At 65.6% G+C, this 226,001-nt stretch carries 209 protein-coding genes, 5 tRNA genes and 1 other RNA gene (1 of these 215 cut by a window edge); 85 read left to right on the top strand and 130 right to left on the bottom strand.

All coding sequences use genetic code 11. The features are described 5' to 3' along the window. Positions 1-8: 8 nt before the first annotated feature. Complete coding sequence (locus tag ACWPMX_RS05265) at positions 9-821, top strand: hypothetical protein (RefSeq protein ID WP_455698989.1); 813 nt, start codon at positions 9-11, stop codon at positions 819-821. Between the two features lie 6 nt (positions 822-827). Here the strand turns inward: ACWPMX_RS05265 and ACWPMX_RS05260 are convergent, their stop codons facing one another. Both ACWPMX_RS05260 and ACWPMX_RS05255 read right to left on the bottom strand, forming a co-directional pair. Then, positions 828-2,432, bottom strand: a complete 1,605-nt coding sequence (locus tag ACWPMX_RS05260; protein ID WP_455698988.1) for a DUF6504 family protein — start codon at positions 2,430-2,432, stop codon at positions 828-830. Further along, positions 2,329-3,084, bottom strand: a complete 756-nt coding sequence (locus ACWPMX_RS05255; RefSeq protein WP_455698987.1) for a hypothetical protein — start codon at positions 3,082-3,084, stop codon at positions 2,329-2,331. The genes ACWPMX_RS05260 and ACWPMX_RS05255 overlap by 104 nt, the downstream gene beginning before the upstream one ends. 105 nt (positions 3,085-3,189) lie before the next feature. On the opposite strand from ACWPMX_RS05255, the gene ACWPMX_RS05250 reads away from it, so the two are divergent. Further along, the gene (locus tag ACWPMX_RS05250; RefSeq protein ID WP_455698986.1) at positions 3,190-3,672 is read left to right on the top strand and encodes a pyridoxamine 5'-phosphate oxidase family protein; all 483 of its coding nucleotides are present in this window, start codon (positions 3,190-3,192) and stop codon (positions 3,670-3,672) included. Between the two features lie 68 nt (positions 3,673-3,740). Here the strand turns inward: ACWPMX_RS05250 and ACWPMX_RS05245 are convergent, their stop codons facing one another. Further along, positions 3,741-5,330, bottom strand: coding sequence for an amino acid permease (locus ACWPMX_RS05245; protein ID WP_455698985.1), 1,590 nt, complete (start codon positions 5,328-5,330; stop codon positions 3,741-3,743). Between the two features lie 181 nt (positions 5,331-5,511). On the opposite strand from ACWPMX_RS05245, the gene panB reads away from it, so the two are divergent. Both panB and ACWPMX_RS05235 read left to right on the top strand, forming a co-directional pair. Further along, on the top strand, positions 5,512-6,381 hold the full coding sequence (gene panB, locus ACWPMX_RS05240) for a 3-methyl-2-oxobutanoate hydroxymethyltransferase (protein WP_455698984.1): 870 nt from the start codon (positions 5,512-5,514) through the stop codon (positions 6,379-6,381). 28 nt (positions 6,382-6,409) lie between these two features. Then, a complete protein-coding gene (locus ACWPMX_RS05235; protein ID WP_455698983.1) occupies positions 6,410-7,483 on the top strand; it encodes a DUF475 domain-containing protein in 1,074 nt (357 codons plus the stop codon). Here the strand turns inward: ACWPMX_RS05235 and ACWPMX_RS05230 are convergent. From ACWPMX_RS05230 to ACWPMX_RS05200, 7 genes are all read right to left on the bottom strand, one after another. Then, positions 7,434-8,414, bottom strand: a complete 981-nt coding sequence (locus tag ACWPMX_RS05230) for a bile acid:sodium symporter family protein (protein WP_455698982.1) — start codon at positions 8,412-8,414, stop codon at positions 7,434-7,436. The two genes, ACWPMX_RS05235 and ACWPMX_RS05230, sit on opposite strands and share 50 nt — an antisense overlap. A 43-nt stretch (positions 8,415-8,457) precedes the next feature. After that, entirely contained in the window at positions 8,458-10,005 is a 1,548-nt protein-coding gene (locus ACWPMX_RS05225) for a tetratricopeptide repeat protein (protein WP_455698981.1), read from the bottom strand. Beyond that, entirely contained in the window at positions 9,989-11,353 is a 1,365-nt protein-coding gene (gene prsR, locus ACWPMX_RS05220; RefSeq protein WP_455698980.1) for a PEP-CTERM-box response regulator transcription factor, read from the bottom strand. The genes ACWPMX_RS05225 and prsR overlap by 17 nt, the downstream gene beginning before the upstream one ends. Then, complete coding sequence (gene prsK, locus ACWPMX_RS05215; RefSeq protein ID WP_455698979.1) at positions 11,353-13,464, bottom strand: XrtA/PEP-CTERM system histidine kinase PrsK; 2,112 nt, start codon at positions 13,462-13,464, stop codon at positions 11,353-11,355. Before prsK ends, prsR begins: the two co-directional genes overlap by 1 nt. A 1-nt stretch (position 13,465) precedes the next feature. Further along, on the bottom strand, positions 13,466-14,851 hold the full coding sequence (locus tag ACWPMX_RS05210) for a TIGR03013 family XrtA/PEP-CTERM system glycosyltransferase (RefSeq protein ID WP_455698978.1): 1,386 nt from the start codon (positions 14,849-14,851) through the stop codon (positions 13,466-13,468). Between the two features lie 119 nt (positions 14,852-14,970). After that, complete coding sequence (locus tag ACWPMX_RS05205; RefSeq protein WP_455698977.1) at positions 14,971-15,264, bottom strand: hypothetical protein; 294 nt, start codon at positions 15,262-15,264, stop codon at positions 14,971-14,973. A gap of 68 nt (positions 15,265-15,332) precedes the next feature. Continuing rightward, the gene (locus tag ACWPMX_RS05200) at positions 15,333-16,709 is read right to left on the bottom strand and encodes a helix-turn-helix domain-containing protein (protein ID WP_455698976.1); all 1,377 of its coding nucleotides are present in this window, start codon (positions 16,707-16,709) and stop codon (positions 15,333-15,335) included. A gap of 140 nt (positions 16,710-16,849) precedes the next feature. On the opposite strand from ACWPMX_RS05200, the gene ACWPMX_RS05195 reads away from it, so the two are divergent. Together ACWPMX_RS05195 and ACWPMX_RS05190 are read left to right on the top strand one after the other, a co-directional pair. Next, a complete protein-coding gene (locus tag ACWPMX_RS05195; protein ID WP_455698975.1) occupies positions 16,850-18,448 on the top strand; it encodes an isocitrate lyase in 1,599 nt (532 codons plus the stop codon). A gap of 35 nt (positions 18,449-18,483) precedes the next feature. Further along, the gene (locus tag ACWPMX_RS05190) at positions 18,484-18,660 is read left to right on the top strand and encodes a hypothetical protein (RefSeq protein ID WP_455698974.1); all 177 of its coding nucleotides are present in this window, start codon (positions 18,484-18,486) and stop codon (positions 18,658-18,660) included. 243 nt (positions 18,661-18,903) lie between these two features. Here ACWPMX_RS05190 and ACWPMX_RS05185 read toward each other — a convergent pair whose 3' ends face one another. After that, on the bottom strand, positions 18,904-20,220 hold the full coding sequence (locus ACWPMX_RS05185) for an amidohydrolase (RefSeq protein WP_455698973.1): 1,317 nt from the start codon (positions 20,218-20,220) through the stop codon (positions 18,904-18,906). Positions 20,221-20,284: 64 nt separating this feature from the next. Next, positions 20,285-21,178, bottom strand: a complete 894-nt coding sequence (locus ACWPMX_RS05180) for a hypothetical protein (RefSeq protein ID WP_455698972.1) — start codon at positions 21,176-21,178, stop codon at positions 20,285-20,287. Between the two features lie 129 nt (positions 21,179-21,307). Here ACWPMX_RS05180 and ACWPMX_RS05175 point away from each other — a divergent pair, with 129 nt between their 5' ends. After that, positions 21,308-22,648 (top strand): SLC13 family permease, encoded by a 1,341-nt coding sequence (locus tag ACWPMX_RS05175; RefSeq protein WP_455698971.1) that lies wholly within the window; start codon positions 21,308-21,310, stop codon positions 22,646-22,648. 16 nt (positions 22,649-22,664) lie between these two features. Here ACWPMX_RS05175 and ACWPMX_RS05170 read toward each other — a convergent pair. The 3 genes from ACWPMX_RS05170 to efp all read right to left on the bottom strand — a co-directional run bounded on the left by ACWPMX_RS05170 (position 22,665) and on the right by efp (position 24,184). Beyond that, positions 22,665-22,748 (bottom strand) — tRNA-Leu (locus tag ACWPMX_RS05170). A 43-nt stretch (positions 22,749-22,791) separates the two neighbouring features. Next, on the bottom strand, positions 22,792-23,613 hold the full coding sequence (locus ACWPMX_RS05165; RefSeq protein WP_455698970.1) for an inositol monophosphatase family protein: 822 nt from the start codon (positions 23,611-23,613) through the stop codon (positions 22,792-22,794). A gap of 7 nt (positions 23,614-23,620) precedes the next feature. Next, positions 23,621-24,184, bottom strand: coding sequence for an elongation factor P (gene efp, locus ACWPMX_RS05160; RefSeq protein ID WP_455698969.1), 564 nt, complete (start codon positions 24,182-24,184; stop codon positions 23,621-23,623). A gap of 178 nt (positions 24,185-24,362) precedes the next feature. Here efp and ACWPMX_RS05155 point away from each other — a divergent pair, with 178 nt between their 5' ends. Then, positions 24,363-24,725 carry an elongation factor P gene (locus ACWPMX_RS05155; protein ID WP_455698968.1) on the top strand — a complete coding sequence of 121 codons (363 nt, stop codon included), beginning with the start codon at positions 24,363-24,365 and terminating at the stop codon, positions 24,723-24,725. 3 nt (positions 24,726-24,728) lie between these two features. Here ACWPMX_RS05155 and ACWPMX_RS05150 read toward each other — a convergent pair whose 3' ends face one another. The 3 genes from ACWPMX_RS05150 to thiE form a co-directional block, all read right to left on the bottom strand. Continuing rightward, on the bottom strand, positions 24,729-25,373 hold the full coding sequence (locus ACWPMX_RS05150; RefSeq protein WP_455698967.1) for a M23 family metallopeptidase: 645 nt from the start codon (positions 25,371-25,373) through the stop codon (positions 24,729-24,731). Position 25,374: 1 nt separating this feature from the next. Next, on the bottom strand, positions 25,375-26,571 hold the full coding sequence (locus tag ACWPMX_RS05145; protein ID WP_455698966.1) for a L,D-transpeptidase family protein: 1,197 nt from the start codon (positions 26,569-26,571) through the stop codon (positions 25,375-25,377). Between the two features lie 76 nt (positions 26,572-26,647). Further along, positions 26,648-27,280 carry a thiamine phosphate synthase gene (thiE, locus tag ACWPMX_RS05140; RefSeq protein ID WP_455698965.1) on the bottom strand — a complete coding sequence of 211 codons (633 nt, stop codon included), beginning with the start codon at positions 27,278-27,280 and terminating at the stop codon, positions 26,648-26,650. Between the two features lie 61 nt (positions 27,281-27,341). Here thiE and ACWPMX_RS05135 point away from each other — a divergent pair, with 61 nt between their 5' ends. Next, positions 27,342-27,740 (top strand): hypothetical protein, encoded by a 399-nt coding sequence (locus ACWPMX_RS05135; RefSeq protein WP_455698964.1) that lies wholly within the window; start codon positions 27,342-27,344, stop codon positions 27,738-27,740. Positions 27,741-27,749: 9 nt separating this feature from the next. On the opposite strand, the gene ACWPMX_RS05130 is transcribed toward ACWPMX_RS05135, so the two are convergent. The 5 genes from ACWPMX_RS05130 to tkt all read right to left on the bottom strand — a co-directional run bounded on the left by ACWPMX_RS05130 (position 27,750) and on the right by tkt (position 33,403). Further along, positions 27,750-28,637, bottom strand: a complete 888-nt coding sequence (locus ACWPMX_RS05130) for a fructose bisphosphate aldolase (protein WP_455698963.1) — start codon at positions 28,635-28,637, stop codon at positions 27,750-27,752. Positions 28,638-28,713: 76 nt separating this feature from the next. After that, positions 28,714-29,175, bottom strand: coding sequence for a PaaI family thioesterase (locus tag ACWPMX_RS05125; RefSeq protein ID WP_455698962.1), 462 nt, complete (start codon positions 29,173-29,175; stop codon positions 28,714-28,716). Continuing rightward, positions 29,172-30,374 (bottom strand): phosphoglycerate kinase, encoded by a 1,203-nt coding sequence (locus ACWPMX_RS05120; protein ID WP_455698961.1) that lies wholly within the window; start codon positions 30,372-30,374, stop codon positions 29,172-29,174. Before ACWPMX_RS05120 ends, ACWPMX_RS05125 begins: the two co-directional genes overlap by 4 nt. A gap of 45 nt (positions 30,375-30,419) precedes the next feature. Beyond that, the gene (gap, locus tag ACWPMX_RS05115) at positions 30,420-31,427 is read right to left on the bottom strand and encodes a type I glyceraldehyde-3-phosphate dehydrogenase (protein ID WP_455698960.1); all 1,008 of its coding nucleotides are present in this window, start codon (positions 31,425-31,427) and stop codon (positions 30,420-30,422) included. A 14-nt stretch (positions 31,428-31,441) separates the two neighbouring features. Further along, entirely contained in the window at positions 31,442-33,403 is a 1,962-nt protein-coding gene (gene tkt, locus ACWPMX_RS05110) for a transketolase (protein ID WP_455698959.1), read from the bottom strand. 176 nt (positions 33,404-33,579) lie between these two features. Here tkt and ACWPMX_RS05105 point away from each other — a divergent pair, with 176 nt between their 5' ends. The 6 genes from ACWPMX_RS05105 to ACWPMX_RS05080 all read left to right on the top strand — a co-directional run bounded on the left by ACWPMX_RS05105 (position 33,580) and on the right by ACWPMX_RS05080 (position 35,887). Further along, the gene (locus ACWPMX_RS05105; RefSeq protein WP_455698958.1) at positions 33,580-33,792 is read left to right on the top strand and encodes a hypothetical protein; all 213 of its coding nucleotides are present in this window, start codon (positions 33,580-33,582) and stop codon (positions 33,790-33,792) included. Next, the gene (gene zapA / locus ACWPMX_RS05100; RefSeq protein WP_455698957.1) at positions 33,789-34,349 is read left to right on the top strand and encodes a cell division protein ZapA; all 561 of its coding nucleotides are present in this window, start codon (positions 33,789-33,791) and stop codon (positions 34,347-34,349) included. Before ACWPMX_RS05105 ends, zapA begins: the two co-directional genes overlap by 4 nt. Positions 34,350-34,359: 10 nt before the next feature. Further along, a non-coding RNA gene (gene ssrS, locus ACWPMX_RS05095) (6S RNA) lies at positions 34,360-34,529 on the top strand. A 121-nt stretch (positions 34,530-34,650) separates the two neighbouring features. After that, positions 34,651-35,235, top strand: coding sequence for a 5-formyltetrahydrofolate cyclo-ligase (locus tag ACWPMX_RS05090; RefSeq protein WP_455698956.1), 585 nt, complete (start codon positions 34,651-34,653; stop codon positions 35,233-35,235). Further along, positions 35,232-35,468: a DUF2842 domain-containing protein gene (locus ACWPMX_RS05085; protein ID WP_455698955.1), complete on the top strand. Its 237-nt coding sequence runs from the start codon at positions 35,232-35,234 to the stop codon at positions 35,466-35,468. Before ACWPMX_RS05090 ends, ACWPMX_RS05085 begins: the two co-directional genes overlap by 4 nt. Beyond that, positions 35,468-35,887: a hypothetical protein gene (locus ACWPMX_RS05080; RefSeq protein ID WP_455698954.1), complete on the top strand. Its 420-nt coding sequence runs from the start codon at positions 35,468-35,470 to the stop codon at positions 35,885-35,887. The genes ACWPMX_RS05085 and ACWPMX_RS05080 overlap by 1 nt, the downstream gene beginning before the upstream one ends. Positions 35,888-35,904: 17 nt before the next feature. Here the strand turns inward: ACWPMX_RS05080 and ACWPMX_RS05075 are convergent. Continuing rightward, a tRNA-Asp gene (locus ACWPMX_RS05075) sits at positions 35,905-35,981 on the bottom strand. Between the two features lie 170 nt (positions 35,982-36,151). Between ACWPMX_RS05075 and ACWPMX_RS05070 the strand changes: the two genes are divergently transcribed. Further along, positions 36,152-36,571: a hypothetical protein gene (locus ACWPMX_RS05070; RefSeq protein ID WP_455698953.1), complete on the top strand. Its 420-nt coding sequence runs from the start codon at positions 36,152-36,154 to the stop codon at positions 36,569-36,571. 4 nt (positions 36,572-36,575) lie between these two features. Here the strand turns inward: ACWPMX_RS05070 and ACWPMX_RS05065 are convergent, their stop codons facing one another. The 5 genes from ACWPMX_RS05065 to ACWPMX_RS05045 all read right to left on the bottom strand — a co-directional run bounded on the left by ACWPMX_RS05065 (position 36,576) and on the right by ACWPMX_RS05045 (position 41,963). Next, positions 36,576-37,172, bottom strand: coding sequence for a YdeI/OmpD-associated family protein (locus ACWPMX_RS05065; RefSeq protein WP_455698952.1), 597 nt, complete (start codon positions 37,170-37,172; stop codon positions 36,576-36,578). 35 nt (positions 37,173-37,207) lie between these two features. Further along, positions 37,208-38,542, bottom strand: a complete 1,335-nt coding sequence (locus ACWPMX_RS05060) for a dihydrolipoamide acetyltransferase family protein (RefSeq protein ID WP_455698951.1) — start codon at positions 38,540-38,542, stop codon at positions 37,208-37,210. 3 nt (positions 38,543-38,545) lie between these two features. Then, entirely contained in the window at positions 38,546-39,550 is a 1,005-nt protein-coding gene (locus ACWPMX_RS05055; protein ID WP_455700733.1) for an alpha-ketoacid dehydrogenase subunit beta, read from the bottom strand. A 56-nt stretch (positions 39,551-39,606) separates the two neighbouring features. Beyond that, positions 39,607-40,902: a thiamine pyrophosphate-dependent enzyme gene (locus ACWPMX_RS05050; protein WP_455698950.1), complete on the bottom strand. Its 1,296-nt coding sequence runs from the start codon at positions 40,900-40,902 to the stop codon at positions 39,607-39,609. A gap of 104 nt (positions 40,903-41,006) precedes the next feature. Continuing rightward, on the bottom strand, positions 41,007-41,963 hold the full coding sequence (locus ACWPMX_RS05045) for a thymidylate synthase (protein WP_455698949.1): 957 nt from the start codon (positions 41,961-41,963) through the stop codon (positions 41,007-41,009). Between the two features lie 107 nt (positions 41,964-42,070). Here ACWPMX_RS05045 and ACWPMX_RS05040 point away from each other — a divergent pair. After that, positions 42,071-42,147 (top strand) — tRNA-Pro (locus ACWPMX_RS05040). 145 nt (positions 42,148-42,292) lie between these two features. Here ACWPMX_RS05040 and ACWPMX_RS05035 read toward each other — a convergent pair. The 6 genes from ACWPMX_RS05035 to recG form a co-directional block, all read right to left on the bottom strand. Further along, positions 42,293-42,748 carry a DUF411 domain-containing protein gene (locus ACWPMX_RS05035; protein WP_455698948.1) on the bottom strand — a complete coding sequence of 152 codons (456 nt, stop codon included), beginning with the start codon at positions 42,746-42,748 and terminating at the stop codon, positions 42,293-42,295. An 85-nt stretch (positions 42,749-42,833) separates the two neighbouring features. Further along, the gene (locus tag ACWPMX_RS05030) at positions 42,834-43,742 is read right to left on the bottom strand and encodes a cation transporter (RefSeq protein WP_455698947.1); all 909 of its coding nucleotides are present in this window, start codon (positions 43,740-43,742) and stop codon (positions 42,834-42,836) included. Continuing rightward, positions 43,739-44,182 carry a hypothetical protein gene (locus ACWPMX_RS05025; RefSeq protein WP_455698946.1) on the bottom strand — a complete coding sequence of 148 codons (444 nt, stop codon included), beginning with the start codon at positions 44,180-44,182 and terminating at the stop codon, positions 43,739-43,741. Before ACWPMX_RS05025 ends, ACWPMX_RS05030 begins: the two co-directional genes overlap by 4 nt. Before the next feature lie 51 nt (positions 44,183-44,233). Further along, the gene (locus tag ACWPMX_RS05020) at positions 44,234-44,977 is read right to left on the bottom strand and encodes an energy transducer TonB (protein ID WP_455698945.1); all 744 of its coding nucleotides are present in this window, start codon (positions 44,975-44,977) and stop codon (positions 44,234-44,236) included. A 44-nt stretch (positions 44,978-45,021) separates the two neighbouring features. Continuing rightward, a complete protein-coding gene (locus ACWPMX_RS05015; protein WP_455698944.1) occupies positions 45,022-45,414 on the bottom strand; it encodes a hypothetical protein in 393 nt (130 codons plus the stop codon). Continuing rightward, positions 45,415-47,475, bottom strand: a complete 2,061-nt coding sequence (recG, locus tag ACWPMX_RS05010) for an ATP-dependent DNA helicase RecG (protein ID WP_455698943.1) — start codon at positions 47,473-47,475, stop codon at positions 45,415-45,417. Between the two features lie 122 nt (positions 47,476-47,597). Between recG and ACWPMX_RS05005 the strand changes: the two genes are divergently transcribed. The 3 genes from ACWPMX_RS05005 (at position 47,598) to mfd (ending at position 51,977) form a co-directional block, all read left to right on the top strand. Further along, complete coding sequence (locus tag ACWPMX_RS05005) at positions 47,598-48,026, top strand: hypothetical protein (protein ID WP_455698942.1); 429 nt, start codon at positions 47,598-47,600, stop codon at positions 48,024-48,026. Between the two features lie 85 nt (positions 48,027-48,111). After that, entirely contained in the window at positions 48,112-48,375 is a 264-nt protein-coding gene (locus tag ACWPMX_RS05000) for an FAD assembly factor SdhE (protein ID WP_455698941.1), read from the top strand. Between the two features lie 104 nt (positions 48,376-48,479). Then, a complete protein-coding gene (gene mfd, locus ACWPMX_RS04995) occupies positions 48,480-51,977 on the top strand; it encodes a transcription-repair coupling factor (RefSeq protein WP_455698940.1) in 3,498 nt (1,165 codons plus the stop codon). 300 nt (positions 51,978-52,277) lie between these two features. Here mfd and ACWPMX_RS04990 read toward each other — a convergent pair whose 3' ends face one another. Together ACWPMX_RS04990 and ACWPMX_RS04985 are read right to left on the bottom strand one after the other, a co-directional pair. After that, positions 52,278-54,485, bottom strand: a complete 2,208-nt coding sequence (locus ACWPMX_RS04990; protein ID WP_455700732.1) for an EAL domain-containing protein — start codon at positions 54,483-54,485, stop codon at positions 52,278-52,280. A gap of 363 nt (positions 54,486-54,848) precedes the next feature. Further along, the gene (locus ACWPMX_RS04985) at positions 54,849-55,631 is read right to left on the bottom strand and encodes an outer membrane protein assembly factor BamD (RefSeq protein WP_455698939.1); all 783 of its coding nucleotides are present in this window, start codon (positions 55,629-55,631) and stop codon (positions 54,849-54,851) included. 157 nt (positions 55,632-55,788) lie between these two features. On the opposite strand from ACWPMX_RS04985, the gene ACWPMX_RS04980 reads away from it, so the two are divergent. From ACWPMX_RS04980 to ACWPMX_RS04970, 3 genes are all read left to right on the top strand, one after another. Continuing rightward, positions 55,789-55,953 (top strand): Flp family type IVb pilin, encoded by a 165-nt coding sequence (locus ACWPMX_RS04980; RefSeq protein WP_455698938.1) that lies wholly within the window; start codon positions 55,789-55,791, stop codon positions 55,951-55,953. A 96-nt stretch (positions 55,954-56,049) separates the two neighbouring features. After that, the gene (locus tag ACWPMX_RS04975; RefSeq protein WP_455698937.1) at positions 56,050-56,913 is read left to right on the top strand and encodes a hypothetical protein; all 864 of its coding nucleotides are present in this window, start codon (positions 56,050-56,052) and stop codon (positions 56,911-56,913) included. Between the two features lie 122 nt (positions 56,914-57,035). Then, positions 57,036-60,281, top strand: a complete 3,246-nt coding sequence (locus ACWPMX_RS04970; protein WP_455698936.1) for a metallophosphoesterase — start codon at positions 57,036-57,038, stop codon at positions 60,279-60,281. Between the two features lie 211 nt (positions 60,282-60,492). Here the strand turns inward: ACWPMX_RS04970 and lepA are convergent, their stop codons facing one another. Together lepA and ACWPMX_RS04960 are read right to left on the bottom strand one after the other, a co-directional pair. Beyond that, positions 60,493-62,310 (bottom strand): translation elongation factor 4, encoded by a 1,818-nt coding sequence (lepA, locus tag ACWPMX_RS04965; protein WP_455698935.1) that lies wholly within the window; start codon positions 62,308-62,310, stop codon positions 60,493-60,495. A 45-nt stretch (positions 62,311-62,355) separates the two neighbouring features. Next, complete coding sequence (locus tag ACWPMX_RS04960) at positions 62,356-64,029, bottom strand: EAL domain-containing protein (protein WP_455700731.1); 1,674 nt, start codon at positions 64,027-64,029, stop codon at positions 62,356-62,358. Here ACWPMX_RS04960 and ACWPMX_RS04955 point away from each other — a divergent pair. After that, positions 63,916-64,473, top strand: a complete 558-nt coding sequence (locus tag ACWPMX_RS04955; protein WP_455700804.1) for a hypothetical protein — start codon at positions 63,916-63,918, stop codon at positions 64,471-64,473. The two genes, ACWPMX_RS04960 and ACWPMX_RS04955, sit on opposite strands and share 114 nt — an antisense overlap. 140 nt (positions 64,474-64,613) lie before the next feature. On the opposite strand, the gene ACWPMX_RS04950 is transcribed toward ACWPMX_RS04955, so the two are convergent. Continuing rightward, positions 64,614-67,145 (bottom strand): EAL domain-containing protein, encoded by a 2,532-nt coding sequence (locus ACWPMX_RS04950; protein ID WP_455698934.1) that lies wholly within the window; start codon positions 67,143-67,145, stop codon positions 64,614-64,616. Positions 67,146-67,509: 364 nt separating this feature from the next. Here ACWPMX_RS04950 and ACWPMX_RS04945 point away from each other — a divergent pair, with 364 nt between their 5' ends. Genes ACWPMX_RS04945 through ACWPMX_RS04935 form a run of 3 tightly spaced genes read left to right on the top strand, consistent with a single transcriptional unit; the run spans position 67,510 to position 71,379 of the window. Next, the gene (locus ACWPMX_RS04945) at positions 67,510-69,198 is read left to right on the top strand and encodes a PHA/PHB synthase family protein (RefSeq protein ID WP_455698933.1); all 1,689 of its coding nucleotides are present in this window, start codon (positions 67,510-67,512) and stop codon (positions 69,196-69,198) included. 10 nt (positions 69,199-69,208) lie between these two features. Next, positions 69,209-70,060 carry an alpha/beta fold hydrolase gene (locus ACWPMX_RS04940; protein WP_455698932.1) on the top strand — a complete coding sequence of 284 codons (852 nt, stop codon included), beginning with the start codon at positions 69,209-69,211 and terminating at the stop codon, positions 70,058-70,060. Then, positions 70,057-71,379: an FAD-dependent oxidoreductase gene (locus ACWPMX_RS04935; RefSeq protein WP_455698931.1), complete on the top strand. Its 1,323-nt coding sequence runs from the start codon at positions 70,057-70,059 to the stop codon at positions 71,377-71,379. Before ACWPMX_RS04940 ends, ACWPMX_RS04935 begins: the two co-directional genes overlap by 4 nt. Positions 71,380-71,423: 44 nt before the next feature. Here ACWPMX_RS04935 and dnaN read toward each other — a convergent pair whose 3' ends face one another. The 4 genes from dnaN to ACWPMX_RS04915 form a co-directional block, all read right to left on the bottom strand. Then, the gene (gene dnaN, locus ACWPMX_RS04930; protein WP_455698930.1) at positions 71,424-72,551 is read right to left on the bottom strand and encodes a DNA polymerase III subunit beta; all 1,128 of its coding nucleotides are present in this window, start codon (positions 72,549-72,551) and stop codon (positions 71,424-71,426) included. Positions 72,552-72,695: 144 nt separating this feature from the next. Continuing rightward, the gene (fabG, locus tag ACWPMX_RS04925; protein ID WP_455698929.1) at positions 72,696-73,448 is read right to left on the bottom strand and encodes a 3-oxoacyl-[acyl-carrier-protein] reductase; all 753 of its coding nucleotides are present in this window, start codon (positions 73,446-73,448) and stop codon (positions 72,696-72,698) included. Beyond that, positions 73,448-74,386, bottom strand: a complete 939-nt coding sequence (gene fabD, locus ACWPMX_RS04920) for an ACP S-malonyltransferase (protein WP_455698928.1) — start codon at positions 74,384-74,386, stop codon at positions 73,448-73,450. The genes fabG and fabD overlap by 1 nt, the downstream gene beginning before the upstream one ends. A 29-nt stretch (positions 74,387-74,415) precedes the next feature. Further along, the gene (locus ACWPMX_RS04915) at positions 74,416-75,243 is read right to left on the bottom strand and encodes an LD-carboxypeptidase (RefSeq protein WP_455698927.1); all 828 of its coding nucleotides are present in this window, start codon (positions 75,241-75,243) and stop codon (positions 74,416-74,418) included. 60 nt (positions 75,244-75,303) lie between these two features. Here ACWPMX_RS04915 and ACWPMX_RS04910 point away from each other — a divergent pair, with 60 nt between their 5' ends. Beyond that, positions 75,304-76,722: a glutamate ligase domain-containing protein gene (locus ACWPMX_RS04910; protein ID WP_455698926.1), complete on the top strand. Its 1,419-nt coding sequence runs from the start codon at positions 75,304-75,306 to the stop codon at positions 76,720-76,722. Here the strand turns inward: ACWPMX_RS04910 and ACWPMX_RS04905 are convergent. Further along, a complete protein-coding gene (locus tag ACWPMX_RS04905) occupies positions 76,719-77,687 on the bottom strand; it encodes a DUF808 domain-containing protein (RefSeq protein ID WP_455698925.1) in 969 nt (322 codons plus the stop codon). The genes ACWPMX_RS04910 and ACWPMX_RS04905 overlap by 4 nt on opposite strands. A 186-nt stretch (positions 77,688-77,873) precedes the next feature. Here ACWPMX_RS04905 and rpsF point away from each other — a divergent pair, with 186 nt between their 5' ends. Genes rpsF through rplI form a run of 3 tightly spaced genes read left to right on the top strand, consistent with a single transcriptional unit; the run spans position 77,874 to position 79,089 of the window. Next, the gene (gene rpsF / locus ACWPMX_RS04900) at positions 77,874-78,242 is read left to right on the top strand and encodes a 30S ribosomal protein S6 (RefSeq protein ID WP_455698924.1); all 369 of its coding nucleotides are present in this window, start codon (positions 77,874-77,876) and stop codon (positions 78,240-78,242) included. Continuing rightward, positions 78,242-78,466: a 30S ribosomal protein S18 gene (rpsR, locus tag ACWPMX_RS04895; protein WP_455698923.1), complete on the top strand. Its 225-nt coding sequence runs from the start codon at positions 78,242-78,244 to the stop codon at positions 78,464-78,466. Before rpsF ends, rpsR begins: the two co-directional genes overlap by 1 nt. Positions 78,467-78,477: 11 nt before the next feature. Next, complete coding sequence (rplI, locus tag ACWPMX_RS04890) at positions 78,478-79,089, top strand: 50S ribosomal protein L9 (RefSeq protein ID WP_455698922.1); 612 nt, start codon at positions 78,478-78,480, stop codon at positions 79,087-79,089. 60 nt (positions 79,090-79,149) lie between these two features. Here the strand turns inward: rplI and ACWPMX_RS04885 are convergent, their stop codons facing one another. The 4 genes from ACWPMX_RS04885 to rsmI are packed head-to-tail and all read right to left on the bottom strand — an operon-like array spanning position 79,150 to position 82,806. After that, on the bottom strand, positions 79,150-80,640 hold the full coding sequence (locus ACWPMX_RS04885; RefSeq protein WP_455698921.1) for a serine hydrolase domain-containing protein: 1,491 nt from the start codon (positions 80,638-80,640) through the stop codon (positions 79,150-79,152). 9 nt (positions 80,641-80,649) lie between these two features. Beyond that, positions 80,650-81,603 carry a glutathione synthase gene (gshB, locus tag ACWPMX_RS04880; protein WP_455698920.1) on the bottom strand — a complete coding sequence of 318 codons (954 nt, stop codon included), beginning with the start codon at positions 81,601-81,603 and terminating at the stop codon, positions 80,650-80,652. Between the two features lie 10 nt (positions 81,604-81,613). After that, positions 81,614-81,964, bottom strand: coding sequence for a YraN family protein (locus ACWPMX_RS04875; RefSeq protein WP_455698919.1), 351 nt, complete (start codon positions 81,962-81,964; stop codon positions 81,614-81,616). Then, positions 81,961-82,806: a 16S rRNA (cytidine(1402)-2'-O)-methyltransferase gene (rsmI, locus tag ACWPMX_RS04870; protein WP_455698918.1), complete on the bottom strand. Its 846-nt coding sequence runs from the start codon at positions 82,804-82,806 to the stop codon at positions 81,961-81,963. The genes ACWPMX_RS04875 and rsmI overlap by 4 nt, the downstream gene beginning before the upstream one ends. 39 nt (positions 82,807-82,845) lie before the next feature. On the opposite strand from rsmI, the gene ACWPMX_RS04865 reads away from it, so the two are divergent. The 8 genes from ACWPMX_RS04865 to ACWPMX_RS04830 all read left to right on the top strand — a co-directional run bounded on the left by ACWPMX_RS04865 (position 82,846) and on the right by ACWPMX_RS04830 (position 91,024). Beyond that, entirely contained in the window at positions 82,846-84,009 is a 1,164-nt protein-coding gene (locus ACWPMX_RS04865; RefSeq protein WP_455698917.1) for a penicillin-binding protein activator, read from the top strand. Positions 84,010-84,065: 56 nt separating this feature from the next. Continuing rightward, entirely contained in the window at positions 84,066-86,042 is a 1,977-nt protein-coding gene (gene parE, locus ACWPMX_RS04860) for a DNA topoisomerase IV subunit B (protein ID WP_455698916.1), read from the top strand. Continuing rightward, positions 86,035-87,546 carry a sensor histidine kinase gene (locus ACWPMX_RS04855; protein WP_455698915.1) on the top strand — a complete coding sequence of 504 codons (1,512 nt, stop codon included), beginning with the start codon at positions 86,035-86,037 and terminating at the stop codon, positions 87,544-87,546. Before parE ends, ACWPMX_RS04855 begins: the two co-directional genes overlap by 8 nt. After that, positions 87,543-87,980: a response regulator gene (locus tag ACWPMX_RS04850; RefSeq protein ID WP_455698914.1), complete on the top strand. Its 438-nt coding sequence runs from the start codon at positions 87,543-87,545 to the stop codon at positions 87,978-87,980. Before ACWPMX_RS04855 ends, ACWPMX_RS04850 begins: the two co-directional genes overlap by 4 nt. Before the next feature lie 26 nt (positions 87,981-88,006). Then, positions 88,007-89,011 carry a histidine kinase dimerization/phosphoacceptor domain -containing protein gene (locus ACWPMX_RS04845; RefSeq protein WP_455698913.1) on the top strand — a complete coding sequence of 335 codons (1,005 nt, stop codon included), beginning with the start codon at positions 88,007-88,009 and terminating at the stop codon, positions 89,009-89,011. A 78-nt stretch (positions 89,012-89,089) separates the two neighbouring features. Beyond that, a complete protein-coding gene (locus tag ACWPMX_RS04840) occupies positions 89,090-89,941 on the top strand; it encodes an AAA family ATPase (RefSeq protein ID WP_455698912.1) in 852 nt (283 codons plus the stop codon). A 5-nt stretch (positions 89,942-89,946) separates the two neighbouring features. Further along, positions 89,947-90,645: a hypothetical protein gene (locus ACWPMX_RS04835; protein ID WP_455698911.1), complete on the top strand. Its 699-nt coding sequence runs from the start codon at positions 89,947-89,949 to the stop codon at positions 90,643-90,645. Between the two features lie 76 nt (positions 90,646-90,721). After that, positions 90,722-91,024 carry a PilZ domain-containing protein gene (locus ACWPMX_RS04830; RefSeq protein ID WP_455698910.1) on the top strand — a complete coding sequence of 101 codons (303 nt, stop codon included), beginning with the start codon at positions 90,722-90,724 and terminating at the stop codon, positions 91,022-91,024. On the opposite strand, the gene ACWPMX_RS04825 is transcribed toward ACWPMX_RS04830, so the two are convergent. Beyond that, complete coding sequence (locus tag ACWPMX_RS04825) at positions 91,012-92,409, bottom strand: methyl-accepting chemotaxis protein (RefSeq protein WP_455698909.1); 1,398 nt, start codon at positions 92,407-92,409, stop codon at positions 91,012-91,014. The two genes, ACWPMX_RS04830 and ACWPMX_RS04825, sit on opposite strands and share 13 nt — an antisense overlap. Before the next feature lie 130 nt (positions 92,410-92,539). Between ACWPMX_RS04825 and ACWPMX_RS04820 the strand changes: the two genes are divergently transcribed. Next, positions 92,540-93,721 (top strand): vWA domain-containing protein, encoded by a 1,182-nt coding sequence (locus tag ACWPMX_RS04820; RefSeq protein WP_455698908.1) that lies wholly within the window; start codon positions 92,540-92,542, stop codon positions 93,719-93,721. 12 nt (positions 93,722-93,733) lie between these two features. Here ACWPMX_RS04820 and ACWPMX_RS04815 read toward each other — a convergent pair whose 3' ends face one another. The 3 genes from ACWPMX_RS04815 to ACWPMX_RS04805 all read right to left on the bottom strand — a co-directional run bounded on the left by ACWPMX_RS04815 (position 93,734) and on the right by ACWPMX_RS04805 (position 96,849). After that, positions 93,734-95,020: a spinster family MFS transporter gene (locus ACWPMX_RS04815; RefSeq protein ID WP_455698907.1), complete on the bottom strand. Its 1,287-nt coding sequence runs from the start codon at positions 95,018-95,020 to the stop codon at positions 93,734-93,736. Between the two features lie 90 nt (positions 95,021-95,110). Further along, positions 95,111-96,310 carry an exo-beta-N-acetylmuramidase NamZ family protein gene (locus ACWPMX_RS04810; RefSeq protein WP_455698906.1) on the bottom strand — a complete coding sequence of 400 codons (1,200 nt, stop codon included), beginning with the start codon at positions 96,308-96,310 and terminating at the stop codon, positions 95,111-95,113. Continuing rightward, complete coding sequence (locus ACWPMX_RS04805) at positions 96,307-96,849, bottom strand: DOMON-like domain-containing protein (protein WP_455698905.1); 543 nt, start codon at positions 96,847-96,849, stop codon at positions 96,307-96,309. The genes ACWPMX_RS04810 and ACWPMX_RS04805 overlap by 4 nt, the downstream gene beginning before the upstream one ends. 32 nt (positions 96,850-96,881) lie before the next feature. On the opposite strand from ACWPMX_RS04805, the gene tyrS reads away from it, so the two are divergent. From tyrS to ACWPMX_RS04780, 5 genes are all read left to right on the top strand, one after another. Next, positions 96,882-98,087 carry a tyrosine--tRNA ligase gene (gene tyrS, locus ACWPMX_RS04800; protein WP_455698904.1) on the top strand — a complete coding sequence of 402 codons (1,206 nt, stop codon included), beginning with the start codon at positions 96,882-96,884 and terminating at the stop codon, positions 98,085-98,087. A gap of 72 nt (positions 98,088-98,159) precedes the next feature. Continuing rightward, positions 98,160-98,498 carry a PilZ domain-containing protein gene (locus ACWPMX_RS04795; RefSeq protein WP_455698903.1) on the top strand — a complete coding sequence of 113 codons (339 nt, stop codon included), beginning with the start codon at positions 98,160-98,162 and terminating at the stop codon, positions 98,496-98,498. Between the two features lie 64 nt (positions 98,499-98,562). Continuing rightward, the gene (locus ACWPMX_RS04790) at positions 98,563-99,849 is read left to right on the top strand and encodes an MFS transporter (protein WP_455700730.1); all 1,287 of its coding nucleotides are present in this window, start codon (positions 98,563-98,565) and stop codon (positions 99,847-99,849) included. Between the two features lies 1 nt (position 99,850). Then, positions 99,851-100,771 carry a cysteine synthase A gene (gene cysK / locus ACWPMX_RS04785; protein WP_455698902.1) on the top strand — a complete coding sequence of 307 codons (921 nt, stop codon included), beginning with the start codon at positions 99,851-99,853 and terminating at the stop codon, positions 100,769-100,771. Continuing rightward, on the top strand, positions 100,768-101,463 hold the full coding sequence (locus ACWPMX_RS04780; protein WP_455698901.1) for a dienelactone hydrolase family protein: 696 nt from the start codon (positions 100,768-100,770) through the stop codon (positions 101,461-101,463). Before cysK ends, ACWPMX_RS04780 begins: the two co-directional genes overlap by 4 nt. Here the strand turns inward: ACWPMX_RS04780 and ACWPMX_RS04775 are convergent. From ACWPMX_RS04775 to ACWPMX_RS04750, 6 genes are all read right to left on the bottom strand, one after another. Beyond that, positions 101,460-101,693, bottom strand: a complete 234-nt coding sequence (locus tag ACWPMX_RS04775) for a hypothetical protein (protein ID WP_455698900.1) — start codon at positions 101,691-101,693, stop codon at positions 101,460-101,462. The genes ACWPMX_RS04780 and ACWPMX_RS04775 overlap by 4 nt on opposite strands. Continuing rightward, on the bottom strand, positions 101,690-103,303 hold the full coding sequence (locus ACWPMX_RS04770) for a long-chain fatty acid--CoA ligase (protein ID WP_455698899.1): 1,614 nt from the start codon (positions 103,301-103,303) through the stop codon (positions 101,690-101,692). The genes ACWPMX_RS04775 and ACWPMX_RS04770 overlap by 4 nt, the downstream gene beginning before the upstream one ends. A gap of 44 nt (positions 103,304-103,347) precedes the next feature. Continuing rightward, entirely contained in the window at positions 103,348-106,818 is a 3,471-nt protein-coding gene (gene dnaE, locus ACWPMX_RS04765; RefSeq protein WP_455698898.1) for a DNA polymerase III subunit alpha, read from the bottom strand. Positions 106,819-106,882: 64 nt separating this feature from the next. Beyond that, positions 106,883-107,362: a glutathione peroxidase gene (locus ACWPMX_RS04760; RefSeq protein ID WP_455698897.1), complete on the bottom strand. Its 480-nt coding sequence runs from the start codon at positions 107,360-107,362 to the stop codon at positions 106,883-106,885. Between the two features lie 57 nt (positions 107,363-107,419). Next, positions 107,420-108,097 (bottom strand): ABC transporter ATP-binding protein, encoded by a 678-nt coding sequence (locus ACWPMX_RS04755; RefSeq protein WP_455698896.1) that lies wholly within the window; start codon positions 108,095-108,097, stop codon positions 107,420-107,422. Then, a complete protein-coding gene (locus ACWPMX_RS04750) occupies positions 108,090-109,331 on the bottom strand; it encodes a lipoprotein-releasing ABC transporter permease subunit (protein WP_455698895.1) in 1,242 nt (413 codons plus the stop codon). Before ACWPMX_RS04750 ends, ACWPMX_RS04755 begins: the two co-directional genes overlap by 8 nt. A 167-nt stretch (positions 109,332-109,498) precedes the next feature. Here ACWPMX_RS04750 and purF point away from each other — a divergent pair, with 167 nt between their 5' ends. The 3 genes from purF (at position 109,499) to ACWPMX_RS04735 (ending at position 112,154) form a co-directional block, all read left to right on the top strand. Further along, a complete protein-coding gene (gene purF, locus ACWPMX_RS04745) occupies positions 109,499-110,971 on the top strand; it encodes an amidophosphoribosyltransferase (protein ID WP_455698894.1) in 1,473 nt (490 codons plus the stop codon). Beyond that, positions 110,972-111,682: an SDR family NAD(P)-dependent oxidoreductase gene (locus tag ACWPMX_RS04740; RefSeq protein WP_455698893.1), complete on the top strand. Its 711-nt coding sequence runs from the start codon at positions 110,972-110,974 to the stop codon at positions 111,680-111,682. It begins immediately after the preceding gene. 121 nt (positions 111,683-111,803) lie between these two features. Continuing rightward, on the top strand, positions 111,804-112,154 hold the full coding sequence (locus ACWPMX_RS04735) for a PilZ domain-containing protein (protein ID WP_455698892.1): 351 nt from the start codon (positions 111,804-111,806) through the stop codon (positions 112,152-112,154). Position 112,155: 1 nt separating this feature from the next. Here the strand turns inward: ACWPMX_RS04735 and ACWPMX_RS04730 are convergent, their stop codons facing one another. Genes ACWPMX_RS04730 through ACWPMX_RS04720 form a run of 3 tightly spaced genes read right to left on the bottom strand, consistent with a single transcriptional unit; the run spans position 112,156 to position 116,008 of the window. Further along, positions 112,156-113,316, bottom strand: a complete 1,161-nt coding sequence (locus tag ACWPMX_RS04730; RefSeq protein WP_455698891.1) for a serine hydrolase domain-containing protein — start codon at positions 113,314-113,316, stop codon at positions 112,156-112,158. Continuing rightward, positions 113,313-114,602 (bottom strand): class I SAM-dependent methyltransferase, encoded by a 1,290-nt coding sequence (locus ACWPMX_RS04725; protein WP_455698890.1) that lies wholly within the window; start codon positions 114,600-114,602, stop codon positions 113,313-113,315. Before ACWPMX_RS04725 ends, ACWPMX_RS04730 begins: the two co-directional genes overlap by 4 nt. 35 nt (positions 114,603-114,637) lie before the next feature. Further along, complete coding sequence (locus ACWPMX_RS04720; RefSeq protein WP_455698889.1) at positions 114,638-116,008, bottom strand: cryptochrome/photolyase family protein; 1,371 nt, start codon at positions 116,006-116,008, stop codon at positions 114,638-114,640. A 41-nt stretch (positions 116,009-116,049) separates the two neighbouring features. Between ACWPMX_RS04720 and ACWPMX_RS04715 the strand changes: the two genes are divergently transcribed. After that, positions 116,050-116,835 (top strand): phosphatase PAP2 family protein, encoded by a 786-nt coding sequence (locus ACWPMX_RS04715; protein ID WP_455698888.1) that lies wholly within the window; start codon positions 116,050-116,052, stop codon positions 116,833-116,835. Here ACWPMX_RS04715 and ACWPMX_RS04710 read toward each other — a convergent pair. Genes ACWPMX_RS04710 through ACWPMX_RS04700 form a run of 3 tightly spaced genes read right to left on the bottom strand, consistent with a single transcriptional unit; the run spans position 116,792 to position 120,791 of the window. After that, on the bottom strand, positions 116,792-117,724 hold the full coding sequence (locus ACWPMX_RS04710) for a metal-dependent hydrolase (protein WP_455698887.1): 933 nt from the start codon (positions 117,722-117,724) through the stop codon (positions 116,792-116,794). The genes ACWPMX_RS04715 and ACWPMX_RS04710 overlap by 44 nt on opposite strands. Before the next feature lie 38 nt (positions 117,725-117,762). Then, positions 117,763-118,848 (bottom strand): 2-oxoacid:ferredoxin oxidoreductase subunit beta, encoded by a 1,086-nt coding sequence (locus ACWPMX_RS04705; RefSeq protein ID WP_455698886.1) that lies wholly within the window; start codon positions 118,846-118,848, stop codon positions 117,763-117,765. Then, complete coding sequence (locus ACWPMX_RS04700; RefSeq protein ID WP_455698885.1) at positions 118,845-120,791, bottom strand: 2-oxoacid:acceptor oxidoreductase subunit alpha; 1,947 nt, start codon at positions 120,789-120,791, stop codon at positions 118,845-118,847. Before ACWPMX_RS04700 ends, ACWPMX_RS04705 begins: the two co-directional genes overlap by 4 nt. A 173-nt stretch (positions 120,792-120,964) precedes the next feature. Here ACWPMX_RS04700 and ACWPMX_RS04695 point away from each other — a divergent pair, with 173 nt between their 5' ends. Further along, complete coding sequence (locus tag ACWPMX_RS04695; protein WP_455698884.1) at positions 120,965-121,918, top strand: alpha/beta hydrolase; 954 nt, start codon at positions 120,965-120,967, stop codon at positions 121,916-121,918. Beyond that, positions 121,915-122,388 (top strand): RNA pyrophosphohydrolase, encoded by a 474-nt coding sequence (locus ACWPMX_RS04690; protein ID WP_455698883.1) that lies wholly within the window; start codon positions 121,915-121,917, stop codon positions 122,386-122,388. Before ACWPMX_RS04695 ends, ACWPMX_RS04690 begins: the two co-directional genes overlap by 4 nt. Before the next feature lie 15 nt (positions 122,389-122,403). Here ACWPMX_RS04690 and ACWPMX_RS04685 read toward each other — a convergent pair whose 3' ends face one another. The 5 genes from ACWPMX_RS04685 to ACWPMX_RS04665 form a co-directional block, all read right to left on the bottom strand. After that, positions 122,404-122,910: a tetratricopeptide repeat protein gene (locus ACWPMX_RS04685; RefSeq protein WP_455698882.1), complete on the bottom strand. Its 507-nt coding sequence runs from the start codon at positions 122,908-122,910 to the stop codon at positions 122,404-122,406. Between the two features lie 71 nt (positions 122,911-122,981). Next, positions 122,982-124,163, bottom strand: a complete 1,182-nt coding sequence (locus ACWPMX_RS04680; RefSeq protein WP_455698881.1) for an RsmB/NOP family class I SAM-dependent RNA methyltransferase — start codon at positions 124,161-124,163, stop codon at positions 122,982-122,984. 7 nt (positions 124,164-124,170) lie between these two features. After that, complete coding sequence (gene guaB, locus ACWPMX_RS04675; protein WP_455698880.1) at positions 124,171-125,634, bottom strand: IMP dehydrogenase; 1,464 nt, start codon at positions 125,632-125,634, stop codon at positions 124,171-124,173. Between the two features lie 61 nt (positions 125,635-125,695). Continuing rightward, on the bottom strand, positions 125,696-127,180 hold the full coding sequence (locus tag ACWPMX_RS04670; protein ID WP_455698879.1) for a M28 family peptidase: 1,485 nt from the start codon (positions 127,178-127,180) through the stop codon (positions 125,696-125,698). A gap of 32 nt (positions 127,181-127,212) precedes the next feature. Continuing rightward, positions 127,213-127,968, bottom strand: a complete 756-nt coding sequence (locus tag ACWPMX_RS04665) for a 3-hydroxybutyrate dehydrogenase (RefSeq protein WP_455698878.1) — start codon at positions 127,966-127,968, stop codon at positions 127,213-127,215. A gap of 118 nt (positions 127,969-128,086) precedes the next feature. On the opposite strand from ACWPMX_RS04665, the gene ypfJ reads away from it, so the two are divergent. Then, positions 128,087-128,941 carry a KPN_02809 family neutral zinc metallopeptidase gene (gene ypfJ / locus ACWPMX_RS04660; RefSeq protein ID WP_455698877.1) on the top strand — a complete coding sequence of 285 codons (855 nt, stop codon included), beginning with the start codon at positions 128,087-128,089 and terminating at the stop codon, positions 128,939-128,941. Continuing rightward, the gene (locus ACWPMX_RS04655; RefSeq protein ID WP_455698876.1) at positions 128,904-129,569 is read left to right on the top strand and encodes a hypothetical protein; all 666 of its coding nucleotides are present in this window, start codon (positions 128,904-128,906) and stop codon (positions 129,567-129,569) included. The genes ypfJ and ACWPMX_RS04655 overlap by 38 nt, the downstream gene beginning before the upstream one ends. Positions 129,570-129,664: 95 nt before the next feature. On the opposite strand, the gene ACWPMX_RS04650 is transcribed toward ACWPMX_RS04655, so the two are convergent. Together ACWPMX_RS04650 and ACWPMX_RS04645 are read right to left on the bottom strand one after the other, a co-directional pair. Then, a complete protein-coding gene (locus ACWPMX_RS04650; protein ID WP_455698875.1) occupies positions 129,665-131,272 on the bottom strand; it encodes a M56 family metallopeptidase in 1,608 nt (535 codons plus the stop codon). Further along, positions 131,269-131,658, bottom strand: coding sequence for a BlaI/MecI/CopY family transcriptional regulator (locus ACWPMX_RS04645; RefSeq protein WP_455698874.1), 390 nt, complete (start codon positions 131,656-131,658; stop codon positions 131,269-131,271). The genes ACWPMX_RS04650 and ACWPMX_RS04645 overlap by 4 nt, the downstream gene beginning before the upstream one ends. 177 nt (positions 131,659-131,835) lie before the next feature. Here ACWPMX_RS04645 and ACWPMX_RS04640 point away from each other — a divergent pair, with 177 nt between their 5' ends. The 3 genes from ACWPMX_RS04640 to ACWPMX_RS04630 all read left to right on the top strand — a co-directional run bounded on the left by ACWPMX_RS04640 (position 131,836) and on the right by ACWPMX_RS04630 (position 134,694). After that, entirely contained in the window at positions 131,836-132,957 is a 1,122-nt protein-coding gene (locus ACWPMX_RS04640; RefSeq protein ID WP_455698873.1) for an alpha-hydroxy acid oxidase, read from the top strand. Positions 132,958-133,005: 48 nt separating this feature from the next. Beyond that, on the top strand, positions 133,006-134,046 hold the full coding sequence (locus ACWPMX_RS04635) for a winged helix-turn-helix domain-containing protein (protein WP_455698872.1): 1,041 nt from the start codon (positions 133,006-133,008) through the stop codon (positions 134,044-134,046). 90 nt (positions 134,047-134,136) lie between these two features. Beyond that, positions 134,137-134,694, top strand: a complete 558-nt coding sequence (locus ACWPMX_RS04630; protein ID WP_455698871.1) for a hypothetical protein — start codon at positions 134,137-134,139, stop codon at positions 134,692-134,694. On the opposite strand, the gene ACWPMX_RS04625 is transcribed toward ACWPMX_RS04630, so the two are convergent. The 5 genes from ACWPMX_RS04625 to sdhC form a co-directional block, all read right to left on the bottom strand. Then, positions 134,691-135,536 (bottom strand): glycoside hydrolase, encoded by an 846-nt coding sequence (locus ACWPMX_RS04625; RefSeq protein ID WP_455698870.1) that lies wholly within the window; start codon positions 135,534-135,536, stop codon positions 134,691-134,693. The genes ACWPMX_RS04630 and ACWPMX_RS04625 overlap by 4 nt on opposite strands. Positions 135,537-135,703: 167 nt before the next feature. After that, complete coding sequence (locus tag ACWPMX_RS04620; protein ID WP_455698869.1) at positions 135,704-137,653, bottom strand: PAS domain-containing protein; 1,950 nt, start codon at positions 137,651-137,653, stop codon at positions 135,704-135,706. A 113-nt stretch (positions 137,654-137,766) separates the two neighbouring features. Next, positions 137,767-139,575: a succinate dehydrogenase flavoprotein subunit gene (gene sdhA / locus ACWPMX_RS04615; protein WP_455698868.1), complete on the bottom strand. Its 1,809-nt coding sequence runs from the start codon at positions 139,573-139,575 to the stop codon at positions 137,767-137,769. Further along, positions 139,575-139,961, bottom strand: a complete 387-nt coding sequence (gene sdhD, locus ACWPMX_RS04610; RefSeq protein ID WP_455698867.1) for a succinate dehydrogenase, hydrophobic membrane anchor protein — start codon at positions 139,959-139,961, stop codon at positions 139,575-139,577. Before sdhD ends, sdhA begins: the two co-directional genes overlap by 1 nt. An 11-nt stretch (positions 139,962-139,972) precedes the next feature. Beyond that, positions 139,973-140,353: a succinate dehydrogenase, cytochrome b556 subunit gene (gene sdhC / locus ACWPMX_RS04605; RefSeq protein ID WP_455698866.1), complete on the bottom strand. Its 381-nt coding sequence runs from the start codon at positions 140,351-140,353 to the stop codon at positions 139,973-139,975. A 97-nt stretch (positions 140,354-140,450) separates the two neighbouring features. Here sdhC and ACWPMX_RS04600 point away from each other — a divergent pair, with 97 nt between their 5' ends. From ACWPMX_RS04600 to ACWPMX_RS04585, 4 genes are read left to right on the top strand one after another with little or no spacing between them, the layout of a single operon-like run. Continuing rightward, entirely contained in the window at positions 140,451-141,158 is a 708-nt protein-coding gene (locus tag ACWPMX_RS04600) for an SDR family NAD(P)-dependent oxidoreductase (protein WP_455698865.1), read from the top strand. Next, entirely contained in the window at positions 141,148-142,059 is a 912-nt protein-coding gene (gene bla / locus ACWPMX_RS04595; RefSeq protein ID WP_455698864.1) for a subclass B3 metallo-beta-lactamase, read from the top strand. The genes ACWPMX_RS04600 and bla overlap by 11 nt, the downstream gene beginning before the upstream one ends. Beyond that, positions 142,052-142,957 (top strand): 50S ribosomal protein L11 methyltransferase, encoded by a 906-nt coding sequence (locus tag ACWPMX_RS04590; RefSeq protein ID WP_455698863.1) that lies wholly within the window; start codon positions 142,052-142,054, stop codon positions 142,955-142,957. The genes bla and ACWPMX_RS04590 overlap by 8 nt, the downstream gene beginning before the upstream one ends. Next, a complete protein-coding gene (locus ACWPMX_RS04585; protein ID WP_455698862.1) occupies positions 142,930-143,622 on the top strand; it encodes a DUF2459 domain-containing protein in 693 nt (230 codons plus the stop codon). The genes ACWPMX_RS04590 and ACWPMX_RS04585 overlap by 28 nt, the downstream gene beginning before the upstream one ends. Here ACWPMX_RS04585 and ACWPMX_RS04580 read toward each other — a convergent pair. The 6 genes from ACWPMX_RS04580 to ACWPMX_RS04555 form a co-directional block, all read right to left on the bottom strand. Beyond that, positions 143,598-143,849: a hypothetical protein gene (locus ACWPMX_RS04580; protein ID WP_455698861.1), complete on the bottom strand. Its 252-nt coding sequence runs from the start codon at positions 143,847-143,849 to the stop codon at positions 143,598-143,600. The genes ACWPMX_RS04585 and ACWPMX_RS04580 overlap by 25 nt on opposite strands. A gap of 73 nt (positions 143,850-143,922) precedes the next feature. Beyond that, positions 143,923-145,983, bottom strand: a complete 2,061-nt coding sequence (ligA, locus tag ACWPMX_RS04575) for an NAD-dependent DNA ligase LigA (RefSeq protein WP_455698860.1) — start codon at positions 145,981-145,983, stop codon at positions 143,923-143,925. Beyond that, entirely contained in the window at positions 145,980-146,831 is an 852-nt protein-coding gene (locus ACWPMX_RS04570; RefSeq protein WP_455698859.1) for an alpha/beta hydrolase, read from the bottom strand. The genes ligA and ACWPMX_RS04570 overlap by 4 nt, the downstream gene beginning before the upstream one ends. Position 146,832: 1 nt before the next feature. Beyond that, positions 146,833-147,501 (bottom strand): GNAT family N-acetyltransferase, encoded by a 669-nt coding sequence (locus tag ACWPMX_RS04565; RefSeq protein WP_455698858.1) that lies wholly within the window; start codon positions 147,499-147,501, stop codon positions 146,833-146,835. Then, a complete protein-coding gene (gene recN, locus ACWPMX_RS04560) occupies positions 147,498-149,162 on the bottom strand; it encodes a DNA repair protein RecN (protein WP_455698857.1) in 1,665 nt (554 codons plus the stop codon). The genes ACWPMX_RS04565 and recN overlap by 4 nt, the downstream gene beginning before the upstream one ends. 69 nt (positions 149,163-149,231) lie before the next feature. Further along, a complete protein-coding gene (locus tag ACWPMX_RS04555) occupies positions 149,232-150,542 on the bottom strand; it encodes an EAL domain-containing protein (protein WP_455698856.1) in 1,311 nt (436 codons plus the stop codon). Positions 150,543-150,658: 116 nt separating this feature from the next. Between ACWPMX_RS04555 and ACWPMX_RS04550 the strand changes: the two genes are divergently transcribed. Beyond that, positions 150,659-151,447: an NAD kinase gene (locus ACWPMX_RS04550; RefSeq protein WP_455698855.1), complete on the top strand. Its 789-nt coding sequence runs from the start codon at positions 150,659-150,661 to the stop codon at positions 151,445-151,447. A 54-nt stretch (positions 151,448-151,501) separates the two neighbouring features. Continuing rightward, positions 151,502-151,576: transfer RNA gene (locus tag ACWPMX_RS04545), tRNA-Asn, on the top strand. A gap of 22 nt (positions 151,577-151,598) precedes the next feature. Here ACWPMX_RS04545 and ACWPMX_RS04540 read toward each other — a convergent pair. From ACWPMX_RS04540 to ACWPMX_RS04530, 3 genes are all read right to left on the bottom strand, one after another. After that, positions 151,599-152,345, bottom strand: coding sequence for a sulfite exporter TauE/SafE family protein (locus ACWPMX_RS04540; protein WP_455698854.1), 747 nt, complete (start codon positions 152,343-152,345; stop codon positions 151,599-151,601). Positions 152,346-152,364: 19 nt separating this feature from the next. Further along, on the bottom strand, positions 152,365-155,136 hold the full coding sequence (gene secA, locus ACWPMX_RS04535) for a preprotein translocase subunit SecA (protein WP_455698853.1): 2,772 nt from the start codon (positions 155,134-155,136) through the stop codon (positions 152,365-152,367). Positions 155,137-155,229: 93 nt separating this feature from the next. Then, positions 155,230-155,541, bottom strand: a complete 312-nt coding sequence (locus ACWPMX_RS04530) for a hypothetical protein (protein WP_455698852.1) — start codon at positions 155,539-155,541, stop codon at positions 155,230-155,232. Between the two features lie 52 nt (positions 155,542-155,593). Here ACWPMX_RS04530 and argJ point away from each other — a divergent pair, with 52 nt between their 5' ends. Both argJ and ACWPMX_RS04520 read left to right on the top strand, forming a co-directional pair. Further along, positions 155,594-156,820 carry a bifunctional glutamate N-acetyltransferase/amino-acid acetyltransferase ArgJ gene (argJ, locus tag ACWPMX_RS04525; RefSeq protein WP_455698851.1) on the top strand — a complete coding sequence of 409 codons (1,227 nt, stop codon included), beginning with the start codon at positions 155,594-155,596 and terminating at the stop codon, positions 156,818-156,820. A gap of 22 nt (positions 156,821-156,842) precedes the next feature. Continuing rightward, on the top strand, positions 156,843-157,619 hold the full coding sequence (locus ACWPMX_RS04520; RefSeq protein WP_455700729.1) for an inositol monophosphatase family protein: 777 nt from the start codon (positions 156,843-156,845) through the stop codon (positions 157,617-157,619). On the opposite strand, the gene trxA is transcribed toward ACWPMX_RS04520, so the two are convergent. From trxA to ACWPMX_RS04475, 9 genes are all read right to left on the bottom strand, one after another. Beyond that, positions 157,616-157,936, bottom strand: a complete 321-nt coding sequence (trxA, locus tag ACWPMX_RS04515) for a thioredoxin (RefSeq protein ID WP_455698850.1) — start codon at positions 157,934-157,936, stop codon at positions 157,616-157,618. The two genes, ACWPMX_RS04520 and trxA, sit on opposite strands and share 4 nt — an antisense overlap. 45 nt (positions 157,937-157,981) lie before the next feature. Beyond that, positions 157,982-161,440: a double-strand break repair helicase AddA gene (gene addA / locus ACWPMX_RS04510; protein WP_455698849.1), complete on the bottom strand. Its 3,459-nt coding sequence runs from the start codon at positions 161,438-161,440 to the stop codon at positions 157,982-157,984. Beyond that, positions 161,437-164,400 carry a double-strand break repair protein AddB gene (gene addB / locus ACWPMX_RS04505; protein ID WP_455698848.1) on the bottom strand — a complete coding sequence of 988 codons (2,964 nt, stop codon included), beginning with the start codon at positions 164,398-164,400 and terminating at the stop codon, positions 161,437-161,439. Before addB ends, addA begins: the two co-directional genes overlap by 4 nt. Next, entirely contained in the window at positions 164,393-165,115 is a 723-nt protein-coding gene (locus tag ACWPMX_RS04500; RefSeq protein ID WP_455698847.1) for a nucleotidyltransferase family protein, read from the bottom strand. Before ACWPMX_RS04500 ends, addB begins: the two co-directional genes overlap by 8 nt. After that, positions 165,112-166,086, bottom strand: coding sequence for an aminoglycoside phosphotransferase family protein (locus tag ACWPMX_RS04495; protein WP_455698846.1), 975 nt, complete (start codon positions 166,084-166,086; stop codon positions 165,112-165,114). The genes ACWPMX_RS04500 and ACWPMX_RS04495 overlap by 4 nt, the downstream gene beginning before the upstream one ends. Further along, the gene (gene tsaE, locus ACWPMX_RS04490; RefSeq protein ID WP_455698845.1) at positions 166,083-166,520 is read right to left on the bottom strand and encodes a tRNA (adenosine(37)-N6)-threonylcarbamoyltransferase complex ATPase subunit type 1 TsaE; all 438 of its coding nucleotides are present in this window, start codon (positions 166,518-166,520) and stop codon (positions 166,083-166,085) included. Before tsaE ends, ACWPMX_RS04495 begins: the two co-directional genes overlap by 4 nt. Beyond that, on the bottom strand, positions 166,517-168,880 hold the full coding sequence (locus ACWPMX_RS04485) for an ATP-binding protein (protein ID WP_455698844.1): 2,364 nt from the start codon (positions 168,878-168,880) through the stop codon (positions 166,517-166,519). Before ACWPMX_RS04485 ends, tsaE begins: the two co-directional genes overlap by 4 nt. 50 nt (positions 168,881-168,930) lie before the next feature. Next, positions 168,931-170,355, bottom strand: a complete 1,425-nt coding sequence (gene ahcY, locus ACWPMX_RS04480) for an adenosylhomocysteinase (protein ID WP_455698843.1) — start codon at positions 170,353-170,355, stop codon at positions 168,931-168,933. A gap of 163 nt (positions 170,356-170,518) precedes the next feature. Further along, complete coding sequence (locus ACWPMX_RS04475) at positions 170,519-170,980, bottom strand: S-adenosyl-L-homocysteine hydrolase (RefSeq protein WP_455698842.1); 462 nt, start codon at positions 170,978-170,980, stop codon at positions 170,519-170,521. A 215-nt stretch (positions 170,981-171,195) separates the two neighbouring features. On the opposite strand from ACWPMX_RS04475, the gene ACWPMX_RS04470 reads away from it, so the two are divergent. Continuing rightward, positions 171,196-171,675, top strand: a complete 480-nt coding sequence (locus ACWPMX_RS04470; protein ID WP_455698841.1) for a redoxin family protein — start codon at positions 171,196-171,198, stop codon at positions 171,673-171,675. Between the two features lie 182 nt (positions 171,676-171,857). Then, positions 171,858-172,661, top strand: a complete 804-nt coding sequence (locus ACWPMX_RS04465; protein WP_455698840.1) for a phosphatase PAP2 family protein — start codon at positions 171,858-171,860, stop codon at positions 172,659-172,661. Here the strand turns inward: ACWPMX_RS04465 and folE are convergent. The 4 genes from folE to ACWPMX_RS04445 form a co-directional block, all read right to left on the bottom strand. Next, positions 172,642-173,250, bottom strand: coding sequence for a GTP cyclohydrolase I FolE (gene folE, locus ACWPMX_RS04460; protein ID WP_455698839.1), 609 nt, complete (start codon positions 173,248-173,250; stop codon positions 172,642-172,644). The genes ACWPMX_RS04465 and folE overlap by 20 nt on opposite strands. Then, complete coding sequence (locus ACWPMX_RS04455) at positions 173,247-174,791, bottom strand: phospholipase D-like domain-containing protein (protein WP_455698838.1); 1,545 nt, start codon at positions 174,789-174,791, stop codon at positions 173,247-173,249. The genes folE and ACWPMX_RS04455 overlap by 4 nt, the downstream gene beginning before the upstream one ends. Positions 174,792-175,014: 223 nt before the next feature. Next, positions 175,015-175,091, bottom strand: a tRNA-Arg gene (locus tag ACWPMX_RS04450). 46 nt (positions 175,092-175,137) lie between these two features. Beyond that, a complete protein-coding gene (locus ACWPMX_RS04445; RefSeq protein ID WP_455698837.1) occupies positions 175,138-175,557 on the bottom strand; it encodes a (deoxy)nucleoside triphosphate pyrophosphohydrolase in 420 nt (139 codons plus the stop codon). Between the two features lie 88 nt (positions 175,558-175,645). Here ACWPMX_RS04445 and ACWPMX_RS04440 point away from each other — a divergent pair, with 88 nt between their 5' ends. Further along, on the top strand, positions 175,646-175,822 hold the full coding sequence (locus ACWPMX_RS04440; protein ID WP_455698836.1) for a Flp family type IVb pilin: 177 nt from the start codon (positions 175,646-175,648) through the stop codon (positions 175,820-175,822). A 115-nt stretch (positions 175,823-175,937) separates the two neighbouring features. Further along, positions 175,938-176,102, top strand: a complete 165-nt coding sequence (locus tag ACWPMX_RS04435) for a Flp family type IVb pilin (RefSeq protein ID WP_455698835.1) — start codon at positions 175,938-175,940, stop codon at positions 176,100-176,102. Positions 176,103-176,190: 88 nt separating this feature from the next. Here the strand turns inward: ACWPMX_RS04435 and ACWPMX_RS04430 are convergent, their stop codons facing one another. The 4 genes from ACWPMX_RS04430 to ACWPMX_RS04415 all read right to left on the bottom strand — a co-directional run bounded on the left by ACWPMX_RS04430 (position 176,191) and on the right by ACWPMX_RS04415 (position 181,499). After that, complete coding sequence (locus ACWPMX_RS04430) at positions 176,191-177,657, bottom strand: M48 family metalloprotease (protein ID WP_455698834.1); 1,467 nt, start codon at positions 177,655-177,657, stop codon at positions 176,191-176,193. Positions 177,658-177,763: 106 nt separating this feature from the next. Further along, on the bottom strand, positions 177,764-178,711 hold the full coding sequence (locus ACWPMX_RS04425; RefSeq protein ID WP_455700728.1) for an acetyl-CoA carboxylase carboxyltransferase subunit alpha: 948 nt from the start codon (positions 178,709-178,711) through the stop codon (positions 177,764-177,766). 10 nt (positions 178,712-178,721) lie between these two features. Continuing rightward, positions 178,722-179,597, bottom strand: a complete 876-nt coding sequence (locus ACWPMX_RS04420; protein ID WP_455698833.1) for a tyrosine recombinase — start codon at positions 179,595-179,597, stop codon at positions 178,722-178,724. 30 nt (positions 179,598-179,627) lie between these two features. Continuing rightward, positions 179,628-181,499: a hypothetical protein gene (locus tag ACWPMX_RS04415; RefSeq protein WP_455698832.1), complete on the bottom strand. Its 1,872-nt coding sequence runs from the start codon at positions 181,497-181,499 to the stop codon at positions 179,628-179,630. Positions 181,500-181,719: 220 nt separating this feature from the next. On the opposite strand from ACWPMX_RS04415, the gene ACWPMX_RS04410 reads away from it, so the two are divergent. Both ACWPMX_RS04410 and aroB read left to right on the top strand, forming a co-directional pair. Next, positions 181,720-182,289 carry a shikimate kinase gene (locus ACWPMX_RS04410; RefSeq protein ID WP_455698831.1) on the top strand — a complete coding sequence of 190 codons (570 nt, stop codon included), beginning with the start codon at positions 181,720-181,722 and terminating at the stop codon, positions 182,287-182,289. Beyond that, the gene (gene aroB, locus ACWPMX_RS04405) at positions 182,280-183,386 is read left to right on the top strand and encodes a 3-dehydroquinate synthase (protein WP_455698830.1); all 1,107 of its coding nucleotides are present in this window, start codon (positions 182,280-182,282) and stop codon (positions 183,384-183,386) included. Before ACWPMX_RS04410 ends, aroB begins: the two co-directional genes overlap by 10 nt. Here aroB and ACWPMX_RS04400 read toward each other — a convergent pair. From ACWPMX_RS04400 to ACWPMX_RS04350, 11 genes are all read right to left on the bottom strand, one after another. Next, on the bottom strand, positions 183,383-183,637 hold the full coding sequence (locus ACWPMX_RS04400; RefSeq protein ID WP_455698829.1) for a hypothetical protein: 255 nt from the start codon (positions 183,635-183,637) through the stop codon (positions 183,383-183,385). The two genes, aroB and ACWPMX_RS04400, sit on opposite strands and share 4 nt — an antisense overlap. 179 nt (positions 183,638-183,816) lie before the next feature. Then, positions 183,817-184,188 carry a tRNA-binding protein gene (locus ACWPMX_RS04395; protein WP_455698828.1) on the bottom strand — a complete coding sequence of 124 codons (372 nt, stop codon included), beginning with the start codon at positions 184,186-184,188 and terminating at the stop codon, positions 183,817-183,819. After that, the gene (locus ACWPMX_RS04390; RefSeq protein WP_455698827.1) at positions 184,188-186,242 is read right to left on the bottom strand and encodes an ATP-binding protein; all 2,055 of its coding nucleotides are present in this window, start codon (positions 186,240-186,242) and stop codon (positions 184,188-184,190) included. Before ACWPMX_RS04390 ends, ACWPMX_RS04395 begins: the two co-directional genes overlap by 1 nt. Continuing rightward, the gene (locus ACWPMX_RS04385) at positions 186,242-186,526 is read right to left on the bottom strand and encodes a hypothetical protein (protein ID WP_455698826.1); all 285 of its coding nucleotides are present in this window, start codon (positions 186,524-186,526) and stop codon (positions 186,242-186,244) included. Before ACWPMX_RS04385 ends, ACWPMX_RS04390 begins: the two co-directional genes overlap by 1 nt. Continuing rightward, positions 186,523-187,533 (bottom strand): biotin synthase BioB, encoded by a 1,011-nt coding sequence (bioB, locus tag ACWPMX_RS04380; protein WP_455698825.1) that lies wholly within the window; start codon positions 187,531-187,533, stop codon positions 186,523-186,525. The genes ACWPMX_RS04385 and bioB overlap by 4 nt, the downstream gene beginning before the upstream one ends. Continuing rightward, positions 187,530-187,988, bottom strand: a complete 459-nt coding sequence (locus ACWPMX_RS04375; protein WP_455698824.1) for a DMT family transporter — start codon at positions 187,986-187,988, stop codon at positions 187,530-187,532. Before ACWPMX_RS04375 ends, bioB begins: the two co-directional genes overlap by 4 nt. Continuing rightward, positions 187,985-190,141, bottom strand: a complete 2,157-nt coding sequence (scpA, locus tag ACWPMX_RS04370; protein WP_455698823.1) for a methylmalonyl-CoA mutase — start codon at positions 190,139-190,141, stop codon at positions 187,985-187,987. Before scpA ends, ACWPMX_RS04375 begins: the two co-directional genes overlap by 4 nt. Position 190,142: 1 nt before the next feature. Continuing rightward, positions 190,143-190,931 (bottom strand): enoyl-CoA hydratase-related protein, encoded by a 789-nt coding sequence (locus ACWPMX_RS04365; RefSeq protein WP_455698822.1) that lies wholly within the window; start codon positions 190,929-190,931, stop codon positions 190,143-190,145. Beyond that, positions 190,931-191,371, bottom strand: coding sequence for a VOC family protein (locus ACWPMX_RS04360; RefSeq protein ID WP_455698821.1), 441 nt, complete (start codon positions 191,369-191,371; stop codon positions 190,931-190,933). The genes ACWPMX_RS04365 and ACWPMX_RS04360 overlap by 1 nt, the downstream gene beginning before the upstream one ends. After that, positions 191,368-191,628 carry a hypothetical protein gene (locus ACWPMX_RS04355; protein WP_455698820.1) on the bottom strand — a complete coding sequence of 87 codons (261 nt, stop codon included), beginning with the start codon at positions 191,626-191,628 and terminating at the stop codon, positions 191,368-191,370. The genes ACWPMX_RS04360 and ACWPMX_RS04355 overlap by 4 nt, the downstream gene beginning before the upstream one ends. A 7-nt stretch (positions 191,629-191,635) precedes the next feature. Further along, positions 191,636-193,168: an acyl-CoA carboxylase subunit beta gene (locus tag ACWPMX_RS04350; RefSeq protein ID WP_455698819.1), complete on the bottom strand. Its 1,533-nt coding sequence runs from the start codon at positions 193,166-193,168 to the stop codon at positions 191,636-191,638. 107 nt (positions 193,169-193,275) lie between these two features. Here ACWPMX_RS04350 and ACWPMX_RS04345 point away from each other — a divergent pair, with 107 nt between their 5' ends. Then, a complete protein-coding gene (locus ACWPMX_RS04345) occupies positions 193,276-194,667 on the top strand; it encodes a helix-turn-helix domain-containing protein (protein WP_455698818.1) in 1,392 nt (463 codons plus the stop codon). On the opposite strand, the gene gor is transcribed toward ACWPMX_RS04345, so the two are convergent. The 3 genes from gor to pgi form a co-directional block, all read right to left on the bottom strand. After that, positions 194,664-196,028, bottom strand: a complete 1,365-nt coding sequence (gene gor, locus ACWPMX_RS04340) for a glutathione-disulfide reductase (RefSeq protein ID WP_455698817.1) — start codon at positions 196,026-196,028, stop codon at positions 194,664-194,666. The genes ACWPMX_RS04345 and gor overlap by 4 nt on opposite strands. A gap of 76 nt (positions 196,029-196,104) precedes the next feature. Further along, a complete protein-coding gene (locus ACWPMX_RS04335) occupies positions 196,105-197,697 on the bottom strand; it encodes a DEAD/DEAH box helicase (RefSeq protein ID WP_455698816.1) in 1,593 nt (530 codons plus the stop codon). Between the two features lie 250 nt (positions 197,698-197,947). Continuing rightward, entirely contained in the window at positions 197,948-199,495 is a 1,548-nt protein-coding gene (gene pgi, locus ACWPMX_RS04330) for a glucose-6-phosphate isomerase (protein ID WP_455698815.1), read from the bottom strand. Positions 199,496-199,669: 174 nt separating this feature from the next. On the opposite strand from pgi, the gene lepB reads away from it, so the two are divergent. From lepB to ACWPMX_RS04310, 4 genes are read left to right on the top strand one after another with little or no spacing between them, the layout of a single operon-like run. Next, complete coding sequence (lepB, locus tag ACWPMX_RS04325) at positions 199,670-200,479, top strand: signal peptidase I (RefSeq protein ID WP_455698814.1); 810 nt, start codon at positions 199,670-199,672, stop codon at positions 200,477-200,479. A gap of 2 nt (positions 200,480-200,481) precedes the next feature. Beyond that, positions 200,482-201,147, top strand: a complete 666-nt coding sequence (gene rnc, locus ACWPMX_RS04320; RefSeq protein ID WP_455700727.1) for a ribonuclease III — start codon at positions 200,482-200,484, stop codon at positions 201,145-201,147. Then, complete coding sequence (gene era, locus ACWPMX_RS04315; protein ID WP_455698813.1) at positions 201,144-202,049, top strand: GTPase Era; 906 nt, start codon at positions 201,144-201,146, stop codon at positions 202,047-202,049. The genes rnc and era overlap by 4 nt, the downstream gene beginning before the upstream one ends. A gap of 42 nt (positions 202,050-202,091) precedes the next feature. Continuing rightward, complete coding sequence (locus ACWPMX_RS04310) at positions 202,092-203,396, top strand: hypothetical protein (RefSeq protein WP_455698812.1); 1,305 nt, start codon at positions 202,092-202,094, stop codon at positions 203,394-203,396. Here the strand turns inward: ACWPMX_RS04310 and ACWPMX_RS04305 are convergent. From ACWPMX_RS04305 to plsY, 4 genes are all read right to left on the bottom strand, one after another. Beyond that, on the bottom strand, positions 203,383-203,565 hold the full coding sequence (locus tag ACWPMX_RS04305) for a hypothetical protein (protein WP_455698811.1): 183 nt from the start codon (positions 203,563-203,565) through the stop codon (positions 203,383-203,385). The two genes, ACWPMX_RS04310 and ACWPMX_RS04305, sit on opposite strands and share 14 nt — an antisense overlap. Before the next feature lie 174 nt (positions 203,566-203,739). After that, the gene (topA, locus tag ACWPMX_RS04300; RefSeq protein ID WP_455698810.1) at positions 203,740-206,283 is read right to left on the bottom strand and encodes a type I DNA topoisomerase; all 2,544 of its coding nucleotides are present in this window, start codon (positions 206,281-206,283) and stop codon (positions 203,740-203,742) included. A 65-nt stretch (positions 206,284-206,348) separates the two neighbouring features. Then, positions 206,349-207,437, bottom strand: a complete 1,089-nt coding sequence (gene dprA, locus ACWPMX_RS04295) for a DNA-processing protein DprA (RefSeq protein ID WP_455698809.1) — start codon at positions 207,435-207,437, stop codon at positions 206,349-206,351. Further along, positions 207,434-208,033, bottom strand: a complete 600-nt coding sequence (plsY, locus tag ACWPMX_RS04290; protein ID WP_455698808.1) for a glycerol-3-phosphate 1-O-acyltransferase PlsY — start codon at positions 208,031-208,033, stop codon at positions 207,434-207,436. The genes dprA and plsY overlap by 4 nt, the downstream gene beginning before the upstream one ends. 115 nt (positions 208,034-208,148) lie before the next feature. Between plsY and murI the strand changes: the two genes are divergently transcribed. The 6 genes from murI to ACWPMX_RS04260 all read left to right on the top strand — a co-directional run bounded on the left by murI (position 208,149) and on the right by ACWPMX_RS04260 (position 214,284). After that, complete coding sequence (gene murI / locus ACWPMX_RS04285) at positions 208,149-208,937, top strand: glutamate racemase (RefSeq protein ID WP_455698807.1); 789 nt, start codon at positions 208,149-208,151, stop codon at positions 208,935-208,937. An 85-nt stretch (positions 208,938-209,022) separates the two neighbouring features. After that, positions 209,023-210,243 (top strand): 5-aminolevulinate synthase, encoded by a 1,221-nt coding sequence (hemA, locus tag ACWPMX_RS04280; RefSeq protein ID WP_455698806.1) that lies wholly within the window; start codon positions 209,023-209,025, stop codon positions 210,241-210,243. A 110-nt stretch (positions 210,244-210,353) separates the two neighbouring features. Further along, positions 210,354-212,528, top strand: a complete 2,175-nt coding sequence (locus ACWPMX_RS04275) for a putative bifunctional diguanylate cyclase/phosphodiesterase (RefSeq protein ID WP_455698805.1) — start codon at positions 210,354-210,356, stop codon at positions 212,526-212,528. Between the two features lie 56 nt (positions 212,529-212,584). Further along, positions 212,585-213,034: a hypothetical protein gene (locus ACWPMX_RS04270; protein ID WP_455698804.1), complete on the top strand. Its 450-nt coding sequence runs from the start codon at positions 212,585-212,587 to the stop codon at positions 213,032-213,034. Continuing rightward, a complete protein-coding gene (locus ACWPMX_RS04265) occupies positions 213,031-213,711 on the top strand; it encodes a nitroreductase (protein WP_455698803.1) in 681 nt (226 codons plus the stop codon). Before ACWPMX_RS04270 ends, ACWPMX_RS04265 begins: the two co-directional genes overlap by 4 nt. Positions 213,712-213,885: 174 nt before the next feature. After that, positions 213,886-214,284 carry a hypothetical protein gene (locus tag ACWPMX_RS04260; protein WP_455698802.1) on the top strand — a complete coding sequence of 133 codons (399 nt, stop codon included), beginning with the start codon at positions 213,886-213,888 and terminating at the stop codon, positions 214,282-214,284. A 148-nt stretch (positions 214,285-214,432) separates the two neighbouring features. Here the strand turns inward: ACWPMX_RS04260 and ACWPMX_RS04255 are convergent, their stop codons facing one another. From ACWPMX_RS04255 to ACWPMX_RS04240, 4 genes are all read right to left on the bottom strand, one after another. Further along, entirely contained in the window at positions 214,433-215,638 is a 1,206-nt protein-coding gene (locus ACWPMX_RS04255) for a type III PLP-dependent enzyme (protein WP_455698801.1), read from the bottom strand. 165 nt (positions 215,639-215,803) lie between these two features. After that, positions 215,804-216,976, bottom strand: a complete 1,173-nt coding sequence (locus ACWPMX_RS04250; protein WP_455698800.1) for a carboxynorspermidine decarboxylase — start codon at positions 216,974-216,976, stop codon at positions 215,804-215,806. Continuing rightward, on the bottom strand, positions 216,976-217,320 hold the full coding sequence (locus ACWPMX_RS04245; RefSeq protein ID WP_455698799.1) for a DMT family protein: 345 nt from the start codon (positions 217,318-217,320) through the stop codon (positions 216,976-216,978). Before ACWPMX_RS04245 ends, ACWPMX_RS04250 begins: the two co-directional genes overlap by 1 nt. Before the next feature lie 11 nt (positions 217,321-217,331). Next, entirely contained in the window at positions 217,332-218,543 is a 1,212-nt protein-coding gene (locus ACWPMX_RS04240; RefSeq protein WP_455698798.1) for a saccharopine dehydrogenase family protein, read from the bottom strand. Positions 218,544-218,607: 64 nt separating this feature from the next. On the opposite strand from ACWPMX_RS04240, the gene ACWPMX_RS04235 reads away from it, so the two are divergent. From ACWPMX_RS04235 to ACWPMX_RS04225, 3 genes are all read left to right on the top strand, one after another. Further along, a complete protein-coding gene (locus ACWPMX_RS04235) occupies positions 218,608-219,573 on the top strand; it encodes a threonine ammonia-lyase (protein WP_455698797.1) in 966 nt (321 codons plus the stop codon). Positions 219,574-219,641: 68 nt separating this feature from the next. Then, a complete protein-coding gene (locus ACWPMX_RS04230; RefSeq protein ID WP_455698796.1) occupies positions 219,642-220,088 on the top strand; it encodes an MAPEG family protein in 447 nt (148 codons plus the stop codon). Further along, complete coding sequence (locus ACWPMX_RS04225) at positions 220,085-220,522, top strand: MAPEG family protein (RefSeq protein ID WP_455698795.1); 438 nt, start codon at positions 220,085-220,087, stop codon at positions 220,520-220,522. Before ACWPMX_RS04230 ends, ACWPMX_RS04225 begins: the two co-directional genes overlap by 4 nt. Before the next feature lie 12 nt (positions 220,523-220,534). Here the strand turns inward: ACWPMX_RS04225 and trxB are convergent, their stop codons facing one another. The 5 genes from trxB to egtB all read right to left on the bottom strand — a co-directional run bounded on the left by trxB (position 220,535) and on the right by egtB (position 225,339). Further along, complete coding sequence (gene trxB, locus ACWPMX_RS04220; RefSeq protein WP_455698794.1) at positions 220,535-221,518, bottom strand: thioredoxin-disulfide reductase; 984 nt, start codon at positions 221,516-221,518, stop codon at positions 220,535-220,537. A gap of 74 nt (positions 221,519-221,592) precedes the next feature. Then, positions 221,593-222,369 carry a tyrosine-protein phosphatase gene (locus ACWPMX_RS04215; RefSeq protein ID WP_455698793.1) on the bottom strand — a complete coding sequence of 259 codons (777 nt, stop codon included), beginning with the start codon at positions 222,367-222,369 and terminating at the stop codon, positions 221,593-221,595. Positions 222,370-222,394: 25 nt separating this feature from the next. Next, complete coding sequence (locus ACWPMX_RS04210; RefSeq protein WP_455698792.1) at positions 222,395-223,060, bottom strand: retropepsin-like aspartic protease family protein; 666 nt, start codon at positions 223,058-223,060, stop codon at positions 222,395-222,397. 54 nt (positions 223,061-223,114) lie between these two features. Continuing rightward, the gene (gene egtD, locus ACWPMX_RS04205; protein WP_455698791.1) at positions 223,115-224,101 is read right to left on the bottom strand and encodes an L-histidine N(alpha)-methyltransferase; all 987 of its coding nucleotides are present in this window, start codon (positions 224,099-224,101) and stop codon (positions 223,115-223,117) included. Further along, entirely contained in the window at positions 224,101-225,339 is a 1,239-nt protein-coding gene (gene egtB, locus ACWPMX_RS04200; protein WP_455698790.1) for an ergothioneine biosynthesis protein EgtB, read from the bottom strand. Before egtB ends, egtD begins: the two co-directional genes overlap by 1 nt. 122 nt (positions 225,340-225,461) lie before the next feature. Between egtB and ACWPMX_RS04195 the strand changes: the two genes are divergently transcribed. Continuing rightward, positions 225,462-226,001, top strand: partial view of a quinone oxidoreductase family protein gene (locus ACWPMX_RS04195; protein ID WP_455698789.1) — the 5' portion only. 438 nt of this gene lie beyond the right edge of the window; the window shows 540 of its 978 coding nt (coding positions 1-540); it begins with the start codon at positions 225,462-225,464; its stop codon lies off the right edge, out of view.

Raw genomic sequence — 226,001 nt, 5'->3', positions numbered from 1 at the left:
CTGTCATGGTGAGTGAGCCCCTGCGCAGCGAAGACCCGGAAACCCTGCCCGACCGCCGCGCTTCGCGGCGCGTCCAGGTGACTTGCCAGGCGTCGCTCCAGACGATGACGGCGCAGTCCAGCGGCAAGCTCGTCGACATTTCAGAGGCCGGTGCACGGTTCGAGGGCGACTCGCTGCCCGGTGCGGGTGCGACGGCGGTGCTGCGCTGGGGCTCGCACGAGGCGGTCTGTGCGATCGTCTGGTCGGAAGGCGAGGCGTGCGGTCTCGCGTTCAGCAAGCCACTGGCTTTGGAGATCGTGGCCGAGACCGCAGCGCTCAACCGAGTGCTCGAGATGCCGATCGCGAGCGTCGGCAACATCAGCCAGGGGCAAAAGCGGTCCATGAGCTTCCTCAAGCGGGCTCCCGCCGAAGCGGAATCGGTAGCGGTGCCCGATTGGCCGGTGCCGCCCGCCCCTATTCCGCCAGCTCCCGTCCCGGTCGCGGTCGCGCCGCCGCCGCTGCCGGTGGAGCAGTATTTCGCAGCCGAGATCGTCAGGCTGCCGGTGAATTGCGAGCCCGCTCCCGTCGAGGACATCGCGGCGGCCGAGGAACCAGTCCTGCAGCCGGATGAGCCGGAAGTGGCCGAAGTCCCTGAGCCAGCAAGCCAGCTTCGCCTCGTGCCGCCGGTGAGCGAGTTCGCTGAGGACGTCGCGGAGGAATCCGCTCCCGCCGAAATCGCGTTCGGTCGCGGCGGCGGGTTGCCTCCGCCATCGATCGGCCACAGCGCCACGCTCGCCGAAGTGCTCCGGCGCTACCGCGAAACCGGGTCGTGGGAACGCTAGACGGGGTTAGCTACACAGCCCCTGCAGGTACCAGTCGGGCAGTCCGCCCCGCCCGTCGCCGATCAGGCCGAGGCGATAGATCCAGTATCGACGGCCCGCGTGATCCTCGATCCGGTAGTAATCCCGCAGCCGCGCAGAGCCTTTCTCGCGCCACCATTCGGGCGCGATCCGCTCGGGCCCCTCGACCCGCGTCACCTCGTGCACCTCGCCCCGCCAGCGGAAGCGCTGGGGATAGCCATCGGGGGTGGCGTAGAGCACCGCGATCTTTTCCGCCCTATCGAGCAGCTTCAATGGCCGCGCATGGAACGCCAGCTCGCCTTGGCTGGCCGGTTCGGGGTCGAGCGGCGGCTGCCAGCGCTGGGCACGCTCGGGGATGTGGCTGGCGTGGAGCACCGGCCGCGTCACCGCGTCGCGGCCCAGGCGCACCGTCAGCCGGTCGATGCACGCGGCGAGCGAGGTGCCGTGCTCTTCCGCCGCCGCCTCGATATCGGCCTGCGCCAGCGCGAGCGGCTCGGACCAGCTTGCGCGCAGGCGGACGCACTCGATCCCGAAGCCCGCATCGACGTCGTCGAGCCGGGCGGCGAACAGCCGCGCGATATGCGCCGTCTCGCGCGTGGCGGCGGCCAGCTCCACCCGGCGCACCACGACCTCGCCATCGACGCGCCACAGCCCCAGCTCGAGCCGGCGGGCACCTTGCCCCTTGCCCTCCAGCTCGCGCGCCATGTCGGCGGCGAGGTCTGCGAGCACGGTGTCGAGCAGTTCCCGGTGGCGGATCGGCTCCATCAGGCGGCGCTGCACCAGCGGCATCTGCTGCGGTACGACCGGCAGCAGCGGCTCGGGCACCTTGCCCAGCAACTGGTCGAGCCGGACGAGCGGGTTCGCGCCAGGCGACCGGCGGTTGCGGAACCGGCGGTGGAGCGCATCGCGCCCGCGACTGTCCTCGAACCGGTCGGTCAGGTCGCCGATCCGCTTGAGGCCCAGGCGGCGCAGCACCGCAAGCACGTCATCGTCGAGGCGCAGCGCGGCGACTGGCAGATCGGCGAGGCGGGCGGCGACATCGTCACCCGGCGAAAGGATCGCCGCCGCCGGTCCGTAGTGCGCGAGCGCCCACGCCGCCCCGGCGGTCGGCGCGATCGCGAGCCGGACGGCAAGGCCGCGCGCGGCGAACCGCTTGCCCGCATCCGCCAGCAGGCGCGCTTCCCCGCCAAACAGGTGCGCGACCGCGGTGACGTCGACGAGCAACCCGTCGGGCGCATCCATCGCGCTCCACGGCCCCCAGCGCAGCGACCAGACCGCGAGCTTCTCGAGGAAGTCGTGGTCGCCTGCCGGATCGCTCGGCGCCACGGCGATCTGCGGGCACAGCGCGCGCGCATCTGCCAGCATCATGCCGGATCGCGCCCCAGCCGCCAGACCGGCCGCGTTGGCGGCATCGATCCGCGGGCCGTGCGCGGTTTCGGTGATCAGCGCTGTGGGTTCGGCATCGGCGCCCTCGCCCGGCGCCAGCCCGCTAGAGAGCCGCCAGCGATCGACCGCCAGCTGCGAAAGCCAGACCGAGAGGATGCGGCGATTCGTCGGCGGCGAGGCGATCCGCGGCAAGACGGTGTCCGTCATCGCGCAAGGTCCAAATACCGGGGGGATGCATACGGGCGCGGAACAGCTCGGCACGCCACGAGGGTACGCCCGGTGCAAAGGCATTCCAGCGCGGATGCGGCGAAGGGGCGGCGGCAACGCTCCACCGCATACGGGCGGAACTGAGGTCCGGCCGCGCATCGAGCCGAACCAGCCACAGCGGAACCCCGTGCTTCTCCGCCGTCAGCGTCAACCGGCGGGAGGCGGTGAAATCGAGCGCGCGCGGATTGCCCACCACTTCACCGACAACCGCCGCGACATCGCGGCAGCGCAAGCCCTCCTCCAGAGCGAACAGCGCGTCTTCGGGCTTCTCGCACACGACATGGACAAGACGGTGGCGGAACGCCTTGGGCAATCCCGGGCGGTAGGGCCGACCACTCAGTCGCAAAGCCGCCTTTTCCTGCACCCACAGCAGCACCCGGCGATCGTCAGCCTCTGCCGCCGCGCCGCGATCCGCCACAGCCAGTGCGTCCGAAGCGAGCGCCAGTGCGGCGGCAGCTCCGCTCGCCTCGCGCGCGGAACCGAACACCTCGCTGTGGTGCACTCCTGCCAACCCCGGCCGCCAGCGCGGAGTGTGGGTGGACAGGCAGGCAAGCCCGGAGGCCGACAGGAGTGCGTTCGGGGATGCGGTCATGGCAGGAAAACGACTCATATGTTCCCTTTATGTTCCACCTCTCTGCGATTCGCAATGCGGAACCGTGCCCTTTCCCCGCCGTTCGAACCACGAAGGAGATCACCCATGAAATACAAAAACGGCAACGCCGACGAACTGAAAGAGAAGTTCTGGAAGAGCTTCGCCGATTCGCCCTTTGTGTTCGTGTCGCTACAGGAAGTCGCCAACGATGCGGTGCCGATGACCGCCCAACTCGACAAGGATGCCAACAGCGCAATCTGGTTCTTCACCTCGAAGGACAGCCACCTGGCCGCGATGGGCCCTGCGACCTGCACGTTCTCGGCCAAGGATCACGACTTCTTCGCCCGCTTCGAAGGCGTGCTGAGCGAGGAAACGAGCCGCGAACGGCTAGACAAGCAGTGGTCGAACTTCGTCGAGGCATGGTTTCCGGGCGGCAAGGACGACCCCAACCTGCTGATGCTGCGCATGGACCTCGGCAATGCCGAGCTGTGGAGCGGCGACCAAGGCCTGCTGACCACCGCCAAGATGGCGCTGGGCATGGACGTGCGGAAGGACGTCATCGGCAGCCACGCCGAAGCCGCCCTCTAGGTATCCACACAAGAAAAGGGCCGCTCCTCTAGTCGAGGGGCGGCCCTTTCGTTTGCCGGCTAACGCAATCAGCCCGGTCGGTCGTCCTCGACCACGGGGCCGGGGAATTCACCCATGTCCGGCGCGTCGTCCTGTGCCTCGCCGCGCTGAAGATTCGAGAAGTGGATCCCGTAGAAGAAGTAGATCACCATCCCGATCGCGAGGTAGATGAAGAACAGGACCAGCACGCTCCACGGGACGGTCGTGATCAGGTAGGCGCACGACAGGATGCCGAGGACCGGCACCACCGGATAGAGCGGCACCTTGAACCCGCGCGGCAGTTCTGGGGCAGCGCGGCGCAGATAGATAACCGACAGACACACGATCGCGAATGCGGCCAGCGTGCCCACCGAAGTCGCGTCACCTAGCAGGTTGATGTCCAGGAAACCGGCCGCGAAAGCGGTGATGAAACCGACCAGCAGCGTGTTGATCCAAGGGGTCTTGTACTTCGGGTGGACGGTCGCGAACACGCGCGGCAGCAGGCCGTCGCGCGCCATCGTGTAGAAAATGCGCGTCTGACCGTACATGAGCACCAGCACGACGCTCGTCAGGCCGATGATCGCACCGATCTTGATGATCTTCGCCAGCCACGCCCACTGAGGGCCGAAGGCATCGACCACCACCGCGACCGGATCGGGCACGTTCAAGGTGTTGTAGGGCACCAGCAGCGTCATGATCGCCGCCACGAGCATGTAGATGACGGTGCAGACCAGCAGCGAACCGATGATGCCGAACGGCATGTCCTTTTTCGGATCCTTGGCTTCCTGCCCGGCGGTGGAGACTGCCTCGAACCCGATATAGGCGAAGAACACGATCGACGCGGCGCGCATGATGCCGTCCACCCCGAAAGCTCCTTCGCCGTTGTTGGCGCTCGGATCGACGGGCGGAATGAACGGCGTCCAGTTCGTGGCCACAAGTTCGGGAAGGTTGCCGAGAACGATCAGCCCGCCGACCACGATGAACGCGACCAGCACGCTGACCTTTACCGCCACAATGACGTTGTTGACCTTGGCCGATTCCGACACGCCGACCACCAGCAGGATGGACAGCGCGACGCAGATCAGGAACGCCGGGAGGTTGAAGATGGTGGTCACGGTCTGCCCGTCGACCAGCACCGGCACGCCGTCCCGCATCAGCGTATGTCCCGCGGGCCCGGTCAATTGCGCGGGTATGCTCATCCCGAAATCGCCCAGCAGGCTTACGACGTAACCGCTCCACCCGACGGCCACCACCGATGCGGCGATGCCGTATTCGAGAAGAAGCAGCACGCCCATCGTCCAGGCGACGAACTCACCCAGCGTGGTGTAGCCATACGTATAGGCCGACCCGGAGACCGGCAGCGTCGAACTCAATTCCGCATAGCAGAGACCGGCAAAGGCGCAGACCACGCCCGCGACGACGAACGACAGCAGGACGGCCGGCCCGGCGTGAAGCGCCGCGGCGCTACCCGTGCGAACGAAGATGCCCGCACCGATGATGCAGCCGACGCCGAGGAGCAGCAGGTTCCACTTGCCCAGGCTGCGCTTCAGTTCGCTGGTTTCGGTTTCGCGCTGGACTTGCGCGATCGATTTACGGGCGAACATGCGCTCGAAGATGCTGCGGTTGGGAGCACTCGCCATCAGGCGTCTCCTCGCGAAATTTCGGTGCGGTCAAATAACATGGACCCGTTATCCCTCTTGTCGGGGCGGCCGGATGCGGCGCGCCTCCCTGAATGGGCGCGAAGCTAGCGCGCTCGCCCATCATGGCAAGCCGTAATAGCGCCCTTTCCCCGCCTTGCGCGCGCGGCTAGAGCATCTCGCCATGTCCACGACCTTCCAGCTCGACACCTCCACGAGCCGCGCGCACCCCACGCCGCAACCGATGCGGCGCCTGACAATCCCGGCGATCCGCCGCCGCAAGGTCGATGGCGTTACGGCAGAACCGATCGTGATGCTGACCGCCTACACCGCGCGGCAGGCCCAGTTGCTCGACGCGCATTGCGACCTGCTGCTGGTGGGGGATTCGCTCGGCCAGGTGATCTACGGCCTCGATTCCAGTGTGCCCGTGACTGTCGACATGATGATCGCCCACGGCGCGGCCGTGGTACGCGGCAGCTATCACGCCGCCGTACTCGTCGACCTGCCGTTCGGCTCCTACGAGGCATCGCCCGAAGCAGCCTTCGCGACCGCGAGCCGCGTGCTCAAGGAAACCGGCGCGGCGGGCGTCAAGCTCGAGGGCGGCGAGGCGATGGCCGATACCGTGGCATTCCTCAACCAGCGCGGCATACCCGTGATGGGCCACGTCGGTCTGACCCCGCAGGCGGTCAATGTCCTCGGCGGCTACAACGCGCGCGGTCGTAGCGACGTGGAAGCCGCCAAGATCGTCGCCGATGCGAAAGCTCTCGACGATTCCGGCGCCTTCGCGATCGTCGTCGAGGGCGTCGTCGAGCCGATCGCGATCGACGTGACCAAGGCGGTCACGTGCCCGACCATCGGCATCGGCGGATCGAACCATTGCGACGGGCAGGTGCTCGTGACCGAAGACATGCTCGGTATGTTCGAGCGCGTGCCACGGTTCGTGAAGCGGTACGAGGATCTCGCCGGCGTCATTTCGAAGGCGGCGGAAACCTATGCCGCCGAAGTGCGTTCGCGGGAATTCCCCACGGTCGAACAGACCTACCAGCCCAAATAGTCTCCACTCTCAGACATCCGGACCATCGATGGACACGCTCAAGCGCTTTTACGGGTTCTCGCTCGCATTCACGATTCTCTGCCTCGGCCTTGGCGGTTGGTACGGCATGGCCAGTACGGGCAGCGTGTCGGGCACGGCCCAGATGCTGTGGATCATCTTCGTGCTGTCGATCCTCGAGATTTCGCTCAGCTTCGACAACGCGGTGGTCAACGCGGCAGTGCTCAAGGACATGGATCATGTTTGGCAGAAGCGATTCCTGACTTGGGGCATCCTCTTCGCCGTGTTCGGTATGCGGATCGTCTTCCCCCTCGCGATTGTCGCCATTGCGGCTGGGCTCGGCCCGGTCGATGCGGTGAATCTCTCGCTCAACGATCCCAAGCGTTACGAGGAAATCGTCAATTCGGCACACGTCGGCATTGCAGGGTTCGGCGGCGCGTTCCTCGCCATGGTCGGCCTCAAGTTCTTTTTCGACGGCGAGAAGGACGTCCACTGGATCGGTTCGATAGAGCGTTTCCTCGGACGGTTCTCCGCGCTGCCCGCGGCCGAAATCGCCCTCTTGCTGCTGGGTGTGTGGGGCATTTCGCTCCTGCTACCGGATGCCGAAGCGCTGACGTTCGTGGTCGCGTCCATCCTCGGCCTCGTTACTTTCATCGCGGTCGAGGGCGTTTCGACGATGCTCGAACTGCACGAGGAAAAGCAGCGGCTGGCAGGAGCGGTGGTGCGGAGCGGCCTGGGTGGGTTCCTCTACCTCAACGTGCTCGACGCCAGCTTCAGCTTCGACGGCGTGATCGGCGCCTTCGCACTGTCCAACAACATGATCGTGATCGCGCTAGGCCTCTCGATCGGAGCAATGTTCGTGCGTTCGATGACGATCCACCTCGTCGAGAAAGGCACGCTGGCGCAGTACCGCTACCTCGAGCATGGCGCGTTCTGGGCGATCATCGCGCTCGGCGCGATCATGTTGCTCTCGGCCAAGTGGCACATTCCCGAGACGGTGACCGGACTGATCGGGGCGATCCTGATCGGCCTGTCGTTGTGGTGGTCGGTGCGCTTCAACCGCCGCCATCCGGAAGCGGTCGAGGAGTCCGTGCGAGGCGATTAGCCAGCGGCGCGCTGGCGACGAGCTGGAGCAGGTGGAAAGCCAGCAGCGGCAGCAGGACCATTCCGGCGACGTCCGGCGGAAACAGCACCGCCGCGAGCGGCGCGCCCATCGCCACGCTCTTGTGCGCCCCCGCGAACAGGAAAGAAATGCGGTCGGCGCGGGGCAGGCCGACCATGCTCGCCACTGCCCACGCCCCACCGAAAGCGACCGCAAGAAATGCGCTTACCGCGGCCAGCAGGATCGCCCAGCCAACGGGGCTGACGCGTGTCCACAGCCCTTGCTCGACAGCGCCCGAGAACGCGACATAGACCGCAATCGCGATCGACAGCCGGTCCATCCAGGTCACCAGGTCGCGGTGCTCGCCCACCCAACCCGACAATTTCGACTGGAGAAACTGGCCGATCGCAAACGGCACGATGAGGATCGCGAAGACCTTGCCGATGCCCGCTGCTCCCAGCGCGGCCGCGCCGCCCCCGCCGAGCGCGGCGAACAGGGGTGCGGACACGAACACCCCGAGGATATTGATGAGCGCCGCCGCGACCACGGAATTGGCGACGTTCCCGCCCGCCAGAGACGAGTAGGCGGTGGCCGACTGAACGGTCGATGGCAGGACGCCAAGGTAGAGGAAGCCCAGCACCACCATCGCCGGAAGCATGCCCTCCAGCGCAGCGGTGAGCCCCATCCCGAGCAGCGCCATCGCCCCGAAGCACCAGACCGTGAGCGGGAGCAGGAACCTCCAGTGTCCGATCCCCCGCACGACCTCACTGCGCGGCAATCGCAAGCCGTTGAGAAAGAACAGCAGGAAGATCGCCCCGTTCGACACCCATTGCGCAATCTCGCGTGCGGGCCCGGTCGCCGGCAGCACGCTGGCGAGCACGATCGCAAGCACCAGCAGGCGGACCATCAGGTCGATGTGGCGGAGGAATCGCATCGACTCGCGCCTTTGGCGTCGGTGGCCCGCGTTGTCGAGCCGACTACCCTTCGAGCAGGCGTTCGAGCACCGGGTCGTTGCGACCACGGCTCCAGGCATGGTCGACGAGCGCCCTCCCGCGCAAATCGTCCCCGTCGTCCATCAGTCGCCGTCCCAGTGTGGCAGATGCGTCGGCATTGTTCGGCTCGCCCCGCAGGTGATCGGCGAGGAGCGCAGTGGCGGCCGTGCTATCGCCGATACGGTCGCGCGCAGCGACTATACGCTGGGTCAGCGACCATGATCGCCTGACGCTTGCCGCCTTCCGATAGTAGCCGAGCGCAGCCCGGTTATCGCCTGCGGCCAGGGCCGCATCGCCCGCGAGCGCCAGCGCATCGACCGACCCCGGGTGCCTCGCAAGGAATGCCCCCGCCTTCGCCCGTGCCTCTTCGGTCCCGCCCTGTCCGATCAGGTTCCGCACTTGCGACGTGATACCGCCCCCTTCGCCCACAAGCGATATGATCCGCATTGCACGCGTGTCTTTGGCGCGATCGAGAAAGATTGCAGCCCTGGTGCGATCACCCAGTGCCTCATACGAACGCCCGACCAGCTCGGCGATATAGGCGGGCGGCTTATCGCCGCCGAAACGCGCGACGAGCTCACGAAAATTACCGCCCAGATAGAGCGCCCGTGCCAGGAGCGCCTGTACCCGCGCGTTGTCCGGCTGCCGACGCGCGAGCACGTCGAGACCTTGCGCGGCGATGGCATGGTTGCCGTTCTCGAGATCGATGATCGCCAACAGCAGCATCGCCGCCGGGGTCTTCTGCTCAGACTTGGCCGAGCCGCGCTGGAGAAGAATGCGCGCGAGGTCGTACCGCCCTGCCCGCGCTGCCAGCACGGCCTGGAGCCACAGCACCCGCGGATCGCGCGGGACGACCTGCGCCAGCCGCCGGGTCGCCGCGAGCATGTCCCTCGCCCGCCCGAGTTCACCCAGCGTCGCAGCGTGTTCGGCCAGCAGATCCACATCGTTCGGCGCGAGCGCCAGGCCGCGTTCGAGCAAAGGCAGCGCGGCGTCGTTGCCCTGCGCGTCGCGCAAGAGCTGCGCGCGTAAGAGCAGCGACGCAGGGCTATCCGGCCCAAGTTCGAATGCCCGCTCTGCGGCAGCGACCGCTTCAACCTGCTCGCCGCCCTGCCAGCGCATCCGGCCGATATCGACCCACAGTTCGGGATCGGACGACCCGGCCCCGAGTGCCCGGTCGAACGCCAGCCCGGCGGCGGATAGATCGCCTTGCCGGGTGCGGAGGCGACCGAGCATGTGAAAGCCGTGCGCTGCTGCTTTGGGAGAGAATTCCCCGCCTGTCAGCCAGTACTCCGCTTCCTGGAGGTTGCCCTGACGCAGCTCTGCCTCTCCGAGCCACGGCGCAAGGTCGGCGGGGGACTCACCTCGATCCAGCGCACGACGCAGGGCTCCCTCGGCCCCGGCCGCATCGCCGGCAGCGAGGAGGCCGCGCCAGTCGTCCGCCGCCGGCCCCTTTTCCGCTGTGCCGCTGCACCCCGCCAGCGCGATGGCGCCCAGCAATCCCAGCAGCCCCCCGCGGCTAGGTTGCCAGGTCATACTGCTTGATGAGGTCGTAAAGCGTGGGCCGGCTGATCCCGAGCAGCTTGGCAGTGCTCGAAATGTTGCCCTCGCTGCGAGCCAGCGCATGCCGGATCATCATCCGGTCCGACCGTTCGCGGGCGCTTTTGAGGTTGAGCGCCTCGCCCACTTCGTCGGGCCGATCGGCAAGGTCGAGATCGTCGGCGCCTACGAGCTTGCCGTCGGTCATGATGACGGCGCGCTTCACGCGGTTTTCCAGTTCGCGCACGTTGCCCGGCCAGGTCCAGCCGTCGATCGCGGCCAGTGCATCGGGCGCAAAGCCTTTGACCGACGGGTTCATCTCCGCAGCGAAGCGCTGGAGGAACGCCTTCGCCAGCAGCACCGCATCGCCCGGCCGCTCGGCGAGCGTGGGAATTTTCACGACGATTTCGGCAAGGCGATAAAACAGGTCCTCGCGGAACGTGCCTGCGGCGATCATCGCCTCGAGGTCCTGGTGCGTCGCGCAGACGATCCGCGTATCGACCGGGATCGCGGTGCGTCCACCGATCCGCTCGATCGTGCGCTCCTGCAGGAACCGCAGCAGCTTCACCTGCAGCGGCAACGGGATGTCGCCGACCTCATCAAGGAACAGCGTGCCGCCGTGGGCCTGCTCGATCTTGCCCTCGGTGCTCTTCACCGCGCCGGTGAACGCACCCTTCTCGTGCCCGAAGAGCTCGGCTTCGAGCAGGGTCTCGGGGATCGCCGCGCAGTTGAGCGCAACGAATGCGCCGCCCTTGCGGTCGCTGCATTCGTGGAGCCCCTTGGCGAGCAATTCCTTGCCCGTGCCGCTCGCGCCCAGCAGCATGACCGACACCTTGGTATTGGCGACCCGCTCGATCGTGCGGGCGACCTTGGCCATCTCTGGCGCGGCGGTGATCATCCGGCCGAGAACGGTCTTGTCCTCGCCCACCTTTGCTGCAAGGCGGCGGTTTTCCGCCTCGATCTCGTGCAGGCCGAACGCGCGCCGCACGATGAGGCCCAGCGCGTCGATGTCGACCGGCTTCTGGTAGAAATCGTAGGCACCGCGGTCGATCGCATTGAGCGCGCTCTCGCGCGCGCCATGGCCGCTCGCGACGATGACCTTGGTGTCGGGCTTCAGCGCCATGATCGCGTCGAGCACTGCGAAGCCTTCGGTCGTGCCGTCGGGATCGGGCGGCAGGCCGAGGTCGAGCGTGACCACCGCCGGTTCCTCGCTGCGCAGCGCGGCGAGCGCGCTGTCGCGATCGCCCGCGACGATGACCTCGAAATCGTCGTAAGCCCACTTCAACTGGGCCTGGAGTCCTTGGTCGTCCTCGACCACGAGCAGCTTGTGCTTGTGCTGCGACATCACGCAGTCCCTTCCTGGATGAATGAGTTGCCGACGAAGCCGGCCGCGGCGGAGAGCGGCAGTATCGCCGCGAACCGCGTGCCGAGCCCTTCACGCGATTCCACCTCTAACCGCCCGCCCATCGTGCGGATCAGTTCGCGGGCCTCGAACGCTCCGATCCCGAAACCGCCGTCCTTCGACGTGACGAAGGGCTTGAACAGCTTGTCGCGCACGAACTGCGGGCTCATGCCGGTGCCGGAATCGATCACCTCGATGCGACCCTGCAACCCGTCGCACGAGACGTCGAGATAAACCGGCGTGCCCGGCACACTGGCCTCGATCGCGTTCTGGACGAGGTGATCGAGCGCCTGCTCGAGTGTTTCCTGTTCTGCGAGCACCATGCACGGCTCGGCGCGGGTCAACTGGACCTGAGTCACCGCGGAATGGCGCGCGGCGATCCGCTGCGCGATCTGGGTCAGATCGACCGGACCGCGCGCCGCGCCCGAGCCGGCCCCGTAGCGACCGAGGCGCGCAAGCAGGGCGTTGAGCTTCGCCGAACTGTTCGTGAGCGTCACCAGCATATCCGCGCGGAACGCCGGATTGTCCGCATGCCGCTCGGCATTCCGGGCAAGCAGCGACAACTGACTGGCAAGGTTCTTGATATCGTGCATCACGAACGCGATGCGCCGGTTGAATTCGTCGAAGCGCCCGGCCTCAATCAAGGCCTCGTGCCCGGCCTGCTCCGCGATGTAGCTCGCGAGTTGGCGACCGACGACCTTCAGCAGGTCGAAGTCTTCCCAATCGAGTTCGCGCGCGACGGGCGGACGGGCGAGGATGGCCACCCCGACAAGCCGGTCGAAATGCAGCAGCGGCACCATTGCCCAGGCACGTGGATTGTCGGCCAGCCAGGACGGCGCCTGTTCGCCTTCGCCAGCTTCGACAGGTGCCGCCTTCATCCGGTCAATCTCGATGATCGTACCGGTTCGCTCGAGGAAGGCGGAAAGCTCTGCGCTGCAAGGATTCGCCGGCACCGCGATCTCGGGCCACTGCCAGCGCCCCGCCAGCACCATGCCGCCATCGTCCGCCGGGAGCAGCATCAGCGCCCCTTGGCTGTCGGTGATGTCGGCCATCGCCTGCGCAGCGCGGATCGGGAGTTCGGGCGCGTCGGGTCCCGCGCGGCCGATCGTGCCGGTGAAGCGCAGCCATTCCGAGCGGTAGTCATAGCGGTGCTGGAAGAAGTGCTTGAAGGCCTTGACCCTGAGCCAGCCGCGCAGCCGCCTGGATGGAAGCCAGAGCAGTGCCAGCGTGGCCGCCGCGAACACGAAACCCACCTGCGTCAGGCGGGAAAGGCCCTCGCCGAAGAAGTTCATCGACTGGGCGAACAGCGTGATCGCTGCGAAGTATCCGCCGATCAGCAGCAGGGACAAGGACTGGAACGCAACCGTCCGGCTCGGCACGATCCGAAGGTCCGCCGCGCGCGCATTGGCGCCGATAGCGAACAGTGCGCCGACCATGGTGGCGACCAGCCCCTGCAGCGCGACCAGTTCGATCGGCTTCGCACCCCCGATCCACGCGATCGTGTAGAGGTTGAGCTGGAACGCCCACATCCCGGCGAGCGCCGACGCGGGCCACCGCAGGACCTGACGCGAAGCCGCCGAAGCGCCCGCGTAGAGGTTGTGCACCAGAACCAGCGCGCCGATCGCGACGAGAGCGCGCAGCACCACCGCCAGCGTAAACACGGCCTCGTGCGCGGCGGGTGCGTGGCCGACCCGCAGATCGAGAACACCGATCGCAGGCTGGATACACTCGACGCAGCCGAGCACGATCACCAGAGGCCTGATCGGAGCGAGGCTGTGGTCGCGCCCGTCGTTACCGAACAGGCGGTAAAGGACGAGGATCCACGAAAGATTGCGGACGCTCTCGATCAGGCTGGCGAGTAACGAGCCGGGTCCGTACGCGGCATTGGTCACACACCATGCGGCGGTCACGGCCAACGCGAAGACGACCATGCCGCGTTCGCGGCGGGTCCCGTCGTGGCGCTTCAGGAGCCACGCAGCGACCACCGCGCAGACGATCGCGCCCCCGAGGTTCAGGAGAAACGCCACGAGCTGCCAGGCCGATGCCGCCGCCATCTCAGCGCGCGCCCTCCGGCCACAGCACGACCCGCACCGTCTGCAACAGGATCAGGAGATCGAGAAAGGGCGTGTAATTCTTGGCGTAATAGAGGTCGTATTCGAGCTTCGCGCGGGCATCCTCGACGCTCGCGCCATAGGGGTAGTTGATCTGGGCCCATCCGGTGATCCCCGGCTTCACCATGTGGCGTTCCGCATAATACGGCAACTTGTCCTCGAGATCGGTCACGAACGCGGGCACTTCCGGACGCGGGCCGACGAAGCTCATCCGGCCGGCGAGCACCGTCCAGACCTGCGGCAGTTCGTCGATCCGCACCTTGCGGATGAACCGGCCGAGGCGGGTAACGCGCGGATCGTCCCTTTCCGCCCACTTAGCGCCGCCAGCCTCGGCGTCGGTGCGCATCGAGCGCAGCTTGTGGACCGTGAACGGCTGGCCATAGAGCCCGACGCGGGTCTGGCGGAAGAATGCCGGACCCTTGCTGTCGAGCTTCACGAGGATCGCGAACAGCGCGATCAGCGGGAATGTCAGCGCGAGCAGCAGTCCGCTCGCCGTCACGTCGAACACGCGTTTTGCCGCGCTCGACAGCATCCGGCCCGAAGAGAATCCGTCCGAGAAGATCAGCCAGCTGGGATTGAGCGTGTCGAGATCGACCCGTCCGGTCTCGCGCTCGAGGAAGCTCGAGAAGTCGTTGACGTGGACGCCGTGGGTCTTGATCCGCAGCAGGTCCTTGAGCGGGAGCGAATTGCGCCGCTCCTCCAGCGCCAGGACCACTTCGCTCGCGCCGATGTTCTCGACGAAGCGACCGAGGTCGTGAATCGCGCTGCGCGGGATTGCTTCCTCGATCAGCGGCGAACCCTCGTTCATGGCGAGGAAGCTGACCACCGCGAACCCGCTTTCGGGCCGCTCGGCGAGCGCCTTGATCCGCGCGGCCCTTTCACCCGCGCCGAGCACGAGAACGCGGCGGCGGAAGGCGGCGGTGCCGATCACGCTGCCTACCAGCATCCGGTTCGCGATCAGCAGGGCGATCGCCAGCACCATCGCGTAGATGAGAGTCGATCGCCAGAACGTGTTGCCGGGCAGTGCGAACTCGATAACCGAAAGGGCGATGATGCCGAGGCTCACCGCGACGAGAAGCCGCGCGCAGGCATACCGCATCGATCGCAGCGCGTCCGCACCGTAGGTCCCGACCGCGATCATCGCGAGCCAGACGACTGCGGCAAGAAGCACCAGCATTCCGGCGCGGTCCACAACGGGACCGACCGTGCTGCCGATCTGGCTCGCGCGCACCTGCCAGGCGATCTCTCCCGCCCCGAGCAGCAGCACGAGGTCGAAGAGGCCCAGCAGCATCACGGCATGCGGGATATAGTGCTTGAAGAGGCGGATCATCGTCTCGGCCCGGGGTGCGCTCCTGTTATGAAGCGCGACCCTAGGTACGAGAGATGAAATGTCGGTAAACTTTACACCCGCCTAAATCCCGGAAAACCGGCCCGGGCGGTGGTTACCGATCAGTTGTTGTTGACGCTGTCGGCCGCGTCCTTCGCAGCCTCGCCGACGTTCTGCGCCGCTTCGCCGACGTTGTTCGCGGCGTTCTCGATCGCGTTGTCCTTGGCGACTTCCGATCCGCTCATGTTCGAGAAGATGAAGAAACCGGCGACGACGGCGATGATCAGCACGATCGCGATCAGCCAGCCCGATCCGCCTCCGCCGCTACGGCTGTCGCCGTCGGTGATGACGGTATGCGTCGTGTGGGTCGAACCGGTATCCGGGTCGCGGACTTCGGTGATGCGTTCTTCGGTCATGGAAAAGAGCTCCCTGTTTGATAGGCCGCAAAACGAACGGGCTGCGGACCGGGTTCCGAGAACGATGGTTAACCCGAGAAACGGAAGGGCGTGACGCCCTGCTCCAGAGCGGAGAACTGCAGGCTCGTGCCGCGCGGAGGCAGCGAACGCTGGAAGCATCCGGGCACATGACACAAGGCGCAGCCCGGCCCAATCCGGGTCGCATCATCCGGTCGCAGCGACAGCCCGCGCGCGGCGGCAAGCTCACCGGCGAGCCTTGCCTCGAGCCCGAGGATCACCGCGAACTGCGCGGAGCTGCCGATGCTCCGCCCTTGCACGGTGCGCGCGATCGTGAACCACTGCGCCGGAGCCGCGCCGCTACCATCGAGCACCACCGATTGCGCGAGGAAATCGCCCGGCCGCTCGAACGCACGATGGGCATTCCACAGCGGGCAACTGGTGTCGCTGTCGAGCAGGCTGGCCCCGCTCGCGCCCGAGTAACGCTTGGAATACTGCCCCGCCCGGTCGACGCGTGCCATGAAGAACGGCAGCCCGCGCTGGCCTACGCGTTGCAGTGTCGTGAACCGGTGCGCGAGGCTTTCGAATCCGACCCCGAACCGGCGCATCAGCACCGGAACGTCGTACCCTGTCGATTCCGCCGCGCGCAGGAACCGGCCATAGGGCATGACCAGCGCCGCCGCGACGTAGGCGGTCAGGTGCCGCTCAAAAAGCTTGCGCGGCGTTTCGTCCGCGAACTGCGCGCCCGCCGCGAGTGCTGCGATCTGCTCGCGGAATTCCAATTGCGCGATCTGGGTCGCGACCTGGAATGTGCGCGAGGCCGGGTCGAGCATCTCGTTGAGCTGGAGCTGGCGGGCGTGAAGGTCTAGCCGCCGGACGTGATCGGGCGTCACCTCGCGCGGCAGGATGCGGATGGTCAGCTGGTGCCGCTCGCGCAGGCGCTCGGCCAGCGCACCGTAGGTATCGCCGCGCGACAGGCGAAGCTCGTCGGCCAGCGCTTCGGCTGCGACGTCGAGATCGGCGAAGTGGTTGCGCCACCGCTCGATCTCGCGCCGTGCCGCCTGGGTGGGATCGTCGCGGCGCTCGGCGGGAGCCGTGTTGTCGTAGAGCCGAACGAAGGCCGCAGCTGCCTGCGGGGCGGCGCTGAGGAATTCGGCCAACTCGTCACGGTCGATGCCGAGGTCGGCGAAACGGTCATCGGCCATGCGCCGCGCCAGTCCGTCGATCCCGCCGATCGCTTCGTCCTCGCGCAGGCCGCGGGGATCGTAGTCGAACTGGTCGACGACCTGCAGCACGACGCGCGCGGAGAGCGGGCGCTGGTTGCGCTCGATCAGATTGAGATAGCTTGGCGAGATGCCGAGCCGCGCGGCCATCGCGCCCTGGGTCAGTGCTTCGCGTTTGCGGAGGCGACGCAGCGCCGGTCCGGCGAACAGAGATCCCTCAACCATGCTTTGTAACTTTCTTTACACTGTGACAGCGAGATATGACGCAATCCCGCCTCGGAGACAACAAACTTTGTAAATTGTGCGTGTAGGGCGAGCCGGTGAAAGGTATTCGAATCTGCAAGCACTCACCTGAGGATTTCGCCATGACCTACGCCAGCAACATCTCCGACTTCCGCCGCACGATCGACGGTGCGGGCGCGGGATGGAATGCGATCGACGCCGAAAGCGCGGCCCGCATGAAGCTGCAGAATCGCTTCCCCACCGGCCTCGACATCGCGCGCTACACCGCCGCGATCATGCGTGCCGACATGGCCGCCTACGACGCCGATCCCGCCGCCTACACCCAGTCGCTTGGCTGCTGGCACGGGTTCATCGGCCAGCAGAAACTGATCGCGATCAAGAAGCATTTCGGCACCACCAAGAGCCGGTACCTGTACCTGTCCGGCTGGATGATCGCCGCGCTGCGCAGCGAGTTCGGTCCGCTGCCCGACCAGTCGATGCACGAGAAGACCAGCGTCCCTGCGCTAATCGAGGAACTCTACACGTTCCTGCGCCAGGCGGATGCCCGTGAACTCGGCGGCCTGTTCCGCGAACTCGACAAGGCCCGCGAGACTGGCAACGAGGTCGAGGCGGCGCGCATCAGCCAAGCCATCGACAACCACGAAACCCACGTCGTGCCGATCATTGCCGACATCGACGCCGGCTTCGGCAACCCGGAGGCGACCTATCTCCTCGCCAAGAAGATGATCGAGGCGGGCGCCTGCGCCATCCAGATCGAGAACCAGGTGTCGGACGAAAAGCAGTGCGGCCACCAGGACGGCAAGGTCACCGTGCCGCACGAGGACTTCCTCCAGAAGATCCGGGCGATCCGCTATGCGTTCCTCGAGCTTGGCGTCGACGACGGGGTGATCGTCGCCCGTACCGACAGCCTCGGCGCCGGCCTGACCAAACAGATCGCCTTCTCGAAGGAGCCGGGCGACCTTGGCGACCAGTACAACGCTTTCCTCGATTGCGAGGAGGTCGATGCGTCCACGCTGGGCAACGGCGACGTCCTGATCAGCCGCGACGGCAAGCTGCTTCGTCCGAAGCGCCTGCCCAGCAACCTCTACCAGTTCCGTTCGGGCACCGGCGAGGATCGCTGCGTGCTCGACTGCATCACGTCGCTCCAGAACGGCGCCGACCTGCTGTGGATCGAAACCGAGAAGCCGCACATCGGCCAGATCGGCGGAATGGTCAGCCGCATTCGCGAGGTGATCCCGAATGCCAAGCTCGTCTATAACAACAGCCCCAGCTTCAACTGGACGCTGAACTTCCGCCAGCAGGTCTACGATGCCTGGGTGGCGGCGGGAGAGGATGTCTCGGCCTATGATCGGGCGCGCTTGATGAGCGTGGACTACGACGGAACGGCGCTGGCCGCCGAAGCCGACGAGCGCATCCGCACTTTCCAGCGGGACGCGGCGCGCGAGGCGGGGATCTTCCACCACCTCATCACGCTGCCGACGTACCACACCGCGGCGCTCAGCACCGACAACCTCGCCCGCGAATACTTCGGCGAGGCCGGGATGCTGGGTTACGTCAAGAACGTGCAGCGCGAGGAGATCCGCCAGGGGATCGCGTGCGTGAAGCACCAGAACATGTCCGGCTCCGACATCGGCGACGACCACAAGGAATACTTCGCCGGCGAAGCCGCCCTCAAGGCGGGCGGCGAGCACAATACCATGAACCAGTTTGCGGCTGCCTGACGGCTGCCAATTCGCCCGACGTAAGGAGAGAGAGGATGACGACCATGACCGAGGACCGCCCCGCCGAACCTGGCCGCGCCCGCGCGCTGCTGTCGACTGCCGACTTCCGCCTGCTGCGCACCGCGCTGACCGCCTATGCCCGCACGGTCGACGACCGCGAGGAACTGGCCAAGATCAACGCCCTGCACCACCGCCTCGGCACTTACGCCTAGGCACCGCGACAAGCTCCTGGGGAGGAGAGATGGCCGTCGGGGGACCCCCTCCCCCGGCGGCCGTCAACTTCACGGCAACCATCGATGGTTGCCGACCGTTTGACCTTGCCGCGCTAGTGCCACCCATGGCGCGCAGGATAGCGAAGAGACGGATCACGGGGGCTGGGCCTCCATCACCGGCGGGCAGAAGAAAAAGCTGCTCGCCGCTTCGCGCGAACGCTCGAACAGCGGCGACGCGCCCGACTAACCGCCGGCTGGCATCAACCGCATCGCCGCACTGGTAAGCGCTTCGGCGGCGGTGCCGATCACCTTTTCCGCATCCGGTGCCCAGAACGGGCTGTGGAGCGACGGCAGCACAGTGCCGTCCGCCTCGGCCTTGGCGATCGTTTCGGGCCGCTCGCCGCCGACCCAGAACAGAAACGAGCGGATGTTGGCGGGGTCTGCCCGGCCGTAGCGCGAGAAGTCCTCGCCCGGCATGATAGGCGGCGCGACGGCGACGCGATCGGCCCCGAACCGCTCGACGAACGGCGCGGTCACTTCCGCCGCGAAGGCGGGATCGTTGTAGAGTGTCGGTGTGAACCCCTCGCCGAACGTTATGACCGGGGCGAGGCTTTCGGGGATCCCCGATGCCATGGCCTCGCCCGCAACGGTGCGCTTGATCCCGTCGAGCAGGCGCTGGCGCTGCGCGTCGCTGAAGCTGCGGACGGTCAATTGCAGGTGCGCGCCGTCGGAGATGATGTTGTAGCGCGATCCGGCGTGGAAGCTGCCGACTGTCACCACCGCGGGATCGAGAGGGTTGTTCTCGCGGCTGACCAGCGTCTGCAACCGCATCACGATCGCGCTGGCGAGGACGATCGGATCCTTGGTGGTGTGCGGCGCGGCGCCGTGGCCGCCCACGCCCTTCACCGCGATGTCCACGCTGTCGACGTTCGCCATTGCCGGGCCCGAGGCATAGGTGATCTTGCCCGCGGGCACGCCCGCCATGTCGTGGAACGCGAGCGCGTAATCGGGCTTGGGAAACCGCGTGTAGAGCCCGTCGTCGAGCATCGCCTTGGCGCCCTGCCCGGTCTCCTCGGCAGGCTGGCCGATCATCACCAGCGTGCCCTTCCACTGGTCCTTGCGCGCGGCGAGCAGGCGCGCGGTCGCGATCCACGCGGTCATGTGCGTATCGTGACCGCAGGCGTGCATCACGCCGGTCTCGCCGCCCGCCGCCTGCGCGCGCGCCTTCGAGGCGAACGGCAGCCCGGTCTGCTCGACCACCGGCAGCGCGTCCATGTCGGCGCGCAGGAGAACTGTGGGTCCCTCGCCGTTCGCCATCACCGCCACGACGCCGGTCTTCCCGACGCCCTCGGTGACGGTGAAACCCGCCTTGCGCGCGGCATCGGCCATGATCTTCGCGCTGCGCACTTCGCTGAACGCGAGTTCGGGGTGCTGGTGCAGGTCGCGGTAGATCGTCAGCAGACCCGGCATGTCCGCCGCGATCGCTTCGCGCAGATCGTCGGCCTGGGCGGGCGTCGCGGCAAGCAGCAGGCCGACAGCGGCCAGGATCAGTCTATTCACGGAGTGCTCCACTTAAGTTCTCGCGTACGGGTATTGGTGGATTGCGGCTTTGATCGCGGCGCCTTTACTCACGGTCGATTGCAGATCCAGAATTGGCGACGTCCGAACGACCATCTCCGACGGCAATCGTCCACCGCGCGAGCGTCTCTCCTGTCGCAGGATTCTCGATCGCGATTTCGTCCATGGCCGCGGAAATCATGCAGACAGGCGGAGCGCCCACCACCGAAGAAGAAATGCAGGAGACAAGATCGCCGCCCGGACCCGGGGCCAGACGACCGGATATGAGCAGCCGGAACCCGCGCTCGAGGTCCACTTGGTCGGGCGCAATGCGGACGACCGCCCGATACGGTTGGCCATCGCGACGACCGCGCCGCGATCCTGCCGAGCCATGGATCTGTGCAATCGCCAACGTTTGCGGATAGGCGCGCCGATCTTCCCCCTCACCGCTGGCAGTCTGCGCGCCCGTGTCGGTCGAAGGTGGGCAGTCCTCGCTCGACGACCAGGGGCGTTCGATCCAGAAGCCCTCGACGCCGTGGACAGCGTCCTGCGCGACCCCGGGCCACCACTCGGCAACCTGCCAAACCTGCGGTGCAACGGACAGCCGAAGCGTCTCCGCGGCTTCGTCATACTGCGCCGTCATCGCCGACGGAGAGGTCGGACCCGCCTGGGAAGCGCATCCGAACGGCAGGCGAATTTCGAACCGGCGGCCGTCGGCGGCTCGGTTATCGCTGTATGGAGGCCGCCCCGACGCTGCGGCGTCGGCGGCTTGTGCGGCGAGTGCGATGAGATCGACCCTTCCCAGTACCCCGGTGATAATTGCGCCAGTCGCAGTCGGCGAGGGATCGGGAATCGCTCGCGCGGGTATCGGTCGGGGGGTCGTTGCGCGGCCCGCCAGAAAGCCCCCAGCCCCCACGGCGATCGTGGCGGCAAAGGCCGCGGCCAGTGCGAGCCTGCTCACGCGCGGGGTTGGCTCATCCATTTCCAATGGTTAGGCAATTCCGGAACCGGGCGCCAGACCTCGCGGTCCCTGCGCTGCCAAAGCGAGACACTCGATGCAGATCAGTCCCGGTTCGCCGGTAGCCGCCCGGTGAACGTCGACCAGGTCCTGACGCTCCTCGTTCTCGCCGCGGTCGTGGGGATGATGATCTGGGACCGTATCCGGCCCGATGTCATCGCGCTGTCTGGTGCGGCGGTCCTGCTGATGACCGGGGTCGTGCGACCGATCGAGGTCCAGGGCGCATTCGCGAGCCCCGCGATCCTGGCACTCGCCGCCCTGTTCGTCATCGCCTACGCGCTCGAACTCTCGGGCCTGCTAGACCGCGCCATCCAGCTCGGGGTGAAGCTGTGCAAGCGTGCGGGCGCGGCGGGCATCTGGATGCTTCTGAGCGCCATCGGCTTCGTGTCCTGCTTCCTCAACAGCACGCCGATCGTGGTTCTCGGCGCGCCGGTAGTGCGCGATGTCGCGCGGGCACTCGACCTGTCCCCCAAGCGCTACCTGATGCCGCTGTCCTACATCGCGGTCCTCACCGGATGCTGCACCCTGATCGGCACATCGACGAACCTCCTCGTCGACGACATGGCAAGCATTGCGGGCCAGCCGCGGTTCGGGATGTTCGAGATCACGCCCGTCGGCCTCTCCATGGCGTTGGCGGGAGGCCTTTACCTCTTCCTCTTCAGCGGAAGGTTGATGGGTCGCCATCTCGATGACCCGTTACCCGACGAGGCGGCGGAGAACGGTCGCACCGTCAGCGGGATGGTCGCCTCAGCGGACGAAGTACACATCGGCGGGGTGCAAGTCGGACACGCCGAGCTGTTCGCAGAGCCGCGCCCTCTACAGCCCATGAAGGCGCTGATCGCCTCGACGATCTTCATCGCGGCGATCGCCGCTGCCGCACTCGATATCGCGCCGATCGCGGCAAGCGCGTTCGCCGGGGCGGTCCTCCTGATCCTGCTGCGCGTCATCACCGCCGACGAAGCCTATGGCGGCCTAAAGCCCGACATCCTGATCCTTATCGCGGGGATGGTCGTCATCGGGATTGCGATGGAGGAGAGCGGTCTGGCCGATGCGGCTACCCGTTTCCTGATTGACCAGATGCACGACATAAGCCCGCTCGCTGCCCTGATCGTGCTGTATTTCGCTACGATGGTGCTGACCGAATTGCTCTCCAACGCGACGGTCGCAGTCCTGGTGACACCGATCGCGGTGGCGCTCGCGGAAAGCCTCGGGGTCAGCCCGCGTCCCTTCCTCGTCGCGGTGATGATGGCCGGCAGCGCGGCGTTCGCCACGCCGTTCGGTTATCAGACGAATGTGATCGTCTACCAGATGGGCGGATACAGCTATATGGATTTCGTGCGCGTCGGACTGCCGCTGAATATGATCACCGCGGTCGTGGCCATCACCACGATCACGATCTTCTTCCCGTTCTAGGGTCGGCCGAGCCGTCTGGTGCCCCTGGCCCGACTCGAACGGGCACGCCTTTCGACAAACGATTTTGAGTCGTTCGCGTCTACCATTCCGCCACAGGGGCAACCCGAGGCGCCGACGCCCTTAGCGGCGACCGGCGACCGTTGCTAGGCCTTCAGCGCCGTGACCACCGCTTTGTGCAGCTTTGAGTGCAGACCGTCGTTCCCGGCGAGCACCTGGCGGTCGCAGATCGGCTGCGAGCGACCACGGTAGTCGGTCACGAAACCGCCCGCCTCGCGCACGAGCAGGCAGCCCGCCGCGGTGTCCCACGGCGCGAGGTCGCTTTCCCAGAACCCGTCGTAGCGGCCCGCCGCGACCCACGCGAGGTCGAGCGAGGCGGCGCCGAAGCGGCGGATGCCGGCGACCTGTGGACCCAGCGCGGCGTAGAGCTTGATCCATTCCGCGAAGTCGCCGTGCCCCTGATAGGGCATTCCGGTCGAAATCAGCGCGTCGGACATCCGTGCGCGGCTGGACACGCGAAGGCGTGCATCGTGCAGCCACGCGCCCCGGCTCTTTTCTGCCCAGAACGTTTCGTCGGTAACCGGCTGGTAGACCACCGCGGCGGTCACCTCGCCCCAGCCCGAACCGTCGAGCTTGGGCTCCTGCGCCGCGATCGAGATCGCGAAGTGCGGAATGCCGTGTAGAAAGTTGCTGGTGCCATCGAGCGGATCGACGATGAAGCGCGGCTTGCCCTCTTCGCCCTCGATCTCGCCGCCTTCTTCCATCAGGAAGCCCCAGCCGGGCCGCGCCGCCTTGAGCTCGTCCCAGATGGTGCGCTCGGCGATGCGATCGGCCTTCGAGACGAAATCCGACGGTCCCTTGCGGCTGACTTGGAGGTGCTCGACCTCGCCGAAGTCGCGGCGCAGCTTGCCGCCCGCCTTGCGGGCAGCCTTTTCCATGACGCGGATAAGACCGGACAGAGCGCTCACGGTTCGATCAGCCCGCCTTGCCCACGTAGGTCCGCTCGTAGACGTCGACCACGATGCGAGTACCGCTTTCGATGTGCGGGGGCACCATCACGCGCACACCGTTGTCGAGCACGGCCGGCTTGTAGCTGGACGAGGCGGTCTGCCCCTTCACCACGGCATCGGCCTCGACGATGGTCGCCTCGACCTGTTCGGGCAGCGCGACCGAGATCGGCTTTTCATCCCACAGCTCCAGCGTCACGTCCATGCCGTCCTGCAGGAACGCCGCGGCATCGCCGAGCAGGTCCGACGGCAGGTTGATCTGCTCGTACGTGTCCTTGTCCATGAACACGAGGCTGTCGCCGTCGTTGTAGAGGAACTGGAAGTCCTTCTGTTCCAGCCGCACGCGCTCGATCGTGTCGGCGCTGCGGAAGCGGACGTTGGTCTTCCGGCCGTCCTGCAGGTTCTTCATCTCGACCTGCATGTAGGCGCCGCCCTTGCCCGGCTGGGTGTGCTGGATCTTGGCGACCTTCCAGATGCCTTTTTCGTATTCGAGGATGTTGCCGGGACGGATATCCACGCCGGAGATCTTCATGGTGCAAAGAGCCTTGGGTTGGGGAACGCGGGCGTTCGAAAAATTCGATGGGTCGCACGCCGCGCCGGTCGGGCGGGAGTGCTGCGGGCCGCGCCTTAGCCGCTCGGCCGCCGCCCGGCAAGGTCACCCGGACGCAGGCGTCTGGCGCGCGTGCGCGCGGTTTGCTAACGGGGCCGCGATGATCAAAGCCCTCTTCCTCGGCGCTGGCCTCGCCGTGCTGCTCGCCTCTGCCGCATCCGCGCAGGACGGACCGATGACGCTGCCCACCGGCCGCTATCTATGCGAACTGCCGGGCGACGCGACCGGGCCGGCCTCGCTCAAGGTCGAGGGCGCCTGGTTCGATATAGTCAACGCCTCGGCCTATATCACCGAGGGCGGCGGCGGGACCTACCTGCTGAACGGCAAAACACTGGTGTTCACGCGCGGCCCGCTCAAGGGTGCAAAGTTCGAACGGACGGGCGCGCGGGCCTTGAAGCGGCTCGAGGCCGAAGGGCAATTCGCCAAACTGCGATGCGTGCGCACGGGCCGCGCCGAAGGCTGACCGTCAGCGCCGCAGCAGCGGGTACGGATTGATCGCAATCGAAGGCTGGTACCACTTCGACTGCGGCGACGTCTGCAGGATTGCAAAGTGCAGGTGCGGCGCATCCGGGCTGGCGTTGCCGGTGTAACCGACGCTGCCGAGCCGCTGACCGGCGGTGACCGACTGGTTCTCCGCGAGGCCCGGAGCGTAGTCCCTGAGGTGCGCATAGTAGTAGATCGTTCGGCCATCGGTCGAACGGACGTAGGTTGTCTTCCCGCCGTCTTTCGAAAGAAACAGCTTTTCCAGCTTGCCCGGCGCGGCCGAAACGACCGGGGTCCCTTCGGGCGCCATGATGTCGATCGCATCGTGCACCCGCGTGCCGCCTGCCCGCGCCTGCGTGAACGTGTCGACGAGCTGGCCGGCGGTCACGCCCGTCACCGGAATGACGAGCTTGCCCGGCACCTGCGAGACGACGCTCGCCTGCACCATCGACGCTTCCTGGAGCACCGCTGCGGAGGGCGTCGCGGATGGCATCGAGAGCGGTCCACCCGGCTGGCTGAGAACCGTCGCGCGCTGCATCAGGGTGCCGCCCGCGACGATCCACACCGCGCTCGTCAGCGTCGCGGTGACCACAATGGTCAGCAGCCGATCGAGCGCTTTCAGTGCCATGTCAGGCGATGAACTCCACTCTGGTGCCGCTCTTGACCATCTGGGCCAGGCGCGCGGCATCCCAGTTAGTCAGGCGGACGCAGCCGCTGCTCTGCGCGCGCCCGATGGTCTGCGGTTCGGGCGTACCGTGAATGCCGTAGTGTTCCTTGCTGAGGTCGATCCAGACAACGCCGACGGGACTGTTCGGCCCCGGAGGAAGCTGCTGCTTGCCGCCCGGGTCGCTGTTGCCGAGCACCTTGGGGTCGTAGGCAAACGGCGGATTGGGCGCCTTGCCGTTGATCTTCCAGTTCCCCAGCGGCAGCGGGAACCGGCTGCTGCCCGACGAGACGGTGAACAGCGCCACCAGCTTGCCCGCCGCGTCGTAGGCCTTGAGCGTGCTGCCGCCCTTGCTGACGACGACCTTGTCGACCTGCGGCTGCTCGGTGCCGACGCCGAGGCTGACGAGCGTCTGCTGCCAGTCGGGATCGTCCACTGCGCCGGGCGCGATGCGGTCGCCACCGATGTTGGGCACCCGGATGAGCTGGCCGGCGGCGAAAGTCGAAGGGAGCGGTGCGCCCGGCACTGCTGCGGTCTCGCTCGCTGTGGGCGTCGCAGTCGGGGAAGCCGTCGCCGGGGCGGTGCCGCTGGTCGCCGGCGTGCCGCCGGGGTTGAGCATCTTGAGCACGTCGATCGTGGTGTGGAACCGCTCGGCCAGCTTCTCGTCGAGGCTCTGGTACGCGAGCCTCTCCAGCTTCGCCTGGTCGGCCGCATCTTCCGGCGTGGCTTCGTATTCGAGTTCGCCCCAGTCGGCCGGGATGCGGACGACGCGCGTGGCGGGAATGCTCTTCCACTGGGCGAGCTTCGCCAGGGTCGCTTCGTCCATTTCCCCGCTCACGGACAGTCCGTTGGCTTCCTGGAAGCCCTTGAGCGCGTTGGTCGTCGACATGCCTTCCTTGCCGTCGATCACGCCCGGGCCGAAGCCCTGTCGATCGAGCACGACCTGCGCCTGCATGATCGGGCGCGCTTCCGAATCCGGGATGTTGGGCACGTCGCTCGCCATGTCGGCGCCGTCCTGCGAGGCCATCGTGTCGGCGAGGTTCTCGGTCGTGGCATTGGCCGAGCGGTCGGCCTCCGCGGCATCGGCATTGTCACGGTCGGTGCCGTTGAAGCCGCACGCGGCGAGCGCGAAGAGAGATGTAGCGATAAGGAAGTGGCGCAATCGGGATCCCCTGGTCACGGGACGCGACCCGTCCCTCGCCAAGGCAACGACCAAGTGCCGAATTATTTCCCGGCCATCACTCGGGGCGCGGATCGGCTGCTTCGATAGCGCGATGGAAGGCGGCGACGTTGGCGGCCGGGTCACCATCCCAGACAGCAGCGGACACCGCGAGGAAGTCCGCGCCGGCGGTAACCAGCGGGCCGCAATTGTCGGGGGTTATGCCGCCGATCGCCACGCACGGGATCTCGAAAATGGTCTGCCAGAAGGTGAGCAACTCGAGGTCGGGCCGGTGCTCGCTCGCCTTGGTCGTGCTGGGGAAGAAGGCGCCGAACGCGACATAGTCTGCCCCGGCCTCCCCCGCTTCCATCGCCAGGTGGCGACTGTCGTGGCAGGTCACACCGATCTGCGCCTCGCGCCCGAGTGCCTCGCGCGCCTCGCGGACGTCGCCGTCGCTTTGGCCGAGGTGGACGCCGTCGGCGCCCAGTCGCCTGGCGAGCGCGATGCTGTCGTTGACGATGAAGGCGCAGTCGTGCGCAGAGCAGATCGCCTGCAGGGGCTCGGCAAGCCGAGCCGCTTCGTGCTGGTCGACGTCCTTCACGCGGAACTGGAACGCCGCCACCGACCCGCTGGATAGCGCGGCTTCGAGCCGGGCGGGAAAGTCGCCGCCGACGTCGAGCGGCGAGATGAGGTAGAGTTCGCTGACAGCCATCGCCGCGCTAGGTAGCGGGCATTCAGGCAACCGCAAGCCGACTTCGTGCGTTCTGCTCACCATGAGAACCGCAATCGCCTTCGTCGCCCCAGTTCTGACCGCTGCTGCCCTCGTCGCCGGATGCACGATGGTGCCGCCGCCCGACAGCACCCCGCCGCAGCCGCAAGGCTATGCCGTGCCGCTGGGCGTGCCGGTCCGCGTCGGCGACCTCGTCGTGACGCCCAAGAAGCTCGTCGAGGACAGCCGGTGCCCGATGAATGCGCGCTGCGTGTGGGCGGGCCGCGTGGTCGTCACGACGCGAATCGTCGGCCCCGGCTTCTCGGACACCGCCGACCTGACGCTGGGCGAACCGTTCGGCACCCACGGCAAGATGCTCGCCCTGTCGAGCGTCCGGCCCGAGCGGATGACCAATACGACGCTCGAACCCGGCGACTACCGCTTCACTTACGAAATGCGCTGACCCCGGCGCTCAGCTTACCGAGGCGGCGTGGATCTGGTCGATCGCGCCGCCCAGGGTCGAATCGAACTCGTCGTCCGACTGCTGGTGGCGCAGGTCCTGCAGCAGGCCGCGGCTAAAGCTCGCGATCATGCCCTCGTTCGCCTTCAGCTTCTCGCACGCCTCGTCGGTCGAATAGCCACCCGATAGCGCCACGACGCGCAGGACGCGCGGGTGATCGACCAGCGGCTTGTAGAGGTTTGCCTCGACCGGGATCGACAGCTTCAGCATGACCTGCTGGTCCGCCGGAAGCGCGCCCAGTCCTTCGAGTATCGCCTCAAGCAGCACCTTCTCGCCCTCGGCGCGGTCGGCTGCATGGATGTCGTATTCCGGCTCGAGCATCGGCACGAGGCCGGTCGAAAGGATGCGCGCCCCTTCGGCGAACTGCTGGTGGACCGCCTGCTTGATGCCGACCGGGTCGTTGGCCTTGATCACCGAGCGCATCTTGGTGCCGAACACGCCCTTCGCCTTGGCGCGGGTGCACAGCGCTTCGAGGTCGGGCATCGGCTTCATGAGCTGGACGCCGTTCGCCTCGTCCTCAAGGCCCTTGTCGACCTTCAGGAACGGCACCACGCCGCGCTCGGCGAGGCGTTCGGGAACCGGCTTGCCGCCGCTTTCGCCGTCCATCGTCTTTTCGAACAGGATCGCGCCGATGACCTTGCCGTTGCCGAAGCATGGGGTCTCGATGATCCGCTGGCGCATCTGGTGGATGAGGCCGAACATCTCGTCGTCGCCGGTCCACGCACCCTCTTCGATACCGTAGCCCTTGAGCGCCTTTGGGGTCGATCCGCCCGACTGGTCGAGCGCGGCGATGAAGCCTTGGCCCGTGACGATGCGGTCGGTCATTTCGGCGTGATTCATTGGGGTCCCTCAAGTCGATGCATAGGTATGCGCGGGGCTGCCCTTAGCCAGCACCGCACCGGCCCGCAACCCGCGCTCAGGCGCGTTTGCCGACCTTGCGAATGATGCCGGTGAACGAGAATACCGGCTTGCCGTCGGCGGTAATCGTGCCGCGCACGAATACGGTCTTGCCGCCCGCCCGGGTCACTTCGCCGCGCGCCTCCATCAACTGCCCGACCCTTGCCGGATCGAGGAAGTCGCACCCCATCTGAAGGGTGACGGCGTAGTTGTCGGTCAGTTCGTGGTGGGCGATCGAGAACAGCGCGAAATCGGCGAAGGTCATCAGGCACCCGCCGTGCATGAAGCCGCCACCGTTCATGTGCCGCTGTTCGGCGCGGAAGGCGCAGACCGCCTCACCGTTCTCGTCCACGCGGTAGAAGAACGGACCTGCGCGCGTTTCGAAAGCGTCGTGGGCCCAGTGGAGCCAGCCATCGAATTCGCCGCCCTCGACCCGCTGGGGTCCCGCGAGGACGCCTGCTGTGGCGGGCTCTTCACTCACTTTTCGAGCGCCTTGACGCCAGGTAGTTCGCGCCCTTCCATCCATTCGAGGAATGCGCCGCCGGCGGTCGACACGTAGGTGAAATCACCCGCCACGCCCGCGTGGTTGAGTGCCGCCACGGTGTCCCCTCCCCCGGCGACGGAAACCAGCGATCCGTCTTGAGTGAGCGCGGCGGCGGTGCGCGCCAGGGCCACGGTGGCCTCGTCGAACGGCGGCGTCTCGAACGCACCCAGCGGACCATTCCACACCAGCGTGCGGCAGGTCTTGAGCACGTCTGCCAGAGCCTCGACCGCGGTGGGTCCGACGTCGAGGATCATCTCGTCGGCAGCGACCTCGTGGACGTTGCAGGTCCGCAAGCTCGCCGGATTGGCGGCGAATTCCTTCGAAACCACGACGTCATAGGGCAGGTGCACCGTGCACCCGGCGTGGTCGGCCTTGTCCATGATCGCGTTGGCGGTGGCGGCGAGGTCGTGCTCGCACAGCGACTTGCCGACATCGACCCCGCGCGCGGCGAGGAAGGTGTTGGCCATCCCGCCGCCGATGATCAGGTGCTGGACCCGGCCGACGAGGTTTTCGAGCACGGCGAGCTTGGTCGAGACTTTCGCCCCGCCGACGACCGCCGCGACGGGCGTTTCGGGCGAGCCGAGCGCGGCGTCGAGCGCCTTCAGCTCCTTTTCCATCGCCCGGCCGGCATAGGCGGGCAGCAGGCGCGCAAGGCCCTCGGTCGTCGCGTGCGCGCGGTGCGCGGCGGAAAACGCGTCGTTGACGTAGAAATCGCCGATCGCGGCGATGCCTTTCGCAAACTCGGGATCGTTCGCCTCCTCGCCCGGCCAGAAGCGCACGTTGTCGAGCAGGCCGATGTCGCCATCGCGCAGGATACCGACCGATTGTTCGACGACCGGGCCCATGACCTCGGGGATGAACATGATCTCGCGCCCGAGCACGCGCTCGACGTCGCCCATAACCATGCTGGTACTCATGACCGAGCTGCGTTGGCCCTTCGGCCGCCCGAAGTGCGCCAGCAGCAGCACCTTTGCGCCTGCGTCCGCGAGTTCGAGGATCGTCGGCGCGCTCGCCTCGACGCGGGTCACGTCGCTCGCGCGGCCCTCGTTCATCGGCAGGTTGAGGTCGACCCGGACGAGCGCGACCTTGCCGCGCACGTCGCCGAGATCGTCGAGCGTTCGGAACCGTCCGGTCATACTATCAACCTGCCTTTATCGAGCGCTTGATCGACGATGATATCGTCAGAGGAACTTCGCCATCACCCCGGCGGTGTCGATCATCCGGTTCGAGAAGCCCCACTCGTTGTCGTACCAGCTGACGACACGGGCGAGCTTGCCCTCGAGCACCGCGGTCTCCAGCGAATCGACGGTAGAAGACGCCGGGTAGTGATTGAAATCGCTCGAAACGAGCGGTTGATCCGTATAGTCGAGCACACCCTTCATGGCACCGTTCGCGGCCGCCTTGAGCGCAGCGTTCAACTCCTCGGCGGTCGTGTCGCGGCCGGGAGTGAACACGAGGTCGATCATCGACACGTTAGGCGTCGGCACGCGGACCGAGCTGCCGTCCAGCTTGCCCTTGAGCTCGGGCAGGACGAGACCTACCGCGCGGGCTGCGCCGGTGGTGGTCGGGATCATGTTCTGCGCGCCGCCCCGCGCACGGCGCAGGTCCGAATGGATCTGGTCGAGCATGCGCTGGTCGTTGGTGTAGCTGTGGATCGTGGTCATGAAGCCGCGCTCGATCCCGACCGTCTCGTGCAGGACCTTGGCGACTGGAGCGAGGCAGTTCGTGGTGCAGCTCGCGTTGGAGACGATCACATCGTCGGCGGTCAGGCTATCCTGGTTGACGCCGAAGACGATGGTCTTGGACACGCCCGTGGCCGGGGCCGAGATCAGCACGCGCTTGGCACCGGCGGCGAGGTGGGGACGGCTCGCTTCATCCGACTGGAAGAACCCGGTGCATTCGAGCACGAGGTCGATACCGTTGGCGTTGTGGGGCAGCTTGCCGGGGTCACGCTCGGCGGTAACGTGGATGTGCTTGCCGTTGACCACCAGGTCGTTGCCGTCGGTTTCGACGGTGCCCGGGAAGCGGCCGTGGGTGCTGTCGAACCCGAACAGCAGCGCGTTCGACTTGGTGTCCGCCAGATCGTTGATCGAAACGAGTTCCAGATCGTGGTCCGTCCGCTCGAGGATGGCGCGCGCGACGAGCCGCCCGATACGTCCGAAACCGTTGATCGCAACCTTGGTCGCCATGTGAAAAGCTCCTGCTAAATGCCCAGTCTGGCTTTGATTTTGGGAACGATGGCTTCTGCGGTGAAACCGAATTTCGCGAACAGGTCTTCGGCCGGAGCCGAGGCGCCGAAACGGTCGAGCCCGATCTTGAGGCCGTTCGCCATGGTGTAGCGATCCCAGCCCATCGTGCTGCCGGCCTCGATCGAGACGCGAAGAACCTGTTCGGGCGGAACGTTCGGCAGCAGATCGTCCTTGTAGGACTGGTCCTGCGCATCGAACAGTTCCATGCAAGGCATTGAAATCACGTCCGCCCCGATGCCTTCGGCTTCGAGTGCGTCGGCGGTGGCGACGGCGATCTCGACCTCGGACCCGGTGGCGATCAGGATCACCTTCCGGTCGCCCCTGGCGGCACGCAGGCGATAGGCGCCCTTGGCCGAGAGGTTGCCGCCCTCGGTGCGCAATTGCGGGAGGTTCTGGCGGCTCAGCGCGAGAACCGAGGGCGTCTCCGGGGTCGAGAGTGCGAGCGCCCAGCATTCGGCGGTCTCGATCGTGTCGCACGGGCGGAACACGTTGAGATTCGGGATGAGGCGCAGGCTCATCAGGTGCTCGACCGGCTGGTGGGTCGGCCCGTCCTCGCCCAGCCCGATGCTGTCGTGCGTGAAGACGTAGATCGCGCGGGTCTGCTGCAGCGCGCTGAGGCGCACCGCGTTGCGACAATAGTCGCTGAAGATCAGGAAGGTGCCGCCGTAGGGGATCACCCCGCCGTGCAGCGCCATGCCGTTCATCGCGCAGGCCATGCCGAATTCGCGGATTCCGTAATAGAGGTAACGCCCGGCGTAATCGTCCGCGGTGAGCGGGCCGGTCGCCTTGGTCTTGGTGTTGTTCGATCCGGTCAGGTCGGCTGAGCCGCCGATCATGCCGGGGATCGCGGCAGTCAGCACCTCGAGCGCCATCTCGCTCGCCTTGCGGGTGGCGACCTTTTTGGGTTCGGCGAGCAATTCGGCGATGTAATCGTCGAGGACGTCGGCGGGGATCGTGACCGAAAGGTCCTTGCCGCCCGCGCGCGCGGTCCACTCGGCGTGCGCGGCCGCACCGCGCTCGCCGGTCTTGCGCCAGTCGGCGAGAATCTCGGCGGGGACTTCGAACGGTGCCGCGGTCCAGCCCAGTTCGGCGCGCGCCGCCGTCACCTCGTCCGCGCCCAGAGCCGCGCCGTGCACGCCGCTGGTGCCCTGCTTGTTGGGGGCCCCCTTGCCGATCACCGTACGGCATTCGACCAGCACCGGCTTGTCGTCCAGCGCGGCTGCTTCGCCCAGCGCGCGGTCGATGTCGGCGAAGTCGTGCCCGTCGCATTCAAGCACGTGCCATCCGGCGGCGCGGTAGCGCACAGGAATGTCCTCGCAGGTCGAGAGCGAGGTCGCCCCATCGATAGTGATATTGTTGCTGTCCCACAGGACCTTCAGGCGTCCGAGGCGCAGGTGCCCGGCAAGGCCGATCGCCTCGTGGTTGACGCCTTCCATCAGGCAGCCGTCGCCCGCGACCACCCAGGTGGTGTGATCGACCAGAGCGTCGCCGTGGACCGCGTTGAGATGCCGCTCGGCGATCGCCATGCCGACCGCCATCGCGAGGCCCTGGCCCAGCGGACCGGTGGTGCATTCGACACCGTCGATCAGGAAGTTTTCAGGGTGACCCGCGCAGGGGCTGCCGAGCTGGCGGAAGTGGGCGATCTCGTCGATCGTCGGGTGGGCGTAGCCGCTCAGGTGCAGCAGGCTGTAGATCAGCATCGAACCGTGCCCGGCCGACAGCACGAAACGGTCGCGATCGGCCCAATCGGGCACCTTGGGATCGAACTTGAGGTACTTAGACCAGAGAACCGTCGCCACGTCGGCCATGCCCATCGGCATGCCGGGGTGGCCCGAATTGGCCGCCTGCACCGCGTCCATGGAAAGCGCACGGATGGCATTGGCCATCGGTGCGAGGCGGACGGGGTCGAGCGACATTGGTTTCAGGCTCCTCGATAGGCCGATTCGGGTGCGCGCGGCCCCCTTCGCGTGACCGCCCCGCGAGGTCAAGGCGAGCGCCCGCGTAGTTCCCGAACGGCTGACTAAAGGCCAGTTATCAACAGGCCGCGACAACCCTTTGCGCAAACGCGGCAATGACGATAAATTGCGCTGCGATGACGGGGGATCGAAGCGAAGCGGCTGTACAGCGGATCGAGGCGGCGCTCGCTCGGATTGCGCGCGCAGCAGACACGCCCGCGAGCGCGGCACCTGCCGCCGGCGGTTCCGCCAACATCCTTGCCCTGATCGAACAGCACGAGACCCTGCGTGAGACCGTGGCGCTCGCCCTGGCCGATCTCGACCGCGTGATCGCGGACCTCGATCAATGAGCGAGGTCGCGCTCTCGATCGGCGGGCGGACCTACCGCGTCGCCTGCGCCCCAGGCGAGGAAGCCCGCGTCACCCGGCTCGGCGAGACGGTCGCCGAGAAGCTGGCCGCGCTCGGCAACCCTGCCGGACCCGATGCGCAGAACTTGCTGTTCGCCGCGCTTCTCCTCGCCGACGAAGTGCAGGAAGGACGCGAGACCGTTGCCGGGGCGCAGGACAAGATCGCGAGCAGCCTCGGACCGCTCCAGAGCAGGATCGCCGAATTGGAAGGCGAGCTGGCAGAACTTCAGGGCGCTCGCGACGGCGAAGGCGCGGAACTGGCGCACGCGCTCGACCGCCTCGCCGAGATGGAATCGGCGCTTGCGGCGCAGGAAGCCAAGTCGAGGGAACTCCACGACGAACTTGCCGCTGCGCGCGAGCAGCTGTCGTCCCGGCCGGTCGCGATTGCGGCGCCCGATACCCCCGCGGACCTCTCAGCCCTCGCCCCTGCACTCGAACATTTTGCCGAAATGCTCGAGGAATGTGCTGACAAGCTTGAGGGTCGGGCTGCCAGCGCCTAGATAGGCTGCGGCGGGACTGCCCGGCACGAGCCTTATCAAAATCCCCGGGGCTATAAGCAATCCAAGGGAGCTGTCCCTGCCCTGAGGCCCTGGTTCGTCCAGGAAATCGGGGTACATGGTTCCCACCTGACGTTGAGGCGTCGGAGGATTTCGAGGCAAACGACCCATGGTGGTTCCGCCACAGACTTTGCGCGCTTTCTGTTGGCCGTTGGCCGGCTTCGCATTCGCTGCTTGAGCGCGAATTTTTCGCGCTACCGCTTGTGCTACTTGAGCGCGTGGATTTTCGCGCTAGCTCCCGTTCATGACTGTAACCTCCCAAACGAAGGCCGACCTGCGCCGCCGCCTGCGGGCCGAGCGGATCGCCCATGCCGCGGCGCTTCCGACCCAGGTCCGCGCGTTGATCTTCCATCGCCCGCCCCGCCCCGTGCTCGATCTCGTGCCTGCGGGAGCGACCGTCGGGCTCTACCATGCAACCCCCGGCGAGGCACCGACAGGCGGGTATGCTCGGTTCTTCCTCGACCAAGGCCATCCCATCGCGCTGCCGTGGTTCGCCGCGCGGGAGGCCGCGATGACCTTTCGCCTGCATAGCGACCCGTTCGAGGGAAGCGATCTCTTCCCGGGGCCATTCGGTGTGCAGCCAGACAACGAGGCGGAAGAAGTCCAGCCAGACGTGCTGTTCGTCCCCGTGGTCGGCTTCACCGGCGACGGCCAGCGGCTCGGCCAGGGCGGTGGGCACTACGACCGCTGGCTCGCGGCGCACCCCGGCGCAATTCCCGTCGGCATGGCGTGGGACATGCAGGAAATCCCGCAATTCGCTGCCGAACGGCACGATGTACCACTTCGCGCGGTCGTGACGCCCACGCGGGTGCTGGGGCCGTTCGCATGAGGACCGAGCCGACGCTGCGCATCCCGCTGGGGATCCTCGCGCTCCTGATCGCTCTCGGCCTCTACGCCGGGCTCATCGCACACTACGCTCCGGACCTCATCGGCCACTGGCCCACGCTGGCGCAGGCGGCGGTCTACTTCGTGCTCGGGATCGTCTGGCTCCTGCCGCTGAAGCGCTACATCATATGGATGGAGACGGGCCGCTGGGACCCGCCCAAGGGACCCGAGGTTTGATGCTCTCGATCCTTGCCCTTCTCGCCGCCACGCCCACAGCGCAGACTGATCCGCCGCCGTCGCTCGTCGGCACCTGGGCACAGGACGAAAAGACCTGTCTCCGCAGCACCATCCGCGAGGTCGTCTTCCGCAAGGACGGCAGCTTCGATGTCACTTGGTATCCGTTCGAGCGCTACGTCGATTATTGGGGCAGTTACGCGCTCGATTCGGCGACCGGTGACCTGACGATCACGCCGACCGGTGGCAACGCGATCCCGTCGGACGCGGCGACGACGCGTAAGGTCATCGCGTTCGACGGTGCCGACAGTTTCCAGTTCGTCGATGGCAGTCTTGGTATCAGTCCGACATTCGGCAGCTGCACGGGCGCGTTCAGGCGCCTCGGCCCCGTCAAGGAGCCGGCGCCAGCGCCAACCGAGTAGATTGAAAAAGTCCCAAGTGGCGCGAGTGACGGGGCTCGAACCCGCGACCTCCGGCGTGACAGGCCGGCACTCTAACCAACTGAGCTACACCCGCGCATTTAAGGGGCTTGCACCGCTTGGGAGCAGCGCCACTAGGGCGTGATCGGAGGGCTGTCAACAGCAGCAAGGGCGCCTTTTTGCGGGAGCCCGATCCACCAAAAATTAACCATGTCGCGGCACTGTCCGCCCAGCCCCGGTCGCGGGGCGAAGGGGGACTTTCGAGATATGCGTTATGGCCTTGGCCTTGCCGGTTTGTTGCTGTGCGTCGCCGGTGCGGCGCACGCGCAGGGGTCGGTAGATATCGATCGCTCGGTATATGTCGAGCGCATGCGCGAAGGCGTCCGCGCGCTCGAACCTGCGAGCACGCTGAGACCGGGGGACAAGGTCGTGCTCGTGCTCCAGTGGCGCGCAGAAACGGCGGCGAAAGGCTTCACCGTCGAAAGCGCGGTACCGCGCACCCTCGCCTTCCAGCGCGCGGGGAGCGACGCGGTCGAGGTGTCGACCGACGGGGGCCGCAACTGGGGCGAACTCGGCGAGTTGAAGATGGGCCAGCGATTCGCCTCGGCGGAAGACGTCACCCACCTGCGCCTGCGGGTCGCGGGTGCCGCGCGTGGGCAGATGACCTACAGCGCGATCGTGCGCTGACGCGTCAGCACTTTTCGTACCGCCAGTTCATTTTCTTGCCTTCTGCCGACTGCTGGCAGGCCGTGGCGATGCGCTTCGCTCGCGTGTCCTCGCGCTTGGCCGAAACGATCCACTCGAGGTACTCGCGCCGCGCGCCCGGCGGGAACGCGTCGAATTTCTCGCGCGCGCCCGGAGTAGCGGCCAGCGCGGCGGCGAAATCCTCCGGCATGGCGATTTCGGCCTTGGGCGGCTTCTTGTCGCGCGACGCGGTCGCACGGCCATCTTCCGCGACGCGTGTCGCAGCCGCACGCACCGATTCGATCAATACTTCGCGCGGCGGCAGGTCGTTGAGCGAGGTGACCTTGCCATATCCGCCCATCCCTTCGCGTTCGCTGCTGCCCTGCCGGCCCTCGCCGTGGATCACGAACGCGCAGTGCGCCTTGAACGAGGCCAGCCCGGCGACGTTCTTCCCGCCGACCATGAAGTGCGGCATGCCCCACTTGATGCCTTCCTCGACCTGCGGAAGCGCGTCGTGGACGACCTGGCGCAGGTACGTGAGGATCGGCTCCGCGAACGGCGTGGCCTTGGCGATGTAGGTATCGACACGTGGATCGGTGGTCATCCTGCCCTCCCTTTTCGGACGGCAGGATAACCCGATCAGTTGACGAGCAAAAGCGCCGGCGTTTCGATCAGCTTGCGGATCGCCTGGATGAAGCTCGCCGCGTCCCACCCGTCGACCACGCGATGATCGCACGAGACCGACATGTTCATCAGCTTGCGCTTCTCGATCCGCTCGCCGCCCATGCCGTCAGAGACGAACATCGGGCGCTCGACGATCCGGTTGGGACCGATGATCGCCACCTCGGGCCGGTTGATGACCGGCGTGGTCGCGACACCGCCCAGCGGTCCGAGCGAGGTGATCGTCAGCGTCGAGCCCGACAGTTCATTAGACTTGGCCGACCCGTCGCGCGCAGCCTCGGCGAGGCGGCGGATCTCGATTGCGAGCTGCCACAGGTTCTTGGCCTGCGCGTCGCGAATGACCGGCACCATCAGGCCGCCGTCGGTCTGCGTCGCCATGCCGAGGTGCACCGCGCCCGACCGCGTCACCACGCCCGCTTCGTCGTCGTAGCGGGCGTTGATCATCGGGAATTGCGGCACCGTCTTGGAGATCGCGGCGATCAGCAGCGGCAGCATGGTGAGCTTAGGCTTGTCACCGCGCGCTGCGTTGAGCTGCTCGCGCAGCCGCTCGAGTTCCGTGACGTCGCATTCCTCGACGTAGGTGAAGTGCGGGATGTTGCGCTTCGCGGCGGCCATGTTCTCGGCAATGCGGCGGCGCAGGCCGATGACCTTCACCGTCTCGTCGGCGCGGGTGATCCCGGCAGGCGCATGGCCGGTAGGCGCGCCGTAGGAGATGAACGCGTCGAGGTCGGCGTGCCGGATGCGGCCTTCCTCGCCCGGACGGACGTCGCCCAGATCGATGCCGAGCGCCTTCGCCCGATCGCGAACGGCGGGCGTCGCGAGGACCTTCGCGTGCGATGCGCTCGCGACGGGAGCGGGCTTGGGTGCGGGAGCCGGAGCAGGCTTCGGTGCCGGCGCCGGTTCGGGCAGTGGCGGCGCGGCCTTGGGCGCTTCGGCGATCACCTTCGCCACATCCTCGGCCTCGGGCGTCTCGGCTTCGAGCCGCTGCTCAACAACTTCGGACGTCGGCGCAGGCGCCGCTTCCGCGACAGGCGCGGTATCGATGGCTCCGCCCTCGGTCTCGATCACGACGAGCATCGATCCGATGGCAATCACGTCGCCCGCTTCGCCGGCAACCTCGACGACGGTACCCGAGACCGGGCTTTCCATCTCGACCGTGGCCTTGTCGGTCATCATGTCGGCGATCTGCTGGTCTTCGGAGACCGTGTCGCCGGGCTTGACGTGCATCGCGACGATCTCGGCCTCGGCAATGCCTTCGCCGATGTCGGGCAGATTGAAGATGAAACGTGCCATGCGTCAGGCTTCCAGAATCTTGTCGATCGCCTCGCCGATGCGGACCGGGCCGGGGAAATAGGCCCATTCGAGGCTGTGGGGATAGGGGGTGTCGAAGCCGGTCACCCGTTCGATCGGGGCTTCGAGATGGTGGAAGCAGCGTTCCTGCACCAGCGCGGACAACTCCGCGCCGAACCCGCTCGTCCGGGTCGCCTCGTGCACGATCAGGCAGCGGCCGGTCTTGCGAACCGAGGTTTCGATCGCCTCGATATCGAGCGGAACGAGCGTGCGCAGGTCGATGATCTCGGCATCGACGCCTTTGTCCTTGGCCACCGCGGACACGACGTGGACCATCGTGCCATAGCACAGGATCGTCATCGCCTCGCCGCTGCGCACAGTCCGCGCCTTGCCGAGGGGAATCGAATAGTAGCCTTCGGGCACCTTGCTGTCGGGGTGGTTTTTCCACGGTTCGACCGGCTTGTCGTAGTAGCCGCTGAAAGGGCCGTTGTAGATCCGCTTCGGCTCGAAGAACACCACCGGATCGTTGTCCTCGATCGCGGCGATCAGCAGACCCTTGGCATCGTAGGGGGTCGACGGAATCACCGTCTTGATGCCCGCCACGTGGGTGAACAGCGCCTCGGGGCTCTGGCTGTGGGTCTGCCCGCCGAAGATGCCGCCGCCGAACGGGCTGCGGACGGTCAGCGGCGCGATGAACTCGCCCGCCGAGCGATAGCGCAGCCGCGCCGCTTCGGAGATGAGCTGGTCGAGCCCCGGATAGATGTAATCCGCGAACTGGATCTCGGGCACCGGGCGCAGACCATAGGCACCCATGCCCACCGCCGCGCCAATGATCCCGCATTCGCTGATCGGCGTGTCGAACACGCGGTTCTTGCCGTACTTTTCCTGCAGGTGCGCGGTCGCACGGAACACGCCGCCGAAATAGCCGACGTCCTCGCCCATGATGATCACGCTGGGATCGTGGCTGAGCATGATGTCGAGCGCGTCGTTGATCGCCTCGATCATGTTCATCGCGCGCGACGGAGCATCGGCAAGGCCGAGCGGAGTGTCGTCGCGGTAGTCGCTGGTCACGCTTGCGGCCACTTGATCTTCCTTTCGCGGATCGCCTGCGCGGCCTGTTCCTCGAGGTGCCAGGGCAGTTCCTCGAACACGTCCTCGAACATGGTGTGGAACGGATGGTGCATGCCGTGGCCGAGCACGCCGTTCTTCTCGGCATCCTTGGTCGCGGCCTTGACCTGCTCGGCGCAGTCGAGGTCTAGTTTTTCCTGCCGCTCCTCGTCCCACTCGCCCAAGGTGACGAGGTGGTCCTTCAGGCGCATGATCGGGTCGCCCAGCGGCCATTCGCTGCGCTCCTGCGCGCTGCGGTACTGGCCGGGATCGTCGGAAGTGGAGTGGCCTTCGGCGCGGTAGCTGAAGTGCTCGATCAGCGTCGGCCCGGCGTTGGAGCGGGCGCGGTTCGCGGCCCACTGCGTCGCGGCATAAACCGCCAGCGCGTCGTTGCCGTCGATCCGCAGACTGGCGATGCCGTAGCCGACCCCGCGCGCGGCGAAGGTCGCCCGCTCGCCGCCGGCAAAGCCGCTGAAGCTGGAGATCGCCCACTGGTTGTTGACGACGTTGAGGATCACCGGCGCGTTGTAGACGGTGGCGAACAGGCACGCGGCGTGAAAATCGCCTTCCGCGGTGCTGCCTTCGCCCACCCAGGTCGCTGCGATCCGGCTGTCGCCGCGCATCGCGCTCGCCATCGCCCATCCCACCGCCTGCGGGGTCTGCGTGGCGAGGTTGCCGCTGATCGTGAAGAAGCTGTGCGGTCGGCTCGAATACATGATCGGCAGCTGGCGGCCCTTCAGCTTGTCGCCGCGGTTCGAATAGATCTGGTTGATCATCTCGACCAGCGGATAGCCGCGCGCGATCAGGATGCCCTGCTGGCGGTAGCTGGGGAACACCATGTCGTCGCTGGCGAGCGCCATCGCGGCGGCGACGCTGGTCGCCTCCTCGCCGGTGCACTTCATGTAGAAGCTGGTCTTGCCCTGGCGCTGGCCGCGATACATCCGCTCGTCGAATGCGCGGGTGAGCGCCATCGTGCGCAGCATCTGGCGCAGCGTGTCGGCGTCGAGCCGAGGGTCCCACGGGCCGTGCGCGCGGTTGTCGTCGCCGAGCACCCGGACGAGGTCGTTCGCCAGCGGTGCGGTGTCGATCGCCGGGCAGGTCTCGTCCGGACGCGGTTGCGCGCCGGGTTCGCTGACCTTGATGTGCGAGAAATCGACCGCGTCGCCGGGGCGGTAAGCCGGTTCCGGGACGTGAAACTTGAGTGCCGGGCGGTTGCTGCCCGTCCTCGCCGTTCCCGTGGTACTGTCAGCGGCCATTCGCATTGCTCTCCCGTGCCAGAGCTTCCCCGGAAGCAATGACGCAATCTTTTACGACTGCGACATAATATTTCAAACCGGCCGACCGAGTCAAGGAGGTCCCGTCAGACCGCCACCGGTGCCTTAAGTGCACTGAGCGGCGTGTAATTCGAAACCTCGAAATCCTCGATCCGGTAGTCGAAGATCGTTTCGGGCCGCCGTACGATTTCAAGCCGTGGACGCCCTTGGGGTTCCCGGCCGAGCTGTTCTTCGATCAGGTCGGAGTGGTTGAGGTAGAGATGCACGTCGCCGCCCATCCACACGAACTCGCCGGGCTCCAGACCGGCCTGCTGCGCGAGCATCCGCTGGAGCAATGCCGCCGACCACAGGTTGAACGGCAGCCCCAGCGCGACATCGCAGCTACGCTGGTAGAGCAGTCCGTTGAGCTTCCCGCCCGCGACGTGGAACTGATAGGTCTTGTGGCACGGCGGCAGCGCCATCCGGTCGAGCTCGGCGACGTTCCAGCCTTCGATGATGTGACGGCGGCTTCCGGGATTGGTACGCAACGATTCGACCACGGCGGCGATCTGGTTGATCCCCTCGCCCGGCTCGTAGAGTCCGTCGGAGCGAGACCGATAGGTCGGCCAGTCGACCCACTGCTTGCCGTAGACCGGGCCAAGGTCGCCCCAGCGCGCCGCGAACGCCTCGTCCGCAGCGATTCGCTCGACGAAAGCCTCGAGGCTGATGGCATGCCCCGTTTCGCGGACATATGTCGCGTGGGGCCACTCGTTCCAGATGCCGACGCCCTGCAGCACCAGCGGACGGATGTTCGTCTCGCCGGTGAGGAACCACAGCAACTCGCGCGTGGCGGTCTTCCAGTAGACGCGCTTGGTGGTGATCAGCGGCATCGCCCCGCCCGCCAGATCGAATCGCAGCATCGCGCCGAAGACCGATCGCGTGCCGATACCCGTGCGATCGATCCGCTCGGACCCTTCGCTCCAGATGCGGCGCATCAGGTCGAGATACTGCTGTTCGGGGTGGTCCGGCTCAAGAGAATCGGGGAACGGAAGCGCGCTGGCCATGCCTTGCCCTACTCTGCGAAAAGCCCGCTTGCCACCCCGCGATCCCCTCCCTATAGGGCCGCCTCTGCCTCGCCCGCCCGGGTTTCCGGACGGGGGAAAGCATCGGTCGGGGAATAGCTCAGCCTGGTAGAGCACTGTCTTCGGGAGGCAGGGGCCGGAGGTTCGAATCCTCTTTCCCCGACCAGTTTTCCGCGCAGAAGGATGTCCGGCGGACATCTTTCGTCGAAAAACTCGCGAGCGATAGCGAAGCGCTGTCGCATGGTCGAAATGACCCGTGGGATCATTTCGCGCGAAAAATCACGAGCGAAGCGAAGTGTGATCGGCCGCAATCACGGGTAGCGGGCGTACACCGTCCGCCCCGCGTCGCCGAACGCGATGACCTCGTACTCGGTGTAGTGGCCCTGCGCCTCCATGCCCGGAGAGCCCATCGGCATCCCCGCGACCGCAAGGCCTTTCACGCCCTCGGGACGCTCGGCAAGCAGGCGCTCGACCTCCTTCGCCGGCACGTGACCTTCGATGACATAACCGTCGACGACCGTCGTGTGGCACGATGCGAGGTCGGCCGGAACGCCAAGCCGCGTCTTCACACTGTCCATCGATTCGTCTTCGCGGACCTGCACTTCGTGATGCAGGCTCGAGCGCGCATGTTCGGCCCAATCGGTGCAGCACCCGCAATTGGGATCCTTGAACATGACATAGGGCGCGGCTTGCACGGTGCTGGTGCACGCGCCGAGAAATGCGATCATCATCGTCGCCGCGCGGCGAGACCAGGGTTCTGCGTTCATGTCTGTCCCGTTCGGAGCCGTTGGCGACCCGGCGCGGGCATGGTGCCCCCGACTCGCGGCAGGCGCAAGGGTCAGCGCAAAACCGTCAGGGCCGAAAGGCGATGGAATCGATGCGCCAGTCGTCGCACCCGTCGATGTCGATCTCTTCGGCGTCCCATTCGGCGTCGGGACGTGCGCCGATCACTTCGGCCCTGATGAAGCGTCCCGTTTCGCGCAGCGCGATCCGGTCGGCTTGCGGAAAGCGCTGCTCGAGAACGTCGCGCAGCGCGGCGGCGTCCTTCGCCAGTTCCTCGCTTCCAAGCTCGTGCGGGACACCGTCGACAAGCTCGGCCGCGGCGATCTTCATGGCTTTCCAACCATCCCGGATCACGCTGACCGAGATGACCAGCGCCGCCGCCGCATCCGCCCACCAGTACCCGAGGCCAAGGCCGCCGATTCCGACGATCCCCGCGACACCCGTCTGCCAGTCGGCTTTCTTCATCTGTGCGTCGGTGTGGATCAGCTTGTCGCTGAGCCGCTCGGCGAGCGGCAATTCCTTGCGTGCGATCGCGACCGGAACCGCAATGGCATAGGCCTGCGCCGCGAACATCAACCAGCCCAGCCAGACATCGCGACCAAGAACGCGCACGGTGCCGATCGTCACATGATGCTGGGTCCAGAGCGCGGTCACGGCTTCCTTCGCAAGAAACAGGCCGACTGCGCCGAGCGCGACTGCCGCGACCAGGAAACCGAGGCTGTTGCCGCGGTCGTAGCCGTAATGGAATCGCTCGTCCGCGCCCTTCTTTTCCCAATGCGTGGCGAAGAGGAACACGATCGGCGGCACCAGCGCGAGCAGGTCCTCGACCCAAGCGGTCTTCATCGCCTGGCTCGAACCCATGACCAAGCCCATCGCCACGACGACGCTCCCCGACCAGACGATATTCCACTTGGCGAGGTTTTGCGCCGCTGCGAGGTCGCCGCGTATTTCGGGCGGGTGCCCTTCGCGCTCGCTCATCGCACTGCCTCAAGATCGCGGACCGTCTTTTCCAACGTGGCGATCCAGCGGTTCTCGCCATTCGCCGCCACCGGGGCGAGGCCGATCTTGCGGTCACCGACCGTACGGGTCGAGATGGGTTCGATAAGCGAGACGTCGGCCACCCACGGCGAATCGTGCGCGAATTCCCCGATCACCACGTCGAGTTTCCCTGCCTCCAGCGCGGCAAGCGCGCGCTCGGCCGGCCCATCGGCGACGTCGAGCCGTGCGACCTTTGCCGCGGCAAGGTTGCTGAGAAAACGCGCTGCGCGATCCCTGTCCTCCGCATGGAGGCGCGTCATCGCAACACGGATCACACCAGTCCGCTCGATCCGCTCGCTGGTACCCTCAAGATCGTCGGGAAAGGGCCCGCAGGCCGCCAGGGCCAACGTCACCGCCATCAGGGTCGCAATGGTGCGCATGTCTCTCCCCTGTTCGGAGCAGACAATACGCGGCCCGAAACGACGTTCCCGTCAGCGGTCGTTGGCGACCCATTCGTGGGTTTCGCGCACATGCGAGCGGACGGGCCGACCGCGCCGGTCGAGCGCCGGGCGATAGCGAAAGCGTTGCTCGATAAGGCGGCAGGTCAGGCTGTCGATCGCCGGGCGGCCGCTTGCCCGGTCGACGCGGCATCCGGTCACGCGCCCGTCGGCCTCGACCGCGAAGACCACCGTCACCGCTGCTTCTTCGCCAAGGGCGAGCGCGGTTTCGGGAAGATCGGAATAGGACATCCGGCCCGATGTCCGCCGCGGACCCTGCACCGCCACGCCATCCCCGGTGCCGTCGCCGTCACCGCCCAGGCCACCGCCTCCCAGGCCGTTGCCATAGCGGCCCGCGCCCCGGCCCGGTCCGAGCTGGTCGGACGCGCCGGTTTGCGGCGCACTCCCCACGTCGGCCGCCGGCGCAGTCACGACCGGGGGCGGGACGATGAGCGGAACGACCGGAGGGGCGACGATCGCAGTCGCCTTGTTGCGCAGGTTCTTCATCCCCGCCTCGTCCTTGGGCGCAGCCTTGTCGCGGCGGCGTTGCTCGGGTCGCTGCTTCGGGCGCGGCGGGGGCGGGGGCGGCGCTTCGCTGAGGTCGACCGAGAGCAGCGCGGGCACGATCTCAGCCTGCCGCGCTGTCCCCAGCCCGAACACCAGCAAGGCAACGACACCCGCGGTCAACGCGAGCGATACACCGGCGGATACGGCGCGCGGAGGCTGCGAGACGTACATCTCAGTCCCGCTGCACGGCTATCGATTGATCGGCACTGAATGGATCAGCCGACGATTTGGCGCGCTTCGGAACGTAGCCAACTCGCCAGAACTTCGACATCCTTGGGCGAACGCAGTCGAACTTTCGTTTCGTTCAATTTGTTCTCGGCGGGACGACCCCAACGATCGACGTTTACTTGACCGGGATGGTTCGATCTCGCGAGGGTATGGATCGCCGGACGCTGGTTTGTGGCGGGATTGCGACAGTAAAACAGGATATCGCTTTGATTTGGAATGAAAGAGAACGCGTACGTGTTACCCTTATAGAATGCAGCCGATTTGACATGACCCCTGCGTGGGCCGCGCATCTCGAAACCGAGATCCTGCATCAGACGAACGACTTGCTCCGCCGCAGATCTGGCACCGGGGTCTTTGATTCGGTCGAGTAGCTCTCTCATTCAACCTCCTCTCAATAGTTGCACGCCCCAGTCGCGTTCGAACAGGTAGAGCAGCACCCGCGCCGCCTCGCCCCGCTCGCCGGTCAGGCCGCCATCGCGCTCCATCAGCAGCCGCGCGTCCTCGTGCGCGATCGGAAGCAGGCGCTGGATCTGTTCGAGATCGGCGACGCGGAACGGCGTATCGCCCGATTGGCGCGTGCCCAGAAGCTCGCCTCCACCGCGCAGGCGCAGATCCTCCTCGGCCAGGCGGAAGCCGTCCTGCGTCTCGCGCATCAGCGCGAGCCGTTCCTTGCCGGTCTCGCTCAGCGCCTCCCCGCGCAGCAGCAGGCAGACAGACTTCTTCGCGCCCCGCCCGACGCGGCCGCGAAGCTGGTGAAGCTGGGCAAGGCCGAAGCGCTCCGCCTGCTCGATCACCATCAAAGTAGCGTTGGGCACATCGACGCCAACCTCGATCACTGTCGTCGCGACGAGCAGCTTCGCATTACCGGCCGCGAACCGCTCCATCGCGGCGTCCTTTTCCTCGGGGCGAAACTGGCCGTGGACGAGAACGACATCGTCCCCGAACCGCGCCTTGAGCGCGGCGTAGCGCGCCTCGGCGGCGGCAATGTCCTCCGTCTCGAGCTCTCGGACCATCGGGCAGACCCAATAGGCCTGCGCGCCCGCATCGAGCTGACCTGCGAGCCGCTCGATCACCTCTGGCGTGCGCTCCGCGCCGATCACCACAGTATCGATCGCCTGCCGCCCAGGCGGCATCTCGTCGAGGCGGCTCACGTCCATCTCGCCGTATTGCGCCAGCGTCAAGGTGCGCGGGATCGGGGTCGCGGTCATGGCGAGGGTGTGCGGGGTCACCCGGCCCTTGGCGCTCAGCATCAGCCGCTGCGACACACCGAAGCGGTGCTGCTCGTCGATCACTACGAGGCCGAGGTTCTTATAGGCGACGGTGTCCTGGAAGATCGCGTGGGTGCCGACGACGATGCGGATGCCGCCGTCGTGGAGCCCCATCAGGATGCTCTCGCGCGCCCTTCCCTTGTCGCGCCCCGTCAGTAGCGCGATCTCGACTCCAATGGGCGCAAGCATCCGCCGCAGCGTTTCGTAGTGCTGACGGGCGAGGATCTCGGTCGGCGCGAGCAGCGCGGCCTGCGCACCGCCCTCTACCGCGATCAGCATCGCCTCGAGCGCAACGACCGTCTTGCCGCTGCCGACGTCGCCCTGGAGGAGGCGCAGCATCGGCACCTGCTGCGCAAGGTCGCCCTCGATCTCCGCAATGCTGCGCCTTTGCGCACCGGTCAGGGGAAACGGCAGTTCGAGCTTGCCGCGCAAGGCGCCGTCGCCCTTGAGGGCCTGCCCGCGTCGCTTGCGGTTGTCCGCGCGCACCAGCATCAGCGCGAGGCTGTTGGCGAGCAGTTCGTCATAGGCGAGCCGGTCGCGGGCTGCCGGATGATCGCCACGGTGCGCCAGCGTCAGCGCGTCGCCCCAGCCCGGCCACTTCACCCGGGCGAATTGCCCGGGTTCGATCCACTCGGGCAGCGCGGGCAAGCGGTCGAGCACTTGCGCGACGAGCCCCGCGACCTTGGGCTGGGTCAGTCCTTCGGACAGCGAATAGACCGGTTCGTTGAGCGTACCGAGCAGGCCCGAACTGTCCTCGCTGACGTGGTCGGGATGCACGATCTGGAGCATCTGGCCGTACTGGTCTAGCCGGCCTGCCACCCAGCGCCGCTCGCCGACCGGCAACTGCTTCTTCGCGGTGTAGCTTGCGCGCCCGAAGTAGGTCAGCGAGACGACGTTGCCGAGCGCGTCGGTCGCGAGCACGTTGTACGGCCCCCGGCCCGATCGCGGGGGGCGGTGCTCTGTCACGGTCAGCGGCACCACGACCTGCTCGCCGACGCTCCCCTGGTCGAGGTTCTCGATCGGTCGCCGGGTCACGAAACGGTCGGGAAGGTGGTAGGCAAGGTCGCGCACGCGGGTCAGGCCCAGCTTGTCGAGCGGCTTGAGCGCCTTGGGCCCGACACCGTCGAGCGCCGCGACCTCGGCGAACAGGGGATTGAGCACGTCGGGCCGCATCGCGTCTCCTCTAAAGTCATTCCCGCGCGATGCGAAGCGCGTCGAGGAATGGCTTTGGGCAAAAGCGCGGATTTGTGTTAACCACGCCGCCGCGGGTCGCCTTCCTTGGAGAGGGGGCCACCATGACCCGGAAAATCACGTCGATTGCACTTGCTGCGGCCTGCATGATCGCGGCAGTTCCTGTCGCTGCGCAAAACGAGCCGGAAGAGGCGCGCACGACCTACACGATCACGATGCTGAAGTTCGCGACCGGCGCCGACGAGCGCTGGAGCGAGATGCAGGACAAGTACTACGCCCCGGCCGCTGCCGCCGCGGGCCTGCCGAAGACTGAAGTGCATTGGATGATGGACGGGCCGTGGGACCTGATGCTCGTGCGCAAGGTACCGCGCGGCATGACCACGTTCGATGCCCACGCATCGCCCGAGCGGAAGGCCTACGAAGCGGCGTTCGAGAAGATCGCCGGAAGCGCCGATGCAGCGAAGAAGCTCAACGAGGAGAACGACAAGCTCGTCTCGAACGCGGTGCGCTACTTCTCGCACACGCACCCCTGATCGGCGGGGCAGGAGAAGCGGGGCGGCGGGCGCGTGCCTGCCGCCCCGATTGCGTTCGGCCGGACCTTCGCCTAGCCGCTTCCGCATGGACACCGCAGCGCGCATCCGACGGCTCAAGTTCCGCGCCTGGCACCGCGGCACGCGCGAGGCGGACTACACGATCGGCGGATTTTTCCACCGCTACCACGCCCAATGGGGCGAGGCCGAGCTCGCCTGGTTCGAGGCGCTGCTCGAGGAAGACGACGTCGACGTCCTCGCCTGGGCCATGCGGGCAGCGGACGTGCCTCCGCGCTTCGCGGGCGCGCAGATGGACGCGATGCAGCGGCTCGATTTCGTCGACATAGCTTGAAACGGCTTGCCCGTCCGGGCGTTCGCCCTATCTGAGCACCGAAGCGCACCCGCTCGAAATGGCTCGAGCGGGTTTCCGCGCGTGTGCGCCACACAGGATTGACGATGCCCGACCTCCAGAAGATCCTGTCCGCGAAGTCTCCGCTGACGCTGTCGTCGGTGCCGCGCGGTGCGCAGCCGCTGGTGCTGGCCGATCTCGCGCGCGCGGCGAAAGGCCGCGGTGTGTTCGTCGCGCCCGACGAGGCGGCGATGAGCGCGGTGGCGGAGGCGGCGAAATTCTTCGCGCCCGAACTCGAGGTGGTCGAGTTCCCCGCGTGGGACTGCCTGCCCTACGACCGCGCCAGCCCCGCCCTCGCCGTCAGCGCGCGGCGGCTCGCGGCGCTCCACCGGCTGCAAGCGAAGAGTGCCGGCCCGCAGCTTCTCGTCACCACGATCAACGCGTTGCTGCAGCGCGTGCTCACCCCGTTCCGCGTGCGCGAGGCGGTGCGCGAGCTGAAACCGGGCATGACGATCGCGCACGAGGCGCTGATCGCACTGCTCCAGCGGCAGGGCTATTCGCGCACCGACACGGTGATCGACCACGGCGAATTCGCGGTGCGCGGGTCGATCTTCGACCTGTTCCCCAGTGGGCTCGACGCGGGCCTGCGGCTCGATTTCTTCGGCGACGACCTCGAATCGCTGCGCCTGTTCGACCCGAACACGCAGATGACCACCGGGTTGATCGAGCGGCACCTGCTGCTGCCCGCTAGCGAAGCGCTGGTCGACGAGGACACGATCAAACGCTTCCGCACCCGGTACCGCGAGCGGTTCGGCGCCAACGCCACGCAGGACCCGCTCTACCAGGCAGTCAGCGACGGTCGCCGCCTCGCCGGGATGGAACACTGGCTACCGCTGTTCGAGGAGCGCCTGTCGACGCTGTTCGATCACTTGGACGACGACGACCTGCTGGTGATCGACAATGCCGCGCTCGGCGCCGCGGACGAGCGCCTGTCTGACGTGGCCGACTATCATCGCCAGCGCGAGGAAGGGACCTATCGCCCCCTGCCCGAAGACGCGCTCTACCTCACGCGCGGCGAACTCGATGCCGCGCTCAAGGACCGCCCGATCCACCGTGCCTCGATTTTCGCCGAACCCGAGAGCGCCACGGTGATCGACTTCGGCTTCCGCTCGGGCCGCGACTTCACGCCCGAGCGCACGCGCGGCGACAACGTCTACGCCGCCGCCGCCGATCACCTGAAGGCCGCGGGCAAGGCCGGTCGCAAACCGTTGCTCGCGACCTATTCGAAGGGCAGCCGCGCGCGCATTGCCTCGATCATCGGCGAGGCCGGCGCGCCGATGGAACTCGCGGAGACATGGCAAGAGGCGCTGGGCCTCAGTGCAAAGGGCAAGCCGGTCGCGCTGGTCCTGCCACTCGAGAACGGCTTCGCGAACGAGCAGATCGACCTCGTCACCGAGGCGGACGTGCTCGGCGACCGGCTCGTCCGGCGCAAGAAGAAGCGCAAGAGCGCCGACGCCTTCCTCGCCGAACTGCAGGCGCTCAACGCGGGCGATCTCGTGGTTCACATCGACCACGGCATCGGCAAATACCTCGGCCTGGAAGCGATCCCCGTCGGCAAGTCGAAGCACGACTGCGTGATGTTGCAGTACGCCGGCGGCGACAAGCTGTACGTCCCGGTCGAAAACCTCGAGGTCCTCTCGCGTTACGGCTCGAGCGAGGAGATGGTCGCGCTCGATCGCCTGGGCGGCGAGGCATGGCAGAAGCGCCGCGCGCGCCTGAAGGAGCGCATCCGCGAGATCGCGCACGAACTCCTCCGCACCGCCGCCGCCCGCGCACTGCGCAAGGCCGCCGTGGTCGAGACCGAGGAAGCGAGCTTCAACCAGTTCGTCGACCGCTTCCCGTGGCAGGAAACAGACGACCAGGACCGCGCGATCGACGAGGTGCTGGAGGATCTCGGCAGCGGCAAGCCGATGGACCGGCTCGTCTGCGGCGACGTCGGCTTCGGCAAGACCGAGGTCGCCCTGCGCGCCGCTTTCGCCACCGCGATGAGCGGGCGGCAGGTCGCGGTCGTCGCGCCGACCACCCTGCTCGCCCGCCAGCACTACGAGAACTTCGCCGCGCGGTTCTCGGGCTTCCCGCTCAAGGTGGGACGCCTCAGCCGCCTCGTCGGCGCCAAGGAAGCATCGGACACCCGCGACGGCCTCAAGTCCGGTGACGTCGACGTAGTGATCGGCACCCACGCGATCCTGTCGAAATCGACCGAGTTCAAGAACCTCGGCCTCGTCATCGTCGACGAGGAGCAGCGGTTCGGCGTGACCCACAAGGAAAAGCTCAAGCAGCTTCGGGCCGACGTCCACGTCCTCACCCTCACCGCCACGCCTATCCCGCGCACGCTGCAGATGGCGATGTCGGGCCTGCGCGAGCTGTCGACGATCCAGACCCCGCCGGTCGACCGCCTCGCGGTACGAACCTACGTGATGGAATGGGACGACATGGTCATGCGCGAGGCGCTGCTGCGCGAGCACCATCGCGGCGGGCAGAGCTTCATCGTCGTCCCGCGCATCAAGGACATGCCCGAGGTCGAGGAGTGGCTGCACAAGCACGTGCCCGAAGTGAAGGCGATCAGCGCGCATGGGCAGATGAGCCCGACCGAGGTCGAGGAACGCATGAGCGCGTTCTACGAAGGCAAATACGAAGTGCTGCTGTCGACCACCATCGTGGAAAGCGGGCTCGACATCCCGAGCGCGAACACCATCGTGATCCACCGCGCCGACCGCTTCGGCCTTGCTCAGCTATACCAGCTACGCGGGCGTGTGGGCCGGTCTAAGCTGCGCGCCTATGCCTACCTCACGACGCCGGGCGATACCGTGTTGAACGAAGTGGCCGAGAAGCGCCTGAAGGTTTTGGGTGATCTAGACAGCCTGGGCGCGGGATTCCAGCTCGCCAGCCACGACCTCGACATTCGCGGCGCCGGCAACCTGCTCGGCGACGAGCAGTCGGGCCATATCCGCGAAGTCGGCTTCGAACTCTACCAGGCGATGTTGGAGGACGCGATCCTCGCAGCCAAGGCAGGCGACGTAGGCCTGGAGCGCGAGGCCGGGCCCAGCCCGCAGATCACGGTCGATGCGCCGATCATGATCCCGGAGGAATATGTGCCCGATCTCGCGGTGCGGATGGGCCTATACCGCCGCCTCAACGACGCGAAGGATCAGGGCGAGATCGAAAGCCTCGCCGCCGAGATGATCGACCGCTTCGGACCGCTCCCTGCGCCGACCGCCAACCTCGTCAAGCTGATCGAGATCAAGCACCAGGCGATCGTCGCCAACATCGCCAAGATCGACGTCGGCGCGCGCGGCACGCTGGTGACATTCCACAAGGACGATTTCGCCGATCCGGCGGGGCTGATGGCGTGGGTCGGCCGTGTGGGTCCCGATGCGAAGCTGCGGCCCGACATGAAGCTGGTGCTGAGCCGCGCCTGGGGCGATCCGCAAAGCCGGCTCAACGGACTGTTCCAGCTGACCAGGGGGTTGAGCGGCATCGTGCAGCGGGCCGGAAAATCCGCTGCCGGCAAAACCGATCCGGCCAAACGAGAAAAGGCCGCCTGAGCGGCGGCCTTTTCAAAGAAACTCTAGCACGACCTGCGAACGACGCCCCCTGTCAGGCTCGGTCGGTTCGCAATTCGTTTACCCCGATTCGCACGTCAGCGAGGCGATCGTCCCGCTTTCGTACAACTCGCATTTCGAACCTTACTACCTCGACATTTGTCGAAGCTTTTCAGTCCGTTAGCCTAATTAGCGGCCGCCGAACAGATCGACGAAATAGGTCCAAATCGACATACGACCTCCTGTTTCGCACGGGATGTGCTAACAGGCATGGTTAACAGGTCGTAAAGATTAATCAAGAATTTATGCGGCTTTGGCTCCCTCCTGCATTCTGGGAACCAGTGTCTCCATCGTGATCGGGCGGTAGAAATAGTAACCCTGTGCTGTGTCGCAGCCCATCTGCCGCAGCAATTCCACCGCCGCGAGATCCTCTACCCCTTCGGCCACCGCCGTCCGTCCGAGCGAGTGGATCATGTCGATCGCGGTTCGGACCAGTGCCCGGTCTTCCAGCGACGTCTGCATTCCTACGACGAAACTGCGGTCGATCTTAACCTCCTCGGCCGGAATCTGACGCAGGTAGTGAAGCGAGGCGTGACCTATACCGAAGTCGTCCACCGACATGCCGACGCCCATGCGCTTCAGCGCGGCGAATGTCCTTGCCACGGTCTTGTCGTTCTCGATCGGGGCTGTCTCGGTAATCTCAAGTACTAGGTTGCGGACCGGGAAGCGATAGGCGGCGATGATCGCCTCGAGATCGGTAAGGAACATCGGATCGCTGAGATCGATCGCGGAGACATTGACAGCAACCTTGAACGACGGATCGATCGCCAACGCGCGTCGGGCCTGTTCCATTGCGCGCTTCAACACGAACCGGGTGATCATATCGACACGGTTGTGTTCTTCCGCCGCGGCGATGACCAACGAGGGATCGATCGGACCGCGCTCCGGATGATTCCATCGCATCAGCGCTTCCGCCCCGACGATCGCGCCCGTGGACAGCGATACCTTCGGCTGGAACACGACATCGACCTCGCCGGTCTTGATGGCGTTCTCGAGTTCGGAAAGAATCTGGAGGCGCCAGGTTCGATCGGCAGCCAGTTCCGCGGCGCCGATCATGAAGATGCGGTTCGTATGTGCCGCGTCCTCGGCGCACTGCATGGCGTTCTCTACGCGGGTGCGTACCGACGCATCCCGGTTGATATCGATCCCGATTGACGAAGCGACGTCGGGCGCGTGCGCGCCGATAGTGATGCTGGTGCGGAACAGCGCGTGCAGTCCGCGTACGTGACTTTCCAGTTCGACAGTCGGCGCCGCACTGCGCAGCCAAACGAAGGTATCCTTCTCGAACGCGAACTGCGCCTCCGAATCGGTTGCCTTCAACATGGTCTGCGCTTTGACGAGGAGCTTTTCGACCTCTTCGGCAGTCAGACTGGCACTGATCGTCGCGAAATTGCGGATCTTGAGCGCGACAACGTCCATTTCGGTTGCCTTGCCGATCGCATGCAACATTTCGATCCGCTGCAATCCGGTTGAGCCGCGATAGGACTGGGCCGCGTACCTGTGGAGGCGGATCCAGGCGATGCTCAGCGCGATGAGCGCGGGGACCACGTCAAAGTTGATGTTCACTGCATCGAACGCGATCGGGACCAGAACGAGAAATGCAGCCGAGCCGCCGAGCAAGCGACGGGAGGGAAGCTGCCGACCCCGTTGAAGCAGCAACACCACCGCAGCGATCAGAAATGCAGGATACCAGGAGAAGTCTCGGGGCGTCCCTTTCTTGAGCGTCTCGGCTCCGATCGCGTGGTGGATCGCCCCGAGGATCTTATCGCGGTAGGGCACCGGGTGATAATCGACCGTGGCGCGACTGGATGGCGCGACGATTACATCCCGGCCGGAAAACATCGCGGGGTCCACCCGCCCGCGCAGCACGTCGATATAGCTGACGAGCGGGATCGTCTTGTAATCTATCGCAAAATCGACGCGATAGGAATTCGTGATCGGCTCCGCATTTGCGAGCGCTCCCGACAGCGACGGATAAACTCGGCCGTTCACCAGCGAATGGGTAGGGAACGTGGTGGACAGGCCAAAAGGACCCTCCGCGCCGACGATCGATACAATATTGGCATGCGGCCGGAATATAGGGTTGGGCAGGATCGAGATCGTCGATCCGTCACTCTGCGGAAAATAGGGCATGAGGCCTAGCGACACATTGGGACGATGCCGTTGCAAAGCGTCGATGAATGCCTGGTCCTGCTCCGGCACGGTGGAATCGGCATAAGCGCGGTCGAAGAAGACCCGTTTTGCCCCCATCTGAAAAAGATCATCCAGGAACTCGGCATCCTGGTCTCGCCGGGTATCCGAGGCATTGAGATCGTTGAGTGTACGGTCATCGATCGACACCACGACGATCGACCGATCGGACGAATGAAGCCGAACCGCCGAGCGGGCCGCGCGAAACGAATCCTCGATCGGTAGCGGGACGTCGAACAAACCCATGAGCAACCCGATCATCAGCGCCCAGGCGACGATCCTCCTGCGTGTGCGGTTTGCGCCGTCGAGCGCGGTTTCCGACGCAGAGGTCGGCGCGCGCCGATGGACCAGGCGCGCGAACAGGCCCACCGACCGGTGGTCCTCCGCACGCTCGTCCAGCGCCTTATCCATCGACCGAGGGCGGCATGCCCCCTCCTTGCTCACGACCCATTCGAAAGGTCGCTATCGGAGCAAATCGAAAAGAAATCGTAACCCTGATTGCCGTTTGCCGCGAAAAATCGCGGGAGGCGCGCGGAAAAGCGCCGGTTCCGATGGTTAATTTCGCCTTTCAGCGAGCAGATTTTCCTGTGGACGCTGCCGACCGCACGGGCCCGGGCGCCGGAATCAGCTCGCTGAGACGCCCGCCGCGCGCTTCTGCACCAGCTCGTAGGCCTTCTCGTACCACTCGTTGCCCGGGTAGTTCGCGCCGAGCACGGCGGCGTTCTTCACCGCCTCCTCGGGTACGCCGAGCGCGAGGCTGGTTTCGACCAGGCGGTAGAGCGCTTCGGGCGCGTGGCTGGTGGTCTGGAAGTTATCGACGACGTTCTGGAAGCGGATCTGCGCCGCCAGCCAGCTGCCACTGCGCTCGTAGTAGCGGCCGATCTCCATCTCCTTGCCCGCCAGGTGGTCTTCCACGAGGTCGAGCTTGAGCTTGGCATCGTTGGCGTATTCGGTCGCCGGATAGCGGCGGACGAGCTCCTGCAGCGCGGTGCGCGTCTGCTCGGTCACCTTCTGGTCGCGCTGCACGTCGCTGATCTGCTCGTAGTAGCTGATCGCGATCAGGTAATAGGCATAGGGCGCATCGCGGTTGCCGGGGTGGATCGAGAGGAAGCGCTGCGCGCTCTCGATCGACTTGTTGTAGTCGGCGGCGACGTAATAGCTGAACGCGCTCATCAGCTGCGCGCGGCGGGCCCAGGGCGAATAGGGGTGCTGGCGCTCCACCTCGTCGAACAGCGCGGCGGCGACCTTGGGCTGGCCGCGGTCGAGCCGGTCCTTCGCCGCGGCGTAGAGCGATTCGACATCGCGCGCGACATAGGCGGTATCGCCCAGCTTGCCCTTGCCGGCGCAGGCAGTGACGGTGAGCGAGGCGCCGACGAGCAGGGCGGCGGCGAAAAGGCGCGTTCTCATGAGGGGCGCCTATAACCGTCACTACCGTGAACGCAAAGTGAAGTTGCCCGCCTCTCCCCGCCGCAATCGGTGTCCGGCGCATTAACCGCGCCCGCTCATCGCTTTCCAACCATTCGCCGGCACTTTCGCCGCCGGGACGTACACAAGGAGAGCCACGATGCTGCGACGCCTCTGGAACGACAGCACCGGCGCAACCGCGATCGAGTATGCGCTCGTCGCCTCGCTGATCTCGATCGCCGCGATCACCGCGTTCGTGGGCCTCGGCAACGAGATCAACGCCAAGTACGAGGACGTCGGCGCTGCGCTGGAAGACGCGATCTAGCTCCTCACCGCCCCGCCCTCCACGCAGGGCATTTTCCTACACGCGCCGTTTCTGCTTCACCCTGTCCGGTTTGCCCACCGAGACAGGAGTATCCCCATGACCCGCCGCAAGGACCCGCGCGCCACTCGCACCCCGCTGGCCGAGATGGAGGCCAGCGGCCACCGCCTCCCCACGTTCGATCCAGTCCCCCGCAAGCCGCGCCACGACGGCTGGACGCCCGAGCGCCAGCGCGCCTTCATCGCGGCGCTGGCCGACACCGGCAGCGTCAAGCGCGCCGCGATGCACGTCAACATGAGCCCCGAGGGCGCCTACTACCTCCGCCGCCAGCGCGGCAGCGAAGGGTTCCGCCGCGCGTGGGAGGCCGCGCTCGACTTCGGCGTGCAGCGGCTAAAGGACGAGGCGTTCGACCGCGCCCTCAACGGCCAGCTCTCCCCCGTGTTCGTCGGCGGCAAGCTGAAAGGCTTCCGCCGCGTGAAGAACGACCGGCTGCTGATGTTCTGCCTCCGGATGAACATGCGCGGTCAAGACGGCCGCCGCCTCTCCGCCAGCTACTTCGACCCGGGCGCGGACCGGCTGAGTGGTAATCCCTTCTCGCCCTCAAGTAGCGAAGCGGTAGGGCGACAAGCATACAGCATAACCATGCCCATCCACTCGCAGGCCGAGAAGGACGACATCAACGCCGCGATGATCGAACACTTCGATCCGGTGACGATGACCCTTCCCGAGATCGAGGCGATGCAGGCCAAGCTCTCCGAACTCGCCGCCTGGCACCGGCGCGAGGAGGAGGGAAAGCCCGAGGACGACCCGCTCACCGACTTCGTGACGATGCCCCCGGACAAGGACTGGTCCCCCGTCGGCGACTGCATGGACATCGACGGCTTCGGCGACCCGGTGGAGGAACTGGAGCCGTTCGACCCGGAGGAGGATGATTGGAGAGGGTTGGACTCGGAGGAATGCTAGGCTCAGTCGGCTACCGCGACATTAATCTACGTCATTGGGCATTTCTCCAAAGATTTTATGTCTTCGCCCCTTTTCGTATTTCCCTGAGCATGCATAGATAGGTCAGGGAAGGCTGCATCAGAATGAACATACTTCACATCAGTGATCTCCATGCAGGCATGGCAAACTCCGACTGGATTTGGCCTAATTTGCAAAAAGCTTTCAAGGACGACCTACGGCGACTTCTCGACGATGAAGGAGGTCTCGATTTAACTATCTTCACAGGGGATCTGACCCAAAGAGGAACTGAAGCTGAGTTCGACAAAGCTGCAGAGATAATCAGCGAGATAAATTCAATAGCCAATGAATTTGGAGAGAAACCCAAGCTCGTCACGCTACCCGGTAACCATGATTTATTACGGCCGAAGGCAAACACTCAAATATCGTATGCACTGAAAGCATTTACATCCTCACCGAATACGCTAGATAATTTTCTAGATTCAACTGGAGAAATGGTAGAGCCGATTTCTCTATTGTTCTCCGCGTATACATCCTTCCTCGAGAAGGCGAAAGGCGAACTTTGCCACCTTGACCCCTACCAAGTTGGTATACTACCCGGCGACTGCAGCTATATTTTCTCTGCGGGCGGTCAAGAAATAGGACTGATAACCCTTAATTCGACGTGGCAGCAGGTCGACGAGAGTAAATATGAGAAGAGGTTATTTGTCGATCCGCGGCAGCTTCTGGCAGTAACTGATAGCCAACCCGACAATTGGTTAAGCGGCCGAGAAGTCAATCTGGTTGCGACGCACCACCCTTCTGAATGGCTATCAACAACTGGCCTAGAAGCGTGGCAGGATGACATAGCTTCTCCCGGTCGCTTTTCGGCCCACCTGTTCGGTCATATGCATGAACATCGGATGGTCAGAACATCGACAGGAGGATCGGCCCCAAGGACATCAATCCAAGCTGCGTCTCTGCTTGGATTAGAAAGGATTGGTAACGGGCTGCAACGCACCCACGGTTACTCGTTAATACAAATTTTGCCGGAGAATTCCCGAATCCTCCCACGTGCGGTGGTCTCTCTGAGTGGAGGAGGTCGACAATTCGGCCCAGACCTCACCCAGGGCTTAGTTCAAGATCGGTTCTTGCCGCTGCATTTCGCTGGACAGCCAGTCGACGCATCCATTGAGGCGACGAGGTTCGACCCGTTGAGGGAGATCGGCGGAACATTTAATCTGCAAGTATACGAGTACCATCTAGCTGGTTCCGCTGCTCACCGCGCAGTTCGCAAGCACGAATTAGACGAAGCGATATCCGCCTTAAAGCTAGATGGCGTCGTCTGGGTCGAGAGTGAGTGGGGTAAGGGAGACGAAGGATTTTTGGCGGCCGTTAAGCACCAAAAATTCGGCCGGAGTGGTATCACCTATCGCATAAGTCTAGAGGGCATTGGGTCACCTGAGGACTTCTACGAGCGGTTCCGCTTGGAGAACCGCGTTGAGTTCGCAGTCGTTTGCGAGTCTCTATCTCGCACCGAGGATCACATCTTGATCCTTGATAACATTTTCCCCGATCCCACAGAGGGGAGTAAGCCGGACACCAGCGACGTGGGCGCCGAGACGCTGGCGAGGTTCATCCGCCAATACTCACCGAGCTCAAACATAGTACTCAGAGGCAGGCCAACTACCGATCATTTGCATTTCGCGCGAATACGCCTTGAGAGCCTCGACGAGGCCGATACAGCAGATTACCTGCTCAATCATGAGTATGGGCAGAGCAAGTTCGCGAGAGATCCTATTCTAGCGAAAATCTGGCAAGCCACAGGCGGATTACCGGAGAAAATTGACTCCTTTCTCAGTGAGCTAAAGGTCACGTCACTTGACGACTTATTGCGACAAGAACGTCATTCCGGCCTAGCCACACCCTTTGCCGCTGCTGCGCCCGACACTTTCCTACGGCAGTCGATTGTTGACCTTAAGACGTCAAAGACGCCCGTGCTACAACGTGCGAATAGCCTGCTTGAGGCGCTGAGCGTGCTACCGCAAGGCGAACAACTTCCGCGCCTGAAGCGGTTTTACGGGGCTTCCGGCCTATATTCGAACCATGCACTTGAACTCGCTGGACGCCGGTTGATCGATACTACTCCATTGCTTGGCGGCAAGGTTGCCCAGCAAGATGATGAGAAAAAAGCGCTCATTGTACCTAAAGTAGTGCGAGAGGAAGTTCTGTCATCCTTGAATCAGCGCCGGCGCCAAACCTTGGATGACGCGGCTTTGAGGCTATATTTCGGAGATGATTGGAGAACCGGGGACATCTCTAAAAGCATTGCTTCGCGTAACTGCAAGGACCCCCTATGTGAACCTTACGAGATCATGAACTGTTCGGCTATTATCGTCCGAGCACTCACCAAAGCCGCTGCGGAAGGAGGCGGCGCAAGGACAACACAGCTCGTTTACCTTGCGAGTTCCTTTATTGCGGCCCTTGGCCGGGGCAACCATTACCGAGCATCCGTGGATTTCGCTGACGAGGTTCTCGCTCTGGTCCCTGAGGATAGCTTCCTGCAGCAAATCGACGTCATCAAATTCCAAAAAGCACGTTCTCTACGAATGCTGGGTGAAACCGAGGATGCACAGCGAATTTTCGCTGAAATTGACCCAGCGCACCTCAGCGCTGACCAGAAGCGCTCAGTCGATCTGAACATGGCGCTCATGTGTGAAAAGGCAGGGGATCAAGAGGGCGCGCGCGAGTTCGCAAACAAGGTTCTTCGCAAGGGCAAGACAGACGGTTACGGCTTTCAGGCCCAGCAGATTCTCGTCGAGCAGGAGGAAAGTCCGCAAGCGGTTCTCGAAGGTCTTAGAGCGATACAAACTAAGGCCCGGCAGAAGAAATGCTATGTGGCTGCGAACAACGCAGCGATGACGATATCGGAATTGACCAAGGACAAGGCCGAGAGAGCTGAGCTTCTTCAAACCGTTTTAAAGAGCGGATCGACTCAGAATGATTTCCACAATGCCACCCGCGCTACATTGAGAATTCTTCGTAGCGCAGGAGGGGCAAATCCGAGCGAACAGATCGTTTCATTTTTGATCAAGATTTATGAACATCTCTTCAATGAGAGGTCTTCAAATCTGTTCGACGAGTGCCATGAGCAACTTTGGAAGGTGTTTGGAAAGTCACGCGACCTCGAAAACCTCCTCAGGCTTTTTCGTTATAGCTCTTTCACCTGGAGAATTCGCGGAGACAGCTCCCAAGAGTTGCGATACCTCACCGATCTTAGGTCCATTTTGAGCGCGGTAAGCTCGTCGAATTTATCCGACGTTGCGAGGGAAATGAAATATTTCGAAACGCGATCGAACGACGAGGGTACGGCCAAAGAATTGTCCGGATGAAACAATCTCGGGTCGCTGTACTGAAGTTCTAGTCGTTCACGTTCCGAGCTCAAAGGTATTCAGCACTGGTCGAGCGAGCCACGATGAGCTCTATCACTCCTCCCCCATCCGCAGCGCCGCGATAAACGCCTCCTGCGGAATGCTTACGTTCCTCCACGCCTTCGCGGGGACAGGCTGCCCTTCGGGCGCTCCCGCATCCTCAGAATGAGGGCTACTCTTCGCCCATCCGTAGCGCGGCAATGAAAGCTTCCTGTGGGATCGAGACGTTGCCGTATTCCCGCATCCGCGCCTTCCCCTTCTTCTGCTTCTCCAGCAGCTTCTTCTTGCGCGTGATGTCGCCGCCGTAGCACTTGGCGGTCACGTCCTTGCGCAGGGCGGCTATCGTCTCGCGGGCGATCACCTTGCCGCCGATCGCGGCCTGGATGGGGATCTTGAACAGGTGGCGGGGGATGAGGTCTTTCAGCCGCTCGCACATGCCGCGCCCCCTCGCCTCGGCGTTGCCGCGGTGGACGATCAGGGAGAGCGCGTCGACCGGCTCGTTGTTGACGAGGATGTTCATCTTCACGAGGTCGCCTTCGCGCAGGCCGATCTGCTCGTAATCGAAGCTGGCATAGCCGCGGCTGATGCTCTTCAGGCGGTCGTAGAAGTCGAACACCACCTCGTTCAGCGGCAGCTCGTATGTCACCTGCGCGCGGCCGCCCACATACGTCAGCCCGGTCTGGATGCCGCGCCGGTCCTGGCACAGCTTGAGGATCGAGCCCAAGTATTCGTCGGGCGTGTAGATCGTCGCCTTGATCCACGGTTCCTCGACCGTGTCGATCCTGTTCTGGTCGGGCCAGTCGGCCGGGTTGTGGAGCATGATCTCCTTCGCGTCCTCGGTGCGGCTCTTGGAGAGCTGGAGGCGGTAGACGACCGAGGGCGCGGTGGTGATGAGGTCGAGGTCGTATTCGCGGCTGAGGCGTTCCTGGATGATTTCCAGGTGCAGCAGGCCGAGGAAGCCGGCGCGGAAGCCGAAGCCCAGCGCCGCGCTGCTCTCCATCTCGTAGGAGAAGCTCGCGTCGTTGAGGCGCAGCTTGGCGATGCTTTCGCGCAGCTTTTCGAAGTCCGCCGCGTCGACCGGGAACAGGCCGCAGAAGACCACCGGCTGCACTTCCTTGTAGCCGGGCAGCGCCTGCGCCGCCCCGCCCTTCACCGTGGTGATCGTGTCGCCAACGCGGGCCTGCTCCACCTCCTTGATCTGCGCGGTGATGAAGCCGATCTCGCCGGGGCCGATCTCGGGCAGGTCGATGCGCTTGGGCGTGTGCGCGCCCACGCGGTCGATCAGGTGCTCGGTCCCGCCCTGCATGAATTTGACGTGCAGGCCCTTCTTGAGGACCCCGTCGATCACGCGGACGAGGATGACGACGCCGAGGTAGGGGTCGTACCAGCTGTCGACGAGCATGGCCTTCAGCGGCGCGGTGCGGTCGCCCTTGGGGGGCGGAATTTTCGCGACGACGGCTTCCAGCACCTCCTCGATGCCGATGCCCGATTTGGCGGAGGCGAGCACGGCCTCGGACGCGTCGATGCCGATGATGTCCTCGATCTCGGCGCGGACTTTCTCCGGCTCGGCGGCGGGGAGGTCGATCTTGTTGATGACGGGGACGATCTCGTGGTCGTGCTCGATCGACTGGTACACGTTGGCGAGCGTCTGCGCCTCGACCCCCTGCGCGGCGTCCACGACCAGCAGCGCGCCCTCGCACGCGGCGAGGGAGCGCGACACTTCGTACGCGAAGTCGACGTGGCCGGGCGTGTCCATGAGGTTGAGCTCATAGGTCTCGCCATTGCGCGCAGTGTAGCTGAGGCGCACCGTCTGCGCCTTGATGGTGATCCCGCGCTCTTTCTCGATGTCCATGTTATCAAGCACTTGCTCGGACATCTCGCGCGCGGTCAACCCCCCGGTATGCTGGATCAGCCGGTCGGCAAGCGTGCTCTTCCCATGGTCGATGTGCGCAATGATGGAGAAGTTGCGGATATGCGAAAGATCAGTCATCGCGCGCGCCCTTAGCGGGCTGCGCATCGCCTGTCAGCAACCGAGCTACGCTGCCTTGTTGGTCTTCGTAAGATCGACCTGCAGGAATTGCGGGCGACTTCGAGGCGTGTCTCCACCTGGCGGCGCGTAATTGCCAGGCGGAAGTGCAGCGAGCGGCATCCCCGCAGCGGCGAGAGCGTAGGGGCTGATCCTGTGCCTGGTGCAAAGACCTTCGGCGCCGTCACGGATCAGCTTTTCCTCGAATTCGAGGCCTTGTGCATATTCTTGCGAGCGGATCACTCGGCCGACGACGAGTTGGCCACCGCCAAGGTCGAGTACCAATTCGGTACCGAGCGGAACGTTAAGCAAGCCTTCGATGCCCGCCCCGGTGGTCGAGAGATTGCGCATCACGACTTCGTACCGATGGTCCTCGTGGATCACCCCGACCCGCCGATACATCGTCTGCCGATCGGCACGGTTCTTTTCCGGTCCGCTCGGCTCGAACTTGAGCCCACCGGTTTCAAGCCGAGCGAGGAGTTCGGATTGTGAGAGCGCCTTGGAAAATATCCAGCCCTGGATGTGGCTCGCGCCAAGGCCGGTGATGAGATCCAGCTGATCCATCGCTTCCACCCCCTCGGCGACAGTCTCCATCTTCAGCGCTCGCGCCAGACTGACGATAGCGGTGATAATCGCCGCGTTGTTCGATTCGTCGTCCGTCGCACCGATAACGAAGCTGCGGTCGATCTTGATTTTGTCGAGCGGCGCGCTGCTGAGATAGCCCAGCGAGGAATAGCCCGTGCCGAAATCGTCGAGCGCGAGCCGTACCCCGATTTTCTTAAGCGCAGCCAGCATTGTGCGAGTGCCCTGCGGGTCGCCGAGGAACACGCTTTCGGTGATCTCCAGTTCAAGCCGCTCGGGCGCGAGACCGGTGCGATCAAGCACAGCGCGCACAATGCGCGGCACATCCGTGCTGGAAAACTGAATTGCCGACACATTGACCGCAACGCGCAAGTCGCCCGGCCACTGGACAGCCTGTTCGCAAGCGCGACGCAACACCCATTCCCCCAGAGCGTTGATGAGGTTCGTCTCCTCCGCGACAGGGACAAACTCGCCGGGGCTGATAAACCCGCGCTCTGGATGGTTCCATCGCACGAGCGCTTCGAATCCGGATACCTTGTGGTCGCAGGTCTTCACGATCGGTTGGTAATGCATTTCCAGTTGGTCGGTCTGGATTGCATCACGCAGATCTTCCTCGATCTGGCGGCGCAAACGCGCGCCATCCTTGAGCTCGCTGGAAAAGAACCTGTACTGACCGCGCCCGCCACCTTTCGCCGCATACAGCGCAAGGTCAGCGCTGCTGACCAACTCATCGGTCTCGATTCCGTCATACGGCGCGATCGCAATGCCGATCGATGTTCCGATGATCGCCCTACTTCCATCCAGGGAATACGGTTGCGAGATCATCTGGATCACACTGTTCGCAATCTCGCCCAACCGGCCGCGATCGTCGATGTCGGGCAGCATGACCTGAAATTCATCCCCGCCAAGACGACCGATCTCGCCACGACTGCCGATGATTCTTTGGAGCCTCTGCGCAACCTGTTTCAGCAACTCGTCGCCGGCCGGGTGGCCAAGCGTATCGTTGACCTGCTTGAACCGGTCGAGATCGAGCATCATCAACGCGCAGCTGCGCTTGGCGGCCTTGTAGGCTGTAAGCGTTGCCGTGAGACGCTTTGTCATGCGGTGACGGTTGGCAAGACCGGTCAGCGAATCGTATTGCGCCATGCGCGATGCATCGAGCTGGCTCTCGCGGACTACGGTGATGTCCTTTGCGCTGCCACGATAGCCGAGGAATTCGCCGTTCGCATCATTCTGCGGCTTGGCATTGATCGACCACCAGATTTCCCGGTCGCCAATGGCAAGGCGGACCGGCATCTCGACGATCGTACTGCGCGATCGAAGCATGAATGCAAACGGGCGTCCGGTCCGCCCCTCTTCCTCGTCGTCCCGCTCGGGAAGGAACAGAGTGGTAAGCGGGGTGCCCAGAATGTCCGCAGCATCCTTGTCGAGTTGGCGTGCCGCGCTCGAGGAAAGGTAGCTCAATGCGCCAGCGGCGTCGGTAGCCCAGAACCAACCAAGGCCCGCTTCCTCGAATTCGTCGAGAAGGGCCAATCGGCGAGTTGAATCAGCGCCCCCAGCTGCACGCTGACGGTCGGTCCGCTCGCCCCCCTTTCGCGCAAAAATTCCGTTAAGACCCATTCACCTTGCCCATCGACTTATTCGTAGAGATATCGCGAAAGGCTGAAGCATTCACTAACCCTGACTCACGCTGTCCTGCGCAAGTCCGCTTGATCGGGAAGCCAATTGTCAAACGTTGCTCCGGTACTCGACGTCACCAGTTCGCGAGCAAGCGGACATGCGAATTCGACCCCCAGGCGGTTTTCGGTACACCACCGTGTGGTCGCTGTGATCTTCAACATTTCCGACAGGGAAATCCGGAAAATCGTCCCGACCGGAACGTTCCACAGTCCCTCGACCAATGCGCCGGTGGCGGACATGTTGCGGATAGTGCCGTTGTAATGTTGACCGCTATGCTCGAGCAGGACCTTGCGCAGCACGGTCTGACGAGGCCCGCGGGCGGAGTGCGGACCCCGGGCGATCGCCGCAAGCCCGCTGGCAAGACGAGCGGTGGCTGTCGCCCCATCCAGTGGCTTTTCGTAGATGTATCCCTGGATATGGCTGCAGCCATAGGCACGGACGAGGTCGAGCTCGTCGAGCGTCTCGACACCTTCCGCGGTTGTGTCCATGCCCAATGCTTGCGCCAGGCTCGTTATCGATGAGATGATCGCGCCGTTACGGCTGCCCGCCTCGGTTGCGCCGCGCACGAAGCTCTGATCGATCTTGATCTTGTCGAACGGCGCTTTCTTCAAATAGCCTAGCGACGAATAGCCCGTCCCGAAATCGTCGAGCGCAAGTCGCACGCCGACTTCCTTGAGCGCGGAGAACATCGCGTCGGTACCTTCGTCGTCGCTCAGGAAGACACTTTCGGTGATCTCAAGCTCGAGACGCGAAGGCTCCACCCCCGCTTCTTCCAGCGCTTCCCGCACGATCGTCGGGAGGTTCGGATTGGCGAATTGCAGCGGCGACACGTTGACCGCGCAACGAACGTCCGTCGGCCATCGTGCAAGGTCGCGACAGGCCGCCTTGATCGCCCATTCGCCTATGGCACCGATTAACCCTGCCTCTTCGGCAACAGGGATGAACTTCGCTGGCGACATCCAGCCCGTGACGGGGTGCTGCCAGCGCAACAGCGCTTCGAACCCGGCAATGCGCTCTGTCGCCGTGTGGATGACCGGCTGGTAATGAAGTGCGAGACCGCCAAAGGCGATTGCGTCGCGCAAGTCCTGTTCCAGGCGGTTCTTTTCCTCCGCTTTTGCATGCAAGTCGGCAGCGAAGAAATGGAGGCGACCTCGCCCGGCATCCTTCGCGGCGTACAGCGCAAGGTCGGCGTTTCGGATGAGTTCATCGCTTGCCTGGCCGTCGTCGGGAGCGACCGCGATCCCCACTGAAGCGCCAATCACCACTCGGTTGCCCTCGATGGTGTAGGACTGCGAGAGCGCGGCGATGATGTCGTTACCCAAGGCGGCCAGCGCCTGGCGATCGACCCGTCCGGGCACTATCACCTCGAATTCGTCGCCGCCTCTCCGGCCCACCTGGCCGCACTTGCCGACCGCCTTGGCAAGTCGTTGCGCGACCTGCTTGAGCAGTGCGTCTCCCGCAGGATGGCCCAAGGTATCGTTGACGTTCTTGAACCGGTCGAGATCCAGCAACATTACGCCGCACTCGCGGTGCATCTCAAGCGGCGCGTTCAGAACCTTCTCGAGGCTCTGCGACATCTGGAAACGGTTGGCGAGGCCCGTCAGCGAATCGAAGCGCGCGAGGCGGGTTGCCTGCTCATCGCTCTTGCGCTTCTCGGTCAGGTCGGTTCCGGACCCGCGAAAACCGCAAAAGTTCTGGAACTCGTCGAAGATCGGCCGACCGTTGATCGACCACCAACGCTCCTCGCTTGCGCAATTGGCGCGAACGGCAAGCTCGGTGAAGGCTGAGCGGGCCGATAGGTGAAAGTTGAGCGTGCGTTCGCCCTCGCGGTTGTCGTTAGTAAGGTCGAATAGTTCGACGAACGGCCGCCCGCTCGATTGGTCTTGATCGCGGCCGAGGAGGCGACCGACGCTGGGCGAAAGATAGGTGATCTGGCCGCGTCGATCGGTTTCCCAGAACCACCCCTGCCCGGTATCTTCGTAATCGCGCATGATGTCTTCTGCGCGGTGCTGGACACGTTCAAGCGTTAGCTTTCGTGCCGTTTCTTCCTTTCTGCGCGTAAACTGGTGCCTGGCCAGCAGAACGCAGACGAGCAAGCCGGCTGTCGCCGACCCGATGGCGAGCATCGAACCGTCGAGAATCGCGAACACGACCCAGCAGGTGGCTTTGGCGGAAAGATTGGCTGAAACGCGATTGCCCAGCAGGACGGCGGCAATGGTCGTCAATGAGATGAGCGCAGCGAGGCCCCAATGGTATTCGAGACCCCCGCGCATCATCCAGTACGACAAACCCAACGAACTCAGTCCGATCGGTGCAGACGTGATCGCGATGAGTTTCAGCGTCTCGCGGCGACCGGCCCGTCCATCAGTCCGGCCAAGCGCCAACAGGCTCGGCGAAAACTGGACGATGGCCATGGCCAAGGCCACTGCGATGACCGACATGAGGGGCGGGATGGAGACAGACGCGAGGGCCGCCAACAGCACCGCGAAGGCCAGAAAGGTGTTGATCTGCTTCCAGTGGGAAGGAACCCGGTGCATGTCTTCCAGGTCGGTCGCGAAATGGTCCCGAGTGGGGGTCCGACCGCCCGATCGACGCGCGTTCCCGGAGCGTCGCGTGACGACCGAAGGCACTCCCTCGGGAACCGCATCGGCCTTCCCGGTGGCGTCGGTTTGGTATCCCTCGGCTGGGAGTAAGGTGCCCGGCATGCTCTCCCTTTGCCGCCCTTGGTTTGAGAATGCGTTAACTCCCGGGCAGAAAATCCAGCACAATTCGAAGCAAAACCAGCGGGGAAATGGTTAATAGCTGGATAGCGATCTGCTCCTGACCGCCGCTTGCCAAGGGTTTTTCGCAGGTGCATGAATGGGTTGGACGACTAACGGTCGTCGATGGAGAGGATGCCAAATGGGCACCAGGCTGGAAAACGAAGCGGCGCAGTCGACGACGACACTAGGCCCCATGGTCGGCCTGGTGCGCGAGGATATCGCCGGCGCGGTCGCCCTCTTACTCCGCGAGACAGCGAGCGACCCGGGGCGAACCATTCGTCATGCCCAGGCGATCGGCGAGGACATGATCAGGATCATGACCGGAAAGAGCGACCTCGCGCCGGACCCGAAGGACAAGCGCTTCAAGGACCCCGCATTTCAGTACAATCCCTTCCTGCGAGCAGGCGCGCAGTATTACCTCGCCGTCCAGAAGGGCATGAAGAACTGGCTCGGAGAACTCGAACTCGATGCGATCGAGCGCGACCGGGCCAACTTCATCAGCCAGATCATCATCGACGCGCTGGCGCCGACCAATACCCTCGCGGGCAACCCGACCGCGCAGAAGCGTCTCGTCGACAGCGGTGGCCTGTCGCTCGTGAAGGGCCTGAAGAACGCCTACGAGGACATGGTTCACAACAAGGGCATGGTCAGTCAGGTCAACAAGAAGCCGTTCAAGATCGGCGAAAACGTGGCGACCAGCAAGGGCGCAGTCGTTTTGCGAACGGAGATGATGGAGCTGATCCAGTACGCGCCGACGACTGACGAGGTCTATGCGATCCCGCAGCTCACCATCCCGCCGCAGATCAACAAGATGTACATCAACGATCTTTCGCCCGAGAAGTCGGTCGTGAAGTACCAGCTCGACAACGGCATCCAGACATTCGTCATCAGTTGGAAGAACCCTGCGAAGGACCAGGGATCGTGGGGCATGGCGGATTACGTCGCCAGCTGCCGCCAGGCGATGGAAGCGGTGGCAAGGATCACCGGCAGCGACAAGGTGAACGTTTCGGCCGGGTGCTCGGGCGGACAGACAGCCTCGGTGCTTGCGAGCCAGCTTGCGGCCGACGGCAACGATCTTCTCGGCAGCCTCACGCTGATGGTATGCGTACTCCACCCGCAACAGGGCGATATCGAAGCCGGTGCGCTCATGACCGACAACGGCCTCGCGCTGGCGAAGTCACGTGCAGCCAAGGCGGGGATCATCAAGGGCGAAGATCTCAGCCGAGGATTCGCCTGGCTGCGCCCCAATGACCTGATCTGGAATTACGTCATCAACAACTACTTGCTCGGCGACGATCCCCCGGCGTTCGACGTGTTGTTCTGGAACGCGGACGCCACCAACCTGTCGGCGACGCTGATGGGCGATTTCCTGACCCTGTTCGAAACCCTCGCATTCACCCGGAAGGGCAAAGTCGAGATGGCCGACCACCGGATCGATTTGTCGAAGGTGGATGCCGATCTATTCGTGCTCGGCGGGGTGACCGATCACATCACACCGTGGCGGGCAACCTATCGCTCGACGCAGCTGTTCGGATCGAGTGACGTCACCTACGTCCTCAGCCAGTCTGGCCACATGCAGGCGATCCTGAACCCGCCAGGCAATCCCAAGGCGAAATATTTCGTGCAGAAGGGCGGTGGTGCCCTTCCCTCGACTGCAGAAAAGTGGCTCGAAGGAACCGAGGAGGTCGCGGGTAGCTGGTGGCCATTCTGGATGGACTGGGTACAGAAGCGCTCGGGCGCGAAGGCCAAAGCGCCTGCCAAGCTCGGCGCAAAGGGCTTCGCGCCCGGCGATCCGGCGCCGGGACAATACGTACTCGAACAAGCTTGAGGACACCGAATTGACCGATCCCATGACGTCCGCCGAAGTTCGCATGATGAGCGTCGGTGGCCGCCAATTGCGCGTGGCAACCTGGCGGCTCGACATGCCGTCCGATCACCTCCCGGTTCTGTTCTTCAACGGGATCGGCACCAATATCGAAGCGATCGCTCCGCTGGCCGAGGCACTGCCCGAGCGTGGCTTCGTGATCTTCGACATGCCCGGCATCGGTGGCTCGCCCGAACCGCTCGTGCCATACAACCCGTTCACGATGGCGTGGACAACCGCCCAGCTGCTCGACCAGCTCGGCCTCGACGAGGTCGACGTGATGGGTGTGAGCTGGGGCGGCGCGATGGCGCAGCACTTCGCGCTCCAGCACGCTGGCCGCGTGCGCCGGCTGATCCTTGCCGCGACGAGCGCCGGCATGGTGATGGTGCCCGGCACGCCCGCTGCACTCAGCAAGATGGCAAACCCGCGCCGGTTCGTCGATGCGGCCTTCATGCAGAAGCATTTCACGACCCTCTACGGCGGCGGGCTCGGCAACTCGCGTGACAAGGCCAAGCACATGGCCCGCCTCAAACCGCCGAGCACGCGTGGTTACATGTACCAGTTGCTCGCGATGATCGGCTGGACCAGTGCGCCGGTCCTGCCCTTCCTCAAGGCGCCCACGATGATCATGATGGGTGACGAGGATTCGATTGTCCCGCTGACCAACGGGCGCATCCTCAACCGCCTGATTCCCGGCAGCGAGCTCGAGGTCTTCGAGGGCGGTGGCCACCTGTTCCTCCTCAGCCACCGCGAGCAGTCGATCAGCGCAATCCGCGCCTTCCTTGACCGCGAGGCGACACCAGAGAGAAACCGAAAGGCCGCATGACCCGTCACCTCGCGATCGTCGGGTCAGGACCCGCAGGGTACTACACCGCCGAGGCGGCGCAAAAGCAGTGGGGTGACGAGGTGCGGGTCGACGTGTTCGACACGCTGCCTGTCCCCTACGGCCTGATCCGCACCGGCGTCGCGCCCGATCACCAGTCGATCAAAGGGGTCAGCCGTCGCTACGAGGCAACCGCGCTCAGCGAAAATGTCCGGTTCGTCGGCAACGTGACGATCGGCAAGGATCTGACCGTCGACGAGCTCGCGGGTCTATATGACGCGGTGGTTTTCGCCACCGGAGCGCCGCACGACAAGTCGATGGGCCTGCCGGGCGAGGATCTCGCGAACGTATTCGGCAGCGCGGCTTTCGTCGGTTGGTACAACGGTCACCCGCAGTTTGCTGGGCTGAATCCCGACCTGTCGGGGCGCAATGCGGTCGTGATCGGCATGGGCAATGTCGCGCTCGATGTGGCGCGCATCCTTTCCAAGACAGAAGCGGAATTCGCTGGAAGCGACATCGTCGGGCATGCGCTCCAGGCGCTTCGGGGGTCGACCATCTCCACCGTGACGATCGTCGGTCGGCGCGGGCCGCATCAGATCATGATGACACCCAAGGAATTGGGCGAACTCATGCACCTCGAGCGAGCGAGCCCCCGCGTCGATCCCGCTGACCTGCCCGATGTGGCGGAGGACGCCTTCCTCGAACCTGGTCTGCGCAAATCGGTTACGCATCTGCGCGCATTTGCCGCGATTCCCGAGAGTGCGCGCGCCGACAAGGCGATCGAGATCGACTTCGATATGTTCGCCTCCCCTATCCGCCTTCTCGGTGAGGGCGGCAAGGTGACCGGCGTCGAAGTCGAGCGGACAGCGGTCGAGGCCGGACGCGCGGTCGGAACCGGCGAGACATATGTGATACCCGCCGATCTCGTGGTCGCGTGCATCGGCTATCGAAGCTCGCCAATCCCCGGCGTCCCGTTCGACGATCGACTGGGCCGGTTCGCCAACGACGAGGGACGGATCGTGCCCGGCCTTTACGCGGTCGGCTGGGCGCGGCGCGGTCCGACCGGGACCATCGGCACGAACCGACCGGACGGCTTTGGCGTTGTCGAGCGGATCGTGGAAGACATCGCCAGCGGATCGATCGGCGGCTCTCCCCGCGAAGGCCGTGCAGGATTCGACCGGCTGGCGGCTGAGCGCGGCCTCGACGTCATCACGTTCCGCGATTGGAAGAAGATCGAGGAAGCCGAGGCGAAAGCCGCCCGCGACGGCGCCCCCCGGGAAAAGTTCGTCGACATCGAAAGCATGATCCGCGCGCGCGGGTAGCCGCGTGCACCGGCAACACCCCGCAGGGCCGACTTAATCGACTACTACACCCGCATCGGCATCAGGACGTAGAGCGCGGGGCTCTTTTCATCCTGCCGGATCAGCGTCGGTGCACCGGGATCGGCCAGGTGCAGTTCAACCGTATCACCGTCGATCTGATGAAGGATATCCTTCAGGTAATTGGCGTTGAAGCCAATCTCCATCCCGTCGGACCGATAATCGGCGGGCACTTCTTCTGCCGCGGTGCCATTGTCGGGCGAAGTGACCGACAGGGTGACCTTGTCGTTCTCGATGCCCATCTTGACTGCGCGGGTCTTCTCCGTGGCGATCGTGGCGACGCGGTCCACGCCTTCGTAGAACGACTTCGGATCGAGCCTGAGCAGTTTGTCGTTGCCGGTCGGAATGACGCGCGAATAGTCCGGAAAGGTGCCGTCGATCAGCTTGCTCGTCAGGATCACCCCGCCCTCGCCGCCAAGCGTAAAGCGCACTTTGCTGGCCGACAGGTCGATCTGCACATTGGCGTCGAGCGATTCCTCGAGCAGCTTGCGCAATTCGGACACGGCCTTTCTTGGCACGATCACGTCGGGCATGCCCTCGGCGCCCTCGGGGCGTGCGATGGTGAAGCGGGCGAGACGGTGTCCGTCGGTCGCGGCGGCCTTGAGCACCGGCTGGTCCTCGTCCGAGACATGGAGGAAGATGCCATTTAGGTAGTACCGCGTCTCTTCGGTCGAGATCGCGAAGCGCGTCCGGTCGATCAGTTCTGCAAGCGTCTTAGCCGGCACTTCGAAGCTGGTCGGCAAGTCGCCTTCCACGATCACCGGGAAATCGTCGCGCGGCAGCGTCGGCAGCGAGAAGCGGCTGCGGCCAGCCTTCACCGTCATGCGGTTGTCCGCGGTTTCAAGGCTGACCTGGCTCCCTTCGGGCAACTTGCGCGCGATATCGAACAAGAGGTGCGCCGAAACGGTGATCGCACCCGGGCTTTCGACCGAAGCGGCGGCCATCTGCTCCACGACCTGCAGGTCGAGGTCGGTCGCCATTACTTTCAAACTGCCGCCGTCCGAGGCATCGATCAAGACGTTCGACAGGATAGGGATCGTGTTGCGGCGCTCGACGACCGACTGCACGTGGGACAGGCAGCGCAGCAGCGTCGCGCGTTCGATGGTGGCCTTCATCGGTCTAACGGGTCCCTCAAGGGGCACCAAGGGGGCCGGAATCGCCCCCCAGCGCCGGAAATACGTCGAATTATCCTTAGCCGCGAGGCGTCCGGGGGCAAGAACCAAGGCAGCAGGGCGCAGATTCCTTGGGGATAACGACGTTTACGACATCATCGCCATGCCGCCGTTGACGTGCAGGGTCTGTCCCGTGACGTATCCCGCCTCCTTCGAGGCGAGGTAGGCGACTGCCGCGCCGATATCGTCGCCTTCGCCCATCCGGCCCATCGGGATGCGCGCATTCAGCGCGTCCTTCTGCGCGTCCGGCAGGGTGTCGGTCATAGCGGTGCGGATGAAGCCCGGCGCAACGCAGTTGACGGTGATCCCCCGGGTGGCGAGCTCCTGTGCCAATGCCTTGGACATGGCAGTCAGCCCACCCTTCGCAGCGGCATAGTTCGCCTGTCCCGGATTGCCCGTCGCGCCGACGACGCTGGTGATGGTCACGATCCGGCCGAACCGCGCCTTCATCATCGGCTTGGACGCCGCGCGCATCAGGCGGAACGCGGCTTCGAGGTTGATACGGATAACCGCGTCCCACTCCTCGTCCTTCATCCGCATCGCGAGATTGTCGCGCGTGATGCCGGCGTTGTTCACGAGGATATCGAGCTTCCCGAACGTGTCGATCGCGGCCGGGACGAGTTCCTCGACCTGCGCGGTGTTGCCGAGGTCGCAGGTTATCTCGACGTGATCGCCGCCGATCTCGCGGTTGAGTTGCTCGCGGAAAATCCGCAGCTTATCGCCGTTCGAGCCGGACAGCGCGAGCCGCGCGCCCTGCCGGGCGAGCGAATAGGCAATCGCCGAGCCGATCCCGCCGCTCGCGCCGGTGACCAGCGCAGTCATCCCTTCGAGGTTGAACATCAGCCGATCTCCTTCGCCAGGGCCTCGATATCGGCCATCGTTACAACACTCGTCACCTGCGCATCACCGTCAATCCGACCGATCATCGGAGCGAGCACTTTGCCGCCGAGTTCGACGAACCGCTCGACACCGGCCGCACGCATGGCCAGCACGCTTTCGCGCCAGCGCACTCGACCGCAGACCTGCTCGACTAGCAGACGTTGCTCTTCCGCCGGGTCGGACACCGCAGCGGCGGTGACATTGGCATAGATCGGCACGCGGAAGGCCTGCGGTGGTGTCCTGCCCAGCGCCTCGGCCATTGCGTCGGCAGCGGGTTTCATGAGGTCGCAATGGAAGGGGGCTGAGACCGGCAGCAGCACTCCGCGCTTGATGCCGTGATCCTTGACCAGCGCAACCGCGCGCTCGATCGCCTCACGGTGGCCCGAGAGCACGACTTGCGTGGGATCGTTGTCGTTGGCGACCTGGCAGACTTGTCCCTCGGCCGCCGCATCGGCAAGCGCCTGCGCCTTTTCGAGATCGGCGCCAAGCAGCGCGCACATCGCTCCGACCCCGACTGGTACGGCTGCCTGCATCGCCTGTCCGCGCAGCTTGAGAAGCCGCGCGGTGTCCGCAAGCGAAAACGCACCCGCAGCGCAGAGCGCCGTGTACTCACCAAGGCTGTGTCCCGCTACGCAATCGGCGACGCCGGACAAATTCAGTCCGCCCTCTTTTTCCAGAACGCGCAGGACCGCGATGGCGTGCGTCATGATCGCCGGCTGGGCATTCTCGGTCAGCGTCAGCTGGTCGTCCGGTCCTTCGCCCATGATCGCGAACAGCTTCTGGCCCAGCGCGTCGTCGACCTCTTCGAACACCTCTCGCGCGGCGGTACTTGCCGCGGCGAGTTCGACGCCCATGCCGACCTTCTGGCTGCCCTGACCCGGGAAAACGAACGCTCTCATGCAATGCCTCTCACTGTGAGCGGCAGCGCCTATTCTTCCGGCGCGGCGCGGGCAACCCCGAAGGGCACGATATGGTTGTCGCTGTCGTGACCGATCCTTGCGCGGCCCAGATACGGGATGCCGTTCGCCGCGCACCAGTGGCGCGCGATCTGCTCGGCGTCGAAGCCGAAGGGACGGTCGTTCTCGGGCACAGCAGTCACAGCACCGAGCTTGAGCCCGACGATGCCGTGCAGTTGCGCGGTCAGGCCGAAGAACAGACGATCGATCGCGTAAAGATGCTCCGCCACTTCCTCGACGATGACGACGTGCCCGGTCAGGTCGGGCATGAGCGATGTGCCTGACAGGGTCGCCAGCGTCATCAGGTTGAATGCGACGTGTGGCCGATCTTCCAACCCTGGCTCAAGGCCAGATGACTTCCCGCAAAACCACGCCAGCGAACGCCGAACGGCCGCCTCTCCGCCCTCTCGCAGGATGTCGAGCGGCATGGGTCCGTGGACGGGCTGTCCGATGCGTTCGCGGTAAAGCACCGCGAGCAGGTAACCGCCATCGGAATAACCGAGATACGTCTTGTCCCGCGCCGCACTCCCCAACCGGCCCAACGCCGCGGACGCTATGCGATTGGAGCCGTAGCCGCCCTTGGCGAACCAGACTGCATGGGTGCCAGGGTCGTTGGCGCAATCGAGGAATGCGTCCAGGCGCAGCGAATCCGGTCCGGCAAAATGGCCTTCGTGCGCGAAGCACTGGTCGTGGAAGACTAGATTGAGCGCGGAAAACTCCGCCGCCGCCAAAGCGGTGACGCGCTCCGCAACGTCGCGGGTGATCGGGGTGGCCGGTGCGCAGATTGCGATGCGGGGCATGGGAGCCCTCCTAGCAGCGACTTCACATCCTGTGCATCCCCGCCTAGTCATCGCCGACTTATGGACAACACGCTCGATCCCGCCGCCCAGCCCTGGTTCTTCTGCGGTATCGGCGGATCAGGCATGTTGCCGCTCGCGCAGATCGTCCACGGCCTCGGCGGGACGGTCGCGGGATCGGATCGCAGTCACGACCAGGGCCGAACGGTAGAGAAATTCGACTGGCTGAAGGATCACGGCTTCACGCTGTTCCCGCAGGACGGCAGCGGCATCCGCACCGCAGAACAAATTGTTGTCGCAAGCGCCGCGGTCGAAGATACCGTGCCGGAAATCGTGCGGGCGAAGGACCTCGGCTGCCCCCGGATGACCCGCGCCGACCTCAATTCCGCGCTGTTCAACGCGGCTACAAGCGGCATCGCGATCGCGGGCACCAGCGGCAAGTCGACTGTGACTGCGATGCTCGGTTGGATTCTGGACTCGGCTGGTCGCGCTCCGACCATCATGAACGGGGCGGTGATGAAGAATTTCGTCTCATCCGAAAATCCGTTCGCAAGCGCGCAGGTGGGCGGAAGCGATCTTTACGTGAGCGAAGTGGACGAGAGCGACGGATCGATCGCGCTCTACCGCCCCGAGGTGGGTGTGCTCCTCAATGTCAGTCTCGACCACAAGAGCATGGACGAACTGCGGATATTGTTCGGCGACTATCTGGCTGCGTCTGCGCGGTGTGCGATCAATGCCGACGACCCAGAGGCGCTCGCGCTGGCTGACCGCGCATCGGACGCAGTCACCTTCGGCGTGGGGAGCGAGGACGCTGCGATTTCCGTTGTCCCGGGAAGCGTAACCGACGCGCCGACCTCGATCGCCGCTACCGTTCTCGACAGGCGCGACGGATCGCGTCACCCGCTCAGCGTCGCCATGCCGGGTCGGCACAATCTGTCGAATGCGCTGGCCGCCATCGCCGGGGCGAATGCCGCGGGGGTCTCGGTCGCCGATGCCTCCCGTGCCTTGGCAGGTTTCGCCGGTCTCGCACGTCGGTTCGACGTCATCGGCACCTCATCTTCGGGCATCACCGTCATCGACGACTTTGGGCACAACCCGGAAAAATGCGCCGCTACCCTGCGGACGCTCAAGCAACATCCGGGGCGAGTAATCGCCTTTTTCCAGCCCCACGGCTACGGACCCTTGCGCCAAATGGGCCACGAATTGGCAGAGACATTCGCCCGCGAACTGGGGCCGGACGACCTAACCCTGATGTGCGATCCGGTTTATTTCGGCGGCACCGCCGACCGCAGCGAAGGAGCTGAGCGGATCATCGCGCTGATCACCGACGCCGGAGGTCGGGCCGAGTACGTCCCGACGCGCGGAGAGATTGCCGACCGGATCGTCGCCTTGGCCCGCCCAGGCGACCGCATCGCAGTCATGGGCGCCCGCGATGATACGTTGACCGAGTTCGCGAAGGAACTGCTCGCCCGCCTGCCCTAGTGCGCTTCGGCGTGCTCCTCCGCGACGTGGCCTACTTTCAATACCTTGTGTAGGACGAATACCACGATCATCCCGATCGCCAGGCCCACGACTGCAGAAATCGACGCATAGGTCAGCCAACCGGCAACTCCCGCCAACGCGCCCGTGCTCGCCTCGACATCGTGCTGGACGCCATGCGCCCAGTCAGAAGGGCCGTGAATTCCAAGTTCATGCAGGCTGTGGATCACGATTCCGCCGCCAACCCACAGCATTGCGACGGTACCGATCAGCGACAGCGCGACAAGGAGCACGGGCATGGCATGGACCAGCGAACGCCCGACGCCCCGGGCTACGGCTGAACTGCGCTGTGCGAGGTGCAGGCCTACGTCGTCCATCTTCACGATCAGTGCCACGGCTCCGTAGACGATCACCGTGATTGCGATCCCGACCGCGGCCAGCGCGATCGCGCGCATCCAGAAGCTTTCGGTCTGTGCCGCGACCTCGTTGAGCGCGATCGCCATGATCTCCGCCGACAGGATCAGGTCGGTTCGCACGGCTCCGGCAATCCGCTCCTGCTCGAATTTCGCCGGATCCTCGATCACGTCGTCCAGGGTCTTGCCGTGTTTCTCTCCCCCGAGCTTTTCGAGAACCTTCTCGGCACCTTCGTAGGCAAGGTACGTCCCGCCCAGGATCAGGATGTAGGTGATCGCCTGCGGCAGCAGCCAGCTCAGCAGAAGCGCGCCGGGCAGCAGGAAGATCAGCTTGTTCTTCAGGCTGCCCTTAGCGATCTTGCCGATGATCGGGAGCTCGCGAGACGGATCGAGGCCGGTGACGTAGGACGGCGTGACCGCCGCATCATCGATGACGACTCCCGCCGCCTTGCTGCCCGCCTTGCCGACCGCCGCGCCGACATCGTCGATCGAGGCGGCCGCAACCTTGGCGATCACGGAAATATCGTCGAGCAGTGCTACGAGGCCGCCGGGCATTCGCTTGTGTCCCCTGTTTCAAGGGCGCAGTGCCCGTCCGTTCGCAGACGCACAAGACTTGCTTTTGTGCCCGATGGCGCTATGTGGCCCGCTTCCTCAGGGAGACTTGCGGAAAGAAGAAAGCCGGAGGGGCCCCGTCATCCGGACGGATAAGCCAGCGATCGGCATCAACGAAGGACGTGAGATATGGCTCTCTACGAGCACATTTTCCTCGCGCGTCAGGATCTGAGCCAGGCTCAGGTCGATGCACTGGCCGCGACGGCCACCGAAATCGTCGAATCGCTCGACGGCAAGGTGACCAAGACCGAGACCTGGGGTCTCAAGAACCTCGCCTACAAGATCGACCGCAACCGCAAGGCGCACTACGTGCTGCTCAACATCGAAGGCCCCGGTGCCGTCGTTGCCGAGCTCGAGCGCCAGACCCGGATCAACGAAGACGTGATCCGTTACCTGACCGTGCGCGTTGACGAACACGAAAGCGGCCCGAGCGTGATGATGCGCAAGGGCGACCGCGACCGCAAGCCGCGTCGCGACCGTGAAGGGGAGCGTGACTGATGGCCCGCCCGTTTTTCCGCCGCCGCAAGTCCTGCCCGTTCTCGGGCAAGAACGCGCCGAAGATCGACTACAAGGACGTGCGCCTGCTGCAGGGCTTCATGTCCGAGCGTGGCAAGATCGTGCCGAGCCGCATCACCGCCGTTTCGGCCAAGAAGCAGCGTGAACTGGCGACCGCTATCAAGCGCTCGCGCCAGATCGGCCTTCTGCCGTACATCGTGAAGTAGGAGGAAACCTCATGGATATCATCCTGCTCGAACGCGTCGCCAATCTCGGCGCCATGGGCGATGTCGTGACCGTCAAGGACGGCTACGCGCGCAACTTCCTGCTCCCGCAGAAGAAGGCCCTTCGCGCCAATGACGCCAACCGCAAGGTCTACGAATCCAACCGCGAACGCCTGGAAAAGGAAAACGCGGAGCGCCGGACCGACGCCGAGAAGTCTGGCGGCGAGCTCGACGGGACCGAGATCGTGCTGATCCGGTCCTCGTCGAACGCGGGCCAGCTCTACGGTTCGGTCAACGTGCGCGACGTCGTCAGCGGCCTCGAGGCTGCCGGCCACAAGGTCGACAAGCGCCAGGTCGTCATGGGTCACCCGATCAAGACGCTCGGCATCCACGATGTCACAATCGCGCTGCACCCCGAAGTGCACGTCACGGTCAAGGCCAACGTCGCCCGCTCGGACGACGAAGCCGAGCTGCAGCGCCAGGGCGTCGATGTCATCGGCGCGATGGCCGAGGACGAGCGTTCGGTGAGCGAAGGCTTCACCGAAGCGGTCGACACCTCGCTCGAGCCCGGTGAAATCCCGGCCGACCTGATGGAAGAGCGCGCTGAAGCCGCAAACGAAGGCTGAACCGCTTACCAGCGACAATTAAAGGGGCGTCGGGCGACCGGCGCCCCTTTTGTTTGCGCGTCAATTCGTCGGGACCTGCCGGTAGTCGATCACCTGCAACTGCATCTCGGCGGTTGGAGCACGCTGGACTCGGCCGGCGACCTTGCCGGTGGCGCAGTTCCATTCGAACCGTCCCTCCATCGCCGATATCGGCGTGATGAGGGACGCGGTGTCGCAGGTGCCGACCGCCGCCTTGATCGTGGAGATCGTGCGGGCGCGCCGGGCAAGGTCGCTGTCCAATAAGACGTTGTTGGCGAGCGGAAGGCCGTCCACGGTCCCGGCGCCCCAGGCCTTGCGTGCTAGGTCATAGGCAGCCGCCAGACCATCCGACACCGGTGTCGCGCGATCGGGGATTGCGCCTGCGCGGCGCAGGGCAAGCAGCGCCTTGTAGTTCGTCTGCGCGAGCGAGGTGTAGGTGGCGTTGTTGAACACGAAGGTTCCCACCCCCGCCTCGGGTAGCAGCACCATGTGCGATCCGTAACCGGGATAACCGCCCGAATGCGTCAGCACGCGGCCAAGCTCGCAGTCGCCTATCACGCGCATTCCCGCGCCGTAGCCGACCGACTGGCGGCAAGGCGGTCCGAGCGCCGCCGATCGCTCTACGGCAGGCAACATACTCACCGCAGAAACGAGATCGCGCACCGTCGATCGGCGCACCGGACCAGTCTCCGGCGCATCGCTCGCCGGCCAGGCGGATAGCAGGAATGCCATCCATCTTGCGTAATCGTTGGCAGTCGTTTCGACCCCTCCCATGGCCCCGAATGCCCCGTCGCGCATGTCGGGCTCGCGGACCCATTGGTCGTCCTGCCAGCGATAGCCGAGTGCGCGCTCCGCGACCGGGCTGGTCATCACCTCAAAGCCCGTCGACGTCATGCCGAGAGGCAGCATGATCGTGTCGCGGATGTAGTCCTGATACCGCTTGCCGCTGACGTTCGATACGATCCGGCCAAGCAACGCATAACCGTAATTCGAGTATTCCATCGCCGTGCCCGGCGCGGTGGCGAAGTTCATGCCGGATTGCATGAGCGCCGAAAACTCGGGCTCGGTCAGCACCTGCTGGCGATCGCCCCATGGGTTATCCTCGACGAATCCGGCGGTGTGGTGGAGCAGGTCGGACACCAGAATAAGCCGCGAATCGCGCGTCGGCAGGCGCCAGTTCGCGACTTCGGGAACGTAGCGCGACACCGGAGCATCGAGCGACAACTTCCCCTCGTCGCGCAAGTGCAGGATCGCGAGCGCGGTGAAGGCCTTGGACATTGAGGCGATGCGGAAGCGGGTGTTGGCATCGACCGGAACTCCGGTCTTGGGGTCGCGCGTGCCCAGCCCTTCGACGAAGACGAGCTTGCCATCCTTGACCACGCCATAGACCGTTCCCGGCACGTGGCCCGCCACGCGATCGGCCTCGAACAAGGCGTGCAGTTCACCAAGCTGGCTATCGATCGTGGTCTGACCAGCGGCCGGAGCGACGATGGCGAGCGACGCCGCGATCGCAAAGGTCGAAGCAAGCCGCATCGTGATCTCCTATTTCGCCAGGCGCGCTTCGATCGCATCCCAGATGCGCCCCGGCGTATCGGTGCCGTTGAAGCGGTCGATGGCCACGATGCCGGTCGGGCTCGTGACATTGATCTCGGTCAGCCACTGGCCGCCGATCACGTCGATGCCGACGAAGATGAGGCCCAGTTCCTTCAATCGAGGCCCCATCGCGTCGCAGATTTCCTGTTCGCGCGGGCTCAATGTCGTTGCCTCCGCGCTGCCGCCAACGGCGAGGTTGGAGCGAAACTCACCCTCGCCCGGCTTGCGGTTGATGGCACCCGTCACTTCGCCATCGATCAGCACGATGCGCTTGTCGCCTTCGGCCACCTCGGGGAGGAACGGCTGCACCATGTGCGGTTCGGGCCAGGTCTGGTTGAACACTTCGAACAGCGCGGACAGGTTGTCGCCTTCCGCAGGCACCCGGAATATCGCCTTGCCGCCGTTACCGTGGATAGGCTTCACCACCACCGCGCCATGCTGGCGCTGGAAGGCGCGGACTTCCTCGACCGAACGCGTGACCAGCGTCGGCGGCATGAACTCGCGGTAGTCGAGCACCATCACCTTTTCGGGCGCATTGCGGACCGAGCGGGGATTGTTCACGACCAGCGTCTCCCCCTCGATCCGCTCGAGCAGGTGGGTCGCGGTTATGTAACCCATGTGGAACGGCGGATCCTGCCGCATGAGCACCACGTCGACGTCGCGCGCGAGATCAAGCCGCCGCACGTCGCCTACCGAAAAGTGGTCGCCCTCGACGCGCTGGACTTTCACCGGCCGCGCGTGCGCGATCAACCGATCGTCGGCATCGAGCGACAGGTCGCCTACGTCATAATGGAACATCTCGTGCCCGCGCGCCTGCGCACTCAGCATCAGGGCAAAACTCGAATCCCCGCCGATCTTGATCGTTTCAAGCGGATCCATCTGGACCGCGACACGCAGGGTCATTCGTTGTTCCTCAGGGTTGCCAGGCGTTGACGATGTGCTGCGGCAGGCGCCCCGGCGCAAGCAGGATCACGTCCACGCGCAGGTCTTCGCCATTCGTTGCGTACTCGTGGGCAACCGCTTCGGCGGCGGCTGCGACGCGGCGCAAGCGATACTCGTCGATCGCCAGCGCAAGGTCGTCCGATTTGCGGCGCCATTTGACCTCGACGAACGCTATCGTACCGGATCGCCGCGCGACGATGTCGATCTCTCCCACCGGAGTCTTGCGCCGCTTGGCCAGTATCGCCCATCCCTTGGCGCGCAGGTAGAGTTCGGCCGCGAGTTCGCCCTTGCGACCCGAGGCTTCGGCGACCTGTCGCTTCATTCCGCGCGCATCGCCAACGCGCGCTCGTACAATGTCTTGCGGTCGATTCCGGTCGCTCTGGCTACATGCGCGGCGGCCTGCGAAGTCTTCATCGACGCGAGCGCATCGCGCAGCATTTCGTCCGCGTCATTCGCCCCGACTTCAGCGACGCACGGAGGCCCCAATAGCAGGACGATCTCACCTTTGGGGGGGTGCGCCTCGTAATGCGCGATCAGTTCCTGAGCGAACCCTGTGCGACACTCCTCGTGCAATTTCGTGATTTCCCGCGCGACCGCAATTTCGCGACCGGGCAGCACCTGCGCAATGGCCTCGAGCGACTTCACCAGTCGCGGCGCGGTTTCATAGAACACGAGCGTTGCGGGAACCGCTGCAAGCTCGGTCAGCACATCCGATCGGGCCTTCTCCTTCGATGGCAGGAACCCGGCGAACAGGAAGCGGTCGTTCGGAAGGCCGGAAAGGGTCACTCCCGCGATAGCTGCGCACGGCCCCGGCAGAGCTGTGATCGCGATCCCCGCCTCGCGCGCTTCGCGAACCAATCGAAAGCCCGGATCGGACACCAGCGGCGTCCCCGCATCGCTCACGAGAGCGACCGCCCGGCTACGCATCGAATCGATCAACCGCTCGCGGTCGCGTTCACCCGCGTGATCGTCGTAACGCCACAGCGGTTTCGATATGCCGAGATGTTTCATGAGCTTGCCGGTGACGCGCGTATCCTCGCAGGCCACCCCGTCGCACGCCCGCAGCGTGTCAGCGGCGCGCATAGTGATGTCGCCGAGGTTGCCTATCGGCGTCGCAACGATGTAGAGGCCGGGGGAAAGGGTCGCAGTCGCTTGGTGGGACACGGTGCGCCTCATGGACCAGCGACGCGGGGAGCGGCAAGCATGAACATTGTGAAACTCGACCGGCGCAAGCTGATGGTCGCGAGCGCAGCGGTGCTGCTGGCGGGCTGTAAGGTGATCCCCGGTGGCGGAACAGCTCCACTGCCCGCTCCCAGCCCGACCCCGACGCCAAGTGCGACCGGCCTGCCCAGCGACGAGACTCGTCACCGCATTGCACTGCTGGTGCCGATGTCCGGCGCGAATGGAGCGGTTGGCCAATCCATCGCCAACGCGACCACGATGGCGCTTCTCGACACGAACGCGGACAACCTTCGCATCACGACATACGACACCGCTGGTGGCGCTCGCGGCGCCGCGCAGCGCGCGGTGGCGGACGGCAACAAGCTGATACTGGGCCCGCTGCTGTCGGACGACGTGGCGCAGGTCCTGGCCGCTGCGCGGCCCGCCAATGTGCCGCTCATTACGTTTTCGAATGACACCAAGGTTGCCGGCCCAGACGTGTTCGTCATGGGTCTCGCGCCCGAGCAGTCGGTCGAGCGGACCGTCTCCTATGCCCGCGGGCACGGGTCATCGCGGTTTGCCGCGATCATCCCGGAAGGCGAGTACGGCCAGCGCGCCGCCGCCGCTTTCCGCACCGCCGTCGCCAATTCTGGCGGCACGCTTGCGGGCATCGAGACGTATGCGCGCGGAAATACCTCGATCGTCAGTTCGGCCACCAGGCTCGTCCAGAAAGGCGGCTACGACACCGTACTGATCGCCGACGGCTCGCGCCTCGCCGGGCAGGCGGCAGCGGTGCTGCGGCCACGCGGCGCGGGTGCCACCAAGATCCTCGGCACCGAGTTGTGGAGCGGCGAAAGCGACGTGACCCGCACGGCTTCATTGCGCGGAGCGTGGTTCTCAGCCGTCTCCGATGCGCGGTTCCGCCGCTATTCCGAAAGCTACAAAGCACGTTTCGGCGGTCAGCCTCACCGCGTCTCGACACTGGGTTATGACGGTGTCCTGCTGGCCTTGCGCGTTGCCCGCGACTGGCGGCCGGGACGGACGTTCCCTAACTCGCGCCTCCGCGACGCGGGCGGCTTCCTCGGCCTCGACGGCGCATTCCGGTTCGAACGCTCAGGCGTCGCCGAACGGGCGATGGAAGTGCGCGAGGTCCGCGACGGGTCCGTTTCGATCATCGATGCCGCGCCCGCCAAGTTCGGCGGCTGACGATAACTCGCTGGTCAGCTTGAAGGGCGGCGAATCGCCGTCCTATAGCCTTCGCCATGTCCGAAGACCTGTTTGCAGCAACGACCGCGACCAGCGGTGATTACGACGCTTCGTCGATCGAGGTGCTCGAGGGTCTGGAGCCCGTGCGCCGGCGGCCGGGCATGTACATCGGCGGGACCGACGACCGCGCGCTCCATCACCTCGCCGCCGAAGTCCTCGATAACTCGATGGACGAAGCGGTCGCCGGACATGCGAACCGGATTGAGGTCGAGCTTGGCGAAGACAATGTCCTGTCAATCAGCGACAACGGACGCGGCATACCGGTGGACGAGCATCCCAAATTTCCCGGCAAGTCGACCCTCGAGGTGATCCTCACCACTTTGCACTCCGGCGGCAAGTTTTCGGGCAAGGCCTACGCCACCAGCGGCGGCTTGCACGGCGTCGGCGTCTCGGTCGTCAACGCGCTCAGCGACATGACCCGGGTCGAGGTGGCCCGAAACCGCGAATTGTTCGCGCAGGAGTTCAGCAAGGGCAACCCGACCGGACCGATCCGCAAGCTTGGGCCCACGCCCAACCGGCGCGGCACGACGGTCACCTTTCACCCGGACCCGGAAATCTTCGGCGACCGCCAGTTCAGCGCGAAGCGGTTGTTCAAGCTCGCTCGTTCGAAGGCCTATCTCTACGCCGGGGTCGAAATCCGCTGGAAGTGCGCGGTATCGCTGTCGAGCGACGACGTGCCCGCGGAAGCGATATTCCAGTTTCCCGGCGGCTTGGCCGACCATCTCGCTGAGCAAGTCGGCGGGCGCGAATGTGTGACCGCCCGGCCCTTCGCCGGACGACAGGATTTTGCCGACGAGCACGGCCGTGTCGAATGGGCTATCGCCTGGCCGCTTTGGTCAGACGGCGCATTCAGCTGGTACTGCAACACTGTACCTACCCCCGACGGCGGCACCCACGAGCAGGGATTGCGGGCGGCCCTGACCAAGAGCGTGCGCTCTTTCGGTGAACTGGTCGGCCAGAAGAAGGCCAGGGACATCTCGGCCGACGACGTCATGACCGGCTCGGAGGTCATGCTCAGCGTGTTTATCCGCGACCCGCAGTTCCAGAGCCAGACCAAGGACCGTCTCACCTCTCCCGAAGCGGCGCGACTGGTCGAGAATGCTGTTCGCGACCACTTCGACCACTTCCTGACCGACAACATGGAGCGCGGCCGTGCGTTGCTTGGCTCGATCCTCGAACGGATGGACGAGCGGCTGAAGCGCAAGGCCGAACGCGAAATCAAGCGCAAGACTGCCACGAATGCCAAGAAGGTGCGCCTGCCCGGCAAGCTGACCGACTGCACCGGCGAAGGCGACGGCGAAACCGAACTGTTCATCGTCGAAGGCGACAGTGCAGGAGGAAGCGCGAAGCAGGCACGCGACCGCAAGACGCAGGCAATATTGCCGATCCGCGGCAAGATCCTCAACGTCGCGAGCGCCAGCGCCGACAAGATTCGCGCCAACAGCGAAATCGCAGACCTCTCGCTTGCGCTCGGCTGTGGCACCCGCAAGGACTGTAACGCGGACCAGCTTCGCTACGACCGGGTCGTGATCATGACCGACGCGGACGTCGACGGTGCGCACATCGCCACGTTGCTGATGACCTTCTTCTTCCAGGAAATGCCCGACATCGTCCGCCGCGGACACCTGTTCCTTGCCCAGCCCCCACTCTACCGCCTGACGGCGGGCAAGGAGAGCGCCTATGCCCGCGACGACGCCCATCGCGCCGAGCTTGAGGCGACGCTGTTCAAGGGGCGCAAGGTGGAAGTGTCGCGGTTCAAGGGCCTCGGCGAGATGAACCCGCAGCAGCTCCGGGAAACGACGATGAGCCCATTGAGCCGCAGCATGGTGCGCATCACGCTGCCGCCGGAGCACGAACAGCGTCATGCGATCAAGGAACTGGTCGACCAGCTCATGGGTCGGAATCCGGAACACCGCTTCAACTTCATCCAGAACCACGCCAGCGACCTCGATCGCGACCTGATCGATGCCTGATCGCCGCCGGCCGATCGCCGGACTTTTCATCGGCGCCGGATCGAACCGGCTTGTCACCCTGCTTCTTACGCTGAGCTGCATCCTGCTTCTGGTCGCGATCACCGCCGCCTACTTCGCGATCGCTGAAGTCGGGAAAAGCACCGAGCGGGTCGAACATACGTTACGCGTCGAATCGGCGATCAACCGGCTCGCGGCGCTCAACGAGCAGATCGAAACGGCACGGCGCGGTCAGTTGCTTTCGCCGAGCAATACTTTTGCAAACATCCTTCAGAATACACAGGCCGACTTTACGGCGGAACTGAACTCAATCGGATACCTTACGTCCGACAACGAATTGCAGGCTCAGCGCGTCTCGGAGGTTCAATCGTTGAGCAAGGAGCGAGCTCCGTTGCTGTCCGACTTGATCCTTTTCCCCGCGGGCGCTGCCGCAGCCGTCCAGGAGAAGGGCCTCGACCAGGACCGCGGGGTCCAGATCGCCCGGCGTATAAGGGCGATAGCGCGGACGATGATCGAAGACGAGGCCGAGCTGTTGGTCGTTCGATCGACAGAACAATCGCGCTCGACACGGCAATTCTACCTGATCGGCGGCGCAGCGACGGTCATGCTGGTCACGTTTCTGCTGGCCTCGATCGTGCTGGTCTTGCGTTACAACGGCGAACTGAACCGGGCGCAGGCGCAGCTCCGGCGAAGTAACGAGGGGTTGGAAATCGCAGTTGCCGACCGAACGGCCGAACTGTCCCGCGCGAATCAGGAAATCCAACGCTTTGCCTATATCGTCAGCCATGATCTGCGCTCACCGCTGGTCAATGTGCTTGGCTTCACCTCGGAACTCGACGAAGCGCGCAAGATCATCAGGACATTCCTGGAGCGATTGTTCGAGCGGCATCCCGCGCTTCGAGACGAGACCGTCTGGCTCGCGGTGGAGGACGAACTGCCGGAAGCCCTTCGTTTTATCCGTTCTTCGACCGAGAAGATGGACCGCCTGATCAATTCCATCCTCGAATTATCACGACAGGGTCGCCGAACCCTGAGCCCTGAACAGCTCGATATGAATGAATTGGCTGACGGTGTCGCAAGTTCGCTCCATCAGTTGGCTGAGAGTTCAGGTGCGACCGTCGTCGTCGAGCCGATCCCTGCCTTGACCAGCGACCGACTGGCAGTCGAACAAATCCTCTCCAACCTCGTCGAGAACGCACTCAAGTATCTCGATCCCCAGCGGCCGGGCCGCGTGGTGGTCAGCGGAACCACGCGAAACGGAATGGTCGAGATTGCCGTCGCGGACAATGGCCGCGGCATCGCCGAGGCAGATCTGGAGCGCGTTTTCGAATTGTTCAGGCGCGCCGGCACACAGGACCGCCCCGGTGAGGGGATCGGACTCGCCAATGTCCGGGCCTTGGCCTATCGCCTTGGCGGACGGATCGAACTTGAATCCATCCTCGGTGAAGGCTCGACTTTCACCTTGGCCTTGCCACTCACTTTCTCTCCAACGGAAGTCACCACATGAACGCGCACCACCCCGTCAACATCGTCATGATCGAGGACGACGAGGGCCATGCCCGGCTGATCGAGAAGAACATCCGACGCGCCGGTATTTCGAACGACATTCGCCATTTCACCGACGGTACGACTGCGCTCGACTACTTGTTCAACGCGCCCGACGGGCCTGCGCTGAACGGCCCGTGCATGGTGCTGCTCGATCTCAACCTGCCCGACATGAGCGGGACGCAGATTCTCGAGAAGATCAAGCAGGACCAGCGCCTGCATCGCACCCCGGTGGTCGTGCTGACCACGACCGACGACAAGATCGAAATCCAGCGTTGCTACGATCTCGGCTGCAACGTCTACATCACCAAGCCGGTGAACTACGAAAGCTTCGCTGACGCGATCCGCCAGCTTGGGCTGTTCCTGGCCGTGATCCAGGTGCCCGAGGCGGACTGACCATCGCGGACCCGCGTATTCTCTATGTGGACGATGACGACGGCCTGCGCCGTTTGACCTCGCGCGCCCTCGATCGACGAGGATTCGTCGTTGAAACGGCTGCGAGTGCGGATGAAGGTCTTGCGCGGCTGCAATCAGAGCAGTTCGACCTCGTCGCCATCGATCACCATATGCCCGGCAAGAATGGTCGCCAGATGCTGGACGAGATCGTTGCGCTGGACAGCCACCCGCCGGTTGTGTTCGTCACCGGCAACGACGACACTTCGATCGCGGTCGACGCCCTTCATGCAGGTGCCCTCGATTTCGTTGTGAAAACCGTTGGCGACAGCTTCTTCGATCTCCTCGACGGGCGGTTTCGCCAAGCCCTGACCCGGGCCGATCTCGAAAGTTCCAAGCGGCGGGCAGAGGCCGAACTACGCGCGGCCAACGAACTTCTCGAATTGCAGGTGCGCGAAGTCCACCACCGCGTCTCGAACAGCCTGCAAATGGTGACGAGCTTCGTCGGCATGCAGGCAAATCGGTCAGACAATCCTGCGGTGCGCAGTGCCCTAGAGGACGCGCAGAATCGGATTGCGGCGATCAGCAAGGTCCATCAGCGGCTTTACACGCGCGAGGACCTGACCACGATCGATCTCGATGCTTATCTTGAAAATCTCGTTATCGGACTGCAGCAGGGATTGCCCAGCCCTGACCAGGTGCGCGTGACCCTCACAAGTGAGCCGATCGTGGTTGCCACCGACGTCGCGGTGAGTGTCGGCATCATCGTCAACGAACTGGTGTCAAACGCCGCAAAATATGCCTTCGGGCCAGAAGTCGGCGGGTCCATTGAAGTGAGCTTGCGCGCCGTAGGAGCGAATGGTTTTGCCGTCCGGGTCGCAGATGACGGTGTAGGCATTGTATCGGACTCGAAGCCCGTCGGCACTGGTCTTGGATCTCGGATCATGGCTGCTGTCGCCGCCGGGCTAGGGAGCAAGATCGAGACGGTTCCGCAAACTCGCGGCAGCGCGTTCGAGATTTCGGTTTCCGCCTGACCTGATCGCCAACGGAAGCTTCTTGCGGAGCGGACGATTGCCGCTTACCGCTTACGTAAAGCTTCTAGAGGAACGGGTATGGTCGAGCGCTTCGAAGGCACCAGCAGCTACATTGCGACCGAGGACCTCAAAGTAGCGGTCAATGCGGCGGCCACCCTGCGCCGTCCGTTGCTCGTGAAGGGCGAACCGGGCACGGGCAAGACCGTGCTGGCCTGCGAAGTTGCCAAGGCCATTGGGGCTCCCCTGATCGAATGGAATATCAAGTCCACGACCAAGGCGCATCAGGGCCTATACGAATACGACGCGGTAGCGCGCCTGCGCGACGGTCAGCTCGGTGAAGAGCGGGTCCATGACATCCGCAATTACATCAAGCGCGGCAAGCTTTGGGAGGCTTTCACCAGCGAGGAACTGCCGGTGCTGCTGATCGACGAGATCGACAAGGCCGATATCGAGTTCCCCAACGACCTGCTGCAGGAACTCGATCGCATGAGCTTCGACGTTTACGAGACGCAGGAGACGATCGCGGCGAAGGAAAGGCCGATCGTCGTCATCACTTCGAACAACGAGAAAGAACTGCCCGACGCGTTCCTGCGCCGCTGCTTCTTCCACTACATCAAGTTCCCCGATCGCGACACGATGCGCGAGATTATCGAGGTCCATTATCCGGGCATCCAGAAGATCCTTGTGACCAAGGCGATGGATGTATTCTACGACATCCGCGAAGTGCCCGGCCTCAAAAAGAAACCATCGACCAGCGAACTGCTCGACTGGCTGAAGCTGCTGCTCCACGAGGACATGCCGCTCGATGTGCTTCAGTCTAAAGACCCGTCGAAGGCGATCCCGCCGCTCCACGGCGCGCTGCTCAAGAACGAGCAGGACGTGATGCTATTTGAGCGGCTCGCCTTCATGTCGCGCCGCCAAGGCGCCTGATCGCCATGGTGCGCGCCGGCTTTACCAGCTGGCGCGCCTGCCTCTGCTGGGGGCTGGCAACGCTTGCCGTCTCGCAATCCTTCGCGCTGGTCATGCCCGCCGCCCTCGCCCATCCGATACCGGGGGCGAACATCGACAATCCGGTTCTCGCGTTCGAATTTGCCCGCTCCCCGTCCGATCTCGATGCGATTTTCGGTACCGTCGGCGACCCGCAGCGTGCGGTCCGCATCGCCGGGATGAACCGGGGCAACCTTCTCGATTACCTGTTTATGCTGGTTTACGGCTCATTCCTGTTTGCGTTCTTCGCCGCGACCGCAACCGAGACGGGGGACCGCCGATGGTTGCGCATCGGTTGGCTGGGACCGATCGCAGGCTGCGCCGACGGCATCGAGAACGGTCTGCTTCTGTCGATCGGGACCGCCATGACCAACCCTTGGCCCGAACTCGGGTTCTTGCCGTTTCCGGTATGGACGAAGTTCGTACTGCTGGCGGCAGCAAGTGCAGCAACTGCATTTGCCTTTATCCGAATGCGCGCCTGGCCGCTTGCGGTCGCCTGCGTGCCTGCGCCGTTAGCAATCTGGTGGGGTGCGGCCGAGCCGATGCGATACGGTCAATCGGCGGCCAGCACGATTGCCCTTTGCTGGGCTGCCATGCTCGGCTGGGCAATCTGGCGCGCGGTGCGTCCATTGAGGGCGACTACCTAATTCCAAATCCTTGCGTATCCGGCGTAGGCCGATACGCTTGGGACGGGTCTGTCTTTGTGAGGATAATGCAAAAGCGATGACCGACGAGCGCCAGAACGATCGCCATCCGCTAGAGGTGTGGGGGTTTTACAGGACGCCTGCCGGCGGGCGGCGGGATGTTCCGATCAAGGATTTGTCGGAGCACGGTTGCAAGTTCTTCGACAAGTTTTCGAGTTTGTTGCCAGGCGCTGAGATCCGATTACGGATCGAAACTCTTGGCCCCTTCCCCGCGACCGTCCGCTGGCAGGAAGACGGCTATGTCGGTGTAGAATTCTCGCACCGCCTATATGGCCCGACGTTCGACCACATTCGAATTCGGCTCGCCAATCAGAGGACGTAAGCGAGCTCGAAATCCCCCCAGCGCCTACCGTTGATGACGATTGGCACATAGACGTTGCGGACGATCTCGTAGGTCGTGCCGTCGCCTTCCTGGCGATAGACGGCCATCATGTAGGGCGCATTGCTCGCCTTGGCCTTCCGGTCGATCGGGTCGAACAGAATCCGCCCGTTGCGGCAGTACTTGGTGTCATGTGCCAGATCCCCCGTCGGACGACGGGACCGTTCGGAAACGTGAGTAGGCAAGAAGCCCTGCATGTTGGCCTGGCTGCACATCTTTATCGGCCCGCCTTCGGCAACGACCCGGTCATTGACCGGGCGCCAGTACGCATCGGCCCAGTCGCTCATCGCGGTGCGATAGAGCGTTGGGTTGCTGCCCGGAACTTCGCGATAATCGTAATCGAACAACGCACCGGCGGTTAGCGCGCCCGATGCGATGCCACACTCGGCCTGTGCGACGATTTCGGCGGCGTAGCTGCGCGCCTTTTCGACCATCAGGCTATCCTGCGGCGAGAGCCCCGCCTTGACCAGTTCGTCGAACATCGAGCTGGCCGTGAGCTCGAGCTCCTCGATCCGCGAATGCGCACCCGCCAGCTTGTGCTCGTTGTCGATCGCGGCGTGGTCGAACGATTCCAGCACTTCCTGCACTGCGTGAACATGATTGCTGATGGTGGCCGTCGCGCGCGTGATCTGGTCGTTCTGGCCATCGACCTCGACGATCAGTTCGTTGACCGAGCGCATCGTGTGCTGGATCTGTCCGACCGAAATCTTGGCCTCGCCGCTCGCCTTGCCGCCGCGCTCGATCTTTGCGATCACCTCGTCGGCTTCCTTGCCCAGGGTGTCGATCGTCCGACCGATTTCCTCGGTGGCCCTGCGTGTTTCGCTGGCCAGGCTCTTCACCTCGTTGGCGACAACGGCAAAAGTGCGTCCGGCATCGCCAGCGCGCATCGCCTCGATCGTGGCATTCAGCGCGAGTATGTTTGTCGTCTCGGCAATCTGGTCGATCTCGTGCGCGCTCGAGCGCACCTGGGCCATCGCGGCGGCAAAGCCTGTGACGTGCTGGGTCAGCGTCTCGACGAGTTCGAGCAGCTCGGTGATCTGGTCGAGCGAGGACTGGATCAGCGAGGATCCCTCGCCCAGTCGCTCGATGGCGCGTTCGGACAGCAGCCGCGCTTCATCGCTCGCCTGCGCGACCAGCACCTGATCGGTTTCGAGCGCTGCAACGGTTTCCTGAAGTGCTGAATGTTCGGAACGTAGCCGCTCGGAAGAGACCATCACCGCCTCGATGATGCCCGCAACGTCGGTACAGCCGACCGTGACCTCGCCGCAGCTCGCCGAGATTCGGTCGATGCTATGGCCGGCGGCCATGTCGATAGCGGTGTTTTCCATAAGCCCCTTCGCGCCCCGTAATCTGCACGCCGGCATAGGGCGCACGTGGTTAGCGAAGGTTTAAAGGTCCGGGGAATTTGTCGGCCGATCGCGCTGGCGCGACTCCCCTGTGGCCATTAAGGTCCGCACCATGTTCTTCAACTTCGTCGACGAGCTCCGCGCCGCCGGAATCCCCGCCAGCTTCAAGGAGCATCTCACCCTTCTCGAAGCGCTCGACAAGGACGTGATCGAGCAGACTCCCGAGGCTTTCTATTACCTGAGCCGGGCAACGTTCGTGAAGGACGAAGGGCTGATCGATCGCTTCGACCAGGTTTTTCAAAAAGTATTCAAGGGCATCCTCACCGATTACGGGCAGCAGGCGGTCGATATTCCCGAGGAGTGGCTGAAGGCGGTCGCCGAGAAGTTTCTGACACCCGAGGAAATGGAGGCAATCAAGTCGCTCGGATCGTGGGACGAGATCATGGAGACGCTCAAGAAGCGGCTCGAGGAGCAGGAAAAGCGGCACCAGAGCGGCAACAAGTGGATCGGTACAGGCGGCACCTCGCCCTTCGGCAACGGTGGGTACAATCCCGAGGGCGTCCGCATCGGCGGCGAGAGCAAGCACAAGCGCGCGCTCAAGGTTTGGGAAAAGCGCGAGTTCAAGAACCTCGACAACACCCGCGAACTCGGCACCCGCAACATCAAGATGGCGCTGCGACGCCTGCGCCGATTTGCACGTGAAGGAGCGGCGGAGCAACTCGACCTCGACGCCACGATCGAAGGGACGGCCAAGCAAGGCTGGCTCGACATTCATATGCGACCCGAGCGTCGAAATGCAGTGAAACTGCTCCTGTTCCTCGACGTGGGCGGATCGATGGACCCGTTCATCAAGCTGGTCGAGGAACTGTTCAGCGCCGCCACGGCCGAGTTCAAGAACCTCGAATTCTTCTACTTCCATAATTGCCTCTATGAGGGCGTGTGGAAGGACAATCGCCGACGCTGGGCAGAGCGCACCAAGACGTGGGACGTGCTCCACAAGTACGGCCACGACTACAAGATCGTGTTCGTCGGCGACGCGGCGATGAGTCCATACGAAATCACCCATCCAGGTGGCAGCGTCGAGCACATGAACGAGGAAGCCGGCGCCACCTGGATGCAACGCGTGGTAAACACCTATCCCGCGACCGTCTGGCTCAACCCCGTGCCCGAGCAGCAATGGGGTTATTCCCAGTCGACGAAGGTGATCAAACACCTGGTTAATGACAGGATGTATCCGCTGACCCTCGACGGGCTCGACGATGCGATGCGCGAGCTAAGCCGCAAACAAGGCTAATTCCGCGGGATTTCAGGTCTGGCGATCGAGCTCGTCGTTGAGCCGCAAGCTGCAGCGCCAGAAGAAGAACGCGGGGATCAGACCCATGAACGTGGCTGTGTACAGCACGACCTGCACACTATTTTCGCCGAAACTCGGCTTGATCCAGTCGGACAACATGCCGAACAGCAGCGGCCCGAACCCCAGGCCAATCAGGTTCTGGAAGAACAGCAGGACTGCGGCGGCCATGGCGCGCGATCGGATCGGGACCAGTCCCTGCACGCTCGAATAAACCGGCCCATAATAGAGTGAATTGAGCAAGGTCGGGATAAACAGGAGGACCAGCGCCATGCGCCATTCGCCTGCGGCATAACCAGCATAGGCAAGCGGGATCGCAAGCGCCATGCCGACCGCGGGCGCGGTCAGCACATGGCGCCGGTTTGTCGCCCCCCATCGGTCGGCGATCTTGCCGCCGAGCCACGTTCCCAAGATGCCGGCGACACCGTTGATCACGCCGAAATAGAGTCCAACCTCGCCGGGGCTGAGACCGTGGGTTCGCTGGAAGAAAATCGTCGCCCAAGTCGTCTTGCCATAGCTGAGAAAGGCAGCGCTCGATGCGGCGATCAATAGGAAAATCATCGCCTTTGAACGGAAGATCGACCTTAGCACATCGGCGTTGGAACTGGCTGGCGAAGTGTCCAGCGACGCCTCGGCGTGGTGTCGAGGCTCTTTGAGCAACATCACGACGACGACGGCAAGCAAGACACCGGGCAAGCCGACCACGACGAAGGCGTTACGCCACCCAACTGCATCGGCCAAAAGGCCGCCAATGATCATCCCGAGCAATGTGCCGATCGGAATCCCGAGAGCATAGAATGCCAAGGCCGAAGCACGCCGTTCCTTCGGCACCATGTCGCTGATCAGCGAGTGAGCCGCAGGCGTACAACCGGCCTCCCCGACTCCCACGCCGATCCGGGCGACCAAAAGCTGGACGAAATTCTGCGCCAGACCGCACAGTGCGGTCATTGCCGACCAGGTCGCCAGCGCTATGGCGATCAGCTTCGGCCGGTGCGTCGATGGGCGATCGGCGTAGCGAGCGATCGGCAGGCCAAGCAGCGTGTAGAACAATGCGAACGCAAGTCCCGTCATCAGACCGATCTGCGTGTCGCTGAGTTCCAGATCGCGCGCGATCGGCTCAGCCAGGATATTGACGATCTGGCGGTCGATGAAATTGAAGATGTAAACGACCAAGAGGATCCAAAGCGTGACCTTCAGGCCCCGCTGCGCCGGGGCGTCGGTATGCGTCGGCGCACTGGCCATCTGTATGTCCTCTCCGCAGCGTATCGCTGTCTGGCGACACGCTCGGGCAGGCTTACGTTTAGGTCAAGGCAAAAGCGGCGGAATTGCCGCTCAGTAGAGCAGATGCGGGTCCACGTCTGCGCGCCAGCTCGCTTCATCGCCTGCGGCCAGTTGTTCAAGATCGCCCGATTCGGTTGCCGCGTCGTCGACCCATTGGCGCAAGGCGCCGCCCCCATTGATCACATCGATCGCGAGCCGGTCGAGTTCGTACTCGTAGGGAAAGTCGCGCCAGAGCGCATAATCCGGATTCAGTTTGCGGATCGCCTTGAACGCCAGGGCCTGCAGCCGCCACGGTCGGAAGGCTTCGTGTTCGTAGAAGCGGTGCTCGGCGTGGATCATCAGCCCGCTGCACAGCTCCCCGGCATGCTTATGGAATGTCGGCTCGAACCAGCACGGACGGATATGGCATCCCGAAAGCCAGTCGGGGGCGATACGCTGCATCTCTGCCAGGACCGCCGCCGCATCTACATCGGGTGCGCCGAACAGCACCTCGAGCGGCCGGGTCGTCCCGCGACCCTCGCTGAGGTTGGTGCCCTCCAGCATAACGGTCCCGGCATAGGCGCGCGCCATGTTGAGGCTTGCCGCGTTCGGGCTCGGATTGATCCATATCCGGTCCGTGGGCCAGCCAAACCCGGGTCCGGCCTCAGGCAACCAGTGGTGCATCTCGATAACCCGGTATGCGACATTGAGGTTGAACCGCTTGATGAACCAGTGACCCATCTCACCCATCGTCAGCCCGTGCCGCATCGGCATCTCGGCCGCACCGACGAAACTTTCCTGTCCGGTGACGAGCAGTGTGCCTTCGACCGGGCGGCCCGCCGGATTGGGTCGGTCGAGCACCCAGACTTCCTTGCCGTGCGCCGCCGCGGCCTCAAGCAGATAGAGCAGCGTGGTCACGAACGTGTAGATACGGCAGCCGAGGTCCTGCAGGTCGAACAGGAACACGTCGGCGGTGCTCATCATCTGGCCAGAGGGCCGTCGTACTTCGCCGTAAAGGCTGAAGATCGGTATGCCGTAGGCGGGATCGGTTTCGTCCGCCGTTTCGACCATGTTGTCCTGCTTGTCGCCCTTCAGACCGTGCTGTGGCCCGAATGCGCTGGTCACATTGACCCCTGCCGCGATCAGGGCATCCAGACTGTGCGTGAGGTCAACGGTGACCGAGGCCGGGTGCGCCACCAATGCGACCCGCCGGCCGGACAAGTCGCGAAGGAGTTCCGGCTCGCTGAGCAGCCGGTCGATACCGAATTTCATGCCCGACGCGGTGGCTCAAGCGTGGCCGCGAAGCAAGCCGGGTCGTGGAAATCGGGCTTCGCTGCGGGATGCGCGAGCGACCAGAAGCTCTTCACCCCGCCGATCTCCTCGATCACGGCCGCGAAGTTGGCGTCGGCGGGAAGTGTGGGCAGGACGTCGCGCGGGATCGCGGCATCGAAAATCGCAAAGGAACTGCCGATGCGGATCGTGCAGTCGGGTTCGCGCGACGCAGGACGTTCGCTCATTCCGGCACGATACCCGCCAAAGTCGTATACGGCCCAGCGCTCCGAAGGCGACAGGTTGAACTCGACGTAGCCGTCGTCGCCGATGGGTTTGAGGAAAAGCTCGAAGCAGGTCGTCAGCCACAAATCGTCGGCACGGCCGCGACCGGCAAACGCGGGTACGACAAGATCCTGAGCGCCATCAACGCGCCAGCGAACCCGCAGCCAGGCGTCGTCGAAGCCGATCACTTTCGATTCGACCGCCGTCACCCCGCGCGGAGGGTGCGCCGGGTGCGCCACCAATCGATGCGTTTGCATGTTCTCGCCCCCGTGCTAACCGCGCGCCCGCCATGAGCGACTACAAATCCGATCTCCTGCGCCTGCTCGACCAGCGCGGCTATGTCCACCAGATGACCGACGCGGCGGGTCTGGACGCCCTCGCCGCGCGGCAAATCGTGCCCGGGTACATCGGGTTCGACGCGACTGCGCCCTCGCTGCACATTGGCAGCCTCGTGCAGATCATGATGCTGCGTCGCCTTCAGCAGACCGGGCACAAACCGATCGTCGTCATGGGCGGTGGCACGACCCGGATCGGCGACCCCACGGGGCGCGACGAAAGCCGCAAGATGCTGACGGACGCGGCGATAGAAGACAACATCGCCGGGATCCGCACGGTGTTCGAGAAATTGCTCACGTTCGGCGACGGGCCGACCGATGCGGTGATGGTCAACAACCACGACTGGCTGGGGCAACTCGGCTACATCGAGCTTTTGCAGGAAGTCGGCACACATTTCACTATTAATCGTATGCTTACGTTCGATTCGGTGCGGTTGCGGCTCGACCGCGAACAGCCGATGACGTTCCTCGAATTCAACTACATGATCCTGCAGGGCTATGACTTCCGCCACTTGTCGCGCGACATGGGCGTGCGGCTGCAGATGGGCGGAAGCGACCAGTGGGGCAATATCGTCAACGGCGTGGAACTCGGCCGCCGCATGGACGGAGCCGAGCTGTTCGGCGTGACGACCCCGCTGCTGACCACCGCCGACGGCGCGAAGATGGGAAAGACCGCTGCTGGTGCGGTTTGGCTCAATGAGGCGCAGCTTCCGGCGTACGATTTCTGGCAGTACTGGCGCAATGTCGACGACCGGGACGTGGGCCGCTTCCTGCGCCTTTTCACCGACCTGCCGCTCGATGAAATCGCCCGACTCGAAGCGCTGTCCGGAGCCGAAATCAACAGCGCCAAGGTCGTGCTCGCCAACGAAGTGACAGCCCTCGTGCGCGGGACCGATGCGGCGCACTCATCGGAAGCGACCGCCAACACTACGTTTGCCGGCGGCGCGGGCGAAGACCTGCCCTCGCTCGCTCTCGAGGACGGTATGACGATCGTTTCAGCGCTCACTGCGATCGGCTTCACCGTTTCCAACGGAGAGGCGAAGCGCAAGGTCGCTGAAGGTGCCGTGAAGCTCGATGGCGAGCTGATCTCCGACCCTGCCGCCCCCGCCCGAGCCGGTCGCATAAGTCTTGGCAAGAAACGTCACGGCCTGCTCGTTTAGGAGCCGACCTTAACCCAATATCAGCGATTTTCGGGCACCACGGTCTCGCCACACGAACGGGAGGCCAGTGGAGTGTCTGTTGGAGCACAGCTTTCGGTAACCGACCTGCGTCGCGCTGCGCGACACCCGGTCGACTATCCGGTTATCGCGGAGCACCAGCTGCGCGGTGACCTCAAGTTGCACGTGTCGAATATCTCGGCACACGGCTTCATGGTCGACGACGCCAAGGGCCTCGAGCGCGGGGACCGGGTCATCATTCGCCTGCCTGAAATTGGCCGGATCGAAGCCTATGTCATTTGGACGCGCGACGAACGGGCGGGCTTCCAGTTCGAGCGGATTATCCGCTTAGACGATTTCATTCACGTGATCGAAGCGTTGCAACCGAACCCGCGCCTGCGCCGCGCGCGCTAGACCGCCAAGAATTCATTAGCCGACATTTCGCAGCGCTTGCTTGGCAAGGACTGCGACCGGTGCCATGCGGCCAAGCGTGAGCGCCGCGCCGCATCCCCTGTCGATCGCGAATTTTCGCGCCTATTTCCTTGCCAGGCTTGCGTCGACCATCGCCATCAGCGCTCAGGCGATGATCATCGGCTGGCAGGTCTACTCGCTCGCTCGCGAGAGCATGGGAATCAGGGATTCGGCCTTCCTGCTTGGCATGATCGGGCTGGTCCAGTTCGTCCCCCTGTTCCTTCTCACACCAGTCGTCGGCCTGGTAGCGGACACATTCGATCGCCGCTGGATTGCCCGCTTCACGATGGCGGCAATGGTCGCCAATGCGGCGATGCTTGGTCTGCTGACGTGGTCGGGGTCGCTTACCCTCCCCTACCTTTTTCTTGCTGCCGTAGTCGTTGGACTGTGTCGCGCGTTTTCCGGGCCGGCCTTCTCGGCCCTCGCGCCGAACCTGGTACCACGTGAGGTCCTGCCTGCAGCGATCGCGGTAAGTTCGATCGCGTGGCAGGTTGGCACGATTGCCGGGCCCAGCGTCGGGGGTGTTCTCTACGCTATCCATCCGGACGTAGCCTACGGCACGATCGCCACGCTTCTCACGGTAGGGCTCGGCCTGCTGTTCCTGATCAGGAAAGTACCACAGCCTGCGGTCCAGACCGATCGCCACCCGCTGCACAGAGTCGCCGACGGGTTCGCCTATGTGCGTAACAACCGGCTCGTACTGGCGACGATCACGCTCGACCTGTTCGTGGTGCTGCTGGCGGGTGCGACCGCGCTGCTGCCGGTTTTCGCTCGCGACATTCTCCATGTAGGAGCCGATGGCTTCGGCGTCCTCGCAGCGGCCATGGGTATCGGCGCTACGGCCGCATCCATCTGGTTTTCGGTCAGGCCGATGAAGACAAACGTCGGCATGAAGATGCTGGGAGCAGTGGTCCTGTTCGCAGGCGCGTTGCTCGTCTTCGGTCTCTCTAAATGGTTCTGGGTGAGCTTCGGTGCGCTGACAGTCGCGGGTGCCGCCGACATGGTGTCGGTCTATGTCCGGCAATCTCTGATCCAGCTGCACACTCCCGACGAAATGCGGGGGCGTGTCGGCGCGGTGTCCGCGTTGACGATCTCCGCTTCGAACGAACTAGGCGAGGCCGAATCGGGTCTTGTCGCCGCGCTGATCGGTCCGGTCGGCGCAGTCGTGTTCGGAGCGGTCGCGGCAATCGGTATCACGATCGCGTGGGCGCGCCTGTTCCCGGAACTTAGGCTTGCCAAGACCTTTGATCCGCCGCCACAACCGGAAACCGGACCAGCCCCCAAGGAGGCATGACATGAAAGCCGCAAGTGTTCTCGAAACCATCGGCAACACGCCGCACATCCGCCTCAGTCGCCTGTTCCCCGATCATGACGTCTGGGTGAAGAGCGAGCGGACCAACCCCGGCGGATCGATCAAGGACCGCATCGCGCTCGCCATGGTCGAGGACGCCGAGAAATCCGGCGCGTTGAGCCCCGGCGGAACGATCATCGAGCCGACCAGCGGCAATACCGGAATCGGCCTTGCGATGGTGGCGGCGGTCAAAGGGTACAAGCTCGTCCTCGTCATGCCCGAAAGCATGAGCCTGGAGCGGCGCCGCCTGATGCTAGCGTATGGCGCAAGCTTCGACCTGACTCCGCGGGAAAAGGGAATGAAGGGTGCACTTGAGCGGGCGACCGAGTTGGTCGCCGCAACGCCGGGTGCGTGGATGCCGCAGCAGTTCGAAAATCCGGCTAACGTCGCGGTCCACGCCCGCACAACCGCGCGGGAGATCATCGCCGATTTCGCAGACAAACCGGTCGATGTACTCGTTACTGGGGTCGGCACCGGCGGTCACCTGACCGGTTGTGCGGAAGTACTGAAGGGCGAGTGGCCATCCATGAAGGCCTATGCCGTAGAGCCCGCGCTTTCTCCCGTCATCTCTGGCGGACAGCCGGGGCCGCACCCGATCCAGGGTATCGGCGCCGGGTTCATCCCGGGAAATCTCCATACGCGTGCGATCGATGGTGCGATTCAGGTCGATGCCGATGCGGCGAAGGAAATGGCCCGACGCTGTGCGGTCGAAGAAGGCCTGCTTGTCGGCATTTCGAGCGGCGCCACCCTTGCGGCCATCGCGCAGAAACTGGGCGAACTCGCTCCGGGCAGCCGCATACTCGGGTTCAACTACGACACCGGCGAACGGTATCTGTCGGTGCCCGACTTCCTGCCCGAGGCATGACGGGAGAACCGGTCGCCTACCGGGACGGCGAGACCGAGCTTAAAGGCGCGGTCTTCCGGCCCGCGACCGCACCCCGGGCCGCGATCGCGGTATTCCCGACGATCATGAACCCGACGCCCGCGGTCGAGGCCAAGGCGCGTGCGCTGGCGGATGCGGGTTATCTCGCATTTCTTTGCGACTTCTACGGCGAGACGCCCGACAATTTTGCTGCGTCGGTTGAGCTCGCAACGGCCTTGCGCGCGGACCCGGCCGCTTATCGACGGCGATTGCTGGCTGGCATCGGACGAATGTCCGCCATCGCCCCGGGTATGCCGCATGGTGCGATCGGGTTCTGCATGGGCGGACAAGCGGTTCTTGAACTGGCGCGCGCGGGGACCACGCTAGGGGCGGTCGCAAGTTTTCATGGCCTGCTCGATACCAGGCTGCCGGCGGATCCGGGAGCGGTCTCGGCCCGCATCCTTGTGTGCCACGGCGATGCCGACGCGCTCGTTCCACGCTCGCAAGTGCTGGTTTTCTGGGAGGAAATGGACCGTGCCGGTGCGAACTGGCATTTCCACTCTTACAGCGGAGTAGTCCACGGGTTCACCAATCCCAACCCGCCGCCAGCGGGAGGACCGCCGTCATTCGATCCCAGCGCCGACCGCCAGAGCTGGGCGGCAATGTTGTCGCTGTTCGACGAGGTGTTCGCCTAGGCCCGAACGGCGATACGCCTGCGCCGGACGGACGGCAGCGCGATCGACAGTCCCACTCCGAGGGCAGCAGCGCCGGCCACGGCGAACTTCATCGCACTCAGCAGCGGTGCGTCAAACGTCGTGGTGTCGGCGGTCCACCACCAGGCCACGGTTTCGATCGCCAATTGCCCGCCGAGCAGCGTCATGAGGCCGATGGTAATGGCGATCGCGACCCGAAACGTTTCTTTCATGCGGCATCCTCCAGCCGGTAATCGCGGAATTGCTCCCGCAGATCCTTTTTGCTGATCTTGCCGGTGCCCGTGTGGGGTATGTCGTCGACGAATTCGATCGCATCGGGCAGCCACCATTTGGCGATCTTGTCCCGCAAGTGATCGAGCACATCGTCCGGCGTCACCGCCATTCCGGGCTTGGCCACACAGACCAGGATGGGCCGTTCGTCCCACCGCGGATGAGGTATGCCGATCGCCGCTGCCTCGGCAATCGCCGGGTGACCGACCGCCGCATTTTCAAGCTCGACCGAACTGATCCACTCTCCGCCCGACTTGATGACGTCCTTGGTCCGATCGGTGAGCTGCAGCGTGCCATCGGGCCAGATAACCGCGACATCACCCGTATCGAACCACTGGTCGGCATCGACCGCGTCGGCCTCGGCCTTGAAGTAGCGCTTAATGACCCACGGTCCGCGCACCTGGAGCGCGCCCGACGCCGCACCGTCGCGCGGAAGCACTTTGGCCGGATCGTCGAGGTCGACACAGCGCAGCTCCACTCCGAAGGCTGGCCGTCCTTGCTTCTGGACAAGATCGAGCTGCTGTTCGAAATCGAGCGAATCCCAATTGGCCGGCGGGGCCCCCACCGTTCCGATCGGGCTTGTTTCGGTCATGCCCCACGCATGCGCGACGCTGATACCGTTGCGCATCAATCGCTCGATCATGAACCGCGGAGCGGCCGATCCACCGATGATCGCACGCTGCAACCTTCCGACATCGCGCACGTCCTGACCGGTCGAGTCGAGATAACCGAACATCGCCAGCCACACCGTCGGGACGCCGGCCGAGTGAGTGACCTGCTCGCGCTCCATCAGATTGCACAGAACTTGCGGATCGTTGACCGCGGAATAGACGAATTTGATGCCCGGAATCGTCCCGGCCCACGGCAACCCCCAACTCGCCGCATGGAACATCGGCACGATCGGCAGCATGACCGAGCGGGAATCGAAGTCGAACAGGTTTGGCTGCACGCCTGCCATCGCGTGGAGCACGGTCGAGCGGTGTTCGTAGAGCACGCCCTTGGGATTGCCCGTCGTGCCACTGGTGTAGCAGAGCATGCAGGGATCGCGCTCGGCCACCGGCTCCCATGACGTTTGGCCGTCGTGCGCGGCAATCCAATCCTCGAACGCGATGCTATTCTCGCCGGAATCGAAACAGACGTATGTTTCCACGCACGGCCACTTGTCGCGCATCCGGTCGATGATCGGTTGGAACGCCGCATCGTAGAGCATGACTTTGTCTTCGGCGTGGGTAACGATGTATTCGAGCTGGTCGTCGAACAACCGGGGGTTGATGGTGTGGAGCACACCGCCGACACCGACCGCACCGTACCAAGTGACCAAATGACGGCTGTGGTTCATCGCGAGCGTCGCGATGCGGTCGCCCTTGCGCACTCCCGCTGCCCGCAAAGCCTGCGTCATCCGCAATGCATCGTGGCGAACCCCGGCCCACGTCGTGCGTGTTTCGCTGCCGTCGGCCCAGTGGGTGACGTGCTCCCGAAGTCCGTATTCGCGCGCCGCATGGTCGATCAGGTGAGTCACCACCAGATCCCAGTCTTGCATCGCTCCCAGCATTCCTCGCTCCTCGTTCCCGGCCGCTTACCGGCAGAGGAGCCGGATCAGGCCACCAGTCGCAGGTTCGGTCCGCGCTGGGTTGTGAGTTGCACATTGGCAAGCCCTTCGATGCTTGCCAAGCGTTCGGCGAGTTCGCCGTCGATCTGGAAATCTCCGCCGAGCCGAACCAGCGGTTCCTCGGTGCCGCCGGTGCGCAGCCGCACGCGAACCTCACCACGCCCTTCGGCGCCCTGTATCAGTTCATCCTTCAGCGATCCGATCGCCTCGGGCAGTTCGACATCGAGCGTCAGCACCATGCGAGCGGCCGCCTTGACGTCACGCAGAGGTCGCGCGCCGCGCACGGTCACCCGCGGCGGCTCGTCGGGGCTCGGGCTGTCGAGTTCCACGTTGAGGAGTACGCAAGTGCCCTCGTCCGCCCATTTCACGAAGTTGGCGACGAGCGATTCCTCGAAGCAGGCGGCCGAGAACTGGCCCGAACTGTCGGAGAAATCGGCCCGTACGAAATCCTTACCCTTGCGGGTGCGGCCCTTGTTTACTTTCTCAACCATCGCCGCAATTACCGCGGGCGCGCGTCCGCCCGCTGGCGCACCACTACCCATCAACGAGGCGAAGCTGCGCGCGCCATTGGCCGAAGCGATCGCCCGGTACTGCCCGACCGGATGGGCGGAGAAATAGAACCCGAAGTTGTCGCGTTCGCGCGCCATGCGGTCGGAGCGGGACCACGGCTCTGCGTCCTTGAGCCGCAGCGCGGTGTCCGCCTGCGCCTCGCCGCCGAACAACGCCGCCTGCCCGCTTTCCCGCTCGCGATTGGCCGCGTCGCTCACCGCGAGCAGCAGGTCGACGTTGGCGAATAGCTTGGCCCGGTCGGGTTCCAGCGCATCCAGCGCACCGGCGGCAACGAGACCTTCGAGCTGGCGCGAGTTCATCGAGCCCTTGGGCAGCCGCTCGAAAAGTTCCTGCACCGTCTCGAACCAGCCATGCGCCTCGCGCTCCTCGACGAGAGCTTCCATCGCCTTCTCGCCGACGTTCTTGATGCCCGCCAGGGCATAGCGAACCGCGTAGCCCTCGTCGGTCCGCTCGACGGTGAATTCGGCTTCCGACCGGTTCACGTCCGGCGGCGCGATCTCGATCCCCGCTCGGCGCGCATCGTCGACGAACACCGCCAGCTTTTCCGACTGGTGCATGTCGAAGCACATCGAGGCGGCGTAGAACTCCTCGGGGTAATGCGCCTTCAGCCATCCGGTCTGATAGGCAAGCAGCGCGTAAGCGGCGGCGTGCGACTTGTTGAAGCCATAGCCGGCAAACTTGTCGATCAAATCGAACAACTCGTTCGCACGTTTGGCGGGGATCTGGGATACTTCGGCACAACCGTCGACGAAGCGCTGGCGTTGCGCGTCCATCTCGGCCTGGACCTTCTTGCCCATCGCACGGCGCAGCAGGTCGGCATCGCCCAGCGAATATCCGGCGAGGATCTGCGCCGCCTGCATGACCTGTTCCTGGTAGACGAAAATCCCGTAGGTTTCGGCCAGGATGCCTTCGAGCTTGGGGTGCGGGTATTCGATCGGCACCTCGCCCGCCTTGCGCTTGCCGAACAGGGGGATGTTGTCCATCGGACCCGGGCGGTACAGCGAGACCAGCGCGATGATGTCGCCGAAATTGGTCGGCTTCACCGCCGTCAGCGTGCGGCGCATGCCTTCGGATTCCAGCTGGAACACCCCGACCGTGTTGCCACTCTTCATCAATTCATAGACTTGCGCGTCGTCGAGCGGCAGCGCGCTGAGATCGATCGTTACGCCGCGCTTCGCCAGCAGCTCGATCGCCTTCTGCAGGACCGACAGGGTCTTGAGGCCTAGAAAGTCGAATTTTACCAGTCCCGCGCTTTCGACGTGCTTCATGTCGAACTGGGTGACCGGCATGTCCGAACGCGGGTCGCGATAAAGCGGGACGAGTTGCGCCAAGGGCCGGTCGCCGATCACCACACCGGCCGCGTGGGTCGAGCTGTTGCGCGGATACCCTTCGAGCTGCATCGACAGGTCGATCAAACGCCGAACATCGTCGTCGTTGTCGTATTCGCGCTTGAACTCGCTCACCCCGTTGAGGGTGCGTGGCAGGGTCCACGGATCGGTCGGATGGTTCGGGACCATCTTGCACAGCCGATCGACGTGGCCGTAGCTCATCTGCAGGATGCGCCCGGCGTCGCGCAGCACTGCGCGCGCCTTCAGTTTACCGAAAGTGATGATCTGCGCGACGTGGTCGCCGCCATACTTCGCCTGGACATAGCGGATCACCTCGCCGCGGCGCGTTTCGCAGAAGTCGATGTCGAAGTCCGGCATCGACACGCGTTCCGGATTGAGGAAGCGTTCGAAGAGCAGGCCCAGCTTGATCGGGTCGAGGTCGGTGATCGTCAGCGCCCAAGCGACGAGCGACCCGGCGCCCGAACCACGTCCCGGGCCCACCGGGATGCCGTTGTCCTTCGCCCACTTGATGAAGTCCGCGACGATCAGGAAGTAGCCCGGAAACCCCATCTGGTTGATGATGTCGATCTCGAACTCCAGCCGATCGACGTAAACCTGCAGTTCGTCGTCAGGGAGTTCGCCATACTTCTCGAGCCGGGCCGCGAGACCGCGCCGCGAATCCTCTGCCAGCATCCTCGCCTCGCCCTCGAGGTCGCCGGCCAGGCTCGGCAGGATCGGCGCGCGGTTGGGGGGCGCGTAGGCACACCGCTGTGCCACGACGAGGGTGTTGGAAGTCGCCTCGGGCAGGTCGGCGAACAGTTCCTCCATCATCGGCGCCGACTTTACGAACGCCTCGGGATTGGAGCGCGGACGCTCGGCAGCATCGATGTGGGTCGAGTGCGCGATACACAACATGGCGTCGTGCGCCGGGTGGAAGTGCGGGTCGGCGAAGTTCGCCGGGTTGGTTGCCACCAACGGCACGTTTCGCGCGTAGGCGAGGTCGATGAGTGTGTCCTCGGCCGTATCGCACACGGCCGAACTGCTGCGAGCCAGTTCGATATAGAGGCGGCCCGGAAACAAGCCTTCCAGCTTTTCGCACAACGCTTCGGCCTCGTCCTTACGGCCGTCGGCAAGGAGGCGTGTCAGTGCGCCCTCGCCCGCACCGGTCAGAGCGATAAGACCTTCAGTCCTGCCCTCCAGATCGGCGAGCTTGACGTGCGCCGGAAGCTCCATCGGCCGATCGAGGTGCGCCTGGCTGACGAGGTGACACAGGTTGTGATACCCGGTCTCGTCCTGCGCGAAGAGCGGCAGGTAATCGATCGTCTCCCCCGAGTCCCCGCGCGCGATGCCGAGCAGCGTGCCGACAATGGGCTGGATGCCGAGATCGAAACACGCCTTGGCGAAGGCAACCACACCGTACAGGCCGTTCCGGTCGCAGATCGCGATGGCCGGAAAGCCCCGATCCTTGGCAAGCCGCGCGATCGCCTTGGGGTCGATCGCCCCTTCGAGCATCGAGTAGCTCGACATGACGCGCAAGGGGACGAACGGAGCGAAAGCCATGGGGCGAAGATGATGCTCCGCGCCGCGATTCGGAAGGGGTCGCGGGCGCGATTTGTCCACAGGATCAGAGCAGTCGGGCGATATCCTTCTCGATGCTGCGCGGGGCATCGTTGGGGGCATAGCGCTTCACCACCTTGCCGCTGCGATCGATCAGGAACTTCGTGAAGTTCCACTTGATCGCCTTGCTGCCGAGGATGCCCGGTGCCTCGCCCTTCATCCAGTCATAGAGCGGAGAGGCTCCGTCGCCGTTCACCTCGACCTTCTTGAGAACCGGGAACGTTACGTCGTAAGTCAGCTTGCAGAACGTCGCGATTTCCTCGGCGTTGCCGGGCTCCTGCGTGCCGAACTGGTTGCAGGGAAAACCGAGCACCTCGAATCCTTGGTCGCCGAACTTGCGCTGGAGTTCCTCGAGACCTTCGTACTGCGGCGTAAACCCGCACTTGCTGGCCACGTTCACCACCAGCAGTACCTTGCCCAGCTTGTCACCAAGATCGAGCTTGCTTCCGTCGGCGTTCTCGACGGTGAAATCGGATATCGTGGTCATCGCGGTTCTCCCTTTGAGCGAATAGACCACGCGTGACTCACGCTGCCAAGCCTGCGGCTATTCGAGCAGGCCTTCGTGGAGGCGCACCACGCGGTCCATCCGAAGCGCCAGACGTTCGTTGTGGGTCGCGACCAATGCGGCGCTGCCTTCGCCGCGCACGAGAGCAAGGAACTGCTCCAGAACGACGTCTGCCGTCTTTTCGTCCAGATTGCCCGTGGGTTCGTCGGCCAGGACGAGCTGCGGCCTGTTCGCAAGCGCCCGGCCGACGGCCACGCGCTGCTGTTCGCCGCCCGAGAGCTGGCTCGGCCGGTGGTGCAGCCGGTGACCGAGACCGAGCGAAGTCAGGATGGCCTGCGCCCTCTCCTCCGCCTCGGCCTTGACCCGGCCAGAGACGAGCTGCGGAATGACCACGTTCTCGATCGCGTTGAAATCGGGCAGCAGGTGATGGAACTGATAGACGAAGCCAAGGTGCTCGCGACGTAGCTTGGTGCGGCCTTCGGGCGGCAGCGCGCTGGCATCGGTGCCCGCGATCTCGATTTTGCCGCGAAAACCACCCTCGAGCAGGCCGACCGCCTGCAGCATGGTGGACTTGCCCGAACCCGATGGGCCGAGCAGCGCGACGATCTCTCCGGGCGCGATTTCCAGGTTCACGCCGCGCAGGACGTCGATACGCACCCCGCCCTGCTCGAACGAGCGGGCAAGGTCTGTCAGGCGGACGACGGGGCCGTTACTCATAGCGGAGCACCTGCACCGGATCGGTGCTCGCCGCCTTGAAGGCCGGGTAGAGCGTAGCGAGAAAGCTCAAGACGAGCGCGAGCAGCGCGATCCCGACGATTTCGACCGGATCAGGTCGCGACGGAAGGGTCGTCAGGAAGCGAACCGAGGGATCCCACAGGTTCTGGCCGGTCACGACCTGGATCACGTTCACGATGCCTTGCCGGAACGTGAGAATGAGGAATCCGAGCAGCAGTCCGGTGCCCGTCCCCACCGCACCGACAACGAACCCGGCGGTGACGAAAATCTTGAGCAGCGAACGCCGCGTCGCCCCCATGGTGCGCATGATCGCGATGTCGCGGGTCTTCGCGCGCACCAGCATCACGAGGCTCGAGAGAATGTTGAATGCCGCCACAAGCACGATCATCGACAGCGCGAAGAACATCGCCACCCGCTCCACCTCGAGCGCTTCGAACAGCGACGAGTTGATGGTCTTCCAGTCGTTGACCACGGCCCGGCCCGCCAACTGCTTGGCGATCGGGGCGAGGTATTCCGCGGCCTTGTCTGCATCGTCGGTCGTCACCTCGATCATGCCGATCGTGTCGCCGATGAGCATGAGGGTCTGCGCATCGGCGATCGGCATGACCACGAACGACTGGTCGTAGTCGTACACGCCGATCTCGAAGATCGCCGCGACCTGGTAGCCGACCTGGCGCGGCACCGTGCCGAACGGCGTGGAGCGGCCAGCGGGATTGATGATCGTGATCGTATCGCCGACCTGCGCGCCGATGTTCTCGGCGAGGCGGGCGCCGATCGCGACTTGGCTCGCGTCTGGCTTCAGCGGATCGAGGCTGCCCGCCACGACCTTTTCCTGCAGTTCGCGAATATTCTCGGCCGTGTTGCCGCGCACCAGCACCGCTTCGACCCGGCCGTTGAACGTGACGAGCAGCGGCTGCTCGATCAGCGGGCTCGCCTTGGTCACACCGGGCGTCTGGCGGATTTCCTGGAGGATGCCCTGCCAGTTATCGAGCCGCCCTCCGTAGGCCTGCACGATCGCGTGACCGTTCAGACCCACGATCTTGTCGAGCAGTTCGGCGCGGAAGCCGTTCATCACGCTCATGACGACGACGAGCAGCGCGACCGACAGCATGACCACACCCACGCTGATCCCGGCGACGAGTGCGATAAAGCCTTCGCCCTTGCCAGGCAGCATGTAGCGCTTGGCGATCGTCCATTCGAAAGGGGAGAGGAGCAAGGGTCGGGAGAACTCGTTCAGAAAGCGTTTCGCGGCGCGGTGTAGGGATGCCGTGCGCCAGTGGCAATGGTCGATGGGCTAATGGCCGAGGGCGGGCCGCGGGCCTTGTATTACGCCCCCAACATCGCCATTGAGCGGCGCGCGAGCAGCGAGGCCCCGAAAGCCCCATGAAATTCCAGCATCCGTTTGAAACCGCAGATGGCGACAAGCTGCGCGAGGAGTGCGGCGTATTCGGTGCGATTGGCGCGCCGGACGCGTCCGCCATCACCGCGTTAGGCCTCCATGCCCTGCAGCACCGCGGCCAGGAAGCGGCGGGCATCACCAGCTACGACGGGCAGGAATTCTATTCGCGCAAGGGCCTCGGACACGTCGCGGAGAATTTCTCGAGCGCCGAATCCCTTGCCGAACTGCCCGGCATCATGGCCTCGGGCCACGTGCGCTATTCGACCACGGGTGGATCGGGCGTGCGGAACGTGCAACCGCTCTATGCCGATCTCGCGACAACCGGCTTCGCGATCGCGCACAACGGCAACATCTCGAACGCGATGGCGCTGCGGGCGGACCTCGTGCGCAAGGGTGCGATCTTCCAGTCGACCAGCGACACCGAAGTCATCATCCACCTCGTCGCGACGAGCCGCTACGCTACGACCATCGACCGCTTGATCGATGCCCTGCGCATGGTCGAAGGCGCCTATTCGCTGATCGTGATGACCAAGCGCGGGATGATCGCGTGCCGCGACCCGCTAGGCATCCGGCCGCTGGTCATGGGCAAGCTCGGTGATACGACCGTGTTCGCGAGCGAGACCGTCGCGCTCGACGTCGTCGGCGCCGATTTCGTGCGCCAGATCGATCCGGGCGAGATCGTTCGTGTCGACTTCGACGGCAACGTCACCTCGTTGCGCCCCTTCGGCTCGCACCATCCGCGCCCGTGCATCTTCGAGCACGTCTATTTTAGTCGCCCCGATTCGATCTTCGACGGCCGTTCGGTCTACGAGGCGCGCAAGGCGATCGGGCAGCAACTCGCTCTCGAGAGCCCCGCCGACGTCGATCTCGTCGTAGCGGTGCCCGACAGCGGCGTGCCCGCAGCGATCGGCTACGCGCAGGCATCCGGCGTTCCGTTCGAACTCGGCATCATCCGCTCGCACTATGTCGGGCGGACGTTCATCCAGCCCGGCGACAGCGCGCGCCATTCGAGCGTCAAGCGCAAGCACAACGCCAATCGCGGCCTTGTCGAGGGCAAGCGCATCGTCCTGATCGACGATTCGATCGTGCGCGGCACCACGTCCATGAAGATCGTCGAGATGATGCGCGATGCCGGCGCGACCGAGGTCCACTTCCGCGTCGCCAGTCCGCCGACCGCGCACTCGTGCTTTTACGGCGTCGACACGCCCGAGCGGTCCAAACTGCTCGCCGCGCGCATGGACATCGAACCGATGCGCGAATTCATCAAGGCGGACAGTCTTGCGTTCGTGTCTATCGACGGGCTGTATCGCGCCGTGGGCGAGACGTCGCGCAATGCCGCCCGGCCGCAGTATTGCGATGCCTGCTTCACCGGCGACTATCCCACGTCGCTGACCGACCTGGCCGGTCGCGAGAATCGGGATGCGCAGCTTTCCTTCCCCGTCAACAAGGTCGCCTGAGTGACTGACAGCAAGCCGTTTGACGGCCGTGTCGCGCTCGTGACCGGGTCCAGCAAGGGCATCGGTGCCGCGACCGCCAGGGCGCTTGCCGCCGAGGGCGCGCACGTTATCCTGACCGGCCGCGACGTAAAGGCGCTGGAGACGGTCGAGGACTCGATCCACGAGACCGGCGGTAGTGCGACGATCGCCCCGCTCGACCTGTCGGAACCCGATGGCATCCCGCGCCTCGCCGCCGCGATCGCGCAGCGGTGGGACAAGCTCGACGTGCTGGTCCTGAGCGCAGCCTACCTGCCGACGCTCACCCCGGTCACGCAGGTCGATCCAAAGCAGATCGGCCAGGCGATGACAGTCAACGTGCTGGCCACGCAGGCGATGCTCGCCGCGTTCGATCCGCTGCTCAAGCGCGCCGGACATGCGCGCGTTGTCGGCCTGACGAGTTCGGTCGGCACCGCACCGCGCGCGTTCTGGTCGGCCTACGCTGCAAGCAAGGCCGCATTCGAGTCGATCCTGGACTCCTATGCGATGGAGATCGAGAAACTCGGCGACACCCGCGTAGCCGTCGTAGATCCCGGTGCGACGCGCACTGCGATGCGCGCCAAGGCCTATCCCGGCGAGGACCCCGCGAGCGTAAAGCCGCCCGAAGAGGTGGCAAAGCACCTGGTTGCTCTGCTGCAACAGGATTTCCCGACGCGGCACCGCTTTCGTCCTTAGCGAGCGCTTAACCTTTATCGGTCACGGGTCGGAAAGCAGCTTGCGGCACCCTTCGCAAAGTCTGGTCGGTGGCCCCGGTTGGACGAACCCAACCGGGACGTGAAGAAGGGCAAGTATCGCGATGATCAACATGCAGGACCGCTACGCGCTGGCCGCTCAGGAAGATCGCTGTTCGCCGCGCACGAAGATCAGCATTCCCGCGCAATTACGTGCATCGGGCGGACGCCCGTTCCGCACCGTGGTGCACGACCTGTCGATCTCCGGCTTCTCGGCCGCGGCGATCAACCGGATGCATGTCGGCCAATTCTGCTGGCTGACCCTGCCCGGCCTCGAATCGCTGCAGGCCGAGGTGATCTGGTGGGACAACTGCGTCGCCGGTTGTGCCTTTTCGGAGCTGCTGAGCCCGATCGTGCACGACAACATCCTCGCCCGCTACACGGGCGGCGGCACGGTGTACCGCCCCGTCGCGTAACCTAACGGTTGCTGGCCGCGATTACCGCATCGAGCATTTCGCGGCGCGTTTTCGATAGCCCGCTGCCGGTCGCGGTCGGCCAGTTCGAGACGACCGCGATCACCAGTCGCTGCTCCGGCACCACGGTGATCGACTGGCCGAAGATGCCTTGCGCGCCGAAGCTGGCGTTCGGATAGGTCCACCACTGATAGCCGTATCCATTACCATTGCCGAAATCGACTTGCGGCGCCCCAGCGCGGCTGAACCAGCCAGCCGGGACCGAGGGCTGCCCACCCTCGAGCGCGAACTGCCCCATGCGTGCATAATCCGACAGGCGCAGCGAGATACAGCAGCCAGCGATGTTGCGGCCGCTGAGATCGGTCATCCAGAACAGTCCGTCCGAAAAGCCCGCGGGATCGACGATCTCGTCCTTGGCATAGACCGCCAGCGACTTGCCCGTCGCGGCCGCGACGAGATCGCCCAGCAGATTGGTCTCGAGCGTCTTGTAGACCCACTTATTGCCCGCAGGCGCCTCGCGCGAGAGGCTGCGGGCATAGGTTACTGCCTGCGGTTCGCCCGCGACCGGCGCCACTTGCAGCATGCGCGCGACGTCGCTCTTGGGATCGGTGTAGTCCTCGTTCCACTTGACCCCCGAGGTCATGGTAGCGAGCTGCTCGACCGTCACGCCTTCATAGGCGGAGCCGGTCAGCTGCGGCAGGTACTTGGTGACGGGATCGGATAGACTCGCAATGAAGCCATCCTTCACCGCCGCGCCGAGCAGGGTGGCAGTGAAGCTCTTGGCGACCGAAAAGCTGGTCCAACGCCCGGTTGGACCGAAACCGAGACCGTATTTCTCGTACCGCACCCGTCCGTCCTGTAGCACCATGATCCCGGCAGCGCCCTGCCGCGCGAGATAGGCATCGAGCGTGGCGACGGTCGCCGGATTGAGCGGAGCGCCGGCTGTAAGCGACCGCACCTTCGGCGCGGGCGTGGTGTCCTGACCGGCGAAAAAGTCCTCCATCCGCCGGAAGCGGTCGGACCGGGTCGCATCGTTCCAGAACAGCACCTGCTGGTCGGCTAGCGGAACGACCTGCGCGGGCTGGGTCGAACGAACCGACGCCACTTCGGGTGCCGCCGTGCACGCGGACAGAGTGAGCGCAGCGATCGCCAAAAGCTTCTTCATGTGGGTTCCTTGATCAGCGTGACCTGGTGGACATCGATCCCGCCGCCGCGGAACCCGCCCTCGCAATACATCAGGTAATAGCGCCACAGCTGGATGAAGCGCTGGTCGAAGCCCTCGGGCAGGCGGCCTTCCTCCACTGCCGCGTCGAAGTTCTCGCGCCAGATCTTGAGCGTCTCGGCATAGTGTTCGCCGAAGTCTGCCTGATCGGTCCAGACGAGGCCGCGCGCCTCGGCAAGTGCGCGGAACTCGCTTGTCTTGATCAGCAGGCCGCCCGGAAAGACGTAGGCCTGGATGAAGTCGGCGCTCCGAGCGTAGCTTTCGAACAGCGATTCCTTCATCGAGATGAACTGGATCGCCGCCCGGCCGCCCGGCCGCAGGTTGCGGGCGATGCAGTCCATGAACGTCGGCCAGTATTCCCGGCCGAGCGCCTCGACCATCTCCACGCTGACGATCGCGTCGTACGAACCGTGCGTGTCGCGGTAGTCCTGCTTGAGGAAACGCGGGTTGACCGGGTCGCTGCGCTTCGCGCGGCAGAATGCGAGCTGCGCGTCCGACAGGCTGATCGCATCGACCTGCGTGCGCCCGTCCTGCCGCGCCGCGTGGGCCAGCATACCCCACCCGCAGCCGATCTCGAGCAGGCTGTCCGCGTCGTGCGCATGAACCCTGTTGAGCATCGCGGTCGCCTTGGCGAGTTGCCCATAGTCCAGCGGCGTCACGAACTGCTGGAACTTCGACGGCCCGCCCAGGTCCTCGAAGATCGCGCTCGAATAGCACATCGATTGGCCGAGCCACGCTGCGTAGAAGTCGTTGCCGAGGTCGTAATGCGCGTGGATGTTCCGCTCGGCGCCGGCGTGCGTGTTGCGGTTGAGCCAGTGGGCAAAGCGCGCCGCTAGTCGGAAGGGGCCGCTGGCTCTGCCGGTATCGCCGAGCGTTTCGCCGTTGGCCATGAACAGGGCGAAGACTGGCACCGGATCGGGGCTGTCCCACTCGCCCGCCTCCCACGCCTGGTACCATCCGATCGATCCGTTGGTGGCGAGACGCAGCAGCGCGCGCCAGTCGCGCAAGTGGACTTCCGCTTCGAACCCCGGATTGCGACCGCCGAGCAGCCGCGTTGAACCGTCGGGCAGGTGGCCAAGGATCGATCCGCTTTCGAGCCCCGAGTCGATCCGGTCGAGCACCTTGTGAAATCCGGGCCCGAACAGGCGTGCGACTATTCCCGGGCTGCGTTCGAACCGCGCGCCCGCCGATAGAAGGGAGCCTCCCCTACCTAGCCCCTCTGCTCTCATGCGCGCCCTATGAACCGGAGCGATTGCTCTCGCAACTACCCGCGCGCGCTTCGGTACGCGGAAAGCGCCCGCTCGCGCCCTTCGCGGTGACCGATCATCCTGACGGGATAATCGCCGCGCTTCTCATCCGGCGGATCGTGGATGTCGCTGTCCGAAAGATCGGCCAATTCGGGCACGTATTCGCGGATATAATCAGCGGCGTCGAACTTCTCGCTCTGCGTCAGCGGCGCCATGATTCGCACGAACATGTTGCTGTCGACCCCAGTGCCCGAGATCCACTGCCAGTTGACCGCGTTGTTGCCGTAGTCGGCATCGACGAGGCAGTCCCAGAACCACTGCTCGCCCCGCCGCCAATCGACCAGCAAGTGCTTCACGAGAAAGCTCGCGGTGATCATCCGCACGCGGTTGTGCATCCAGCCGGTTCGCCAAAGCTGGCGCATCCCGGCATCGACGATCGGGTAGCCGGTCATTCCCCTCTGCCACGCGGCAAGGTCGGCATCGGCGGCCTTGCCGCTGCGCCAGAGACCCGAATAACCCTCGCGGTAGCTCTTGGTGGCGTAGTCCGGGTACTGCGCGATCACGTTTTGTGCGTAGTCGCGCCAGATGACTTCTTTCGCAAATGTCGCCCAACCCTGCCCGCGCCGCCTTTGCAGCCGGTGCCAGACCTGCGCGGCCGACATTTCGCCCCAGTGGAGGTGCGGCGACAGGCGCGAGGAGCCGTCGATCGAGGGCAAGTTGCGGCCTTTCTCATACTGAGCGACATCCTCGGCCCAGTCCTCAAGGCGTTCGTGGGCAGCGGCCTCACCGACGGCCCAGAACGCGTCGATGCCCTTCGACCAATCGGGCCGCGTGGGAAGCAACTTCCAGTCGGCGAGATCGTCGCTCTCCGGCCACTTGTCCGGCGAAGCGATCGACTTGGGAGCAGCCAGCGGATCGCGCGGCGGCATCTGCTCCAGCAGCGCCTTCGAGAACGGCGTGTAGATCTTGTACGGATCGCCCGAACCGGTTCGCACGCTGCCCGGCGGCATCAGGTAATTGCCGTCGTAGAGCGCAAGGTTGACCGATTTCGCCAGCGTCTCTTCCGCCTTGCGCCACCACGGTTCGTAGTGCGCTACGGCGTGCACCCGCTCCGCGCCGGTCTCCTTGGCGATCTTCGCGATCTCGCGCGCCGCGTCGCCCTTGCGCAGCACAATCCGCGAGTGGTGCTTGCCGAGGTCCTTGCTGAGCCTTTTGAGCGACTTGTGCAACCACCAGCGCCCCGCTCCGCCGATCGCATGGTCCCCCGCCGCCGCATCGTCGAGCACATAAACCGGAATCACCGATCCTGCTTCGGCTGCGGCGTGGACGGCGGGCTGGTCGGCCAAGCGAAGGTCGCGGCGGAGCCAGACGATCTGGGGAGCGGTCATTGCTTGCGGAACCCGATGCGCCCGGTGCAGGTTCCCCGATGATGGACGACCGGATCCGAGACCCGCATCACCTTCCCGCCGAAGCGGTTACTCTGCCCAGCCGTGGTTTCACGATCGACCGCCGCAAAGCGCTGATCGCAGCAGGCGTGTTGTGGACAGGGTTCGCAATCGTGGTCTGGGCGGTGGCAAACGGACACACGCACGAATTCGACCAGTTCGGCCTCCTCTCCGCGCGCCGTGAAGGCGATCACGCTTTCGCCGGATCGTCCAAGATGCTCGAAGGCGTGCGCGACATGACCGCGATGGGCGGCGTGCTGCTGCGGAACCTGTTCGCTGTCGGTGCGGTTGTGGCGCTGCTGTTCCTCAAGCTGCGGCGCGAGGCGGTGCTGTTCGCGATGACGGTGGCCTGCGGCTGGATTGCCAACAGCCTGCTCAAGGGCATCGTCGGGCGCGAGCGACCGCAGATCGTGCCCCACCTGATGGAGGCTGGCGGCGAGAGTTTCCCGAGCGGGCACAGCTTCAACTCCGCCGTGGTATACATCGCCATGGCGCTCGCCTTCGCCTCGATGAGTTCGCGCCATTCGGTCCGCTACACGATGGTCGGCGCGGCGATGGTCCTGTCGGCGATGATCGCGTGGAGTCGGGTGATGCTGGGCGTCCACTTCCCCAGCGACGTGACCGCGGGTTGGTTGGGCGGCGCCGGCTGGGCGTTCCTCGCCGCGGCGCTGCTCTACAAGCCCGCGCGGGCGGCGGCGGACAGCGGGGTGGGCGATGCGCTTGACCCTACTCAACCGGCTCACACCGGACATCCGGCAGGGCGACGGTGAACCGGTCGCGGGCGCGCGGATCGTAGTAGCGAGCGTCGCGGAGGAGCACTGAGCCATCGGGCGCGCGCTCGGCGAAAGGAGCGCGGGACCAGTAGAGGAAGGCTCGCAGCTCCGGATTGGGCAAACCCTTAAGCCGCTCCAACCGAAGTTTGCAAAATTCCGGATTTCGATCTGGCACTTGGTTCGGCGGATGGATTGTCCAAGGCTCCCCGGTTCTTTCAGGCCAGCCAATAATTGTCTCCCGCTTCCAGAACGTAAAAGGCACCGGACTTAGAATGACCATCTGAGGTCGAACGTCACTCGTGAAACCAACGCCTGAATGCGTGATCCCAGCATTCATCCCAATATACCCCAGTGCCACCGCGATCGCGATCCGCGCGGGCTTCATCCAGTCCCCGCCCCGCCTCTCCCGCCGCAGCGAGAACCACGTCGCGAAACCCATCAGGGCCCAGAGCCAGACGTCGATGATGAACAGAACGTCGCCGTAGAACCAGCGGTGCGAGAACGGTTCCAGCAGGCGCACGCCGTAGACATTGAGCCAGTCGAGCGCCGGATGGGTCAGCGTGGCAATAAAGGCGAGCGCGAAAAGTGACACGAAGTTGACACCCAAACGCGCCGTTGGCCGCGTCCCGCGCCGCGTCTGCCAGCGGTCGAACCACCACAGCCCACCCGCGACCAGCAGCGGCAGCAGCACCCACGCGATCGGCCCGTGGGTGATCCCGCGGCGGAACGCGAGGTGCTGCACCCCGTCGAGCCAGAGGAAGCACGCCGCATCGATATCGGGCACGTTCGCACCGATGATCAGCGCGGGCATGGCGAGGCCCGTCTTCCGCTTGAGACCAGCCTGCCCGATCAGCGCGCCGACAAGACTGTGCGTGAGGTTATCCATCCCCCACCGCTAGCGCGGCGGCGAGGTGTAGGAAAACGCTAAAGCATCGGCTCGCTGGCGTTGGGACCGCCTTGCCCCGCCGGACGGCTGCTGACGGGATCGGCGGCCATATCTCCCACGGTCCAGGTCTGGCCGGTCGCGAGCAGCTTGGCGAGGTTTGCTTCCTTGCCTGCGGTGGCCTTTTCGCGCTCGGCAGCGACCGACGCCTCGAACGTCGGGCGCGGATCGTCGTAGAGCACGCCCAGCGCCATCGGGAACGGACCGAACGGCATCTCGACCAGCATGTGCGCGACCGAGCGATTCTTCACGTCATGGACGATCACGTCCGCCGCCTGCCAATCGCCGTTGATGACCTCGACTACCTTGAGGCGCAGCGCTTCGCGATCGAGCGCGATGCCCTGCGTCCCGCCAGCGAACAGCATCGGCTGTCCGTCCTCGAGCCAGAGCTGGCGATCCTCCGCGCCCTTGGGCTGGGCGAAGGCATCGAACACGTCCTTGTTGTAGACGACGCAGTTCTGGAAGATTTCGACGAAAGCCGCGCCCTGGTGGGCGTGCGCGGCGGTCAGAACCTCTGGCAGCTTCTTCGAGACGTCGAACCCGCGCCCCACGAAGCGCGCTCCAGCACCCAGCGCAAAGGCCGCGGGCCGCGCCGGATGGTCGACCGAGCCGTACGGCGTCGACGGGCTGCGCGTGCCCTCACGGCTGGTGGGCGATGCCTGCCCCTTGGTGAGGCCGTAGATCTCGTTGTTGAACAGCATGATCTGCATGTTCACGTTGCGGCGCAGGACGTGCATCAGGTGGTTGCCGCCGATGGACAGTCCGTCGCCGTCGCCGGTCACCAACCACACATCGAGGTCAGGATTGGCGAGCTTCACCCCCGTCGCGATCGCCGGCGCGCGGCCGTGGATCGTGTGGAAGCCGTAGCTTTCGATGTAATAGGGGAACCGGCTCGAACAGCCGATGCCGCTGATGAACACGGTATTCGCCGGGTCCGCGCCGAGCTGCGGCAGCGTGCGCTGCACCGCCTTGAGGATCGCGTAGTCGCCGCAACCCGGGCACCAGCGGACCTCCTGGTCGGTTTCCCAGTCCTTCAGCGTGGTGGTGATGGGGGTCATGTCGTTCATGGGTTCACCGCCTTCACGCTGGGAAGCTGCTGGTCGTTGGGCGGCACTTCGTCACCGCCGGCATCGCCGGGAACGCCGTCGAAATAGGTCGCGATGGCCGCTTCGAGTTCGGCGATCTGGAACGGCTGGCCGCTGGTCTTGGTCAGCGGCTGCGCATCGACGAGGAACTGGTCGCGCAGCACGGTCTTGAACTGGCCGGTGTTCATCTCGGGCACGAGCACCTTGTCGTAGCCCCGCAGCAACTCGCCGAGGTTGCCGGGCAGCGGCCAGATGTGGCGGACGTGGATGTGGCTCACGTCCATGCCCTTCCTGCGGCTGCGCTTAACGGCCTGGTGGATCGGGCCGTATGTGCTGCCCCAACCGACGACCGCGAGCTTGCCGCTCGTTTCGCCGACTTCGACGGCCTGATCGGCCACATCGACACCGAGTACCTTGTTCTGACGCGCGTCGGTCATCGCCTGGTGGTTGCCCGGCGAGTAGTCGATGTGGCCGGTGTCGATCGCCTTTTCGATGCCGCCGATACGATGCATCAGGCCAGGCGTGCCGGGCTTGATCCACGGCCGCGCGCCCTTCGCGTCGCGCTTGTACGGCAGGAGCGCGTCACCAGCGTTCTTCTCGGCGAGAAACTTGGCAGGCATCGGCGCATAGGTCGACGGGTCGGGAATCTTCCATGGCTCGGCGGCGTTTGCGATATAGCCGTCGGTCAGCAGCATGACGGGAGTCATGTACTGAACCGCGATGCGGCATGCCTCGATCGCGCATTCGAACACGTCGGCCGGGCTGCGCGCGGCGATCACCGGCATCGGCGCATCGCCGTTGCGGCCATATACCGCCTGGTAGAGATCGCTCTGCTCGGTCTTGGTTGGCAGGCCGGTCGAGGGGCCGCCGCGCTGCGAGTTGACGATCACCAGCGGAAGCTCGGTCATGATTCCGAGGCCCATCGCTTCGCCCTTGAGGGCAATGCCCGGGCCGGACGACGAGGTGACGCCGAGTTGCCCGGCATAACTCGCCCCGATCGCGGCGCAGATCGCGGCGATCTCGTCTTCCGCCTGGAAGGTCGTGACGCCGAATTCCTTGAGCCGCGCGAGGTGGTGCAGGATCGCCGAGGCCGGCGTGATCGGGTAGCCACCGAAGAACAGCGGCAGTTTGAGCAGCTGCGCACCCGCGACGAGGCCCAGCGCTACGGCTTCGGCACCGGTGATTGTGCGGTAGAGGCCAGGCGCACTCGGCACGGCATCGACATGGACCTGGCGCAACGGCCCGGCGAGCTCCGCCGTCTCGCCATAGGCATGGCCCGCGTCGAGCGCGGCGATGTTCGCATCGGTGAGTTCGGGCTTGGTCTTGAACTTGGCCTTGAGCCAGTCGTGGATCGGCCCGCGCGGACGGTCGAACATCCACAGCGCAAGGCCCAGCGTCCACATGTTCTTGCAGCGCAGCGCATCCTTGTTGCCGAGGCCGAAGGGCTTCACCGCCTCGACGGTCTGCGCACTGATGTCGAACGCGAGCACCTGCCACTTGGCGAGACTGCCGTCCTCCAGCGGGCTCGCGGCATACTTGGCCTTTTCGAGGTTCCGTTTCGTGAACTCTCCGGTGTCGGCGATAATCAGCCCGCCGGGCTTCACGGCGTCGATGTTGGTCTTCAGCGCCGCCGGGTTCATCGCCACGAGTACGTCGGGCGCGTCGCCCGCGGTGTCGATCGCGGTCGAGCCGAAGTTGATCTGGAACGCGCTGACGCCGAACAGCGTCCCTTGCGGCGCGCGGATTTCGGCCGGGAAGTCCGGGAAGGTCGCCAGGTCGTTGCCAGCCAGCGCGGTCGACAGCGTGAACTGCCCGCCTGTGAGCTGCATCCCGTCACCCGAATCCCCGGCGAAGCGTACGACGACGGCTTCGGGACTGACGGAATCGGCTATGGGGGCGGTCTTGTCGGCGGCTATGGTCGCCATCGGATATCCTTGTCGCGCGCCTGAGCGGCGCTTTCATCGGGTGGGCGCAGGTATGCGGCGCTCATCCCCTCCACAATCAAGTTTTTCTCCTCGAACGCGAAAATGTCGAGTGGAAAAGCACGCGCGGCTTGCCTAGGCAGCGATTTGATGCGGACTGACCCGAGGGACCTGCCATGAGTGACACCGACGATTTCGTCCGCGCCGACGTTCGCGGCTTTCTCGACATGCTGGCCGCCGTCGGTCGTCCACCGCTCGACGAACTGTCGCTCGACGAGGCACGCAGTTCGTTCGTGACGATGGGGCAGCTTGCCGAAAGCGAGCCGCGCGAACTCGCGGTAGTGCGCGACCTCACCTGTCCCGGCCCTGCGGGCGACATCCCGCTCCGGCTCTACGACGCGCGCGACAAGCGCGAGGCCGGACCGGCGGTGATGTTCTTCCACGGCGGCGGTTTCGTGATCGGCGATCTCGATACGCATCACGCCTTTTGCACCGAGTTGGCCCACGGGCTCGACCTGCCGGTGATCGCGGTCCACTATCGCCTTGCGCCCGAAGCGCCCTTCCCCGCCGCGCCCGACGATTGCGAGGCCGCGAGCCGCTGGGTCGCCGCCAGCCCGGCGGAGCTCGAACGACAGATCACCGGCCTCGTCACCACCGGCGACAGCGCGGGCGGCAATTTGACGATCGTCGTGACCCAGGCGCTCACCGACACGCCCGCTGCGGTGCCCGTCGTGGTGCAGGCGCCGATCTATCCGATCGCGAGCCCGATCGAGGATACCGCGAGTTACAAGAGCTATGGCGAGGGCTTCCTGCTGACCCATCGCTCGATCGAATTCTTCGACGCCAGCTACAAGCCCGACGAAAGCGACAAGCGGCGCTACCCGATTTTGCACCATGCCCCCGACACGAGCCCGCCGACAGTATTGATCACGGCCTCGCTTGATCCCTTACGCGATTCGGGGCGCGACTATGCGGCGCATCTCATCAAGAGCGGGGTCGAGGTGGTGTATCTCGAAGCGCGCGGATCGATCCACGGGTTCATCAACCTACGCAAGGCGATTCCCAGCGCGCAGGCCGACGTCGCCGCGCTGATCGATGCGGTCCGCCTGATGCTGGAGCGCCATTCGTGAAGGAACCCGGGTACCGTCCCTGCGTCGGCGTGATGCTGGTCAATGCCGACGGCCTCGTCTTCGTGGGCCGTCGGATCGACAACAAGGAAGGCGACTGGTGGCAGATGCCGCAGGGTGGCGTCGACCCGGGGGAGGACCTAGAAGTAGCGGTCCTCCGCGAATTACACGAGGAAACCGGCGTCACCGGCGATCACGTCTCGCTGATCGGCCGCATCGAGGAACCGATGCGCTACGACCTGCCCGAGGAGCTCCTCGGCAAGCTGTGGGGCGGCAGGTACCGGGGGCAGGAGCAGACCTGGTTCCTCGCCCGGTTCGGGGGAACCGAAGCCGATATCGACCTCGAAGCGCACGATCCGCCCGAGTTCTGCGAATACCGCTGGGTCGCCCCCGACGAACTGCCCGAGTTGATAGTCCCGTTCAAGAAACGGGTTTATCGCTCTGTCGTGGATGGATTTCGCTCGCTCATCTGAGCGAGGCGCAGCGTCTCAGTTCTGCTGGGTCACCACAGCATCGGGCATGACTGCCTCGGCGGTCAACACGCGTGCCTGCGGGCCACGAGCGATGGCAGTTTCGAGCGCGCGGGTCTCGGCGCACCTCGCGCCGCACATCGATTGCAGGCGGGCCAGGTTCCGGCGAGCCTTGTCGACCGCGCCCTTCTCCACCAGCGCGGCGCCCTCGCCTGACAGTGCGGCGAGATTGTCGGGATCGCGCGTCAGCGCTTCGCGGTAATAGCTGATCGCCTTGCCCTGAAGGCCGTTCCGACGCGCGGCATCGGCAAGGTCTAGTAGGATCGAAGTGGCTGCGGGGTCGACGGTAAGCGCCGCTTCGAACGCATCGACCGCCTTGTCGCTCTCGCCCGCGTTCAATGCTGCACGCCCCTCGGCAACCAGCGCCGCGGCCCGCGGATCGGTCACGTGGTCGGCGCCCTGCCCTACGCTGGCGGTCATCGCAAGTACGACGGCAAGGGCGGCAGCGGGGGCGGCAAAACGCATCAGCAACTCCTTCGCGGTCGGACGACCGGTCTGCGTCCGGGCGGTTTCTGGCACGGGCATATCCGCAGCGGTTAACACGCGCGAGATAGACGTGCGATGAAAAATCCGTCGGTACCATCATGGAACGGCGAAAGGCGCGATCCTTTCCCGTGCTCGCGGCCGAGCGGCAATTCGAGCCGATCGGCGGCCCAGTCCGGGTTGGCGCCGAGGAAACGATCGACCTGGTCGCGCCCCTCGGCGTCGAGCAGCGAGCAGGTAACGAATACGAGTCGTCCGCCCGGCTTCACTAGTCCGGCGGCAAGGCCGAGCAGCTGCGCCTGCATCGAGCCGTAGCGGGCGAGACGGTTGGGCGTCAGTCGCCAGCGCGCCTCGGGATTGCGCCGCCAGGTGCCGGTGCCCGAGCACGGCGCATCGACCAGTACCGCGTCCGCCGCTCCCGCGAGGTCGCCCAACGCCTCCATCTCGCGGCCCGGATCGAGAAGGCGCGTCTCGATCATGCCCGCCCCCGCTCGTTCGGCGCGCGGCGAAAGACGCGAGAGGCGCTGCCGATCGGTGTCCGAAGCGATCAGCGTGCCGCGATTGTCCATCGATGCCGCCAGCGCGAGCGTCTTGCCGCCCGCACCCGCGCACAGGTCGATCACGGTCTCGCCCGGAGCAGCCCCCACCGCAAGGCAGGCGAGCTGCGACCCCTTATCCTGAACTTCGATGAGGCCGTTCCTAAACGCGTCCCAGCTTTCGACCGAAGCCCCCGGTTCGATCCGAAGCCCTTGCGGCGCATCGGTCGGCTGCGCTGGAAGGGGCAGTTCGATCCTTGCCCGATCGGCCTTGAGCGTGTTGACGCGTAGATCGAGAGGAGCGCGATCGAGCAGTGCCTCTGCCTCAGCGCCGGAGATGCCTGATTCGGAGAGTGCCTCCACCAACCAGTCGGGCGCGTTCCCACCGTCGGCAGCATGCTCGCCCGGCCCGACCGGCTTGGGACCATGCGAAGACCCATCGAACAGCGGCGCGATGGCGGAATCGATATCCGCCAGCCGCAGCATCGCGGCGCGCCCGCTTGAGGGGATCGGCCCGCAGGCCCGGATCGCGGCGTAGGTCAGCTCGCGCACCGCGCGGCGGTCCTTGGACCCGGCATATCGGCGCGCACGGAAGTATTCGCCGATCAGGCGGTCGGCCGGCGCCCCGCCTCCGCGCGCGGCAGTGATGATCGCATCGAGCAGTTCGATCGCGGCTTGGACCCGCGCGGAGGGGGTCATCGAGCGGTCATCGCGTGGGGTAGTTCGGTGCCTCGCGGGTGATCGCGACGTCGTGGACGTGGCTTTCCGCGAGCCCGGCGTTGGTGATGCGCACGAATTTGCCGCGCTTGCGCAGGTCGTCCAGCGTCGCCGAACCGGTGTAGCCCATCGCCGCCTTGATGCCGCCGACGAGCTGGTGGATCACGTCCTTCGCCGGACCCTTGTAGGGTACCTGTCCTTCGATACCCTCGGGCACGAGCTTCAACGCCGAAACGTCCTGCTGGAAGTACCGGTCGGCCGACCCGCGCGCCATCGCGCCCACGCTGCCCATTCCGCGATAGGCCTTGTAGCTGCGGCCCTGGAACAGGAACGTCTCGCCAGGGCTTTCGGCCGTGCCCGCGAGCATCGAGCCGATCATCACGCTCGAGGCACCTGCCGCCAGGGCCTTGGCCGCATCGCCCGACGTGCGAAGGCCGCCGTCGGCGATAATCGGCACGCCGGACTTGGCGGCTTCCTCGGCGCATTCCATGACAGCGGTCAGCTGCGGCACGCCGACGCCCGCGACGACGCGCGTGGTGCAGATTGAGCCCGGGCCGATGCCGACCTTCACCGCATCCGCACCGGCATTGATCAGCGCGCGGGTCGCTTCCGCGGTGGCGACGTTGCCGGCGATGATCTGGACCGAGTTCGACAGCTTCTTCGCCGCCTCGACCGCGCGGCTGACATCCATGTTGTGGCCGTGCGCGGTGTCGATGATCACGACATCGACTTCGGCCTCGATCAGCGCCTGCGTGCGCGCGAAGCCTTTGTCGCCAACGGTGGACGCCGCGGCGACGCGCAGGCGGCCGCTCTCGTCCTTGGTGGCGTTAGGATAGGTGACGGCCTTTTCGATATCCTTGACCGTAATCAGGCCGACGCAGCGGTAGTCGTCGTCGACCACCAGCAGCTTCTCGATCCGACGCTGGTGCAGCAAGCGCCGCGCATCTTCCTGGTTGGTGCCGAGCCGCACCGTGGCGAGGTTGTCGTGCGTCATCAGTTCGCGCACCGGCTGGAGCGGGTTCTCGGCGAAGCGGACGTCGCGGTTGGTAAGGATTCCGCAGAGCTTGCCGCTGGCGTCGGTTACCGGGATGCCGCTGATGCGGTTCGCGGTCATCAGCGCCTGCGCTTCGCCCAGCGTCGCGTCGGGCCCGATGGTGATCGGGTTTACCACCATTCCGCTTTCGAAGCGCTTCACCGCGCGCACTGCGGCGCACTGTTCGTCGAGCTCCATGTTGCGATGGAGAACGCCGATCCCGCCAAGCTGCGCCATGACGATGGCCATGTCGGCCTCGGTCACGGTGTCCATCGCCGCCGAAAGCACCGGGATGTTGAGCGCTATGCCGCGCGTCAGCCGGGTGCGGGTATCCGCCATGCTGGGCAGGATGTCGCTTTCGGCCGGACGCAGCAGCACGTCGTCGAAAGTCAGGCCAAGGGGGATATCGTCAGTTGCCACAGGTCGCGCTTTCCGCCGGGAGATTCGTGGCGGCCCATCTAACGAGGGTATGGGGCAGCGGCTAGAGGGGGTCGGCGCTTTTTCCCGCCGTGGCCGACCAGCGCGCCGGATCGGCGAAATAGCGGACCAAAGCCTGGGTGAGGACGAGGTCGTCGATCGCCCCGCCCAGTTCCACCGATGCAGCATCGTCGGTGGGCAGGTGGTAGCGCTGGGCTATGAACCGATCGAGCGCTGATGCCGTGCCGAATGCGCTGGTTACCGAGACCGCCGGTACGTCACGCCGCAGCAGCGCCCACCCGTCCTGCCGCCGGACGTAACCCTCAGCGAGCCCGGCATTGCTTTCGGTTCGGCCGAGTTGCTTCATGACCGTCAGGATTCCCTGATCGAGCGGAGTCAGCCCCTTCCCCACGATCGCAACCGGTCCGCCCCCTGGCGCGACCGCGACACTATCGAGATTGAAAGCGGCCACGATCGATTCGAGCGGAACCGGCGGGTTTTCGGTAAACGCCTGCGCACCGAGCAGGCCCCATTCCTCAGCGGTGGTGGCGACGAGGAAAACGTCGCGCTCCAACCGCGGCCCCATCGCGAGGCGCCGGGCGAGCTCTGTCAGCACCGCCAGGCCGCTCGCGTTGTCGACCGCGCCGTTGCAGATCGTGTCGTTCCCGGCCGGATCGCCGCAGGTTCCGAAATGGTCCCAGTGCGCCATCAGAATGACCGCGCCCGCCTCCGGTCGCTTTCCCGGGATACGTCCGATGAGGTTGTAAGTGCGCACCGAGCCCGGGGTGGAGGTCGCCTCCAGAGTGGCGGTCATGTCGAGCGGAACCGGGCGGAACTCGGCTTCGCGTGCGCTGGCGAGCAGCTTCGTCGAGGCTGCGGCACCCAGCAGGCGCTCGACACCCGTGCGAGACATGAAGCCGTCGATGGTGTCCATCCCGTCGTTCGAAGCGAGGCGATAACTGCCTTGGCGGCGCGTCTCGGCGAGGTGGTCGAGCTCGTCCTGGTCCGCGACGATCGCGATCACCGCCGCCGCGCCGCCGCGCAGCAATGCCTCGCGCTGCTCCGACTGGCCCGGATGATCCCACAGCATCAGGATGACGCGGCCTGCCAGCTCGGCGCTGTCGAGCTTCGCGCCTGCCTCGCCGACGAACAGGACCGGCGCGCGCTCGACCAGGCCCCGCCGACCGCTCGCGAAGACCATCGCAGCGCCCTCGGGCAACGGGACAGCGCGGCCACCCTGGATGAACCGCACAAGGCTCGTCTCGGGTACGGCGCTGACGAGTTCGACCGGGGCGAACCACGGATTGGCCGGATCGTTGGTGCCCGAAACGAGCCCCGCGGCCTGCCATTCGCGCGCGAGGTAGCGCAGCGTCTTTGCTTCGCCGTCGGTACCCGGTCGGCGCCCGCCGAATTCGTCGCCGGCCAGGGTCTGGATATGCCGGGTCAGCGTCGCCCGCAGAGCCGCATTGTCACGGGGCGTGACAGCAGCGGGCGGCGCAGACACGCAGCCCGCCAGCAACGCCAGGACAAGGAACCATGCGACCCGCATTGCCTGCCCCCGAAACTCCCTTCGCGCCGGTGTTACTCGGCGGTCCAACCGCCGTCCACGCTCCAGTTCGCACCGGTCACGTTCTGCGCCTCGTCGCGGCAGAGAAAGACCGCGAGCGCGCCGATTTCGGACGGCTGCACGAACTTGCGAGTCGCCTGCTTCACCAGCAGCACATCGTTGACGACCTGCTCGCGGGTCATCCCGCGCGCCTTCATGGTGTCCGGTATCTGGTTTTCGACCAACGGCGTCCAGACATAGCCCGGACTGATGCAGTTGCAGGTGATCCCGTCGGCCGCCACTTCGAGCGCGACGGTCTTGGTCAACCCGTCGAGGCCGTGCTTGGCGGCATTGTAGGCCGCCTTGAACGGCGAGGCGACCTTAGAGTGCGCGCTTGCCGTGTTGATGATCCGGCCCCAGCCCTGCGCCTTCATGTGCGGAACCGCGAGGCGGATGGTGTGGAATGCGGAGGACAGGTTGAGACCGATGATCAGGTCCCACTTCGCAGGCGGAAAATCCTCGATCGGGCTCACGTGCTGAAGGCCCGCGTTGTTGACGAGCACGTCGACCGGCCCTGCTTCGCGCATCAGTTCTTCGCAGCCGGCCTGCGTCGTCAGGTCCGATGCGATGTGCTTGGCCGACAATTCCTCGCACAACTCCGCGATCTCGTCGGGATCGCCGAAGCCGCTCAGGATCACCTCGGCACCCTCGGCGTGAAGGCAGCGCGCGATTGCGAGACCGATGCCGGACGTCGAGCCGGTGACGAGTGCGCGTTTGCCGGACAGGAACATTTGGCCTCCTTCGCGAATTGAATGGCCGATACCGGCTGCAGAAGCGCTCTTGCTACCCGCGGCGCGACTGTCCAGTGTCTTGCGGCAGGGCCGCGCAGAAAACATGGGGGTGTTACGCATGCGGCTCAATCGCTTCGATCCGTCGAGCATCAATGTCCGAGGCGGTGGAGGCGGCGGCTTCCCGGGCGGAGCGGGCGGCGGGATCGGCTGCGGCACGCTCGTCATTGCCTTGATCGCGGCCCTCGTCTTTGGGGTAGATCCGACATCGATGCTCGGAGGGGTGCAGCAGGGTGGCCCGTCCGCCACGCAGCAAGGCGACGGTTCGTCCCAATCGACCGAGCAGCTTTGCACCCAGAACGAATATGCGACCGAGGCGTGCAACGCGCTCCAGTCGCTCGACCAGACCTGGGCACCGGAATTCCAGCGCGCGGGGATCGAGTTCAAACAACCGACACTGGTGTTCTATCAGGGCGGTACGAATTCGGGCTGCGGCAGCGCATCGTCCGCGATGGGGCCGTTCTATTGCCCCTCGGACGAAGGCATCTACATCGACACCGGTTTTTACGACCAGATGGCGCAGCAGCTCGGCGCGGGCGGCGATTTCGCACGCTATTACGTGATGGCGCACGAGTATGGGCATCACATCCAGAAGCTGACCGGGGTCGCCGATGCGATCCGCAGCGCGCAGAGCCAGAACCCGCAAAGCGCCAACCAACTTCAGGTGCGGATGGAACTGCAGGCCGACTGCTATGCCGGGGTGTGGGCAGGCAAGAACCGGAACCTTATCGAACCGGGCGATTTCGAAGAGGGCATGACCGCCGCCAGTGCGATCGGTGACGACAAACTCACGGGCGGCCGCGTCAGCGCGGATAACTTTACTCACGGTACCAGCGCGCAACGTTCCGAAGCGCTCCGGGCCGGCATGGAGTCTGGCAATGACACAGTCTGCGACCGTTACGTCCAAATGCGCTGATATCGCTCGCACGGCGGTGGTCGCGTTTGCCCTCGCCGCTTCGCCGGCCCTGGCGGCACAGGACGAGGTTCCCGACGAGCCCGTGGCGGGCATGACACCCGATGCCAAGGACGTGGCGATGACGCCCCTGCGCGACCTCAACCTCGCCAAGGACCCGATCCCGCCGATCCTGCTCGCCGCGACCCAAGATCCCTATGCCAGCACCGGGATCAAGTCATGCGCCGACGTGTCGGCAGCGATCGCGCCGCTCGATGCGGTGCTCGGGCCGGACATGGACGTTGCGGAAACCAACGACGAGCGGATAAGCGCGGGCCAGGTTGCAAAGAGTGTCGTCGCGTCCTTCATCCCGTTTCGCGGCATCATCCGCGAACTGACCGGGGCTGCGGACCACCAGCGCGATTTCCAGGCGGCGATCTATGCCGGGTCCGTCCGGCGCGGCTACCTCAAGGGCCTGGGTCAAACGATGAAGTGCGCGTACCCCGCCCGCCCCGCATTTGCGCGCGTATCGGTCCCGGTTTCGGTGAAAGGCGCCAAGCCCGCGCCTTCCGGTGAGCAACTGGCATATGTTTCCGAGCCCATCGTCCAGGACGCTCCAGCGGCAAGGCCGTCCGCCGCACAGCGCCGCTGAACGCGAAACGGGGGCGGCCATGCCGCCCCCGCCGCTCGCCGGACCCGGGGACAGTGGGACCGGTCGCTCGGAGCCTCCCGGCCCTCGATCCCTGACTAGTCGTTCTTCGCTTCGAGGCGCGCGATCTCGCCGTCGAGCTTTTCCAGCACGTCCTTGCGCGTATCGGCGCTCATGTCGGTATTGCCGGCGATTGCCGCGCGGGCAGAGCGGAGACCGACTAGCGCGCCGCCCATCATCTTGGTCCGGCAGATGCGGATCACCCGGCGGCCGTCATCGGACTTGGTCTCGCTCAACTCGTCCGGCCCATCGCAGTTCATCTCGACGCGGGGGGCGAGCATCGCCACTCTCATTCCGTCGCGCGCGGCCAAGGTGGCGTGTTCGCGGATGCGAGAGATTTCCTTTTCGTCGAACTTCATGACGGGATGCATCTCGTCGAGCTTGCCCAGGCGTTCTTCGAGCTTCTTCATGTGCGCTTCGAACTCCGGGCTGTCGGGACCGAGCAGCTTGCCGTCCTTGTCCTTCATGATGATCCGGCGCTCATGAACGACGTGCTCGCCGGGCTTACCGTCGTCCTTCCGGACGATCATCACGTGGCGCTCACCATTCTCGCCCGGCTTGCCGTCGAGCACGATGCGCTCGACATGGACGACCGGTGCAGGCGGGGCCGGCGGAGCGTCGGGCGCGTCTGGAGCGATCGGTGCGGCAGGTGCCTCGACCGCTGCGAGCGGCGGCGGCGGTGCCGGGGGCTCGGGTTCGGAACCCTGGGCGTAGGTAATCGAAGCAGTCAGCGGCAGCGCGAGCGCGCCCAGGCCGACGAGCAGGCCGCCCACGCGGCGACGGCGCTCGGAAACGTCAGTCATGGTCAGGTTCCTCAGGCGTTGGATGATCGATTTGTCGCCGAGCACCGGGCACGCCATCGGCGCGGCGAGCGCGGCGCGGGGAGCGGCAGCCGCCCCGGCGATTAGTTCGGCGTAGCGAGCCCGCTCGCCGCGATCCCTGCCCGCGATGACGCGAGCGTCGCAGGCGGCTTCCTGGTCGCGTCGCATCGCGTGCCAGCCGAGCCACGACAGCGGGTTGAACCAGTGCAGCGCGAACAGCGGCAGCGCGGCGAAGTTGGCTGCGAGATCGTGCGCCCGGTGATGCGCGAGTTCATGCTCGAGCGCGAGATCGCGCGCGGTGCGGTCCTCCTGAGCCATGAAGCCCGGCGGCAGGGCGACGACCTTGTCAAGGACGCCGAACGCCAGCGGTGAGCGTGTACCAGGGGTCTCGAGCAGGCGGATCCTGCCCGCTTCGCCAACCGAACGGGCATCGGCGAGCAGTTCGTCCCGCAAGCGGGCGTATGCGACGAGACGCAACACGACGTAAACGACAGCACCCGCAGCCCAGAGAGCGATCAGCGCCGTCTCGGCGTAGGCGAGCCAGTCGATCGCCGAAGCGACGGGGGATGGGTCGGCAGGAGCAGCCGCAACGTATTCGATGGAGACCTCGACCTGTCCTCCGCCCGCTGCGACCGGCGCCGCGGGTATCGCTTCCACCGCCGGAGCGGGCAGCACGAGCGGGGGCAGGATCAACCGCAGCAGCGGCAGTATCCAGAGCGCATAAGCGGTGCGTGGGCCGAAGTGGCGCGCGACGGGGCGACGAAGGACGAGCACCAGCGCGATCAGCGCGCCGGTCCAGACGAGCGTATCAAGAAGCCAGGTCATCGCCGCAACTCCTTCAGCATCGCTTCGATTTCCGTGAGATCGTCGTCGGTCAGAGCCTCGCTTTCGGCCAGCTGCGCAAATAGCGGAGCCGCGCGGCCGCCGAACAGGCGCTCGACCAGTCGCTTCGATTCGCTGCCGACGTAGTCCGCGCGTTCGACCAGCGGGGTGTAGAGGAACCGGCGCCCGTCGGGTTCGGTCGCGACCGCTCCCTTGGCCACGAGGCGGCTGAGCAACGTCTTGACCGTCGGCATCGTCCAGTCCCGCTCTGCACAGACCCGCTCGCACACGTCGGCGGCGGCCATCGGGCTTTCGGCCCACAGAGCCTCCATCACGGCGTGCTCCGCTTCGCTGATGCGCTCTGCTGGAAGTTCGATTTCTTCGGCCACTTTACGCCCTCCCCGAGCGCTGACGATTACGCCTGTAGCCGTATCGACTACGCTTGTAAACATGAAGCCGAGATGAACCGCTGTTCATCTGCCAAATGCGGGAGTAGATCGCCCGGTATGGAGCGACACTTCCCATTCCCATCCAGCATCCGGCAGGCCGAGGATTGCCAGAACATCATGGATTTCCGGGTGCTCGCGCACCGGCGCCTGCCCTACCCCGTGTTCAACTACATCGACGGGGCGGCCGACGACGAAGTGACCCGCAACCGCAACACCGCCGCGTTCGACGAGGTCGACCTTGTGCCGAACGTGCTCGCCGGGGTCGGCACGATCGACACGACAGCGACGATCATGGGCCGCGAGACCGGACTGCCACTGGTTCTCAGTCCCACCGCGCTACAGCGGCTGTTTCACTGGCAAGGCGAACGCGCGGTCGCCCGCGTGGCGGAGCGGCACAACCTGTGGTTCGGCATCTCGAGCCTGTCGAGCGTCAGCATCGAGGAGATCGGGGCGAACTATGCCGGACCCAAGATGCTGCAGTATTACTTTCACAAGGATCGCGGTCTCAACGCCGCGCTGGTCGAACGCGCGAAGGCGGCGAAGTTCGACGCCATCGCGCTGACCGTCGACACGATCGTTTCGGGCAACCGCGAGCGGTGCAAGCGCACCGGTTTCACCACCCCGCCTCGCTTTACCCCCGCCAGCTTCCTGTCCTACGCCACGAAGCCGGCGTGGGCATTGAATTACCTCTTCCGGGAGCGGTTCAGCCTGCCGAACCTCGATACCCACGTCGCCGAAGGCAGCAGGAGTTCGATTTCGATCCAGGACTACTTCAACGGGATGCTCGACACCGACATGGACTGGGCCGCGGTCGAGAAGCTGCGCAACGACTGGGGAGGCACGTTTTGCCTCAAGGGCGTCATGAGCGTGGGCGATGCGCGGCGCGCGGCGGACATCGGCTGCGACGCGATCATGGTCTCAAACCACGGCGGCCGCCAACTCGACGGCAGCCGCGCGCCGTTCGACCAGCTTACCGAGATAGTCGACGCGGTCGGCGACCGGATCGAAGTCATCTGCGACGGCGGCGTACGGCGCGGAACGCATGTGCTGAAGGCGCTCGCGACGGGCGCGACGGCAGCTTCGGGCGGAAGGCTCTACCTCTATGCGCTCGCCGCCGCGGGCGAGGCCGGTGTCGAGCGGGCAGTTTCGCTGCTGCGCGCCGAGATCGAGCGCGGGATGCGACTGATGGGCGTCCACTCGATCGCCGAGCTCGACCGGGACATGCTGCGCCATCGCTAATGCGCGCGCAGGCTGGCTAGCGGCGGAAATTCCGGTAGGAATAGCGCAATGAATGCGGGCGCCTACACCTTCGGGCCGTTCCATCTGGACCCGGCCGACCGGCGGCTGACCCGCGACGGCGCGCCGATCGAGGTCAGCGCGCGCTATCTCGATGCGCTGATCCTGCTCGCGGCAGAAGGCGGGCGGCTGGTCACCAAGGACCGCTTCATGGACGAGGTCTGGCGCGGCGTGCCGGTTACCGATGAGGCGCTGACCCAGTGCATCCGTTCGCTTCGCCGCGCGCTCGACGACGATGCCGCGAGCCCGCGCTACATCGAAACCGTTCCGCGGCATGGATACCGGCTGATCGCACCCTTGGGAGATGCGTCCACGCGCCAGTCGATCCCACCCCGACCCGCCTCAATCATTCTGCCCGGCTTGCTCGATACGCTGGCGGCGGCGCTCGGCGGAGGAATGGCGGGCGTCGTCGGCGCGCTCGGATTGATCGCGCTGGGTTTGGTGACACCGGCGATCGGCACCGCATCGACGCTGATGGTTCTCGTCACGATCAACCTGCTGCTGGGCGCCGCCGGCGGCGCGGCGGTCGGCGGCGGCATTGCCCTCGCCGGTCGGTTCGGGGGCGGCCTCTGGCGCCTTGCGCTGGGCGGCGCGGCGGGCGGTGTCCTGGTCGGAGCAATCGGGCGGATGGTCGGTCACGACCTGTTCGCTCTGCTGTTCGGTCAGGCACCCGGTGCAATCACCGGAGCCTTCGAGGGCCTCGTGGTGGGTGCAGCGACAGGGCTCGCATTCGCTCTCGCGCTCACGGCGGAAGGACGCTCACCCGCCCGGCGGCTGCTCCCGGGATTTGTCCTCGGCGGAATAGCCGGTGCGGGCATCGCGCTGACAGGCGGTCGGCTGATGGCGGGCAGCCTCGCCGAACTCGCGGCGCGCTTTCCCGGCTCCAATCTCGAAGTCGGCGGCGCGCTGTTCGGCGAGAGCGAATTCGGCCCCATCGCCCTGACCGTCGCCACGGCAGCCGAGTGCGCGTTGTTCACGGGCGGTGTCGTTGTCGCGATGACGGTCGCCCGGCGCCTGCGCTCTGCACGCTGAGCGGCGGATTTCAGCGAACTATCACCCGTGGCTCATGACGCTCACCGAGCGGCAGGCGATGGCTCGATCTCGTTTGAAGGAGATCGTCCAGTGACTGCTAACACTCACGACATGAGCGCCCGTACCACGCATTTCCTCCGTTTAGCCGGATGGAGCGGAGCCGTGCTTCTGCTGCTAACACCAGCCGCCGCGATGCAGCTAGGCGCCGAGGGGGTGAACTGGACCGGAAGCGACTTCGTCTTTGCAGGTGTCGCTTTCGCCATCGTCGGGGGACTGTTCGAACTCGCTGCCCGCGCCAGCACCAACCTCGCCTATCGCATCGCAACCGTCGCGGCAGTCGCCTGTGGGTTCCTGCAAATCTGGATCACCCTTGCGGTCGGGATTATCGGCAACGAAGACAATTCGGCCAACTGGACCTATTTCGCCGTCGTGTTCATGGCTGCAGCGGGAGCGATCGTTGCGCTCGGCAATCCGCGGGCCCTTCGCCGGACGATGTTCGCGGCAGCGGGCGCGCAAGTCTTGTTCTCGGTGATCCACTGGATAAACGGAACGCCGACACCGCTTATCGATGGCTTCTTCGTTGGCCTGTGGCTGGTCGCAGCGCAACTGTTCGGCAGGGCCGCTATCGAGCGCGAGATCGCTGCCTAGCAGACTTCGGCGGTGTTCTTCGGCGGAGGACCGGGCGGCACGCGGGCGGGCGACTGCCAGAACGGGTCGCCCGCAAGCCGGTGGCGTGGTCCGTAGGCCCTGCCGAGGGCGGCGTAGAGCTTCGCATCGTATTTCGCGAGGTCGCCGTGATCGAGAATCCGGCGCCCGTCGAACGCCGCCAGACGGTTCGAATCGAACCAGAACTGCGAACCTTCGGCCCAGTACTCGTCGACGCTGGTCGAGGCGTATTCGTCCTTCCAGAGCCCCTTGGCCCGCGCATTGGCATAGGCCGCGTCGACCTGAGCCGCGAGCCGCGGATCGACCGCCCGGATCGCGGCCAGCACGTTGTGACCGAATTCGTGGACGAAGATCGTCTCGCCCCAATAGCGGCTCGATCGCAGGCCGAGCAGGTCTTCCGCCGCGCCGCTCGTAAGCGGCCCCGCCATGCCCCGCGCGCGGGCGTTCCAGTAGTCGCGGTCGGTCATCGCTCCGATCCGCGCGTCGTAGTGCTTGCGCTCGCAGCGGGTAAGACGCGGGTCGTCACGCGCGGGACGCATCCAGTGGGCCTGCTCGGGCAGGTCGGTCGTTGCCTCGCTCTCCGCCATGATCGCGACGCGATAGCCATTCTCCGACAGCCAGCGAGCGAGATCGGGCCGATGGGCGAGCATCTGCTCGACGAGCGACCGCGCGGTCTCCAGCGCGGCTGGCGGCGGAGCATCGGAGGCGACGATCGCGATCCCCGCCCCATCGACGCGCTGCGTGTAGAAGGGATCGAGCGGCACCCGCGCCGACGCGGCGGTTGCGGCCAACAGGACCGGGAGGGCGATCGATCGCAGGTGCATCGCGTCCCGCTACCCTGGCAAAGCTGAACCGCTCATTCTCCGCCGCTAGCGAGCGCGGGTCGCCCGACCGGCACACCGACCTGCCTGGCGCGCCCATCCAGCGTCCGCAACCATGCTTGCGCCGACGCACCGATGGCGACCTGCGGCTCGAACTGCCCTCGCAGCCGTCAGTCGAGCAGGCTTTCGACCTTGGCGACGAGATCGCGCACCGAAAACGGCTTGGTCAGCACCCGCGTGCCGGGGCCGATATGACCATGATTGAGCGCCGCGTTCTCGGCATAGCCAGTGATGAAAAGCACCTTGAGCCCGGGTCGCAATTCGCGCGCACGATCCGCGACTTGGCGACCGTTGAGCCCGCCCGGCAGCCCGACGTCGGTGATCAGCAAGTCGATCCGGTCCATCTGCTCGAGCACGGCAAGGCCCTCCGGACCAGAACCCGCCTCGGCCGTCGCGACGCCCATATCGTCGAGTGCATCGACCACCAGCATGCGGATCAGCACTTCGTCGTCGATAACGAGGATGCGGCGACCGTCGCTGCGCGTCTCGGCCGAAGAGGCGTCCACCGATTGGGACACCGGAACCTCTGCCGCTCCATGATGGCGCGGCAGGTAAAGGCAGACCATCGTGCCCTGGTCGACCTCGGAGTAGATCCGCACCTGACCGTTGCTCTGGCGAGCAAATCCATAGACCATCGACAGGCCCAGGCCGGTCCCTTCTCCGATCGGCTTGGTGGTGAAGAACGGATCGAACACCTTGTCGATTACGTCGGCCGCAATCCCCGAACCGGTATCGCTCACACAGACGGTGACGTACTGTCCTTCTTCCAAGTCTCGCTGTGCGGCGGTCGACGCATCGATCCACTTGTTGGCCGTTTCGATGGTCAGTTGCCCGCCGTCGGGCATGGCGTCGCGCCCGTTGATCGCGAGGTTGAGGATCGCGTTCTCAAGCTGATTGGCATCGACCATCGTCGCCCACAACCCGGCAGCGGCGATCGATTCGACGCGGATCTGTGGTCCTACGGTGCGCGAGATCAATTCGACCATGTCGGGCAGCAGGTCGTTGATGACCAAAGGCTTGGGATCGAGCGTCTGGCGCCGGGCGAACGCCAGCAGGCGGTGCGTCAAGGCGGCAGCGCGGCGCGTCGCTCCCTGCGCGGCGGAAAGATACTTTTCAGCCTCGCTGCTACGCCCCTGCGCGAGGCGCGTACCGATCATTTCCAGCGAACCCTGTATGCCCGCCAGCAGGTTGTTGAAATCGTGCGCGAGGCCACCGGTGAGCTGGCCGACAGCCTCCATCTTCTGCGACTGGCGCAGCACGCTTTCCATTTCGGCGACCCGCGTTTCTTCCGCGATGCGGTCGGTCACGTCGTAGACGAACTGATAAGCCCCGATCTGTTTACCCGACACGTCGCGCAGCGCGCTGAAGCGCATCTCATAATAGCGACGATCGCGTTCACTCGAACCGAACTCGCCGACCTCGGTGAACTCCTCACCGGTCAGAGCCCGCTGCCAGATCGTGCGCACGTCATCCTGGGCCTCGGGCTGGTCGGCGAGCAAGGCGAACATGTTGTCGCCGACCCGTGGATAGACGCCGTAGATACGTTCGAATTCGCGCGCGGAAGCGCCGTTGATTGCCAGCCATGTCCCCTCAAGATCGGCAACCTGCACGAAGGCGTCGGTGCCTTCGAGGATGTCCGCCCAGACCCGCCGCTCGGCGATCGCCTCGGCCACGCGTACTTCGAGGCTTTGGTTGACTTCGCGCAGGGCCTGCTCCGCCTGGCGGCGCGCCGTGACGTCCTGGAACATCACGGCGACCCGCTTAAGCTCTGGCGGCTCGATTCGGAAAGCCGAGAGTGAGAGCATGCGTCCGGTTTCTTCGAGCATGCGTTCGAACCGGATCGATCGGCCCGTTTGCAACACACCGCGATAGTGCGCGACCCATTCGTCGGCCGCGTCTGGAGCCACCATTTCGCGCAGCTTCTGGCCGACGACGTGGGCAATACCCGCATGTCGCTCGTACCCCGCGTTGGCGAGGACGTGGACGTAGTCGCTCAGCGGTCCATGCGGGCCATCGAAGAACTCGATGACGCAGTACCCGTCCTCCATGGACTCGAACAACTGGTCATACAGTTGCTCGCGTTCCTCCATGGAGAGGATAGATTCGGCACCTCGCGATGTCTGCTGCGTCTCGCGGTTGATCGTTTCTCTCCAATCTCCCCGCGAAAGCGCCCTTAGTAGACCCGCTTCTTGGGCTTGATGTATTCGACATCGTCGGTCAGCGTGTATTCGTGGACCGGCCGGTAATCGATCTTCACCGATCCTCCCTTTCCACCCCAGCCATCGAACCACGCGGCGGTGTGCTTCATCCAGTTTGCATCGTCCCGATCCGGGAAGTCCTCGTGCGCGTGGGCGCCGCGGCTTTCCTTGCGGTTGTAGGCACTGGCCATGGTCACGCTCGCCTGCGCGATCAAATTATCGAGTTCCAACGTCTCTATGAGGTCACTGTTCCAGATCAGCGAACGGTCGGCGACGGAAACGTCATTCATCCGCTGATAGGTCTTCGATAGCTCGTCGACGCCTTCCTTCATCAGCTCGTCGGTGCGGAACACTGCGGCGTGCTTGCTCATCGCGCGCTGCATATCGAGGCGGATCGCAGCCGTCGGCGAACCGCCCTTGGCGTTGCGGAAATGATCGAGGCGGCCGAGCGCGAGGTCGGCGCTGTCCTTGGGCAGTTCGGCCTGCTTCTCGCCGACCTTGAACAGCTCTTTGAGCCGGTGCCCGGTCGCGCGGCCGAACACCACGAGGTCGATCAGCGAGTTCGAGCCGAGGCGGTTGGCCCCGTGGACCGAAACGCACGCCGCCTCGCCCACCGCGAACAGGCCGGGGACGACCGTATCGGCATTGCCGTCTGCACCGATGGTCACGACCTCGCCGTGGTAGTTACAGGGAATGCCGCCCATGTTGTAGTGAACCGTCGGGACCACCGGCAGCGGCTGGCGGGTCAGGTCGACGCCCGCGAAGATCTTGCCGCTTTCGGTAATGCCGGGAAGCCGCTCGCCGAGCACCTTGGGGTCGATGTGATCGAGGTGGAGATAGATGTGGTCCTTGTTCGGACCCACGCCGCGCCCCTCGCGGATTTCCAGCGCCATCGAGCGCGACACGACGTCGCGGCTGGCGAGGTCCTTTGCCGACGGGGCATAGCGTTCCATGAACCGCTCGCCCTCGGAATTGGTGAGGTAGCCGCCCTCGCCACGTGCGCCTTCGGTGATGAGCACGCCCGCGCCGTAGATGCCGGTCGGGTGGAACTGCACGAATTCCATGTCCTGCAGCGGAAGTCCTGCGCGCAGGACCATGCCGCCGCCGTCGCCGGTGCAGGTGTGCGCGCTGGTCGCGGTATAGTAGCAGCGGCCATAGCCGCCCGTTGCCAGCACCACGGCCTTGGCGCGGAAGCGATGAATGCTGCCGTCGTCGAGGCACATCGCGATCACCCCGCGACACGCGCCGCTTTCCATGATCAGGTCGATCGCGAAGTATTCGATGAAGAAGTCGGCGTCGTACTTCAGGCTCTGCTGGTAGAGCGCATGGAGCATCGCGTGGCCGGTGCGGTCCGCCGCAGCGGCGGTGCGCTGCACCGGCGGCCCTTCGCCCATATTCTGCATGTGACCACCGAAGGGGCGCTGGTAGATGGTGCCGTTCGCATTCCGGCTGAAGGGCACACCCGCGTGCTCGAGCTCGTAGACCGCGGCGGGCGCTTCGCGCACCATGTATTCGATCGCGTCCTGGTCGCCGAGCCAGTCCGACCCCTTGACAGTGTCGTACATGTGCCAGGTCCAGTGGTCCGGGCTGTTGTTCCCGAGGCTGGCCGCGATGCCGCCTTGCGCCGCCACGGTATGGCTGCGCGTCGGGAACACTTTGGTGATGTTAGCCGTGCGCAGGCCGCTTTCGGCGGCGCCCATCGTGGCGCGCAGGCCCGATCCGCCCGCGCCGACGACCACCACGTCGTAAGTGTGGTCGATGATCTTGTATGCTTCGGTCGCCATCAGGCGGCTCCTCCGAGGGCGAGGCGGACAATGCTTAACAGCGCGAAGGCGCCTGCGCCGACCGCCACGAGGTTGAGCGCGGCGATCGCGGCGAACTTGTTGCCCGGGGTGTGGACGTAATCCTCGATCAGGACCTGCAGGCCCAGCCGGGCGTGCCAGAACGCGCTGATCACGAACAACGCCACCGCGGTTGCTGGCAGCGGCTGCGCGATCCATTCCTTGACCGCCGCATGATCGTACGATGGCAGCATCGCAAGGCTGAACGCGAGGAACAGGCCGAGGACGAGGTTGCCGATCGCGGTGAAGCGTTGCAGCAGCCAGTGATGCGGCCCTTCGTGCGCGGAACCGAGCCCGCGCACCTTGCCGATGGAAGTTCCGTTACCCATTGTCGCCCCCTTCAGCGCAGCAGGATCAGGGCCCAGAAGGCCGCGGTGAGGACGATGCCGATCAGCGGGCTGAGGATCGACCACGTCTTGTTCGTGGTCAGTTCGTAGCCTGCGCCGATGTCGAGCACGAAGTGGCGGATGCCGCTGCTCATGTGGGTGAAAAACGCCCACGACAGGCCGACCAGCACGATCATCCCGATCGGCGACCCGGCGAGGCGGGTGAATTCGAGGTACGCTTCCGGCCCGCTCGCCAGCGCGCCCAGCCACCAGACCAGCACGCCGAGACCGACAAGCGCCAGACCGTCGCCGGTCACGCGGTGGAGGATCGAGACCGCCATATGCGGTCCCCACTTCCATATCTGCAGGTGCGGCGAAAGCGGGCGGTTGGCCATCGAAAAACCCCGGATGCGATTTGCGCCCTCCCCTTAACGCCTTGGCCGCATGGCGCAAGCGCTCGACACGCAACGTTTGATGAAGGAAAGGGAATGGATGACGACCATCCTTCTCACCGGTGCATCGCGCGGCATCGGTGCCGCCGCCCGCGTGGCGCTGGAAGCGCGCGGATGCCGGGTCATCGGCCAGGCGACCCGCCCCGCCCCCGGCCTGCTCGCCGCCGATTTCGCCGACCCGCTCGCTCCGCAGACGCTGTGGGAAGCAGCTCTGGAAGAAGCCGGCGGCACGATCGACGTGCTGGTCAACAACGCCGGGCTGTTCTCTGCCAATCCGCTCGATACCTCCGACATCGCGTGGCTCGACGGGTGGGAAGACACCCTGCGGATCAACCTCACCAGCGCGGCGCAGCTATCGCGCTTCGCGGTGCGGCAGTGGCAGGCGGCGGGTCGCGGCGGGCGGATCGTCCACGTCGCCAGCCGCTCCGGACATCGAGGCGACTCGCCGGCGCACTGGCATTATGCCGCCGCCAAGGGAGGGATGCTGGCGCTCCACAAGACGATCGCGCGGCAGTACGCGGGCGAAGGGGTGCTCAGCTATGCGATCGCGCCCGGCTTCACGAACACCGACATGGCGGGCGACTATCTCGCCAGTCGCGGCGGACCGGGGCTGCTGGCGGATATCCCGCTCGGCCGGGTGGCGACACCCGAAGAGATCGCGGCCATGATCGTTTTCTGCGCGCTCGACGCGCCGCCCAGCATGACGGGCGCAACCCTCGACGCCAACGGAGCCAGTTATGTCCGCTAGATTCGCCGCCCTCGCCGCGCTTGTGCTGGGTGGCTGCGCGACCGCGCTGGTCGCTGCGCCGCCGCTCGCAGACAAGGCGGCGGGCCAGAAGGCCTGGACCGAGGCGTGCGGCGACCAGGACGACTGGGACAAGCCCGGCCCGCCTTTCCGCATCCACGGCAACACCTATTACGTCGGCACCTGCGGCATCACCGCTTTGCTGGTGGACGGGCCCGAAGGTCTCGTCGTGATCGACAGCGGCACCGACAAGGGCGCCGAGATCGTGCTGGCCAACATTCGCGCACTGGGCTTCGACCCTCGCGACGTGAAGACGCTATTGATGAGCCACGAACACTTCGACCACGTCGGCGGCATGGCGCGGCTGCAGGCGGCGACCGGCGCTACGATCGTGACCACAGCCGCCGCCGCCAAGGTCCTTCGAAGCGGCGCGACCGATCCCGCAGATCCGCAAGCCAAGTCGGACCATCCCGCCTTTCCCCCCGTTACGGGCAAGATCGTCGCGATGTCCGTGGAGCGCCCGCAGCCTGCGGGCGGCGTCTCGATGCAGCCGATGTTCACCCCCGGCCACACCCTCGGCGCGACGAGCTGGCGCTGGACGAATTGCGAGGGCGCGGACTGCAAGTCCTTCGTTTACGTCGACAGCATGAACCCGATCAGCGCCGACGATTACCGTTTCTCGGACCACCCGGAACTGGTCGCCGGACTCCGCGCCGGGATCGCGAAGGTAGCCGCCAGCCCCTGCGACATCGTGATCGCCCCGCACCCGGTCGCCGTCGCCTGGCGCGACCGGCTGCTCGGCACGAAGCGGCTTTTCGACCCGAACGGCTGCAAGGCCTTCGCGGAGACCGTCACCCAACGCCTCGACAAGCGACTCGCGGACGAAGCGAAGCCGCGTGGCTGACAGCTGGACTATCCGCGCCGAGGTGCCACGCGAGGTCGCGCGCGCCGCGCTGCTCGCGCACGAGGAGGCCGGGGAGTGGCCGCCCGAATGGGTGCTCGTCGGCATGGAACTGGCCGACGACCGGCCCGAGGACTGGTTCGTCGAAGCCTACCTGCCCATGAAGCCGACCGCCGCCGACAAGCGCATGGTCGCAGGGCTTTTCTCAGGTACGCCACCGAAGCTGACAACAGCAAAAGTTTCAGCACGGGACTGGGTCACGCTCAGCCAGTCGGGACTGGAACCGATCGTCGCGGGCCCGTTCCGTGTCCGCACGCCCGAGTTCGCTCCCGAACCCGGCACGATCGACTTCGTCGTGCCCGCGAGCCAAGCGTTCGGGACCGGGCACCACGCGACGACCGAGGCCTGCCTTACCATGCTCGCGGCGATGAAGGCACGCGGAACGGTCGTGCGCAACCTCGCCGATATCGGCACCGGGACGGGACTCCTCGCGTTCGCCGCGCTCGCGCTCTGGCCCGGCGCCTTTGCGACCGCGAGTGATATCGACCCGGTCTGCGGCGGCGTGGTCGGCGACAACGCCCGCACCAACGGCGTGCCGCTCGGCGCAGGGCGCGGCGCGGTGACGATGGTGATCGCCGACGGCATGGCGGATCAACTGCTGCAAGCGCGCGGACCCTACGACTTGCTGATCGCCAACATTCTGGCCGGACCGCTCGTGGAACTGGCGCCGGACTTCGCCGCAGCGGTGGAGGCAGGCGGCAGCCTTCTTCTCGCAGGCTTGCTCGAGACGCAGGAACCTGAAGTGCGGCGCGCCTACATTCGCGCCGGATTTCGCCTCGCCGCCCGGCGAGTCAACGGCGACTGGTCGATCCTGTGGCTCCGACGGCGCGCCGCACGCTGACCTTCGCCCGCCGCGCGCTGGCGTGGCTGGCGCTCGCCATCGGCCTGTTCATGCTCGCCGGTTGGGTCGGCAGCATGATCCCGCGCAATTCGAGCTGGACGGAGCCCGCGGACGGCATCTCGATCATGATCGAGACCAACGGCATCCACACCGCGATCGTCGTGCCGCTGGTCACTCCGCAGAAGGATTGGCGGGTCGACTTTCCCGTGGCTGACCTTGCGGGACCCGATCGGGGGTATACGCACGTTTCGATCAGTTGGGGCGAGCGGAGCGTGTTCCTCGAGACCCCGACATGGGCGGATTTGTCACCCTTGGCCGCGGTACGCGCCGCGATCGGTAGCGAGGGCCTGCTCCATGTCGCGCATTACGTCCGGCCGGCGCCGAGTGAGACCGCGCGAGTCGTTCTCCTACGCCCGACCGAATACGCGTCGCTCGTTGCCTCGATCGAGCGCCAAGTGAAGCCAGCGACGCACCGAACGACCTATCCCGGATATGAGGACTGGGACATATTCTACGCTGCCCCTGGGACTTACCATCTCGGCAACACGTGCAACCAGTGGACCAGCGACACGCTGGCTGCGGCGGGGGTCAAGGTCGGTTTGTGGACGCCTTTCGCTGGCGGCGTGATGAAGTGGTTCGGTCAACCCGCGGCGGTCGCCCGCTGACGCATTCGCTCCAACTTGCGAAGCCCGAGTAGCGGAACGATCACCGATACCGCTATGCCCAGCAGAGAACAGACCGCAGCATAGATCGCCGCCAACGTCCCGCCTGCCTGCACCAGCGCCCACAATACCGGTCCGGCCATCACCAGCCCGCGTATTTCATTGAGGATGAGCAGGGCCCCGCCCGCGCGCAGCAGGTGCGCCAGCAAGCTGGACAATTCGGCAGTCATGGAGTGCGACCCTTCGGGGCTGGCTTATAGCAAGATTACGCTCTGTGCCTCGCCGGGTTCCCGAAGGTTAACGTCAACCCGCTTTGGCGACGATCTCCGCCCAGGCTGCCTCGTCGATCACCGCGATACCGAGGTCGGCCGCCTTCTTGAGCTTGCTGCCCGCACCCGGTCCCGCGACGACGAGATCGGTCTTGGGGCTTACCGCCCCGGCCGCCTTTGCGCCGAGCCGTTCGGCCTGCGCCTTCGCTTCGTCGCGGCTCATCGTTTCGAGCTTGCCGGTGAATACCACGGTCTTGCCGCTGACCGCGCTGGCGGTTGTCTGCACTTCGAAGCGCGGCGGCGAAACCTCCGACAGCAGGTCATCCCACACGGCCTTGTTGTGATCCTCATGGAAGAAGTCGCCAAGCGCCTCGACCACGACAGGACCGACGCCGTCGATCGCGGTCAATTCGGCGAGCGCCTCCGCATCGCCTTCGTGCGCACGTTCGGCAGCGGTGCGGAGCGCGGGCAGTTCGTGGAACCGCTTCATAAGGTCGCGCGCAGTGACCGCGCCGACGTGGCGGATACCGAGGCCGAACAGCAGTCGCGCCGCATCGGGCGTGCGCTTGGCCTCGATTGCCGCCAACAGGTTGTCCACCGACTTGTCCTGCCAACCCTCGCGTCCGACGAGGTCATTGCGGTGCTGGCGCAGACGGAAGATGTCGGCGGGCCCCTTCGCGAGCCAGCCGAGATCCATGAATTCGGCGATGGTCTTTTCGCCGAGCCCTTCGATATCGAGGGCGGCGCGGCTGACGAAATGGCGCAGCCGCTCGAACTGCTGCGCGCGGCAGACGAGCCCCCCGGTGCAGCGCACATCCACTTCGGCCTCTTCGGCGACCGCCTCGCTGCCGCAGACCGGGCAGTGATCGGGGAACGTAAATGCCTCGCGCGGTTCTCCCCGGGTCAGGTTGTCGACCACCTGCGGGATCACATCGCCGGCGCGCTGGATCACGACCCGGTCTCCGGGCCGCACCCCGAGCCGCGCGATCTCGTCGCGGTTGTGGAGCGTGACGTTGGTCACCGTCACCCCGCCGACAAGCACCGGAGCGAGCCGCCCGACCGGGGTCAGCTTGCCGGTGCGGCCGACTTGGATGTCGATGGCCTCGAGCACGGTCTCGGCACGTTCGGCGGGAAACTTGTGCGCCAGCGCCCAGCGCGGGGCCTTGGCGACAAAGCCGAGCCGCGCCTGCAAGCCGAGGTCGTCGACTTTGTAGACGACCCCATCGATATCGTACGGCAGCCCCCCGCGCCGCTCGCCGATGCTGCGATAGTGCTGCAGCAATTCCTCGACCGAACGGCACAGCTTGAGGTCAGGGCTGACTGGCAGGCCCCAATCGGCAAGCTGCTGCATCATCGCGAACTGGCTTACCTCGGGCACGTCGCTTGCCGCGCCCCAACCGTGCGCCCAGAACCGCAAAGGCCGCCGCGCGGTGATCGAAGCGTCCTTCTGTCGAAGCGATCCGGCTGCAGCATTGCGCGGGTTCGCGAAGACCTTGCCACCGCTTTTCTGCTGCGCGGCATTGAGCGCAGCAAAGTCCTGTTTCGCCATGTATATTTCGCCGCGCACTTCAAACACCGCGGGCACTTTTCCGCGCAACATTTTTGGCACGTCGGCCACATACGTGACGTTGGCTGTGACGTCCTCGCCGACTTCGCCGTCGCCGCGCGTCGCGGCCCGCACGAGCTTGCCGTCCTCGTAGCGAAGCGAGCACGAGAGGCCGTCGATCTTGTCCTCGGCGGTGAACACCAGCGGCGCGTCCGGTCCGAGGTTGAGGAAGCGACGCACACGCGTGACAAACTCGGCGACTTCTTCGTCGGAAAATGCATTGTCGAGGCTCATCATGCGAACCTCGTGCCGGACCTTGCTCAGCGGCGAGGCAGCGATCTCGTGCCCGACCACTTGCGATGGCGAGTCCGGACGGACGAGGTGCGGAAACGCCTCCTCGAGCTCGGCATTGCGGCGGACCAGCGCATCGTATTCGGCGTCCGAGATCTCGGGCGAATCCTCGGCGTGGTAAAGCCGGTTGTGCCGCGCGATCGCGCGCGCCAGCCGCATCAGTTCGTTCGCAGCGTCGGCCTCGGTCACGTCGCTCATTCGCCCTTCAGGATGGCCAGCATCGCCGGTTCATTGGCCGCATAGGCGGGATCGCCAGGAGTGATGACCGCAAAATGACTCGCGCCCGGATTTTCGCGCACCGTCACGCGGGCACCCTTGCTTCCGACGGCCGATAGCGAGCCGGATGGCGGCGCGGGAAGCTTCGCCTGGACGAACAGTACCTCGTCCAGCGCCGGAGCAGGTGCCAGCGCGGCGAAGCGCGGCGCGGCGGGCTCACCCACGAACGGCGCGACGGATGAGAACTGGCACAGGGTATCGAACGCCTGCGCTTCACGGCCAAGATCGCCCGGCCCGTCGAGCACGATCGCAGAGCGAGCTGTCAGTCCCCTTGCTCCCTCAGGCCCGGTCAGCCACAGGGCCGGAAGCGCGCCAGCCGAGTGGCCGACCAGCGTGATCCGCGTCGGATCGATCGCCTGCTTGGCCACGACCTGCGCGATCAGGTTCGCGCTTTCGCGCCAGTCGTCGAGCGAACCCGGCCAACCGCCCCCGTCACCGACCTCGCGGTAATCGACGTTGAGCGTCGCGACACCCTGCTGCTGCCACCGCGTCGCCAGCGGTGCCATGTAGTTCTGGTCGGCGATCCCGGTCTTGAAGCAGCCGCCGTGGTAGATCACCGCGAGCGGGAACGGGCCTTTGCCCGCAGGCATCCGCAATTCGGCAGTGCCGCGCGGATGGTCGGCGTAGCGCAGCACCGCATCGGGCCGCGACGCGGTGAGTTGCACGTCGGTGCCGTACATGCCGAGCGGCTCGCGCGCGGGTCTGGGTTCGGCGTCGTTCACGGAGCAGGCACCGCAGCCGAGCAGCAGGAGAGGTAGAAGTGCGCGCATCTCACGCGGCTGCCATGATGGTCACGATCATCTCCCTGCGCTCGACGAACCCGAGCGAGCGATAGATCCGGTTGGCGCCTTCGTTGGCGCTGTAGCTGTGCAGGAACGGCGTCTCGCCGCGCGCGACCATGTCCGCCATGACGCGCAGCATCAACCGCCGAGCGTAGCCCCTGCCCCGCGCCGAGGGATCGGTGCACACCCCGCTGACTTCCGCAAGGTCGCGCGTCGGCCGCATTCGCGTTCCCGCCATGGCGACCAGTCGATCGCCGTCTCGAACGCCGTAGTATCCGCCATAGCGGTGGGTTGCGTCGGCCCACGGCCCCGGCTCGGTGGCGCGCGCCAGCCGGGCCATGTCCGCCGCGTCGGCATCGGTCAGGGCTACGATATCCTTCCCCCAGTCCTCCTCGACGACCGGACGGTCGGCCACCATCTGCGAGAGCCGCGCGGAACGAACGACCGCCAGCCCGGGCAGTGCCGCGACCTCTGACGTTTCGACCAGCCACCAAATTTCGCCAAAGCCCGCGAGCCCTCGTGCAGAGCCGTCAGCGGTCGCGGCGAACGGACCGATCGCGGGATCGATCCGCACCGCGTCGCCACGCGCTTGCGCGAAATGCGCTTGCGGACCGGTCAGGCAGTGCCACACCGGGCGATCGAGCGGATGGCCGGTCACGCGCCCTCGAGCAGACGGTCGGCCTGCGCGCGCGCCTCGGGCGTAATCTCCGCGCCCGACAGCATCCGGGCGATCTCTTCCTGCCGCGCGGCCGTGTCGAGCAGGCTGACCGAGGTGCGCGTAACGGTGCCCTCGCTCGACTTGTGGATCGAGTAGTGCGTCCGCCCGCGCGCGGCGACCTGCGGGCTGTGCGTGACGACGAGCACCTGACCGCCGTCAGCAAGGCGCGCAAGCCGGTCGCCGATCGCGCTCGCCACCGCACCGCCGACGCCGCGGTCGATCTCGTCGAAGATCATCGTAGCCGCCCCACCCTCTTCCGCCAGTGCGACCTTGAGCGCGAGGATGAATCGCGACAGCTCGCCGCCGCTCGCGATCTTGTTGAGCGGCGCGAAATCCGCGCCCGGGTTGGTCGCGATAAGGAACTCGACCGCGTCGATCCCTTGCGGGCCCCAGCGTTCCTCGGGCTGCTCGGTGACCGCCGTCTGGAATCGCGCCGCATCGAGCTTGAGCGGGGCAAGCTCACCCGCGACCGCGCCATCGAGGCGCAGCGCCGCGCCCTTTCGCAAGTCGTGCAAGGCTCGCGCGCGGTCGCGATAGGTCTGCCCAGCCGCTTTCGCCGCCAGCGCCAATGCGTCGAGTTCGGCCTCGCCGCCCTCGATCGCATCGAGCTGGCTGCGAAACTCGCGCATCTTTTCGGGCAGTTCGTCGACCTCGCAGCGGTGCTTGCGGGCGATCGCGCGCAAATCGAACAGGCGGGTCTCGGCGCGTTCGAGCGCCATCGGATCGTGGAACAGCGCTTCGGCGGCGGCGGAGAGCCTGTCTTCCGCCTCGCCCGCCTCGATCACCGCGCGGTCGAGCGCCGCCAGCGCCTCGGCAAGCAGAGGGTGCTCGGCGGCGATCCGGTCGAGGCGCCGTGCGGCGATACGCAGCGATGCCAGCGGCGAATCCGAGCCATCCCAGATGTGCCGTAGCTCTTCGAGGTCGCCCGAAAGGCGCTCGCCCTTCTGCATCGAGGCGCGCGTCTCGGCGAGCCGCGCCTCCTCCCCCGCCTGCGGTTCGAGCGCGGTCAATTCGGCAAGGTGCGCGAACAGCAGGTCCTGATCGGCCTGCGCGGTCTCGACCCGCTCGCGCGCGGCGGCGAACCGGTCCTCTGCCGAACGCCATTCGGCCCAGGCGCGCATGACCCCGTCCACCTCACCCCCGGCGAACCGGTCGAGCAAGGCGCGGTGGCCGCGCTGATTGACGAGGCCGCGGTCGTCGTGCTGGCCGTGCAGTTCGACCAGCGCACCCGCGATTTCGCGCAGCAGGGCGACACCCACGGGCTGATCATTGACGAACGCTTTGCTGCCGCCGTCGGCCTTCAGCGTGCGCTTGAGGATCAGCGGCTCGCCCGGCTCCATCTCGATATCGGCGTCGTCGAACGCCGCGCGCAAGGGCGTCGGAAGCGCGGCGAATTCGAAGGTGGCGGTCACGCTGGCCCGGTCCTCGCCCGCGCGGACGAGGCCGCTTTCGGCGCGATTGCCGAGCACGAGGCCGAGCGCATCGAGCAGGATCGACTTGCCCGCCCCGGTCTCACCGGTCAGGACGCCGAGGCCCGCGCGGAATTCGAGGTCGAGCGCCTCGATCAGCACGATATTGCGGATGGTGAGGCGCGTCAGCATGGCTCGGCCGAGTCTCTAGACCAAGCCGTCGCGCGCGTCACCCGCGCGGACACGCCTTGCCAACAAGGCTCAGCACGCGAGCGCGAGGAAATCCGCTGGCGATAGAGGCTTGGCGCCAAGGAAACCCTGGAATATCGCGCAACCCTCTTCGGCCGCGACCGCGCGCTGCTCCTGAGTCTCGATGCCTTCCGCAATGACCGACAGGTCGAGCGCGCGCGCAAGCGCGACAATCGCGCGCAACACTGCCCGGTCGCGCGGGTCGCTGTCGATGCCCTCAATCATCGAGCGATCGAGCTTCAGCGTGTCGAGCGCCAGCAGCTTCAAATAGCGGAAATTGCAAAAGCCGCCGCCGAAGTCGTCCAGTGCGATTCGCATTCCGGTTGCACGCAAGGCGCTCAGTGTCGGCGCAACCACCTCGAGGTCGGCCAGCAACGCCTGTTCGGTGATCTCGACCGTCAACCGATCGGCGGGGAAGCCCGACGCGGCAACCAGAGAGGCGAAATCGCGCGCGAAACTTCGGTCGGCCAGATCCACCGGCGTCACGTTGAGCGACATTTGCAAATCATCCGGCCAGTCGGCAGCGGCGGCGAGCGCCACTTCGGCGACATGGCGCGAGAGCTGGGCGACGTGATCGGCCCGCTCGGCGATGGTGAACAGTGCTCCCGCGCCGATCAGCCCGACACGCGGATGACGCCAGCGAGCGAGGGCTTCGGCCCCCACAAGCCTGTTGTCGGCGAGCGAATATTGCGGCTGGAAAGCAACCTCGATCTCTCCCCGGTCGAGCGCGACGAGCAGGTCCGCCTCCAACTCGGCGGCGCGAATTCCTGCGGGCGTGTGCAAGTGGTCCGCCCACAGCACACGCGCGCCGGCCCGGTCTCGCGCGCGGCCGAGCGTGGCGGCCAGTCGATCGAGCACGTGCGCGCCAGTCTCGCCCGGCAGCACACGCATGAGCGCGATGCGGGGCCAGAGGCGGACCACACCCGCCCCCTCAATCGCGGAAATCGGCGCTGCGACGGCCTCGGCCACGGCCTCGCCCAGCCACTGCCAGCGCTCGCGGCTGATCGTGTCGCGCGCGAACAGGGCGAATGTACCGCCACTCAGGCGCGCGGCGATCCAGTCTCCTTCGAGGAGTTCGTCGGCGGCGAGGTGCTGGATGCGCCGCGCCACTTCGACCAGCGCACCATCGCCTGCGGCCGCGCCATAAGCCAAGTTGACCGTGTCGAACCGCCCGAGACCAAGCAGGAGAGCGTGCACCGGCGACGGACTGCCCTCGTCACATTCGGCCCGCCAGGAATCGAACCGCGCGAACAGCGCGCGCTCGTCGGGCAGGCCCGTCAGCCGATCGCGTTCGGCTTCGGCATACAGGGACTCACTTGCCATCGCCTGCTCCTAGCGGTGCGATCGGATCGGCGCGCGGTCGATGCTGGGCGCGTTGCCAAATGGGACAGCGGCAACTAGCGTTGGAAACCCGCGATGTCGCAGGGCAGGAGGCACGATTGAGCGCTGAGTTCGACGGCAAGCGACTGGCGCTGCTCGCTTCCGATACCGAACGCGCGCAGGATGCCGCGGACGAACTTCGCGCGCTGCATTCTTTCGTGCCGCTTGAGGAAGCGCAGATCGCGGTGGTCCTTGGCGGCGACGGCTTCATGCTCCACACGCTCCACTCGATGCTCGATGCGGGCCGGGTGATTCCAGCCTACGGTATGAACTGCGGCACCGTCGGATTCCTGATGAACCGCTTCCGCAGCCCCGGAAAACTGGCCGAGCGCCTCGCCAAGGCGCGCGATTTCGCCATCGCACCGCTGCGGATGGAAGCGATCACGCAGGATGGCGAGCGACACGTCGCCTGCGCCATCAACGAAGTCTCGCTGCTGCGCGAAACCCGGCAGACCGCAAAGATCGAGATCGAACTCAACGGTAAGACGCGCCTCAAGGAGCTTGTCTGCGACGGGGTGCTGGTCGCGACGCCCGCCGGCTCCACGGCCTACAACCTGTCTGCCAACGGCCCGATCCTGCCGCTCGATTCGCAACTCCTCGCGCTCACTCCGATCAGCCCGTTCCGGCCGCGCCGCTGGTCGGGCGCGATCCTGCCCGAGCGCAGCCGCGTGACGTTCCGCGTCAACGAACCTGCCAAACGCCCCGTCTCGGTCGTCGCGGACCAGAAGGAATTCCGCGACGTCGCCGAAGTGCACCTTGAAATCGCCCGCGAAAACCAGCTCACGCTGCTGTTCGACCCCGGCCACGCGCTCGACGAACGGATCGTTGCAGAGCAATTCGCGGTATAGGGTTGCCAAGCCCGAACGTCGCCCATATAGGCGCGCTCCTGCCGATCCGGCTGCTCCCCGATAGCTCAGCGGTAGAGTAGGTGACTGTTAATCACTTGGTCGTTGGTTCGAATCCAACTCGGGGAGCCACATTCTTCCGCCTTCTTGGCCGCTAACTGCCTAGCAATAGCCGCGCGCCGACCCAGATGGTCAGCGCGGCGGTCAGCCAGCGGATCGCCGCTTGGGGCAGGAACTTCACCGCCAACATGCTGCCGATCTGCCCGCCGATCGCCACGGCGATCAGCAGCGGCAAGCCGAACGAGACAGCCGCCCCCATTAGGTCCGGCCCATTCTTGAGCAGTTGTCCGGCGAGGCCGAACACCGAATTGACGAGGATGAACAGCGCTGCGGTCGCAGCGACCTGCCGGGCGCCGTTCCACCGCGCGAGATGAAGGAACGGCGCGAGGAAAATTCCGCCGCCAATGCCCACAAGACCCGCGAGGTAGCCGATCGGCGCGGCAAGCAGCGGCATCCACCGCGCGGCGCGCGTGGGCTCACCTTCCTGCGTCGAGGTCTGCGGAATCAGCAGCGTCAGGCCCGTGAGCATCAGGCTGCCGCCGAGCAGCGTCAGGAAGGTCGCTTCCTTGATCGGGGTCAACCCGCCGAGAAAGGCCGCCGGTGCGGCGATCGCGGTCAGTAGTGCCGCGCCCTTCCACGGTGTGATCCCTGCACGCGCGAACCGCACGGTGCTGCCCGCCACGACAACCACGTTGCACAGCAGCGAGATGACCGGGAGCAGGCGGAAATCCACGCCCGCCAGCGCCAGCAGCGCGCTGTAGGTCGAACCGCCGCCGAAACCGACCGCAGCGTACAGGAGAGCGGTCAGCCCGAAGGCAATGGCGAGGAGCGGGAGGCCCACTCAGCCCGCCCCCGACCAATTATGCCGACGCACCGGAAGACTTCGCGCCCACCGCACCATGGCAGTGCTTGTACTTGTTGCCCGAGCCGCAGGGACAGGGGGCGTTGCGGCTGATTTCCTCGCCCGCCCACGGATTGTCCGACACCCCGCCCGAGCTGGCCTCGGCGCGCGGCGATCCGGCAAGCGAGCCGAACAGTTCGGCCAGCGGACGCGAACCGTCACCGTCGTTCGAATCCTCGATCCCGAGGAGCGGGTCGATGTGCCCGGTCAGGAAATCCGGGAGGTCGGGCAGTGAGAGCGCCTGCGTCTGCGGGGCGAACTGGAACTGGGCGCGCAACAGGATGCTGGTCACGTCCTCGCGCAGAGTGTCGAGCATCCGTTCGAACAGCACGAACGCCTCGCGCTTGTATTCGTTGATCGGCTGCTTCTGCGCATAGGCGCGCAGGAAGATGACCTGGCGCAGCGCGTCGAGCGTGGCGAGGTGCTCCTTCCAATGGTGGTCGAGCCGTTCGAGCAGGATCTGCTTTTCGAGCCGCTTCCACATATCGGGATCGGCTTCGGCAATCTTGGCGTCCATGATCTCGTCGGTGAGCGCAGAAAGGCGTTCCTCGAGCAGTTCCGGCTCGACCGCCTCTTCCTGCAGCCAATCGTCGACCGGCGCTTCCACGCCGAGGACGTTGACGATCCGCTCCTTGAGACCGGCGATGTCCCACTGCTCCGGGTACGAGCCTGGAGGGCAGGCTTCGCCGACGAGCGTGTTCACGGTGTCCCGGCGCATATCGACGACGACGTCGTCGACCGCTTCGCTGTCCATGATCTCGGCGCGCTGCTCGTAGATCACCTTGCGCTGGTCGTTCATCACGTCGTCGTATTCGACGACCTGCTTGCGGATATCGTAGTTGCGCGCCTCGACCTTCTTCTGCGCGGTCTCGATGGCCTTCGATAGCCACTTGGAACCGATCGCCTCGCCATCGGCGAGGTTGGAGTTCATCATCCGGGCGAACAGCGTGTCCGGCCCGAAGATGCGCAGGAGATCGTCTTCAAGGCAAAGGTAAAACCGGCTGAGGCCGGGGTCGCCCTGGCGCCCGGCACGGCCGCGCAACTGGTTGTCGATGCGGCGGCTTTCGTGCCGCTCGGTGCCGAGCACGAACAGGCCACCTGCGTCGAGCACCTGCTGGCGTTCGGCGGCGACCTCTTCCTTGATCTTCGCGATCGCGGCGTCGCGCTCGGGCCCCTCGGCCATGTCCTTGAGCTCGTCCTCGATCCGGAACTCGACGTTGCCGCCGAGCTGGATGTCGGTGCCGCGGCCGGCCATGTTGGTGGCGATGGTCACGGCGCCCAGCCGGCCGGCCTGCGCCACGATATGCGCTTCCATCTCGTGGAAACGGGCGTTGAGGACCGAGTGCTTGACGCCTTCCTTCTCGAGGAATTCGCTGAGCAGTTCACTCTTCTCGATCGAAACGGTGCCGACGAGCACCGGCTGGCCGATCTGCGCCTTCTCGGCGATCGACTTGGCAATGGCCTGGAACTTGTCGGTCGTGTTCTTGTAGAACTCGTCCTCTTCATCGATCCGCTGCACCGGCACGTTGGTCGGGATCTCGACCACGTTCATCTTGTAGATGTCCCAGAACTCGCTCGCCTCGGTGGCGGCGGTACCGGTCATGCCCGACAGCTTGGGATACATGCGGAAGTAGTTCTGGAAGGTGATCGAGGCCATCGTCTGGTTTTCGGGCTCGATCTTCACGCCCTCCTTGGCCTCGACCGCCTGGTGCAGGCCGTTCGACCAGCGGCGGCCATCCATCATGCGGCCGGTGAACTCGTCGATGATGACGACTTTCTCGTCCTTCACGATGTAATCGATGTCGCGCTTGAACATCTTGATCGCGCGCAGCGCCTGGTCGAGGTGGTGGACGACCTGCGTGTTCTCGACGTCGTAGAGGTTGGGCGTGACCAGCAGCCCGGTATCGGCGAGCATCGCCTCGATCCGCTCGGCTCCCTCCTCGGTCCAGGTGATGTTCTTGGTCTTCTCGTCCGCTTCGTAGAAGCTCTCGTCGATGTCCTTCACGATCGCATCGATCTGGACATACATGTCGCTCTTGTCGTCGGTCGGGCCCGAAATGATCAGCGGCGTACGCGCTTCGTCGATGAGGATCGAGTCGACCTCGTCGACGATCGCGAAGTTGAAGGGGCGCTGCACCATCTGGCTGCGCTCGTGCTTCATGTTGTCGCGCAAGTAGTCGAAGCCGAATTCGTTGTTCGTGCCGTAGGTGATGTCCGAGCCATAGGCCTCGCGACGCTCGTACTCGTTGAGGTTGGGCACGATCACCCCGACCGTCAGGCCGAGGAACTTGTGGATGCGGCCCATCCAGTCGGCGTCGCGGCGGGCGAGGTAGTCGTTCACGGTGACGACGTGGACGCCCTTGCCCTCGATCGCGTTGAGGTAGGTCGCCAGCGTGGCGACGAGGGTCTTGCCCTCGCCCGTACGCATCTCGGAAATCTCGCCCCGATGCAGCACGATGCCGCCGACCATCTGCACGTCGAAGTGTCGCATCCCGAGCACGCGGACGCCGGCTTCGCGCACCGTGGCGAACGCTTCGGGCAGGATGTCGTCGAGCGTCTTGCCGCCCGCGAGCTGGTCGCGGAACTTGGCGGTCTGGGCGGAAAGTTCCTCGTCGGTGAACGACTGAATCTGCGGCTCGAGCGCGTTGATCTGGCGAACGATCTTGTCGAGCGACTTGACGTAACGGTCGTTCGAGGACCCGAACAGGGCCTTGGCGAAGTTGTTGATCATGAAGGCCCCTGAAGGCTGGAATCTATAGGAAAACGACCGCCGGGGCAGCTGCGCCCGGGCGGTGTGGAACGGTGGTCGGATTGGGTCGTCGCGCTATTCGAGCGCGCGGTCGGATCCGAGCTGGATCGTCGGGATGATGATGACGACCGGCTTGCGCGGACGGCAATTGGCCGGGACCTGCACTTTCCCGCGCAGGTTGGCACGCGGCTGCGACGCCTCGCAAACGGACTGCTGCGATGACTGCTGGGGCTGCGATCCCTCGACCACGGCCTGCGCCAGCACCGGCATCATGCGTGCTTCGGCCGGGCTACCGACGGCGGCCAGACCGGTAATCAGCGCAAAACAGGCAAGAATGCGACGCAACATGATGGTACGTAGATAGGCTTTGACGTGCATCTCGTCCACCCCCGGCGAAAGCGCATTTACCTGCGTGACGGTAGTTCCTACGTGGCCCTGAATGGATATTGAACGCTCGCCCCTCGCCCGTCCGTTTCCCGCTGCTCCCGCCATCGCCGGAGCCACCCCGCGCGTCGCCCGCGCCGGGTACAAGGATTGGGGCCGCTGCGACCTCACCTACGTCGAGCTTGCGGAGGGTACGAGCGTCGCCGGCGTATTTACCCGCAACGTCTGCTGTTCGAGCGAGGTCGAATTGGGGCGCGAACAGGTCGTGCTCGGCAAGGCGCGGGCGCTGGTGGTCAACGCGGGCAATTCCAACGCTTTCACCGGCTATCGCGGGCGCGAGGCGGTGGAGGCGATCATGGGCCAGGTTGCCGCGCATCTCGGCTGCAATCCCAGCGACGTGTTCGTCTCCTCGACCGGCGTGATCGGCGTGCCACTGCCCAAGGACAAGGCGCGCGCGGGCCTCGAAGCGGTGTTCGAGGCTCCTGCGTGTTCGTGGGAAGAAGCCGCCGCAACCATCGGCACGACCGACACTTTTTCCAAGGGCGCGGTCGCGACCGCGATGCTCGGCGAAACTAAAGTCACGCTCGTGGGGATCGTCAAGGGCAGCGGCATGATCGCGCCCGACATGGCGACGATGCTCGGCTATGTGTTCACCGACGCTGCGGTCGAGCCTGCCTTCCTGCAGGCGATAGTCTCCGCTGCGAGCGATGCGACGTTCAATTGCATCACTGTCGACAGCGACACCTCGACCAGCGACACCGTCCTCGCCTTCGCGACCGGCGCGGCGGGCAATGTTCCCCTCGTCTCGTCCGACGACGCCGGAGCCGATGCCTTCGCCGCCGCCCTGCACGACGTCTGCCGCCAGCTCGCCCACCTCGTCGTGTGCGACGGAGAGGGGGCGCAGAAGTTCATCGAGGTTTCCGTCACCGGCGCAGTGAGCGACGAGAGTGCCCGCAAGGTTGGCCTCGCGGTTGCGAACTCGCCGCTGGTGAAAACCGCGATCGCGGGAGAGGACGCGAACTGGGGCCGCGTGGTCATGGCCGTCGGCAAGGCAGGCGAGCCGGCCGACCGCGACAAGCTCTCGATCGGTTTCGGCGGCACCTGGGCGGCGCGCGAGGGCCTGCCGCTCGCCGATTACGACGAAGCGCCGGTCGCCGCGCATCTCAAGGGTCGTGAAATCGACATCGCGGTCGACCTCGGGCTGGGCGACGGCCGCGCGACCGTGTGGACCTGCGACCTGACGCACGGCTACATCTCGATCAACGCCGACTACCGGAGCTGACGTGAGCGCGCTCGACGACGAGATGCGCGCGCTGCTTCGTTTCGTGTCCGAGCGAACGATCCTGCCGCGCTGGCGCAACCTGGCCGAAGGCGACGTGATCGAAAAGGCGCACGACGACCTCGTCACCGTTGCCGACCGGGAGGCGGAGGCGTTCCTTGCCGAGGCGCTTACCAAGCTCGCGCCCGGCGTCCCGATCGTGGGCGAGGAAGCCGCGCACGCCGATCCCACCGTACTCGACCGCCTCGACGGACCGTGCTGGATCGTCGACCCGATCGACGGGACGCATAACTACGCGCATGGCACCACGCCGTTCGGCACGATGATCGCTCTCGCCGATGGCGGCGAGACGATTGCCGGGTGGATCTACGACCCTCTGCGCGACCGCATGTGTCACGCGCGGCGCGGCGAAGGCGCGTTCGTCGATGGCGAGCGGGTGACGGCGTCAGGTACGGGCGAAGCCCCGCCACTCGCCGCCATCTCCCTGATCTTCCTTGACCCTGCCCGACGTGAAGCGGTCTGCGAGCACATCGCGCCGCACTACCGGTTAGTCGACATCCCGCGCTGCGCCGCCGAGCAATATCCGCGCCTCGCGCTGGGCGAGAACGACGTGTCGGTGTTCGAACGCACGCTTGCATGGGATCACGCGGCCGGCGTGCTGTGGCTCAACGAGGCAGGCGGGAAAGTATGTCGGCCGGACGGGTCGCCCTATCGGGTCGACCAGACCGGCCGCACCGGCATGATCGGCGCCGCGAGCCCCGCGCTGTGGGACGGGCTCGCAACGCTCTACGCGAAAATCTAGAGTTCGCTCTCGAGCCATCCCTTGAGCTGGCTCTTGGGCGCGGCGCCCAGCTTCTGGGCGACCGGCTTGCCGTCCTTGAACAGCACCATCAGCGGGATCGACTGGACGCCGATCTGGCCGGGCACGCCAGTGTTCTCCATGATGTCCATCTTGGCGATGGTCACCTTGTCGGACAGCTCGTCGGCGATTTCCTCGAGCGAAGGGCCGATCATCTTGCACGGGCCGCACCATTCGGCCCAGAAGTCGACCAGCACGGGCTTGTCGCTGTCGAGCACGTCGGACTGGAAGCTGGCATCGGTGACGGCGATCGTCGGCATGGGGAATCTCCTGTTGTCGGACGCCAATCTAGGCATCGAACGCGCTCACTCAACGCCGGGGAGCGCAAAGCTTTCCGATTCTGTGGACAAGAGCGACTTGCGCTCGGCCAGCATGGCGGCGGGCACCGCGATCAGGCGCGGGGTCTGCGTGTAGAGCAGCGCGGCGCAGATCTCGCGACCCGGGTAAATCTTGGATAGCGCGGCGGCGTAGGCCGCCATTTGGCGCAGCGTGCTCTCGGGCACCTCCTCCAGCGAGCCAGGCGGCCGGCGCGCGGTCTTGAAGTCGACCACGGTCACCTTGCCCGGCTCGACCAGTAACCGGTCAGCGGTCCCTGCGATCACCTGACCGTCGACTGTCGCCGCGAGCGGGACCTCCGCCAGCGCACCGGGTGAAAATACTTCGGCGAAGCCCGGCTCGCCCAGCACCGCCAGCGCACTGGCGAGCATCTCGGCCCGATCCACAGGGGAAAGGTCGGCAGCCTGTCGGTCCAGCCATGCGCGCGCCGCGGCCTCGCGCTCGGCAGGAGCAACGTCGGGGAGCCGTTCCAGCAGGCGGTGGACCAACACGCCGCGGCGGGCAGCGATACGCAGGGCCTCGGGCGGCAGCGGCGGATCGGCGCCCTGTTCGGAGCCCGCCGCAGACGGCGCGAGCGGACGCGGCGGGCGCGGCTCGGGACCGATCGGAGTGAGCGCCCAATCGGGCAGCTCGATCGGTTGGAACTTGCCCTTCGAGGCCTTCGTAGCGGGAATCCGCGACGGCAGCGCTCCCCATTCCTGCCGCATACCCCAGATGTCGTCCGCCAGCTCCTCGCCCGGCATCAGCGGTGCGAGCCGGGCGTACCACGAATCGGGCGGCGGCTCGGTCTTGCGCTTGCCGAGCGCGCCGCCGACGAACAGCGCTTCTTCCGCACGCGTCATCGCGACGTAGAGCAGGCGCCAGTGCTCCTCCCGCTCGGCGGACTTCGCAGCGGTTTCGGCATCGCGGATCGGACCCGCCTTCTCTTCCTTGCGGAGGGCGGGCAGCGGGACCTTGCGCGGGTCGCCGATCAGCGGCGTGTCGGTGAGCGATAGGCCGCGAGTGCGCGAAGCATCGGGATCGCCCACCGCGTCGGCGAGGATCACGATGGGTGCCTGCAGTCCCTTCGAGCCGTGGACGGTCATCACCCGCACCAGCGCGCCGCCACCTTCGCTCTCGCGCTTCAATTCCCCGTCGCCTGCGTCGAACCACGCGATGAACCCGGCAAGGCTCGCGGTTTCGTTCGCTGCGTAGGCGGCGGCGGCGTTGAGAAGTTCGTCGACCGGGTCGTTCACCTCTGACCCGAGCCGGGCCACGAGAGCCTTGCGCCCCTGCCACGGCCCGACGAGCATCCAGCGCAGCATCGCCTGCGGCGGCTCGAAGTCGGCAATGCGGAGCAGATCGCGCAACTTCTCGGCGGTCGCCATCTGGAGCGGTGTTTCGCCCTGACGGATATGATCCCACAGCCGTCCTCGCAGGCGCCAGCCGTGCTCCAGCAGGTCTTCCTGGCTCCACCCGATCAGCGGGCTGACGAGCAGGTTCGCCAAGCTCAAGTCGTCGAGCGGCTGCGCGGCAAAGCGCAGCGCCGCCATCAGGTCCCTGACCCCGAGCGGCGCGCCGAGTCGCAGACGGTCAACCCCCGCCACCGGCACGCCCGCCGCATGCAGTCGCGCGACGATCAGGCCGGCGAGCTCGCGCCGCTTGCGTACGAGGATCATCACGTCGCCAGGTCCCGCGTTGCGCCCCCCGTCCCTGGTGAGCGGAAAGCCGTCGCGCAGCCAGCGCGATACCTGTTCGGCAATCCGATTGGCCATCGCCCGTTCGGGCTCGGACAGCCAGTCCTCGGGGCCGTCCTCGTCCTCGTCCGCGCGGTCGGCGACGGGATGCCAGAGCGTGACGAGGCCCGGACGCTCATATCCGATGTGCTGCCCGACCACCTCGTCTGCGGCAATCCCGAACGACTCCTGCCCGATCGCCCCGATCGCGGCATCGACGAAGTCGAGTACCGGCTGCGAGGTGCGATACGACCGCCCGAGGCCGAGCGGAAGCAGTCGCTCCACGCCCGGATCATTGGCGGCAAGCCGGTCGATCAGTTCCTCGTAATAGCGGCGTGCGGCGGCGAAGTTCTCCGGGCTGGTGCCCTGGAAACCGAAGATCGCCTGCTTGTAATCGCCGACGACGAACAGCGTGCGCTGCACCCCGTCGCGCTGGCCCTCTCCCGAGAAGAAATCGTCGGTCAGCGCGCGGACGATCGCCCACTGTTCGGCATTGGTATCCTGCGCCTCGTCGACGAGCAGGTGATCGAACCGGCGGTCGAGCTTGTACCGGATCCACCCGGCGATATCGGAGTTGGAGAGCAGCGCGGCAGCGCGGCGGATCTGGTCGTCGAAATCGATCAGGCCCTCGCGGGCCTTCGCTTCTTCCCACGCGAGCGCGAAACGCCGCCCGATCTCGAGCGCGGGCGCGACCAATTCGACCAGCCCGAGCAGCGAACGCCGCTCGCGCAGCGCGCCCAGCGATGTGGCCACCGCCTCGGCATGCAGCGCGTAATCGGGATCGTGCTTCTCGAGGCTCTTGAGCGAACGCGACTCGCCTTTCTGGGTGAACAGCGCGGCCTCCAGCGGCTCGGCGGCCGAGACACGGCCCAGCCCGCTCGCGCCGAGAAAATCACCGATGGTCTCCAGCGACTTCAGCGCGCTTGCCGTCCCCCACGCTGCGTTCGCCGCACGCACCCGGTCGAGAGCGGCGCAATCGAACACGCCGTCGCTGCACAGTTCGGCAAGGCTCTCCTCGCCCGCATCGCTCGGCAACCCGAACAGGCCGAGCACCCGCTCGCGCATTGGCGGCTGCCAGCTTCCGGGGCCGAACCACAACTCGCGCGCCTGCGCGCAGCGCATCAGCCAGCCGGGCACATCCCCCGGCCCCATCCGCTCGCTCAGCATGCCCAGCGGGCCGAGCACGGCGGCGTCGCCCGCTTCTTCCGCCTCAGCCACCATTGCCGCGAGGACGCGGTGGGCGAGCAGGTCGCGGTCGCGGTCCTCCATCGGGCGCGTCCCGGGGATGAGGTCCGCCTCGTCGGGAAACGCCGCAAGGAGCCACTGAGAGAACGCATGGATCGTATCGATGCGCAGCCCGCCGCCCGGACAGTCGAGCACACTGGCGAACAGTGTGCGCGCGCGGGCAATGCTGTCGGGATCGTGGTTCGCGCCGATTGCAATCAAGTCCTGCGCGAGCCGAGTGTCGGGCATCCGCACCCAGCTCGCCAGCACCGAGTTCACCCGCTCGGCCATCTCCGCCGCGCCCGCCTTGGTGAAGGTCAGGCACAGGATCTGGCCCGGCGCGACGCCCGGTCGCAGCAGCAGGCGGAGCACCCGCGCTGACAGCACCTGCGTCTTGCCTGTGCCGGCCGAGGCCGATAGCCAGACGCTGCGTTCGGGCACGACGGCGTGCGCCTGATTGTCCTTCAGCGGGAAGACCTTGCCGCTCATGCTTCGCTGTCCTCGAGCCGGATCCATTCGTCGAGGCGCATCAACTGGTCGTAGGTCGAGTAGACGTCGGCATCGGGGTTCAGCCGCGCGGTGAACGGCTCGGCTCCGAGTATCCAGTTGTCGAGCGCCTCGTCGAGGAACTTGCGCGCGGTCGGCAGGAATTCCGCCAGCGAAAGCCCGTGCCGCTTGCGGGTGCCGTCGAGGATCGGCGTATCCTTGTAGCCGAAGCCGGTGTCGCTCTTGTCGCTGCGGCCGAGCGACCAGTATTCGAACGCGGTCGCCTCGCCCTCGGCACCCGGGAAGGCGCCCTCCTCGACCATCACGCCAAGCGTGCCGAGCTGCAGTGCATAGCCGCGCTGGACCTGAGCGCCGCTCGGAGGCTTCCCGGTCTTGTAGTCGACCACCGCGAAGCTGCCGTCCGCCATCCGGTCGAGCCGGTCGATCCGCCCCTTGATCGTGACGCCGCGCCAGTCGAGCTTGCCGCGTTCTTCCCACAGCACCGGCTTGCGATCGGAGTCGGCAGCGATCTGCGCTTCGATCCATTCTAGCGCCTTCAGCAGCCGCGGGCGCCACAGCGCGCGAACCAGCGGGTGCGCGTTCATCGCGCGCAGTTCCTCGGCCGCAATCTCGGGCAGAGGACGCCCGGTGTCGTGCCAGATTTCGAGGATCTTGTGCGCGACCTCGCCCTGCCACGCGGGCGAGGGTTCGGCATTTAGCCCGTCGATCTCGCCGAGGCGCAGGATGCTGGAGGCGTAGAACTGGTACGGATCGGCGCGCAGCCGATCGAGGCTGGTGACCGACAGGCCGACGTTGCGCTGCTCGGCAGAGGGCATGGGCTGAGGCTTCGCATAGGCCTCTGCGGGCTCGGCCCTGTCGATCGCCGCGGCGAGACGGGGCGCGGCATCCTCCCGGTGCGCATCGCCCAGTTCCCCGAGCAGCGCCTGCACGCGCAGCAGGAAGCGCGAGGCGATCGCAGGGCCCGCCGCATCACGCCGCGCGCGACTGAGAACCACCTCGGGCGCACCCAGCACGGCTGCGAGATCGTGCGCCGAAAGCCCGATGCGGAAGTCCGCCCCTGGCACGCCCAGTGCGCGCAAAACGGCAGGTGCGAGGAGTGGGTCGGTCGCCGGGCGCGCGGGCCAGGTTCCCTCGTTCAGCCCCGCCGCGATGACGAGGTCGGCGCGGGCCATGCGCGATTCGATGAGGCCGTAGATCGCGACGCGCGGGTGGCCGCCGAACGGCGGGCGGACCGCGATGCCCTCCATCGCGTCGCGCAGCGCGGCGTGGAGTTCCTCGGCCTCCAAGAGGGTGCCGGCCTCTCGCGCGTGCAGACGCAGGTCTTCGACGAACGCGGCCAGCGCGCGGCCATCCTCGCGCGTCCACAGGTGCGTTCCGGCAAGCGCCTCGCCTGCCGCAGCGAGCCGATCGAGCCAGTCGGCGAGCGGCACGAGGCGTTCGGCGAGCAAGGGTGCGAGGACCGCTTCCACATCGCGCCACCAATCGGCGACCTTGGCCTCCGCCGCGATCGGCCCCAGAGGCGCCAGCCCCGGTTCGGGACGCGGCCCGCGCAGTTCCAGGTCGAACCGCCGCAATGCATCGAGCCAATCCCCGCGGCCATCCTCATACCGCACCAGCGGATTGGCAAGCGCGGCGATCAACGCCACGGGCGCGGCGTCCTGCCCCGCCACTTCGGCGAGCTCGAGCAGGAGGCGCCCGGGCGTCGTGTCCGATAGCGGTCTTCCGGCGGAATCGTCGGCGGCAAGGTTCCAGCGGGCGAGGTGCTGCACCACCCGCCGTGCCAGCCCGCGATCGGGGGTAACGAGCGCGACACGCTTTTCGGGCACCGAAACCGCCTCGCGGATCAAAAGCGCAATCGCCTGCGCCTCGGCTTCGGGATGCGCGCTTTCCATCACTCGCACGCCTGCCAGGCGGCGCTTTTCGGGAGGCAGGTCGATCCAGGCGCGGCTCGCTTGGGGGGGCAGGAACAGCGCAGAGATCGCGTGGCTGCGCTCGGGCGCGGCGGCGGCGAGGCCGCGCCGATGCCACGGCTGCACTTCCGCCCGGTTCACGCCCATGCGGTTGAGCAGCAGCTTCAGGTGATACTGCGGGTGCGTGACCGCATCGCCCGGCGCGAAGGGCGGATCACCGGGGTTGGCCCCCGCACCCGCCGCGCCGAGTTCGCTCCAGACCTCGTCGGTCATCGATAGGTCGAGATCGGGCAGGATCACCGCACCGCGGGACGATTCGCTGACCACCCGCAACAGGTTCGCGAGCGCAGGCGCGGCCGAGGTGACGCCCGCCGCCACTACCGGGGTCGCAGGCGGCGCAGCGCGCCAGCGGCGGGCCGCGTATTCGAACAGCCGGTTGCGGCGCGACGCGGCGTCGAGTGTGCCTGTCGCCTCCAGTTCGGCCCGCCAAAGGGCCTGCACCGCCGCGAACAGCTTCGACGCCTCGATCCAGTGCTGCGACTGGTCAAGCATGGCATCGACCACGCGGGGCTGCCACAGCTCTTCGGGCGCGATGTCTTCGACCAGCAGGCGGTCCATCGTCGCGGCAAACTGCTGAGCCAGCTTGAGCAACGCGGCCCCGCGAGGCGGCTGCCGGCCTAGCGCGCGCATCGCTTCCGGAATGATCGCGGCGAGGCGCAGCCAGCGCCGCGTGGGCTCGACCGCCGGGGGAATGTCCGCGCTGCCGAGCGGATCGAGAAGCGCCCCGAGCGTCTCATCGAGGTCGAGATCGCCGACGACCGCCATGCGCGGCATCAGCAAGCCTCCACCCGACGCGCGAACGAACGCTTCCTGCACGGTGCGCGCCGCGCGGGTCGAGGGGAGCAGCAGCGTGAGCCGGGCAAGCCCAACGTCGGGTTCGGAATAGCGCGGGATCAGCCCCGCTACGAGCGCGTCGGCGAAGCCCCGGTGCGCGGCGATCGAATAGACTTGCGGCACGACAGGTTCAGGCACCCGTCAGCGCCTCCTCGGTCGGCTTGATCGCATCGGGCGTGCCGACTTCGAACCACAGACCGGTGAAACTGAGGCCGAAGAGCCGCCCTTCCTCGCGCGCACGTTCCCACAGCACATTCGTGCTGAACGGCCCGTCGGGCGCGTCGCGCAACAGGCGGCGCGAGACGATCTGGATACCGGTGTAGATGAACGGCGCGATCCGCCCCGGCTTGCGGCGGCTGAGGCGACCTTCGGCATCCATGTGGAAATCGCCCGGCCCACGAAAGTTCATCGCGCGCGCGTGGCTGACGACCAGCAACAATGCGTCCATCCGATCAGGGTCCCACCGCGCCGAGAGATCGGCGAACGCATCGCGCGGCCCGTCGAGCCAGATGTTGTCTGCGTTGAGGCAGAAGAACGGGTCGGGCAACAGGCCCGCCCGGTCGGCCTTGATCATGCCGCCACCGGTTTCGAGCAGCTGGCTCCGCTCGTCGGACACGGCGACGTTCGGGGTGGCGCGATCGAGGACGTGCGCCTCCAGCGGATCGGCGAGGTAGTGGACGTTGACCACCGCCTTTGCCACCCCGCCCTCTGCCAGGCGGTCGAGCGCGTGGTCGATCAGCGGCTTGCCCGCGACCCGCACCATCGGCTTCGATTGGGTGGCGGTGAGCGGGCGCATCCGCTTGCCGAGCCCTGCCGCCATGACCATCGCGGTGTCGCTGGCGAGGCCCTTCATGCGATGCGTCCGCCCAATTCGTCGCGCAGGTGCCGCGGGATGTTGGCGTCGAACCACGCCGCCACCGGGACGAGCGCGGGATGCGCAAGATCGCGCTCCATCGCCGACCACACGCGCGGGATCATGCCGAGGTAACGTGGCTTGCCGTCGCGCTTCCAGAGCCGCGCGAATATCCCGACGATCTTGGCGTTCCGCTGGGCACCGAGCCGGGCGTAGTCCGCCTCGAACTCGGGCCCGGCATCGACCGCGCCCTGATAGCGGTCGAGCATAACCCGCTCCAGTTCCGGCGACACATCGCGGCGCGCGTCCTGCAGCAGGCTGACGAGGTCGTAGGCCGGGTGGCCGACTAGCGCGTCCTGGAAATCGATCAGACCCTGCGCCCCGCCGTCGAGCAGCATGATGTTCTCGGCATGGTAATCGCGCAGCACCGTCACGCCAGGCTGCTGGCGCGCGAGCATGGGCGTGAGCGCCTCGTCCCACGCCGTCGCATACCCCGCGACATCGACTTCCAGGCCGACCGCAGGCGCGTACCATTCGGGCAGCAGGGCCACCTCGCGCTGGTATACCACCATGTCGTAGGGCTCGAACGGGCCCGGCGGCAGCGCATGGAGCGCCACGAGCGCATCGATCGCCGCTTTATAGGCCGCCGTCTCGCCATCAGGATTCGCGTCAAGCCAGTCGCGCATCCGGTCGTCGCCGAAGTCCTCGATCAGCACCCAGCCTGCGTCGGGTTCGGCGGCGTAGATTTCCGGCCCTCGCATTCCGTTGTCGATCAGCCAGTCGCCGACGTGAATGAACGGATTCGGGTCTTCGTGCGGCGGGGGAGCATGCATGAGCATCGCCTTGCGCCCCGCATGTGACACCCGGAAGTAGCGCCGGAACGAGGCATCGCCGGGGATTGGGTCGATCGCCGCCCCGCCCCAGCCTGCGCGGTCGAGGAAGTCGATAAGGCCTGCGGGCAGTTCGCTCATGGCAGGCGCCCTAGCCAATCCGCCCCCGGCTCGACAATCGCCACGCGACCGTTCCCGCGAGTTTCCAACGCAATTGAGAGGCATTGCGCCTCATGCGCGAAGCCGCCGGCTTGGTCGGGCCATTCGGCGAGCAGGACCGCCCCCTCGCGGTAATCGTCGAGGCCGAGCTCAATCGCCTCCGACGGATCGTCGAGGCGGTAGAAATCGGCATGGACCAGCGGCGGGGCGAGGTTGTCGTAGGTCTCGAGGATCGTGAACGTCGGCGACGGCACTTCCCCGGTATGCCCCAACGAAGCGATGACCGCGCGGGCCAGCGTGGTCTTCCCCGCGCCCAGCCCGCCCGACAGCGCGACTACGTCGCCTGCGCGCACGACCGCCGCGATTCGCTCGCCGAACGCGTCCATCGCGGCCAGGTCGGGCAAGTCGACCGTCACGGCAGGTGAATCGTCGCGAAAGTCCCCTCACCCGGCTGCGAGACCAGTTCGAGCGTGCCGCCATGCGCCTCGATGAGCTGGCGCACGAGCGGGATGCCGAGGCCCTGTCGTCGTTCGGGCTTGCCGTCCGGTCCGGTGCGCAGGCCTTCGAGCGCCCGGCGAAGCTCGGTCTCGCTCATGCCGCGACCGTTGTCGGATACCACGATCCGCACGCCGTCCTTCTTGCGCGACAGGTCGACAAGGATCTTGCCGCCCTTGCCCGTCGCGGTGATCGCATTGTCGAGCAGGTGCCCGACCGCGCGGCCGAGCTGGCGCGGATCGGCGTCGACCTTGGCCGTACCACCGCCGCGCAGGTCGAGGCTGAGCCCCCCAGCGACGATCGCCGCCTCGCGCTCCCGAACGATTTTCGTAACGAAGGGTAGGAGCTCGACCTTTTCCTTCGCCAGCGGCAGCAGCCCCGCCTCGCTCTGCGACAGGTCGAGCACGTTCTCGACCTGATCGGTGAGGCGGTTCACCGATTCCAGGATCGCGGCGACGTATTCCTTGCCCTGCTCTGATAGCTCGCCCGCAACGCCCGCATCGAGCAGTTCGGCGAACCCGCTGATCGAGGTAAGCGGCACGCGAAATTCGTAGCTCATGTTGGCGAGGAAGCGGGTCTTCACCTCGTCCGCAGCCTCGAGCGCCTGCGCCCGCTCGCGCAACGCATCCTCCGCGTTCTGCGAGTCGGTGATGTCGAGCACCGTCAGCAGGCCGTTGCCGTCGGGCAGCGGAACGCCAGCGATCTCCAGCGTCCGCCCATCGGCGAGAGTCACCCGCCCGCCGGTCTGCTTGCGATCGAGCGTCGCGCCGCGAATGACGTCGCCGATCGCCTTGACTTGCTTCGGGTTGCCGAGTTGCGGTGTGATGCGCGCGAGGAGTTCGTCGGCAGACGGATGCCCATCGACCTCGCTCGGGGCAAGACCCCAGGCGGCAGCGAAGCGGCGGTTCCACAGCTGCATGTGGCCGTTGGGAGCGAACACCGCGAGCGCCTCGAACAGGCTATCGAACGTGGCTGTGCGCGTGCGCAGCAGCGTGTCCCGCGTCGCCGAAAGCGCGAGGCTTTCTGTACGATCCTCCGCGATCAGGACCAGCCCGCCGTCTGGCATCGGCTGGGCGACTACGCGAAGGTGTGTGCTGTCGCTTAGCGCCCAGGCTTCCTCGACCGCGTCGTCGGCGGTGAACCATTCGCCACGCTCGGTGCGCCACGTCGGGAAGTCGCGCACTTCGGGTGTGCGGCCCGCCTCGCGCGCCTCGCGCAGGAAGCGTTCGAATTCGAGGTCCTCCTGCGCGCCCGGGCGCATCGCGAAGATTCGGCGGAAAGGCTGGTTCGCGGAGACAAGCTTCCGTTCGGGCGAGAACTGCGCGACGCCAACCGAAAGCTGGTCAAGCATCTGGCGCTGGGCGTCACGGAACGCGCGGAAGTTGCGCGCCTGCTCCTCCATCTCCTCGATGTCGACCGCGTACCCGGCGACACCCTCGTCGCCAAGCGGCAAGTCGCTCACCCGCAAGCTACGGCGCTGGCCGCCGATAGTCGCGGCGACGATGCGCTCGACCGGCGCCTTGCGCTGCGCCGCCTGCGTAGCAATCTGCGCCGCGGTAAGTCCGTCGACCGGCTCGACAAGTTCGGCCTGCGCCTCTACCGCGGCCTCCGCGCTCTCGGCACCGACCGCGGCGACGTAGGCGCGGTTGACCAGCTTAAGCCGCGCGTCGGGTCCGCGGAACCACATCGGCAGCGGCGCCGCCTCGATCAGGCCGACGAGCGCCGCGAAATCGCCCTTCGCGCGCGCGGCTTCCGACCTGAGGCGCGCAAGTTCGCTCTCGCTTTCGGAAAAGTCGAAGATCCACAGCAGCGCCGCGCCGCCGGGAGACACCTGGGGATCGGCGAGCACGCCGCGCACCGCAAGGCTCCGCTGCGATCCCGGCGGGGTCAGCGCCATGCGAAACGGAGCGGCGGTCTTCTGCGTGCGCGAGACGTGGGCGCTCAGTTCGGTGAGTTGCTCGGGTGAAAGCCCACGCGGGGCATTCTGGTCGCCGGGCTTGCCGCGCGGCCCGCCCGCCAGTTCACTGAGGTATTGCGGCAGCTTTGGCAGGCCGAGCCAACCGGCCAGCCGCTCGCTTGCCTCGATCCGGCCGTCGACCCGCACGATCAGCGGGATCGCCGGCGATTCGTCGATCATGCGAACCATGCGGCGGGCAGCTTTGCGGCTCGCTTCCGCCTTGCGGGCCTTCGTGCCCGCCGCGATCATCAGCCACGCGGCGCCGGCGACCCAGCCGGCCAGCACGAGGCCGAGGAGCGCGAGGGCGGTGGCGGACAGTTGCATGCGCGGTCAGCTATGCGGGCCGACCGCGCTATGCAACGTGTTTGGGCCGATCAGTAGCGGTAATGGTCCGGCTTGTAGGGCCCTTCGACCGGAACGCCGATGTAATCCGCCTGCTTCTTGCTGAGCTGGGTGAGCATCACGCCCAGCTTGTCGAGGTGCAGCGCCGCGACCTTTTCGTCGAGGTGCTTGGGCAGGACGTAGACGTGGTTCTCGTACTGCGCCGGGTTCGTGAACAGCTCGATCTGCGCGAGGGTCTGGTTGGTGAAGCTCGCGCTCATCACGAAGCTCGGGTGGCCGGTTGCGCAGCCGAGGTTCACCAGGCGGCCCTTTGCGAGGATCAGGATCTGCTTGCCGTCGGGAAAGGTAACGAGGTCGGTGCCCGCCTTGATTTCCTTCCAGTCGTAGTTGTCGAGCGCGCTGATCTGGATCTCGCTGTCGAAGTGGCCGATGTTGCACACGATGGCCATGTTCTTCATCGCCTTCATGTGCTCGGCGGTGATGACGTCCTCGTTGCCGGTGGCGGTGACGAAGATGTCGGCGCGCTTCACCGCCTCTTCCATCGTCACGACCTCGTAGCCTTCCATCGCCGCCTGCAGCGCGCAGATCGGGTCGATTTCGGTCACCATCACGCGCGCGCCGCCGTTGCGGAGCGAATCGGCGCTGCCCTTGCCGACATCGCCGAAGCCGGCGACGCAGGCGACCTTGCCGGCGAGCATCACGTCGGTCGCGCGGCGGATCGCATCAACCAGCGATTCCTTGCATCCGTAGAGGTTGTCGAACTTCGACTTGGTCACGCTGTCGTTCACGTTGATCGCGGGGAACGGCAGCTTGCCCTGCTTGGCGAGGTGGTAGAGGCGGTGGACGCCCGTGGTGGTCTCTTCCGAGACGCCCTTGATCGCCTTGACGCTGGCGGTGAGGTACCCCGGCTTCGCCTTCAGGAACGCCTTGAGAGCGCGGACGAATTCGATTTCCTCGGCGTTCGAGGGTTCGAACAGGTCTTCACCCGCCTCGACCCGCGCGCCCCACAGGGCGAACATCGTGGCGTCGCCGCCATCGTCGAGGATCATGTTGGCGGTGAGGTCCTGGTCGGCTTCGCTGGTCCAGTCGAAGATGCGGCCGACGTAGTCCCAGTATTCGGCCAGGCTTTCGCCCTTGATCGCGAAAACGGGGATGCCCGCGGCGGCGATCGCAGCGGCGGCGTGGTCCTGCGTCGAGTAGATGTTGCAAGTGGCCCAGCGGACCTCTGCGCCGAGCGCGACGAGCGTCTCGATCAGCACGGCGGTCTGGATCGTCATGTGCAGCGAACCGGTGATGCGCGCGCCCTTGAGCGGCTGCGCGGCGCCGTATTCGGCGCGCAGGGCCATCAGCCCTGGCATTTCGGTTTCGGCGATCGCGATCTCGTCGCGCCCGTATTCGGCGAGCGCAATGTCCTTGATGACGTAATCGCGGGTCAGGGTATCGGCGGTAGTGGCCACGGCAGGCAAACTCCAGTTGGGGAATGCCGCGCGCCCTAGCCGCCGGAGGGCTTCAAGGCAAATATAAAGATGTCTTTATATGTGAGATCGCCCAACACGGAGCCCAATACGGAAAACGGGCGGACATCTCGCGATGCCGCCCGCTTCCCCGTCGAAAGTGCGATCAGCGGCGCGTTGCGACTTGCGTCGGGCGATCCGCCAGCACCTCGTGTGCGACCCGGACGAGCTGCGCGCGATCCCTCGTGGCGGCGAGGTCCTTGGTCATCGCCTTGAGCTCGCTGCAGCCCAGCCACGGGTGGCCGACGCCGTACTGGTTCGCCATGCTGACGCTCAGCGTGTCCAGCGCTTTTTTGGCCCGCTGGGGACCCATCCGCGCGGTGTAATCCGCGTTCAGTGTGTGGAACGCGTCCTGCATGACCGGGTTCTGGTTGGTCGAGAACCGCGCATAATCGGACTGGAAGTTGTCCGCTCCGAAACGGCAGCGCAGCGAACTGACCATCAGCATGATGTCGAGGCGGCGCAGGTGCGCGGCATCGTCGGTAGAACCGGCCAGCGCCGGCTGCGGAAACACGGCAAGCGACGAAACAGCGGCGGCGACTGCCGCGAACTTGGCAATGAAATGCATGACCCCGAACTCCCCATGACAGGCCCACCCCGACCTGTTGAACGGCGGACCCCCTAGCCCGCCTGGTGAGGAGACTGCTCCCGACCGTTTTACTTCTTCTTAAACGCCAACGGTGAAGCGAAATTTACCATGCCCGAAGGCGCTTCTCCTTGCGCCTGAGGGTCCGCACGCTATCTCGGCGGCGGTTAGACGGGATAGCGAAAGGATTTTCCGACATGACGATCAAGGTGGGCGACAAGCTGCCCGACGTGAAGCTGGTCAAGGCGACCGAAGCCGGCCCCGAAGCTGTGCAGAGCGGCGATTATTTCGCGGGCAAGAAAGTCGCGATCTTCTCGGTCCCCGGAGCATTCACCCCGACCTGTTCGGCCCGCCACCTGCCCGGCTATGTCGACAAGGCCGAAGACCTCAAGGCCAAGGGCGTCGACGAGATCGTGGCCACCGCGGTCAACGATCCGTTCGTCATGGGCGCGTGGAACAAGGCCTCGGGTTCGGACGACATCACCATGCTCGCCGACGGAAACGGCGATTTCGCCGAAGCGATGGGCCTGACGATGGACGGCAGCGCCTTCGGCCTCGGCAAGCGCGGCCAGCGCTGGTCGGCCATCGTCGAGGACGGCGTGGTCAAGGAACTCAACGTCGAGGCACCGGGCGATTTCTCGGTGTCGAGCGCGGAACACCTGCTCGAGCAGCTCTGACAACGATATAGCAACCATAGTTCCTCTAGGGCGGCGGAGTGGAGACACCCGCCGCCTTTTTCGTGCCCGCCGACGGTATGCTACGCTGGCGCTTACCAAGAGTGTCACCGGTTGGGCGGCTGATTGGATTGGTTCTAGCTGTTGCGACGGTTTTCGCAGGTGCAGTCGTCGTTATCGCAGGCATGGGAATCGACATCGCCGGTTTCGGCCGCTTTGCCGTGCTGGCCCTTGCCCTTGCCGGTTTGCGGGCCTGGACCCTTCATCGCGCAATGGACGCGCGCTTGGGCGATGGCGCGCTGATTGTCGGGACCGGGATAATCGCGCTGATGGCGTGCGGGATCATCTCCAATGCCGGCCTTCGTCTCGGAGCCTCGCCGATCGACGAGTCGCTGGCCGCCATAGATGCAGCAGCAGGAATCGACGTGGAGCGTGTGGTCCGCGCCTTTGCCGCGCATCCCGCAACGACGGCCGTTCTTTCGGCGGTCTACAACATTTCGGGTGCGGTCGTGGTCGGGTTGATCGCCATCATCCTGGCCGCGGGTCGCCGCGCGCTCGCATGGGAACTCGTGGCGACGGTCGTGATCGCCATGCAGGTGGTCGCGGCGCTATCGATCATGGGGCCGGCGATCGGCGCGATGACGCATTTCGATATGCTCGATCTACAGGGTCACGGCCTGCCGCGAGGTGCAGGCGTTTATCATCTGGAGGCCTTTGCTCGATTCCATTCCGGCAGCGCAGAGACCCTGCGCCTGTCGGAAATGTCCGGCCTCGTGACCTTTCCTTCGTTCCACACGGTGCTCGGTTTGATGGCTTTGCAGGCCCTGGCGGCGTCGCGCCTGCGTTGGGTGGGCGTGGCGTGGGCTGCCGGAGTGATCGTCTCGACAATTCCGATCGGCGGCCATTACGTGACCGACCTTGTCGCGGGCTTTGCGATCTGGGCGGGGTGCGCGTGGGTTGTGCGGCGGATCAATACCCCATCAGCTTGAGCACTTCCTCGCGGCTGCGCGGATCGTCGAGGAAGGTGCCCATCATCCGGCTGGTGATCATGCGGACACCCGGTGTGCGAACGCCCCGCGCAGTCATGCAGGAATGCGACGCCTCAATCACCACCGCCACGCCCTGCGGGCGAAGATGCTCCCAGATGCAATCCGCGACCTCGGCGGTCAGGCGCTCCTGCACCTGGAGCCGCCGCGCAAAGCCGTGGAGCACGCGAGCAAGCTTGCTGATCCCGACCACGCGGTCGGTCGGCAGGTAGGCGATCGCCGCCTTGCCGATGATCGGCGCCATGTGGTGTTCGCAGTGGCTCTGGAAGGGAATGTCCTTCAGCAGGACGATTTCGTTGTAGCCGCCGACCTCCTCGAACACGCGCGAGAGGTGGACCGATGGATCCTCGTCGTAACCGACACAGTATTCCTTCCACGCCCGCGCGACGCGCGAGGGAGTATCCAGCAGACCTTCACGCGTCGGATCGTCGCCCGTCCATTCGATCAGTGTGCGGATTGCAGCCTGGACATGCTCCGGCACCGGCGGCTTGCCGCGCGGATCGTCTTCGTCAGGGCCTACCAGACTGCTCATGCTTGCGTCTTCCTCCGCCACCGCAGCCGCTTCCATGCGCGGCTCACGAGGCTGCCCTGCTTCATCAATCCGCCCTTGGCAAACGGTTCGAACATGTCCTGCGGGTGTTCCGGGTCGAGGATCTGCGAACCGGCGAGCGTCTCCTCGATCTCGCCGACCTCGGGCGGGACGAACCGCCGCAACTGGCGCGCGTTGCGGCGACCGTGCTTTTCGATGAACGCCAGCATCGATCCGTTTGCCTCGAGTTCGCGCTCGACGTCGGCCTCTTCCATTCCGCAGTGCTCGGCGAGCAGGGAACGGCGCAAGGCACCTATGCTGTCGCAAGCATGCGCGTTGCCGGGGCGTGCGCAGTCGATGAATACGTCGCACTCGCTGTCGAGGCCCATCGACCGGTTGTTCCAGTTGGCCGAGCCGATTCGCAGGATCGTGTCGTCGAAGACCGTCAGCTTGGCGTGGACGTAGATCTTGGTCTCGCCGGTATAGGGAACGAACAGGCCGAATCGCTTCTTGTGATCGATCTCCTCGATCGAATGCAGCAGACAGTTGCGAGCGTGATCCATCGCCTGCTGTTCGAGCCAGCCGTCGGCCGCATCGGGCTGGACCATCACGATTTCAGGCGGATCCGTTTCGCGCAGGCGGTTGCTGATCGCTTCGGCCACCTTGGGCGAGGTGAAGTACTGATTCTCCGAATAGATGAACTTCTTCGCCTTGCCGATCTGGTCGATCAAGAGCTGCTCGATCTCGCGGATTTCGGGGAAGCCATCATATTCCGCGCTGGTCCTGGCGATGCCGATTTCGACATTCTCGAACTGGACCGGCAGGTCTTCGGGCCACAGGCTATCATCGGGGACAGGTACTTCGACCAGCTTCTCGCCGCCCGCGCGGACCCAGCGCTCGCGGCTGAGGACGCCGAGTTGCCGGGCGGCCTCGCCTTCCATCATCATGGTCGCGTCATGCCACGGGCCGTACTTGCGCCCATGCGGGCGGCGGCGGCGGCGGTCCTTTTCGAGGTGCTCGCGCGTATCCCAGCGGTCCTGGGTCATGTCGATCCCGCCGCAGACAGCCAGCTTGTCGTCGAGCACGGCGATCTTCTGGTGGTGCGAACACCCGACCGGGTGGTGCCCGTCGAAGTTGAAGGTGATGCCCTTCTTGCGCGCCATCCGCAGCACATCGACGATCATGTAGCCGCGCGTGAGGAACTGGAAGACGCCCAGGCCCCACTTGAGGATGTCGATGTCCAGCCCCTTGCGGTGGCGCGCCAGCCAGACAAGGAAACTGCCGAGCCGCCGAGGGTGCTCGCGGCGGAAGATGCGGCTGTACCAGCGGCGGCCCAGGGCAAGATGGATGCGGGTGTCGAAGTCCCACCCTACCAGCATGATGCGGTGCTTCGCCTGAAGCATCGCCTTCTGCATGAGCGCGAAATAGTCCTCCGCATCGACGATGACGCTCGCCCGCTCGACGCGAGCGTAGCGCCAGACGCCCGGCTCCACCGAAGCGTCATCGAACGCGAAATCGCCTTTCTCGGTCGGCTGTTCTGTCAAAACCCCCTGGGCCCTTTGCGGCTACCTGAACGGATAACAGGTGAATGCTCGCGGTGTTCCGCGCAAGGGCCGTGGCTGATAGATTGCCCGGTACGATTGCTCTGCGGCAACGCCGCTTCGCCATCTCCGCCGCCGTTGGCGGCTCCGATTCCGAACGGGTTCGGCACATTCGTCGGACCCACAGACAATTCAGGCCACCCCTTGCGGAGGTGGCCTGAATTGTTGGCGCGCCCGGAACGATTCGAACGTCCGACCCTCAGATTCGTAGTCTGATGCTCTATCCAGCTGAGCTACGGGCGCGCATTGGAGGGCGGCACATAGGGATACCCGCCCACCTTGGCAACACCTATTGCGCACGCCCGAGAATCGCTGCGAGCAATGCGGAATCGAGGGGCGGCAACGGCAGCTCATCGATCGATTCGGGGGCAAACCAGCCAAGATCGCTCCCGGGTTCGGGCACAGGTTCGCCACTCCAGGCCGTCACTTCGTAAAGGAGTATGACAATGCCGGGGCGGCTCCCGCTCGGCTCGCTTTCGGCAAAGGCGAGCGGCGTGGCGGAGGCGTCGTCGGCCATTATGCTCAATTCCTCGTTAAGCTCGCGAACCAGCCCATTTCGCGGGGATTCGCCGCCCTCGACTTTGCCGCCGGGGAACTCCCACAGCCCGCCATGCTCCTTGTCGAGCGGGCGGCGCTGCAGGAGAAATCGCCCCTCGTCATCGCGCATCGCGGCGGCAACGACGGCGATCCATGTCGGTTTTCTTGCCAACAGCGGCGTCCTTCTCAACTTTTTCTTAACCCGGCGGGCGCAGATAGCAGTCTGTCAGGCAGTATTCGACGGACAAGAACCAATGCCGATGCGCAAGCTCCTCAAGGCGATTGCCAGCGACATCTCGGGGGCCACCGCCGTCGAATACGGCCTGATCTTGGCGCTGATCTTTCTCGCCATGCTGGTTGCCGTCCAGAACTTCGGAAGCGTCACCATCGGAATGTGGAACGACGTCGATCAGAGGATCACTCAGGCGACCGGATAAAAATGGTGCGGTTAGGGAATTCTAAACTCTCCAGCCGTATCTCGAATGTCAGCCCGAAGCCGTGAATTGGGTGCGGCCAGGGCCGGGTAGCGAAGACTGAATCAGGAGACGTCACATGCAGTTCATCAAAAAGCTCGTCCGCGACGAAGCGGGCGCCACCGCCATCGAATACGGCCTGATCGCCGCTCTTATCGCGGTCGCCGCGATCGTTGCGATGCAGAGCCTCGGCAACTCGCTGAGCGCCACGTTCACCGAAGTTTCGGGTGCGATGGACGCGTAAATTCTTCAGGAAGCCCAGCTTCCGAAAGAAAATACGAGGGCGGCGGGAGAAATCCCGCCGCCCTTTCCTTTTGCGCCATTCGTAACGACTAGCGTCCGCGGACGACGATCTTTACCTTCTGCCCCGGCGTCACCACCTGGCCCGAAGCAAGCCCGTTCAGCACGCGAAAACGCTGCTCCTGTGCGCTAGTGTAGGCCATCCGCGCGGCAAGTGACTGCACTGTATCCCGCGAACCCACGGTCACGACATCGATCACGCGCGGAATCACCTGCGACGCCTCGTTCGCGCTGATCCGCCGCATCGAATTGAACATCGGCGAAAACACGTTCGAGCGGCCTGCCTGCGTGATTCCGACGAAGTGGAATGCCTGGCTGTTCGAGAACTCGTAGGCGAACACCACGACGTCGACCTGGCCATTGCCCGAATTGACGCGCGCCGTGCCGTACATGGCGGGCAGGCCGTTCACCGTCGTGCGCTGGAGCGTCTGCGGCTGAATCTGCTGCTGCTGGCTCAAGCCGGCGAACGCCTGCCGAACATATGTTTCCAGATTCCCGTTGTAGGCAGCGGTGGTCATCTGTGCTTGCCCGCTCTGACCGTTGATCGAGACGGCGCGGGTTCCGTTGATCATGTAGAAGCCGTTGGGTGCGGTGAACGCCAGACGCAGTTCAGGGTGGATGAACTGGCTGCCCTCGATCACGCCCTGAGCGGGGTCGTCACCATAGGTTATACCGTCGATCCGAGTCAGGAACGTGTCGCGATTGGTCATCCCGGTGCCGTTCGCGGCAAGTGTAAGGGCATTGCGGACACGGCTCGCCGGATCGGGGTGGGTCGAGGCCCACTGGGGGACGGTCGCATTGCTTCGGCCTTGCAGCGAGGCATCGAGCGCGTTCTGCATCGCCAGGCTCTGCAGCACCGTCGCCATCGCCTTGGGATCATAGCCCGCGCTGCGCAGGTACTGGATGCCCAGCTTGTCGGCCTCGATTTCCTGGCTGCGCGAGAACTTGAGCGTCAGCATCTGGCTGGTCTGCGCGATTCCGCGGCCCAGGACTTGGCCGATCTGGCTGTTACCGAGCACCGCCCCCGCGAGGACCTGGCCGAGCACGCCGAGGATCGAGTTGCGGGTCGCCGCCTGCTGGCGCCGCTGCGAGTGCCGCGCCGCGACGTGGCCGACCTCGTGGCCGAGCACGCCGGCGAGTTCCGCCTCGTTGTTCATGAGCGCGACGAGCTGGCGCGTGGTGTAAACGTAGCCACCGGGGATCGCGAAGGCATTATTTACCGAGCTGTTGAGTAGCGAAACGGTGAACGCGTCACGCGCGTTCGACAGGCTCGAGCGGACGGCGATGTTCTTGCCGACCTGCTCGACGTACTGCGCCTGCGGACCGGTCATCGCGCCGCCGAATTCCTGGAGCAGTTGCGGATGCGCTTCAGCGCCCTGCTTGGCTTCGGCCTGCGTGATCTGCGTGCTTTGCGCCTGCACGCTGGTTGCAGACAAGGCCAGCGCTGCCGCGCCGAGCGAAAGCGCAAGAGTGCGCGACGTGTCGCGATGTCGAGTCATCGTTATGATCTCCAAGGGCACATGCGGCGTCCACCCGCGCCGCGGATTGAGAATACGGCCTTGGAAACCCGCTGCGGGCGGGCTTGGTTCCCCGGCGGGATTGCGATCAGTCGGCGCCGATGGTCAGGAATCGCTCTTCGCGCAGGCGCCGCAGGTCCTCGGGAGACTTGCCGGCCAGCCGGTCAAGTTCCTCGCCGATCGCCTTTCCGAGCGCCTTTGCGGCGGCCTCCGGGTCGCGATGCGCCCCGCCCATCGGCTCGGGCACGATGCGGTCGATCACGCCCAGCTTCTCGAGGTTCTGCGCGGTGACCTTCATCGCCTCCGCGGCCTCGGGCGCCTTTTCTGCAGTGCGCCACAGGATCGAGGCACAACCTTCGGGGCTGATCACCGAGTAGACCGCGTGCTCCATCATCAGTACGCGCTCAGCGCTCGCGAGCGCTACCGCTCCGCCCGAACCGCCCTCGCCTACGATCACCGAGACCATCGGCACCGGGAGGGCGAGGCACGCCTCGGTGGAGCGGGCTATCGCCTCGGCTTGTCCACGCTCTTCGGCCTCAATGCCGGGAAACGCGCCCGAGGTATCGACCAGCGTCACCACCGGCAGCCCGAACCGCCCCGCCAGCTCCATCAGGCGGATCGCCTTGCGGTAGCCTTCGGGCTTACCCATGCCGAAATTGTGGCGAATGCGGCTTTCGGTGTCGTTGCCCTTCTCGTGTCCGATCAAAACGACCTTGCGGCCGTCGAGCGTGGCGAGGCCGCCCATGATCGCCTGGTCGTCGCCGTAGAGCCGGTCACCGCCCAGCGGCACGAATTCCTCGAACGCCATTTCCACGTAATCGCGGAAATGCGGCCGCGCGGGATGGCGGGCGACCTGCGTCTTCTGCCACGCGGTCAGGTTGGCATAGGTCGTCGCGAGGAGCTCGGCGCTTTTCGCTTCCAGCCGGGCAAGCTCGGCCGAAATGTCGACTTCGTCGCCTTCGGCGGCGGAGCGAAGTTCGGCGATGCGCCGGTCGAGCTGCGCGACGGGCTTCTCGAATTCGAGATAGGATTGCATCGGCAGGCAGCTAGTCGCGCTTGTGCCCGCGCGCAAGCGGGTGCCGCTCATTCACCAGTGCCACGAGCCGTGCCGAATCGACGTGGGTGTAAATCTGCGTGGTGGCGATATCCGCGTGGCCGAGCAGCGTCTGGAGCACGCGCAGGTCCGCTCCGCCCTCCAGCAGGTGCGTGGCGAAGGCATGGCGCAGGACGTGCGGGCTGACCCTTTCGGGCGCGATTCCGGCGCGGATGGCCAGCTCCTTGACGAGCTGGAACAGCCGCACGCGGGTCAGGTGCTTGCCGTTACGCGAAGGGAACAGGAACTTGCCCTCCGGTCGCAACGCCAGCCAGCGCGACAGCGCCGCCTGCGCCCTTCCTCCGACGGGCACCATGCGCGCCTGCCCGCCCTTGCCGGTCACGGTCACGAACGGCGCATCGCGCGGAGCTGCGGCAAGCGGCAAGCCGACCAGCTCGGTAGCGCGCAGGCCGGAGCCGTAAAGCATCTCGACCAGCACCAGCAGCCGCACCGCCGCGGGATCGTCGGTGAGCGCATCTTCTTCCGCGCGACGAAAGAGCGCGTCGACTTCGCCGTGCCCGAGAACCTTGGGCAGCGGGCGACGCGCGGGAGGGCGCGGGAGCGCGGCAGAGGGGTCGTCGACCCGAACGCCCTCGTCGACCAGGAAGCCGTAGAACTGGCGCAAGGCGGAAGATTTCCGTGAGACGCTTGCGGGGGCGAGCGACGACCAGGCCGTGCCCAGCTTGGCAAGCGCGGTGCCGTCCGCGGCGGCAAGGTCGCCGACGATGTCCGTCGCACCCTCCAAGTCGCGGCGATAGGCGGCGAGCGTATTGGGCGCCGCCCCCCGCTCGGCCGCGAGCATGGCGAGAAAATCCTCGACCGCGCTCATCGCGGACTCCGCATCAGTGAAAGACGGGCGTCACGCGCGCGCGACCGCCTCCGCGGCGATCATCCGGGCTTCGGCCGTCATCCCCACGCGGTTGAGTGCGGAGACGATGTGGTAGAGGTGCCGCGCGGTCATCTTGTCCCATCCGTCGCCCTGCATCCCGAGCCCGGCGAGGAGCGCCACGAGCGCCTGGTTGTCGACCTTGGCCGCCGCATCGATCGCACGCGTCCAGCGCGTCTGGCCGCCGAGATTCATGCCGAGATCGGTAGAGTATTCCCCGACGTCGCCCTGATCCATCCGGCCGAGGCCCGCGAGACCGGCGACGAGGAACTGCGACTTGCGCTGTTCCAGGCTCGAATCGTCGCCGATGAAGTCATCGATCGCGCCCGAGGACACGGGCTCGCGGCTCGGCGCAGCGAACGCCAGTTGCGCCCATGCGGGGCTGCCCTCGGGCACCAGCGAGGCCCAGCGGAGCGCGTCGCGCTCAAGCCCGGCGGTGAGCATCGCCGCCACCAGCGTCGCCGCGTCGTCCTCGAAGTCTTCGCTCGGCTCCACGCGCGCTGCGGCGAAGGCGGTCAGGACCAGTCGCGCATAGTCGATGACGCCGCCGCCGGGGCTGCCGGTGGTCCAAATGTCGCGAATGGCGGCCATGCGCGCGGCGGCGTCAGCCCCGACGTAGGCCAGCCGCAGGTTTCCGGCGAGCGCCGCCACGGGTCCCTCGCCCGCCTCGTCCTCGGCATAGAACTGAGAGTAGAGGTCGATCATCGCCTGCGAGGACAGGATACCCTCGCGCGCCGCGACGTCGGCGGCAGCGATCCGGCCGGGCAGCGCCAGCATCGGCGCGGTCGCCGCGGCACGGGCGAAATAGGGTTCGGCGTTTTCGAGAAGGTTATCGGGCACCGGCTCGCCGACCGCGCGCGCCAACGCGAAGCGCAGCGGGGTGATTTCCTCGACGCCCTTCCACTCGATCGTCACCGCGCCACGACCTTGCCCCGCCGCTCCCGCGTATCGCTGTGCAAGCAACGCGTCGATGTTCGCCGCCTCGCCACGATAGCGCACGCGCTCGATGTCCGTCTTGGCCCGCGCGGCCTCACCCGCATAAGCGTTGCAGATCCCCTGCAGGAGCCGCCACGTGCCGTCCTCGCGCACGTTGCCCTGAAGGCGCACGGCGGGACAGGCGCCGACGAGATCGGCGGTTCCGACGTAAGCGTCGATCGCCGCGGCGGTGAGCTGCGGCTTCCATTCCGCCGTATCGACATCCTGCGCGACGGCGCGGCCAGCGGCGAACTCGCCCATCGCGTTGAGTGTGGCGACCCGCAGCGCAGCGAACTCGACCGGGTCCATCTCCTCGGGCGCATCGAGCCGGCTTGCGAGCGCGCGGCGCAGCATGATGTGCCCCCAGCGCGAAACCATCGGCTGGGTCGTCCCCTTGAGCGCGGCGCGCACCAGCGACGCGGGTTGCCTGACCAGCGAATAGACCGGGAGGCCGCCCTCGCTCGGCCCGATAACCCCCACCTGCGCGAGCGACCTGCGCGCGGCGGGCGGAATATCGACCTTGGGCTTCAGTCCGAGCAGTTCGTCGAGTTCGTCGGTCGACATCTTCTCGAGTTGTTCCAGCGTCGGCAGCTTGCCGCCGAGGCTGGGCAGGCCGCTGATTGCGGGCGCGGACGAAGCGCCGCCTGGGATCGGCTGGATGACCGGGATTGAGGTCGAACCGCCGCCCGATGGCGCAGCGGGCTGCTGCGAGGACGGCGCGGGCGTGCTTGCGCGGGGCGTCGGGCTCGGTGCGGGCGCGGGATCGTCGAAACCCGGCGGCAGGATCGATTCCGGCGCAGACTGCGCCATCGCAAGGCCCGACAGCAGCGCGAGCGCGGCGGTGCCGCCGGTCAGGACAAGGCGCCTCATCCGGCGTTCTCCGGCACTTCGATTTCGTGGGACATCGGCACGATCGGCTCCTCCCCGCCGTCGAACCAGGCGTAGGCCAGCACCAGTACCGCCAGTCCTGCGACAATCCACTTCACGCGCGACCTCATCACTGCCCAATTCGTATTGCCAAGTCTGACTGCCCTCACCGCAAGGCGTGGTTGGTTGCTTGCGCCCTAGCCCATCTATAGGCGATGCGGCAATGCACTCCGCCAGCCCTCGCCCCAGCGATGCCGCGATCGCCGCGCTTGCCGCACGGCTCGACCGGCCGATCGTGCTCGTGGGACTGATGGGCGTGGGGAAGTCGACCGTCGGGCGCAAGCTGGCGGGCCTGTTGCGCACCGATTTCGTCGACGCGGATGAGGCGATCGAGAACGCCGCGGCGATGAGCGTGAGCGAAATCTTCGCCCAGTTCGGAGAGCCCTATTTCCGCGACGGCGAGCGACGCGTGATCGCCCGCCTGATTGGTGCGGGGCACGGCGTGATCGCCACCGGCGGCGGGGCCTTCGTCAACTCGGAAACACGCGCGCTGGTGCTCGACAAGGGCGTCGCAGTGTGGATCGACAGCCCGATCGAGACGCTGGTCGAGCGCACCGGCCGCCGCAAGGACCGGCCGTTGCTGCAGGGCGGCGACCCGGCCGAGATCCTCCGCGAGCTCCACCGGGCGCGCGCGCCGTTCTATGCCGAGGCGCCGATCCACGTGACGAGCAACGACGGCCCCCATCACGACACCGCGCTCCAGATCATCGAGGCAATCGACCAATGGCTGTAATTCCCGTCGCGCTCGCCGGGCGCGCCTACGACGTCCACGTCGCGCGCGGACTTCTCGAGCGGATCGGCGAGCTCGCCGGCCCGTTCCTGCGCAAGGAGCAGGTGGCGGTCGTCGCCGATGCCAATGCGTGGGCCGCGCACGGACGACGGATCGAGGCATCGCTTTTCGCTGGAGGCAAGACGCTGGCGGTCTTCGAAGTCGCGCCGGGCGAAGGTTCGAAAAGCTGGGACAGTCTCGCCACTCTGGTCGACTGGCTGCTCGAGCAAGGCATCGAGCGAAACGACAACGTGTTGGCGGTCGGCGGCGGCGTGGTTGGCGACCTGACGGGTTTCGCCTGTGCGATCCTCAAGCGCGGCTGCGGCTTCGTGCAGGTCCCGACGACGCTACTCGCGCAAGTCGACAGCTCGGTCGGCGGGAAGACCGCGATCAACACCCGGGCGGGCAAGAACCTCGTCGGCGCGTTCCACCAGCCCTCGCTGGTGCTGGCAGACCTCGCGGCGCTCGACACGCTTCCGCCGCGCGAACTGCGCGCCGGATACGCCGAAGTGCTCAAGTACGGCGTGCTCGGGGACCGAGCGTTCTTCGACTGGCTCGGGGAGCACGGCGCGGACGTGCTCGCATTGCGCGAAACCTCGCTCGAACACTCGGTCGCGACCAGCGTGGCGATGAAGGCGGCCATCGTGGCGGATGACGAACGCGAGACGAGCGGACGCCGTGCACTGCTCAACCTCGGCCACACGTTCGGCCATGCGCTTGAGGCCGAGACGGGATTCTCCAACCGCCTGCTGCACGGCGAAGCGGTGGCGCTGGGGATGGTGCTGGCGGCGCGTTACTCGGCGCGCGTCGGGCTGATGGCGGCGGACGACGCGGAGGCGGTCGCGCAGGCCGTCTCGGCGGCGGGCCTCCCGGCAGAGATGACTGCGCTCGGCCTTGACTGCGACGGGCAGCAGCTCGCCGATCACATGCTCCACGACAAGAAGATGGACGCGGGCACCCTGCCCTTCGTACTGCTGCGCGGCGTGGGCGAGGCGTTCCTCGCCCGCGACGTCGAGCTGGCGGACGTCGCCGCCTTCCTCGATGCCGAATTGAACCGCTAGGCTGCGGGACGGTCGCGCGCGGGTAGCCGGGCGACGTTGGCAGCGGCGCCCTTCACCATCTCGTCGTGTTCGCGAAACAGTCGATCGAGGTCGTCGCGGCGCCCGAGCAGCGTCTGCGCGATACCGGGGGCAAGGCTCTCGCCGTCGCCGATCCGGCCGAGCAGGGCCGACAGGTCGCTGATGGTCGCTTCGTCGGGCGTCTTGAAGAAATGCCCGCGTCCGTCGAAGAAACCGATACCCTTATGAGCCATCGTCGTTCTCCACTGATGCCGGGAATGTTGCCCGGACACCGCAAGAGTCTGCCTCGACGGCCATCATGACCAGCGGATTTACCTTGTTTCGTGCTTAACGCGCCCGTCCGTACCGTAGCGGCACGGAAAACGAGATAATCCCTGCCTCGCCCGCCCCACGGCGGGATTCGCGGGACGATTCAGAACAGGCGCGAACCGTTCGGAACGGGCTTGTCGGGCGCGAACAGGACCACCGCGCCGTCCGTGTCGGCGAATCCGAGCGTCAGGACCTCGGACAGCGCCTTGCCGATCTGGCGCGGGGGAAAGTTGACGACCGCGGCCACCTGTCGCCCCACGAGATCGCCCGCGGCGTAGTTCGCCGCGATCTGGGCGCAGCTCTTCTTCTCACCCACGCCGGGCCCGAAATCGATCCGCAGCTTCAGGCTCGGCTTCCGCGCTTCGGGAAAGTCCTCCGCCGCCACGATCGTGCCCACGCGAATGTCCGCCTTCAGGAAATCGGCGAAGTCGATCTCCGGTGCAGGCGGCGAGGCGGGATCGTGGTCGAGGTGCATCAGTCCAGCTCGAGGATGATCTCGTCGACCGCCAGGCTCGCGCCCTGCTCGGCATTGACCTTGGCGACCGTGCCCGCCTTCTCGGCACGCAGGATGTTCTCCATCTTCATCGCCTCGACCGTCGCGAGCGGCTGACCGGGCTGGACCGTGTCGCCTTCCTTGACGTGGAGCGAGACCAGCAGGCCGGGCATCGGGCAGATGAGGAACTTCGACAGGTCAGGCGGGACCTTCTCGATCATGTGCGCGGCGAGCGGGGCGATGTGCGCGGGCAGCACGCGGACGACGTGCTTCGCGCCGCGCGTGGTCATGCGATAGCCGGTGCGGGTCTTGTCGAGCTGCACGCCGTAGGTCGCGACCGGCACGGCATCGTCGTCGTCGGCATCGTCGCCGTAGAGCTCGACCTCGACCAGCCGGTCCCCGGGCGTGTATTCCAGCGCGATCGCGACCGCCTCGCCATCGACGGTAATCGCGTCGTCTTCCAGGCTGACCGCGTGGTCGGTGTCGCCGATGCGCACGACCCAGTCGCCGTTGACGTCTTCCATCCCGTTCAGTTGCCCGTCGATCCCCTGCGCGCGATCGGCATCGGCGGTGGCGATGGCCCCGGCGATTGCCGCCAGCGTGCGGGTGAGCGCGTCATCGGTCGCCGCGCCGTGGAAGCCGTCGGGATATTCCTCGGCGATGAAGCCCGTCGTCAACTCGCCCGAGCGGAAGCGCGGGTGCTGCATGATCGCGCTGACGAAATCGACGTTGTGGCCCAGCCCCTCGATAACGAAGTTGTCGAGCGCCTGAACCTGCAGGTCCGCCGCCTCGTCGCGGGTGGGTGCCCAGGTGACGAGCTTGGCGATCATCGGGTCGTAGAACATCGACACCTCGCCACCTTCGTACACGCCGTCATCGACGCGCACGCCGTCCACGCCGCGGCGGCCGTTCGCCGCGCCATCATCGATCCAGCCCTCGACCGGCGGGCGGTATTTGACCAGCCGCCCGGTGCTCGGCAGGAAGCCGCGATAGGGGTCCTCGGCATAGACGCGGTTCTCGATCGACCAACCGTCGATGCCGATGTCGGTTTGCGTGAACGACAACTTCTCGCCCGCCGCCACGCGGATCATCTGCTCGACGAGGTCGATGCCGGTGATCGCCTCGGTCACCGGATGCTCGACCTGCAGACGGGTGTTCATTTCGAGGAAGTAGAAGCTCTCGCCGCTCGGGTCCGCGCCGCTGACGATCAGCTCGACCGTTCCCGCGCTGTAATATCCGACCGCGCGGCTGAGCGCGACGCACTGCTCGCCCATCGCCTTACGCATGGCAGGGGTGACGAAGGGCGACGGCGCTTCCTCGACCACCTTCTGGTGGCGGCGCTGGATACTGCATTCGCGCTCGTTGAGGTACACGATGTTGCCGTGCTGGTCGCCGAGGATCTGGATCTCGATGTGGCGGGGATTGAGGATGAACTTCTCGATGAACACGCGGTCGTCGCCGAAGCTGTTCAGCCCCTCGCGCTTCACACTTTCGAAGCCCTCGCGCACGTCGGTCTCGGTATAGGCGAGCCGCATCCCCTTGCCGCCGCCGCCGGCGCTGGCCTTCATCATCACCGGATAGCCGATCTCGTTCGAGATGCGCACCGCGTGCTCGGTGTCCTCGATCTCGCCGACGAAGCCGGGGACGACGTTGACCCCCGCTTCCTTCGCGAGCTTCTTGGATTCGATCTTGTCCCCCATCGCCGCGATCGCACCCACCGGCGGGCCGATGAAGGCGATGTTCTCCTTGGCCAGCGCCTCGGCAAAGCTGGTGCGTTCGGAGAGGAAGCCGTAGCCCGGATGCACCGCCTCCGCGCCAGTCTGCTTGCATGCGGCAATGATCTTGTCCGCGATCAGGTAACTCTCCGCCGCGGGCGCCGGCCCGATATGCACCGCCTCGTCAGCCATCCGCACGAACGGCGCGCGCGCATCGGCATCCGAGTAGACGGCGACCGTCGCGATACCCATCCGGCGCGCGGTCTTGATGACCCGGCAAGCGATCTCGCCCCGGTTGGCGATGAGGATTTTGGAGAACATCAATTGAGCCCTTTGTTCCGAACCGCCGCTGAGCGAGCCAGTCCGAAAAGAAGATAGATTGTACGGCCAATGGCGATCAAAACTGGAAAAGGCAGCAGAACGACTGCGAGTAGCGCGGGACCCGGGATTTCAGAGTCCGTAAACCAGACTTCCGCAGCAACGGGTGTGATCGATGCTAGCGCCATCACAAGACAACCCAAGAAAATACGACCTCTAAAAATGAAATAAGGCCCCGCTCCAAGGTAAAGCACTACGGCGCTTAAGGTGAGGATCAGGAAGGTCACACCGCCGCCTCCGCTACTCTGCACGCCCGCATTGGCTCCTCGCCTTTGAGCACCGTCAGCCCCAGCTTCGCGAACAGCGCGGCGTCGCTGTCGTCGCCAACGTTCGGCGCGGTGAGCAGCTTGTCGCCGGTGAAGATCGAGTTCGCGCCGGCGAGGAAGCACAGCGCCTGGGTCGCCTCGCTCATGCTCTCGCGCCCGGCGGAGAGGCGGACCATTGAGAGCGGCATGGTGATCCGCGCGACCGCTACGGTGCGGACGAATTCGATGTCGTCGATCTTGGCGAGCGGGGTATCGGCCAGCATGTCGCCCAGCACCGTGCCCTTGACCGGCACCAGCGCGTTGACCGGCACAGATTCGGGATGCTGCGGCAGCGTGGCGAGCGTGTGGACGAAGCCCACGCGGTCCGCGCGCGTCTCGCCCATGCCGACGATCCCGCCCGAGCACACGTTGATCCCCGCCGCGCGCACGTTGCTCAATGTGTCGAGCCGGTCGGCCATCGTGCGCGTGGTGATGACGCGCTCGTAATACTCGGGGCTGCTGTCGATGTTGTGATTGTAGTAATCGAGCCCCGCCTCGGCGAGCATGTCGGCCTGTTTCGGCGTCAGCATCCCCAGCGTCATGCAGGTCTCCAGCCCCATCGCGGAGACACCCTTCACGATCTCGACGATCGCGGGCATGTCGCGGTCCTTCGGGTTGCGCCACGCAGCGCCCATGCAGAAGCGCTGGCTGCCGTTGTCCTTGGCCTGCGCGGCGGATTGCAGAACGTTGCGCACGTCCATCAGCTTCGAGGCCTCGACGCCGCTGTCGGCCTTCACGGACTGGCTGCAATAACCGCAATCCTCCGGGCAACCGCCGGTCTTGATGCTGAGCAGCGTGCAGAGCTGCACCTCGTCCGGCATGTGATGGGCGCGGTGGGCGGTCGCGGCCTGGAACAGCAGCTCGGTGAATGGCAGGTCGAACAGCGCGGCGATTTCCTCGCGCGTCCAGTCGGTGCGAACAGGGGTCATGCGGGTTTCCTTGCGAGATAGAGGCCGAGCGCCATGATCGCGATACCAAGCAGACGCTTGGGCGTGAGCGCACTCTGGATCGCACCGAGCCAGCCGAAATGGTCGATCGCCGCCGCGGCCACGATCTGGCCGAGCAACACGAAAAAGATCGCATTGCCCAGCCCGATGCGCGGCGCCGCGAAGGCCACGGATGTGCCATAGAACAGCATGAAGATCGCGCCGAACCAGATGTGCGGCCGTTCGAACGTGAACGCCGAAGCGCTCGGCAGCCCGGCCACCAGCAGCAGCGCCAGCGCGATGACGAGGCCGATCGCGAAGGTCACCGCCGTCGCCGCCAGCGGCCCGCCAAGCTGCTGCCCGAGCGCCGAATTGAGCGCAGCGAAAATCGGAATGCCGATGCCCGCCGCGAACATCATCGCCGCGATCGGGAGGAAGGCTGACTGCGAGCTGTTCACTCCGCCGCCTCCAGTTGCTCACCGACCGGTGGCATGTTGTGGCCGAGCAGGCGCAGCATGTCGGCCGCGCATTCGACCACGTTCGAGCCGGGGCCGTAGATGCCCTGCACCCCCGCCTCGCGCAGGTAGTCGTAATCCTGCGGCGGGATGACTCCGCCCGCGACCACCTTGATGTCGGGGCGCCCCGCTTCGCGCAAAAGCTGGATAAGCTCGGGGATCAGCGTCTTGTGCCCGGCGGCGAGGCTGCTCGCGCCGATTGCGTCGACATTCTCGGCCAGCGCCATGTCGCGCGTCTCGGCCGGGGTCTGGAACAGCGGGCCGCTCACCACGTCGAAGCCCATGTCGGCAAAGGCGGATGCGATCACGTTGGCGCCGCGGTCGTGGCCGTCCTGGCCCATCTTGGCGACCATCACCTTGGGCGCGCGGCCGAGCCGCCGGGCCACCGCCTGCACCCCGTCGACGACCTGCGCGTAACGGCTGTCGCCTTCGTAGGCGGCGGAGTAGATGCCCGATACCGGCGTCGGGTTGGTGCCGTAGCGCCCGAACGCATCTTCCATCGCGGCGGAGATTTCGCCCAGCGTGGCATTGTGGCGCGCCGCCTCGACCGCGAGGGCAAGTAGGTTGCCGCCAGCGGTGCAGCCTGCGGTCAGCCCCTTGAGTGCCTCGCGGCACGCCGCCTCGTCGCGCCCGGCCCGCACCGCCTTCAGCCGCGCGATCTGCCCTTCGCGCACCGCGTGGTTGTCGATGTCGAGCGTATCGAGGTGGTCCTCGACCTCCTTGCGGTACTTGTTGACGCCGACGATCACCGTCTCGCCCCGGTCGACGCTGGCCTGCTTTGCCGCCGCCGCGCTCTCGATTGCGGCTTTGGGCTTGCCGCTGGCGACATAGGCGGTCATCCCGCCCGCCGCGTCGACCTCGGCGATCAGCTTTTCGGCTTCGTCGACCAGCGTGCTCGTCAGCGCCTCGACGTAGTACGAGCCGCCCAGCGGATCGACGACGTTGCAGATGCCGCTTTCCTCTTGCAGCACGAGCTGCGTGTTGCGCGCGATGCGGGCGGAGAAATCGGTCGGCAGCGCGATCGCTTCGTCGAGCGCGTTGGTGTGGAGGCTTTGCGTGCCGCCGAGCACCGATGCCATCGCCTCGATCGTGGTGCGGATGACGTTGTTGTAGGGGTCCTGCTCCTGCAGCGAAACCCCACTGGTCTGGCAGTGGGTGCGGAGCATCTTCGACCGCTCCGACTTCGCGCCCAGCCCGTCCATCGTGCGCCACCACAGCGTGCGTGCGGCGCGTAGCTTGGCGACCTCCATGAAGAAGTTCATGCCGATGCCGAAGAAGAACGACAGGCGCCCCGCGAAGGCATCGATGTCGAGGCCCGCAGCCATCGCGCGGGTGGCGTATTCCTTGCCGTCGGCGATGGTGAAGGCGAGTTCCTGCACCGCGGTCGCCCCCGCCTCGTGCATGTGGTAGCCGCTGATCGAGATGCTGTTGAACTTCGGCATCTCGGCACTGGTGTAGGCGATGATGTCCGACACGATCCGCATCGATGGTTCGGGCGGATAGATATACGTGTTGCGGACCATGAACTCCTTCAGGATGTCGTTCTGGATGGTCCCGTCGAGCTTTTCGCGCGACACGCCCTGACGCTCCGCCGCGACGATGAAGAACGCCAGCACCGGGATCACCGCGCCGTTCATGGTCATGCTGACCGACATCTGGTCGAGCGGAATGCCGTCGAACAGGATTTCCATGTCGCGCACGGTGTCGATCGCCACGCCCGCCTTGCCGACATCGCCGACCACGCGCGCATGGTCGCTGTCGTAGCCGCGGTGGGTGGCGAGGTCGAAGGCGACCGACAGTCCCTTCTGCCCCATCGCCAGGTTGCGGCGGTAGAACGCGTTCGATTCCTCGGCGGTCGAGAAACCGGCGTACTGGCGGATGGTCCACGGGCGACCCGCGTACATCGACGCCTTCACCCCGCGCGTGAACGGCGCAAAGCCGGGCAGGCCCGGGCCAGAACCGTCAGACGCGCGCGCGTCATCTGCCGTGTAAAGCGGCTGGATCGCGAACCCTTCGGGCGTCTGCCACGTCAGATCCTTGCCCTTGACCTCCTTGTCGGCGGCCGCCTGCCAGTCTGCCTTGGTCTTGTCGCTCATGTCATTCGCCCCTGAACGCGGCCTTCCGCTTTTCGAGAAAGGCCAGCCCGCCCTCCGTCGCGTCGGCGCTGGCGCCCGCGGTGCGCTGGCCCTCCGCCTCGGCGAGGAGGACCTGCGGATAGGTACCGTCGAGCGCGGTCATGATGTTCGCCTTCATCGTGCGATACGAGACGGTCGGTCCTTCGGACAGGCGCGTGGCGAGCGCCATCGCCTCGTCCATCAGCGTCGCATCGTCGCAGGCCTTGTAGATCAGCCCCCACTCCTCGGCCTGCGCGGCACCGATCTTCTCGCCCAGCATCATCATGCGGGTGGCGCGCGCACGGCCGATCGCGCGGGCGAGCAGCCAGGTCGATCCGCCATCGGGCACCAGCCCGATGTTGACGAAGGCCTGCAGGAAATAAGCGCTCTGCCCCGCCAGCACGAAGTCGCCCGCGAGCGCGATCGAGCAGCCCACGCCCGCCGCCGCGCCGTTTACCGCAGTCACCACTGGCACCGGGCACCGGATGATCTGGCTGACGAGCGGGTTGTAATGGTTCTGCAGCGCCATGTGTCTGCCGCCGTTCATCTGCAGCGCACTCCGCTCACCGCGCGCGGCGAGGTCGGCGCCCGAGCAGAAGCCCTTGCCTGCGCCGGTAATCAGAACCGCGCGCGCATCGCCGAGGTCATAGAACGCCGCGGTCAGGTCTTCCGCTAGCCCGATCGAGGCGGCGTTAAGCCGCTCCGGCCGGTTGAGCGTGATCTTGAGCACATTGCCCACGCGCTCGGTCAGGATCGTTTCGTACGTTGCCATCAGTGCGCGCCCTCTCGCGGGGTTTCCATGATCTCGGTCAGCTGCCCCATCATGTCCCTGGGGTGGAGGAAGAAGATCGGCGTGCCGTGCGCGCCGATGCGCGTGGGGCCGAGGATGCGCTTGCCCAGCCCCTCGAACCAGCTGCGCGCCTCGGCGATGTCGGGCACTTCGTAGCACAGGTGATGCTGTCCGCCCGCCGGGTTCTTGGCGAGAAAGCCGGTGAGCGTGCTGCCCGGCCCCAGCGGCTCGATCAGCTCGATCTGGGTGCCGTGCGTGCCATTCTCGCCTGGAGTGTCGACGAAGCAGACCTTCACCCCCTGCTCGGGCAGGTCGAACGGGTCGGTGATCGAAGTAGCCCCCATCACCTCGCGGTAATAGGCCACGCTGTCCGCGATCGAAGGCGTCGCGACGCCGATATGGTTGAGACGGCCGAGTTTCATATTGCCTTCCAAATCCAACCGAGAGTGATTGCCGCGCCAAACAAAGCGAACAAAGCTCCAAGCAAGGCGAACAAGCGAATGCCCAGAAGCATCAATGAAAAAGATCGCGGGCGTTGGCGCAATGCAATTCGGGTGCCCAAACCGTTTTCAACAAAGCCTTGCGCCCGCCAACGTGGGGGCGCGCGCCACGCCCACTTCGCAAGCGCGGCGACACTTAGCGTCCAAAGAGCAGCGAAAAAGGCCCAGACCCATTCCATCATTCACTCACAACGGAATATTGTCATGCTTCTTCCACGGGTTCTCGAGCACTTTCCCGCGTAGCTTCCGCAGCCCCAGCGCGATCCGCCGCCGGGTCGAGTGCGGATAGATCACCTCATCGATATACCCTCGCTGCGCGGCGACGAAGGGATTGGCGAAGCGGTCCTCGTACTCCTTCGTGCGTTCGGCGATCTTGTCGGGGTCGCCGATGTCGGAGCGGAAGATGATCTCCACCGCGCCCTTCGCGCCCATCACCGCGATCTCGGCAGTGGGCCAGGCGTAGTTGAGATCGCCGCGCAGGTGCTTGGACGCCATGACGTCGTAGGCCCCGCCATAGGCCTTGCGGGTGATCACGGTGATCTTGGGCACGGTCGCCTCGGCATAGGCGAACAGCAGCTTGGCGCCGTGCTTGATGATGCCGTTGTGTTCCTGCGCCGTGCCGGGAAGGAAGCCGGGCACGTCGACGAAGGTCACGATCGGAATCTCGAATGCATCGCAGAAGCGCACGAAGCGCGCGGCCTTCTTCGATGAGTTGATGTCGAGCACGCCCGCCAGCACCATCGGCTGGTTGGCGACCACGCCCACCGTGCGCCCCTCGATCCGGCCGAACCCGCACAGGATGTTGCCCGCATGCTTCGGCTGGATTTCGAAGAAGTCGCCCTCGTCGAGGACCTTACGGATCACCTCGTGCATGTCGTAGGGCTGGTTGGCGTTCGCCGGGATCAGCGTGTCGAGGCTGTCGTCGCGCCGGTCCCACGGGTCGCTGGTCGGCCGCTCGGGCACGTCCTCTCGGTTCGACAGCGGCAGGAAGTCGAAGAAGTCGCGGGTGGCGAGCAGCGTCTCGATGTCGTTCTCGAACGCGTTGTCGGCCACGCTGGTCTTGGTCGTATGCGTGACCGCCCCGCCCAGTTCCTCTTGCGTCACGACCTCGTTGGTGACGGTCTTCACCACGTCGGGGCCGGTCACGAACATGTAGGACGAATCCTTCACCATGAAGATGAAGTCGGTCATCGCCGGACTGTACACCGCCCCACCCGCGCAGGGGCCCATGATGAGGCTGATCTGCGGCACCACCCCGCTCGCGAGCACGTTGCGCTGGAACACCTCGGCATAGCCGCCAAGGCTGGCGACGCCTTCCTGAATACGCGCGCCGCCGCTGTCGTTGAGGCCGATGACGGGCGCGCCGACCTTCAGCGCCATGTCCATCACCTTGCAGATCTTCTCCGCGTGGCGCTTCGACAGCGAGCCGCCGAACACGGTGAAATCCTGGCTGAACACGAACACCAGCCGGCCGTTGATCGTGCCGCTGCCGGTGACGACGCCGTCGCCGGGGATCTTCTGGCTCTCCATCCCAAAGTCGGTGCAGTCGTGCTCGACATAGGCGTCGAGCTCCTCGAAGCTGTTTTCGTCGAGCAGCACGTCGAGCCGTTCGCGCGCGGTCAGTTTGCCCTTGGCGTGCTGCGCGGAGATGCGCTTTTCACCACCGCCCATGCGGGCTGCGGCGCGGCGGCGTTCCATTTCGGCGATATTGGCGGACATGAATTCTCCGGACTCGATCGTGAGCCTGCCATGAAAGCCGCTAGCCCGCCTGTCCAATGTTAAGTTGCAAACTTGCGAAGTCCGACTTTGCAAAGTAGCTTGATGGAATGGTCACCGCCCGCCTGTTCGCCGGCCCCGCCCTGCGCGACTTGCGCGCACGAACTGCCCTGCTTCAGTCCGAGGTGGCGGAGCGGCTCGGCATCAGCGCCTCTTACCTGTCGCAGCTCGAGAACGGCGACCGACCGCTTACTCCGCAGCTGCTCGAACGGCTGGCGCGTGCCTTCCCGCTGGACTGGCGCGAGCCGGACACAGACAGGCGCGGCTCGCTCGCCGCCGCGCTGCGCGAAGCCGCCGCCGATCCGCTGTTCGCCGATACCTTCGCGGTTGAGGAAACCGCCCGCCTCGCCGAACAGCAGCCGCATTTCGCGCAGGCCTTCGTCGATCTCCACGCCGCCTATCGCCGATCGGGCCAGCGGCTGCAGATCATCGACGAGGCGCTCGCCAGCGACGCCGGCGGCGCGCGGCTGCCGTGGGAGGAAGTGCGCGACTGGTTCCACCTCGCCAACAACTACATCGACCCGGTCGACCGCGCGGCGGAGAGGCTGGCGAACAAGCTCGGAAGCCCCACCATCGAAGCGATCGAGCAGCACCTGCGGCAGGCGCTGTCGGTATCGCTGGTATACACAGGCCAGGCGGGGCTGCGGTCGTACGATGCCGAGATGGGCCACCTGACCATCGACCCTGGCCAGCCCGCCGAGACCCGCCGCTTCCAGCTTGCCCACCAGCTCGCCGCGTTGGCACTGCGCGACGAGATCGCGGCGGTGGTCAAAGGCGCGCACCTGCGTACCGCCGCGGCGCGGCAACTGCTGTTCGTCGGCCTGTCGAACTACGCCGCGGGCGCGCTGCTGATGCCCTACGAAGCGTTCCGCGCCGCCGCCCGCGCAGCGCGGCACGACATCGATAGGCTGGCGCAGGCATTCGGCACGAGCTTCGAACAGACCTGCCACCGCCTCTCGACGCTCCAGCGCGAAGGCGCACGCGGGGTGCCGTTCTTCTTCTGCCGGGTCGACATGGCGGGCAACATCACCAAGCGGCACAGCGCGACTCGGCTGCAGTTCGCGCGCTTCGGCGGCGCGTGTCCGCTGTGGATCGTCCACGAGGCGGTGGCGATTCCCGACCGGATCCTCGTCCAGCTCGCCGAAACGCCCGACGGGGTGCGGTACGTTTCGATGGCGAAGGGACTGGTGAAACCCTCGGGCAGCTTTACCCGCGCGCCGCGCCGCTATGCCGTCGCGCTCGGCTGCGAGACGGCTCACGCGGGCGAGTTCATCTATGCCGACGGGCTCGACCTGCGCACCGGCAGCGCGGCGACGCCCATCGGCGTGTCGTGCCGCATCTGCCCCCGCGACGATTGCGACCAGCGCGCGTTCCCGCCCAGCGACCGCCCGATCGCCGTCGACCCCGACCGGCGCGGCGTGGTGCCTTACCGCATAGGTTAACGCAGCAGGACGAGTTCCTCGGCCATCGTCGGGTGGATCGCGGTGGTGGCGTCGAACTGGTCCTTGGTCAGGCCCGCCTTCACCGCGACCGCGGCGGCCTGCATGATCTCGGCCGCTTCGGGTCCGATCATGTGGATGCCCAGGATGCGGCCCGTGCCCTCGTCGCAGACCATCTTGTACAAGCTGCGCTCGTTTCGCCCTGCGAGCACGTTCTTCATCGGCCGGAAGTCGCTTTCGTAGATCTTGACCGAGCCGTGCTGGTTGCGGGCCTCGCTTTCGGTCAGTCCGACCGCGGCGATGGGTGGGTGGCTGAACACCGCGCTCGGGATGCACGAATGATCGACCGCGCGCGGGTTGTTGCCGAACACGGTGTCGGCAAAGGCATGCCCCTCGCGGATCGCCACCGGGGTCAGCTGCACGCGATCGGTCACGTCGCCGACGGCATAGATATGATCGACGTTGGTCTTGCTGAAGCGATCGACGACGATCTCGCCCTTCTCGCCTAGCGTGACCCCGGCCTTGTCGAGTCCAAGGCCTTCGGTGTTGGGCACACGTCCGGTCGCGAACATCACGCAGTCGACGGTCATGTCGTCATGGCCGCCCTTGAACGAGACCTTGAGCGCCTTGCCGGTTTTCTTGATCGACTTGAACTCGGCGTGGAACTTGAACTCGATACCCTTCATCACGCTGATCTGCAGCAGCCGGTCGCGCACCGAATGGTCGTAGCCGCGCAAGAGCTGGTCGGTGCGATTGACGATCGTCACCTTGCTGCCGAACTCGTTGAAGATGCCGGCGAATTCGTTGGCGATGTAGCCGCCGCCGGCGATCAGGATGCGCTTGGGCACCGCGTCGAGATGGAATGCTTCGTTGCTGGTGATGCCGAGATTGTTACCCTGAAAATCGGGAATGTGCGGCCGCGCGCCGGTGGCGATCAGGATGACCTTCGCGGTCACCGCCTTGCCGCTGGCGAGCTTGATGTCGTGCGGGCCTGTCAGCTCGGCGCGTTCGCGGAAGACCTCGACCTTGTTGCTCTCGAGCGTCTGGCCGTAGAGCCCTTCCAGCCGGTCGACATCGCCGAGCACGTTGTCGCGCAGCTTGATCCAGTCGAACTTGGGCTTGCCGACGGTCCAGCCGAAGGCGGCGGCGTCTTCGAGGTCCTCGGCAAAGTGCGCGCCGTAGACGAGCATCTTCTTGGGCACGCAGCCGCGGATCACGCAGGTGCCGCCGACGCGGTATTCCTCGGCGACGGCGACCCGAGCGCCGTGGCTCGCCGCGATCCGGCTGGCGCGCACGCCGCCCGATCCAGCGCCGATCACGAACAGGTCGTAGTCGAATTCGGCCGTCTTCTTCTTGCCCGCCATGCGTGCCCTCCTGTGCGGGGGCGCATATGGGCTGCCCGGCGGTTTATGCCAACCACCGGGCGATAGGGTTCAGCGATCAGCGCGCGCTGCCGCCCCCACCCGAGCGACGACGATACCGCTTGCCGCCGCCGGGCTTGCCCTGCGACGTGCCGACGGAGCGCTGCCCCTGGCCGCCGCCCTGTGAATTGCCATGGCGCTCGCCTTGGCGCTGGCCGCCACCGTGGGCACTGCCTTGGCGCTCTCCCTCGGGACGACGGCGCTGTTCGCTACGCTGGCCTTCGCTGCGCTGGCCCTCGTGACGCTGGCCCTCGTGACGCTGACCGCCCTGGCGCTGGCCGTCACGACGCGGTTCGCCTTCGCGGCGCGGACGCTGGTCGGCCTGGCCGCCACGTTGGCCGCCGTGGCGCTGGCCGCCCTGGCGATCGCCGACCGGGCGCGCCTGCACCTTCTGGGCGCGCGGCTGGTTCTGGACCTGACCGGGGTTGCCCTTGGGCCGGATGATCGGCGAATCTTCCACCACTTCGCGGAAGAACTCGGGCAGCGGCAGCCGCTCGAGCGTCACGCCGGTAAGCTTCTGGATGTCCTTGAGGTAGGCGCGCTCGTCGTCGCAGCACAGGCTGATCGCCACGCCGTCGGCACCCGCGCGCGCGGTGCGGCCGATGCGGTGGACGTACTGTTCGGCCACGTTGGGAAGCTCGAAGTTCACGACGTGGCTCACGCCCGGAATGTCGATCCCGCGCGCGGCCACGTCGGTCGCGATGAGCACCGGCGTGCGGCCCGAGCGGAACTCGGCGAGCGCACGCTCGCGCTGCGGCTGGCTCTTGTCGCCGTGAATGGCGTTCGAGGTGATACCGTCGTGGGCCAGCCGCTTCACGACGCGGTCGGCGCCGTGCTTGGTGCGAGTGAACACGAGCACGCGGTCCATGCCTTCGGTCTTGGCGTACTTGCCCTTGAGGATCAGGCCGAGCATTGCCTGCTTCTCGTCATGGTTCACGCGGACGACGTACTGGTCGACGCGTTCCGCGGTGGTCGCCTGCGGAGCGACCGCGACCTGCGCCGGGTTGCGCAGGTACTGCTCGCCGAGCTGGCGGATGGTGTTCGGCATCGTGGCGCTGAACAGGAGCGTCTGCCGCTCCTTGGGGAGCAACTGGACTATGCGCTTGAGCGCGTGGATGAAGCCCAGGTCGAGCATCTGGTCGGCCTCGTCGAGGACGAGGATCTCTACGCCGTCGAGGCGGAACGCCTTCTGGTCGATCAGGTCGAGCAGGCGGCCCGGCGTGGCGACGAGCACGTCGACGCCGCGGTGCAGCTTGTTCCGATCCTTGCCGACCGATGTGCCGCCGACGATCGAGGCGACCTTGATTCCGGTGTAGGCACCATAGTCGATTGCCGACTTTGCGATCTGACCGGCCAGCTCACGCGTCGGCGCGAGGACGAGCATGCGGCACGACTTGAACGGCGTCTGCCGCTCCGCCGCGCGCAGGTTGTCGATGCTCGGCAGCATGAACGCCGCGGTCTTGCCGGTGCCCGTCTGCGCGATGCCGAGGAGGTCGCGCCCCTCCAGCACGAGCGGGATCGCCTGCTGCTGGATGGGGGTGGCGACGGTGTAGTTCTTGCTGTCCAGCGCCTGGAGGAGCGGCTGCGACAGGCCGAGGTTTTCGAATGACATGATAGGTTTACTCGTATGCGAGCGACAGCGCGCAGCAGCTTGAGCTGCGCGCGTTCGCGGGGTGGTCGGAGCCTTTCGGCTCCATCAACGACCCGCGTGAAAAGGGTAGTCAGGAAAAATGGACCGAGGCGCGGCCGGGGTGATCGCCTGTCTCAGCAATCACCGCTTCACGCTGGCTAGCGCGCTTCGATGGCGGGCAGATGGTCGCTTCGGCGCGAAAAGTCAAGAAAATTGCCGCAGCGCGGAATAATCATGCGAGACCCGCCGCCTCCAGCAGCGCCGCGGTACTCGCGTCGAAGTCGCCCTCGCCTTCCTCGATGTCGCGGGCCATCTTCTTGCCGAGTTCGACGCCGAACTGGTCGAACGGGTTGATGCCCATCAGCACGGCGCCTGCGAAAGTACGGTGTTCGTGGAAGGCGATCAGCGCGCCGAGGGTGGCGGCGTCGATGGCGTCGCACAGGATCGTCGCGCTCGGGCGGTTGCCGGGAAAGGCGCGCGCCGGATCATTGCCGTCTGCGGCCATGTTCCCGCCCCTCATCAGCGCGGCGCCTTGCGCGAAGCAGTTGGTGAGGAGGATCTCGTGGTGCGCGGGATCGAGCGCGTCGCCCGGCGCGATGCTGGCGATGAAGTCGACCGGCACCTCGACAGTGCCCTGGTGGAGGAGCTGGAACACCGCGTGCTGGCCGTCGGTGCCCACCCCGCCCCACGTGATGGGCGCGGTCGGGCCGTCGACCGGCTCGCCCTCTGCCGTCACCGACTTGCCGTTCGATTCCATCTCGAGCTGCTGGAGATAGGCGGGCAGCAGCGCCAGCCGCTCGTCATAGGCGAACAGAGCGCGCGTCTGGCATCCGCGAACGCGAGTGTAGAGCTGGTCGGCGAATGCGGCGCGCAGAGGGAGGTTCGCCCGCCCCTCGGCATCGCGGAAGTGCGCGTCGACCGCGTGCGCGCCGCCGAGCATCGCGTCGAACGCGTCCCAGCCGAGGCCGAGCGCGATCGGGAAGCCGATCGACGACCACAGCGAGTACCGCCCGCCCACGCTCTCGGCGAACGGCAGGATGCGCAGCTCATCGACGCCCCACTCGATCGCCTTGTCGGGCGCGGCGGTGAGCGCGACGACACGCCCATAGGGATCATCGACTCCGTTCTGCCGCAGCCAGTCGAGCGCGCTTTCGGCGTTGGTCATCGTCTCGATGGTGGTGAAGGTCTTGCTCGCCACTGCAACGAGCGTGGTCGCCGGGTCGCACGTCGCGAACGCCGCCTCCAGCGCGAGACCGTCGATGTTGGAAACGACGTGGACGTCGACCAGCGCCCCGTCGCCGCCCTCGCTGTCCCGCGCAAGGCAATCGATCGCGAGCCTGGGTCCGAGTGCCGAACCGCCGATGCCGATGTGGATCAGGTGGCGGACCTCGCCCATCGCGCCGCGGTGGATCGCATCGACCAGCAGGTGCATCCGGTGGTGGAACTGCGCCGCCTCTTCCACCGCATCGGGCGAGCCGATCCCGCGCTGGGCGGTGTGCTCGGCCGCGCGGCCTTCGGTGACGTTGACGACCGCACCGGAGAGCAACGCCGCCCGTTTGCCGGCAAAGTCCCGCGCCTCGGCCAGCGCCTCGAACGCCGACAGCAGGTCTTCGTCGAGGTGGGTCTTCGACCAGTCGAACAATGCCCCGCCTTCGTCCCACGCAAGCCGGGTGGACAGCTTGGCAACCCGGCCTGCGTCGGCGGCGAACAGGTCGAGCAATGTCGCGCGCGGATGGCCCGCAATGCGCTGCCATGCGGCGGAGACGGCGTCGGTACCCATGAAATTCCTTTCCTACCTGCGGCGAGCGCGACTAGGGGATGCGGCGATGATCGATAGTTTCCACCTCGCCATGCGGCCATTGGCGCTCCAGCGAAAGTCCAATGTGCCGCAGTGCGGTATTTCGTCCCATGGACACTGTGACACGTGTGACATGCCCTCGGCGGAGCGTGCCCGATGACCGCCGAGACGACCGCAGGCTCGACCGCCGCAGCAGACCCGGAAAAGGAGACTTGGGGCAGCTTCTCGGTCTTCGTGCTGAAGCTGGCGCTGGCGGTGTTCGTGTTCCGCAGTTTCTTCTTCTCGTTCTACACGATCCCCAGCGAATCGATGCTGCCGCGGCTGTGGAACGGCGACTACTTCATCGCCGCCAAATGGCCATACGGCTATTCGCGCTGGTCGCTGCCGTTCAACCTGCCGCTGATCCCGGGCCAGGTCTTCGCCAGCCTGCCCCAGCGCGGCGACGTGGTCGTGTTCAAGCACCCCGTCGACAAGGTCGACTACATCAAGCGCGTGATCGCGCTGCCGGGAGACAGCGTGGCGATGCAGGGCGGCCAGCTTATCCTCAACGGCGAGCCGGTCGCCCGGCAGCGGGTCGCGGACTTCGCCATCCCGCAATCGCCCAACACCGCCTGCGCCTGGGGCGGAAAGTCGGACGGCGAGACCTGTACCTATGCCCGCTTCCGCGAGACCCTGCCCTCGGGCATCAGCTACGACACGCTCGACTTCGGGCGGACGCCGCAGGACGATTTCGGACCGGTCATCGTGCCCGAAGGATCGGTCTTCGCGATGGGCGACAATCGCGATAACTCGCAGGACAGCCGCTTTCCCGCCATGCCCGGCGGCGGCGTCGGCCTGGTGCCGACCGAACTGCTCGTCGCGCGGGCCAGCGTGATGGTCTGGTCGACCGACGGTTCGGCGAGCTGGATCAACCCCGTGTCGTGGTTCACCGCCGCGCGCTGGTCGCGCATGGGGCGCGGCATTTGAGCGTGCTCGAACCCGCGACCCGCGAGTGGCTCGACCGTACCGGCTTCACCGTGCGGGACGAGGCGATGTGGAAGGCGGCGCTGACCCACGGCAGCACGGGCGAGCCGGTCAACTACGAGCGGCTCGAATGGCTCGGCGACCGGGTGCTCGGCCTGTCGGTCTCGGAATGGCTGTTCGAGCGGTCGAGCGATCCCGAAGGCCAGCTCGCCCAGCGCCTCAACGCGCTCGTCAGCCGCGATACCTGCGCCTGCACCGCGCGCGATGTCGGCGTTCCGCAGTACGTCCGTCTCGGCAAGCAGGCGCGCGACGACGGCGCGCACGACAGCGACAACGTGCTCGGCGACGTGATGGAAGCGCTGATCGGCGCGAACTTCCTCGACGCCGGGTTCGATGCCACCCGCGACCTCGTCCGCATCCTGTGGGCCGAGGCGGTCGAGGGGCGGCGCGGACGGTCCAAGCACCCGAAGTCGGCGCTGCAGGAATGGGCCGCAGGCAACCGCCGCAAACCGCCCGAATACGAAGTGCTCGACCGCTCGGGCCCCGACCACAACGCCCATTTCACGGTTCGCGTCAGCGTCCTGAACGTCGGCCAGGTCGAAGCCTCGGGATCGAGCAAGCAGGCGGCGGAAACGGCCGCCGCCAAGGCTTTCATGGAGCAATACGGATGACCCAGCCGCCAGACCAGCACTGCGGCTTCGTCGCGGTGATCGGCGCGCCCAACGCGGGCAAGTCGACACTCGTCAACGCGCTCGTCGGCCAGAAGGTCGCGATCGTTTCGGCCAAGGCGCAAACCACGCGTGCCCGCCTGATGGGCATTGCGCTGGAAGGTGAGACGCAGATGGTGCTGGTCGACACCCCCGGCATCTTCGCGCCCAAGCGGCGGCTCGACCGCGCCATGGTCAGCGCCGCGTGGGAAGGCACCACGGCGGCCGACGCGGTGCTGCTGGTGATCGATCCGATCAAGCAGCGGCGGCACGAGCTCGAGCCGCTGCTCGAGGCACTGGCGCACCGGCCCGAGCGCAAGATCCTCGTGCTCAACAAGGTCGATATCGCCAAGAAGGAACCGCTGCTCGCGCTTGCGCAGGAGCTGGGCGGCAAGGTCGACTTCGCCGAGATCTACTTCGTTTCGGCGCAGACCGGAGACGGGGTGGCCGAACTGAAGGCCGCGCTCGCCGGGCTGATGCCCCAGGGCGAATGGGTCTATCCCGAAGACCAGGTGAGCGATGCCAGCGAACGCCTGCTCGCGTGCGAGATCACCCGTGAGCAGCTCTACAAGCAGCTCCACGAGGAACTGCCCTACGACAGCGCGGTGCGGCCCGAGCAGTACATCGAGCGCAAGGACGGCAGCGTGGAAATCCACCAGCAGATCGTCGTCGGCCGCGACAACCAGCGCGCGATCGTGCTCGGCAAGGGCGGCAGCCGGATCAAGGCGATCGGCGAGGCGGCGCGCAAGGAGCTGTCCGACCTGCTCGGTCAGAAGGTCCACCTGTTCCTCCACGTGAAGGTTGACGAGAACTGGGCCGAGAGCCGCGAGATCTTCGAGGAAATCGGACTAGACTGGGTGCGCTGACATTTCGGCTTTCTTTACCGGAGGTTCGCTACGCTTTCGGCCATGACCGATGACACCTCAGAAGCGTTTCCGCCGCCGCAGAAAGTGATCCTGCGTCACCAGGAGGTCATGGGCGCGGCGATCGCTTCGAACTCGCGCATTCGCGGCGCGAGCATCTGGCTCGGCCTGACGCTGTTCCTGCTGCTGTGTGCGGCGATCTGGCTGGGGCACATCTTCACGTTCTGGTTCGTCCAGCAGCTGCCGTTCGCCGTCATGTTCGCGCTCGGGACATACCTCTCGTTCGTCATTCCCGCCGTCTTTGCCTTGGTCGCGGTCAAGATCGCGCTCGACATCGAGAACCGTCGCGCCAGCCGGGCCTACCTACGCGCGCTCGCCGCGATCGGCGCTCCGCTGGAGCGGGAGGGCGTGTATGAGGTAACCGACGAAGCGCTGGTGCTTACGACCGAACGCGTCGTGGTCGCGCCGCGCTGGGTCGCGATCGATACCGTCGAAAAGGGCGATGCCGGATGGGTCATCAGCGCCGACCAGCTCCATTTCCTGATCCCCTTCGCCGACTTTGCGAGCGTCGATGCCCAGCGTCCGCTGCTCGCCGCGATCACCTCGCGCATGACGCCGGAAGCGCGGGCGCGGAGCCGCGACGCGGTCGAATTCGCCGAGGTCGCGCCGGAGCGGCCGCAGGATTTCGCGCGAACGGATTCTCCGTGGGTGGCCAGCGCGCCGGAGGACGTCGCGACGCCGCTGCATGGCACGCCCGTTGCGACCGGCTGGCTGACACAGGAACAGGCCGGCTGGGCCGCCTCAGTGATTTACCGCAAGATCGCAAAGACCGGGTTCCACGGCTGGGCCTATCCGTTCGTCAGCGCGGTTTCGGGAATGGTCACCGGATCGCTGATCATCGGCGTGATCGCATTCGTCCTGCCGCCTGAGACGGTCTGGCGGTTCCCGCTGCTCGCCATGAGCATGGGCCTGACGGTGCCCTTGCTCGGCGGCGCGATCGGACTGGCGATCGGCAACCGGCGGCTCGCCGTCGTGCTCGACCTGGCGTGGCGTCACGGTCTCGCAGCGCGCGGGGTGCCCGAACAGATCGAGGCGCAGTGGGCGCTCACCAATACCGGCCTTGCCTATCGCACCGCGCGTTTCGAGGGAGAGGCGGTCTATGCCAGCATCCACCAGGTGCTGCACGAGCATGGCTACTGGATCGCGGGATGCGACACGTTGACGCTGTGCATTCCCGATACCGCGTTCGCCTCGCCTGTCGAGGCCGATGCCTTCGCCAGCGCCCTGCTGAGCCGAATTCCGGAAGCGGCGAAAGCCCGAAGTGTCGTGATCGAGCCTACCGCTTCTTGAGGATCTCGATCCCGTTCTTCTTGGCGAAGTCCTTCACCGATTCCTCGCTGCGGTTGATGGCCTTGGCGATTTCCTTCAGCCCCTTGCCCTTACCCGCCAGCGTGCGCAGCGTGCCCGCCTCATCCGACTTCCACGGCTGCTTGTGCCGCTCGAATACGTCCTTGCCCATGTCTTTCGCCCGCTCCTCGAAGAATCCGTTTTCCTACACGACGGCAGCGTGACAGGCTGCCTGTCGCTCTTTCCCAGTGTTATTGATCCAGAGGCGACCGATCATGCCGTCCGCATATGACCGTGCCGCGCCTCGCAGCTGTTTCGGTGTATACTTCGTGTAACCTTTGCAGGTTCACTTGGCCTTCTTCGCCGCAGCCTTCTTTTTCGGTGCCGCTTTCTTGGCCGGAGCCTTGCGGCCCTTCTTCTTTGCCGGACCCTTTGCTGCGCGGGCATCGATCAGTTCGATCGCCTGCGGTTCGGTCACGTCCTCGGGCTTCATGTCGCGCGGGAGAGTGGCGTTGGTCGTGCCGTCGGTGACGTAGGGACCGTACCGGCCCGGCATGACCTTCATCTCCCCGCCGCTGGTCGGATGCGCGCCGAGCGACTTGATCGGCTCGGCCGCGGCCCGACCGCCGCCCGCACCGCGATTGGCCGCCTGCGCCAGCAGATCGACCGCGCGGTTCATCCCGACGTCGAACACCTCACGCGTGTTCGCGAGCTTCCCGTACTTGCCGTCGTGGCGAAGATAGGGGCCGTAGCGACCGATGTTGGCCTCGATCTCCTTGCCCGTCTCGGGATGCTCGCCGACGATGCGGGGCAGCGACAGGAGCTTGAGCGCCCACTCGAGGTCGAAATCGTCGAGATCCTTGGGAATGCTCGCACGCTTCGCATCCTTGCCCTCGCCCAGCTGGACGTAGGGGCCGAAACGCCCCGCCTTGCGCATGACTTCGAGGCCGGTGTCCGGGTCCTTGCCCATCGCGCGGTCCTCGCCGCCGTCGCCCGCTCCACCGGGAGACGCGAACTGGCGGGTGAACTTGCATTCGGGATAGTTCGAGCAGGCGATGAACGCGCCGAACTTGCCGCCGCGCAGGGACAGGCGGCCGCCGCTGCGACCCTCGGCCACGCAGGTCTGGCATTCGCGCGGATCGTGTCCGTCGGCGCGCGGCGGGAAGAGGTAGTCGCCAAGGTATTCGTCGAGCGCCTCGGTCACTTCCGAGGGCTTCTTCTCCATCACGTCCTCGGTCTTCGGCTTGAAGTCGAGCCAGAACTGGCGGAGCAGCTTCTTCCAGTCCTCCTTGCCGTCCGAGACGATGTCGAGCTCATCCTCCATCCCGGCGGTGAAGTCGTAGGCGACGTAGCGTTCGAAAAACCGTTCGAGGAACGCGGTCAGCAGCCGCCCGCTCTCTTCGGCGAAGAAGCGGTTCTTCTCCATCCGCACGTATTCGCGGTCGCGCAGGGTCTGGATGGTCGAGGCGTAGGTCGAGGGGCGGCCGATGCCGAGCTCCTCGAGCCGCTTGACGAGGCTGGCTTCGGAGAAACGCGGCGGCGGCTGGGTGAAGTGCTGCGTGGCGTCGACACCGGTCTTGGCTGGCGTGTCCCCCTTGCGCATCAGCGGCAGCAGGTTCTCGTCGTCATCCTCGCCCTTCTGGTCGAAGCTCTCTTCGTAGACCGCGAGGAAGCCGGGGAACTTCACCACCTGGCCGGTCGCGCGCAGCTCGTGCCGGCCCGTCGGATCGCGAAACGTAACGGTGGTGCGCTCCAGCGAGGCGGCAGCCATCTGGCTCGCCATCGCGCGCTTGAAGATGAGGTCGTAGAGCCGCGCCTCGTCGCCCTGCCCCGCCTTCTCGCGGCCGAAGTCGGTCGGACGAATCGCCTCGTGCGCTTCCTGCGCGTTCTTGGCCTTGGTCTGGTAGATCCGCGGCTTTTCGGGGATGTAGTGCCCGCTGAACCGGTCGCTGATCGCCTTGCGGCATGCCGAGATCGCGCTGCCGTCCATCTGCACGCCGTCGGTCCGCATGTAGGTGATCGCGCCCTGCTCGTAGAGCGTCTGGGCGAGCCGCATCGTGTGGCTGGCCGAATAGCCGAGCTTGCGCGCAGCCTCTTGCTGCAGGGTCGAAGTCGTGAACGGCGGAGCAGGGTTGCGCTTGAGCGGCTTGGTCTCGACGTCCTCGACCGTGAAGCGCGCTTCCTCGACCGCCTTCTTCGCGGCCTCGGCGGTGCCGTGGTCGCCGATTGACAGCCGATCGAGCTTCTTGCCGTCATAGGTGACGAGGCGCGCATCGAACGCGGTGCCGTCGTGCTGCATGTGCGCGACAACCGACCAGTATTCCTGCGCTACGAAAGCCTCGATTTCGCGCTCGCGCTCGACGATCAGGCGCAGCGCCACCGATTGCACGCGGCCCGCGCTTTTCGCGCCCGGCAGGCGGCGCCAGAGCACCGGCGAGAGCGTGAAGCCGTAGAGGTAGTCGAGCGCGCGGCGCGCGAGGTAGGCGTCGATCAGCGGCTGATCGAGCTCGCGCGGGGCCTTCATCGCGTCGGTAACGGCCTGCTTGGTAATCGCATTGAAGGTGACCCGCTGGACGTTGTCCGGCAGCGCCTTCTTCTTCGCGAGCAGGTCGCGCACGTGCCACGAGATCGCCTCGCCCTCGCGATCGGGGTCGGTGGCGAGGATCAGGCGGTCGGCCTTCTTGGCGAGGTCGGCGATGTCCTTCACCCGACCCTGCTTGTCGCGGTAGACCTCCCAGTCCATCGCGAAGTCCTCGTCTGGCCGCACGCTGCCGTCCTTGGGCGGCAGGTCGCGCACGTGACCGTAGCTGGCGAGGACCTTGAAGTCCGCGCCCAGATATTTCTCGATGGTTTTCGCCTTGGCCGGCGATTCGACGATGACAAGTTGCATGTAAGTTTCAGTCAGCCCCTACGCGTATACGTACGCGCGAGGGTGGCGGGGGTTTCGCCGGGCCGTCAAGCCGTGAGCGAGACCTTGCCGCCCGCGTGCCGCATCAGCCGCCCGGCGATCTCCAGTTCGAGCAGCGCCATCTGCACGGCCGCCGGACTCGAACCGGATTGCCGCACCAGTTCGTCCACCGGGACAGGTGCCATGGTTAGCAGTGCCGTGACGTCTGCCGGCGCATCGTCGCCAAGCTCGTCATCGGCGAAGACGTAGGCCGAAGCCGCCTCGCGGAAGGTCGAGCGCGGGGTGCCGTCGAAGCCGCTCAGCAGTTCGATGACATCCTCGGGCGATTGCACCAACACCGCCCCGTCGCGAATGAGCTGGTTGCATCCGGTCGCGCGCCCGTCGAGCGGGCTGCCGGGGATCGCCATGACCTCGCGGCCCGCCTCGCCCGCAAGACGCGCAGTAATAAGCGAACCCGACTTCGGAGCGGCCTCGACCACCAACGTGCCGCTGGCGAGACCGGCAATGATGCGATTGCGGCTTGGGAAGTGACGGGCAAGCGGTTCGGTGCCGGGCGGCTGCTCGGCGATGAGCAGGCCTTCGCTCGCGACGCGCTCCTGTAGCTCGCGATGCTCAGGAGGATAGGTCACGTCGATGCCGCTCGCAATGACGCCGATCGTGGCGGGAAGCGCGCCGAGATGCGCCGCGCCGTCGATCCCTCGGGCGAGGCCCGACACCACCGTGAACCCCGCCTCGGACAGAGCAGCAGCGAATTCCCGCGACAGCTTGACCGCCGCAGCGCTGGCGTTCCGAGCGCCGACCATTGCCACGCTCGGCCTGTTCTTGAGTGAAAGGTCGCCGCGCCAGGTCAGGATCGGCGGTGCACCGTCGGTCTCGGCGAGCAACGCGGGATAGTCTGGTTGGTCGTGAAACAGGTACTTCGCATGGGCGCGGCGGACCTGTGAGACTTCCTCCGCGATCCGCTCGGGCGGCGCGGCGACGTAGGCCCGCCCGCCGCGCTGCGCAAGATCCGGCAGAGCATCGATCGCAGCCTCTGCGGTCCCGAAACGGCGAAGGAGCTGGCGGTAGCTGACCGGGCCGATGTTGGGCGAGCGCAGCAGCCGGATGCGCGCGAACGCCTCTTCCTGCGGAATCACGCTTCGCCGTCCGCCTTGCTGCTGCCGCCGACCCGCGGTTCCTCGCCGCGCATCAGGCGCCCGATGTTGGCGCGGTGGAGCCAGATCACGATAGCCGCGATAATGGCGAGGGGGACGACGTACTCTGCGAAGCCCAGCAGTGCCGCTGCGACCGCCGCCCCGACCACCGCACACATTCCGGCGACCGAACTGATCCGCCCCACCGCCAGCACGCCGAGCCACACCAGCGCGTACGCCAGCCCGATCGGCCATGCGAGGCCGAAGCTTACCCCGGCATTGGTCGCGACGCCCTTGCCGCCCTTGAACTTCAGCCAGACGGGAAAGCAGTGCCCGATCACCGCCGCGACGGCGGCGATGCCTTCGCTGCCCGGCCACAGGAATTTCGCCAGCAATACTGCGCCCAGCCCCTTTGCCAGGTCGAGCAGCAGCGTTGCCGCGGCCACGCCCTTGTTGCCGGTCCGCAGGACGTTCGTCGCGCCGATGTTGCCACTGCCAATCTTGCGCACGTCGCCCAGCCCCGCCGCGCTCGCGAGGAGCAGGCCGAACGGGATCGAGCCGAGCAGGTATCCGGCCAATGCGGCCAGAAGGTTATCCATTCGCGTCCCTTCAAAGAATCGCAGATGCCTTGTCGGACAGCCCCGAATTCATCTAGCGCGGATTAAGAGCAAAAGCCGGTCGCCGACAAGCACCCGGCCAAGGGATTGATCTGACTTGGACCCTTCCGCCCCCATCCTGTTGTTCGATTCCGGCGTCGGCGGGCTGACCGTGCTCGCCGAATTGCGCAAGGTCCTCCCCGATGCACCGGTGATCTACACCGCCGATACCGCCGGTTTGCCCTACGGATCGAAGACCGAAGCGGAGATCGCCGCGCGCGTTTCCGGCCTTCTCGGAGTGCTAAGCGAACGCTACCGGCCAAGGCTGGCGACCATCGCCTGCAACACCGCGAGCACGATCGCGCTCGGGATGGTGCGAGACGTCCTGCAAATCCCGATCGTCGGCACCGTGCCTGCGATCAAGCCCGCGGCCGAACTCAACCGCACGGGTGCAATCGGGCTGCTCGGCACGGAAGCGACGATCCGCCAAGGCTACGTCGACCGTCTCGAAGCCGAATTCGCGAAAAACAAGCTGCTCGTCCGCCACGCCGCGCCGGGCCTGGTTGCCGCCGCGGAGGCGAAACTGCGCGCCCAACCAGTCGACTCGGCGGCGGTCGGTGCCGCCGCCGCCAGCCTGCTCGAACGGGCGCCCGATATCGACACGGTGGTGCTCGCGTGCACGCACTTCCCCCTGTTGCTGGACGAGCTTCGCGAGGCGTTTGGGCCCAAAGTACAATTCGTCGATGGTGCGGCCGGTATCGCCCGGCGGATCGCGGTGCTGACAGCCGGCCAGCCGATGGCGCGTAACCTACCGGATTTGGCCGTTTTTACGGCAGAGCCCGATGGTTCGCCGCCCTTCGCGGAAGCCCTCGCAAGCTATGGCCTGAACCGTATCGAGCGGCTCTAATCGCGAACGATTCGCAAAGATCGCGGTGGAATTCTTGCGCTTGCGGGACTAGGTGGACCCCGATGATGTCGGACGGGACCATCGCGTGAACTACGACCAGATTTTCGACCAGGCGATCGACCGGCTGCACGCCGAAGGCCGCTACCGCGTGTTCATCGACATCCTGCGCAACAAAGGGGCCTTCCCCAATGCGCGCTGCTTCCACGGCCACAACGGCCCGAAGCCGGTCACCGTGTGGTGCTCGAACGACTATCTCGCGATGGGCCAGCACCCCAAGGTAATCACCGCAATGGAAGAGGCGCTGCACGACGTGGGCGCCGGTTCGGGCGGCACCCGCAACATCGGCGGCAACACACACTATCACATCCAGCTCGAGGAAGAGCTGGCGGACCTGCACGGCACGGAAGCCGCGCTGATCTTCACCAGCGGCTACGTTTCGAACGACGCCACGCTGTCGACGCTCGCCAAGCTGCTGCCGGGCTGCGTGATCTTTTCGGACGAACTCAATCACGCAAGCATGATCGCGGGCATTCGCAACTCGGGGGCCGAGAAGCGCGTTTTCCGTCACAACGATGTCACGCACCTCGAGGAACTGCTCGCCGCCGAGGATCCGTCGGTGCCGAAGCTGATCGCGTTCGAAAGCGTCTATTCGATGGACGGCGACGTCGCTCCGATCCACGCGATCTGCGACCTTGCGGACAAGTACAACGCGCTCACCTACATCGACGAAGTTCACGCGGTCGGCATGTACGGCAATCGTGGCGGCGGCATTTCCGAGCGCGATGCGGCGGCACACCGGATCGACATCATCGAGGGCACGCTGGGCAAGGCATTCGGCGTGATGGGCGGCTATATCGCCGCCGACCGCAAAATCGTCGACTGTATCCGCAGCTACGCGCCGGGCTTCATCTTCACCACTTCGCTTTCGCCGGTACTCGTCGCTGGCGTGCTCGCTTCGGTCCGCCACCTCAAGCAATCGAGTGAGGAGCGCGACGGCCAGCAGGCCGCCGCTGCCAGCCTCAAGGCGATGTTTCGTGATGCGGGGTTGCCCGTGATGGATAGCGTAACCCACATCGTCCCGCTGATGGTCGGCGATCCGGTGCGCGCCAAGAAGATCAGCGACATCCTGCTCGCCGAGTACGGCGTCTATGTGCAGCCGATCAATTTCCCGACCGTGCCGCGCGGGACCGAGCGGCTGCGGTTCACCCCCGGACCGGCGCACGACGAGGCGATGATGCGCGAACTGACGGAGGCTCTGGTCGAGATCTGGGATCGCCTCGAACTCTCGCTCGCGCAGGCTGCCTGACGGGCGAGTCGCTTCGTCGAATTCCACTTCCGCTTAGGGTCGTGGTAACCATTCCGTCCTAGAGAAATCTGCGCCTTCCCGACGGGGATTGCAGCAGATAACAGGCGGACATGGCGGTCAGGAATCTCCTCAAAGGTTTCGCGGGCAACGCGGCGGATATTACCAGCGATGGCCTCCGCACGTCTGTGCTCGACGACTTCGAGCAGACCGGTATCGCCTGGATCTGGGCTTCCGACGCGGACGGCACGCTCAACTACCTGACTCCCGCCGCCGCAGAGGCGCTCGACGTCGCCCTGCCCACTCTTCTGGGCCAGTCTGTCGCAACCCTGTTCGAAACCGACCCCGACGATCCCGACAATCGTTCGGGTCGGCCGCTGGGTTTCCAGATCAAGGCTCGCAGCCGCATTTCCGATGTGATCGTACGTTGCACCCTGCCCGAGGCGCGCACCGGCCGCCCGGTGTGGTTGTCGCTGTCTGGTCAGCCCAAGATCGACAGCGCGGGCCGTTTCCACGGCTATCGCGGCTCGGCCAAGGACGTGTCGGTCGAATACCAGCGCAAGATCGAGGACCAGCGCCTCGCCGAATTCGATTCGCTGACCGGGCTATACAACCGCCACCGGATGAACCGCAGGCTCGAAAGCGTTCTTGCCGCCTACAAGGCCGCCAAGCGCGTGTGCGCGCTGATGATGCTCGATCTCGACCGGTTCAAGCAGGTCAACGACACGATGGGCCACCCGGCCGGCGACAACCTGCTGCAGCAGGTAGCCGAGCGGCTGCGCAATATCATCGGCGATCGCGGAGAGATCGGCCGCCTGGGCGGCGACGAATTCCAGGTCATCCTGCCCGACCTCGACGACCGCGGAAAACTGGGTGAAATGGCCGAGAAGATCATCCAGATCATCTCCCAGCCCTATCCTATCGAAGACAAGCGGGCGATCATCGGCACCTCGGTCGGCATCGCCATCGCACCTTACGACGGGCTCGAGGCGGACGAGCTGATCCGCGCTTCCGACCTTGCGCTCTATGCCGCCAAGAACGGCGGGCGGGGCCAGTTTCGTTTTTACTCCGCCGATCTCAAGGACGAAGAGGAAGAGCGTTCGCTCCTGCTCGACGACCTGCGCGAGGCGCTCGCGGCCGAGGAACTCCAGCTGCATTATCAGCCTGTCGTGCGCATCGCCGACAACATGGTCGTGGGCATGGAAGCGCTGATGCGGTGGGAGCACGAGGAGCGCGGCTGGGTGCCGCCAGGCACCTTCATACCCGTCGCCGAGGATTCCAGCCTGATCGGCCCCTTGGGCGACTGGGCGCTGCATCGCGCGTGCAAGGATGCGATGGAATGGCCGAACACCGTGCGGGTCGCGGTCAACGTGTCCGCGCGCCAGTTCACCTCCAACGGCTTCGTCGAAGTGGTCGCCTCGGCTCTGCATGAAAGCGGGCTCGATCCTGATCGCCTCGAGCTTGAGCTGACCGAGAGCGTGTTCATGGGCGACAGCGATGTCACCGAAACGATCTTCACCGAACTGAAGAAGATCGGCGTGCGCCTGGCGCTCGACGATTTCGGCACCGGGTATTCGTCGCTCAGCTACCTTCGCTCGGCACCGTTCGACAAGCTCAAGGTCGACAAGAGCTTCGTCGATTCGTGCACACAGCAGGACCAGAACAGCGCGAAGATCATCACCGCGATCATCGGACTGTCGCGCGCCCTCGGCATGGAAACGACGGTCGAGGGTGTCGAGGCGTTCGATCAACTCGACGTGGTCAAGAACCGCGGTGCCGAACTGGTGCAGGGCTGGATCTATTCGAAGGCGATGCCGCAGGCCGTCGTGCTGGCCAACATCCATTCGGGTGAGTTCAAGATCGAGCCGAGCGGCCCGGACAAGCATCGCGCCGACCGGCGTTCGATGTTCCGCCGCATCGGCATTATCCACGGCGACCACCGCTATGATGCGGTTATTCGCGACCTCAGCAAGAACGGCGCGTTCATCGAAGGGCTCGTCGGCGTGCCCAAGGGCACCCAGTTCGTGCTCGACCTCGGCAGCGGCCAACTCGTCGTGTGCGTGGTCCAGCGATCGGAAGGCGCGCAGCTCGGCGTAGAGTTCGAGCAGGAGCTCGTCAGCGATGGTGCAGGCGGCTTGTGTACCCGCCACCGCGTCAGCCCGTATGCGCTTGCCGCGGCGGGCATGCCGCTCACATCTTTCGCGGCCGGCGGGGCGACGCCGCTCGGTCAGCAGGCGCCGACCACCGCGCCGCTGTTCATGCAGGTCCAGGTCGGTAGCGGCGGCTGACGCTTTACTGGCAGGCGAACCCGGGTAAACCGGCGCTTCGCAACCGGAGCCTGCCAATGCTGTCTGCCCTGCTTTTCTTTCTCGCCGACGCGCCCTCCGCGCAGGCGATCGCCGATGCCCGTGCCATTGCCGAAGTCGGCGCGCTCGTGACGGTCGGCGAGTTGGCGACTGCCAAGGAAACCGAGGACAAGCTCGCCGCCCACCCCGACCTGACCGAAGGCGAGAAAGCAACGTTCCGCGCCATCGCCGGGGAGACCGCTGCGTTATTGCGCGGCCGTGCGATCGAGGCCGTCGCGCAGGCCTATCTCGGCAGTCTCACCCCCGCCCAACTCGGCGCCATCGCGACGTTCACGCGCAGCGACGCCGCTCTGGCCCAGCGCGCAGCCATGCCGCAGATCATGGCCGCCACGATGCAGAACCTGACCGCAGGCGGCGGGATCGACTTCATGGGCGAGACGACGAAAGTGTTCTGCGCCAAGACCGGCAAGCTCTGCGAAGACAAATGACCTACGACGAGGTCGTTCTCGGCCGCCGCTCGATCCGCGGCTATCTCGACAAGCCCGTCCCGCGCGAGGTTATCGAAGAGGTGCTGGCCTTGGCTGTTCGCGCCCCTTCGTCGATGAACACCCAGCCGTGGCACTTCCACGTCATCACGGGCGAACCGCTCGATCGCATTCGGCGCGGCAACACCGAGAACATCCTCGCCGGGGTGCCGGACAGCCGGGAGTTCCGGCGTGGCAGCGCTTTCGGCGGCGTGCACCGCGAACGGCAGGTCGGCGTAGCCAAGCAGTTGTTCGAAGCGATGGGCATCGCGCGCGACGACAAGGATGCGCGTCAGGACTGGGTCCTGCGCGGATTTCGCCAGTTCGATGCACCGGTTTGCGTGATCGTCACCTACGACCGCGAACTCGGCGATAGCGACGATACGGCGTTCGACTGCGGCGCTGTCACCACCGCGCTCGTCAACGCGGCGTGGTCGCGCGGGCTTGGCTGCGTGATCAATTCGCAAGGGATCATGCAGAGCCCGGTCGTGCGCGAATACGCGCGCATTCCCGACGGACAGGTGATCATGAAGGCCGTCGCGGTCGGCTGGCCAGACGAGAGCTTTCCGGCGAACGCGGTCGTCTCGCACCGCAAACCGGTGTCCGAAGCCGCCCGATTCGTGGGTTTCGGCGAAGATTAGACGGCTGCGGCCCATGCACTCTGCGGCGCTCGCGCCACGGCCCGACTGCGACCTGTTGTGTTGCCGGGATGGACGGTCATCCCGTTAATCTGGCCGACAGCTTAGCGGGCCAAACCGCCTGTCCCGACGCGACCGTTCACCCGAAGCGGCGCGCGGAGACGGAGAATAAATGCAATGAAAACCGTATTGATCGGCGCTGGCACGGCGCTTCTGGCCCTCGGCACCGGCGTGAGCGCGCAGACCGCGCCCCCGGCCCCGACGACCGAGACCACCACGACGACTGCGACCCCGACCGCCAACGGAAACGGAAACGGAAACGGTGCCGACGTCACCCGCACCACCGCGACAACCACGACCACGACGCCGCAAGCCGATGGATCGGCGACCGTCGACACGCAGGTTTCCACCGCGCAGACCGTCACCACGCCGTCGGGCGCCACCAACACAGTGACGCGAACCATCGACGAGATGGGTGCCAAGGCGACCGAAGTCGAACATGCTAAGGCGGCGGCAGCCGTCGGCGCGAACGCCCACGCCGGTCACACCGACAAGGCGGCCAAGAAACCCAAGTAACGCGCAATTCGACAGGCTGCTGCTGCCAGTCCAGTCCCCTCCCCCTCGAGGACGGGCAGCAGCAGTCGGCAAGCCGGACCTGGTCCGGCAGAAGCCCCGCGGTGGCGAACACCGCGGGGCCCTTTTTCATGCCGCAATCAGGGACGGATCAGCGCAGCGAGACGACGTTGTCGCTGGCGCGCGGATCGATCCGGTCGCCGCGATAGAGGCTGGCCATCGGCTCGTCCTCGACAACGATCTGCTCCGCATTGCCGAAGCCGTTGAACCCGGTCTTCATCGCCGCGCCATAGGCGCCCAGCATACCGATCTCGATATAGTCGCCAGCCTGGATATCGGCCGGCAGCATGAAAGGACCCTTCATGAAGTCGGCATCGTCGCAGGTCGGCCCGTAGAACGAGAATTCGGCGAGCGGCTGGGTGAGGTCGTCCTCCAGTGCCTTGACCGGGAAACGCCAGTCGATGTGCGCTGCATCGAACAACGCCCCGTACGCGCCGTCGTTGATGTAGAGTTCCTCGCCCCGGCGCTTCTCGACGCGCACGATGACGCTCGAATACTCGGCACACAGCGCGCGGCCGGGCTCGCACCACAGCTCAGCGTTGTAGGCGATCGGCAGCGCTTCGAAATGGCGGTGGATGATAGCGAAGAAATCCTCGAGCGGCGGCGGCTCCATGCCGGGATAGTCGCTCGGGAAGCCTCCGCCAACGTCGACGACGTCGATCACGACCGATGCCTCGGCCACGGCGGCACGGACGCGCTCGAGCGCCTGGACATAGGCGAACGGCGTCATCGCCTGGCTGCCGACATGGAAGCACACGCCCAGCCAGTCGCAGTGCTGGCGCGTAGTCTGGAGAAGTTCGGCGACATCGGCAAGGTCGACCCCGAACTTGGCCGCAAGGCTCAGCTCGGAGTATTCCGACGACACCCGCAGCCGGACCAGCAGGCGCAGGTCGCCCGCGCGCTCACCGGCATCGCTGGTGGTCGCATCGACGATCTTCTCCAGCTCCTCGATCGTGTCGAGGCTGAAGGTCTTCACGCCGTGCTCGAAATAGGCCTCGCGGATCGCGCGCGCCGTCTTGACCGGGTGCATGAAGCACAGTTCGGCGGCCGGCAGCGTTTCGCGCGCGAGGCGCACCTCGGCGATCGAGGCGACGTCGAAGTGCGTCACCCCGTTTTCGAACAGGATCTGGAGCAGGTCCGGCGAGGGATTCGCCTTTACCGCATAGAGCGACTTGCCCGGAAACTTCTCGACGAAGAAACGGGCAGCGCGCGCAGCGGCGTGCGGGCGATTGAGGATGACCGGTTCGTCCGGCGCGAGGGCGCGAACTACAGACCGAGCGTCAGGATGGATGTGCAACTCAAGGGACCCCCAAACGACAAGTTTGAACGAGGCAGCCTTGCGGTTAAGGAAGTCCCCTTGGGGCTGCGGGGTGCGCCTATAAGGCGGCGGCGGTGAACCGCAAGTGAAAATGACTCCCTCAAGACACAACCTTGCGCATGACGGGCCGTGCGTGACGCCCGGTCAGCTGAGCCGGTCGCGGAAATCCTCGTAACCGAACGCCTTGATCTGCTCGAGGGCATCGGTGTCACTGTCCCACAGCCAGATGGAGGGAAGCTGCACCCCGTTGAAAGTGTTGGTTTTCACCATCGAATAGTGCGCCTGGTCGAGGAAGGCGATTCGCTCCCCCGGCTCGTTGGGGACGGGAAGACGATAATCGCCGATCACGTCGCCCGCGAGGCACGACGGACCGCCGAGGCGGACCTCGGTCCCGTCGTCCGATTCGTGCAACATCGCGGGCCGGTACGGCGCCTCAATCACGTCGGGCATATGACAGGTGGCGGAGATGTCGACGATCGCCACGTCCTGCCCGTTCCAGTGCGAATCGAGGATCGTGCCGACGAGGATTCCTGCATCGAGCGCCACCGCCTCGCCCGGCTCGAGGTAGATCTCGGCCCCGGTGTCTTCCTTCGCATCGCGCAGGAACTCGACCAGTTCCTCGCGCTGGTAATCGGCGCGGGTGACGTGGTGGCCGCCGCCCATGTTGATCCACTTGAGATCGCCGAACCACGGTTCGATGGCATCGAACACGACGTCCCATGTCGCCTTCAGTGGTTCGAAATCCTGTTCGCACAGGTTGTGGAAGTGGATGCCGTCGACCTGCTCCATGATCTCGGTCGTGAGCTGGTCGATCGGGAAGCCGAGGCGGCTGCCGGGCGAGGACGGATCATAGCGCGGCACTTCGCCTTGCGGGCACAGGGGATTGATCCGCAGCCCGACGTCGAAGTCCTGCCCCTGCGCGCGAGCCATGTCGAGGATCGGGCGGTAGCGCTCTAGCTGACCGGGTGAGTTGAAAATCACGTGGTCCGACAGGCGGCACACCTCCTCGATCTCGTCCGGCTTGTAGGCGGCGCAATAGGTCGCGATCTCGCCGTCGTAGAACTCGCTCGCGAGCCGCGCTTCCCACAGCCCGCTGGTGCATACGCCGTCGAGATATTCGCCGACGATCGGCGCGACCGACCACATCGAGAACGCCTTGAGCGCCGCGAGCACCTTGATGTCGGCAGCATCGCGAATGTCGGCCAGGATCGACAGGTTCGCTCGCAGCTTCGCGGTATCGACGACGAACGCGGGCGAATCGACACGATTCAGTTCGAAGCGAGAGAACGCCCCCGGATCGCCGGCTCTGGTTTCCATCAGATCGAAGCTCCACGAAAGACGAGAACCGCGCCTGCCGCGATCAGGGCGAATCCGGCAAGCTGGCTGGGCACGGGCTTCTGGCCGAACAGAACCCAGGCCACGAAAACGAAACCGACCAGCGAGCACACCTCGGCGATCGTCTTCAGCTGCGCAAGCGAGTAGGTCTGCGCGCCCAGCCGGTTGGCCGGGACCATCAGCGCATATTCGCCTAGCGCGATGATCCAGCTGAGCGCGACCGCCGCGAGCAGCGGGCGGCTGGGCGTCTTGAGGTGCCAGTACCAGGCGACGTTCATCACAGTGGCCGACACCGCCAAAAGCCCGATCGGCGCAATCGCCGCCACCCGCGCGTCCATCAGAAGGCGACCGGCGCGGCCAGCTCCTCGACCGTCCACGGCAGGCCGTCGCTGTTCAGCATGCCCATGAACGGATCGGGGTCCATCTCCTCCATGTTGAACACTCCGTCACCCGACCATTTGCCGGTGACGACCATTGCGCTGCCGATCATCGCCGGAACGCCGGTGGTGTAGCTGACCGCCTGGTTGCCGGTTTCCTCGTAAGCAGCTTCGTGGCTGCAGATGTTCTTGATGTAGAACGTCTTCTCACCCGAGCCGTCGAGCGCCTCCCCTGTGGCGATCACGCCGATGTTGGTGTTGCCCTTGGTCGTCTCGCCCAGCGTTTCCGGCTTGGGGAGGACCGCGGCGAGGAACTGCAGCGGGATGATTTCCTTGCCCTGGTAGCGGATCGGCTCGATCGAGGTCATGCCCACGTTCTGCAGCACGGTCAGGTGCGTGATATAGGCATCGCCAAAGGTCATCCAGAACCGCGCGCGCTCCAGTTCGGGGACGAACCTGGCGAGGCTTTCCAGTTCCTCGTGGTACATCAGGTACATGTTCTTCGGGCCGACCGCCTCGAAGTCGAAGTTGACCTTGCTCGACATCGCCGGGGTTTCGACCCATTCGCCGTTCTCCCAGTGGCGGGCGGGCGCGGTGACTTCGCGGATGTTGATCTCGGGATTGAAGTTGGTCGCGAAGTGCTGGCCGTGGTCGCCGCCGTTGCAATCGAGAATGTCGAGCTGGCGGATGGTCTTGAGCTTGTGCTTCTTGAGCCACATCGTGAACACGCTGGTCACGCCCGGATCGAAGCCCGAACCCAGCAGCGCCATCAGCCCAGCCGCCTTGAAGCGGTCGTGGTAGGCCCACTGCCACTTGTATTCGAACTTGGCCTCATCCTTCGGCTCGTAGTTTGCGGTGTCGAGATAGTTCACGCCCGCTTCGAGACACGCGTCCATGATCGGCAGGTCCTGGTACGGCAGCGCGAGGTTGACGACGAGGCTGGGCTGAACCTTGCGGATCAGGTTGACCATCGCCGGCACTTCCTCGGCGTCGATCGAATATGTCGCCACGTCGCGCCCCGTGCGCTCCTTCACCGAAGCGGCGATCGCATCGCACTTCGATTTGGTGCGGCTGGCGAGATGGATGTCGGAGAAGATCTCCGAGTTCATCGCCATTTTGTGGACGCAGACCGAGCTGACCCCGCCCGCACCGATTACCAGGACTGTCGACATGATTTCTCCGGGAACACTGTTGGCGCCCATTGGCGCTGAATGCCGAACGCACTAGTCGGGTCGAATGTTTCGCGAAAGCCCCAGAGAGCCCACCCGCGACGGCGTATTGCGCGCAGCCGAGAAGGTCGCCGCGCTGCTGCCGCCCTCCCCGCTCCTCCCGGTCGAGATCGGCGGGGTCACAATCCACGCCAAGTGCGACAACCTACAGCCGATCGGCGCATTCAAGATTCGCGGAGCGTGGCACCGGCTGACCGACCTGACGCCGGACGAGCGCGCGGCGGGCGTCGTCGCGGTGTCGAGCGGCAATCACGCGCAGGGCGTGGCGTGGGCGGCGCGACGACTTGGGATCAAGGCCGCGATCGTGATGCCGGTCGATGCACCGAAGGTGAAAATCGAGGCGACGCGCGCGATGGGCGCCGAGGTGGTGCTCTACGACCGGCCCGGGGGCGAGGACCGCGATGCGATCGCCAACGCGCTGTGCGACGCGCGCGGGCGGGTGCTGGTCCATGCTTATGCCGATCCTTGGGTGATCGAAGGCCAGGGGAGCATGGGGATCGAGATCGCCGCGCAACTGGGACGGGAGCCGTCGCGCATCGTCGTCTGTTGTGGCGGCGGCGGGCTTGCTGCGGGCCTCGCGCTGGCATGCCCCGGCAGCGCCATTCACCCGGTCGAACCCGTCGGCTGGGACGACATGGCCGAAAGCCTCAAACGCGGTGAAATCGTGCGGGTCGGTCCCCATCCGCCCAGGACCGTCTGCGACTCGATCCAGACGCCGAGCACGGCGCCGGTCAATTTCGCAGTCCTCTACGGCCGCGCAGAGCCGGGTCTCGCGGTAACCGACGATGAGGTTGAGGCAGCACAGCGGTTCGCGTTCTCGCGCCTGCACGTGGTGGTCGAGCCGGGCGGCGCGGCGGCGCTGGCGGCGGCTCTGGCCGGCAAGGTCCCGCTCGACGAGGGAACGGTGGTCACACTCACCGGTGGTAACACCGATCCGGCTGCCTTCGCGAAGGTCCTCGCCGCAGGGGATTAGTCCCGTTTGACAACCTTCATTCGTGCGCGCAGTCTCCCGAAAGAGGGCGAAAGGAGGGGGATTACAGGATGCAGGCACAGATGCTCGCACCGGCCGCAGTGCTGGTCGCGTGGACGCTCGTGATGCTGGTCTGGACCGCGGGAACGAGACTGCCGGCGCTGAAGAAGATCGGCGGCCTCAAGAACGCGAAGCCCGGCGGGCGCGGACAGGACCTCGAAGGCGTCATCGACGACCGGATCAACTGGAAGTCGCACAACTACGCCCACCTCGTCGAACAGCCGACGCTGTTCTATGCGGTTTCGTTGATCCTCGCGGTGGTCGGACCGCACCCGCATGACGTCCTATTCGCGTGGATCTACGTCGCGCTGCGCATCGCACACTCGTTGTGGCAGGCGCTTGTCAACGTTGTCGCCATCCGTTTCCTGATCTTCATGCTGTCGACGCTCGCGCTGGTCGTTCTGACGATCCATGCGGTCATGCTGACGCTGTTCGCCAATCCGGGGGTCGTATCATGATTGCCTACGCTATTCTCCAACCGGTCACTGCGCTGCTTGTCTGGACTATGGTCATGTGGGCGTGGATGTACGCGATCCGCATCCCCGCGATGCAGAAAGCCCGCGTCAATCCTGACTCGCTGGTCGACGATCCCGACATGACGCTCGATCGAGCCCTGCCGCCGAAAGCGCAGTGGCCCGCGCACAATTACAACCACCTGCACGAAGCGCCGACGGTGTTCTACGCGACGTGCATCGTGCTGGCGTTCTACGGTATGGGTGGAGGGATCAGCCTGACGGTCGCGTGGGCCTATGTCGGCCTGCGCGTGATCCACTCACTGTGGCAGGCGACCAGCAACCGGGTGATGGTGCGCTTCGCGCTCTTCGCGCTGTCGAGCATCGCGCTGCTCGCGCTGGTGGTTCACACGGCGATGGTGGTGTTCGCCCTGCGCTAGGGGCCCGAACTCCTAAACCGAGGCTGCGACCTTCTCGGCATGGCCGTCGAGGTCGATGCTGAGGCCCGACAGGAAGCGCTCGGCATCGAGCGCGGCCATGCAGCCGGTGCCCGCGGCCGTGACCGCCTGGCGATAGGTGTGGTCCATCACGTCGCCGCACGCGAACACGCCCGGGATGGCGGTCTTGGGTGTGCCGGGTTCGACGATCAGGTAGCCACCGGCATCGACCGGTAGCTTGTCCTTGAACAGCTCGGTCGAGGGCGCATGGCCGATTGCGACGAAGGCGCCGTCGCAGTGGAACTGGCTCTTCTCGCCGGTCGCCGTATCGCGCAGTTCGAGGTGCTTGAGCCCGCCCGCGAGCGGGTCGCCCGCAAACTGCTCGACCGCCTTGTTCCACAGCACCTTGATCTTGGGATTGGCGAACAGCCGCTCCTGCAGGATCTTCTCGCTGCGCAATTCGTCGCGGCGGTGGATCAGGGTCACGTCGTCGGAATGGTTGGTGAGGTAGAGCGCTTCCTCGACCGCAGTGTTGCCGCCGCCGATCACCGCGACCTTCTTGCCGCGATAGAAGAAACCGTCGCAGGTGGCGCAGGCCGATACGCCCTTGCCGCCCAGTTCCATTTCGCCCGGAACGCCGAGCCACTTGGCCTGCGCGCCGGTCGCGATGACCAGCGTGTCGCCTTCATAGATATCGCCGCTGTCGCCGATGGCGCGGAACGGGGGGCCCGACAGGTCGACCGAGGTGATCGTGTCCCACATCATACGCGTACCGACGTGCTCAGCCTGGGCCTGCATCTCCTGCATCAGCCAAGGGCCCTGGATCACATCCTTGAAACCGGGGTAGTTCTCGACGTCGGTGGTGATGGTGAGCTGGCCGCCGGGCTGGAGGCCCTGCACCACGATCGGCTGCATCATCGCGCGCGCGCCATAGATCGCCGCCGACAGCCCCGCAGGTCCCGAACCAATGATGAGCATGCGCGTCTTGTGGGTGGCCATCGTATCCTCCATCTGGCCGCGCGAGATAGGAGCGGAGCGGGCGAAAATCGAGTCGGACGCTTCCGCTATCCCCGTCAGGCGATGAATTTCGCGCGCAAGCGCTCCCGCAGCGGCTCATCGACGCCGATCACTTTGGTCAGCCAGTTGTCGAGCGATCCGCTGATCTCGACCGTTCGCTCACGGAAGCGCGCGAGGTAATCGGGGTGCACTTCGAGCAGGGCACGCACCGCCTCGTCGTCGAGCTTGCGACCGAGCCGCGCCTCGATCCCCGGGACCGATTGCGCGGCAAGGATGTGCAGCGTCGGTGACGCATTGGTGAGCATAAACTCCGCCTCCTGGTCCTCCTCCGAAGCGCCGAGGATGTGCAGCAGCAACGTGGCGGCGATCCCCGTCCGGTCCTTGCCCGCGAAGCAATGGACGAGGCTCGCCCCGTCACGCTCGGCCAGGACATTAAGGTAGCGTCCGAACATCGCGTGCATGGCCGGGTTCGCGGGCATCCGGGTGTAGACAGCGAGCATCCGCTGGCGAGCGAATTCGGCTGTCGTGGTAGATTCGTCGACGTCCATGTGCGGCGGGCTTGAGGCCGTTTCGCCCTCGTGCGCGAGCACTTCGCCCGCCCAGCCGTCGTGGCGGCGGCAGGGATTGGCGGTGCGCTCGCTGACGCCGCGCAGGTCGATCACCGTGCGGATATCGAGGGTCGCAAGTGCGGCAAGGTCGGCGTCGCTCGCACCGACATGCTGGCCCGAGCGATAGAGCAGCCCACGCCGCACCGTGCCGCCTTTGGCGCGGTAGCCTCCGTAATCGCGGAAGTTGTGGATGCCGTCGAAGACCGGAAATGCAGGATCGCTCATGCCGAGCGCCCTGCCAGCCGCGAGGTCAGTCGGCAACCGGCTGCGGGTTGTTCGGGACAAGGATCAGCGTGTTGCCCTCCACCCGCCACGACTTGAGGCGCGAGAGGAAGTTCATTCCGATCACGTTGGTCTCGCCGATATTTGGCGCGATCACGGCATCGAGACCGCCCGCCATCACATTGCCGAAGCGCAGGGTGTCGATCGTCGTCAGTTCGGCCGAAACTGTGCCGTTGGCGGTGGAGATACGGACCGGTACCCCGCCCTGCCGCGGCTCAAGGCCGGCAACTCGCGCGACCGGCACCGAAACCGCAGTAAGCGTCGCGCCGGTGTCGACGAGGAACCGCGCGGTGTGCCCGTTCACGTCGGCGCGAATCCAGAAATGCCCGTCGGGCGCCAACTCGACCCGCGTCTCGCCGCCCGAGACGATCTGCTCGGGCAGCCCGAGTTGCGGGACGGCCACATCGAGCCTCGGGTCGAAGCGGGACACCTGCAACACGACGACGACCAGGATACCGGCGAGCGCAATCGTACTCACGCCGGCGAGCAAGCGTCCGCCAACGATCCCGCGCCGCGCGATGCCGCTGCCGAGCATGCTGCCGAAGATCGCGGCCAGCGTGAACATCAGCAAACCCGACCGGGGTATTTCGCGGATGATGTCGGTCGCGGCGGCGAAGAGAGACTGGAAATCCATCGCAGGCACGATCTTACACGTCACTGCCTGTCCGCACCATGACCAAGAACCGGATCAGGGTGCGCTGCGGGGAATCGTCGCGTCGGCGAGGATCATCGAGAACCGCTCCTCGCTGTCGAGCCAGCGCGCGCGAGGGGTCCAGCCGCCCGCCAGCAGCAACTGGTTCGCGCTGCGACGCGAGAACTTGTGGCTGTTCTCGGTATGAATGGTCTCTCCACGATGCATGGCAAAGCGTTGCCCGGCGACCGCGAAAGTCACGTCCCGCATGGCTTCGAGGTGCATCTCGATCCTTGCATACTCGTCAGTCCAGCGCGCGACGTGACGGAATGCCTCGATCGGCACGGTGCCATCGAGTTCGCGGTTGATCCGTTCCAGCAGGTTCAGGTTGAATGCGGCGGTCACGCCCTCGGCATCGTCGTAGGCCGCTTCGAGGACCGCCGGGTCCTTGATCAAGTCCATCCCTATGAGGAGTTGGCTACCCTCGCCAAGGGTTGCACGCATGGTCCGCAGCAAGTCCGTCGCGGTGCGAGCGACCATGTTGCCGATCGTCGAGCCCGGAAAGAACCCGAGCTTGGGCAGGCCAGCGACAGCGTGGGGGAGTTCGACAGTTCGCATGAAGTCGGCCTCGACCGGATGGACCGGCACTTCGGGGAAGCTGGCCGCGAGGGCTTCAGCCGAAGCGCGCAGGAAATCACCCGCAATATCGAGCGGCACGTATGCGGCGGGCGCGATGGCGTCGAGCAGGAGCGGCGTCTTGACCGAGCTGCCGGATCCGAATTCGACGACCACCCGCTCTTCGCCGACCAATTCGAGGAAGTCCGCGCCATGGTCGCGCAGGATTTCCGTCTCCGCCCGCGTCGGATAGTATTCGGGGAGCCGGGTGATATCCTCGAACAGTCGAGAGCCTGCATCGTCGTAGAACCATCGCGCCGGAATCGCCTTCTGCGGCTCGGACAGTCCCTGCAGAACGTCATCGCGAAAGTCGGTGGCGACGCCGTTCTCGTCGTAAGGCACAAGCATCAATCCGGGCTGCGCGTTCATCAGGCGTCCTTGGCGAGGCGCAGGCCGGTGAATTGCCAACGCTGGTTGGGGTAGAAGAAATTGCGGTAGCTGCTGCGCGAGTGGCCACGGACGGTGGCGCAGCTCGCGCCTCGCAGGACGACCTGCCCGCTCATGAACTTGCCGTTGTATTCGCCCACCGCGCCCTCCGCGGGACTGAAACGCGGGTACGGCAGATAGGCCGAGCGGGTAAACTGCCAGCAGTCTCCGAACAGCTCACCGCCGCCGCGCGGAACGGGCGGAGCGGCGCGGTCTAGCTGGTTGCCACTCGCAGGATCGGCCCCTTGCGCCACCGTCTCCCATTCGAATTCGGTCGGGAGCCGGGCACCGGCCCACGTGGCGAAAGCGTCGGCTTCGTAGAACGAGATGTGCGTGACCGGGGCGCTCGGAATGCGCGATTCCCAACCGGTGTGCGTGAAGAGGGCATCCTCGCGCCAGTAGAGCGGCGCGGAGATGCCCTCGCTCTGCACCCATGCCCATCCGTCCGAAAGCCAGAGCGCCGCGTTCCCGTATCCGCCGTCATCGATGAACGCCTGCCACTCGCAGTTGGTGACGAGCCGTTCGGCTAGCGCGAAGGGATCGAGCAGGACACGGTGCTGCGGGCCCTCATTGTCGAACGCGAAACTGTCGCCGCCGTGTCCGATCCGGGCGATGCCGCCGGGATGGTTGTGCCAGCCTCCGCCCGCTCCGATGGGAGCAGCGCCGCTGCCTGCGGAAGGCCACATTGCCGGACCCAGCGGATTATGAAACAGCGCATGCTTGATGTCGGTCAGCAGCAGTTCCTGATGCTGCTGCTCGTGCGCAATGCCAAGTTCGACCAGCGAGGCAAGCGAGGGATCATCGGCCAGTCCAGCCATCGCCTCGGTCACGTGCGCGCGCCATTCGAGAAGATCTTCCAGCGTCGGACGGGATAACAGCCCGCGGCTCGTGCGCGCGAGCCGTTCGCCCTCCGCCTCGTAATACGAATTGAACAGGAACGGCCAATCCTGGCGCCAGAGCGTGTAGCCCGGCATGTGATCGCGCAGGAGGAAGGTTTCCCAGAACCAGGTCGTGTGCGCGAGGTGCCACTTCGCGGGGCTCGCGTCCTCCATCGACTGGACCGTCGCGTCTGCATCCGAGAGGGTTTCGACCAGAGCCTCGCTCAGCGCACGGGTGCGCCGGAAGCGGCTGGCCAGATCTTCCGGAATCGCGTGTTCGGGTGATCGTTCGGGCCGATGCACGGCGAACTCCTCTCTCGTCTGGTAAACCAACGAAGCTGGGCCGAATACGTTGCAAACAAAAGACCCTTGTCTCGGGAAGCGGCAAGCACGACCTTGCCCCAAGTTCAAAAGGAAACTCCAGCATGCGCACGAGACAGGCCTACATCGAAACGATCGGCGGCCCCGAGGTGATCCGCTTTCGCGAGATCGACCTGCCCGCCCCCGGCCCCGGAAAGGCGATCGTGCGGATCGAGGCGGTCGGCATCAACTTCATCGACACCTACCACCGCTCGGGGCTTTACCCGATCGACCTTCCAGGAACCCTCGGGTTGGAGGCGGCGGGCGTGGTCGAAGCCGTCGGGGATGGAGTAGATACCGTCCGCCCGGGTGATCGCGTGGCGACCTTCGGACCTACCCGCGCGGCCTATGCCGATGCACTACTGACCGACGCGGCCGGACTGTTCGTGCTGCCGGAAAGCATCGACGTCCGTACCGCTGCCGCGATCCTTCTAAAGGGAGCGACGACCGAGATGCTGGCGGAGCGCGTCGCCCCCTTAGCGGCCGGAGAGTGGGCGCTCGTCCACGCCGCGGCCGGCGGGGTCGGGCAACTTCTCGTCCAGTGGCTCACCGCGCGCGGCGTCCGCGTGATCGGCACGGCGAGCACAAAGGAAAAGCGGGCGGTT

Source organism: Tsuneonella sp. HG094 (genome assembly GCF_053819285.1).
Note: the sequence above shows the minus strand (reverse complement) of the source record. Positions and strands in the feature narration are given on the sequence as shown.

Excerpts from the sequence above, each read along its gene's own strand:
- ACWPMX_RS05260 (WP_455698988.1), bottom strand. The coding sequence starts at position 2,432 with ATGACGGACACCGTCTTGCCGCGGATCGCCTCGCCGCCGACGAATCGC.
- ACWPMX_RS05255 (WP_455698987.1), bottom strand. The coding sequence starts at position 3,084 with ATGACCGCATCCCCGAACGCACTCCTGTCGGCCTCCGGGCTTGCCTGC.
- ACWPMX_RS05250 (WP_455698986.1), top strand. The coding sequence starts at position 3,190 with ATGAAATACAAAAACGGCAACGCCGACGAACTGAAAGAGAAGTTCTGG.
- ACWPMX_RS05245 (WP_455698985.1), bottom strand. The coding sequence starts at position 5,330 with ATGGCGAGTGCTCCCAACCGCAGCATCTTCGAGCGCATGTTCGCCCGT.
- panB (WP_455698984.1), top strand. The coding sequence starts at position 5,512 with ATGTCCACGACCTTCCAGCTCGACACCTCCACGAGCCGCGCGCACCCC.
- ACWPMX_RS05235 (WP_455698983.1), top strand. The coding sequence starts at position 6,410 with ATGGACACGCTCAAGCGCTTTTACGGGTTCTCGCTCGCATTCACGATT.
- ACWPMX_RS05230 (WP_455698982.1), bottom strand. The coding sequence starts at position 8,414 with ATGCGATTCCTCCGCCACATCGACCTGATGGTCCGCCTGCTGGTGCTT.
- ACWPMX_RS05225 (WP_455698981.1), bottom strand. The coding sequence starts at position 10,005 with ATGACCTGGCAACCTAGCCGCGGGGGGCTGCTGGGATTGCTGGGCGCC.
- prsR (WP_455698980.1), bottom strand. The coding sequence starts at position 11,353 with ATGTCGCAGCACAAGCACAAGCTGCTCGTGGTCGAGGACGACCAAGGA.
- prsK (WP_455698979.1), bottom strand. The coding sequence starts at position 13,464 with ATGGCGGCGGCATCGGCCTGGCAGCTCGTGGCGTTTCTCCTGAACCTC.
- ACWPMX_RS05210 (WP_455698978.1), bottom strand. The coding sequence starts at position 14,851 with ATGATCCGCCTCTTCAAGCACTATATCCCGCATGCCGTGATGCTGCTG.
- ACWPMX_RS05205 (WP_455698977.1), bottom strand. The coding sequence starts at position 15,264 with ATGACCGAAGAACGCATCACCGAAGTCCGCGACCCGGATACCGGTTCG.
- ACWPMX_RS05200 (WP_455698976.1), bottom strand. The coding sequence starts at position 16,709 with ATGGTTGAGGGATCTCTGTTCGCCGGACCGGCGCTGCGTCGCCTCCGC.
- ACWPMX_RS05195 (WP_455698975.1), top strand. The coding sequence starts at position 16,850 with ATGACCTACGCCAGCAACATCTCCGACTTCCGCCGCACGATCGACGGT.
- ACWPMX_RS05190 (WP_455698974.1), top strand. The coding sequence starts at position 18,484 with ATGACGACCATGACCGAGGACCGCCCCGCCGAACCTGGCCGCGCCCGC.
- efp (WP_455698969.1), bottom strand. The coding sequence starts at position 24,184 with ATGAAGATCTCCGGCGTGGATATCCGTCCCGGCAACATCCTCGAATAC.
- ACWPMX_RS05155 (WP_455698968.1), top strand. The coding sequence starts at position 24,363 with ATGATCAAAGCCCTCTTCCTCGGCGCTGGCCTCGCCGTGCTGCTCGCC.
- ACWPMX_RS05150 (WP_455698967.1), bottom strand. The coding sequence starts at position 25,373 with ATGGCACTGAAAGCGCTCGATCGGCTGCTGACCATTGTGGTCACCGCG.
- thiE (WP_455698965.1), bottom strand. The coding sequence starts at position 27,280 with ATGGCTGTCAGCGAACTCTACCTCATCTCGCCGCTCGACGTCGGCGGC.
- ACWPMX_RS05135 (WP_455698964.1), top strand. The coding sequence starts at position 27,342 with ATGAGAACCGCAATCGCCTTCGTCGCCCCAGTTCTGACCGCTGCTGCC.
- ACWPMX_RS05130 (WP_455698963.1), bottom strand. The coding sequence starts at position 28,637 with ATGAATCACGCCGAAATGACCGACCGCATCGTCACGGGCCAAGGCTTC.
- ACWPMX_RS05120 (WP_455698961.1), bottom strand. The coding sequence starts at position 30,374 with ATGACCGGACGGTTCCGAACGCTCGACGATCTCGGCGACGTGCGCGGC.
- gap (WP_455698960.1), bottom strand. The coding sequence starts at position 31,427 with ATGGCGACCAAGGTTGCGATCAACGGTTTCGGACGTATCGGGCGGCTC.
- tkt (WP_455698959.1), bottom strand. The coding sequence starts at position 33,403 with ATGTCGCTCGACCCCGTCCGCCTCGCACCGATGGCCAATGCCATCCGT.
- ACWPMX_RS05105 (WP_455698958.1), top strand. The coding sequence starts at position 33,580 with ATGACGGGGGATCGAAGCGAAGCGGCTGTACAGCGGATCGAGGCGGCG.
- zapA (WP_455698957.1), top strand. The coding sequence starts at position 33,789 with ATGAGCGAGGTCGCGCTCTCGATCGGCGGGCGGACCTACCGCGTCGCC.
- ACWPMX_RS05090 (WP_455698956.1), top strand. The coding sequence starts at position 34,651 with ATGACTGTAACCTCCCAAACGAAGGCCGACCTGCGCCGCCGCCTGCGG.
- ACWPMX_RS05085 (WP_455698955.1), top strand. The coding sequence starts at position 35,232 with ATGAGGACCGAGCCGACGCTGCGCATCCCGCTGGGGATCCTCGCGCTC.
- ACWPMX_RS05080 (WP_455698954.1), top strand. The coding sequence starts at position 35,468 with ATGCTCTCGATCCTTGCCCTTCTCGCCGCCACGCCCACAGCGCAGACT.
- ACWPMX_RS05070 (WP_455698953.1), top strand. The coding sequence starts at position 36,152 with ATGCGTTATGGCCTTGGCCTTGCCGGTTTGTTGCTGTGCGTCGCCGGT.
- ACWPMX_RS05065 (WP_455698952.1), bottom strand. The coding sequence starts at position 37,172 with ATGACCACCGATCCACGTGTCGATACCTACATCGCCAAGGCCACGCCG.
- ACWPMX_RS05060 (WP_455698951.1), bottom strand. The coding sequence starts at position 38,542 with ATGGCACGTTTCATCTTCAATCTGCCCGACATCGGCGAAGGCATTGCC.
- ACWPMX_RS05055 (WP_455700733.1), bottom strand. The coding sequence starts at position 39,550 with ATGAACATGATCGAGGCGATCAACGACGCGCTCGACATCATGCTCAGC.
- ACWPMX_RS05050 (WP_455698950.1), bottom strand. The coding sequence starts at position 40,902 with ATGGCCGCTGACAGTACCACGGGAACGGCGAGGACGGGCAGCAACCGC.
- ACWPMX_RS05045 (WP_455698949.1), bottom strand. The coding sequence starts at position 41,963 with ATGGCCAGCGCGCTTCCGTTCCCCGATTCTCTTGAGCCGGACCACCCC.
- ACWPMX_RS05035 (WP_455698948.1), bottom strand. The coding sequence starts at position 42,748 with ATGAACGCAGAACCCTGGTCTCGCCGCGCGGCGACGATGATGATCGCA.
- ACWPMX_RS05030 (WP_455698947.1), bottom strand. The coding sequence starts at position 43,742 with ATGAGCGAGCGCGAAGGGCACCCGCCCGAAATACGCGGCGACCTCGCA.
- ACWPMX_RS05025 (WP_455698946.1), bottom strand. The coding sequence starts at position 44,182 with ATGCGCACCATTGCGACCCTGATGGCGGTGACGTTGGCCCTGGCGGCC.
- ACWPMX_RS05020 (WP_455698945.1), bottom strand. The coding sequence starts at position 44,977 with ATGTACGTCTCGCAGCCTCCGCGCGCCGTATCCGCCGGTGTATCGCTC.
- ACWPMX_RS05015 (WP_455698944.1), bottom strand. The coding sequence starts at position 45,414 with ATGAGAGAGCTACTCGACCGAATCAAAGACCCCGGTGCCAGATCTGCG.
- recG (WP_455698943.1), bottom strand. The coding sequence starts at position 47,475 with ATGCGGCCCGACGTGCTCAATCCCCTGTTCGCCGAGGTCGCGGCGCTC.
- ACWPMX_RS05005 (WP_455698942.1), top strand. The coding sequence starts at position 47,598 with ATGACCCGGAAAATCACGTCGATTGCACTTGCTGCGGCCTGCATGATC.
- ACWPMX_RS05000 (WP_455698941.1), top strand. The coding sequence starts at position 48,112 with ATGGACACCGCAGCGCGCATCCGACGGCTCAAGTTCCGCGCCTGGCAC.
- mfd (WP_455698940.1), top strand. The coding sequence starts at position 48,480 with ATGCCCGACCTCCAGAAGATCCTGTCCGCGAAGTCTCCGCTGACGCTG.
- ACWPMX_RS04990 (WP_455700732.1), bottom strand. The coding sequence starts at position 54,485 with ATGATCGGGTTGCTCATGGGTTTGTTCGACGTCCCGCTACCGATCGAG.
- ACWPMX_RS04985 (WP_455698939.1), bottom strand. The coding sequence starts at position 55,631 with ATGAGAACGCGCCTTTTCGCCGCCGCCCTGCTCGTCGGCGCCTCGCTC.
- ACWPMX_RS04980 (WP_455698938.1), top strand. The coding sequence starts at position 55,789 with ATGCTGCGACGCCTCTGGAACGACAGCACCGGCGCAACCGCGATCGAG.
- ACWPMX_RS04975 (WP_455698937.1), top strand. The coding sequence starts at position 56,050 with ATGACCCGCCGCAAGGACCCGCGCGCCACTCGCACCCCGCTGGCCGAG.
- ACWPMX_RS04970 (WP_455698936.1), top strand. The coding sequence starts at position 57,036 with ATGAACATACTTCACATCAGTGATCTCCATGCAGGCATGGCAAACTCC.
- lepA (WP_455698935.1), bottom strand. The coding sequence starts at position 62,310 with ATGACTGATCTTTCGCATATCCGCAACTTCTCCATCATTGCGCACATC.
- ACWPMX_RS04960 (WP_455700731.1), bottom strand. The coding sequence starts at position 64,029 with ATGACAAAGCGTCTCACGGCAACGCTTACAGCCTACAAGGCCGCCAAG.
- ACWPMX_RS04950 (WP_455698934.1), bottom strand. The coding sequence starts at position 67,145 with ATGCACCGGGTTCCTTCCCACTGGAAGCAGATCAACACCTTTCTGGCC.
- ACWPMX_RS04945 (WP_455698933.1), top strand. The coding sequence starts at position 67,510 with ATGGGCACCAGGCTGGAAAACGAAGCGGCGCAGTCGACGACGACACTA.
- ACWPMX_RS04935 (WP_455698931.1), top strand. The coding sequence starts at position 70,057 with ATGACCCGTCACCTCGCGATCGTCGGGTCAGGACCCGCAGGGTACTAC.
- dnaN (WP_455698930.1), bottom strand. The coding sequence starts at position 72,551 with ATGAAGGCCACCATCGAACGCGCGACGCTGCTGCGCTGCCTGTCCCAC.
- fabG (WP_455698929.1), bottom strand. The coding sequence starts at position 73,448 with ATGTTCAACCTCGAAGGGATGACTGCGCTGGTCACCGGCGCGAGCGGC.
- fabD (WP_455698928.1), bottom strand. The coding sequence starts at position 74,386 with ATGAGAGCGTTCGTTTTCCCGGGTCAGGGCAGCCAGAAGGTCGGCATG.
- ACWPMX_RS04915 (WP_455698927.1), bottom strand. The coding sequence starts at position 75,243 with ATGCCCCGCATCGCAATCTGCGCACCGGCCACCCCGATCACCCGCGAC.
- ACWPMX_RS04910 (WP_455698926.1), top strand. The coding sequence starts at position 75,304 with ATGGACAACACGCTCGATCCCGCCGCCCAGCCCTGGTTCTTCTGCGGT.
- ACWPMX_RS04905 (WP_455698925.1), bottom strand. The coding sequence starts at position 77,687 with ATGCCCGGCGGCCTCGTAGCACTGCTCGACGATATTTCCGTGATCGCC.
- rpsF (WP_455698924.1), top strand. The coding sequence starts at position 77,874 with ATGGCTCTCTACGAGCACATTTTCCTCGCGCGTCAGGATCTGAGCCAG.
- rpsR (WP_455698923.1), top strand. The coding sequence starts at position 78,242 with ATGGCCCGCCCGTTTTTCCGCCGCCGCAAGTCCTGCCCGTTCTCGGGC.
- rplI (WP_455698922.1), top strand. The coding sequence starts at position 78,478 with ATGGATATCATCCTGCTCGAACGCGTCGCCAATCTCGGCGCCATGGGC.
- ACWPMX_RS04885 (WP_455698921.1), bottom strand. The coding sequence starts at position 80,640 with ATGCGGCTTGCTTCGACCTTTGCGATCGCGGCGTCGCTCGCCATCGTC.
- gshB (WP_455698920.1), bottom strand. The coding sequence starts at position 81,603 with ATGACCCTGCGTGTCGCGGTCCAGATGGATCCGCTTGAAACGATCAAG.
- ACWPMX_RS04875 (WP_455698919.1), bottom strand. The coding sequence starts at position 81,964 with ATGAAGCGACAGGTCGCCGAAGCCTCGGGTCGCAAGGGCGAACTCGCG.
- ACWPMX_RS04865 (WP_455698917.1), top strand. The coding sequence starts at position 82,846 with ATGAACATTGTGAAACTCGACCGGCGCAAGCTGATGGTCGCGAGCGCA.
- parE (WP_455698916.1), top strand. The coding sequence starts at position 84,066 with ATGTCCGAAGACCTGTTTGCAGCAACGACCGCGACCAGCGGTGATTAC.
- ACWPMX_RS04855 (WP_455698915.1), top strand. The coding sequence starts at position 86,035 with ATGCCTGATCGCCGCCGGCCGATCGCCGGACTTTTCATCGGCGCCGGA.
- ACWPMX_RS04850 (WP_455698914.1), top strand. The coding sequence starts at position 87,543 with ATGAACGCGCACCACCCCGTCAACATCGTCATGATCGAGGACGACGAG.
- ACWPMX_RS04840 (WP_455698912.1), top strand. The coding sequence starts at position 89,090 with ATGGTCGAGCGCTTCGAAGGCACCAGCAGCTACATTGCGACCGAGGAC.
- ACWPMX_RS04835 (WP_455698911.1), top strand. The coding sequence starts at position 89,947 with ATGGTGCGCGCCGGCTTTACCAGCTGGCGCGCCTGCCTCTGCTGGGGG.
- ACWPMX_RS04830 (WP_455698910.1), top strand. The coding sequence starts at position 90,722 with ATGACCGACGAGCGCCAGAACGATCGCCATCCGCTAGAGGTGTGGGGG.
- ACWPMX_RS04825 (WP_455698909.1), bottom strand. The coding sequence starts at position 92,409 with ATGGAAAACACCGCTATCGACATGGCCGCCGGCCATAGCATCGACCGA.
- ACWPMX_RS04820 (WP_455698908.1), top strand. The coding sequence starts at position 92,540 with ATGTTCTTCAACTTCGTCGACGAGCTCCGCGCCGCCGGAATCCCCGCC.
- ACWPMX_RS04815 (WP_455698907.1), bottom strand. The coding sequence starts at position 95,020 with ATGGCCAGTGCGCCGACGCATACCGACGCCCCGGCGCAGCGGGGCCTG.
- ACWPMX_RS04810 (WP_455698906.1), bottom strand. The coding sequence starts at position 96,310 with ATGAAATTCGGTATCGACCGGCTGCTCAGCGAGCCGGAACTCCTTCGC.
- ACWPMX_RS04805 (WP_455698905.1), bottom strand. The coding sequence starts at position 96,849 with ATGCAAACGCATCGATTGGTGGCGCACCCGGCGCACCCTCCGCGCGGG.
- tyrS (WP_455698904.1), top strand. The coding sequence starts at position 96,882 with ATGAGCGACTACAAATCCGATCTCCTGCGCCTGCTCGACCAGCGCGGC.
- ACWPMX_RS04790 (WP_455700730.1), top strand. The coding sequence starts at position 98,563 with ATGCGGCCAAGCGTGAGCGCCGCGCCGCATCCCCTGTCGATCGCGAAT.
- cysK (WP_455698902.1), top strand. The coding sequence starts at position 99,851 with ATGAAAGCCGCAAGTGTTCTCGAAACCATCGGCAACACGCCGCACATC.
- ACWPMX_RS04780 (WP_455698901.1), top strand. The coding sequence starts at position 100,768 with ATGACGGGAGAACCGGTCGCCTACCGGGACGGCGAGACCGAGCTTAAA.
- ACWPMX_RS04775 (WP_455698900.1), bottom strand. The coding sequence starts at position 101,693 with ATGAAAGAAACGTTTCGGGTCGCGATCGCCATTACCATCGGCCTCATG.
- ACWPMX_RS04770 (WP_455698899.1), bottom strand. The coding sequence starts at position 103,303 with ATGCTGGGAGCGATGCAAGACTGGGATCTGGTGGTGACTCACCTGATC.
- dnaE (WP_455698898.1), bottom strand. The coding sequence starts at position 106,818 with ATGGCTTTCGCTCCGTTCGTCCCCTTGCGCGTCATGTCGAGCTACTCG.
- ACWPMX_RS04760 (WP_455698897.1), bottom strand. The coding sequence starts at position 107,362 with ATGACCACGATATCCGATTTCACCGTCGAGAACGCCGACGGAAGCAAG.
- ACWPMX_RS04755 (WP_455698896.1), bottom strand. The coding sequence starts at position 108,097 with ATGAGTAACGGCCCCGTCGTCCGCCTGACAGACCTTGCCCGCTCGTTC.
- purF (WP_455698894.1), top strand. The coding sequence starts at position 109,499 with ATGAAATTCCAGCATCCGTTTGAAACCGCAGATGGCGACAAGCTGCGC.
- ACWPMX_RS04735 (WP_455698892.1), top strand. The coding sequence starts at position 111,804 with ATGATCAACATGCAGGACCGCTACGCGCTGGCCGCTCAGGAAGATCGC.
- ACWPMX_RS04730 (WP_455698891.1), bottom strand. The coding sequence starts at position 113,316 with ATGAAGAAGCTTTTGGCGATCGCTGCGCTCACTCTGTCCGCGTGCACG.
- ACWPMX_RS04725 (WP_455698890.1), bottom strand. The coding sequence starts at position 114,602 with ATGAGAGCAGAGGGGCTAGGTAGGGGAGGCTCCCTTCTATCGGCGGGC.
- ACWPMX_RS04720 (WP_455698889.1), bottom strand. The coding sequence starts at position 116,008 with ATGACCGCTCCCCAGATCGTCTGGCTCCGCCGCGACCTTCGCTTGGCC.
- ACWPMX_RS04715 (WP_455698888.1), top strand. The coding sequence starts at position 116,050 with ATGGACGACCGGATCCGAGACCCGCATCACCTTCCCGCCGAAGCGGTT.
- ACWPMX_RS04710 (WP_455698887.1), bottom strand. The coding sequence starts at position 117,724 with ATGGATAACCTCACGCACAGTCTTGTCGGCGCGCTGATCGGGCAGGCT.
- ACWPMX_RS04705 (WP_455698886.1), bottom strand. The coding sequence starts at position 118,848 with ATGAACGACATGACCCCCATCACCACCACGCTGAAGGACTGGGAAACC.
- ACWPMX_RS04700 (WP_455698885.1), bottom strand. The coding sequence starts at position 120,791 with ATGGCGACCATAGCCGCCGACAAGACCGCCCCCATAGCCGATTCCGTC.
- ACWPMX_RS04695 (WP_455698884.1), top strand. The coding sequence starts at position 120,965 with ATGAGTGACACCGACGATTTCGTCCGCGCCGACGTTCGCGGCTTTCTC.
- ACWPMX_RS04685 (WP_455698882.1), bottom strand. The coding sequence starts at position 122,910 with ATGCGTTTTGCCGCCCCCGCTGCCGCCCTTGCCGTCGTACTTGCGATG.
- ACWPMX_RS04680 (WP_455698881.1), bottom strand. The coding sequence starts at position 124,163 with ATGACCCCCTCCGCGCGGGTCCAAGCCGCGATCGAACTGCTCGATGCG.
- ACWPMX_RS04670 (WP_455698879.1), bottom strand. The coding sequence starts at position 127,180 with ATGCGGGTCGCATGGTTCCTTGTCCTGGCGTTGCTGGCGGGCTGCGTG.
- ACWPMX_RS04665 (WP_455698878.1), bottom strand. The coding sequence starts at position 127,968 with ATGTTCCTGTCCGGCAAACGCGCACTCGTCACCGGCTCGACGTCCGGC.
- ypfJ (WP_455698877.1), top strand. The coding sequence starts at position 128,087 with ATGCGGCTCAATCGCTTCGATCCGTCGAGCATCAATGTCCGAGGCGGT.
- ACWPMX_RS04655 (WP_455698876.1), top strand. The coding sequence starts at position 128,904 with ATGACACAGTCTGCGACCGTTACGTCCAAATGCGCTGATATCGCTCGC.
- ACWPMX_RS04650 (WP_455698875.1), bottom strand. The coding sequence starts at position 131,272 with ATGACCTGGCTTCTTGATACGCTCGTCTGGACCGGCGCGCTGATCGCG.
- ACWPMX_RS04640 (WP_455698873.1), top strand. The coding sequence starts at position 131,836 with ATGGATTTCCGGGTGCTCGCGCACCGGCGCCTGCCCTACCCCGTGTTC.
- ACWPMX_RS04635 (WP_455698872.1), top strand. The coding sequence starts at position 133,006 with ATGAATGCGGGCGCCTACACCTTCGGGCCGTTCCATCTGGACCCGGCC.
- ACWPMX_RS04625 (WP_455698870.1), bottom strand. The coding sequence starts at position 135,536 with ATGCACCTGCGATCGATCGCCCTCCCGGTCCTGTTGGCCGCAACCGCC.
- sdhA (WP_455698868.1), bottom strand. The coding sequence starts at position 139,575 with ATGGCGACCGAAGCATACAAGATCATCGACCACACTTACGACGTGGTG.
- sdhD (WP_455698867.1), bottom strand. The coding sequence starts at position 139,961 with ATGGGTAACGGAACTTCCATCGGCAAGGTGCGCGGGCTCGGTTCCGCG.
- sdhC (WP_455698866.1), bottom strand. The coding sequence starts at position 140,353 with ATGGCCAACCGCCCGCTTTCGCCGCACCTGCAGATATGGAAGTGGGGA.
- ACWPMX_RS04600 (WP_455698865.1), top strand. The coding sequence starts at position 140,451 with ATGACGACCATCCTTCTCACCGGTGCATCGCGCGGCATCGGTGCCGCC.
- bla (WP_455698864.1), top strand. The coding sequence starts at position 141,148 with ATGTCCGCTAGATTCGCCGCCCTCGCCGCGCTTGTGCTGGGTGGCTGC.
- ACWPMX_RS04580 (WP_455698861.1), bottom strand. The coding sequence starts at position 143,849 with ATGACTGCCGAATTGTCCAGCTTGCTGGCGCACCTGCTGCGCGCGGGC.
- ligA (WP_455698860.1), bottom strand. The coding sequence starts at position 145,983 with ATGAGCGACGTGACCGAGGCCGACGCTGCGAACGAACTGATGCGGCTG.
- ACWPMX_RS04570 (WP_455698859.1), bottom strand. The coding sequence starts at position 146,831 with ATGCGCGCACTTCTACCTCTCCTGCTGCTCGGCTGCGGTGCCTGCTCC.
- recN (WP_455698857.1), bottom strand. The coding sequence starts at position 149,162 with ATGCTGACGCGCCTCACCATCCGCAATATCGTGCTGATCGAGGCGCTC.
- ACWPMX_RS04555 (WP_455698856.1), bottom strand. The coding sequence starts at position 150,542 with ATGGCAAGTGAGTCCCTGTATGCCGAAGCCGAACGCGATCGGCTGACG.
- secA (WP_455698853.1), bottom strand. The coding sequence starts at position 155,136 with ATGATCAACAACTTCGCCAAGGCCCTGTTCGGGTCCTCGAACGACCGT.
- argJ (WP_455698851.1), top strand. The coding sequence starts at position 155,594 with ATGGATATTGAACGCTCGCCCCTCGCCCGTCCGTTTCCCGCTGCTCCC.
- ACWPMX_RS04520 (WP_455700729.1), top strand. The coding sequence starts at position 156,843 with ATGCGCGCGCTGCTTCGTTTCGTGTCCGAGCGAACGATCCTGCCGCGC.
- trxA (WP_455698850.1), bottom strand. The coding sequence starts at position 157,936 with ATGCCGACGATCGCCGTCACCGATGCCAGCTTCCAGTCCGACGTGCTC.
- addA (WP_455698849.1), bottom strand. The coding sequence starts at position 161,440 with ATGAGCGGCAAGGTCTTCCCGCTGAAGGACAATCAGGCGCACGCCGTC.
- ACWPMX_RS04500 (WP_455698847.1), bottom strand. The coding sequence starts at position 165,115 with ATGAAGGGCCTCGCCAGCGACACCGCGATGGTCATGGCGGCAGGGCTC.
- ACWPMX_RS04495 (WP_455698846.1), bottom strand. The coding sequence starts at position 166,086 with ATGAGCGAACTGCCCGCAGGCCTTATCGACTTCCTCGACCGCGCAGGC.
- ACWPMX_RS04485 (WP_455698844.1), bottom strand. The coding sequence starts at position 168,880 with ATGCAACTGTCCGCCACCGCCCTCGCGCTCCTCGGCCTCGTGCTGGCC.
- ACWPMX_RS04475 (WP_455698842.1), bottom strand. The coding sequence starts at position 170,980 with ATGCATTTCATTGCCAAGTTCGCGGCAGTCGCCGCCGCTGTTTCGTCG.
- ACWPMX_RS04470 (WP_455698841.1), top strand. The coding sequence starts at position 171,196 with ATGACGATCAAGGTGGGCGACAAGCTGCCCGACGTGAAGCTGGTCAAG.
- ACWPMX_RS04465 (WP_455698840.1), top strand. The coding sequence starts at position 171,858 with ATGGGAATCGACATCGCCGGTTTCGGCCGCTTTGCCGTGCTGGCCCTT.
- folE (WP_455698839.1), bottom strand. The coding sequence starts at position 173,250 with ATGAGCAGTCTGGTAGGCCCTGACGAAGACGATCCGCGCGGCAAGCCG.
- ACWPMX_RS04440 (WP_455698836.1), top strand. The coding sequence starts at position 175,646 with ATGCGCAAGCTCCTCAAGGCGATTGCCAGCGACATCTCGGGGGCCACC.
- ACWPMX_RS04435 (WP_455698835.1), top strand. The coding sequence starts at position 175,938 with ATGCAGTTCATCAAAAAGCTCGTCCGCGACGAAGCGGGCGCCACCGCC.
- ACWPMX_RS04430 (WP_455698834.1), bottom strand. The coding sequence starts at position 177,657 with ATGACTCGACATCGCGACACGTCGCGCACTCTTGCGCTTTCGCTCGGC.
- ACWPMX_RS04425 (WP_455700728.1), bottom strand. The coding sequence starts at position 178,711 with ATGCAATCCTATCTCGAATTCGAGAAGCCCGTCGCGCAGCTCGACCGG.
- ACWPMX_RS04420 (WP_455698833.1), bottom strand. The coding sequence starts at position 179,597 with ATGAGCGCGGTCGAGGATTTTCTCGCCATGCTCGCGGCCGAGCGGGGG.
- ACWPMX_RS04415 (WP_455698832.1), bottom strand. The coding sequence starts at position 181,499 with ATGAGGCGCCTTGTCCTGACCGGCGGCACCGCCGCGCTCGCGCTGCTG.
- ACWPMX_RS04410 (WP_455698831.1), top strand. The coding sequence starts at position 181,720 with ATGCACTCCGCCAGCCCTCGCCCCAGCGATGCCGCGATCGCCGCGCTT.
- aroB (WP_455698830.1), top strand. The coding sequence starts at position 182,280 with ATGGCTGTAATTCCCGTCGCGCTCGCCGGGCGCGCCTACGACGTCCAC.
- ACWPMX_RS04400 (WP_455698829.1), bottom strand. The coding sequence starts at position 183,637 with ATGGCTCATAAGGGTATCGGTTTCTTCGACGGACGCGGGCATTTCTTC.
- ACWPMX_RS04395 (WP_455698828.1), bottom strand. The coding sequence starts at position 184,188 with ATGCACCTCGACCACGATCCCGCCTCGCCGCCTGCACCGGAGATCGAC.
- ACWPMX_RS04390 (WP_455698827.1), bottom strand. The coding sequence starts at position 186,242 with ATGTTCTCCAAAATCCTCATCGCCAACCGGGGCGAGATCGCTTGCCGG.
- bioB (WP_455698825.1), bottom strand. The coding sequence starts at position 187,533 with ATGACCCCTGTTCGCACCGACTGGACGCGCGAGGAAATCGCCGCGCTG.
- scpA (WP_455698823.1), bottom strand. The coding sequence starts at position 190,141 with ATGAGCGACAAGACCAAGGCAGACTGGCAGGCGGCCGCCGACAAGGAG.
- ACWPMX_RS04365 (WP_455698822.1), bottom strand. The coding sequence starts at position 190,931 with ATGGCAACGTACGAAACGATCCTGACCGAGCGCGTGGGCAATGTGCTC.
- ACWPMX_RS04360 (WP_455698821.1), bottom strand. The coding sequence starts at position 191,371 with ATGAAACTCGGCCGTCTCAACCATATCGGCGTCGCGACGCCTTCGATC.
- ACWPMX_RS04355 (WP_455698820.1), bottom strand. The coding sequence starts at position 191,628 with ATGGAATGGGTCTGGGCCTTTTTCGCTGCTCTTTGGACGCTAAGTGTC.
- ACWPMX_RS04350 (WP_455698819.1), bottom strand. The coding sequence starts at position 193,168 with ATGTCCGCCAATATCGCCGAAATGGAACGCCGCCGCGCCGCAGCCCGC.
- ACWPMX_RS04345 (WP_455698818.1), top strand. The coding sequence starts at position 193,276 with ATGGTCACCGCCCGCCTGTTCGCCGGCCCCGCCCTGCGCGACTTGCGC.
- gor (WP_455698817.1), bottom strand. The coding sequence starts at position 196,028 with ATGGCGGGCAAGAAGAAGACGGCCGAATTCGACTACGACCTGTTCGTG.
- ACWPMX_RS04335 (WP_455698816.1), bottom strand. The coding sequence starts at position 197,697 with ATGTCATTCGAAAACCTCGGCCTGTCGCAGCCGCTCCTCCAGGCGCTG.
- pgi (WP_455698815.1), bottom strand. The coding sequence starts at position 199,495 with ATGGGTACCGACGCCGTCTCCGCCGCATGGCAGCGCATTGCGGGCCAT.
- lepB (WP_455698814.1), top strand. The coding sequence starts at position 199,670 with ATGACCGCCGAGACGACCGCAGGCTCGACCGCCGCAGCAGACCCGGAA.
- era (WP_455698813.1), top strand. The coding sequence starts at position 201,144 with ATGACCCAGCCGCCAGACCAGCACTGCGGCTTCGTCGCGGTGATCGGC.
- ACWPMX_RS04310 (WP_455698812.1), top strand. The coding sequence starts at position 202,092 with ATGACCGATGACACCTCAGAAGCGTTTCCGCCGCCGCAGAAAGTGATC.
- ACWPMX_RS04305 (WP_455698811.1), bottom strand. The coding sequence starts at position 203,565 with ATGGGCAAGGACGTATTCGAGCGGCACAAGCAGCCGTGGAAGTCGGAT.
- topA (WP_455698810.1), bottom strand. The coding sequence starts at position 206,283 with ATGCAACTTGTCATCGTCGAATCGCCGGCCAAGGCGAAAACCATCGAG.
- plsY (WP_455698808.1), bottom strand. The coding sequence starts at position 208,033 with ATGGATAACCTTCTGGCCGCATTGGCCGGATACCTGCTCGGCTCGATC.
- ACWPMX_RS04275 (WP_455698805.1), top strand. The coding sequence starts at position 210,354 with ATGGCGGTCAGGAATCTCCTCAAAGGTTTCGCGGGCAACGCGGCGGAT.
- ACWPMX_RS04270 (WP_455698804.1), top strand. The coding sequence starts at position 212,585 with ATGCTGTCTGCCCTGCTTTTCTTTCTCGCCGACGCGCCCTCCGCGCAG.
- ACWPMX_RS04265 (WP_455698803.1), top strand. The coding sequence starts at position 213,031 with ATGACCTACGACGAGGTCGTTCTCGGCCGCCGCTCGATCCGCGGCTAT.
- ACWPMX_RS04260 (WP_455698802.1), top strand. The coding sequence starts at position 213,886 with ATGAAAACCGTATTGATCGGCGCTGGCACGGCGCTTCTGGCCCTCGGC.
- ACWPMX_RS04250 (WP_455698800.1), bottom strand. The coding sequence starts at position 216,976 with ATGGAAACCAGAGCCGGCGATCCGGGGGCGTTCTCTCGCTTCGAACTG.
- ACWPMX_RS04240 (WP_455698798.1), bottom strand. The coding sequence starts at position 218,543 with ATGTCGACAGTCCTGGTAATCGGTGCGGGCGGGGTCAGCTCGGTCTGC.
- ACWPMX_RS04235 (WP_455698797.1), top strand. The coding sequence starts at position 218,608 with ATGTTTCGCGAAAGCCCCAGAGAGCCCACCCGCGACGGCGTATTGCGC.
- ACWPMX_RS04230 (WP_455698796.1), top strand. The coding sequence starts at position 219,642 with ATGCAGGCACAGATGCTCGCACCGGCCGCAGTGCTGGTCGCGTGGACG.
- ACWPMX_RS04225 (WP_455698795.1), top strand. The coding sequence starts at position 220,085 with ATGATTGCCTACGCTATTCTCCAACCGGTCACTGCGCTGCTTGTCTGG.
- trxB (WP_455698794.1), bottom strand. The coding sequence starts at position 221,518 with ATGGCCACCCACAAGACGCGCATGCTCATCATTGGTTCGGGACCTGCG.
- ACWPMX_RS04215 (WP_455698793.1), bottom strand. The coding sequence starts at position 222,369 with ATGAGCGATCCTGCATTTCCGGTCTTCGACGGCATCCACAACTTCCGC.
- ACWPMX_RS04210 (WP_455698792.1), bottom strand. The coding sequence starts at position 223,060 with ATGGATTTCCAGTCTCTCTTCGCCGCCGCGACCGACATCATCCGCGAA.
- egtD (WP_455698791.1), bottom strand. The coding sequence starts at position 224,101 with ATGAACGCGCAGCCCGGATTGATGCTTGTGCCTTACGACGAGAACGGC.